Origin of the sequence: Kaistella gelatinilytica, assembly GCF_015679325.1 — a bacterium.
Lineage (GTDB): Bacteria > Bacteroidota > Bacteroidia > Flavobacteriales > Weeksellaceae > Kaistella > Kaistella gelatinilytica.
The window spans coordinates 403,701-634,386 of record NZ_JADPVI010000002.1 but is presented as its reverse complement, the minus strand read 5'-3'; the positions used below and the strand labels follow the sequence as shown (position 1 = coordinate 634,386).

At 36.1% G+C, this 230,686-nt stretch carries 189 protein-coding genes, 7 tRNA genes, 1 other RNA gene and 1 pseudogene (2 of these 198 only partly in view); 128 read left to right on the top strand and 70 right to left on the bottom strand.

Annotated features, from left to right (window positions below):
• The 3 genes from IV494_RS09995 to IV494_RS09985 form a co-directional block, all read right to left on the bottom strand.
• A protein-coding gene (locus tag IV494_RS09995) for a deoxycytidylate deaminase (RefSeq protein ID WP_262894671.1) crosses the window boundary here: on the bottom strand, positions 1-9 show its start. Its footprint begins 417 nt before the window's first position; only the first 9 of its 426 coding nucleotides appear in the window; its start codon is at positions 7-9; its stop codon lies off the left edge, out of view.
• 47 nt (positions 10-56) lie between these two features.
• Positions 57-824 (bottom strand): enoyl-CoA hydratase-related protein, encoded by a 768-nt coding sequence (locus IV494_RS09990; protein WP_196079995.1) that lies wholly within the window; start codon positions 822-824, stop codon positions 57-59.
• A gap of 95 nt (positions 825-919) precedes the next feature.
• Positions 920-2,416, bottom strand: a complete 1,497-nt coding sequence (locus IV494_RS09985; protein WP_196079994.1) for a catalase — start codon at positions 2,414-2,416, stop codon at positions 920-922.
• A 108-nt stretch (positions 2,417-2,524) separates the two neighbouring features.
• Between IV494_RS09985 and IV494_RS09980 the strand changes: the two genes are divergently transcribed.
• From IV494_RS09980 to IV494_RS09955, 7 genes are all read left to right on the top strand, one after another.
• The gene (locus tag IV494_RS09980) at positions 2,525-3,487 is read left to right on the top strand and encodes a hydrogen peroxide-inducible genes activator (RefSeq protein WP_196079993.1); all 963 of its coding nucleotides are present in this window, start codon (positions 2,525-2,527) and stop codon (positions 3,485-3,487) included.
• A gap of 86 nt (positions 3,488-3,573) precedes the next feature.
• Complete coding sequence (locus IV494_RS09975) at positions 3,574-4,728, top strand: T9SS type A sorting domain-containing protein (RefSeq protein ID WP_196079992.1); 1,155 nt, start codon at positions 3,574-3,576, stop codon at positions 4,726-4,728.
• A 243-nt stretch (positions 4,729-4,971) separates the two neighbouring features.
• Positions 4,972-6,252, top strand: a complete 1,281-nt coding sequence (metK, locus tag IV494_RS09970) for a methionine adenosyltransferase (protein WP_196079991.1) — start codon at positions 4,972-4,974, stop codon at positions 6,250-6,252.
• Between the two features lie 82 nt (positions 6,253-6,334).
• Entirely contained in the window at positions 6,335-6,823 is a 489-nt protein-coding gene (locus tag IV494_RS09965) for a hypothetical protein (protein ID WP_196079990.1), read from the top strand.
• A 177-nt stretch (positions 6,824-7,000) separates the two neighbouring features.
• Positions 7,001-7,594 carry an RNA polymerase sigma factor gene (locus IV494_RS09960; RefSeq protein ID WP_196079989.1) on the top strand — a complete coding sequence of 198 codons (594 nt, stop codon included), beginning with the start codon at positions 7,001-7,003 and terminating at the stop codon, positions 7,592-7,594.
• Between the two features lie 45 nt (positions 7,595-7,639).
• On the top strand, positions 7,640-7,774 hold the full coding sequence (locus IV494_RS14870; RefSeq protein WP_262894670.1) for a hypothetical protein: 135 nt from the start codon (positions 7,640-7,642) through the stop codon (positions 7,772-7,774).
• 26 nt (positions 7,775-7,800) lie between these two features.
• A complete protein-coding gene (locus IV494_RS09955; protein WP_196079988.1) occupies positions 7,801-8,496 on the top strand; it encodes an HAD family hydrolase in 696 nt (231 codons plus the stop codon).
• A 37-nt stretch (positions 8,497-8,533) separates the two neighbouring features.
• On the opposite strand, the gene trpS is transcribed toward IV494_RS09955, so the two are convergent.
• From trpS to IV494_RS09905, 10 genes are all read right to left on the bottom strand, one after another.
• The gene (gene trpS / locus IV494_RS09950; protein WP_196079987.1) at positions 8,534-9,502 is read right to left on the bottom strand and encodes a tryptophan--tRNA ligase; all 969 of its coding nucleotides are present in this window, start codon (positions 9,500-9,502) and stop codon (positions 8,534-8,536) included.
• A gap of 32 nt (positions 9,503-9,534) precedes the next feature.
• Positions 9,535-10,704 carry a tetratricopeptide repeat protein gene (locus IV494_RS09945; RefSeq protein ID WP_196079986.1) on the bottom strand — a complete coding sequence of 390 codons (1,170 nt, stop codon included), beginning with the start codon at positions 10,702-10,704 and terminating at the stop codon, positions 9,535-9,537.
• Entirely contained in the window at positions 10,701-12,227 is a 1,527-nt protein-coding gene (locus IV494_RS09940; protein WP_196079985.1) for a helix-turn-helix domain-containing protein, read from the bottom strand. The genes IV494_RS09945 and IV494_RS09940 overlap by 4 nt, the downstream gene beginning before the upstream one ends.
• Before the next feature lie 102 nt (positions 12,228-12,329).
• A complete protein-coding gene (locus IV494_RS09935) occupies positions 12,330-12,971 on the bottom strand; it encodes a SanA/YdcF family protein (protein WP_196079984.1) in 642 nt (213 codons plus the stop codon).
• 157 nt (positions 12,972-13,128) lie between these two features.
• On the bottom strand, positions 13,129-13,767 hold the full coding sequence (locus tag IV494_RS09930; protein ID WP_196079983.1) for a lipoprotein signal peptidase: 639 nt from the start codon (positions 13,765-13,767) through the stop codon (positions 13,129-13,131).
• Positions 13,767-13,961: a DUF2683 family protein gene (locus IV494_RS09925; protein WP_039351108.1), complete on the bottom strand. Its 195-nt coding sequence runs from the start codon at positions 13,959-13,961 to the stop codon at positions 13,767-13,769. Before IV494_RS09925 ends, IV494_RS09930 begins: the two co-directional genes overlap by 1 nt.
• A 5-nt stretch (positions 13,962-13,966) precedes the next feature.
• Positions 13,967-14,209: a DUF6576 domain-containing protein gene (locus IV494_RS09920; protein WP_196079982.1), complete on the bottom strand. Its 243-nt coding sequence runs from the start codon at positions 14,207-14,209 to the stop codon at positions 13,967-13,969.
• 83 nt (positions 14,210-14,292) lie between these two features.
• Positions 14,293-14,673 carry a TraR/DksA family transcriptional regulator gene (locus tag IV494_RS09915; protein WP_039351112.1) on the bottom strand — a complete coding sequence of 127 codons (381 nt, stop codon included), beginning with the start codon at positions 14,671-14,673 and terminating at the stop codon, positions 14,293-14,295.
• A 58-nt stretch (positions 14,674-14,731) separates the two neighbouring features.
• Positions 14,732-18,247, bottom strand: a complete 3,516-nt coding sequence (gene ileS, locus IV494_RS09910) for an isoleucine--tRNA ligase (RefSeq protein WP_196079981.1) — start codon at positions 18,245-18,247, stop codon at positions 14,732-14,734.
• An 89-nt stretch (positions 18,248-18,336) separates the two neighbouring features.
• Positions 18,337-18,822 (bottom strand): DUF2062 domain-containing protein, encoded by a 486-nt coding sequence (locus IV494_RS09905; protein WP_196079980.1) that lies wholly within the window; start codon positions 18,820-18,822, stop codon positions 18,337-18,339.
• Positions 18,823-18,947: 125 nt separating this feature from the next.
• On the opposite strand from IV494_RS09905, the gene topA reads away from it, so the two are divergent.
• The 19 genes from topA (at position 18,948) to IV494_RS09810 (ending at position 43,297) form a co-directional block, all read left to right on the top strand.
• Entirely contained in the window at positions 18,948-21,521 is a 2,574-nt protein-coding gene (gene topA, locus IV494_RS09900; RefSeq protein WP_196079979.1) for a type I DNA topoisomerase, read from the top strand.
• Between the two features lie 450 nt (positions 21,522-21,971).
• Positions 21,972-25,085: a T9SS type A sorting domain-containing protein gene (locus IV494_RS09895; protein ID WP_196079978.1), complete on the top strand. Its 3,114-nt coding sequence runs from the start codon at positions 21,972-21,974 to the stop codon at positions 25,083-25,085.
• Positions 25,086-25,184: 99 nt separating this feature from the next.
• Positions 25,185-26,261: an arginase family protein gene (locus IV494_RS09890; protein WP_196079977.1), complete on the top strand. Its 1,077-nt coding sequence runs from the start codon at positions 25,185-25,187 to the stop codon at positions 26,259-26,261.
• Between the two features lie 129 nt (positions 26,262-26,390).
• The gene (locus IV494_RS09885) at positions 26,391-27,854 is read left to right on the top strand and encodes a hypothetical protein (RefSeq protein WP_196079976.1); all 1,464 of its coding nucleotides are present in this window, start codon (positions 26,391-26,393) and stop codon (positions 27,852-27,854) included.
• A gap of 10 nt (positions 27,855-27,864) precedes the next feature.
• A complete protein-coding gene (locus tag IV494_RS09880) occupies positions 27,865-28,854 on the top strand; it encodes a glycosyltransferase family 2 protein (protein ID WP_196079975.1) in 990 nt (329 codons plus the stop codon).
• 16 nt (positions 28,855-28,870) lie between these two features.
• Positions 28,871-30,001, top strand: coding sequence for an EpsG family protein (locus IV494_RS09875; RefSeq protein WP_196079974.1), 1,131 nt, complete (start codon positions 28,871-28,873; stop codon positions 29,999-30,001).
• Positions 30,002-30,007: 6 nt separating this feature from the next.
• Complete coding sequence (locus tag IV494_RS09870; RefSeq protein ID WP_196079973.1) at positions 30,008-31,126, top strand: glycosyltransferase family 4 protein; 1,119 nt, start codon at positions 30,008-30,010, stop codon at positions 31,124-31,126.
• A gap of 35 nt (positions 31,127-31,161) precedes the next feature.
• Positions 31,162-32,019, top strand: a complete 858-nt coding sequence (locus IV494_RS09865; RefSeq protein ID WP_196079972.1) for a polysaccharide biosynthesis/export family protein — start codon at positions 31,162-31,164, stop codon at positions 32,017-32,019.
• Position 32,020: 1 nt separating this feature from the next.
• Positions 32,021-34,510 carry a polysaccharide biosynthesis tyrosine autokinase gene (locus tag IV494_RS09860; protein WP_196079971.1) on the top strand — a complete coding sequence of 830 codons (2,490 nt, stop codon included), beginning with the start codon at positions 32,021-32,023 and terminating at the stop codon, positions 34,508-34,510.
• 157 nt (positions 34,511-34,667) lie between these two features.
• A complete protein-coding gene (gene porG / locus IV494_RS09855; RefSeq protein WP_230380061.1) occupies positions 34,668-35,585 on the top strand; it encodes a type IX secretion system protein PorG in 918 nt (305 codons plus the stop codon).
• 1 nt (position 35,586) lies between these two features.
• Positions 35,587-36,339 carry an isoprenyl transferase gene (locus tag IV494_RS09850; RefSeq protein WP_196079970.1) on the top strand — a complete coding sequence of 251 codons (753 nt, stop codon included), beginning with the start codon at positions 35,587-35,589 and terminating at the stop codon, positions 36,337-36,339.
• A gap of 22 nt (positions 36,340-36,361) precedes the next feature.
• Positions 36,362-38,899, top strand: a complete 2,538-nt coding sequence (locus IV494_RS09845; protein WP_196079969.1) for a BamA/OMP85 family outer membrane protein — start codon at positions 36,362-36,364, stop codon at positions 38,897-38,899.
• 11 nt (positions 38,900-38,910) lie between these two features.
• Entirely contained in the window at positions 38,911-39,555 is a 645-nt protein-coding gene (locus IV494_RS09840) for an OmpH family outer membrane protein (RefSeq protein WP_196079968.1), read from the top strand.
• A 33-nt stretch (positions 39,556-39,588) separates the two neighbouring features.
• Complete coding sequence (locus IV494_RS09835) at positions 39,589-40,083, top strand: OmpH family outer membrane protein (RefSeq protein ID WP_196079967.1); 495 nt, start codon at positions 39,589-39,591, stop codon at positions 40,081-40,083.
• A 62-nt stretch (positions 40,084-40,145) separates the two neighbouring features.
• A complete protein-coding gene (locus IV494_RS09830) occupies positions 40,146-40,637 on the top strand; it encodes an acyl-CoA thioesterase (protein ID WP_196079966.1) in 492 nt (163 codons plus the stop codon).
• On the top strand, positions 40,634-41,497 hold the full coding sequence (gene rfbD / locus IV494_RS09825; protein ID WP_196079965.1) for a dTDP-4-dehydrorhamnose reductase: 864 nt from the start codon (positions 40,634-40,636) through the stop codon (positions 41,495-41,497). Before IV494_RS09830 ends, rfbD begins: the two co-directional genes overlap by 4 nt.
• Positions 41,494-42,171 (top strand): hypothetical protein, encoded by a 678-nt coding sequence (locus tag IV494_RS09820; protein ID WP_230380059.1) that lies wholly within the window; start codon positions 41,494-41,496, stop codon positions 42,169-42,171. Before rfbD ends, IV494_RS09820 begins: the two co-directional genes overlap by 4 nt.
• A gap of 295 nt (positions 42,172-42,466) precedes the next feature.
• A complete protein-coding gene (gene bshB1, locus IV494_RS09815) occupies positions 42,467-43,186 on the top strand; it encodes a bacillithiol biosynthesis deacetylase BshB1 (RefSeq protein WP_196079963.1) in 720 nt (239 codons plus the stop codon).
• Between the two features lie 37 nt (positions 43,187-43,223).
• Positions 43,224-43,297, top strand: a tRNA-His gene (locus IV494_RS09810).
• A 146-nt stretch (positions 43,298-43,443) separates the two neighbouring features.
• Here IV494_RS09810 and IV494_RS09805 read toward each other — a convergent pair.
• Together IV494_RS09805 and IV494_RS09800 are read right to left on the bottom strand one after the other, a co-directional pair.
• A complete protein-coding gene (locus IV494_RS09805) occupies positions 43,444-43,779 on the bottom strand; it encodes a DUF3276 family protein (RefSeq protein ID WP_196079962.1) in 336 nt (111 codons plus the stop codon).
• Between the two features lie 115 nt (positions 43,780-43,894).
• Positions 43,895-45,553, bottom strand: a complete 1,659-nt coding sequence (locus IV494_RS09800) for an ABC transporter ATP-binding protein (RefSeq protein WP_196079961.1) — start codon at positions 45,551-45,553, stop codon at positions 43,895-43,897.
• A gap of 159 nt (positions 45,554-45,712) precedes the next feature.
• On the opposite strand from IV494_RS09800, the gene nusB reads away from it, so the two are divergent.
• From nusB to yajC, 3 genes are read left to right on the top strand one after another with little or no spacing between them, the layout of a single operon-like run.
• Positions 45,713-46,618: a transcription antitermination factor NusB gene (gene nusB / locus IV494_RS09795; protein ID WP_196079960.1), complete on the top strand. Its 906-nt coding sequence runs from the start codon at positions 45,713-45,715 to the stop codon at positions 46,616-46,618.
• 10 nt (positions 46,619-46,628) lie between these two features.
• Positions 46,629-47,156, top strand: a complete 528-nt coding sequence (locus tag IV494_RS09790) for a DUF1573 domain-containing protein (protein WP_196079959.1) — start codon at positions 46,629-46,631, stop codon at positions 47,154-47,156.
• Between the two features lie 14 nt (positions 47,157-47,170).
• Positions 47,171-47,500, top strand: coding sequence for a preprotein translocase subunit YajC (gene yajC, locus IV494_RS09785; RefSeq protein WP_039351179.1), 330 nt, complete (start codon positions 47,171-47,173; stop codon positions 47,498-47,500).
• A gap of 49 nt (positions 47,501-47,549) precedes the next feature.
• Here the strand turns inward: yajC and IV494_RS09780 are convergent, their stop codons facing one another.
• The 4 genes from IV494_RS09780 to IV494_RS09765 all read right to left on the bottom strand — a co-directional run bounded on the left by IV494_RS09780 (position 47,550) and on the right by IV494_RS09765 (position 53,556).
• On the bottom strand, positions 47,550-49,238 hold the full coding sequence (locus IV494_RS09780; RefSeq protein ID WP_196079958.1) for a putative transporter: 1,689 nt from the start codon (positions 49,236-49,238) through the stop codon (positions 47,550-47,552).
• A gap of 93 nt (positions 49,239-49,331) precedes the next feature.
• Complete coding sequence (locus tag IV494_RS09775; RefSeq protein ID WP_196079957.1) at positions 49,332-50,597, bottom strand: DUF2851 family protein; 1,266 nt, start codon at positions 50,595-50,597, stop codon at positions 49,332-49,334.
• Positions 50,598-50,656: 59 nt separating this feature from the next.
• Positions 50,657-51,790, bottom strand: coding sequence for an N-acetyl-alpha-D-glucosaminyl L-malate synthase BshA (bshA, locus tag IV494_RS09770; RefSeq protein WP_196079956.1), 1,134 nt, complete (start codon positions 51,788-51,790; stop codon positions 50,657-50,659).
• A gap of 26 nt (positions 51,791-51,816) precedes the next feature.
• Positions 51,817-53,556 (bottom strand): glycoside hydrolase family 3 protein, encoded by a 1,740-nt coding sequence (locus tag IV494_RS09765; RefSeq protein WP_196079955.1) that lies wholly within the window; start codon positions 53,554-53,556, stop codon positions 51,817-51,819.
• Between the two features lie 111 nt (positions 53,557-53,667).
• Between IV494_RS09765 and IV494_RS09760 the strand changes: the two genes are divergently transcribed.
• Complete coding sequence (locus IV494_RS09760) at positions 53,668-54,162, top strand: hypothetical protein (protein ID WP_196079954.1); 495 nt, start codon at positions 53,668-53,670, stop codon at positions 54,160-54,162.
• A 139-nt stretch (positions 54,163-54,301) separates the two neighbouring features.
• Positions 54,302-55,009, top strand: coding sequence for a purine-nucleoside phosphorylase (gene deoD / locus IV494_RS09755; protein WP_196079953.1), 708 nt, complete (start codon positions 54,302-54,304; stop codon positions 55,007-55,009).
• Positions 55,010-55,067: 58 nt separating this feature from the next.
• Here deoD and ribA read toward each other — a convergent pair whose 3' ends face one another.
• From ribA to IV494_RS09710, 9 genes are all read right to left on the bottom strand, one after another.
• Positions 55,068-55,661 (bottom strand): GTP cyclohydrolase II, encoded by a 594-nt coding sequence (ribA, locus tag IV494_RS09750; RefSeq protein WP_196079952.1) that lies wholly within the window; start codon positions 55,659-55,661, stop codon positions 55,068-55,070.
• A gap of 15 nt (positions 55,662-55,676) precedes the next feature.
• Positions 55,677-56,138, bottom strand: a complete 462-nt coding sequence (locus IV494_RS09745; RefSeq protein WP_196079951.1) for a hypothetical protein — start codon at positions 56,136-56,138, stop codon at positions 55,677-55,679.
• On the bottom strand, positions 56,119-56,745 hold the full coding sequence (locus tag IV494_RS09740; protein ID WP_196079950.1) for a DUF4254 domain-containing protein: 627 nt from the start codon (positions 56,743-56,745) through the stop codon (positions 56,119-56,121). Before IV494_RS09740 ends, IV494_RS09745 begins: the two co-directional genes overlap by 20 nt.
• Before the next feature lie 12 nt (positions 56,746-56,757).
• On the bottom strand, positions 56,758-56,985 hold the full coding sequence (locus tag IV494_RS09735; RefSeq protein ID WP_196079949.1) for a twin-arginine translocase TatA/TatE family subunit: 228 nt from the start codon (positions 56,983-56,985) through the stop codon (positions 56,758-56,760).
• A 33-nt stretch (positions 56,986-57,018) separates the two neighbouring features.
• Positions 57,019-58,602 (bottom strand): murein hydrolase activator EnvC family protein, encoded by a 1,584-nt coding sequence (locus IV494_RS09730; protein ID WP_196079948.1) that lies wholly within the window; start codon positions 58,600-58,602, stop codon positions 57,019-57,021.
• Positions 58,599-59,393, bottom strand: a complete 795-nt coding sequence (locus tag IV494_RS09725) for a DUF4292 domain-containing protein (RefSeq protein WP_196079947.1) — start codon at positions 59,391-59,393, stop codon at positions 58,599-58,601. The genes IV494_RS09730 and IV494_RS09725 overlap by 4 nt, the downstream gene beginning before the upstream one ends.
• A 97-nt stretch (positions 59,394-59,490) precedes the next feature.
• Positions 59,491-60,519, bottom strand: coding sequence for a sugar phosphate nucleotidyltransferase (locus IV494_RS09720; protein WP_196079946.1), 1,029 nt, complete (start codon positions 60,517-60,519; stop codon positions 59,491-59,493).
• A gap of 84 nt (positions 60,520-60,603) precedes the next feature.
• The gene (gene dut, locus IV494_RS09715) at positions 60,604-61,035 is read right to left on the bottom strand and encodes a dUTP diphosphatase (RefSeq protein WP_196079945.1); all 432 of its coding nucleotides are present in this window, start codon (positions 61,033-61,035) and stop codon (positions 60,604-60,606) included.
• A gap of 1 nt (position 61,036) precedes the next feature.
• Positions 61,037-62,530, bottom strand: a complete 1,494-nt coding sequence (locus tag IV494_RS09710; protein WP_230380057.1) for a lipopolysaccharide biosynthesis protein — start codon at positions 62,528-62,530, stop codon at positions 61,037-61,039.
• Positions 62,531-62,645: 115 nt separating this feature from the next.
• On the opposite strand from IV494_RS09710, the gene IV494_RS09705 reads away from it, so the two are divergent.
• The 3 genes from IV494_RS09705 to IV494_RS09695 are packed head-to-tail and all read left to right on the top strand — an operon-like array spanning position 62,646 to position 67,599.
• The gene (locus IV494_RS09705) at positions 62,646-63,983 is read left to right on the top strand and encodes a dihydroorotase (protein WP_196079944.1); all 1,338 of its coding nucleotides are present in this window, start codon (positions 62,646-62,648) and stop codon (positions 63,981-63,983) included.
• Positions 63,984-63,990: 7 nt separating this feature from the next.
• Complete coding sequence (locus IV494_RS09700) at positions 63,991-64,614, top strand: lysoplasmalogenase (RefSeq protein ID WP_196079943.1); 624 nt, start codon at positions 63,991-63,993, stop codon at positions 64,612-64,614.
• A 57-nt stretch (positions 64,615-64,671) separates the two neighbouring features.
• On the top strand, positions 64,672-67,599 hold the full coding sequence (locus IV494_RS09695) for a M16 family metallopeptidase (RefSeq protein ID WP_196079942.1): 2,928 nt from the start codon (positions 64,672-64,674) through the stop codon (positions 67,597-67,599).
• Positions 67,600-67,719: 120 nt separating this feature from the next.
• On the opposite strand, the gene IV494_RS09690 is transcribed toward IV494_RS09695, so the two are convergent.
• Together IV494_RS09690 and IV494_RS09685 are read right to left on the bottom strand one after the other, a co-directional pair.
• Complete coding sequence (locus IV494_RS09690) at positions 67,720-68,349, bottom strand: GIY-YIG nuclease family protein (RefSeq protein WP_196079941.1); 630 nt, start codon at positions 68,347-68,349, stop codon at positions 67,720-67,722.
• 138 nt (positions 68,350-68,487) lie between these two features.
• Complete coding sequence (locus tag IV494_RS09685) at positions 68,488-68,817, bottom strand: hypothetical protein (protein WP_196079940.1); 330 nt, start codon at positions 68,815-68,817, stop codon at positions 68,488-68,490.
• A gap of 512 nt (positions 68,818-69,329) precedes the next feature.
• On the opposite strand from IV494_RS09685, the gene IV494_RS09680 reads away from it, so the two are divergent.
• The 4 genes from IV494_RS09680 to IV494_RS09665 all read left to right on the top strand — a co-directional run bounded on the left by IV494_RS09680 (position 69,330) and on the right by IV494_RS09665 (position 73,476).
• Complete coding sequence (locus tag IV494_RS09680) at positions 69,330-70,211, top strand: SDR family oxidoreductase (protein ID WP_196079939.1); 882 nt, start codon at positions 69,330-69,332, stop codon at positions 70,209-70,211.
• Positions 70,212-70,287: 76 nt separating this feature from the next.
• Complete coding sequence (locus IV494_RS09675) at positions 70,288-72,513, top strand: M1 family metallopeptidase (protein ID WP_196079938.1); 2,226 nt, start codon at positions 70,288-70,290, stop codon at positions 72,511-72,513.
• Positions 72,514-72,660: 147 nt separating this feature from the next.
• Positions 72,661-72,852, top strand: a complete 192-nt coding sequence (locus IV494_RS09670; protein ID WP_196079937.1) for a hypothetical protein — start codon at positions 72,661-72,663, stop codon at positions 72,850-72,852.
• A gap of 6 nt (positions 72,853-72,858) precedes the next feature.
• Complete coding sequence (locus tag IV494_RS09665; RefSeq protein ID WP_196079936.1) at positions 72,859-73,476, top strand: hypothetical protein; 618 nt, start codon at positions 72,859-72,861, stop codon at positions 73,474-73,476.
• A 334-nt stretch (positions 73,477-73,810) separates the two neighbouring features.
• Here IV494_RS09665 and IV494_RS09660 read toward each other — a convergent pair.
• A tRNA-Gln gene (locus IV494_RS09660) sits at positions 73,811-73,882 on the bottom strand.
• Between the two features lie 148 nt (positions 73,883-74,030).
• On the opposite strand from IV494_RS09660, the gene recA reads away from it, so the two are divergent.
• The 6 genes from recA (at position 74,031) to IV494_RS09630 (ending at position 80,444) form a co-directional block, all read left to right on the top strand.
• The gene (gene recA, locus IV494_RS09655) at positions 74,031-75,038 is read left to right on the top strand and encodes a recombinase RecA (RefSeq protein WP_039354947.1); all 1,008 of its coding nucleotides are present in this window, start codon (positions 74,031-74,033) and stop codon (positions 75,036-75,038) included.
• Positions 75,039-75,652: 614 nt separating this feature from the next.
• On the top strand, positions 75,653-77,548 hold the full coding sequence (htpG, locus tag IV494_RS09650; RefSeq protein WP_196079935.1) for a molecular chaperone HtpG: 1,896 nt from the start codon (positions 75,653-75,655) through the stop codon (positions 77,546-77,548).
• 170 nt (positions 77,549-77,718) lie between these two features.
• On the top strand, positions 77,719-78,798 hold the full coding sequence (locus tag IV494_RS09645) for a hypothetical protein (RefSeq protein ID WP_196079934.1): 1,080 nt from the start codon (positions 77,719-77,721) through the stop codon (positions 78,796-78,798).
• A 7-nt stretch (positions 78,799-78,805) separates the two neighbouring features.
• Entirely contained in the window at positions 78,806-79,360 is a 555-nt protein-coding gene (locus IV494_RS09640) for a LemA family protein (RefSeq protein ID WP_230380055.1), read from the top strand.
• Positions 79,361-79,371: 11 nt separating this feature from the next.
• On the top strand, positions 79,372-79,725 hold the full coding sequence (locus tag IV494_RS09635) for a hypothetical protein (RefSeq protein ID WP_196079933.1): 354 nt from the start codon (positions 79,372-79,374) through the stop codon (positions 79,723-79,725).
• Entirely contained in the window at positions 79,722-80,444 is a 723-nt protein-coding gene (locus IV494_RS09630) for a hypothetical protein (protein WP_196079932.1), read from the top strand. The genes IV494_RS09635 and IV494_RS09630 overlap by 4 nt, the downstream gene beginning before the upstream one ends.
• 10 nt (positions 80,445-80,454) lie before the next feature.
• On the opposite strand, the gene IV494_RS09625 is transcribed toward IV494_RS09630, so the two are convergent.
• From IV494_RS09625 to IV494_RS09585, 9 genes are all read right to left on the bottom strand, one after another.
• The gene (locus tag IV494_RS09625; protein ID WP_196079931.1) at positions 80,455-80,760 is read right to left on the bottom strand and encodes an MGMT family protein; all 306 of its coding nucleotides are present in this window, start codon (positions 80,758-80,760) and stop codon (positions 80,455-80,457) included.
• A gap of 320 nt (positions 80,761-81,080) precedes the next feature.
• Entirely contained in the window at positions 81,081-82,055 is a 975-nt protein-coding gene (locus tag IV494_RS09620; protein WP_039354929.1) for a deoxyhypusine synthase family protein, read from the bottom strand.
• A gap of 371 nt (positions 82,056-82,426) precedes the next feature.
• The gene (gene arfB / locus IV494_RS09615) at positions 82,427-82,822 is read right to left on the bottom strand and encodes an alternative ribosome rescue aminoacyl-tRNA hydrolase ArfB (RefSeq protein ID WP_196079930.1); all 396 of its coding nucleotides are present in this window, start codon (positions 82,820-82,822) and stop codon (positions 82,427-82,429) included.
• 109 nt (positions 82,823-82,931) lie between these two features.
• Complete coding sequence (locus tag IV494_RS09610) at positions 82,932-83,990, bottom strand: AMP-binding protein (RefSeq protein ID WP_196079929.1); 1,059 nt, start codon at positions 83,988-83,990, stop codon at positions 82,932-82,934.
• A 169-nt stretch (positions 83,991-84,159) separates the two neighbouring features.
• Positions 84,160-85,938 carry an arginine--tRNA ligase gene (gene argS, locus IV494_RS09605; protein ID WP_196079928.1) on the bottom strand — a complete coding sequence of 593 codons (1,779 nt, stop codon included), beginning with the start codon at positions 85,936-85,938 and terminating at the stop codon, positions 84,160-84,162.
• Positions 85,939-86,020: 82 nt separating this feature from the next.
• Positions 86,021-87,388, bottom strand: coding sequence for a SusD/RagB family nutrient-binding outer membrane lipoprotein (locus IV494_RS09600; RefSeq protein WP_196079927.1), 1,368 nt, complete (start codon positions 87,386-87,388; stop codon positions 86,021-86,023).
• A 1-nt stretch (position 87,389) separates the two neighbouring features.
• Positions 87,390-90,299, bottom strand: coding sequence for a SusC/RagA family TonB-linked outer membrane protein (locus IV494_RS09595; RefSeq protein ID WP_196079926.1), 2,910 nt, complete (start codon positions 90,297-90,299; stop codon positions 87,390-87,392).
• A 503-nt stretch (positions 90,300-90,802) separates the two neighbouring features.
• Positions 90,803-92,443 (bottom strand): SusD/RagB family nutrient-binding outer membrane lipoprotein, encoded by a 1,641-nt coding sequence (locus IV494_RS14740; protein ID WP_230380054.1) that lies wholly within the window; start codon positions 92,441-92,443, stop codon positions 90,803-90,805.
• Positions 92,444-92,483: 40 nt separating this feature from the next.
• Positions 92,484-95,531: a SusC/RagA family TonB-linked outer membrane protein gene (locus IV494_RS09585; RefSeq protein ID WP_196079925.1), complete on the bottom strand. Its 3,048-nt coding sequence runs from the start codon at positions 95,529-95,531 to the stop codon at positions 92,484-92,486.
• Between the two features lie 122 nt (positions 95,532-95,653).
• Here IV494_RS09585 and IV494_RS09580 point away from each other — a divergent pair, with 122 nt between their 5' ends.
• On the top strand, positions 95,654-96,250 hold the full coding sequence (locus IV494_RS09580) for a ribonuclease HII (protein ID WP_196079924.1): 597 nt from the start codon (positions 95,654-95,656) through the stop codon (positions 96,248-96,250).
• Between the two features lie 177 nt (positions 96,251-96,427).
• Here IV494_RS09580 and IV494_RS09575 read toward each other — a convergent pair whose 3' ends face one another.
• From IV494_RS09575 to IV494_RS14735, 5 genes are all read right to left on the bottom strand, one after another.
• A complete protein-coding gene (locus IV494_RS09575; RefSeq protein ID WP_196079923.1) occupies positions 96,428-98,050 on the bottom strand; it encodes a SusD/RagB family nutrient-binding outer membrane lipoprotein in 1,623 nt (540 codons plus the stop codon).
• Between the two features lie 11 nt (positions 98,051-98,061).
• Positions 98,062-101,064, bottom strand: a complete 3,003-nt coding sequence (locus tag IV494_RS09570; protein ID WP_196079922.1) for a SusC/RagA family TonB-linked outer membrane protein — start codon at positions 101,062-101,064, stop codon at positions 98,062-98,064.
• Positions 101,065-101,590: 526 nt separating this feature from the next.
• A complete protein-coding gene (gene yidC, locus IV494_RS09565; RefSeq protein ID WP_196079921.1) occupies positions 101,591-103,399 on the bottom strand; it encodes a membrane protein insertase YidC in 1,809 nt (602 codons plus the stop codon).
• A gap of 165 nt (positions 103,400-103,564) precedes the next feature.
• Positions 103,565-105,172, bottom strand: a complete 1,608-nt coding sequence (locus tag IV494_RS09560; protein ID WP_196079920.1) for a CTP synthase — start codon at positions 105,170-105,172, stop codon at positions 103,565-103,567.
• A 909-nt stretch (positions 105,173-106,081) separates the two neighbouring features.
• Complete coding sequence (locus IV494_RS14735) at positions 106,082-106,384, bottom strand: hypothetical protein (protein ID WP_230380052.1); 303 nt, start codon at positions 106,382-106,384, stop codon at positions 106,082-106,084.
• A 255-nt stretch (positions 106,385-106,639) separates the two neighbouring features.
• On the opposite strand from IV494_RS14735, the gene radA reads away from it, so the two are divergent.
• The 3 genes from radA to IV494_RS09540 all read left to right on the top strand — a co-directional run bounded on the left by radA (position 106,640) and on the right by IV494_RS09540 (position 110,295).
• Positions 106,640-107,986 carry a DNA repair protein RadA gene (gene radA, locus IV494_RS09550; protein WP_196079919.1) on the top strand — a complete coding sequence of 449 codons (1,347 nt, stop codon included), beginning with the start codon at positions 106,640-106,642 and terminating at the stop codon, positions 107,984-107,986.
• 95 nt (positions 107,987-108,081) lie between these two features.
• On the top strand, positions 108,082-109,614 hold the full coding sequence (locus tag IV494_RS09545; RefSeq protein ID WP_196079918.1) for a zinc-dependent metalloprotease: 1,533 nt from the start codon (positions 108,082-108,084) through the stop codon (positions 109,612-109,614).
• Between the two features lie 108 nt (positions 109,615-109,722).
• Complete coding sequence (locus tag IV494_RS09540; RefSeq protein WP_196079917.1) at positions 109,723-110,295, top strand: acyl carrier protein phosphodiesterase; 573 nt, start codon at positions 109,723-109,725, stop codon at positions 110,293-110,295.
• Here the strand turns inward: IV494_RS09540 and IV494_RS09535 are convergent.
• A complete protein-coding gene (locus tag IV494_RS09535; RefSeq protein ID WP_230380049.1) occupies positions 110,292-110,798 on the bottom strand; it encodes a DUF6702 family protein in 507 nt (168 codons plus the stop codon). The genes IV494_RS09540 and IV494_RS09535 overlap by 4 nt on opposite strands.
• A 51-nt stretch (positions 110,799-110,849) precedes the next feature.
• On the opposite strand from IV494_RS09535, the gene IV494_RS09530 reads away from it, so the two are divergent.
• The 4 genes from IV494_RS09530 to groL all read left to right on the top strand — a co-directional run bounded on the left by IV494_RS09530 (position 110,850) and on the right by groL (position 116,192).
• Positions 110,850-111,422, top strand: coding sequence for a HupE/UreJ family protein (locus IV494_RS09530; protein WP_196079916.1), 573 nt, complete (start codon positions 110,850-110,852; stop codon positions 111,420-111,422).
• Between the two features lie 212 nt (positions 111,423-111,634).
• Positions 111,635-114,004 carry a M1 family metallopeptidase gene (locus IV494_RS09525; RefSeq protein ID WP_196079915.1) on the top strand — a complete coding sequence of 790 codons (2,370 nt, stop codon included), beginning with the start codon at positions 111,635-111,637 and terminating at the stop codon, positions 114,002-114,004.
• A 159-nt stretch (positions 114,005-114,163) separates the two neighbouring features.
• On the top strand, positions 114,164-114,442 hold the full coding sequence (locus IV494_RS09520) for a co-chaperone GroES (RefSeq protein WP_039354682.1): 279 nt from the start codon (positions 114,164-114,166) through the stop codon (positions 114,440-114,442).
• Between the two features lie 124 nt (positions 114,443-114,566).
• Positions 114,567-116,192: a chaperonin GroEL gene (gene groL, locus IV494_RS09515; protein ID WP_196079914.1), complete on the top strand. Its 1,626-nt coding sequence runs from the start codon at positions 114,567-114,569 to the stop codon at positions 116,190-116,192.
• Positions 116,193-116,501: 309 nt separating this feature from the next.
• On the opposite strand, the gene pyk is transcribed toward groL, so the two are convergent.
• The 9 genes from pyk to IV494_RS09470 all read right to left on the bottom strand — a co-directional run bounded on the left by pyk (position 116,502) and on the right by IV494_RS09470 (position 124,253).
• Positions 116,502-117,947, bottom strand: a complete 1,446-nt coding sequence (pyk, locus tag IV494_RS09510) for a pyruvate kinase (RefSeq protein ID WP_196079913.1) — start codon at positions 117,945-117,947, stop codon at positions 116,502-116,504.
• Positions 117,940-118,413, bottom strand: coding sequence for an IPExxxVDY family protein (locus IV494_RS09505; RefSeq protein ID WP_196079912.1), 474 nt, complete (start codon positions 118,411-118,413; stop codon positions 117,940-117,942). Before IV494_RS09505 ends, pyk begins: the two co-directional genes overlap by 8 nt.
• Complete coding sequence (gene rnc / locus IV494_RS09500) at positions 118,388-119,152, bottom strand: ribonuclease III (protein ID WP_196079911.1); 765 nt, start codon at positions 119,150-119,152, stop codon at positions 118,388-118,390. The genes IV494_RS09505 and rnc overlap by 26 nt, the downstream gene beginning before the upstream one ends.
• A 12-nt stretch (positions 119,153-119,164) precedes the next feature.
• Positions 119,165-120,409, bottom strand: coding sequence for a beta-ketoacyl-ACP synthase II (gene fabF, locus IV494_RS09495; RefSeq protein WP_196079910.1), 1,245 nt, complete (start codon positions 120,407-120,409; stop codon positions 119,165-119,167).
• A gap of 27 nt (positions 120,410-120,436) precedes the next feature.
• On the bottom strand, positions 120,437-120,676 hold the full coding sequence (locus tag IV494_RS09490; RefSeq protein ID WP_002976354.1) for an acyl carrier protein: 240 nt from the start codon (positions 120,674-120,676) through the stop codon (positions 120,437-120,439).
• 299 nt (positions 120,677-120,975) lie between these two features.
• On the bottom strand, positions 120,976-121,890 hold the full coding sequence (gene hutG, locus IV494_RS09485; protein ID WP_196079909.1) for a formimidoylglutamase: 915 nt from the start codon (positions 121,888-121,890) through the stop codon (positions 120,976-120,978).
• Between the two features lie 14 nt (positions 121,891-121,904).
• Positions 121,905-122,849: a 1,2-phenylacetyl-CoA epoxidase subunit PaaA gene (gene paaA, locus IV494_RS09480; protein WP_196079908.1), complete on the bottom strand. Its 945-nt coding sequence runs from the start codon at positions 122,847-122,849 to the stop codon at positions 121,905-121,907.
• Between the two features lie 35 nt (positions 122,850-122,884).
• Positions 122,885-123,142, bottom strand: coding sequence for a hypothetical protein (locus tag IV494_RS09475; RefSeq protein ID WP_196079907.1), 258 nt, complete (start codon positions 123,140-123,142; stop codon positions 122,885-122,887).
• 22 nt (positions 123,143-123,164) lie between these two features.
• Positions 123,165-124,253, bottom strand: a complete 1,089-nt coding sequence (locus tag IV494_RS09470; protein ID WP_196079906.1) for an FAD-binding oxidoreductase — start codon at positions 124,251-124,253, stop codon at positions 123,165-123,167.
• 346 nt (positions 124,254-124,599) lie between these two features.
• Between IV494_RS09470 and clpB the strand changes: the two genes are divergently transcribed.
• The 3 genes from clpB to IV494_RS09455 all read left to right on the top strand — a co-directional run bounded on the left by clpB (position 124,600) and on the right by IV494_RS09455 (position 131,021).
• Positions 124,600-127,191, top strand: a complete 2,592-nt coding sequence (gene clpB / locus IV494_RS09465) for an ATP-dependent chaperone ClpB (protein WP_196079905.1) — start codon at positions 124,600-124,602, stop codon at positions 127,189-127,191.
• A gap of 922 nt (positions 127,192-128,113) precedes the next feature.
• Positions 128,114-130,039, top strand: coding sequence for an ABC-F family ATP-binding cassette domain-containing protein (locus IV494_RS09460; RefSeq protein ID WP_196079904.1), 1,926 nt, complete (start codon positions 128,114-128,116; stop codon positions 130,037-130,039).
• Between the two features lie 151 nt (positions 130,040-130,190).
• The gene (locus IV494_RS09455) at positions 130,191-131,021 is read left to right on the top strand and encodes a hypothetical protein (protein ID WP_196079903.1); all 831 of its coding nucleotides are present in this window, start codon (positions 130,191-130,193) and stop codon (positions 131,019-131,021) included.
• Here the strand turns inward: IV494_RS09455 and IV494_RS09450 are convergent.
• Positions 131,018-131,893, bottom strand: coding sequence for a DUF4846 domain-containing protein (locus IV494_RS09450; protein ID WP_196079902.1), 876 nt, complete (start codon positions 131,891-131,893; stop codon positions 131,018-131,020). The genes IV494_RS09455 and IV494_RS09450 overlap by 4 nt on opposite strands.
• A 102-nt stretch (positions 131,894-131,995) precedes the next feature.
• On the opposite strand from IV494_RS09450, the gene IV494_RS09445 reads away from it, so the two are divergent.
• From IV494_RS09445 to IV494_RS09375, 15 genes are all read left to right on the top strand, one after another.
• Complete coding sequence (locus IV494_RS09445; RefSeq protein ID WP_196079901.1) at positions 131,996-133,324, top strand: hydroxymethylglutaryl-CoA reductase, degradative; 1,329 nt, start codon at positions 131,996-131,998, stop codon at positions 133,322-133,324.
• Between the two features lies 1 nt (position 133,325).
• Positions 133,326-133,499: a hypothetical protein gene (locus IV494_RS09440; RefSeq protein WP_196079900.1), complete on the top strand. Its 174-nt coding sequence runs from the start codon at positions 133,326-133,328 to the stop codon at positions 133,497-133,499.
• A gap of 14 nt (positions 133,500-133,513) precedes the next feature.
• Complete coding sequence (locus tag IV494_RS09435) at positions 133,514-134,590, top strand: hypothetical protein (protein ID WP_196079899.1); 1,077 nt, start codon at positions 133,514-133,516, stop codon at positions 134,588-134,590.
• Position 134,591: 1 nt separating this feature from the next.
• Positions 134,592-134,978 (top strand): DUF423 domain-containing protein, encoded by a 387-nt coding sequence (locus IV494_RS09430; RefSeq protein WP_196079898.1) that lies wholly within the window; start codon positions 134,592-134,594, stop codon positions 134,976-134,978.
• Positions 134,979-135,003: 25 nt separating this feature from the next.
• Complete coding sequence (locus IV494_RS09425; RefSeq protein WP_196079897.1) at positions 135,004-135,261, top strand: zinc ribbon domain-containing protein; 258 nt, start codon at positions 135,004-135,006, stop codon at positions 135,259-135,261.
• Positions 135,261-136,130 (top strand): DMT family transporter, encoded by an 870-nt coding sequence (locus IV494_RS09420; RefSeq protein ID WP_196079896.1) that lies wholly within the window; start codon positions 135,261-135,263, stop codon positions 136,128-136,130. The genes IV494_RS09425 and IV494_RS09420 overlap by 1 nt, the downstream gene beginning before the upstream one ends.
• Positions 136,131-136,449: 319 nt before the next feature.
• Positions 136,450-136,974: an azurin gene (gene azu / locus IV494_RS09415; RefSeq protein WP_196079895.1), complete on the top strand. Its 525-nt coding sequence runs from the start codon at positions 136,450-136,452 to the stop codon at positions 136,972-136,974.
• 305 nt (positions 136,975-137,279) lie between these two features.
• Positions 137,280-137,657, top strand: a complete 378-nt coding sequence (locus IV494_RS09410; protein WP_196079894.1) for an HYC_CC_PP family protein — start codon at positions 137,280-137,282, stop codon at positions 137,655-137,657.
• Positions 137,658-137,755: 98 nt separating this feature from the next.
• Positions 137,756-138,226, top strand: coding sequence for a DUF3347 domain-containing protein (locus tag IV494_RS09405; RefSeq protein WP_196079893.1), 471 nt, complete (start codon positions 137,756-137,758; stop codon positions 138,224-138,226).
• A gap of 281 nt (positions 138,227-138,507) precedes the next feature.
• Entirely contained in the window at positions 138,508-139,065 is a 558-nt protein-coding gene (locus IV494_RS09400) for an AraC family transcriptional regulator (RefSeq protein WP_196079892.1), read from the top strand.
• Positions 139,066-139,142: 77 nt separating this feature from the next.
• The gene (locus IV494_RS09395; RefSeq protein ID WP_196079891.1) at positions 139,143-139,379 is read left to right on the top strand and encodes a heavy-metal-associated domain-containing protein; all 237 of its coding nucleotides are present in this window, start codon (positions 139,143-139,145) and stop codon (positions 139,377-139,379) included.
• Between the two features lie 4 nt (positions 139,380-139,383).
• Positions 139,384-141,882, top strand: a complete 2,499-nt coding sequence (locus tag IV494_RS09390; protein WP_196079890.1) for a heavy metal translocating P-type ATPase — start codon at positions 139,384-139,386, stop codon at positions 141,880-141,882.
• Between the two features lie 76 nt (positions 141,883-141,958).
• The gene (locus tag IV494_RS09385) at positions 141,959-142,444 is read left to right on the top strand and encodes a DUF6799 domain-containing protein (protein WP_196080167.1); all 486 of its coding nucleotides are present in this window, start codon (positions 141,959-141,961) and stop codon (positions 142,442-142,444) included.
• Between the two features lie 99 nt (positions 142,445-142,543).
• On the top strand, positions 142,544-143,026 hold the full coding sequence (locus IV494_RS09380; RefSeq protein WP_196079889.1) for a DUF305 domain-containing protein: 483 nt from the start codon (positions 142,544-142,546) through the stop codon (positions 143,024-143,026).
• Positions 143,016-145,424 (top strand): multicopper oxidase domain-containing protein, encoded by a 2,409-nt coding sequence (locus IV494_RS09375; protein WP_196079888.1) that lies wholly within the window; start codon positions 143,016-143,018, stop codon positions 145,422-145,424. The genes IV494_RS09380 and IV494_RS09375 overlap by 11 nt, the downstream gene beginning before the upstream one ends.
• A 142-nt stretch (positions 145,425-145,566) precedes the next feature.
• On the opposite strand, the gene IV494_RS09370 is transcribed toward IV494_RS09375, so the two are convergent.
• Together IV494_RS09370 and IV494_RS09365 are read right to left on the bottom strand one after the other, a co-directional pair.
• Positions 145,567-146,016 (bottom strand): PA2169 family four-helix-bundle protein, encoded by a 450-nt coding sequence (locus tag IV494_RS09370; protein ID WP_196079887.1) that lies wholly within the window; start codon positions 146,014-146,016, stop codon positions 145,567-145,569.
• Between the two features lie 150 nt (positions 146,017-146,166).
• Entirely contained in the window at positions 146,167-147,141 is a 975-nt protein-coding gene (locus tag IV494_RS09365; RefSeq protein ID WP_196079886.1) for a phosphatidylserine decarboxylase, read from the bottom strand.
• 555 nt (positions 147,142-147,696) lie between these two features.
• Here IV494_RS09365 and sucC point away from each other — a divergent pair.
• From sucC to IV494_RS09345, 4 genes are all read left to right on the top strand, one after another.
• Complete coding sequence (gene sucC, locus IV494_RS09360; protein WP_196079885.1) at positions 147,697-148,890, top strand: ADP-forming succinate--CoA ligase subunit beta; 1,194 nt, start codon at positions 147,697-147,699, stop codon at positions 148,888-148,890.
• Between the two features lie 656 nt (positions 148,891-149,546).
• Positions 149,547-150,125: a hypothetical protein gene (locus IV494_RS09355; RefSeq protein ID WP_196079884.1), complete on the top strand. Its 579-nt coding sequence runs from the start codon at positions 149,547-149,549 to the stop codon at positions 150,123-150,125.
• Positions 150,126-150,381: 256 nt separating this feature from the next.
• Positions 150,382-150,756 (top strand): hypothetical protein, encoded by a 375-nt coding sequence (locus IV494_RS09350; protein ID WP_196079883.1) that lies wholly within the window; start codon positions 150,382-150,384, stop codon positions 150,754-150,756.
• Positions 150,757-150,771: 15 nt separating this feature from the next.
• Positions 150,772-152,949, top strand: coding sequence for a zinc-dependent metalloprotease (locus IV494_RS09345; protein WP_196079882.1), 2,178 nt, complete (start codon positions 150,772-150,774; stop codon positions 152,947-152,949).
• A gap of 84 nt (positions 152,950-153,033) precedes the next feature.
• On the opposite strand, the gene IV494_RS09340 is transcribed toward IV494_RS09345, so the two are convergent.
• A complete protein-coding gene (locus tag IV494_RS09340; RefSeq protein WP_196079881.1) occupies positions 153,034-153,867 on the bottom strand; it encodes a mechanosensitive ion channel family protein in 834 nt (277 codons plus the stop codon).
• 115 nt (positions 153,868-153,982) lie between these two features.
• Between IV494_RS09340 and rnpB the strand changes: the two genes are divergently transcribed.
• Positions 153,983-154,311, top strand: an RNA gene (rnpB, locus tag IV494_RS09335) — RNase P RNA component class A.
• Between the two features lie 194 nt (positions 154,312-154,505).
• Here rnpB and IV494_RS14945 read toward each other — a convergent pair.
• From IV494_RS14945 to IV494_RS09320, 3 genes and pseudogenes are all read right to left on the bottom strand, one after another.
• Positions 154,506-155,105: pseudogene (locus tag IV494_RS14945) on the bottom strand (CPBP family intramembrane glutamic endopeptidase); the annotation flags it as partial.
• Between the two features lie 45 nt (positions 155,106-155,150).
• Positions 155,151-156,020 carry a PPK2 family polyphosphate kinase gene (locus IV494_RS09325; RefSeq protein WP_196079880.1) on the bottom strand — a complete coding sequence of 290 codons (870 nt, stop codon included), beginning with the start codon at positions 156,018-156,020 and terminating at the stop codon, positions 155,151-155,153.
• Positions 156,021-156,116: 96 nt separating this feature from the next.
• A complete protein-coding gene (locus tag IV494_RS09320; RefSeq protein WP_196079879.1) occupies positions 156,117-156,617 on the bottom strand; it encodes a DUF1573 domain-containing protein in 501 nt (166 codons plus the stop codon).
• A 127-nt stretch (positions 156,618-156,744) separates the two neighbouring features.
• Between IV494_RS09320 and IV494_RS09315 the strand changes: the two genes are divergently transcribed.
• The 4 genes from IV494_RS09315 to IV494_RS09300 all read left to right on the top strand — a co-directional run bounded on the left by IV494_RS09315 (position 156,745) and on the right by IV494_RS09300 (position 162,048).
• The gene (locus IV494_RS09315) at positions 156,745-159,363 is read left to right on the top strand and encodes a valine--tRNA ligase (RefSeq protein WP_196079878.1); all 2,619 of its coding nucleotides are present in this window, start codon (positions 156,745-156,747) and stop codon (positions 159,361-159,363) included.
• 91 nt (positions 159,364-159,454) lie between these two features.
• Positions 159,455-160,093, top strand: coding sequence for a DUF4241 domain-containing protein (locus IV494_RS09310; RefSeq protein WP_196079877.1), 639 nt, complete (start codon positions 159,455-159,457; stop codon positions 160,091-160,093).
• A 121-nt stretch (positions 160,094-160,214) separates the two neighbouring features.
• Entirely contained in the window at positions 160,215-161,108 is an 894-nt protein-coding gene (locus IV494_RS09305; RefSeq protein WP_196079876.1) for a ribokinase, read from the top strand.
• Between the two features lie 100 nt (positions 161,109-161,208).
• The gene (locus IV494_RS09300; protein ID WP_196079875.1) at positions 161,209-162,048 is read left to right on the top strand and encodes an alpha/beta hydrolase family protein; all 840 of its coding nucleotides are present in this window, start codon (positions 161,209-161,211) and stop codon (positions 162,046-162,048) included.
• Between the two features lie 39 nt (positions 162,049-162,087).
• Here the strand turns inward: IV494_RS09300 and IV494_RS09295 are convergent, their stop codons facing one another.
• Positions 162,088-162,681, bottom strand: a complete 594-nt coding sequence (locus IV494_RS09295; RefSeq protein WP_196079874.1) for a hypothetical protein — start codon at positions 162,679-162,681, stop codon at positions 162,088-162,090.
• A complete protein-coding gene (locus IV494_RS09290) occupies positions 162,668-163,153 on the bottom strand; it encodes an RNA polymerase sigma factor (RefSeq protein WP_196079873.1) in 486 nt (161 codons plus the stop codon). Before IV494_RS09290 ends, IV494_RS09295 begins: the two co-directional genes overlap by 14 nt.
• A 216-nt stretch (positions 163,154-163,369) precedes the next feature.
• On the opposite strand from IV494_RS09290, the gene IV494_RS09285 reads away from it, so the two are divergent.
• The 3 genes from IV494_RS09285 (at position 163,370) to IV494_RS09275 (ending at position 166,193) form a co-directional block, all read left to right on the top strand.
• Positions 163,370-163,942, top strand: a complete 573-nt coding sequence (locus tag IV494_RS09285) for a cob(I)yrinic acid a,c-diamide adenosyltransferase (RefSeq protein WP_196079872.1) — start codon at positions 163,370-163,372, stop codon at positions 163,940-163,942.
• Between the two features lie 105 nt (positions 163,943-164,047).
• A complete protein-coding gene (locus tag IV494_RS09280) occupies positions 164,048-164,662 on the top strand; it encodes a thiamine diphosphokinase (RefSeq protein ID WP_196079871.1) in 615 nt (204 codons plus the stop codon).
• 139 nt (positions 164,663-164,801) lie between these two features.
• Positions 164,802-166,193, top strand: coding sequence for a type III PLP-dependent enzyme domain-containing protein (locus IV494_RS09275; protein ID WP_196079870.1), 1,392 nt, complete (start codon positions 164,802-164,804; stop codon positions 166,191-166,193).
• A gap of 171 nt (positions 166,194-166,364) precedes the next feature.
• On the opposite strand, the gene IV494_RS09270 is transcribed toward IV494_RS09275, so the two are convergent.
• Positions 166,365-167,024 (bottom strand): HAD family hydrolase, encoded by a 660-nt coding sequence (locus IV494_RS09270; RefSeq protein WP_196079869.1) that lies wholly within the window; start codon positions 167,022-167,024, stop codon positions 166,365-166,367.
• Positions 167,025-167,164: 140 nt separating this feature from the next.
• On the opposite strand from IV494_RS09270, the gene speB reads away from it, so the two are divergent.
• Positions 167,165-168,019 (top strand): agmatinase, encoded by an 855-nt coding sequence (gene speB / locus IV494_RS09265; RefSeq protein ID WP_196079868.1) that lies wholly within the window; start codon positions 167,165-167,167, stop codon positions 168,017-168,019.
• Positions 168,020-168,186: 167 nt separating this feature from the next.
• Here speB and IV494_RS09260 read toward each other — a convergent pair whose 3' ends face one another.
• The gene (locus IV494_RS09260; protein ID WP_196079867.1) at positions 168,187-170,043 is read right to left on the bottom strand and encodes a CocE/NonD family hydrolase; all 1,857 of its coding nucleotides are present in this window, start codon (positions 170,041-170,043) and stop codon (positions 168,187-168,189) included.
• A gap of 62 nt (positions 170,044-170,105) precedes the next feature.
• On the opposite strand from IV494_RS09260, the gene IV494_RS09255 reads away from it, so the two are divergent.
• The 6 genes from IV494_RS09255 (at position 170,106) to IV494_RS09230 (ending at position 177,079) form a co-directional block, all read left to right on the top strand.
• Positions 170,106-170,726, top strand: a complete 621-nt coding sequence (locus IV494_RS09255) for an alpha-ketoglutarate-dependent dioxygenase AlkB family protein (RefSeq protein WP_196079866.1) — start codon at positions 170,106-170,108, stop codon at positions 170,724-170,726.
• Between the two features lie 141 nt (positions 170,727-170,867).
• On the top strand, positions 170,868-171,347 hold the full coding sequence (locus IV494_RS09250) for a BON domain-containing protein (RefSeq protein WP_196079865.1): 480 nt from the start codon (positions 170,868-170,870) through the stop codon (positions 171,345-171,347).
• 6 nt (positions 171,348-171,353) lie between these two features.
• On the top strand, positions 171,354-171,773 hold the full coding sequence (locus tag IV494_RS09245) for an SH3 domain-containing protein (protein ID WP_196079864.1): 420 nt from the start codon (positions 171,354-171,356) through the stop codon (positions 171,771-171,773).
• Positions 171,774-172,092: 319 nt separating this feature from the next.
• Positions 172,093-174,789, top strand: coding sequence for a TonB-dependent receptor (locus tag IV494_RS09240; RefSeq protein ID WP_196079863.1), 2,697 nt, complete (start codon positions 172,093-172,095; stop codon positions 174,787-174,789).
• Between the two features lie 154 nt (positions 174,790-174,943).
• Positions 174,944-176,194, top strand: coding sequence for a dicarboxylate/amino acid:cation symporter (locus tag IV494_RS09235; RefSeq protein WP_196079862.1), 1,251 nt, complete (start codon positions 174,944-174,946; stop codon positions 176,192-176,194).
• 54 nt (positions 176,195-176,248) lie between these two features.
• A complete protein-coding gene (locus IV494_RS09230) occupies positions 176,249-177,079 on the top strand; it encodes a T9SS type A sorting domain-containing protein (RefSeq protein WP_196079861.1) in 831 nt (276 codons plus the stop codon).
• Between the two features lie 64 nt (positions 177,080-177,143).
• Here IV494_RS09230 and IV494_RS09225 read toward each other — a convergent pair whose 3' ends face one another.
• The 3 genes from IV494_RS09225 to IV494_RS09215 all read right to left on the bottom strand — a co-directional run bounded on the left by IV494_RS09225 (position 177,144) and on the right by IV494_RS09215 (position 181,169).
• Complete coding sequence (locus IV494_RS09225) at positions 177,144-177,752, bottom strand: DUF4142 domain-containing protein (protein WP_196079860.1); 609 nt, start codon at positions 177,750-177,752, stop codon at positions 177,144-177,146.
• 200 nt (positions 177,753-177,952) lie between these two features.
• Entirely contained in the window at positions 177,953-178,687 is a 735-nt protein-coding gene (gene aqpZ / locus IV494_RS09220) for an aquaporin Z (protein ID WP_196079859.1), read from the bottom strand.
• Between the two features lie 40 nt (positions 178,688-178,727).
• Positions 178,728-181,169, bottom strand: a complete 2,442-nt coding sequence (locus IV494_RS09215; RefSeq protein WP_196079858.1) for a TonB-dependent receptor plug domain-containing protein — start codon at positions 181,167-181,169, stop codon at positions 178,728-178,730.
• Between the two features lie 268 nt (positions 181,170-181,437).
• On the opposite strand from IV494_RS09215, the gene IV494_RS09210 reads away from it, so the two are divergent.
• From IV494_RS09210 to IV494_RS09145, 14 genes are all read left to right on the top strand, one after another.
• Positions 181,438-182,541, top strand: a complete 1,104-nt coding sequence (locus IV494_RS09210; protein ID WP_196079857.1) for an Mrp/NBP35 family ATP-binding protein — start codon at positions 181,438-181,440, stop codon at positions 182,539-182,541.
• 90 nt (positions 182,542-182,631) lie between these two features.
• Positions 182,632-182,868: a NifU family protein gene (locus IV494_RS09205; protein ID WP_039353861.1), complete on the top strand. Its 237-nt coding sequence runs from the start codon at positions 182,632-182,634 to the stop codon at positions 182,866-182,868.
• 154 nt (positions 182,869-183,022) lie between these two features.
• On the top strand, positions 183,023-183,877 hold the full coding sequence (locus tag IV494_RS09200; protein WP_196079856.1) for a BadF/BadG/BcrA/BcrD ATPase family protein: 855 nt from the start codon (positions 183,023-183,025) through the stop codon (positions 183,875-183,877).
• A 95-nt stretch (positions 183,878-183,972) separates the two neighbouring features.
• A complete protein-coding gene (locus IV494_RS09195) occupies positions 183,973-186,258 on the top strand; it encodes an NADP-dependent malic enzyme (protein WP_196079855.1) in 2,286 nt (761 codons plus the stop codon).
• 255 nt (positions 186,259-186,513) lie between these two features.
• Positions 186,514-187,098 carry a Holliday junction branch migration protein RuvA gene (ruvA, locus tag IV494_RS09190; RefSeq protein ID WP_196079854.1) on the top strand — a complete coding sequence of 195 codons (585 nt, stop codon included), beginning with the start codon at positions 186,514-186,516 and terminating at the stop codon, positions 187,096-187,098.
• A gap of 3 nt (positions 187,099-187,101) precedes the next feature.
• On the top strand, positions 187,102-194,175 hold the full coding sequence (gene sov / locus IV494_RS09185) for a T9SS outer membrane translocon Sov/SprA (RefSeq protein ID WP_196079853.1): 7,074 nt from the start codon (positions 187,102-187,104) through the stop codon (positions 194,173-194,175).
• Between the two features lie 110 nt (positions 194,176-194,285).
• Positions 194,286-194,951 carry a GTP cyclohydrolase I FolE gene (folE, locus tag IV494_RS09180; protein WP_196079852.1) on the top strand — a complete coding sequence of 222 codons (666 nt, stop codon included), beginning with the start codon at positions 194,286-194,288 and terminating at the stop codon, positions 194,949-194,951.
• 19 nt (positions 194,952-194,970) lie between these two features.
• Positions 194,971-196,437: a cysteine--tRNA ligase gene (gene cysS, locus IV494_RS09175; protein ID WP_196079851.1), complete on the top strand. Its 1,467-nt coding sequence runs from the start codon at positions 194,971-194,973 to the stop codon at positions 196,435-196,437.
• Positions 196,438-196,660: 223 nt separating this feature from the next.
• Entirely contained in the window at positions 196,661-199,318 is a 2,658-nt protein-coding gene (locus IV494_RS09170; RefSeq protein ID WP_196079850.1) for a 4-alpha-glucanotransferase, read from the top strand.
• A 243-nt stretch (positions 199,319-199,561) separates the two neighbouring features.
• Complete coding sequence (locus tag IV494_RS09165) at positions 199,562-200,638, top strand: hypothetical protein (RefSeq protein WP_196079849.1); 1,077 nt, start codon at positions 199,562-199,564, stop codon at positions 200,636-200,638.
• Between the two features lie 218 nt (positions 200,639-200,856).
• Positions 200,857-201,300 carry a hypothetical protein gene (locus IV494_RS09160; RefSeq protein WP_196079848.1) on the top strand — a complete coding sequence of 148 codons (444 nt, stop codon included), beginning with the start codon at positions 200,857-200,859 and terminating at the stop codon, positions 201,298-201,300.
• A 100-nt stretch (positions 201,301-201,400) separates the two neighbouring features.
• Positions 201,401-201,910 carry a ferritin gene (locus tag IV494_RS09155; RefSeq protein ID WP_196079847.1) on the top strand — a complete coding sequence of 170 codons (510 nt, stop codon included), beginning with the start codon at positions 201,401-201,403 and terminating at the stop codon, positions 201,908-201,910.
• A gap of 5 nt (positions 201,911-201,915) precedes the next feature.
• Positions 201,916-203,805, top strand: a complete 1,890-nt coding sequence (locus tag IV494_RS09150) for a DUF3857 domain-containing protein (RefSeq protein WP_196079846.1) — start codon at positions 201,916-201,918, stop codon at positions 203,803-203,805.
• Positions 203,805-205,733, top strand: a complete 1,929-nt coding sequence (locus IV494_RS09145) for a DUF3857 domain-containing protein (protein ID WP_196079845.1) — start codon at positions 203,805-203,807, stop codon at positions 205,731-205,733. Before IV494_RS09150 ends, IV494_RS09145 begins: the two co-directional genes overlap by 1 nt.
• A 117-nt stretch (positions 205,734-205,850) precedes the next feature.
• On the opposite strand, the gene IV494_RS09140 is transcribed toward IV494_RS09145, so the two are convergent.
• Entirely contained in the window at positions 205,851-209,012 is a 3,162-nt protein-coding gene (locus IV494_RS09140; RefSeq protein WP_196079844.1) for a UvrD-helicase domain-containing protein, read from the bottom strand.
• An 89-nt stretch (positions 209,013-209,101) separates the two neighbouring features.
• On the opposite strand from IV494_RS09140, the gene rpsU reads away from it, so the two are divergent.
• The 25 genes from rpsU to IV494_RS09015 all read left to right on the top strand — a co-directional run.
• On the top strand, positions 209,102-209,299 hold the full coding sequence (gene rpsU, locus IV494_RS09135) for a 30S ribosomal protein S21 (RefSeq protein ID WP_039353731.1): 198 nt from the start codon (positions 209,102-209,104) through the stop codon (positions 209,297-209,299).
• A 78-nt stretch (positions 209,300-209,377) separates the two neighbouring features.
• Positions 209,378-210,268 carry a tyrosine-type recombinase/integrase gene (locus tag IV494_RS09130; RefSeq protein ID WP_196079843.1) on the top strand — a complete coding sequence of 297 codons (891 nt, stop codon included), beginning with the start codon at positions 209,378-209,380 and terminating at the stop codon, positions 210,266-210,268.
• A complete protein-coding gene (gene hpf / locus IV494_RS09125; protein ID WP_039353725.1) occupies positions 210,265-210,555 on the top strand; it encodes a ribosome hibernation-promoting factor, HPF/YfiA family in 291 nt (96 codons plus the stop codon). Before IV494_RS09130 ends, hpf begins: the two co-directional genes overlap by 4 nt.
• Before the next feature lie 101 nt (positions 210,556-210,656).
• Positions 210,657-210,730, top strand: a tRNA-Thr gene (locus tag IV494_RS09120).
• 19 nt (positions 210,731-210,749) lie between these two features.
• A tRNA-Tyr gene (locus tag IV494_RS09115) sits at positions 210,750-210,832 on the top strand.
• 83 nt (positions 210,833-210,915) lie between these two features.
• Positions 210,916-210,988: transfer RNA gene (locus IV494_RS09110), tRNA-Gly, on the top strand.
• Positions 210,989-211,040: 52 nt separating this feature from the next.
• Positions 211,041-211,112: transfer RNA gene (locus tag IV494_RS09105), tRNA-Thr, on the top strand.
• 64 nt (positions 211,113-211,176) lie between these two features.
• On the top strand, positions 211,177-211,857 hold the full coding sequence (locus tag IV494_RS09100; RefSeq protein WP_196079842.1) for a response regulator transcription factor: 681 nt from the start codon (positions 211,177-211,179) through the stop codon (positions 211,855-211,857).
• Complete coding sequence (locus IV494_RS09095) at positions 211,857-213,224, top strand: ATP-binding protein (protein ID WP_230380048.1); 1,368 nt, start codon at positions 211,857-211,859, stop codon at positions 213,222-213,224. Before IV494_RS09100 ends, IV494_RS09095 begins: the two co-directional genes overlap by 1 nt.
• 81 nt (positions 213,225-213,305) lie before the next feature.
• Complete coding sequence (locus tag IV494_RS09090) at positions 213,306-214,547, top strand: TolC family protein (RefSeq protein WP_196079841.1); 1,242 nt, start codon at positions 213,306-213,308, stop codon at positions 214,545-214,547.
• 2 nt (positions 214,548-214,549) lie between these two features.
• A complete protein-coding gene (locus IV494_RS09085) occupies positions 214,550-215,635 on the top strand; it encodes an efflux RND transporter periplasmic adaptor subunit (protein WP_196079840.1) in 1,086 nt (361 codons plus the stop codon).
• 144 nt (positions 215,636-215,779) lie between these two features.
• The gene (locus IV494_RS09080; protein ID WP_196079839.1) at positions 215,780-218,878 is read left to right on the top strand and encodes an efflux RND transporter permease subunit; all 3,099 of its coding nucleotides are present in this window, start codon (positions 215,780-215,782) and stop codon (positions 218,876-218,878) included.
• 327 nt (positions 218,879-219,205) lie between these two features.
• Positions 219,206-220,393, top strand: coding sequence for an elongation factor Tu (tuf, locus tag IV494_RS09075; RefSeq protein ID WP_196079838.1), 1,188 nt, complete (start codon positions 219,206-219,208; stop codon positions 220,391-220,393).
• Between the two features lie 56 nt (positions 220,394-220,449).
• Positions 220,450-220,520 (top strand) — tRNA-Trp (locus IV494_RS09070).
• 13 nt (positions 220,521-220,533) lie between these two features.
• Positions 220,534-220,737 carry a preprotein translocase subunit SecE gene (gene secE / locus IV494_RS09065; protein WP_196079837.1) on the top strand — a complete coding sequence of 68 codons (204 nt, stop codon included), beginning with the start codon at positions 220,534-220,536 and terminating at the stop codon, positions 220,735-220,737.
• 14 nt (positions 220,738-220,751) lie between these two features.
• Positions 220,752-221,294 (top strand): transcription termination/antitermination protein NusG, encoded by a 543-nt coding sequence (nusG, locus tag IV494_RS09060; protein ID WP_196079836.1) that lies wholly within the window; start codon positions 220,752-220,754, stop codon positions 221,292-221,294.
• A gap of 212 nt (positions 221,295-221,506) precedes the next feature.
• Entirely contained in the window at positions 221,507-223,792 is a 2,286-nt protein-coding gene (locus tag IV494_RS09055) for a T9SS type A sorting domain-containing protein (RefSeq protein ID WP_196079835.1), read from the top strand.
• Positions 223,793-224,007: 215 nt separating this feature from the next.
• Entirely contained in the window at positions 224,008-224,451 is a 444-nt protein-coding gene (gene rplK, locus IV494_RS09050) for a 50S ribosomal protein L11 (protein WP_039353703.1), read from the top strand.
• An 11-nt stretch (positions 224,452-224,462) separates the two neighbouring features.
• Positions 224,463-225,155 carry a 50S ribosomal protein L1 gene (rplA, locus tag IV494_RS09045; RefSeq protein ID WP_196079834.1) on the top strand — a complete coding sequence of 231 codons (693 nt, stop codon included), beginning with the start codon at positions 224,463-224,465 and terminating at the stop codon, positions 225,153-225,155.
• A 13-nt stretch (positions 225,156-225,168) separates the two neighbouring features.
• Positions 225,169-225,792 (top strand): 50S ribosomal protein L10, encoded by a 624-nt coding sequence (rplJ, locus tag IV494_RS09040; RefSeq protein ID WP_196079833.1) that lies wholly within the window; start codon positions 225,169-225,171, stop codon positions 225,790-225,792.
• A 54-nt stretch (positions 225,793-225,846) separates the two neighbouring features.
• A complete protein-coding gene (gene rplL / locus IV494_RS09035; protein ID WP_196079832.1) occupies positions 225,847-226,212 on the top strand; it encodes a 50S ribosomal protein L7/L12 in 366 nt (121 codons plus the stop codon).
• A 436-nt stretch (positions 226,213-226,648) separates the two neighbouring features.
• On the top strand, positions 226,649-227,248 hold the full coding sequence (locus IV494_RS09030) for a hypothetical protein (RefSeq protein WP_196079831.1): 600 nt from the start codon (positions 226,649-226,651) through the stop codon (positions 227,246-227,248).
• 272 nt (positions 227,249-227,520) lie between these two features.
• Positions 227,521-228,192 (top strand): hypothetical protein, encoded by a 672-nt coding sequence (locus IV494_RS09025; protein WP_196079830.1) that lies wholly within the window; start codon positions 227,521-227,523, stop codon positions 228,190-228,192.
• Between the two features lie 701 nt (positions 228,193-228,893).
• Positions 228,894-230,198 carry an RCC1 domain-containing protein gene (locus tag IV494_RS09020; RefSeq protein WP_196079829.1) on the top strand — a complete coding sequence of 435 codons (1,305 nt, stop codon included), beginning with the start codon at positions 228,894-228,896 and terminating at the stop codon, positions 230,196-230,198.
• A gap of 90 nt (positions 230,199-230,288) precedes the next feature.
• Positions 230,289-230,686: the 5' portion of a hypothetical protein gene (locus tag IV494_RS09015; RefSeq protein ID WP_196079828.1), read on the top strand. The gene runs 175 nt beyond the window's last position; only the first 398 of its 573 coding nucleotides appear in the window; it begins with the start codon at positions 230,289-230,291; its stop codon lies off the right edge, out of view.

Sequence of the window (230,686 nt, the reverse complement as noted above, 5' to 3'; positions counted from 1 at the left end):
TGGTTCCAAAAATATTTTTTTTATGAGTCTATTATTAAATCTAAATAATTCTATACTTAGAAAGAGGGTTTTCTTTTTTCTAAAAATGCCTGAACACCTTCTTTTTTATCATCCATTTCAAACAATTCACCAAAAGCTTTCATCTCGGTTTCGAAACCGGTGTCTTTGTCCGATTGGTTTACAGCAATAATTGCTTTTGAAATTCCCATGGGTGAATTTCTGGAAATTGTCGTGGCCAATTCTTTGGTTTTTGGCAGAAGTTCTTCTAAACTAAAAACCTCGTTCACCAAACCAATTTCTTTAGCTCTTTGTGCTGAAATCATTTTTGCGGAGAAAATCATCTCGTTTGCTAAACCTCTTCCAACCAGTTTGGGTAATCTTTGAGTTCCGCCGTATCCAGGAATTAATCCTAAGGTAACTTCCGGAAGACCCAGTTTTGCGTTTTCAGACGCGTACCGTATATGACAAGCCATTGCTAATTCTAAACCACCACCAAGAGAAAATCCGTTAACTGCTGCGATTACAGGCTTGCTAAGATTCTCTATTTTATCAAATAAAATCTTTTGTCCGTTTCTCGATAATTCTTCTGCGGCTTTTGCGCCAAAATCTGAGAATTCTTTGATATCAGCTCCTGCAACAAAAGATTTTTCGCCACTTCCCGTTAAAATAATAACTCTGATGTCTTTGTTCTGATCTAATTCTCCGAAAGCGGTGCTTAGTTCCTTAATTGTTTTAGAATTTAAGGCGTTCAAACTTTCGGGCCGATTAATCGTAATGACAGCTGTTTTGTCGTCAATCTCGAGAATGATATTATCGTAATTCATTTATGTTGTAGAATTGTTATTAATAAAGCGCAAATTAAGAAATTTTTCCAAAGAAAAGGGCGTGTTTACACCCTAAATAATAATTTAGACTTTTTTTAATCGTTGTTTTTCGAATGGGTGATCATATCGGCATCAATATTTACCTGTAATCCTAAAGCGATCTTCATTCCCAACTCGATATTTGCGCGAAAGAAATGACAAAGTTGACGGTTGATAATTTCATCTTTTTTCGGACCTGAAATATCATTCATAGACTCGATGATATTTTTCACTAAATGCTCGCGCGCTTCTTTGGTCATCGCTTTTGTATAAAGTAAACCCGGTTGGGTGTAATGATCATCATCATTTTCATTACGATTGAAATGAGCAACACTTGTGCTGTCTAAATCGTAATCTAAATTTTTGTAGTCAGAATCAGGTTCTACTCCGTCAAAACTATTGGGATAATAATTCGGTGCATCTTTATAACTTGACGAATCTGCCATTGCGCCATCTCTTTGATAATTATTAAAACCAAAAGGACAACGGTTTACTTCTAATAAATGGGAATTGGCTCCAACTCTGTATCGGTGTGCATCTGGATAAGAAAATAATCTTCCCTGCAACATTTTATCAGGAGAAAAACTGATACCTGAAATTAAATTGCTGGGCGAGAAAGTAGATTGTTCAACGTGCGCAAAGAAGTTATTTGGAATTTCGTTCAGTTCCATTTCTCCCACTTCAATTAGGGGAAATTCGTCGTGGAACCAGACTTTCGTTACATCAAAAGGATTCCAGCGGAATTCCTGTGCCTGTTCTTCAGTCATGACCTGAATAAAAAGCGTCCATTTCGGAAAATCTCCGTTTTCTATCGCGTCAACGAGATCTTCTTGCGCAAAGTCGGGATTTTCACCTTTCATTTGTTGCGCATCTTCCGTCGTGAAATTTTTGATTCCCTGTTGTGATCTGAAATGAAATTTAACCCAAACTCTTTCGTTTGCATCATTGATCATCGAGAAAGTATGAGAACCAAATCCGTGCATGTGTCTGTATCCGTAAGGTGTTCCGCGATCAGACATCAAAATTAAAACCTGATGAAGCGATTCTGGGTTGAAACTCCAAAAATCCCATTTCATGGTAGCGCTTTTCAAATTTGTTTTGGGAACTCGTTTTTGAGTATGGATAAAATCTGGGAATTTCTTAGCATCTTTAATAAAGAAAACAGGTGTGTTATTTCCTACCAGATCCCAGTTTCCATCTTCGGTATAAAACTTTAAGGCAAATCCCCGTGGATCTCTTTCTGTATCTGCACTGCCTTTTTCGCCTCCAACGGTCGAAAATCTTGCAAACATTCTGCATTCATTTCCAACTTTCGAAAACAGTTTTGCTTTCGTATATTTTGAAATATCATGAGTGACGGTAAATTTTCCGTAAGCACCACTTCCTTTCGCATGTACGATTCTCTCCGGAATTCTCTCCCTCACAAAATGCGCAAGATTTTCCTGCAAAATGAAATCCTGCAACAAAACAGGGCCTCTTGGACCAACGGTTTGAGAATCCTGATGTTCAAAATAAGGTGCTCCGGAACCGGAGGTGAGTTTCTTTGTAGCCATGAATGTGTATTTTCAAAGACAAATTTAACAATTTCGAATCTGAAATCGTGGTATTAATTTATTAAATCAGGATAAGGTCGTATATTTGTAATAGATAAAATTAATTATATGAACATTCAGCAACTAGAGTATCTTATCGCCGTTGATAAATATAAACATTTTGGCAAGGCGGCTCAAGCATGTTTCATTACGCAGCCTACGTTGAGCGCAATGATACAAAAATTTGAAGATGAGCTCGATGTGAAAATTTTTGATCGTACAACACATCCAATTCGTACGACCGATGTTGGTATTCAAATAATAACGGAAGCAAAACACGTTATAGACTCTGTTAATGAACTGCGCAATAAAGCGAGTCTTCTTAACAACGTTTTGGCGGGTAAAGTTAATTTAGGAATTATCCCAACCGTTTCAAGTTTTATTTTGCCTACTGAAATTTTCGACTTCCTGCGCAAAAATCCAAAAATTGAGTTTAATGTGAAGGAAATGACGACGGAAAATATCATAAAAGCTCTGAAAGCAGGTGAGTTAGATGCGGGAATTATTTCTACTCCTTATGATGCCGCGAACGAGTTTTACCACGATCATCTTTTTAATGAAGAACTCATGTTGTATTCTTCTGAAAGTGCTTTGGGCAAAAAAGAAGATACTTTTGTCATTCCGGAAGAAATTAATGTAGATAAGATCTGGCTTTTAGAGGAAGGAAACTGTTTGAGAACACAATTCGAAAATATTTGCCATTTAAAGGAAAACTCCATGAAACCGAGTAATCTTGAGTTTTCGGCTTCAAATATTAATACTTTGATCCAAATGGTTGATCAAGTAGGTGGAATAAGTATTTTGCCGGAACTGGGCATGATCCAGTTGTCTGATCAACAAAAGGATAAAGTTTCCAGATTTAGAAGACCTTTTCCTTACCGTGAAATAAGCATCATTTATTACAAGCCAACCTATAAACAGAAAATAATTGATGAATTTGTACTTTTTGTAAAGCAGGCTCTTCAAGAAAAGCTGAATTTTAATAAGGATCCGGAATCTTTTGCCAACGTTAAGCCTCAAGTCGTTAAGTAAAATTAAAATTGTATTAAAATTTTTTAAAAACTCAGAATGTGCGTAAAGAATTAATTTACATTTGCATTCTTAATTTTTAAAAAATCATGAGAAAATACTATTTACTAGTTTTATTTTTCTGTTTAAATTTATTCAGTTCCCAAAAGATCTTATTTGATAACGCCAAGGCAGAGATGGCCGGGAATGCAGACTGGATCATTGATTCCGATGGTGGAACTGCGCAGCGATTTCCTACTCCGGCACAAAGCACTGTCAATTCTACAACGTTGGAAACTTATTGGAAGGGCGCTTTGAGTGCATGGGGAATTGATCTTGTTAAGACCAACGCAAATTATATTTTAGAAACGCTTCCTGCAACCGGGAAAATCACTTACGGTGATAGCACCAACGCTCAGGATTTATCGAATTATAAAGTTTATATCGTTGATGAACCCAATACTAAATTTACAGTTGCGGAAAGTAATGCCATTGTAAATTTTGTAAGAAATGGCGGTGGACTTTTCATGATCAGCGATCACACAATGAGTGATAGAAATGGTGATGGATGGGATTCTCCTGCGATCTGGAATGATTTAATGGCAAACAATACCGTGCTTTCAAATCCCTTCGGAATTACTTTTGACCTTAAAAATATTTCAGGAACTTATACAAATCTTGCAAACCAACCAGCCAATCCTGTTCTGCATGGGACTGCTGGAAATCCTTCGCAAATTCAACTTTCCAATGGAACTACGATGACGCTGGATCCTGCGAAAAATTCTTCGGTACAAGGTTTAATGTTCACGACAGGCACTTCTGGCAACACGAATACCCTTGTTTCAATGGCTACTTACGGAGCAGGAAAAGTGGTGGCTCTTGGTGACAGTTCGATTCCAGATGATGGAACAGGCAATTCGGGAAATACACTTTACAACGGTTACACAGGAGACGCAAATGGAAATCACAAACCTTTACTGCTTAATGCTGTAATTTGGCTGGCTTCATCCAGTAATCTGAGTATTCCAGATGTTTTGGCCTCAGAATTTATTTTTTATCCGAATCCAAGTTCAGATTTCCTTAATTTTAAAGGAGGTTCCGGGAAAAATATTGAATATTCGATTGTTGATGCTTCAGGACGAATGATTGTAAAATCTATTACTAATGGAAATCAGGTCGATGTTAGAAATCTTTCGAACGGAATTTATATTTTGATCCTTAATATAGAAGGTCAGACCAAAACAGTTCGGTTCATGAAAAATTAGTTTTACTGAAACTTACACAAGCACTTAGCTTTTTACAATTAAGGAAATGGAATTTAAATATACTTCAAAATGTTTTTAGATTCCATTTCCTTTTTATAGTTTTGCACTCGAATACTTCACGAGGAAAATTTTGAACTGATTGCAACCTCCCAAAAAAATGCTAAAACAGAATTTCTATTTTAGTTTCTTTTGTAATCACTTCCGTTTTCTTTAAAAATTAATTTTTTAAAAAACAAAAGAAATATGTCATATTTATTTACGTCTGAATCTGTATCAGAAGGACATCCGGATAAAATCGCGGATCAAATTTCTGATGCACTTATCGATAATTTTCTTGCAAATGATCCCAATTCAAAAGTTGCGTGTGAGACTTTGGTTACAACCGGACAAGTAGTTTTGGCGGGAGAAGTAAAATCCAGCGCTTACCTTGATGTACAGGATATTGCAAGAAAAGTAATTAATAAAATTGGTTATACCAAAGGAGAATACATGTTCAATGGTGATTCTTGTGGTGTAATTTCGTGCATTCACGAGCAGTCTGCCGATATTAATCAAGGGGTTGACCGCAATTCAGCAACCGATGATTTTGAAACAAAAGCAAACAGTCAGGGCGCAGGAGATCAGGGAATGATGTTTGGTTATGCAACCAACGAAACTGATAATTACATGCCATTAGCACTTGATCTTGCTCATACTATTCTTAAAGAATTAGCGATTCTAAGAAGAGAGAATGATGCGATCAAATATCTTCGTCCTGATGCAAAATCTCAGGTTACGATTGAATATTCTGATGATCATAAACCAGTAAGAATTGATTCTATCGTAGTTTCTACGCAACATGATGAGTTTGGAAGCGATGAAGCAATGTCGGCGAAAATCGAAAAAGATATGATCGAGATTTTGATTCCGAAAGTGAAAGCGAATCAGAAGAAAGATATTCAAGATCTTTTCAACGATAAGATCAAATATCATATTAATCCAACCGGAAAATTTGTGATCGGTGGTCCACACGGTGATACAGGTTTAACAGGTCGTAAAATTATCGTAGATACTTATGGTGGAAAAGGAGCGCACGGTGGTGGAGCTTTTTCCGGTAAAGATCCTTCGAAAGTTGACAGAAGTGCAGCTTATGCAGTTCGTCATATCGCCAAAAACTTAGTTGCTGCCGGAGTTGCAGATGAGATTTTGGTACAGGTCTCTTACGCCATCGGTGTTGCAGAACCTTGTGGTTTATATATCAATACGTACGGAACTTCAAAACTGGATATCAATGACGGCGAACTTTCTGAAAGAATTACAAAGATTTTCGATTTGAGACCTTACGCAATTGAGCAAAATTTGAAGTTGAGGAATCCTATTTATCAGGAAACGGCTTCTTACGGACACATGGGAAGAGAACCTTACATGGCTGATAAGACTTTCAGAAAAGCAAATGGTGAAGACCTGGTTATTAAAGATCTGGAATTTTTCACCTGGGAAAAACTAGATAAAGTCGATGAAATTAAAAAAGAATTTGGACTTTAATTTTTCTTAAAATATTAAACTGCTTTATCCAAAACGATAAAGCAGTTTTTTTTTAACTTTACGCACAGAATAAATTTCCCCTATGAAGAAAATCCTTCTTTTCAACCTTTTTATAATGATGTTTTCCACGAGTCTTGTCAAGGCGCAATTCACCATGCATAAAATGATTCATGTTGGTTATGTTTATCAAAATCAGAGTTTCGGTGAAGTTGGAGGTCGCTTGCTTTTCCTGAAAACCGATGATGTTATCTACAGGATCGGTGCTTCCGCTTTGATGGGAGTTGCGAACAGTGAATTTGCCATCATGCCGAAAGTTCAGGGCGATGTTTTAATTAATTTTGAAAGGAATGTCGATTTATACCACTCCTATTATTTCTTAGCAGGAGCAGAAGTTACTACCAAATACGCGGCCCCAAAAATTGGCGTAAACTTACTTGGTTTGATTGACCTGACTGCCGGTTATGCTTTCCCAATAGATAAAAAGGGGATCAATGGTAAGGAATTGAAAGGTTTGAACATTAATTTTACTCTCAACATACCGCTCGTTTTGTTGCATGATTTAACGAAATAGTAAAGTTTTTGTAAATATTTGAAATATTTTAACAGAGTATTAACTTTTTTACTATTTTTACCACTCCAACAAAAACATTTCTATCGAGTAAAAACTATACTTCTTTATAAGAAACCGAAACTAAAAGCCCGAATAAAATATTTGGTGTACTATTCGGGTAATAAACAGAAGTGAGTTATGACAACACAAACCGATAGCTGGCTGATCTCTGAATATAGGAACGGAAACGAACGAACGCTTCCTGTTTTGATCAAGAGACACCAGAAAGATCTTTTTTCCTTTATATTTTATAAATTAATGGATGAAGACTTGGCCAACGATATTTTCCAGGATACTTTTATGAAAATTATTGTCACTTTGAAAGAGGGGCGATACAATGAAGAAGGCAAATTTATCCTTTGGGCAAAAAGAATTGCATATAATCTGATCATCGACCATTTCCGGTTGAAATCTAAGCATGTGAAAGTTTCTGAAACGACGTATGAAAATGATGAGTTTTCAATCTTCGATCTAATTTCAGAAAAGGAAGAGAATATTGAGGAACGTTTGATCAGCCAGCAAATTCAGCATGACCTCATGAAAATGTTGGTCTATCTGCCAGAAAATCAGCAGGAAGTGATCAAACTTCGGTTTTTTGATGGTTTAAGTTTCAAAGAAATTGCAGATCAAACAGATACAAGTATCAATACAACATTGGGAAGAGTGCGTTATGCTTTGATCAATTTGCGAAAAATTATGGAAGAACATAAGATTATTTTGACTCGTTCATAATAATTAAATTAAAGTTTCGTTTTTAGGGAAATAAAAGTTTCGCCTATGAAAAAAAATGACACTTTAAACGAAAACCTTTTGAAACCAAAAAGACAAACAATCGATTTTCTCTTGAGCTATTCCAAAAGTATCGCTGTTTTGAAAATCAGAACTAAAAATCAGATTGTTTCCCAAAACTAATCTTAATTTATTTAAATTTGTGCTGTATGAAAATTCAGCACATTTTTTTTGACCTCGACAATACTTTATGGGATCACCGCAGAAATGCTTATCTCACTTTAAAAGAAATCTTTAAGAAAGAACAGATCAGCGATAGATTCAATCTTGATTTCGAAGAATTCCACACCGAATATTTTACAATTAACGAAAGACTTTGGGAACAGATCCGCGATGGAGAGATCGACAAAGAATATCTCCGTGAACATCGGTTTTACGATACTTTCCTCTTTTTCGGAATTGATGATTTCGATCTTTCTGAGACTTTCGAAACTCAATTTCTGGATGAGATCCTGAATTATAATGATCTGGTAGAAGGCGCTTTTGAGATCTTGGAATATCTTTCCGAGAAAAAATATAAGCTCCACATTCTTTCCAATGGTTTTAAGGAAGTTACGTTTCGAAAATGTGAACTTTCCGGTATCAAAAATTATTTCCAAACCATTACAAGTGCCGATGAGATCAACATCCGCAAACCGCAACCCGAAGTTTACGATTACTCTTTAAAAAAAGCCGGAGCAAAAATTGAAGAATCAATGATGATCGGTGACGACTGGATCGCCGATGTAGAAGGCGGGAAATCGTTCGGATTAGAGGTCGTTTTCCTCGATGTTTTTAATGATAACTACGAAGCAGAAGGAGTGAAGGTCATTAAAAAATTAGTAGAGCTTAAAGACTTTTTATAAAAAAACCTTCTCGAAGTGAAAAGGTTTTGATTCTATCTTAAACGCCTAAAGTAGTACGAACTTTATGTAAAGTTTCAGAGGCTATTTTTCGGGTCTTCACTGCGCCTTCCTGAAGTTTTTCCTCCAGTTCTGGTAAGTTGTTCATATAATAGGAGAAGAGTTCTCTTTCTTTCGCAAATCGGGTCAGAATTAAATTCAACAATTCCGTTTTTGCGTGACCGTATCCAAAATTTCCAGCTAAATATTTTTCTCTCAAAACTGCCGTTTGATCCGGAGTTGCGATCAATTCATATAAGGCGAAAACTTTATCAGTTGCCGGATCTTTCGCTTCTTCCAAAGATTTAGAATCTGTTTCTATTCCCATAACCTGTTTTTTCAGTTCTTTTTCCGGTAAGAAAATATTTATGATATTTCCTCTTGATTTCGACATCTTCTGTCCATCAGTTCCGGGAACATATTTCGTGTCTTCCTGCAACTCTGCTTTTGGTAGCACGAAAACTTCACCCATTTGATGATTAAATCTCGCGCCCATATCTCGCGCCATTTCCAAATGCTGCAACTGGTCTTTTCCCACAGGAACCACTTCTGCATTATAAAGTAAAATATCAGCAGCCATCAAAACCGGATACGTAAATAATCCTGCGTTTACATCGTCTAAACGATCTGCTTTATCTTTAAATGAATGTGCTAAGGTCAATCTTTGGTAAGGGAAGAAGCACGACAAATACCAGGACAGTTCGCAAACTTCTGCAATATCACTTTGTCTGTAAAAAAACGTTTTGTCCGTGTCTAATCCACAAGCAAGCCAGGCTGCAGCGATTTCGTACGTGTTTTGTTTTAATTCTGAAGCATCTTTAATTTGAGTTAGAGAGTGCAGATTTGCGATAAACAAAAACGATTCGTTTTCAGCTTTTTTCGAAAGTTCGATGGCAGGAATGATCGCACCAAGCAAATTTCCTAAATGTGGAGTTCCTGTTGCCTGGATTCCCGTAAGTATTCTGGACATATTTTTAATTTAACAAGTGCAAAAATACAAAACTAAACCACTTTTGGCAAACCTAATTTTTCTTGAAGGGTTTGTTTTGATTTCGTAAGCGTCTCAATCAATTTTTTTTGACGAAGGTTTTTCTTCTTCATGTCAAGAATTTTTTTGAGAAAGAAAGTGAGCAATCCTAAAGTGATGATGATCGAAAACCAATTGTAAATTTGAAATTTCTTCTCTACTTTGGAATTAATTTCCTCTTGTTCCACATTTTGAGCATTGAGATATCGATTGTAGGATTGTAAGTCATCTTGCTCCAAAGTTTTCTGAATTTCCAGAGATTTCTTATTATAAATTTGAAATTTCTCAATATTATTAATGGCTAAATTATTATTCGCCAAGAGATTAAAAATCGCCTCATTTAAAACCAGATCTCCAAAAGGTTCCGCCAGTTTTTCTGCTTCATATAAAACTTTTAATGATTCTTCATTTTGATGTTTTTGAAAATAAATTACACCTTGACCTTTCAAATTATAGGCGGTCATAATATGATCATCAAATATTTTCGCATATTTTTCTCCCTCTTTAAAATAATTAAAAGCTTGCTGCAACTGCTTTAAATCCAGGTAACAACTTGCCATATTGTAATAATTGATGCTTATTTTGGCCGCGGTTTCTTTGTCCAATTCCAGTTTTTGAAAACTTTCTGCAGTTGATTTGAATTTTTCTAAAGCCAAATCGGGATTCGATTGATTAAGGTAAATAATTCCTTTAATATTATTGATAAAACCGCTATTAAAGAGATATTCTTTATCTTTCTTAGGAGATTTCTCGATCATTTTTTGCGCCTCATCCAGGCTTTGCAGCGCTTTTTCGTAGAGTTCCATTTGCTGATACTGAACTGCGACGGATTTTAGAATTTTTATTTTCGTCGTAGGTAAAGTTGTTTTGGGAATCAGATTTTCTGCTTTCAAATTATAGAAAAGAGAACTGTCATTATTTTTTTTCGCGAGATAAGCATTAGAAATTACCAGGTACAAATCTGCTAATTCATCCACATTTTTTTCGCTTTTTAAAAGTTTTAAGCCTATAGAAATCGCTTCATCCGGTTGTTCATAGATCAGAGAAGTTGCTCTTTTTTTAAGCGAATCACCAACTTTTTGAGCTGTAAAATTCACAGTTCCAAAAAACAGAAATAAGAATAAAAGTGGAATTTTTTTCATCATTCGGAGTTTCTTAAATTCTGTAAATATTCGTTCGGAGAAAATCCCGTAACGGATTTAAAAACATTCGTAAAAGCACTATGCGAAGTGAATCCGCCGATTTCTGCGATGTAACTTATTTTGTATTGCAGATAAGTTCGATCCGTGGACAGTAACTGAATAACGTGCTTAATTCTGAGTTCATTAATATACGTATTGAAGTTTTTGTCTTTATATTTATTGATGATTTCCGAAAGGTATTTCGTGTTCGTACCGAGTTGCGCAGATAAAGTTGCCAAGGACATTTTGTTATCCAAATAATTTTTGGAATTCTCAAATATCTCCAGTTGTGCTAAAATTTCTTCTTCCGTTTCTTTCGGAATTAAAAGTGGTTTTTTTGAGGAAATTTTCTCTGTTATCGTTTCTTTCGAAGTTTTGACAGGAATATTTATGGAGCGGAAAAACTTAATTTGTTTCGCTAAATTTTTCGCTTTTTGAATTTCTCTATAGTAGAAATATCCTGCAATAAGAAGTAGTAGAAATGAAATTCCCAGAAGAAAAAAGAATTGCATTCTCTTCTTATTTCGAAGCGACTCGCTTTTTTCTGCAATGGATTCTGTATTTAACTGGAGTATTTCTCGGCGTGCTTCTTTTTTTTGTTCGCCCAATAATTTTGAAACTTCCTCGCTTTTTTTCCTGTAAAGTTCGTATTCTGCATTATTTTTTAGTACCAAATAATTTATGCTCAGATCTTTATAAACTTTTTCTTTCAGAGGATTGTAATTAATATTTTCCAGAGGCAACAAAGCGTTTTTCAGACAATTAATAGCTTCCTCGTAATTTTGTTCCTCGAAAAATAAATTTCCCCGTAATTGTTGGGTTAAAGAATATAAATAAATATTTCGGGGATTCTTTTGCAGGTCTTTTAATAATGAATCAGCAATTTTTCGAGCTTCCTCTTTTTGTCCTTTTTCGAAAAGTATTGTGGCAGAAATTAATTGGTTTTCCTTTAAAATTAAATCCGGAGCAGCGCTTTTGTTTTTTAGGGAATTTGAACTTTGAGTTAAACTTTTCCGCGCATTTTCATACTTTTTTAAAGCCAGAAAATTCTGCGCCTGAATTTGAAAAAGTTGTGCATATAAGAATTGATCTTTGTCGGAATTTCTTGATTTTCCCTTTTTTTCAAGGTATTGAGAAATAATTTTATCAGCTTGTTCGTAGAAGTTCAATTCATAAAATTCCCGGGATAAAATCAAAATCTTGCGAAGATCTTCGTTCCCAATTTCTGAATGGGATTTTTCGAAGGCGATTTTTACTGATTCTACATAATCGCCTTTTAGCAAATTTGCTTTCGTGAGAATGTTAATTACGGGAGTTTCAGTTTTATCGGTGCGGATTTCCTGTGCAGAATGAATCGCTACATCTGGATTTTCGTATAGTTTTAGAAAACTATTTTGCATTCGCAACTCAAAATCGGTTCTCTTTTGTGCGGTGAGAAGACTCCCACCAAAAAGTAAAAAGAGAAATATTTTCCAGAACTGCGGCATGAAACAAAATTAATTCTTTTTAAAAATAAATCTCCTTCTTCCAGTTAATTTTTTGAACGAAATTATTTTAACTTAACTAATTTTGAAGATGGTCATTTTCGACTACGGAATACTAATTTTTTTGCCGCCAAATTTAGGTTCTACGCCAAACAAAAAATCCCAGAAAACTTTTACGCGCGCCAGATATTCGCGAAGATTGGTTTTTAAACCAGCATATTGATTCACGTCTTCTGCGTTGTAACCGAAAGCTTCAATACCGTTTTTTTGAGCCAGATAGACGGCTCGTTCGTTATGGAAACGCTGAGAAATAATAATAAATGATTGTTGTCCGAAAATCTCTTTTGCCCGAACGATAGAATCCAAAGTTCTAAATCCGGCAAAATCTTCGAAAATTTTCTCGGCTGGAATTCCTTGTTTGATCAGTTCTATCTTCATGTCTTCCGGCTCATTGTAATTTTTTTGGGAATTGTCTCCGCTCACAATGATATTTTTAATTTTCCCTGCTTTATAAAGTTCAACTGCGGCAGTAATTCTATTGAAAAAGTAGGCATTTGGCTTTCCACTTGCTAGAGTTTTGCTTGTTCCTAATAAAAGTCCGGTTTTTTCTTGTGGTAAGTTTCCGAGATTGGAAGTTACCTGATCTTCGGTTTCACTCTCGATGGTGAAATTGCACCAGTAAGTAAAAATCCCTGTAATCAGGAACACAAAAAAGGCGACTAATATAAGGATTTTTATTTTTTTCATGAATGGTAAATCGTAAACAAAAATTTGATTTCGAAGCGATAAACTGCAGCCCAACCTGAGTGGAGCTCTTTATTATTGGTAACTGAGCGACGGAACCATTAAAAAAAGTCTCGTCATTCGTGACGAGAGAGGGTGGAAAAAGCTGCCTAAATAAATCTTAAAAATCAAATCCGTTCGGAAATGCTTTCTTTCTAAAGATGATCAATAAAGCCGCTCCAACGGTAATTGCAGAATCGGCAACATTAAAAATATATTTAAAGAATTCGATATGTTTTCCGCCAATTATCGGCCAGCTTTCAGGAACATTCCAGTCTACCAAAGGGAAATGCAGCATATCGACAACGCAGCCTTTCATAAAAGTAGAATAACCGCTTCCGAATGCAACCACTTTAGAGATACCGCCGTAGTCGATCCATCTTTCGATACTTTCTTCATACACCGTTCCACTGTCGAAGATCATTCCGTAGAACATTCCATCGATCAGATTACCGATTGCGCCGGCGAAAATAATCGCCATTGGAATCATGAGATAATTCGATTGCCCTTCTTTGAGCCATTTTCTAAAAAGATAGATCATAAAGCCGATGAGCGCAATTCGTACGATCACCAGAAAATATTTTCCGAGCAGACCGCCGAAATGAAATCCATAAGCCATTCCCGGATTTTCTACAAAAGTCAATTTAAATCCCGGAAAAACCGGCGTGCTTTGGCCAAGATTGAAATGGGTTTTGATATAAAATTTCGAAGCTTGATCGATAAATAGAATGATAAAAGTAATTAATGCTATTTTCTTCATTATTCGCCGCTCTTTGGTTTGTCTTTGAAATTTCTTACCGGTTTATCTTTTTTTACCGCAGTTTTTGTTAAAAAAGGTTGCGTTTTCGTATTTCTGGTGTGAAATTTTTCATATCTGATTCCCATGTCTTTCATCACATCTTTTAATGCGTTAAGTTCCATTTGATTTTTGGGATGTACAATTAATGCTTCCATTTAAATTATTTTTTTGAGAGTTCGTCGAGTCGTTTTTGATCTTCTCTGGAAAGATCGTTCACTCCGTTTTTCCCCATTTTGCTGAGGATTTTGTCGATTTCATTTTCGCGGTCTTTCTTGTCAGAATTATACTGATCGTCCATCGTGTAATTTTTTTCTCTATTCGGAATGATCTTCTCTTTGATATCCTTTCGAAAAAAATAGGCGAAAACGACTGCGACTGCGAGTAAAATAAGGACTGTATTCATGAATTTAAAATATAAATGCACAAAATATAGGGTATAGAAATATACTTTATACTTTGCACATTATTTCATTTTAAGAAGGTAGATTATCGTTGCATATTCTTCGCTTCGATGCTTAATGTTGCGTGAGGAACAGCTCTCAATCGGTCTTTACCAATGAGTTTTCCTGTTGATCTGCAAATGCCGTACGTTTTATTTTCGATGCGGATCAACGCATTTTTCAACTCGCGCAAGAATTTCTCCTGTCTTCCGGCCAAAATTGCATTTTGTTCCTTGCTCAACGTTTCTGCACCTTCTTCAAAAGCTTTGAAAGTAGGTGAAGTATCATCAGTACCGTTATTTTGATCGTTGATAAAACTCTCTCTAACCAAAAACAGATCTCTTTCTGCTTTTACTATTTTCGCCTGTATAAGTTCTTTAAATTCAACCAGATCGGCGTCGCTGTATCGTTGTCTTTCTTCTGACATAGTTTTTTATTTTTTTAGTAATTAGTTATAATCTGTTAAAAAGAAATTATGAATAGGTCTAATTTCCAGATGTTGCTAATTTATTAATGTATACTTTAAATTTTTTCTCTTCGATTTCGATTTCCTCAAAATTCGAAAGTGAAATTACAATTTCTATTTGATTCGACAATACTTCTTCTGAAATATATGTACTGTTGTTCAGAATTTCTTTTTCGAAGGCTGAATTTTCTTCCAATTGAATTGAAATTCTGTCAGTTAGCTCAAAATCTTTCTCCTTTCTTAAATTCTGAATTCTATTGATAAATTCTCTCGCAATTCCTTCTGCTTTTAATTCGTCGGTCAATGTCAAATCGAGTGCCACCGTCATTTTTCCTTCGTTCGCCACTGTCCAGCCTGGAATATCTTTTGTGAAAATCTCTACATCTTCTAAAGATATTTCATGACCCTGAAGTTGCATTTTTCCTTCTTTTTCCAAAGTGGAGATTTGTTCCGCTGTAAAATTCGTGATTTCTCCTGCAACCAGTTTCATGTCTTTTCCAAGTCGAGCTCCCAAAGTTTTGAAATTCGGTTTGATCTGTTTTACGATAAGGTGAGAAGCTTCGTCAGCATTGATCAACTGAAGTTCTTTCACATTAACTTCCTGCTTGATCAAGTCAGAAACTGCTAATATTTGATTTTGAGTTTTTGAATCCATAACCGGAATCATCACTTTTTGCAAAGGTTGACGAACACGGATGTTTTCTTTTTTTCTTAATGAAAATACCATCGACGTAATCTGTTGTGCCAAATGGGTTTTTTCTACCAGATCCTGATCGATCAAACTTTCGTCTGCTTTCGGGAAATCGGTTAAGTGAATAGATTCTGCGGTGTTCTTTCCTGTGCTTTTATTCAGATCCTGATACAATTGATCCATAAAGAATGGCGCAATCGGTGCGGCAATTTTTGCAATGGTTTCAAGACAAGTGTATAAAGTTTGATAAGCAGAGATTTTATCATCTGAATAATCGCCTTTCCAGAATCTTCTTCTGCAAAGTCTTACATACCAGTTGCTTAAGTTGTCATTGACGAAATTATTAATGGCTCTTGCAACTTTCGTTGGTTCGTAATCATTATAAAATTCGGTAACTTCTTTAACCAATAAATTCAGTTCAGATAAAACCCAACGGTCAATTTCCGGACGGTTTTCGATATCTTTTTCTGAATAAGTAAAGCCGTCAACATTTGCGTACAAAACAAAAAACGAATACGTATTGTATAAAGTTCCGAAGAATTTTCGACGAACTTCATCAATTCCTTCTAAATCAAATTTCAGATTTTCCCACGGATTCGCATTAGAGATCATGTACCAACGCGTCGCATCGGGACCATATTTATCTAAAGTCGTGAAAGGATCAACCGCGTTTCCTAAACGTTTCGACATTTTTTGGCCGTTTTTATCCAGAACTAAACCGTTCGACATTACATTTTTATAAGCTACAGAATCGAAAACTGCTGTTCCGATCGCATGAAGCGTATAAAACCAACCACGAGTTTGATCAACACCTTCCGCAATAAAATCTGCCGGGAACGCTTTTCTTTCGTCGATCATTTCCTTGTTTTCAAAAGGATAATGGAGTTGTGCATAAGGCATCGAACCTGAATCAAACCAAACATCGATCAAATCTGATTCTCTGTTCATCGGTTTTCCGGAAGGTGAAACTAATATAATTTCATCCACAATATTTTTATGCAGATCGATCTTCGCATAATTTTCTTTCGACATATTTCCGGATTCAAAATCAGCAAACGGATTTTCGGTCATAAAACCTGCCTCCATCGATTTCTGAATTTCGTTCATCAATTCTTCTACTGAACCAATGATGATTTCCTCTTTTAAATCTTCCGTACGCCAAATTGGCAAAGGAATTCCCCAATATCTGGAGCGGGAAAGATTCCAGTCATTTACATTTACGAGCCAGTTTGCAAATCGTCCTTCACCCGTAGATTTGGGTTTCCAGTTGATTGTTTCATTAAGTTCGACCAAACGGTCTTTTACCGCCGTCATTTTTACAAACCAGGAATCTAAAGGATAATACAAAACCGGTTTATCGGTTCTCCAGCAATGCGGATAACTGTGGACGTATTTTTCTACTTTAAAGGCTTTGTTTTCTGTTTTTAATAGAATCGCCAAATCGACATCCCAGGATTTTTCGGGTGCAGTTCCGGTTTCGTAATATTCGTTTTTGATATATTTTCCGGCAAAAAGTTCCGGTACATTTTCTCCTTTTAAGAATTTTCCCTGCAGATCAACCAACGGAACGAGATTGTCGTTCTCATCTTTGATCAACATGGGCGGAATCCCGTTTTCTTTTCCGACACGCGCATCGTCTGCACCAAAAGTCGGCGCGATGTGTACGATTCCTGTTCCGTCTTCTGTAGTAACGAAATCTCCGATAATCACACGCAAAGCTTTGTCTGCATTTTCAGCGGGCAAAAACCAAGGAATTAATTGTTCGTATTCAGTGCCTGCTAAATCAAATCCTGTAAATTCATGTAAAATTTGATATGGAATATTTTTTTCGTCGGCTTTATAATTTCCAAAATCTTCTTCAGTTCCAGCAAAATATTTTTTACCAAAATTTTTCTCTAAAAGAACTTTAGCCAAAATAACATTGATCGGTTCGAACGTATATTGGTTAAAAGTTTTCACCAAAACATATTCGATATCGCGTCCAACTGCTAAAGCTGTATTTGAGGGTAATGTCCACGGAGTTGTTGTCCAGGCAAGAAAATAAATATCAGCTTGAGATTGCTTGGTGTCAAATTCTTCCCAATGCAATGCGCCGCCGCAAGTTGCACCTGCGATTTCAGAAGTATCGATCTTCGAATCACCGTAAGCAATTGCTGATAGTTTTTTCCAGGTTTCGCTCACATTTTCAGGAGCTTTTTTCAATTTAAACTGTGCAACAACGGTTGTATCAGAAACATCGCGATAAGTTCCCGGCTGATTGAGTTCGTGAGAAGACAAACCAGTTCCCGCTGCAGGTGAATATGGTTGGATTGTATACCCTTTATATAACAGATCTTTGGTGTATAATTGCTTCAAAAGCCACCAAACCGTTTCCATATATTTCGGTTCGTAGGTGATATAAGGATCTTCCAGATCAACCCAATAACCAATTTTTTCGGTCAGGTCATTCCAGACATCAGTGTAACGCATCACTGCATTTCGACAAGCTTGGTTATATTCTTCAACAGAAATTTTCTTACCGATATCTTCTTTTGTAATTCCTAATTCTTTCTCAACACCCAATTCTATTGGTAAACCGTGTGTGTCCCAACCGGCTTTTCTGAAAACTTGTTTTCCTTGCTGCGTTTGGTAGCGGCAAAAAATATCTTTCAGAGCTCTCGCCATAACGTGGTGAATTCCGGGCATTCCGTTCGCAGAAGGTGGCCCTTCATAGAATACATATTCCGGTTGTCCGTCGCGAATTTCTACAGATTTTTTAAAAGTTTCGTTTTGATTCCAAAACTGCGTGATATTTTCGGCAACCGCCGCTAAGTCTAGATTTTTATATTCGGTAAACTTCTTCATTTTCAATCAGTTTAACAGGTTTTATCCTGATTAATTTAAGTTTGCGAATATAAGGAATTTTCGGGAAATTTTTTGAATTGAAATGAAGGTTATTCTTCGCGATTCCGTTTAAATGTTTGCAGAATAAAATAGGTAGAAAACCCCAGGATCAAACTGGAAACAATTGCCAGAATAAAACTTCCGACCACGTATTGTAAAAGATGAGATTTTGCAAATTCAAAATCTATATTTTTATATTCAAAACTGTTGGTTTCCCCTACAAATGGTGCTCCAACGATCATTGAAAGAAAAATAATGAACGGAATAAAAAGTGGGAAACTCACATGAGTACTCATATAAGACAAAACTTTGTTGAGTTTAAAAAAGGAGGCTAAAAACAGCACAATAACCATATGAAATCCCCAAAGTGGTGTTAATCCAATAAATACTCCAAGTGCGACAGATTTTGCTTTTACCTCATTGCTTCCGTCACTTTCCAAAATATTTTCCTTCAGGAATCTTTTGAAACCCTTTTTGCGAAAATAGCGGTAGAATACTTTCTGGCTTTGGATGGTATTTTTGATAAAATTTTTCAAGAAGATGCTTCTTTTTGTCAAAGATAAGAGTTTTCAGATTTTAAAAGCAGTAACATATTAAGGTGTAAAATTCAGAAAAAAGCTACTATTAAAAAAAAACTTCTACTTTTGCAAAAATTTCGAGGATGTCAAAAAATTTAGTGATCGTAGAATCGCCTGCAAAAGCAAAAACTATTCAGAAGTATTTGGGAAAGGATTTTGAAGTGAAATCTAGTTTCGGACATATCCGTGATTTGCCCAAAAAAGGAATGGGAATCGATTTGGAAACGTTCACTCCCGATTATGAAGTTTCTGCCGATAAAAAGAAATTGGTAGCCGATCTGAAAGCTGCCGTAAAAAAAGCAGATATGATCTGGCTGGCTTCGGATGAGGATCGCGAAGGTGAAGCAATCGCCTGGCATTTATCCCAGGAATTAAAATTGACCGATGAGAATACCAAACGGATTGTTTTTCACGAGATCACCAAAACTGCCATTTTAAAAGCAATTGACAACCCGAGAAAAATTGATCAAAATCTAGTAAACGCGCAGCAGGCGAGAAGAATTCTGGATAGAATTGTAGGTTTTGAAATGTCGCCCGTTCTGTGGAAAAAAGTAAAAACCGGTCTTTCTGCAGGGAGAGTTCAATCTGTTGCAGTTCGGTTGGTCGTTGAAAGAGAATTGGAAATCCGTGGTTTTCAACCGAAATCTTCTTATAAAGTGGAAGGTATTTTCTTAAACAATGCTAATCAGGAAATTGCAGCAAAACTTAAAAAAGATTTTGTAAAAGAAGCCGAAGCTGAGGAATTTTTGAAACTTTCTAAAAATACCGACTTCAAAGTTTTGAACGTAGAAACAAAACCTGGAACGCGAACTGCTTCTGCACCTTTTACAACTTCCACTTTACAGCAGGAAGCGAGTAACAGATTAGGTTACGGCGTGACCGGAACGATGAGAGTTGCGCAACGTTTGTACGAAGAAGGTTTTATCACTTACATGAGAACCGATTCCGTGAATCTTTCGCAAGATGCCATTAATGGTGCAAAAGCGCAGATCATTTCTGAATTTGGAGAAAACTATTCAAACCCTAGGAATTATACGACGAAATCTGCATCTGCACAGGAAGCTCACGAAGCGATCAGACCCACAGATTTTTCTGTGAAAAGTATTGGTGATGCGCAATTGAACAAATTATATCAGTTAATTTATAAAAGAACTTTAGCTTCTCAAATGACGAATGCTAAAATTGAGAAAACAGTTATAGAGATCGGTAATGCGAAACTTCCGCAGCATTTTGAAGCGCAGGGTGAAGTGATCGTTTTTGATGGTTTCTTAAAAGTTTACGGAATCGTAAAAGCAGAAGATGATGATGAAGAAAACGACGAAAAATTATTGCCGAAAGTTTCTGTTGGAGAGAATTTAGACTACAAAAAAATAGAAGCGACCCAGAAATTTACGCGGCCATCTGCGAGATATACCGAAGCTGGTTTGGTGAAAAAACTGGAAGAACTTGGTATTGGAAGGCCTTCGACTTATGCGCCAACAATTCAGACGATTCAGAATCGCGAGTATGTTGATAAGAAAGAAATTATTCCGCAGGAAAGAGAGATCATGAAGATGACGCTTGGGAAAAGTGAAATCAAGAAAGAAATTCTCATTGATAAATTCGGTGGCGATAAAAATAAATTTGTTCCGACCGATATTGGTGAAGTTGTGAATGATTTCTTAACGCAAAATTTCGCCGAAATCCTGGATTACGGATTTACAGCAAAAGTAGAGCAGGATTTTGACCACATCGCAAACGGGGAAGAAAAATGGAAAGAAGTTTTGCAAGGCTTTTATAAAGATTTCCACCCAAGGATTGCTGATGTAGAAGAGAATGCGGACCGTGCAAATGGAGAAAGAATTTTAGGAGTTGATCCGAAAAGTGGCAAAAATATATTGGTAAGAATCGGAAGATTTGGACCAATGGTTCAGATCGGAGAACAGGATGATGAAGAAAAACCAATCTTCGCCAGTTTAATGGCTTCCCAAAATATTGCAACGATCACTTTAGAAGAAGCTCTGGAATTGTTTAAAATTCCTTTTGACCTGAAGAATTTTGAAGATCAGACGGTGACGATCGGAGTTGGTCGATTTGGGCCTTATGTAAAATGGGGAGAAACTTTCATCAGTATTCCGAGAGGTGAAGATCCGCTTTCTATTACTCAGGAGAGAGCTGAGGAAATCATTCAGGAAAAGAAAGTTGCTGATGCGCCCATTGCCAGTTATAAAGGCGAACCGGTAACTAAAGGCACGGGAAGATTTGGTCCTTTTATCAAATATCAGTCGATCTTTATCAACGTTCCAAAAAGATATGATTTTGAAAATCTTTCTCAAAACGACATTAATGAATTGATCGAAGCTAAGCTAGAAAAAGAAGCCAATCGCTATATCCAACATTGGGAAAGTGAAAAAATTTCTATTGAAAACGCAAGATGGGGCCCGATCGTAAAACATGGTAAAAATATTTTTAAAATACCAAAAAATCCGAAAGAGGAAAAATATACGCCTGAAGAATTGGCTGATGTTTCTCTGGATGAGGTAAAAAAATGGATCACCGCACAGGATAAAAATGCCTTCAAAGAGAAACCTAAAAAAGCCGCGGCTAAGAAACCTGCTGCTAAAAAAGCACCGATAAAGAAAGCACCGGTAAAAAAAGCGGTTGCTAAAAAGAAATAAGAAAGTAATAATTACCAGTAAAATTTTCAATCTTCAAATGCTTTGTCATTTGAAGATTTTTTTTTAAAATTGATTTGAAGAATTTTTTCAGGTTTCCAACCATCTAAAACGGTGTTTTTTGTGATCAGTTTAGACCTAAAAAGTAGGTTTTTGAACGTCATTAATTAAACAGAAAAATTTTATACTTATTTTTTATATCGTTTTTAAAAATGTAATTCGAACGCATAAGACTGTTTTACTAAACTTTACGATACAAATGGCGTATATTATAAGAGATAATTTAATTTAAACAGTAAATTTTTTTTAAAAATAGGTTTATTATGTAAAATATATTTTTACATTTGACCTCACACAAAAGAAAAAAAAACACACAAACACACTTGATTTAAGAAAAGCACACACACACAAAAGATGTTAAAAAAAATATAATAATAATTTATAATTTTTTTAATGATGATTAAGTATCAACTGTTAGTTTTATGTTTTTTTGCTAATTTTTATTATTCTCAGGCTCCAATTGAAGCCAAAGCGCCCAATAGTTACATCTATGACATCGGGCTTGCAAATTCCAACAATTATGGCGGGATTAAAATCCCCGTAAAAAAGGCCTACGAAATGTGGTCAAAATATGAATATTTGAAATCGAATGGTGTTTCAAATCCGATTCCGGCTGGAGTTCAGTCTGCGTCAATTTACTGGGAAGATGTTCCGGGACTCGTTGAGAATGTAAGTATTGAAAACGGATCAGATCCTTCCAATTCGAAAATTTTAGTAGAAATAAATAAAGGAAGAGGAAAGGGAAATGCGGTGGTTGCTTTCAAAGTTGATGGAACAATTTACTGGAGCTGGCATATTTGGGTGACCGATAATCCTGCAAATGGAGTTTTCTACAATTATGGGATGGAATCAGATATCGACCTGAATCTTATCAATATTCAATACATGGATCGAAATCTGGGTGCGACAACCAATAGTTTTCTGGATGATCAATGGCAGAAATCGGGTGGTTTGATGTACGAATGGGGACGGAAAGATCCTTTTCCACCGCTTGTTTATAAAGATTCAAACTTTTATGAAATTTCCGGGGAAGTAGGTGTGCTAAAACATAAACAGATCGATCCTGTGAACACAATTCCTGTTCAGATAAGACCTTTTAATGAAATTGAAAAAAATATTCAGTATTCAGTTAAAAATCCTATTACTTATATTATTAACACCGATGCAACTGGTAACTGGTTTTCTAACAACAGATATAAAGTTGCAGGAGCAAGTCCGAATTATATTGCCTGGGATTTATGGTCAGATAATGCAAAAGGTGGGAATAGCAATGCAAACAGTTCCAATGCCACTTTGAAAAACGAAAGCCGGTCTTATGAATTAAAATCAGAACTGGATCCCTGCCCGAACGGGTGGCGAGTTCCTTCTTACAAAGGTAGAGAGACCCTAAATAATAACTTAGCTTTTTTTGGGAAGAATGACTGGAATAATGATGATAACGTAGTGGCGAACAGACAACTTTTCCCAAATTCTGTGAATCCGAGTTTAGATGGTATTAAAGTTTATCCAGGTTTAGGAATGGACTTTACCAATGCTCAAGGTGGCGGGAGAAATCTGGGTAAGATGGCAATTTCCGGGGGCTATGTTTATTATCCCAATTCTGCTGCACCTACTGCTCCTGTTGGGGTGACATTTCAAGATAATGCCGCAAATGGCGGTCTTTGGAGCGCAACTTTCGCGTATGATGGTGCACGACTTTTCTCTATGATCTCTGATCCTTTTCGAACGAATACAACGGTTGGTCTTCATGCGATTTATAACAATCAAACAAATCCGACAAGATCTGGTAATGCAGTAAAATGTATGAGAGACCCGAATCTTTTAAAAATAGGAGATTTTGCAACCCAGTATTTCGCCAGTGAAAAAGAAGATTATACAGATGGACTCGATAATCCGAACTCTTATATAGTTATTAATAAAACCCAGCTTAGAATCCCAGTTAGTAAAGCATTTTCCGTTTATAATCAATTGCTTTCGGATCATGAAATGCTTTCATCAAATGATTTGGTGGCAAAAGTTTTATGGGCAACGAATCCTAAATTAATTTCTTCAGTTGAGGTTAGAAATGATCCCGTAGACGGCAAATTATCAGTAATTGCTGTAATAATAAACCCTTCTCAAAAAGGTAATGCAGTAATTTCTCTTCATAATGAAATTACAGATAGTCCGGTTCTTTGGAGTTGGCATGTTTGGGTTACAGATGAAGACCCCACCCAAAACGGAGTTACTTATACTACCGAAAATCCAATTCCCGTAACATACAATTTTGTAAATCCTACCGTAAGTAAAATGCCGGCGATAAAAACTGTTTTTATGGACAGGAATCTTGGAGCAGAAAGCAGTTCATTAGAATCGAAAAAAGCTAATGGGCTTCATTATCAATGGGGTAGAAAAGATCCTATTCCAGTATTTCAGAATAATGTTTCAGAAAATATTTTCGTGTCCGATGATGTGATTGAGATATTATCTCTGCCTAATCGTTCCAAAAGTGCGAAAAGTAGTTCTTTTGGTGTTGATGGTAATGACTATAGAAACAACTATACGGATTCTTACGAGACTTATCACTCTACTAATACTATAAATCATAAGAAGGTGAGCCAGAATATTCTATATTCCGTACAAAATCCACTTCGATTTTTATATCATTCGGAAATAGGAGAATTATATGATGGGGGAAATCATTATGCAAATGATTTGACTAAAGTGAAGGATTGGGTTTCGGAAAAAAGAGGTGAAGCTGATGATCGATGGGGACATGCTGATAAAAAATCACCATTTGATCCTTGCCCGGAAGGTTGGAGAGTGCCCGATGTTTCTTTCACCAATCTTTACACAGGATCCAAAGGTAGTTCGCCGTGGTACAACGGATACCAAAATGACGCGTATGGTAAATCTGGAGTCATTCAGGATCAGTGGCATAATATTTCCACTTTCTACGGAGGAACTTTGGCAGGAACGAACGGCTGGAAATTTGAGAATTCCACCTTCAATATAGGAAATTTTCCTAGGGCAGGAATTCGTGGAGAACTTGGCGGAAATAATGTTGATGTTGTGCGATCTGGAGTTTGGACTGCCGCTTTAGCAGATTTTCACACAGGTTTTGCGTTGGCTCTACAATTCCAGGGTGATAAAATGCAAACCGGTACCGGAGTTTATCCACAAGCGGGAATGAGTGTACGTTGCGCGAAAGACGAAAATCGACTTTTAGGAACCCCGGTTTCTAAAAATAAGCCACCCGTTTTAGTTCAGCCGAATACAGAAAAGCTGGTTGCTCAACCCGAAAATAATGAGTTAAAAATTTATCCAAATCCTTTTAGAGATGAATTTTCGATCAGTAATCCTAATGCGATCAATTATGAAATATATGATTTCAGTGGAAAACTGGTTCTGAAAGGAAATGTACAGAATTCGAGAGTAAATGCTACTCAGATTCTAAACGGAATTTACCTGTTAAAAATTAAAATGAAAGACGGTTCATCAGTGACCAAAAAATTGATCAAACAATAACTAAATTTTTCAGTGAAGAGAAAGCACAATCGTTTTGGTTGTGCTTTTTTTGTTACTTTTGTTAAATATCATTTCCCTTTAACAGATCAATAATTATCAATGAATATCGAAGACATTCTCCTTCCGCCCAGAGCAATTAAAACCGAAAAATGGCAACTTGGAAATATCATTTCCAATGAAATCCCGGAAAATGGAATCGTGCTGGTTTTTTGTTCAGATTATCGCGGTTTGAAAAATGGCAATGCCGAAATTCTTGATCATAAAAAAGTTCGAAAAGAATTATATCAACTTTCAAAGCTCGATTTTGATTTGCCAATCTGCGATCTGGGAGATTTAATTTCAGGAAAATCTCATCAGGATACGCATTATATTTTGCAGGAAGTCTTATCGATGTGTCATTACAAAAACTCCATTCCTGTGATTGTTGGCGGAAGTAATGATCTGGCATTCTCCCTGTTTTCTGCTTTAAATTTTCATCAGAAAAACATCAACTACACTCAAATTTCAAATATTATTTCTCTGTCAAACGATAGCGAGGATATTAATGAAAAGAATTTTCTTTCCAAAATTTTTAGTTCTAAAGAATTCAGCCTCAAGAATTATCATCATTTAGGTTATCAAAAACATCTGAATGAAGTTGATTCTGTAAAATTGATGAAGGAAGTAGAGTTCGACGTCATTCGATTAGCTGAAATGATGAATTCTACGGAACGCACCGAACCTTTTTTTCGACGAGCTGATCTTGTTACTTTAAATTGTGATGCGGTTGAAAGTCGGGGCGATGGATTCTCGGTAAATCCGCAGGTTAATGGACTGAACAATCGGGAAATTTGCGCATACATGAAAGAGATCGGCTTGAGCGAAAACCTGAAATCTGTTGGGATCTTCAACTTTAATGCAAGTTCAGAAGAGTTTTTGAACCATCAACTTTTGGCTCAGATCATTTTTCATTTGATCGAAGGGATCAATATTCAAAAATCGCATCCTGTGGAAAGGTCGTATGAAACTTTCTGGGTCCTGATCGATGACGGTCAGTTTGCTTTTAAAAGAGACACTTTTACTAATTTATGGTATTTTGGGGAGGATGATAAAGCAGCAGATCTGATCCCGTGTTCGAGATTTGAATATGAAGAGGCGAAACGTGGTTTTCTAAATCCCCGTTTGCTAAAAAACTAAATTTTTCTTCAAACTCGGTCTCTGAATTAAAATACTTATTTTTACGCCATAAACCCCTGAATGAAAAGAACTTTACTTAAAATTTTCAATAATTCTTTTTTGCTGATAATTCTCACGGCTGTTATAAAATTGCCGCTGTTATTAACCAAAAACATTCAGGAAGATTCTTTTATAACTTGGCGTGTTGCCAGAAATCTCGTCAATTATGGCGTGATGGGTTTCAATGGTGAAGAATGGATTTCAGCTTCTACGACTCACTTGTACGTTTTAATTACTGCTTTTTTTCAGCTCATTTTTGGGGAATATTTTATTTATCCACTGCTTATTTTCAGTGGAATTCTTTTCGCAATCGGTTCTTTGTGGCTTGCAAAAATTCTTTTTCCAGATGATATTTGGAAACGCGGATTTTTCGTGGTTTTTCTAAATATGCTTCCCCCAGCACTCGCCGCTTCAGGTTTGGGCATGGAATACGGGATTTTGTTTTTCCTTTACAACGGACTTATTTATTCCGGTATTTTCAAAGGTAAAAAATGGGCTTATTTGCTCTTTCCAATTTTACTGCTTTGGACAAGAATTGATACCGTAATTTTCCTCAGCGTCTTTTTTATTGCAGATATGATCATCAGAAAAAAAATCAATTATCTCTTTATTTTAGGTGGAATTCTGGGACTTCTGTCTGTGGTTTCCTTCAATTATTTATACTTCGGAGAATTGGTAAACCATACGATTACCGCTAAAAAAGTAGCTTATAAAAACCTCATCCAGAATAATAGTTTTACTTATTTTTTGTATCAATGGGCGTATTATGGTGGTTTGATCAAGAAATATTCGATTTACACCTTTCTCGCATTTCTCGCATTTCTAATATTGCTGGGTTACTATATTTTTAAGATCGTAAAAGATCGATCGCGAATTTCATTTCAAACTAAAGTTATTTTGAGCGCGGTCGTTGTTTTTGCTTTATTAAAGATTACGGTTTTCTCCTATTTTAAAGCTTATTTCGACTGGTATTACTGGCTACCGCGGGTTTTTATGTTTGTGGTGGTTTTATATTATGTCCTTGACTTTTTACCTTTAAAAAAGAAAATTTTAATTCCAGTCACATTTTTAGTCACATTTGCTTTGTACAGTTTTCAGCTTCTGCAATCCTACACGATTGGTTATATGGAAGAACGTCAACGAATGCAGATCGCAGCGGATATCAATCAAGATCATGTGAGTTTAAAACAGTCGATTTTTCTGGAACCTGCCGGAATTATTCCGTTTTATACGAATCTTTATACGTATGATGAGGTCGGTTTGGTAGATAAAAGGATCAATGATGAAATGTTGAAAGATGAAAATTTCTGGTGGATCAATTCGGTTAAAAGATTTAAACCGAATTATATTTTGACTATTGCCAAAAAACCTGGTGAACCAAACACTCGGTACGCCATTAAACCTGAAGATAGTGCTGCATTTGACGCCAGTTATCAATTGGTGAAAGTTTATCCAATTGCAAAAATTCACGATAATGCGCCTTCAATTCTAAAATGGATTTACAAAATAAGACCGATAGGAAAAGATTATTTTCTGTACAAAATGGTGAAATAAATAGTTTTTGATGAATAAAGTTTCGATAATCGTTCCAGTTTTTAATGTTGAAAAATACCTGAGAAAATGTTTAAATTCTCTGGTGAATCAAACTTTGCTGGAAATTGAAATTTTAGTCATCAACGACGGAAGTACAGACGGATCTGCGAAAATTATCGAGGAATTTCAGGAGAAATTTCCTTTAAAAATAAAAGCTTTTAGTAAAGAAAATGGTGGTTTAAGTGACGCACGTAATTTTGGTTTAGATCGTGCAGATGGTGAATTTATCGGTTTCGTTGACAGTGATGATGAGGTTTACGAAAATATGTTTGAAGAAATGTATTCCCTGGCTCAAAGACATTCCGCAGAAATGGTGATCTGTAATCTGCAAAAAGTAGATGAAAACGGAAATGTCACGCAGAAACTGACTCAAATTCCGAATATGCCCGAGAAAATTAATTTAGAAGAAAACTTTTCTTTATTTTCGGATATCAGTTATTTCGCGTGTAATAAGATCTTCAAAAAAGAATTATTTCAGAATAAGAGATTTAAAAAAGAAGCTCATTTTGAAGATATTCAGTTGATTCCGCAATTGGTTTTAGAATGTAAAATTATTGCGCAAACGCAAGCATATCATTATCAATATTTAGAACGCAGTGATTCGATTACTAAAACGCACACCGACAAAGGTCTTGATATATTGAAAGCAGTTGAAGATGTGGAGGTTGTGTTCCGAAATTCTGTTTATTCCAATAAAATGAAGGAGTGGAAGAATTTTCAGATTTTAGAAGGGGTTTATTCTTTTCTCGCCTATCTCGCTTTTGTAAAAGACGATCAGCTTTACTTCAAAATGTCGGAGGAATTAAAAAAATTCGTCAAGAAAAATAATATTACTGCTTCAGAAATCTTTTCTTATCAGCGCTTCGGAAAGAATTATCTGTTATCTTTGCCGATACGAAAAAAAATTTATTATCTACTCTATTTTAGCAGGCAGGAGAAACTGTTGCGAAAATTAGTTTAAAAACACAATTCTGCCGATGCCAATTCTGCACCCTATTTTTATTTTGATTTTTCTCTTTCTTGCGGCAGCGAGTTACTGGGAAATTTTCAAACTAGAAAAAAAACAAAGCATATTTGTGTGGGTTGCGGGAATTCTGGTAATTATTTCTGTTGGATTCAGGATCAATGCAGGTGCAGATTATCCTGTATATAAAATGCTTTTCTCCGGTTTTGCAATTTATACCACTTACGGCGACGTTTTCGATAAAGCGCTGTTCCGACCAAATACTGAAGAAATCGAATGGATTTTTGTACTGATCAATAAAATTATTTTTGATTTTGGCCTTCCGTTCTATATCGTGACTTTTATAATGGCCCTCATTACGGTAACTTTAAAATTTACGACGATCTACAAAAATGTTGCCTATCCCTCATTAGCATTACTGTTCTACTTCATGCCGATCATGTTTTTTGAGGATTCGGGACAGATGAGGCAAGGTTTGGGAATTGCAGTTTGTGTCGCATCTTTTAAATTTATCAAGGAGCGGAACTTATTTATGTTTTTGCTCTGTATCTATATTGCACTGGGCTTTCATAAAACGGCTATCGTATTCTTGCCGGCTTACTGGATCGTGAAAATTCCGCTCAACAGTAAAAGAATTTTTTGGATCTTAGTGGCTTCTTTACTTGCTTCTCCTTTTGAGCTGTATCGTTTAGGAGGAAGCTTTTTTAGCAGCATTTCGCCCGACGATGTTTCCGGAGCATACACCGGTTATTTAGATGATCGATATTATGGGACACAGGTTGAAACGGGATTAAATGATATTGTGAAATTATTTTTCATCGTCATATTAATAAAATATGATAAGAAAGGCTGCGAAGAGGTTTGGTGGTATGAGTATATGAGAAATCTCTCGGTTTTCGGGCTGGCTTTATTTTATATCTTTCGGTCAAATGAGATTTTCGCGGTGCGGCTTCCCGGAGCTTATATGTTTTTTGTAACGATGTTTTGTCTAAGCAATTTGGTATATGCAGTAAAAGGTCAAACAAGACAGATTCTTTATCTTGGATTTATGGCGTATTTTGTCGCAATGTTTTTTTATTTTGGAAGTGGTAATGGTCATCGTGGTGGCTTTACCATCGATCGATATACGAATGCACTTTGGTAGCAAGAAATGAATGAATTAAAAGAAATTATCACAGAAACAGGAATTCCGCAGTTTTATCTTAAATTGGGACTGGGCATGCTGTGTTCCTTTTTACTGACTTTTTTATCGATCCCAACCATTGCGAAAATTTCCAGACGGAAAAATTTGATGGATGAACCTGGATCCCGAAGTTCCCATTTACGGAAAATACCTAATTTAGGTGGAATTGCAATTTTTTATTCGTTGTCGGTTTGTGCTTCTATTTTCGCTTTTGAATTGTTCGATCTCTATAAATTTTTATTCGCCTCTTTGGTCATCTTGCTTTACATCGGCGTGATGGACGATATTGTGGTCATGCGAGCGTACAAAAAATTATTTGCCCAAATTATTGTAACGGCTTTGATGGTGATCGGTTCTGATGTGCGCATCCGAAATTTCTTTGGTCTTTTTGCGATCTATGAACTTTCTTATTTTTTTAGTGTGGTCATCAGTATTTTTACCTTTATTGTTTTAATTAATGCTTTCAATTTAATTGATGGGATTGATGGTTTAGCAGGAGGATATTCAATTATTTGCAGTGCTTTGTTTGGTATCAGCTACTTTCGGCTTGGGCCTTATAATTATCCTTTGGTCATCCTTTCTGCCGTAATTATTGGTTCCGTAGCTGGGTTTTTGTATTATAATTTATCAAATTACCGGGCTAATAAAATCTTTATGGGCGATACAGGTTCTATGATTCTGGGTTTTCTGTTAGCATTTACCGCGATTTGTTTTATTGATATTTTCATCGATAAAAAACTTCCGGAGGTTCCAAGATATTATTTGCAGTCGGCGCCTGCAATCGCGATGGCGATTCTTATTCTTCCAATTGTTGATACGCTAAATGTATTTATTGTGAGACTTTCCACAGGTAAATCACCTTTTGTTGCAGATAAGAATCATATCCATCATTCCTTACTGAATCTAGGATTAACGCACAGACGTTCTACTTTTTATATTATAGTATACTATCTTTTTATTGTTGCCGTTGCCTACTACTTTAGACATCTCAATGTGAACCTTTTGCTGGTTGTCATCGTCGCTTTGGGATTCATTGGCGCTTATATTCCGAGATTTATTTTAGCAATTAGAAAAACAACCAATTAATTATTGTTATTTTTGTAAACTACACCCTATAACTGATGAAAATTAATAAACTTCTACTCTTTTTTATTTTACCATTTTTGCTTTACTCTTGCACCACTACCAAAGATGTAAGATATATGCAGCCCAATGAAAATCTTGTCATCGATGGGGAAGGTCTGGTTCCTTACAATATTCCGATCTATCGGGTGACCAAAAATGACATGTTGAATTTGAATATTGTCACAACTCCGAAAGGGGATGCGGCGCAATTTTATTCGATGCTCAATGCTCCTTCAGGAATAGGCGGAACTGCGACTGGGGCCGGCTCTGGCTCAGTACAAGGTGGATCGGGTTCACAAAGCGGGAACTCTAATTTTTATTTTAGTGGATTAAAAGTTGATTCTAAAGGCGACGTCAATATCATGGGAATTGGTTTTGTAAAAGCAGAAGGAAGAACGATTGAAGATATCACGCAGGAAATTCAGACACGCGTTAACGAAAATTTTGTGGAAGGCAAATCTGAAGTTCGTCTAAACACCGATGGGATCACGTATTATATTTTAGGCGATGTAGAAACCGTAGAGATCAGCGGTGAAAAGAAAGCACATAAAAATACTTTGACCATCACAGAAGCAATTGCGAGTAATGGTGGATTAAATCGCACAGTAGATCGTACTAATATCGTCATACACCGGAAATTACCTGAAGGAATAAAAATTGCAAAAATTGATCTGACCCGGGAAGATGTTATGAATTCTCCCTACTATTGGGTGCAAAATGGAGACGAAATTTTTCTGAATACCCGATCCAAAAACTTAAACGGATTAGGAAAAGATCCTATACAAACTTTAACTACCGGAGTTTCGGTAATTACTACCGCGATCTCAATTTACTTAATTTTAACAAGACTCTAAGATGATTCCGGGAAAAGAAAATTTAGAAAGATCGGGCAGCACCCAAACTGAGAAGGAAGGTGCTTTTGCGCTTTTCGATTTCGAACACTTTTTACGAAGAGTCATAAAAAACTGGTATTGGTTCGTCTTGATGGCAATTTTAGGATATGGTATTTCCTGGGTGTACAGCAAATATTATGCACAGCGAATTTATGCGTCTAACCTGTCGCTAAGTATTTCTAATAATACTGCGAGCTATTTCACGCCAAATCAGTCGATCAATTTCATTTGGGGACAAAATAGTAATCAAGATGGGATTTATCTGAAAAAAATGCTCTTGTCGCGATCGCATAATGAATATTTGGTGAAGCAACTCGATCTGTATGTTAATTACACCACCAAAGGTCTCATCAAGCAAACTTATCTGGATAAATACGATTCTCCTGTTTTTTTGGAAATTGACAGATCCCACTTGCAGCAGGTTAATTATTCCATAACGCTGATTCCGAAAGGTGGCGATCGCTATGAAGTTGTTTTGCCAGATGAGGGCGAAACGACTTCGCTGTATTCTTTTGCTACAGAAAATTTCAGCAATGTTTCCCGTTACAGCAGACCTGCAAACAAAGTAATTGCTGTTAATGAATGGTATGTTTCGCCGAATTTAAAATTTAAACTGGTAAGAAATCCGCAACCGAGCCAGATCAAATTTGATAATATTATTTTTTCACTTTCTACTGTAAATCAGACTGTAAACAGCTTAGTTTCTACGATCGGCGTTGATTTCGATAAAGAAATTAATACGATCATGATCATTTCAAAAAGTGGTTATAATTTAAATGGAACGGTTAATTTTCTAAATACGTCGGTTGATGAATTGCAAAAAAAGAGATTAATTGACAGAAATACCGTTGATAAAAACACGGAGAATTACCTTTTCGATAATCTGGCAAAAATTCGGAAAAAATTAGATTCCAGCGCGACCCTTCTTAATCAAATGAAAATTACAGAAGGATTATATGATATCAAAGACCGTGACGAGAAATCGCTGCAAAGAATTAAAGATCTCGAAACTAAAAAAGCCGTGATCATTACGAAGATTAATTCTTTAAACAATATAAAAAACACACTGGCTTCTCAAAATTTGGACCGTATGATCAGTATGAACGCGGCGGGAATCGAAGATGGTTCTTTCAATGCAACAGTTTCCGAACTGAAAGCTTTGTATCTGAAGCGAAGAGAACTTGCGCTAATTTATACGCCGAATTCGGAGCCGATGCGCGAAATTAACAGGTTGATCAATGAAGCCAGAGGAAATTCAACAGGTTCACTCAAAAATTATTACACCAGTTATTTAAATGAACTTTCCAAAATTGATCATCAGATCGCAGGGGAAAGCGCAGACTTAGTAACTTATCCGGAAAAAGAACGTCGATATCTGGATGTTGAGCGCGGCTATAACATGATCGAAGCCACTTATAACAGTTTACTCACCAAACAGAATGAAACGCAGATTCGGGTAGCGACGAACAAATCAGATATTACCGTTATAGATAACGCAAAAAATCTTGGTCAAGGTCCGATCGCGCCAGATGTGAAAAAAACTAAATACACCATTATTGGCGGTTTGTTGCTTTTGCCACTCTTAATTTTAGGGCTTTCTGAAGCTTTGGACAATAGAGTTCGGAATATCAAAGAACTACTTCAGGCGACCAGAATTCCACTTCTTGGAGTGGTCGGAAAAAATACGCATGAAAATAATCTTACTGTTCTGGATCAACCTCGATCTTCAATTTCTGAAGCTTTCAGGGGAATTCGAGCCAATTTGAGATTTCTGCACAAAGAGAATGATCAATCCAAGGTAATTCTTGTAACTTCTTCTGTGGGTGGTGAAGGTAAAACGTACGTGTCGATCAACATTGCGTCAGTTCTCGGATTAAGTGGAAAGAAAACCATCTTACTCGGAATGGATTTAAGAAAACCTAAAATTTTCGGAGATTTTAAAATTGACAATAAATACGGTATCTCGAATTACCTCACGGGTGAAGTGAAGATGGAGCAGATCATTAATAAGACCCGAATTGCTGATCTCGATGTGGCAACCTCTGGTCCGATTCCGCCAAATCCTTCAGAACTTTTGATGAGTCAGCGTAATGTTGAATTTATTCAGGAGTTAAAAAATCATTATGATTTTATCATTATCGATTCGCCGCCGGTTGGTTTGGTTGCTGATTCATTTGAACTGATGAAATATGCAGATGCCAGTATTTATGTGGTAAGACATGAATATACCGAAAAATATATGTTGAAAATGATCACCGAGAAATATCATAAACATGAAGTGCAAAATCTGGGCTTGGTTTACAATGATTATCAGTCGCAGCAAGGTTATGGATATGGTTACGGGTATGGTTACGGATATGGGTATGGTTATTTTGATGAAGATAAAAATTACAGGGAACCAACCCTCATTAGAGTTAGAAATAAATTAAGAAAACTTTTCGGCAATACTTAAGATTAAAACCCTCACAACGGAGGGTTTTATTTTAGTGAAATCATAAAAACATTTAATTATCGTTTTTAATTCAAAAAATTATGCTTTTTTGAGGGTATTTAACTAAAAATTAAGAATTTCCTTAAACTAAAATTGTTTTATATTTGCAAAATTATTTATGAAAATAGTCGTCAAGTCATTCATGCAAAAGAAAATTATTTATTCCATTATCGCGATCCTTTTTATTTCGGTTTCCTACAAAGGACAACGCCACGAAGTAGGGGTGCAATTGGGGATGAGTAATTTGGTAGGTGATATTGGGAGAACCAATTATATTCTACAGCAACCGGTGCTAAGTAATGTTTCACAATATGGAGTTCCGTTGTATGCGGGGATTTTATACCGAATGAATTTCAATCCCTATCAAACAGTGCGTTTGAATATCGGGTATAGCAATGTGCAGTTTATCGATGCCCTTGCTAAAGAAAATTACCGGCGATACCGTAAACTTTCCGGGACCAATTCGATTTATGAAGCAGATTTGATTTTTGAATACAATTTCTTTCCCGTAAATAATGAGCAAAAAAGCCTTTTGAGTCCGTACATTTTTGGCGGAGTTGGAGCCTTGCTTGCGAATGATACGAAGGTTACACTGGAAAATGATTTTAAAAGAGATCCCGGTGGTAACGCGATAAGACCAGTGACTGATGATGATTTTTCTACGACTCCTACTTATACCTCAGGACAGCAATTTACAATGGCGATCCCATTTGGAGTTGGATTAAAATATAAGTTCAATTATAACTGGGCACTTTTTGGGGAATTTATGTTTAGGCCCACTTTTTCAGACTCGATCGATTATAGTGTTATTGATGACAAAAGTGTAAAACAAACTTATAATAAAGACATCGTGGTCGTTGGAACTACGAAATCACTATTACAGGAAAGTCCTTATAAAGAGATTGCAGATGCAAGAGCAGAAGCGTTCTTGAAAAATCGCCAGATCGGAAATATCAATTCGAAAGACTGGGTAAATACAGTTTCTATAGGACTTACTTACTCATTCGGAAGACCACCTTGTTATTGTGAACAGTAAAATGCAGTCGATAAAAGATAAATTAAATTTGGAACAGCTTCCGAAACATGTTGCCATCATTATGGATGGGAATGGAAGATGGGCAAAATCCCGTGGCGAAGAACGTACTTTTGGTCACAAAAATGCCATCAAAGCAGTTCGTGAGGTGGTGAATGCATGTAACGAAATCGAAATTCCCTATCTCACCCTTTATACCTTTTCTTCCGAAAACTGGAAACGTCCAAATGATGAAGTAAGTACTTTAATGAGTCTTATTTCTGAAACCCTGCTTTTGGAAGCTGAAGAAATTTTTTCTAAAGGTTTAAGAATGCATGTCATTGGCGATATTGAAAAACTTCCCGAATTGGTAAGAGATCAAATGTTGCAGTTGGTAGAAATTACCAAAGACAACAAGCGCGGAAATTTAATTTTAGCTTTAAGTTATGGCTCTCAGCATGAGATTTTAAATGCCGTAAAAGAGATCAGTGCAAAGGTAAAATCCGGTGAACTCACCGAAGAAGAAATTACCGAGAAAGTGTTCGAAAACCATTTATACACCAAAGATTTTCCGCCCGTAGATTTGCTCATCAGAACAAGCGGCGAGGTGAGAATCAGTAATTTTCTGTTGTGGCAGATCGCCTACGCGGAGTTACAGTTTCTGGAAATTCTCTGGCCAGACTTTGGCAAAGAAGATTTTTTCAAGTGTATTTATGATTATCAGAATAAAGAAAGAAGATTCGGCAAAACAAGTGAACAGCTCGACGAAAATATATAAAAGAAAGTTAGCAAGATAAAAAATGAAGTTTAAATTCTTACCCATCATCATGTTTGTGGCTTCGGCACATTTCTATGGTCAGATTACCCCCGAACAGAAAGCCCCGGAACAAAATCCTGTTCATGCTCAAAACGAAGCTGGAACTTATATTCTAAAAGACATTGTTGTAGATGGTGTAAAAAAATATACCCCCGCGCAGATCTTAAGATTTACAGGTCTTAATAAAAATGAAAGTGTAGAAATCCCCGGACAAAAAATAAGCAACGCCATTAAAAAACTTTGGGAAACACAGTCTTTCTCAGAAGTTGAGGTGTACATTCAAAGTATTGAAGGTGATCAGATCATCTTGCGTTTTAATCTTCAGGATCTGAAGGATCTGGGAGTCGTGAAATTTACCGGAAAAGGAATCGGTAAATCGAAAAGCGAAAAACTTGCGAAAGACAATGGTCTGAAACCGGGCACAAAAATTACCCAGAATTTAATTTCTACCCTGAAAACTAATATTCCGAAAGAATATGTGAAGAAAGGTTTTGCCGATGCCAAAGTTACCATTCAGGATAAAGTGAATGCGCAGGATCCTAATTTGGTAGACTGGACCATTAATGTTGAGAAAGGTAAAAAAGTAAAGATCAGCCACATCGAATTTGAAGGAAATACAAGTGTTTCTGATGCGAAGCTGAGAAAAAAAGCCTTCAAAGACACAAAGCAAAAAAGATTTGGAATTCAGGGAATTTTAAAACCTTCGAAATTCATTGAAGATAAATACAATGACGACAAAGTAAATCTCGTTAATTATTACCGTTCATTAGGTTTCCGTGATGCTAAGATCGTTTCAGATTCTGTTTGGAGAAATCCTAAAAATGATTATGAGATCAACGTAAAATTAAGCGAAGGAAAAAAATATTATATCGGTGACATTAATTTCTTAGGAAATACTGCGTTCTCAACTGATTATTTACAAAAAATTCTTGGCTACAAAACGGGTGATATTTACGATGCAGTAGGATTCAACAAGAAAGTTGGAGAAGACGGTGGTAAAGAAGATGATTCCGATTTGAAATCCATTTATATGAATAATGGTTATCTTTTTTCCAGTGTTACACCTATTGAAAAGTCGGTAAAAGGAGATTCCATCAACGTAGAGATTAGAATTAACGAAGGTGAAAAAGCAACCTGGAACAGAGTAACATGGAGTGGAAATACGACCACACATGATCACGTTATCCTGCGTTCTTTAAGAACAAAACCTGGAAGTTTATTTGCAAAAAGCGATATCAAAAGAACTTATTTTGATCTGGCCGGAATGCAGTTCTTTGACCCACAACAGGTTGGTCAACAGATTACGCCAAACCCACAAGATAATACGGTAGATGTACACTGGACTTTGGTTGAAAAAGGATCTTCTCAGGTTCAGCTTCAGGCAGGTTACGGTGGTGGATCATTCATCGGAACTTTAGGACTGACTTTCAATAACTTCTCCCTTAGAAATTTCTTGAAACTGAAAGATTTCAAACCAGTACCACAAGGTGATGGTCAAACACTTTCCATTCAAGCTCAGGCAGGACAATATTTTCAGAATTACGGGATCTCATTTACAGAGCCATGGTTGTTTGGTAAAAAACCAACCGCACTTTCTGTAAGTGTAAACCAGTCATTAGTAAGATATACAGATCAGTTTGGGGCAACTCAAAAATTAAATATTTTCTCTGCAAGTGCAGGTTTGAACAGATTATTGAGATGGCCGGATGACTATTTCTCTCTTTACACAGGGATTCAGTACCAAAGCTATGACTTCAACAATTATCCTTTCCAATTCGGAAATACAACTGAATATAACGGTTCTGCGAAGAACTTTAGTTTCAATGTTGGTTTAAGCAGAAACTCTGCAGGATTAGATCCTATTTTCCCAACGCAGGGTTCAAATATTGAAGCTTCTGTAAAATTTACGCCGCCTTATTCTCTCTTTAACAAAAAAGATTATTCCACCATAACACCGGTAGAAAAATACAAATTGCTGGAGTTTTATAAAGTTAAATTAAAAGCCGATATTTACAATACGGTTGTAGGCAAGATGGTTCTTAGAAGCACCGCTGAAATGGGCTTTCTAGATGGTTATAACAAAGAACTTGGTGCGCCGCCTTTCGAGCGTTTTTATGTAGGAGGAACAGGACTTATTGGTGGAAGATATGACGGACGGGAATTAGTACCGTTGAGAGGTTATGAGAATTCTTCATCCACAGGTGGTGAAGCTGCTGATGTAACGCCTTATGGAGGTGCAACCGTTTATAACCGATTTGCGTTGGAATTGAGATATCCAATCTCCATGAATCAAACGGCAAAAATTTATGCGCTTACTTTCTTAGAAGGAGGAAATGCGTGGAATTCTTTCGGAACGTATAATCCATTCCAGTTGAAACGTTCAGCCGGAGTTGGAATTAGAGTTTACATGGGAGCTTTCGGATTAATTGGATTTGATTTCGCTTACGGATTCGATAAAACATTGATGGGTAACGATCCTTCAGGTTGGAAAACACACTTCTTGATGAATCAGTCACTATAAATATAATAACAATGAAAAAGTTTAAATTATTTTCAGCGCTCTTCATTCTGTTTGCGGGTTTATTAAGTGCCCAAAAGATTGGAGTTGTAGATACCAATTATATTTTAAGCAAACTTCCGCAGTATAAAGATGCAGAAGACCGACTGAATTCTCAGATCACCAACTGGCAGACAGAAATACAAACTCTGCAATCGGAGTTTGATAAGAAAAAATTGCTGCTAGAAAATGAACGTGTTCTTTTGGTAGGTGATCAGCTGAAACAAAGACAAAAGGAAGTTGACGATCTCGATAAAAAAATTAAAACCATGATCAATAATCGTTTTGGATCGATGGGTGAAATTAATAACGCAAGATCGAATCTGACCAAACCGTTTCAGGATCAAATCTGGAACGCGATCAAGACCGTATCAGAGAAAAACAGCTTAGGCATCATTCTTGATAAAAGCAATAACATCAGTGTAATTTTTCTTGAAAAAAGATATGATTATACAGATAAAGTATTAGATTTGCTGCTGAAAAATTCTGGAACTAAGAAGACAGAATCACCAAACAGACCTGGTAAAGCCTCTGAAGAATCGAGAGAGATCAAGGCAAAAATGAAAAGTGAAAATGGTGCTGCAAAATTGCAGAATACAGAAGCAAGAAAAATAAAATAAAATTTAAAAACAATAAATTATTTAATCCTAGTTATGAAAAAATTAAGTGTATTATTTGCAGCCGTAATGATGTTTGTAACCGTAGGTGTTGCAAATGCTCAAAAAGTTGCCTCTATTGATTATGAAGCAATTTTAGCTTCAATGCCGGAAACTAAAAAAATGACATCTGATCTAGATACTTTTAGCAAAACCAAAGGTGACGAATTGAACAAGCAGGCGGAAGCTTTCCAAAAAGAAGTTCAACAGTACCAAGCTGACGGAGCTAAAATGACAGAAGCTCAAAGACAGGCTAAAGAGGGCGAATTGCAGAAAAAACAGCAAAATTTGCAGGCACTTCAGCAAACTGCACAAGCAGATTTAGCACAAAGAAGAGATGCTGCGGTTAAACCGATCATCGAAAAATTAAATGGTGCTGTGAACAAAGTTGCTAAAGCAAGCGGATTTGAATTCATTATTGATTCAACAGCTTTGATTTACAAAAGCGGTCCAGATGCAACGCCATTAGTGAAAAAAGAATTAGGTCTTTAAGATATAATTTTAATAAACAAAACCATCTCGACTATTCGGGATGGTTTTTTTAATTTTGTAATATGGAACAAGAAATTTCAAGCGAAGTAAAAGTAAGATTCAGCGACTGCGACCCAATTGGTCATCTTAATAATGTGAAATACCTCGAGTATATGCTCAATGCAAGAGAAGATCATGTAGAAAGTGGTTATGGTTTCACTTACGAAGAATATACCCGCAAAACCGGGTGCACCTGGATCACGGTACAAAACGAGATCGCCTATTTGAAGGAAGTGCGTTACAATGCCAAAGTCCTCATTTCCAGCAAAACGATAGACCTTGGAGACCGACTGTCAAAAGTAGAAATTCTGATGAAAAGTGAAGATGGAAAAGTGATTCACAGTATTCTGTGGCTCACCGTGATTTATTTTGATATGAAAACGCGCGCATCTGTTTCACAACCGGAAGAAACCAAAGATCTTTTCCGAAAGTTTTTGATTACTTTAGAAGAGAAAGATTTTCAGAGCAGGGTTTCTTACTTCAGAAAACAAAATAAAGCAGCACAGAAATTATGAAGAAAATACTAATCATTGGTGGTAACGGTCAACTCGGTAATTGTTTCAGGAAATTGGCAACCGATCACGATGATCGTTTTGAATTTGATTTTACAGATTCAGATACTTTAGATATTACCAATAGAGATCAGGTTTCAGATTATTTTTACGAATTCAAACCAGATTTTTGTATCAACGCGTCTGCTTACACCGCCGTTGATCTTGCTGAAACAGAATCTGAAAAAGCTTATGCCGTTAACGCCGAAGGAGTAGCAAATCTTGCCGAAGCGTGTGAAGAACACAATGCTATTTTCATTCATATTTCGACCGATTATGTTTTTGATGGAGAAACGAACATTTCTTATTCTGAAGACGATTTTACCAATCCGCAAGGCGTTTATGGAGCTTCTAAAAGGAAAGGTGAAGAGTTAGCGCTCGATCTTCAGCCGAAAACAATTATTCTCCGAACTTCCTGGCTGTATTCAGAATTCAATAAGAATTTTGTGAAAACCATGTTGCACTTATTTTCTGTGAAAGAAGAAATGGGAATTGTAGCCGATCAATTTGGTCAGCCAACGAACGCGAATGATCTGGCAGAAGCAGTCATGACCATTATTGAAAAAGAACCAAAAACCTACGGGATTTTCCATTTTTCAAATTATCCGGAAACAACCTGGTTTGGTTTCGCGCAAAAAATTGCAGAATTTTCAGGCTCAAAAATTAAACTGAATGCCATTACGACGGAAGAATTTCCGACACCTGCAAAACGCCCGAAACGAAGCACAATGTCTTTAGATAAAATAGAAGAAGTTTACCAAATAGAACCAAAATACTGGGAAAATTCCCTCGAAGAATGTATCGAAATCTTACAGAAAGCATGAAGAAATTAATCTATCTATCCATTTTATTTTTTGCGCAAATATTTTTTGGGCAAACAATAATTTTAAATAAAGTCCTAAAATCAAACACCAATTCTGATAAGATTTTTTATAAAATAGATCCCTCTAAAGTGACTTCCGAATATTTAGGTGAGCTCGAAGTTCAGGGTTTTTCCGACGATGATGTGAAGGTCTTTGGCATGATCTACAAAAAAGCCAAAGAAATCGGTGCAAATGCCTTTTCTTATCAACCTTTCGAAACCGTTGACGGTTCGGTTCAGAAGTTCGATTATGCGCATTATCGCCTCAATCTTTATTACGTTCCGGCAAATACTTTCCCGAAAGAAGACAACATTATTTATCTCATCGCGTCTCCTTATAAAAAACAGTCGATCGGGGTCAATAAAGATAATATCGTTTTTCAACCCAGAACTTACATCAAAAAAACGTTATCTGCAGGCGAGATCATCACAATTTCTACCAAGAAACTTTTAGGTTCCACCATCAAACTTGCAGGTCAAGCAGATCAACCGGTACAATATTTCCAGTTTTCTGCCTTTTCTGTAAATTCAAATCCTTACGGAACTCCGGGAGTCAATGTGAAATCGGGCGATATCACTCGGTTAGAACAATCTTATGGACAGTTTCTTACCACGATCTACGAAGAATTCAAGTAATTGATTAAGGAGCAAATAGAGTATTTTCTATTTCCAACTGATTACCCGCTTTCCGCACTCGCTTTTTTGTGATCGCCAAATAATTGGCAATCCCAAAAAGAGCTCAAACAAATGCTTCAATCGGGGCTATAATTGAGATTTCCTCTTCTTCCAAAGCTTATTTTGGTGACAAAGTAAGTTGTTTAAGAATAAGAGAATTTGTATCCGTAATAAAGATCATAAAAAGACTCTTTCGCGCTCGCTTCGCTCGCGCCAAAAACCAATTTAAAAACACTCAATTTCGTATCTTTGAATTATGAAAGTAGATATTTTAGCCATCGGTGCTCATCCCGATGATATAGAACTCGGTTGTGGTGGCACAATCGCCAAACTAATAAGCGAAGGAAAAACTGTTGCCGTAGTCGATCTTACACAAGGTGAACTCGGAACGCGCGGAACAAATTTTACCAGAGCGGAAGAAGCAGCAGATGCCTCCAAAATATTAGGGATTTCTGCACGTGAAAATCTAAAAATGAAAGATGGTTTCCTCCTGAACACGGAAGAATACCAAATGCAGATCGTAAAAATGATCCGCAAATATCAACCGGAAATTATTTTTGCCAATGCAATTGATGATCGACATCCGGATCATGCAAAAGCTGCAAAATTAGTTTCAGATGCATGTTTCCTGTCGGGATTAGTAAAAATAGAAACGGTTTCCGAGGGAGAAAACCAGAAACCTTGGCGACCGAAACAGGTTTTCCATTACATTCAATGGAAAAATATCACTCCCGAATTTGTCTTCGATATCTCCGATTTCATGGAGAAAAAAATTGAAGCTTGTCTTGCCTATAAAACCCAATTTTACGATCCAAATTCGAAAGAACCAATGACGCCGATCGCGACCAAAGATTTCCTGGAAAGCCTCACTTACAGAGCTCAGGATTTGGGCAGACTCTCTGGAGTAGACTTTGCAGAAGGCTTTACGACAGAAAAATTGCTGGCTTTCAAAAATTTCGACGGAATAGTTTGTTAATTTTAGAGAAAATCTTATATTTGCACTTCTGAAAACGGTGGTTGTAGTTCAGTTGGTTAGAACGTCGGTTTGTGGTACCGAAGGTCGTGGGTTCGAGACCCATCATCCACCCAAAATTAAAACGCATTGATTTTCAATGCGTTTTTTTTATTTGTCGAGATGTTATTTGGGGGATTTAATCTTCTTTAAAGAAATAAAGCTTCTCATTTCAAAAATTCAATAAAAAAAAGCACCCAATTGAGTGCTTTATATTTTCTTTAAACTTCGTCGTCAGACTCTATTGTAAAAGATTTCGATTTATAATCTTTATCGTGTTTTTCGGAAATTACGTCTTCTCCTTTTTCGTTGAGTATAAAATCGGTCGATTCTTTAAACATTTCTTCAAAAGTTTTGAAATCTTCTTTATACAGATAGATCTTATGTTTTTCGAAACTGGCTTCTCCATTATCACCAAAATGCTTTTTACTTTCGGTAATGGTAAGATAGTAATCTCCTGCTTTTGTTTCGCGCACGTCAAAGAAATAAGTCCTTCTTCCTGCCTTTAACACCTTCGTGAAAATTTCATTTTCGTTGCGCTCCTTGTAATCACTCATTTTTACTATTTTTTGAAATCTTGTTTAACAAATATAAAAGATTTCTTTTAATTGCAAAATTTATTTTTACGTTTTGGCTAATAAAATTGAATTATCGATAATAAATGTGCATTTCTTACGAGTCAGAACTTTCTATTTTCGTGAGATTCAATATTTTATCCGCGCGTTTTGCACTACTTTCGCGGTGCGTAATGATGATTGAGCTGCTTTTCTGAATTTCGTTTTCTATGTTTTGAAGGATATTTTCTTCCGTTTCTGTATCTAATGCGGAAAGGGAATCATCGAAAATAAGAATTTTCGGTTCTTTAATTAAAGCGCGCGCAATACAAATTCGCTGTTTCTGACCACCAGACAGCATCACGCCTCTTTCGCCGACCATGGTTTTATACTGGTCTTTGAACTCTACAATATTTTTATGAACATCGGCTTTTCTCGCAAATTCTTCAACCAGTTTCAGTGAAGGTTTATCAATCGCAAAACCGATGTTATTTTCAATCGTATCCGAAAAAAGGAAACTTTCCTGCGGAATATATCCTATGAATTTTCGGTAGTTGACCAAATTGTGTTCTTTCAAATTTTTACCATCGATGAGGATTTCACCTTCTGTTGGATCAATTAACCGACAAAGCAAAAGCGCGATGGTAGATTTCCCACTTCCGGTTTTTCCCATGATTGCAAGAGATTTGCCGGCTTCGATCTTAAAACTGAGATTATCCAGCGCTTTAATTCCTGTGTTCGGATAAACATACGAAACATTCCGAAATTCAATATCTCCTTTGATCTTATAATTTTCATGATTTGTATTAATGATATCAGTTTTCATGTCTAAAAACTCATTAATTCTCGACATCGATGCAGCGGCTCTTTGATTAACTGAAGTTACCCAACCAAGCATGGAAAAAGGAAAAATTAGAATATTAATGTAGAGAAAGAAATCGGCGATTTTCCCGACCGAAAGTTCGTTGCTCATGTATTTTTGTCCACCAATGAGCAGAATGACAACGTTGAGCATTCCGATCACAAATAAAATAATGGTAAAGAAATAGGCTTCAGTCTTCGCCAGATCCAAAGCTTTATCCTGATAATCTTTTACTTTGGTGCCGTAATTATTTTCGATATATTTTTCTTTCGCAAAAAATTTGACCACACGAATTCCTGAGAAACTGTCCTGTACAAAAGTGGAAATTGCAGACTGGCTTTTCTGCATTATTTTCGATTTCTTATTGATGATCGAACTCACTTTATAAATTCCAAAGGAAAGAATGGGTAAAGGTAAAAGCGACCAAACCGTCATCGTAACATCGGTCCTCAACATATAAACGCAGGTAATAATGAGTAATATGATAAGATTTGCAACGTACATTACACCGGGACCGAGGTACATTCTTACCGCAACAACGTCTTCACTCAAACGGTTCATCAAATCTCCGATGGTCGTTTTTTTGAAATCGGTCAGCGAAAGTTCCTGATAATGGCTGTAAATTTTATTTTTTAATTCGTATTCGATTCTGCGGGAAGCTACGATGATGGTTTGTCTCATCATAAAGGTGAAAAAACCCGTTAGCAAAGAGGAACCAACAATGATTCCAACATAAATTAAAACCTGTTTATTAAAGCCCAGACTGGTCGTTCTGGAAATTTCATCGACTGATTTCCCGACAAATTGAACTTTGAAAATATTGAAAAAATTACTGGCTATAATAAAGAAGAATCCATAAAACAATAATATTCTATGTTTCCAGAAATAGGAGTTCAGCGTTTTTAATGAGTTCATAATTTTCTTACGGTTTTCAGCTTATTTCGTCCTGCATTAATAAGATGCAAAAGTAATAAATTGAAATTTGATTCGGTTTTTTTTATTAATGCAGAAGACGGAAAACAAAACTCATTTCTAAAAAAATGTTATCTTTGCACCCACAAAAAGTTCTTTGAAATGTTAGGAAGAAGACAAATCCGCGAAAAGGTAGTAGAATCGTTATATTCTTACTGCCAAAACCCAATTAAATTCGATGTTTTAGAGAAAAATATGTTTTCTGAAATTGAAAAAATCTATCATCTTTACATTTACCAGCTTAATTTTCTCGTGGCTTTGAAAGCTTTAGCAGAAAAACAATTGGAGATCGGTAAGAATAAATACATTAAAACCGATGAGAATGTAAATCCCAATCAAAAGTTTATCAATAACCAAATCCTGTTGAAACTGGAAGAAAATACAGAACGTCTTTCTTTTACTTCAAAACATCAGGAATTGAAATGGGATATTAACGATGAATTGCTGGTAAAAACTTTCCAAAGGATGACTGCGGGAAAAAGGTATCAGGATTTTATGAAAGAAGACAGCTATTCTTTTGTAGAAGATCAAAAATTTATCGGAAAATTATTTTTAAGATATATTGCGGAGAACGATGACTTTCATGATCATCTGGAAGAAAAAGAAATGAGTTGGGCCGATGATTTTCACATCTCCAATTCGATGATGCAAAAGACCATTGGTTTTCTTAAGGAAGATGAACCGAGTCATACTTTGATAAAAATGATCAAAGATGAAGACGATCGTGAATTTGCACGCCGATTATTAAAAGAGTCTTTAAATCATTTTGAAGAAACAGAAAAAAAGATCGGATCAATGTTGGATAACTGGGATCTGGACCGTATTTCACTGCTCGATAAAATTATCTTGATCGCAGCGATTTCAGAAATTGAATATTTCCCTTTAACACCGGGAAGAGTTATTATAAATGAATACATTGAGATCTCAAAAGTCTTTTCTACCGACCGTTCCAATATTTTTATCAATGGGATCTTAGATAAATACACGAAAGATATAAACAGAAATTAATAAAGAATTTATGAAAAATTTAATTAAAATAGTGCCGTTAGTTGCTGCTTTAAGTTTAGTGGCTTGTAAAAAAGACCAGTCTGCAGATCAGTTGGTTGTAAACGAAGAAACTACAGTAACAGCTCCTGATTCAACTGCAGCCGCGACTGCAACTGCAGCTCCAACTTCAGATGCGACACTTGTTACTGCAAATGATCAGGCTAAAGAAGCATCGTCTAAACCTTTAACATCCGTTGCGCTTTCAGAATCAAGTTTTGAATTCGGAAAGATCAAAAAAGGAGATCACAAGGAACATACTTACGAAATCACAAATACGGGAAAAAATCCTTTGATCATTTCTCAGGTGAAGCCAGGTTGTGGTTGTACTGTTCCTGATTACACAAAAGATCCGATCATGCCGGGAAAAAAAGGAAAAATTACTTTGAAATTTGATTCTTCCAATTTCGACGGATTGGTTCAAAAGCAAGCTGAAGTTTTCGCAAACGTAGAAAAATCGCCGATGGTAATTACATTTTCAGCGGATATTCAACCTAAATAATTTAAACAATAATAATGATAGCAATATTTTTACAAGCAGCAGCGCCGGAAAGCTCTTTGATGCCGACAATGCTGATGATGGGCTTAATGTTCGTTGGATTTTATTTTCTGATGATCCGCCCTCAAATGAAAAAATCGAAGCAGGAAAAAAACTTCCAGTCTGAATTAAAAGTAGGCAGCAGAATAGTAACAACTTCTGGAATGCACGGAAGAATCGCTCAAATTCTAGAAGATGGGATCATTATTGAAACCCTTTCCGGAAAGTTGAAATTTGAAAAAGCAGCCATCTCCAGAGATTTCACACAACAGAGATTTCCAGACGCAGCGACTGACGATAAAAAGTAGTATTTTTTTAGGATATATTTTAAAAGCAACCAATTACGGTTGCTTTTTTTTAGCTAAAAATCAAAATCAACAAACTCGCTACAAAGATCCTGAATATCGTAACCAAAGGATAAACCTGTGCATAACTTTGAATAGGAATGTCAGAATCTAAGTAGTTCGTACTGAACGATAATGCAGCAGGATCGGTATAACTTCCGCTCATAATCCCAACCAACTGCAGATAATTGATCTTCATTATAAATCGACCAACAATCACCATGGTGATCAGAGGAATAAAAGTAATTGCAGAACCGAAAAGCAACCAGTTCCAGCCGTTATATTTTACAAAGTTTTCGTAGAAACCGTCACCTGCATGAATTCCAACGGCAGCAAAAAATAGGCAGATCCCAAAATCTTTCATAAAGTAAATTGCACCGTTGTTGATATAAGAATGAATAAATGATATTCCGCCATATCTCGAAATTAAAAGTGCCACGATCAAAGGTCCGGCTGCGAATCCGAGTTTTATCGGAACTGGTAAACTTGGGATCATGATGGGAATTGATCCTAAAATTACGCCCAAAAGCAATCCACCAAAAAGGGAGAGAAAATCGGGTTCTAATAATTTTTTCTCCGAGTTTCCGATTATTATTTCTACTTCTTCAATGGCTTCCTTCGAACCGATAACTCTTAATTTGTCTCCATAAAATAATTCCAGGGATGGTCGTGGTAAAATTTCTCTTCCGGCACGAAAAACGCGTGTAACTTTCAAATCATAGGTATTAAAGAGATCAAGTTGCGAAAGTGTTTTATGCAACACCGAAGATTTGGTGACGAAAATGTTTTTTTTGTGAATGTCGGTATCAGATTCAATGAAAAGATCTTTTGATTCTCTACCAAGGCTGCTGATAAACTCATCCAAATCTTTTTCAAGGCCAACAATCATCAGGACATCGCGGTCTCGTAATTCGTGATCTAAAGTCGGTGATTTCACGACAACACTTCCACTATGTTTTAGTCGGGAGATCACAATTTCGCGACCGAATTCTTTTAGGATCTGATGGAGCGTTTTCCCGAAAAATTCTGGATTCGTAACACGCATTTTTTTATGAACCAAAGGCAATTCACTGTCGATTTTTGATTTCCGGAATTTTTTCATCTCTTCATCCGGATCGATCTTTAATAATATTTTAGAGAGAATAATGGTGCCAATAATCCCGAAAACTCCGAGCGGATAGGTAATTGCGTAACCAATTGTTGGGTCATCGAATGTTTTTTCAGGGAAAGAATTTTTTATTTCTTCAATGGTATTTTTTGCAGCTCCTAAACCTGGTGTGTTCGTTACTGAGCCACTCATTATTCCTACCAGATCTTCTATTTTGAGACCAGTAACTTTAAAAAGGATTAAAGTGACCAAACCACCAAAAAGAACAGTGGAAACAGCTAAAATATTAAATTTTAAGCCATCATTTTTAAAGGAAGAGAAGAAAGAGGGGCCAACTTGCAAACCAATTCCGTAAACGAAAAGGATCAGACCAAAATCCCGGATAAAATCTAAAATCCCTGGCTGAATTCGGTATCCGAAATGTCCTAAAATTAATCCTGTGAACATTACCGCAGAAACTCCGAAGGTTATTTTGCCCAGTTTGAGTCTGCCGAAAAAAATACCGGTCGAAATTGCAAGCATGATGGCGACAATTGAATTCGTAACGGTAGGATTTTCTATAGGAAGAAGAAGAACTTTTAACCAGTCAAACATTTTTTATTAATTTTCAACAAAATTAGCTTTAATAACGGCGAAAAGAGAGGAAATTGTAATGAAGTTTGTCAGAATTGATTCGAAGGTGTTTTGTCAGCGATTTCGCAGCAGCTGAAATCCAATTCCACAATCTAAACATTTCTTTTTTTGACAGAAATTTTTGTGATGATAAAGCAACGACTGACTTTCCAAAGCATTTTCAACTTTCACATTTAAGCCTTTCCAGCCATCGATAATTATATTTTTTTCCGGCGATATGTTTCGGTAAAAACTTAATATTTCGTCTGCAATATTTTCTTCAGAATTTTTATGATAGGTATATTTTAAAGGAAGAATCGCATTGATTAAAATGAGATCAACGAACTCCTTAGTTAGAAATTTTTCGCCTTCGATAGGCGATATTTTTCCGAAATTAAAACGATTATTCCAATATTCACTTGCCTTTACATTTTCAAAGATCTTATAGATCTCTCCAATTTTTTTTGCTGAGATCAATTTGGAAAAGAGATTTTGATTTAAATGATACAAAGAAGCCAATTGTGAAAGACGAACTGTTGGGAAATTCGGTGGACGCAGTTTTGAAAATTTTGGATTGAAGCGGACTTCATTAATATTATATTTCACCTTTAAGAAATCAAATTCACGTTTCCAGATTTTGGTTTGCGCTTCTTGTGTATTTTCAAGCCAATTACTCATTCCAAAAAATAGCGCTTCTAATTGTGTTTGATTTTGCCGGATCTTGTTTACAACAGAAAAGTCTAAACTTTCGGCAATCTGGTGGAAAATTTGTGAATTAACCTTTAACCCAAAAGCATAGGCCAAATTTTGAAAGAGTACTGCTTCGTAATTGTTTTTATTGAGAACTAATGCTTGTTCAATTTCTAAGGATTTTTCATCCAACTTTTTTAACAACGTTTCTTCCCAAAAATAAAACGGAATTTTTTTAGAATCGAATAAATTAGAACATGGAATAAACTGGTTTTCATTTAATAAAGATTCATATTTCCAGAGTAAACTTTCATCGATATAATCTTTCAATTCAAGCGTCGGAATCCCTTTATTATTCAGTTCTTCAATCTCAACATCATGGATAAAAACGGCGTGCAGTATTAAATTTTCAAACTCAGGATTGCCTGAATGCTGGTGAAAAATATAATCAGAGGATTTTACGTGAAGCTCAATATTTCCTGCTAAAACGAGATTGTTAGTTTTAATTTTTCCAAATAAAAAATCAGGACCAGAATCGAAATTCCATTTACCAAAATCAATAATTTCCAGATCATTTCCCAGCACATCTTTAAAATCAAAACTATTGAAAATCTTGAAATTCCAAAGATATTGAAGGAGTTTTTCGTTCATAATACATCATGCTTCATACAAAGTAACGAAGCAATCATGAGATTATGACCGTGAAAACACTATTTTTTGAAGTTGGCTAAAGTCTTTTCGTACATTTTTTCGTACACTGGTAAAATGTTTCTAAGATCGAATCGGAGTGCCTGTTCTTTGGCGTTTTTTTTCATCTGAGCCAGCAAATTTTCGTCGCTTAATAATTTGATGGTATAGTTACTCATCGCTTCAACATTACCAATTTCAGCTAAAAATCCAGTTTCTCCCTGAATGTTAACTTCGGGTATTCCACCGGCGTTTGAGCTGATGACGGGAGTTGATGCTGCCATTGCTTCTAGTGCTGCTAAACCGAAACTTTCCTGCTCGGAAGGTAAAAGGAAAACGTCGGAAAGCTGTAGAATTTTGTATAAATCGTTGACTTTTCCTAATAAACGAACTCTATTGATCAGATCAGGATGTTCCTCCAAAAACTGATTGATGACTTCCATGTCGGGACCTTCGCCGATAATGATCAGTTTGCAGTTGATTTTTTTCTGAACATTTTTAAAAATTTCCAGAACTTCTTCTACTCTTTTTACGGGACGAAGATTAGAGACGTGGATCAGAATTTTTTCCTCTGGCGTTGCAAATTGATCTCTTTGACATGCTGATTTATTGATAAATTCTGAGTTATCGATAAAATTGGTGATAACTTCGATTTCTTTTTTAATATTAAAGAATTGAAGCGTATCTTTTTTTAAACTTTCAGAAACTGAAGTAATCGTATCGGATTGATTGATCGAGAATTCTACGGCATGTTTATAACTTGGATGTTGACCAACCAAAGTAATATCGGTTCCGTGAAGTGTGGTTACCAAAGGAATATCTTTGCCTTCTTCTTTCAACATTTGTTTCGCAGTAAAGGCTGCGTACGCATAAGGAATCGCATAATGAGCGTGAAGTAAATCAAGTTTATAAAGATTTACAACCCGATAAATCATTGACGAAAGCGCAATATCATAAGGTTGGTATTGAAAAAGCGGATACGTTTGAACGTTGACCTTGTGGAAAAAAATATTGGGATTGGTAATATCTAATCTTGCAGGCAAAGCTGAACTGATAAAATGCACTTCATAACCTTTATTGGCGAGTGCCATACCAAGTTCTGTAGCTACGATGCCACTTCCGCCATAAGTTGGGTAACAGAGAATTCCGATTTTCATAGGTTTAAATATTTGTAAAATTGAAATTACTCAATTGATGTTTTTTTATTGTCTTTTAAATTAATTTTCGAAGAAGCATTCAGATCGATTCCCATTCCGGCTTTTAAATTTTCGTTGACTAAAACCGGGAGTTTTCCTGAGATTCTCGTTTCTCCATTCAAGGCATTTGCCGTTGCAGTCATCGAATCATCATTATTTTCGTAAGAAACTAAAACAGTAGGAATTTTAGAAATGTCAATATCTTTTAAAGCATAAGCTGAGCCAAAAACATTTAAAATAACATTTTGATTTTTGCTCAAATCAGCCAAAACCCTTTTGCTCTCTTCCGAAATTTTATAAGGTTTGTAAGCGGTAGAATTGTCTTTGTGAAAACCAACAATCACGGTTGAATTTGGACGAATCGTGGAGATTTCTGAAGCTTTCTTTATAATAACCGTTGTATGTAAATTCAATTGGTCCAGAAAAGTTTGATAGGGCGCTTCTTCTAATGGAACGTAATAATAAGTTTCCTTACAATTTAATGGCAGCAGTTTTTTGTCATCTTTTAAGAGCGTCAAAGCGTTGCTGTATAAGTTTTGAACCAAGATTTTATGAGAATGATTGTTGAGATCTTGATTAATGTTTTCAGGATTTCGCGGTTCATATTTGGTTAAACCTAAAAAATATTTGGTGAGAAGAATTTTCTTCACACTTTCTTCAACCCGATCCTTGGAAATTTCTTTTTGATCAATAGCCAATTGAATGAGTCGTTTTCCTTCTTTTACACCGTCAGAAAAGAGCATAATATCATTTCCGGCTTTGAAAGCCAACGCATCTAATTCTCCCGGTTTATACCGTTTTGCAACGGCGCCCATATTTAAAGCATCCGTAATAATTAGACCCTTATAGCCGTATTTATCTTTTAAAATTCCGGTAACAATCTTTTTTGAAACGGAAGCTGGAACACCTTTTTCATTTTCTAACGCGGGAACATATAAATGGGCGACCATGACGCCACCAATTCCTTTATCCATTAATGCTTTGAACGGTGCCAATTCAATGTCGGTAAGTCGTTTTATGTTGTGAGAAACTACGGGCAGATCTAAATGAGAATCCGTATTTGTGTCGCCGTGACCGGGAAAGTGTTTAATCGCGGCCAAAATATTGTTATTCTGTAAACCGGTCGAATAAGCCAGTCCGGAACTTACCACATTTGAAACTTCTGAACCAAAACTTCTGTTCCCAATGATAGGATTGTCAGGATTCGTATTGACATCTACAACAGGTGCGAAATCCCAGTTGATAGCCATTCTTTTGCAGTCTTCGGCAATTTTAGCGGCCATTTGGGTGATTAGACTTTTATCCTGAATTGCGCCTAAAGTCATCGCCCACGGAAATTTATGTGCCGTAGCAATTCTTTGAAAAACGCCCCATTCAGCGTCCATTCCTATTATTAAAGGAACTTTGGATTTGGTTTGAAATTCGTTGACGAGATTAATTTCTTTGGCGGCGTCATCCTGCATCAAAATTAAGCCGCCGATTTGTTCGTTAACAACGATGTTTCGTACATTATTAATGAAATCCTCTCCTTTGTTCGTATAAAGTGCAATGATAAATAACTGTCCGAGCTTTTGATCCTGTGAAAGAGAATTGTAAGTTTTATCGACCCAATCACTGGCTTTTTTTAAATCTTCTTTGTTAAGATCCTTAGGTTGGTACTGCGCAGAAATTTTTAAAGAAAAAAGAAGAATTATTAGGAAAGAGATTTGACTTTTTACGTTTTTCATTATCTAAAATATGAGAGAAACAAAAATACAATTTTTAATTTTTAGATTTAAAATTTATTGGCATACATCTTGAAATCTTTAGAATATAATTAATCTATAAATAATTTTAAAATGAAAAAATATTTTACGATCATGCTTTTAGCAATTTTCGGTTTTGCAGCGGTAAGCTGTAATGATCGAACCAACAATGACGTTGTTACAACCGACACTTATCCGAAAATGACTGATATTACAGGAAACTTTAATGCAGGGAATTCATATTCAGTGTCACAAGGTTTAAGTATCAACAGTACCGATGTTGTTCTCGTTTACAGACAATCTGGTGTTTCTAACGGAAATCCTATTTGGCAACAAATTCCGCGAACATTATTTTTACCGGAAGGAGAATTAGATTTTGATTTTGATTTCACCAAAAATGATGTACTCATCAAAGCAGGTGGAACAATCGATTTCTCCCTGCAAACGCCAACTTTTATCGCCAACTATCTGACCAATCAAAGGTTTAGAATTGTACTGGTTCCAGCATCGCAAGGAAAAAATTCACAAGTTGATTTTAGCAATTATCAAAGTGTAATTAAATTTTACAATATTCCAGACAGAAAGTAATTTTTCTTAAATAATTATAATCTAAAGCTCAATATTTTCTATTGGGCTTTTTTGGTCGTTAAATGCCAAAAATCATCAATTATAGATTTTAATTTTGGTCAGAATTGCTTACATTTAAAATTCAATTAAAATTAAAATTATGAGTGTTCATATCGCTGCAAAAAAAGGAGAAATTGCAAAAATTGTTTTACAACCGGGTGATCCATTGCGGGCAAAATATATTGCCGATCATTTTTTAGAAGAAGTTAAACTGGTAAGTCAGACCAGAAATATTTACTATTTCACAGGAAAATATAAGGGTAAAGAAATCTCGGTAGGAGCGAGTGGAATGGGAATCCCAAGTATTGGAATTTATTCTTACGAACTTTTTACAGAATTCGATGTAGATACAATTATCAGAATCGGCACTTGCGGAGCTTATACAAGTGACTTGAAACTTTTCGATCTGTTAAATGTTGAGTTTTCGGCGAGTGAATCAACTTACGCGAAATTTGCCTGGGGAATTGAAGGTGATTTAATTTCACACCAAGGAACTGCGTTTGGGCAAATCAATGAAACTGCGAAAGGTATGGATCTGGATATTAAACCGACGCATATTCATACGAGTGATATTTTTTATAGAAAAGAAGAGGGTTTACCTGCACTTGCTGCAAAATATAATTGTTCGGCGGTAGAAATGGAAGCTTTTGCTTTGTTTGCGAATGCGCAACATTTAGGAAAAAATGCGGCGACCATTCTTACGGTTTCAGATATTATTCCGACGCGTGAACAAATATCTGCAGATCAGAGAGAAAAAGCTTTAAAACCTATGATTGAATTAGCTTTGGAAACTGCTTTAAAGTTTTAAAGAAAGCAATTGAACATAAAAAAGAATAACGCTTTGATAAATCTCAGCGTTATTTTTTTTATTTTTCATTTTCTAAGAGATGACCAAAGAAATCTTTTTTCACTTTTAAGTAAGCTGCACTGTCGCTCGTAGAATCAATTTGAATGGGGATTCTTTTATTGAGATGAATGTTGCTGTTCTCCACAGCTTTTATTTTCTCCGGATTGTTGGTAAGAAGGTTAATGTCTTTTACACCCAGAATATCTAAAATATCGATGGCAACCGAAAAATTTCTGTCATCAGCAGGAAGTCCTAATTCTAAATTTGCTTCTACTGTATCAAAACCTTTTTCCTGTAGTGAATAGGCTTTCAATTTATTGATGATCCCAATATTTCTTCCTTCCTGACGGAGATATACGATCATACCACCATTTGTTTGCATGTATTTCATCGCAGCATCCAGCTGTTGACCGCATTCACACTTTTTGGAATGAAAAACTTCTCCAGTAATGCATTCTGAATGAAATCGAACATTTACAGGACGGGAAAAATCGGTGTTTTCTGCAATAATTGCCATGTGTGGCATCCAGTCACTTTCGTCTTCAGATAAGGCGATCATCCGGAAATTACCATGTTCAGTAGGAACGTTAGCTTCCGCTTGAATTTTCAACATATAAAAAAAGATTTTTTAACTGGCAGGTTGCTTATCAGTTGAAATATTGCTATTTAAAAGTGACATATTTATTTTGATCTTTACCAGGTATCTGTTCAAAATTTCATCATCCTGTTTATTAAGAAACCTACGCAAATGCTGGAGTTTCTTATAAGATTTCTCAAATTTTGTTTGAGATGTTTTTAAGCCATTCGCATTTGATTCTTCCATCGCACCAATATAATCCTTTAAATAATACTTCAAGGTAATAACTTCTTTGTTCACATCTTCGTTGCCAAATTTAGGAAAAGTAGCGATTAGATTGGTGATCTCTGAGGAATAGAAAATAAGATTCTTTCTTTGATCTAAAGTGTAAGTAAAAGTCTTGCCACTCGTCTGAGAAAGGTTGTCTCCAATTGGTGACAAATTGATTTTTTCTGTAGAACAGGATAAAGCCAGGAGCAGAAATAAAATATATCTAAATTTTAGTTTGATCATTTTTCACTTTTTGATAAAGGATCGGATTAAGACTTTCATCGTTATACATTTTCATCTGTTTATAACTTTTCATCTTAATTTTACCGTTCTCAATATCATCAAGCAATTGCTTGATCGCTTCAGAAAGATCTCTCTTCTGTTCCAATAAAACGCTTAGTTTTTGGGAACAATTATTTCTGTGCTGTTCACTTGCTGACTCTCTATGAGCTTCAAGTGACATATGATAAATCTTTAATGCTAAAATCGACAGGCGGTCAAAAGCCCATGCAGGCGTTTCGCTGTTTAATCTAGCATCAGATTTTGGCGTAATGTCTTTATATTTATCCAGAAACCAACTGTCTATATATTCAACCATATCAGTTCTTTCCTGATTGGATGCGTCAATTTTTCTTTTGATTTTCAGAGCTTCAATGGGCTCTATGTTGGTATCCCGAATAATATCTTCCAAATGCCATTGAACGGTATCAATCCAGCTCTTCGCATACAATATCCGTTCCAAAGTCCCGCTTGAAAATGGGTTATTTACAGATTCTTCTACATTATCTTTTATATGATAATTGTTGATCGACTGATTAAAAATTTCCCAGGCGGTATCTGTAATACTCATAAAGTGCAGAATTTAGTTCGTGGGTGTAGAGTTATTGTTCGGAGGTGTGGTCGTAGTATTAGTAGGATCTTCCGGAGTTTTTTTGTCCTCTTCTTTAACAGCGTCTTTAAACTCTTTGATCCCGGATCCTAAACCGCGCATCATTTCCGGAATCTTTTTTCCACCAAAAAGGATAAGTAAAATAATTGCAACAATTAAGAGGTGTTGCCAGGAAAGTGCTAATATTGTAAGTGTATGCATTATGAAATTTTTACAAAGTTAATTTATATTTTTTTAATTGATCCATCCTAAAGGGTCTACTGGGCTTCTGTCATTCCATATCTGGAAATCAAGAGTGTAAGTTCCGTCGAAATCTTCTCCAATAGTTCCTATTGATGTTCCTGCTGAAACCTGTTGATTCGCAGAAACCATCGTGTTTGAAAGGTTTGCATAGACCGTAAAATAATCTCCGTGTTTCACCATGACCATTTTACTTCCGTCTCCGGATGCAACTACTCGGGAAACCGTTCCCGGAGCAACGCATTTTGCAACTGTTCCTTTCTTTACTGAAATTTTTATTCCGTTATTCTCTTCTACTATATTTTTAAAAACCGGGTGTGGCTGTCTTCCAAATCGGTGGGTAATTGTCCCATAAGCCGGCATTCCCATTTTTCCACGGTTGGCTGCAAAATTATTTCCGACCACACTTGAAACCCCATAATTTGTCATCGCTTTGGTTTCAGCAGCTTTCTTTTCTTCATCTGTTTTTTTCACCAGATCCGCTTCTGCTGCTCTTGCATTTGCTGCTTTTTCCGCTGCATTTTTTGCATTAGCTGCTGCAATTCTTGCGTCATTTGCCGCTGTTGCTCTTCTCGCTTCTGTTTTTTCAGCATCTGCTGCCCGTTTCGTATCTTCTGTCTTTTTTGAATCTGCTAAAGCTGCGATTTTTGCGCGCTCAACTTCTTCTGCAGCTTTTTTATCTGAAATATCTTTTAATCTTTTAGCCTCTTCGTCTGCTTTTCTTTTCTCTAATGCAAGCGCTTCCATTCTTGCTTTGTTCTCAGCTTCGATCTTCGCTTTTTCTCTTTCTGCAGCGATCTTTGCCAAACGTACTTTTTCAGCTTCTGCCTTTCTGTTGGCTTCTTCTTTTGCCTTTGCAATTTTAATTTCTTCCGCAATGATCGAACGAATCTGTCCTTCTAACTGTTTCGACTCGGTTTGTTTTTGCTTCAGTTCTGCAGTAAGCTGTACTTCATTTTTCTTGAAATCCTGCAACAGGCTTTCTTTCTGTTTCTTTTCTGCTTCAATGGTGACCAGATCTTTTTCCTGATTAGAAAGGATCGTCACTTTATCTTTAACAGATTTCTGTTTTAAGGCTACATTTTGAAGAAGTTTTTTGGCTGCATCAGAAATCTCCGCTGCTTTTTTATCCTGATAGTCTGAATAATCTTTCAGATACTGAACTCTTCTTAATGCTTGTCCTAAATTTTTGGACGATAAAATAAAGGTCACTTTATTCTGAACTCCTTTATTCTTATACGCTTTCACCAAAACTTCGGCGTAATTTTTTCTTAATACCGCAAGCTCTTTATTCTGGCGGTTTATTTCCAGCTGACGAAGGAAAATATCGTCTTCAATTAATCTCTTTTCTTTTTGAGTATTGGTATAAACCTTCTCTCTAAGTTGTATCTTCTTATTAACTTCATTCAAGTAAGCTACAGATAATTTTGAGTCCTGTTGCGTCTTTGCGAGATTCGTGTTAATAGATGCAATTTGTTTTTTAAGTTCTACATTTTGTTTCTGAAGTTCTTCTTTCTTTTGAGAGAATAAAAATCCGCACAGAAAAATTCCTACAAAAATTCCTAATTTCTTAATCATCTAATCTCAGTTTTCGTATAATTATTGGGAACGGAGTACGGCGTATCCATTTTCGAACTCTCAAATCTCGTGTTTTCCAAGAAAATTTGGCTAGTTTTTGTACCTTTTATAATTATTTTAACATTTTTTGGCAATTTCATGTTATCGAAGCCTGTCCAATTAAAATACGAGATTTCAAGTTGATTGGTTTTATTTTTATCTTCTAATTGCACCTGACTCAAATCAAAATCAGGCGAATAATCCATGATCACGCTATACTCTGAGGTTTGACCATTGTTTTCAAATTTCAAATTTTTTGAGGAAGTCAGGCGATAACCCTGAGCATTTTTGGTCAAAATAAAATCTTTCTCATTGATCGGTACAAAAGTTTTCCCCAAAAGTAAATTTTGCAAAGAATTATAATCGATAAAATTAACATTCAACAATTTATTCAGGTAAGAAAAATCGGATTCAATATAGGTTTTGTTCCATTTTTCATAGCCTTTAATTCCGTCGGGTGTTGCGATTCCTCTTCCAACATTTAGAAAAATGGCGATCATATTCATCCATACTTTTTGTCCGTTTTCAATGTAAATGGTTGCATCTAATGTCGGAATGAAAGTCCCGTTCTCGATGTTTATTTTTGAATTTATTTTGAGTTGTTGAAAATCTGATCTCTCCTTAATTTTACTAAAAAAAGTAGCATTTGCTGCTATCTCGTTCGATGTTCCGATAGGAGCATTCGTGGCCATTTTACTTTTACAGGAAAAGAGGAAAGCCGAGGTCATCAGCACCAGAATATATTTTTTCATTTGATTTTTCTTATTAGAAGGCGAACTTTGCAATATTAACGCCAAACCACACAAAAGATTTCGTGTGGTTTGACGAGGAATAATTTATTTTAAATTACTAATTATTTCTTTTGTTGGAAACGAAATCTAAAACGGAGAAATCCCCTAGAGAAATTTCGCGGGAAACTCCGTAATACTCCGCAGAATTTCCGATCATGGAATTACTCAAATTGCCATGATCAATTACGGTGTTCTCCTGAATTAAGGAGTTATCAATATTTGAATTGATTACTTTCGTATTATTCCCGATAGAAACGCCGGGTCCGATTTTAGAATTGTACAGTTGTACATTTTCCCCGATAAAACATGGCGGAATGATCATGCAGTTTTCAATTTTTGAAGAATCAGGAAAAATGGCAACATTTTCTCGTTCGTACTCCAGAACTTTCCCGTTTGTTTCAACGGTGGAGTTTTTATTTCCGCAATCCATCCAGTCATCAACTTTTCCTAAAGAGAATTTCGCTCCTTTCTGACGAAGATTTTCTAAAGCCGTTGTTAATTGATATTCGCCACCAACTTTAATGTCGTTATCCATGATGTAATTAATTTCCGACATCAATTTTTCTGCAGAATTAAAATAGTAGATCCCAATAATCGCAAGATCTGACACGAAGGTTTTTGGTTTCTCCACAAAGTCGGTGATGAAGCCGTAATCATCTAATTTTACAACTCCAAAAGCAGAAGGATCGTCAACTTTTTTCACCCAGATAACGCCATCAGAATTCTTGTCTAAAACAAAATCTGCTTTAAATAAAGTATCAGCAAAAGCTACGACAACATCGCCCTGCATGGAAGCTTCCGCACATTTGATGGCATGAGCAGTTCCGAGTGGCTCATCCTGCGTATAAACAGTTCCTTTTGCACCTAGTTTTTCAGCGATTTTAATTAAAGAAGCTTCAACTTCAGGTCCGAAATCACCAATAATAAAGGCGATTTCATCAATTTTTTCTCCGGCAACTTTGGTAATATCTTCAACCAGACGTTGTACTATCGGTTTCCCTGCAATTGGGATCAAAGGTTTAGGAACGGTTAAAGTATGAGGTCTTAATCTGGAACCTCGTCCTGCCATTGGAACAATTATCTTCATATTTAATATTTTTCAACTCAAAAATTTTAATGTTGAGTCATGATTGTTTTATAATTTATTTTTAAACTTTAGGTAAAAAAAACTTTATTTTTTTGTGCTTCCGAAACCACCTTCACCTCGTGCTGTTTCAGTTAAATTTTCAACTTCGATCCAGCCTGGGTTTTCATGTTTGGCGATGACCATTTGTGCAATTCGGTCGCCATTACTGATTTGAAAGTCGTCTTTGGACAAATTTACTAAAATAACACCGACTTCGCCGCGGTAATCTGCATCGATCGTTCCGGGAGAATTGAGAACGGTAATTCCGTTTTTTATGGCTAAACCGCTTCTTGGTCGAATTTGTGCTTCAAAACCAGCAGGAAGTTCCAAAAACAATCCGGTCGGAATTAATTTTCTTTCCAAAGATTTCAAAGTGACCATTTCTTCCAGATTGGCGTATAAATCCATTCCGGCAGAGAGCTCAGTCTGGTATTTTGGTAAAGGGTTCGAGGATTTATTGATGATTTTAATTTCCATATCAGCTTTTTCTAAATTTTCTTAAAGTGTCTTTTTCAAAGTAAAATACAATTGCTAAAAATACTAATAATAATAAGTTTCCTATTATTAAATTTCCTTCAAGTACGTAAAAAGACACCACCGAGAACAATATACTTATACTCAAATATCCCAAAATTTTCTTCATATGATACGGAACCGGATAAAAATATTGCCCCAAAAAGTAAGAGACCGTCATCATTGAAAAATAACTTAAAAATGTTCCCCAGGTTGACGCCCAATATCCGTAAGCTGGAATAAAATAAACGTTAATTACGATAGTTACTACCGCTCCAAGAACTGAAAGATAGGCGCCAAAAATGGTTTTGTCAGAAAGTTTATACCAAACCGACATATTCAAATAAATTCCAAGGAAAACTGCCGCGATTAAAACAATCGGGACAATCGGTATTCCTTCATTATACGCCGGATTAGAAAGGTAAAGTTTTGCCAGCCAATTTAAATTAACACATAAAGCGACTAAAATAATGCAGTTGACAATGACGAACATATCCATCAACTTCGCGTAAGATTTACCTGAATTTTCGTTTTTGGCGTGAGAGAAAAAGAAAGGTTCAATTCCTAAAAGATAAGCTTGACGAAATAAAGTTAAGAAGGTTACGATTTTACAAACTGCGCCATAAATCGCCATTTGTTCGGTATTCGTTCCGTCGGGTAATAAATATTTAAGAAACTGCCGATCCATGGTTTCATTAATTACTCCAGCCAAACCGGCAATCGTAATTGGCCAGGAATACGCCATCATTTTTTTCCAGAGATTCCAGTTGAAAGCATCCAGTCTTACCGATTTTATTTCAGGGAAAAGCAGTAGAAATGTCACTGCGCTCGCAACCAGATTCGCCACGAAAACATATCCGATTCCAAAATTTTTATCATAGGTGAAACCAAATAATCCTTTGCTTCCAAGTTTTGGCAAGATCACAATGAAGAAAACTACCAATATAAAATTGATGACTCCATTAATGATTTTAATGATGGCAAACTTTTTCGGTCGTCCGGTTTTTCTTAAAATTACAAAGGGCATCGTCGAAAGTCCATCTAAACCTAAAACGAAAAGCATCATCGTCATAAGATTCACCTGATCAGGCGTTTTGAAAGCGATCGCTAAATCCTGTCGGAACATAAAAGCGAAAATCATGAAAAGAAAAGATGCTGCTAAAACGCTTATTGTAGCGGTTGAAATTAATTTTCTAGTATCTTCTTCTTTTTCTGCAAAACGGAAAAAGGTAGTTTCCATACCGTGGGAAAGCAAAACGATGATGATTCCCGCAACCGAATAAAAATCGATGAAAGGCGCCAATGATTGTGGCCCGAAAGCGTGTGTTACAAACGGACTTATAATAAAGGGAAACAACCGAATAATAACGGTGCTTAATCCATAGATCGCGGTTTGTCCCAATAATTTTTTATACAAAATTTCTGAATTTCTGCAAATATAAATAAATAGATTTGACATAGAAAGATTTGAATTTTGAGAAGCCTTCTAAATCATTTTTAAATATTAAATTTGGAAAACTGATTTCCAAAAGCGAATCTGATTTTGTAATGTCATCAATCTTTATTTTTTGAAAATGAAAATCCTAATTAAAAATGCCCAAATCGTCAATGAAAATCAAATTTTTGAAAGTGATCTGCTCATCGAAAATGATATAATCTCGAAAATTGGGAAAAATATTTCCGCAGATAATGTCGATCAAATTATTGACGCTTCCGGGAAATATTTGCTGCCCGGAATTATCGATGATCAAGTTCATTTCCGCGAACCCGGTTTGACGTGGAAAGGCGACATCGAAAGCGAATCGAGAGCTGCAGTTGCGGGAGGAATTACAAGTTTTATGGAACAGCCAAATACAGTTCCAAACGCTGTAACACAGGAATTATTAGAAGAGAAATATAAAATTGCAGCCGAAAAATCATTTGCAAATTATTCCTTCTTAATGGGCGGAACGAATGATAACCTGGAAGAACTCTTAAAAACAAATCCAAGAAATGTCGCCGGAATAAAATTGTTCCTTGGTTCTTCCACGGGAAATATGCTGGTCGATAATCCGGAAACTTTAGAAAAAATTTTTAGTAATGTGAAAATGTTGATCGCAGTTCATTGCGAGGATGAAGCAACGATCAGAAAAAACACAGAGATCTTTAAAGAAAAATACGGCGAGGATATTCCTGTGGATTGTCACCATTTAATTAGGAGCGAAGAAGCGTGTTATATCTCTTCCTCAAAAGCGATTGAGCTGGCGAAAAAAACGGGAGCGAGATTGCATGTTTTTCATTTATCGACCGCAAAAGAAATGGAACTTTTCCGAAACGACATTCCATTAAAAGAGAAAATGATCACTGCTGAAGTTTGCCTTCATCACTTAACTTTTACCAATGATGATTACAAAACCAAAGGAAATTTCATCAAATGGAATCCTGCCATAAAAACCCAAAAAGACCAAGACGGATTATGGGAAGCTTTGCTGGATGATAGAATTGATGTCATCGCCACTGATCACGCACCGCATACTTTAGAAGAGAAATCTCAAAAATATTTGCAGGCACCTTCCGGCGGACCTTTAGTCCAGCATGCTTTGAATGTAATGCTCGAAAACTTTAAAAATGGAAAAATTTCTTTAGAAAAAATCGTTGAAAAGATGTGTCACAATCCTGCCATTCTATTCCAAATTGAAAAGCGAGGTTTTATTAAAGAAGGTTTTAAAGCCGATTTGGTTTTAGTTGATCTGAATGAAAAATATACCGTTTCCAAAGATAATATTCTAGCAAAATGTGGTTGGAGCCCATTTGAAGGAATTGAATTTCATTCAAAAATCACCCATACTTTCGTGAACGGTTTTCCAGCTTTTGAGAATGGAAAAATTTCCGAAGAAAAACATGGCGAAAGATTACTTTTTGACCGTAAATAATTTTTTTATGAGATCAAAAATTTTACAGATTATATTAGTTATCGTTTTTGCAGTTGATTTGTTTTTCATTTTCAATAATCGAACGGAACTTCGGTTTTTTACCAAACCACTTTTACTTCCAATTTTGATTTTAATGTATATCACAAGATTGAAATCAGAAAAAATTCAATTGGATAAATTGTTTTTGGCGGGATTGGTCCTTAGTTTTTTCGGGGATCTGTTTCTGCTTTTTAAATGGGGTTTTCTGCCCGGATTAGGAAGTTTTTTATTCGCCCATGTTTTCTATATTATTTCGTTTAGGAAAAAAACTCAAAATAGTATTTGGAAATTTTGGCCGATTATTCTTGGTCTCTTTGCGACCACCTTGCTCGTTTTTCTTTTTCCCTATTTAAAAGAAATGAAAGTTCCGGTCATTATTTATGCTGTTGTAATTTCTGTGATGATGTATAGCGCTCTTAAAACGCAGAACAGAAATTTGATTATTGGTGCGCTTTTATTTCTGATTTCAGATACGTTGCTTTCAATAAATCTTTTTTTCCAACCCTTGATGATCCTCAATTTGTTCGTGATGATAACCTACGTTTTTGCGCAATGGTTTTTGGTGAGAGGAATGATTTCATCTAAAAATTAGTAAAGATTTGAAACAATTCCCAAAAATTTTCGTCTAATCCTTTAAAATAAATAATTTATGTTCAAAAAACTCTCTTTAGCAATTTTCATGTTGCTCTTTTCGCTGCAAACTTTTGCACAAAAAAAATACGAGTGGAAAGAAGCCTCCGGAAACGGTTACACCTATAAATATGTAACAAACGATCCGATGAATGCCAGATTTTACACTTTGAAAAATGGTTTAACGGTCATTTTAAGTCCCACCAAAAAAGATCCCAGAATTCAGGCTTATGTTGCGGTGAAAGCCGGAAGCAAAACTGATCCGCGCACAAATACGGGTTTGGCGCATTATCTGGAACACATGGTTTTCAAAGGCACCGATAAATACGGTTCTCTGGACTGGGCGAAAGAAAAACCAGAATTAGATAAGATCGACGCGCTTTATGAGCAGTACAATAAAACAAAAGATGACGTACAAAGAAAGGCTATCTACAAAAAAATAGATTCCGTTTCAGGTGTTGCAAGTAAGTTTGCAATTGCGAACGAATATGATAAAATGATGGCTTCAATGGGAGCTCAGGGAACAAATGCTTTCACGAGTTTCGAGCAAACGGTTTATACCGATGATGTTCCGAGCAGTTCTTTGAATAAATATTTAGCCGTTCAGGGAGAACGATTCCGTAATCCGATTTTAAGAATTTTTCATACTGAGCTGGAAGCAGTTTACGAAGAGAAAAACAGAAGTTTAGACAGCGACGGAAGTAAAGTTTTCGAAACTTTATTCTCTCAACTCTTCAAAAATCACAATTACGGACAGCAAACCACGATCGGAACCGTGCAGGATTTGAAAAACCCTTCGCTCGTAGAAATCCGAAAATATTTCCACAACTATTATGTTCCCAACAATATGGGAGTGATTTTATCCGGAGATTTCGATCCTGATGTTGTGATTGCGCAGGTTGACAAAGCTTTTTCTTACATGCAAAATAAGCCTGTTGCGAAATATACCTTCACACCAGAAGTTGCAATTACTTCACCAGTTATTAAAGAAATTACAGGGCCAGACGCAGAGAATTTAACCATCGGTTACAGATTGCCTGGAAATAAAGACAAAGATGTTTTGATCGCAGATCTGGTTGGACAAGTTTTGACCAATGGAAAAGCAGGTTTAATGGACTTGAACTTGGTGAAAAAACAAAAATTATTACGCGCTTCAGCGCAAACTTTTACCTTGATTGATTACGGCGTTTTGTACATCAGTGCAGCTCCAACAAACGGTCAGAGTTTAGAAGAGGTAAAAACTTTGGTTCTTGGAGAAATCGACAATTTGAAAAAAGGAAACTTCGATCAGGAATTGATCACTTCCATTATCAATAACATCAAAAAAAATAAGATCTACGAATCCGAAAAGTATGATGATCGCGCGAGTTCTTTGATGGATGCGTTTACTTCTGAGTTAAACTGGAGAGATCAGGTTGCTTATGTGAATGACTTATCCAAAATTTCTAAAGCCGATATCATAGCTTTTGCCAATAAATATCTGGGTGAAAATTATGTAGCAATTTTAAAAAGAAAAGGAGAATCTCCGGCAACTGTTAAAATTGAAAAACCACAGATCACGCCAGTTGAAACCAACGCAGATAAGCAATCTGCCTTTGTGAAAATGGTCAACGAAATGCCGAATATTCCTTCAACACCGGTATTTTTAGATTACAACAAAGACATTCAGAAATCAAAGCTCGGAAAAGCAGAAGTGCTTTATGTTCCAAACACCGACAATCAGATTTTCCGTTTGAAATACCGTTATAAAATCGGTTCTTTAAATGATTTGAAACAACCTTTAGCTTCTCAATATCTTCAGTTTTTAGGAACAGATAAGATGTCTGCAGAAGAAATTTCAAAAGCTTTTTACAAGATCGCCTGTAATTTCACCATTGCGTCCGGTGAAGAATACACGACCGTTTCCATCGAAGGTTTACAGGAAAATTTCGATGCTGCTGTAAAATTATATGAAGATCTTATTCAAAATGTAAAAGCAGATGACGCCGCTTTGAAAAGTTTGAAAGAGAGAATGGCAAAAGCACGTAAAGATGTAAAAGCCAACAAAGGCGCTATTTTACAGGGTTTAACAAGCTATGCTTTGTACGGGGAGAAAAATAAATTCAATAATGTTTTGAGCAATTCGGAAATGGAAGCTACAACTTCCAAAGAGTTGGTTGACCGAATTAAAAACCTCAACAACTACGAACAAACGGTGATCTATTACGGTCCGGCTTCGCTGAAAGATCTGGACAGCAAATTGAAAACAATGCATCAGGTTCCCGCAAATTTTGCGGTTGCAACTCCTGAAAAAGTTTTCAAACAAACAAAACAGGTTAAAAATAAAGTTTTGTTCACCGATTACGACATGGTTCAAGCAGAAACCCGCTGGATCAGAAATACCGATCAGTACGATGCTAAAAAGAATACTGTTGTAAAAGTTTTCAACAATTATTTCGGAGGCGGAATGGGTTCCATCGTGTTCCAGACCATCCGTGAAAGTAAAGCTTTGGCGTATTCTACCTACGGCGTTTACGTGCAGCCACAGAAAAAAGATCAGGAATATTACATGATGAGTTACGTGGGAAGTCAGGCTGATAAATTTAACGACGCAACTACGGCGATGACAGAACTTTTAACCAAAATGCCCGATTTAGCAGGAAATTTAAACCTGGCAAAAACTCAGGTTAAAAAAGACATTCAAACTGAAAGAATCACGCAGGATAATATTATTTTCAATTATCTGGCAGCGAAAGAATTAGGTTTAAATGAAGATCCACGGAAAAATATTTACAGCACGGTAGATAATATCAAAATGGAAGATCTGAAAACATTCCACGACACTAATTTCTCCGGGAAACCTTACACTTACGCGATTGTTGCGTCAGAGAAAAGAGTTCCGATGAAAGATCTGGAAAAACTGGGTGAGGTGAAGAAAATTTCTTTAGAAGAACTTTTCGGCTACTAAACTTTTTAAAATAATTGATACAGAAAACTGCTCCGTGATTGGAGCAGTTTTTTTTGTTTATTTGGTAAATCAGCTTGCGTTTTAAAGTGGTCAAATGACACCACTTTATAATTTTCGGGTTTAGTTGTAATTTTTTATAAGGTTTCTAAAATTATAATGATGGAATTTTATATTAAGTACTTTTAAATGTAGATTACTTTCAGTGCAAAATTTTTTGAGAACGTCATGTGCTTTTTTATAACTGCATCTAAATAGTTCGTTTGATCTTACAAGATCTCTTCCTCGATAATATTGAATCCCATACTCTCTATATTTATTTAAAAAGTTTTGAATTTCTCTCTCTTTGACTCCCATTTCGTCTACTCTTACAACTGCTAGTATTATCCAATCAGCACGGAAACCATAACCTTTATTTTCATTTAAAGATTTTTGTCTTCTTTCATAATTTATTGTACAGCCAATTTTAATCCATTTACCCCATCTCGAAGCAGCAATATATATAAACCCTTTTCCGTGTTCTCTCTTAAGAATGCTAATGCCCTTAGGATTACAAAATGCACAATGTCCCGTTTTTAATTTAATTGTGTGATTGTCATTTTTTGAACAAGGATAGGTATTATAAGCTAAATGAAAATCTTTATAATTCATTAAAATTTTTAAGGATTTAGTCATTTTTAATCCTTCTGCATTATACACTCTTAACAAATCAATTTTGTGATGTTCAAAAAATTCTAATTCGGTTTTATTCATCTTTATTGTAGAGCTTAAAATTGCAGTTTAGGTTTTGGAAATTAGCGGGAGCGATGATAGTATTTTAGAAAAGGTTTATTTAAACTAAGGAAGAGGTGCTTCAAAGTTGGGAGACTTTGCGCAACGGGACATAGTTTTTTACTTTAAGTGGTTGTTTCTTATTATATCTGCATAATGATTCAATCCCCTTTTCTCCAGTTCTTGGACAAAAACTGGCCAAGGTGGAACATTACTCATATATGGCGTAGGTCCGACAGAAAGTCCGCCTCCAGGTCCAGCAGAAAGTCCACCACCGGGACCAGCAGAAAGTCCACCACCAGGACCAGCAGAAAGTCCACCACCCGGACCAGCAGAAAGTCCACCACCGGGACCAACAGACAAACCACCACCTGGTCCAACCGACATTCCGCCACCTGGACCAACTGATAAACCACCACCTGGTCCGACGCTTTTATTTCTATTCCACATAGTCTTTAATTTTAATTACCATTAGTTTAAATTACACTCAACTCATTTATATGTATGAAAACATGACATCATCAAACTTTTCCACCCGCTAAAATAACAAAAAAACCTCCCCATCCAACCATCGCAACCCTTCTATTTTACGAAATATCTCCAATCCATAGAAATTCTTTACAAATAATCGAAAATTTTACCTAGTATTTTAGTAGTTCAGCAAAATTATTTTAATTTCGATAATTTCTAAACTTTTACTGCGGAAAAAAAAATGACATCTATTCCTAAATAAAATTTCTGTCGAAAACTTGCACCATGCAAATCCGCTATAGACTTTTTTCACAATAATCAGCTCTCCAAAACGTTTCTGACTCCGTGAATAAAAAAATCTCCATCCTACATTTAAAAACATTGTTCTTCCAACCACAGAAAAAAACCTTCACTCTAATTTGATATTCAATACATTTTATAAAATTTCTTGAGACGATAAATTAATCTTAAATTTAAATCAAAATTAAAATATGAATTTGTACACGCAACCAATGCTCAAAGAAGATGCATTAAAAGATAAAGTAGCCGTTGTAACCGGCGGTGGAAGCGGACTTGGAAAAGCCATGACGAAATATTTTCTGCAACTCGGCGCGAAAGTCGTGATCACTTCCCGAAACTTAGAAAAATTGCAAGCCACCGCAAAAGAACTTGAAGAAGAAACTGGTGGAAAAGTTTTGTGCGTTCAGTGCGACGTAAGAAATTGGGATGAGGTTGAAGCCATGAAAGACGCGGCGATCAAAGAATTCGGGCAAATTGATATTCTCTTAAATAACGCAGCCGGAAATTTTATTTCACCTACAGAAAGATTAACGCATTCCGCTTTTGATTCTATTTTAGATATTGTTTTAAAAGGCACTAAAAACTGTACGCTTTCCATCGGGAAATACTGGATCGACAATAAAGTTCCCGGAACTGTTCTCAATATTGTCACCACTTACGCCTGGACTGGTTCTGCATACGTTGTTCCATCTGCTTGTGCAAAAGCCGGAGTTCTCGCCATGACCAGAAGTTTAGCCGTAGAATGGGCAAAATATGGAATTCGCTTCAACGCTATTGCTCCAGGACCGTTTCCTACGAAAGGCGCTTGGGAAAGATTGTTGCCCGGAGATTTGGCGGAAAAATTTGATATGAAGAAGAAAGTTCCATTGAGAAGAGTTGGAGAACATCAGGAATTAGCAAATCTTGCGGCTTATCTGGTTTCAGATTATTCTGCTTATATGAATGGCGAAGTCGTTACCATCGATGGTGGAGAATGGTTGCAGGGAGCTGGTGAATTTAATATGCTCGAAGAAATTCCACAAGAAATGTGGGATATGCTCGAATCGATGATCAAAGCAAAGAAATCGAATTAAGCAAAAAAAATAAAATTATAACCCAACATGTGTAACATTGTTGGGTTTATTTTTACTTATCCGTAAAATTACCCTCATGAATTTTAAAATCTTCAAACCGGTGTTTGCTTTAGCGATTGCATTTTCTGTGCAGTTTTCAGCTCAAACAGATGCGCCAAAGTATAGTTATACCGAAGCTTTCAAACCATTTTTCTATATGAATAATGGAACGGAAACCCGATCAGCAAGCGGACAACCGGGTCATCATTACTGGCAAAACAGTGCTGATTACGTTTTGAATGCTTCTTTGAATGATGTTAAAAACGAAATTTCAGGCTCGGCAGAAATTACTTATACCAACAACAGCTTTGATGATTTAAGCTTTCTCTGGCTTCAGCTGGATCAGAATTTATTCAAAAAAGATTCCCGCGGAAACGCTGTCGTACCAATGGGCGGAAGTAGAAATGGTGCTCATGGACAGGATTTCGACGGCGGTTATACCATAAAATCGGTAGAAATTCTTTCTGCAAATGGAAAAAATTTAAAGATCAATCCAAAATATACGATTTCTGATACCAGAATGCAGATCGATCTTCCACAAGATCTAAAATCAAAAGGTGGAGTTGTGAAATTGATCATCAACTATTCATTTGTTTCTCCAAATTACGGTTCAGACAGAATGGGAGTTGAGCCGACGAAAAATGGAAAAATATTTACCATCGCACAATGGTTTCCAAGAATGTGTGTTTACGATGACATCACAGGCTGGAACACTTTGCCTTACCTAGGAGCGGGTGAGTTTTTCCTGGAGTATGGCAATATCACAGCGAATCTTACGGTTCCTGCAAATCAGTATGTCGTTGCTTCCGGCGAATTATTAAATCCAAAAGAGGTTTATTCTTCTGACCAAAATAAAAAATGGGAGGCTGCAAGAAATAGTGAGAAAACGGTAATTATTCGATCTGCTGCTGAAGCGAACGCTGCCGAAAAAACTTCCACGGCTACCAAAACCTGGAAATTTAAAATTGAAAATACGCGTGATTTTGCGTGGGCTTCTTCATCTGCATTTATTTTAGATGCGGCGAAAATTAATTTGCCAAGCGGTAAAAAATCTTTAGCGGTGTCTGCTTATCCGGTAGAAAGTGACGGGAATGCTGCTTGGGGAAGATCAACGGAATACACGAAAAGTTCGATCGAACATTATTCAAAAAGATGGTACGAATATACGTATCCAAATGCGGTGAATGTTGCCGGAAATCCTGGTGGAATGGAATATCCGGGAATTGTTTTCTGCGGTATGAGTTCTAAGGGTGCTGATCTATGGGGCGTTACCGATCACGAATTTGGACATAACTGGTTTCCAATGATCGTAGGATCTAACGAAAGAATGTTTGCCTGGATGGATGAAGGTTTTAATACTTTTATCAACAGTATTTCTGAGCAGGATTTCAACAAAGGGGAATATTACACTCCAAAACCGCTTCAAAGTATGGCATTTGCTTTTAATAGTGATCAAATGGAACCTATAATGACGGCGCCGGACAATTTAAAAGAAAGGAATCTGGGCTTTTTAGCTTATTATAAACCAAGTGCAGGATTGCAAATGTTGCGGGAAAATATTTTAGGTGAAGAAAAATTTGATAAAGCATTTCGGGAATATATAAAGAGATGGGCGTTTAAACATCCAACTCCGGAAGATTTTTTCCGCACCATGGAGAATTCTTCAGGTGAAGAACTGAACTGGTTCTGGAGAGGTTGGTTCTTAAACAAATGGAAAATTGATCAGGCAGTAAAAAACGTTTCCTATAAAAGTGGAGATTTTAGGAAAGGAGCTGTTATCAAATTAGAAAATATTGGTCAGTTGCCAATGCCGGTTAACTTGGACATTAAGTTTAAAGATGGAACCATTCAAAACGTAAAATTACCGGTAGAGATCTGGAAAAGAAATTCAGAGTGGACTTTCGAAGTTGCTACTACGAAAGAAATTACCTCTGTTCAGTTAGATCCAAAAGGCAGTTTACCCGACGCAAATGTTTCTGATAACACTTTTAAAGTAGACGGGAATTCAGTAGCAGAAAAAGTAGATTTAAAACAGTTCACAGGAAATTTCTCCAGCAAAGAAATTCCTTTAAAAATTGTTACAACAGTTGAAAACAATCAACTAATGTTACAGGCAACGGGACAACCGAAAATTCCTCTAGACTATGAAGGATCAGATAAATTCGCCTTTTCTGTAGCAGGAATTGAATTTCAGTTTTCTAAAGACCGAAAAGGTTTCACACTCAACCAGGGTGGCAAAAAATATGAATTTACGAGAGATTAATTGAGTTTAATTTTCAGACAATTTTAAAAACTGCCGCCCAAAAATCTATTTTTTGGGCGGCGGTTTTAAAAATAACCGACTGCGCACAAATAAATGAACTGTAGAGTATTACTGTTGAAGCTGCAACATTGCCGCAAGAGAAAGAAGATGAAACTGAATACATTTATTATTTTTAAATCTCAGTATGAAGAGAAAAAAGTTACAGATGGTACTGTTAAATACGATGCTGCAAATTTTACAGGTAAAAGAAATGACACTCAAAAGAACGATGCTGTTTCGGAACATTTAGTTTCTACAGGTTTTCAATCAGGAACACTATTTTGGACCACTAAAAAATAATCGGTTATGAGGGCTATGTTAATTTTTCTAATTTTTTATTTTTTATTTTCCTGCACTACAAAAAGTGGAGGTGGTACAGTAAAACAAGAGACTCAAAAGCCAATATCCGATACGATATTGGCGCCATTAAATACTAAGTTATCGGACAGTTGTAAAATTATAAGTCAGAAATATTTCTACAAATACGGCTTTTATATTTCGAAATTTTACGACGTCGATCAAAATATATCTAAAGAAAATATCAGCATCTTATTATTAAAACCTTTCTATACAAAGCAGGATTATTCACATTGTTTTCCAGAAAAAGCAGATAATAATTTATTGGTTATCCGCGACCTGAACACGAAAAAAGTAGGAATATATAATAATTTATTGTTTTCAGATGTCAGAGATGTATATCAGGAAATAAAAACGACGAAAAACGGTTTTACAATTAGCGCAGAGCAGGGAAGCTCTTCAAAGTTTTATTCGGATATTTTTATTTCTAACAATAAGGTTGACAGTTTAAAAATAGAGTCATGGGGTTTTGCTCAATACAAAAAGACCTATAAATTTAAGAAGATGACTTTAAACTCTTTTAATGTTTCACTTATCGATTCCCTTCAAACCGCAAATAGCAAATAACTATCTTATTATCTCCTCACTATAAAAGATTGATGCTGATCAAAGTAATTTACTAGATCGAAACTGAAACTTTTAAAACTATTGCAAGTGAAACGAACTTTTCAACAAAACCGGAATTGATTCTTCCAATTGCGCAACTAAAACTTCGACTGCAATTTCTAATACTCTTCCAAGAGAACATTAAAAAGGCAAGGTGAAATTCGAATGGCACAAGGAAACGGTTATTGTCTCCAGCTTTCCAAATAATATTCTTCAATAAAAATCTAACTTTTTTACATGCGGACTTAACAAAACAAAAACGCTTTGAAAAATCAAAGCGTTTTATAATAATTTGTAGACCCACAGGGACTCGAACCCCGAATGTCGGTACCAAAAACCGGTGTGTTACCAATTACACCATGGGTCTATCCTTATTTTGGTGGTGCAAATCTAGAAAATTTTTTCTGAATGAACAATTATTTTTAAAGAATTTTTTTTCAAAAGTTCTATATTGATTTTTGGGTGGCTGTTTTTTAATAATTATTCCGTATTTTTGAGCAAATAAATATTTACAAATGAGCAGTATCGAAGATAAGAAAAAAGCACTGGCTTTGGTGCTTGAGAAACTAGATAAAACCTACGGTAAAGGTACCGTAATGACTTTGGGTGATGCCTCAGTTGACAACACGATCGAAGTTATTCCGTCTGGTTCTTTAGGAATTGATTTGGCTTTAGGAGTTGGCGGTTATCCAAGAGGAAGAGTTATCGAAATTTACGGGCCGGAGTCCTCTGGTAAAACGACTTTGACTTTACACGCGATCGCCGAAGCACAAAAATTGGGTGGTATCGCTGCTTTTATTGATGCTGAACATGCATTCGACCGAAGTTATGCTGCGAAACTGGGAATTAAGTTGGAAGATTTAATTATTTCTCAGCCAGATAATGGGGAGCAGGCATTAGAGATCGCTGATAATTTGATCCGTTCCGGAGCTGTGGATATCGTGGTGATTGACTCTGTTGCAGCGTTAACACCGAAAGCAGAGATCGAAGGGGAGATGGGAGATTCCAAAATGGGACTTCATGCGAGATTAATGTCTCAAGCTTTGAGAAAATTAACAGGAACAATTTCCAAAACGAAGTGTACCGTAATTTTCATCAATCAGTTGCGGGAGAAAATTGGCGTGATGTTCGGAAATCCTGAAACGACCACAGGTGGAAATGCCTTGAAATTTTACGCATCAGTAAGGATTGATATCAGAAAAGCGAGTGCGCCGATTAAAGCAGGCGATGAAGCGGTAGGGAGCCGTGTGAAAGTGAAGATCGTAAAAAATAAAGTAGCACCTCCATTTAAAATGGCTGAATTTGATATCATGTACGGTGAAGGAATTTCTAAAACCGGTGAGATCCTGGATGCTGCGGTTGATATGGGAATCGTGAAAAAAAGCGGGTCTTGGTTCAGTTATGCAGAAACCAAATTAGGACAAGGTCGCGATGCGGTTAGAGATATGTTGAAAGACAATCCGGAACTTTCTGACGAACTGGAAGGTAAGATCAGAGAAGAGATCAAAAATAAAAAAGCCTAAAATATCGATTTGATATTTGGACGACTTTAAATTTAAAGACAGCGATCGCGCTGTCTTTTTTTTAGGTTGAATAAGGAGCATTTAGATTTTCGTTTCTTACCAAACCCGTCCCGCTTTCACTACTCGCTTTTTTTGCGAACAAAAATTTCGCAAAAAGAAAAGATAGTTATTCGCAAAAAAGAGCTCAAACAAACCGTTCAATCGGGGCTAGAACATTAGGCGTTTTTTTCACCGAAGAATTAGAATATTTTCATTTATTCAAAATTTTTTAAAAACTAATTTTATCAATAGGGGCGGGCTTTAGCCCGCCTTTTCAGGTTAGTTGTAAATTGGCTTTAGCCGAAACTTATTCGCAATTTTAACCACCTCAAATTTTCTATTCTTTTTTTTAAATCCTTTCTACTTAGTTAAGTTCTGCTTTGCAATAGGTATAGAAACGGAAATCCCGGAATCTCGTCCTCAAGACGAGATGAGGAGTTGCAGTGGATAGCCCGACCTGAGCGGCGGGAAAAGCATTGGCGAGGGATTGCCCAAAAAAAATTGACAATCTGTCACTTTGAGGAGATTGGTGTTTTATTTGAGAACTCAACTGCATAATTTAAAAATCAATTAACATGACAAAAGGAAATATTAATGTATCGGTGGAAAATATTTTTCCCTTAATTAAGAAGTTTTTGTACAGCGATCACGAAATATTTTTGCGTGAACTGATTTCTAATGCGACGGATGCGACTTTGAAGTTGAAACATTTGACTAGCATTGGGGAAATTAAAACCGATTACGGACAGCCAAAAATTGAGGTTAAAATTGATAAAGACGCAAAAACCTTAACCATTATTGACCAGGGAATTGGGATGACTGGGGAAGAAGTTGAAAAATACATCAATCAGATCGCTTTCTCCGGGGCGGAAGAATTTTTAGAAAAATATAAAGATACTTCAAAAGATTCTGGAATTATTGGTCACTTTGGTCTTGGATTTTATTCGGCATTTATGGTGGCTGAAAAAGTGGAGATCGTTACCAAATCTTATAAAGATGAACCAGCGGTTCGTTGGATCTGTGATGGAAGTCCGGAATATAGTTTGGAAGAAACGACTGATAAAACTGATAGAGGAACTGAGATTATTCTTCATATTGCAGAAGATTCTACGGAGTTTTTGGAGGAATCTAAGATTCGTGAATTGTTATTGAAGTACAATAAATTCATGCCTGTTCCCATCAAATTTGGAACGAAAACTGAAACGCTTCCTTTATCAGAAGATGCTGCAGAAGATACAAAAGCGGAAGCGGTAGAAGTTGATAATATCATTAATAATCCAACTCCGGCCTGGACAAAAACTCCATCTGAACTTTCTGATGCAGATTATAAAGAATTCTATCATGAATTATATCCAATGCAGTTTGATGAGCCGTTATTTAATATTCATTTGAACGTAGATTATCCGTTTAATTTAACTGGTATTCTTTATTTCCCTAAGTTGACAAATGGTTTAAATATTGAGAAAGATAAAATTCAGTTGTACCAAAATCAGGTTTATGTAACCGATGAGGTGAAAGGAATTGTGCCAGATTTCTTAATGTTACTACGTGGTGTAATCGATTCTCCGGATATTCCGTTGAATGTTTCGCGTTCTTATTTGCAAGCTGACGGTGCGGTGAAGAAAATTTCTTCATACATCACGAAAAAAGTAGCTGATAAAATGGTTTCTCTGTTTAATGAAAACCGCGAAGATTACGAGAAAAAATGGAACGACATCAAAATCGTTATTGAATACGGAATGATTTCCGAAGATAAATTCTTTGATAAATCAGACAAGTTTGCGTTGTATCCAACAACAGATGGCAAAAATTATTTGTGGTCTGAATTGGAAGAGAAAATCAAACCGATGCAAACTGATAAAGACGGAAACTTTGTGATTTTGTACGCAACAAATGCTGATGAACAACACAGTTATATTCAGTCTGCGAAAGATAAAGGATATGAAGTTTTACTTTTGGATTCTCCGATCGTGCCGCATTTAATTCAGAAATTAGAAACTTCAAAAGAGAAAATTTCTTTCGCCAGAGTTGACGCAGATCACGTAAATAACTTGATCAAAAAAGAAGATACGGCGATTTCTAAATTGAACGAAGAAGAAAAAGAATCTTTGAAGAAAAATATCGAAGAAGCAGTAAATGATAAGAAATTCTCCGTTCAGGTTGAAGACTTAGAAAGTTCTGAAGCTCCGTTCATGATCACGCAACCGGAATTTATGCGAAGAATGAAGGACATGCAGGCAACCGGCGGCGGCGGTGGAATGTTTGGAATGAGCGGTTTCCCGGAAATGTATAATTTGGTCGTGAATTCTAACAGCGAATTGGCTGCAGAAATTCTTAAAAATGATAATGCAGAGGATAAGAATTCTAAAATTAAATACGCTTTAGATTTAGCAAAATTGTCTCAAAATTTGCTAAAAGGAAAAGACTTGACGGATTTTATTCAGAAGAGTTATTCGAATTTAAGCAAGTAATATACTTTGTCAAAGTTTAGAACTTTGACACAAGTTTTTAGAAGTTAAAATTTCGGCGGAGCAATTGTTCCGTCGATTTTTTTTTGCAGAATCAAACCGATTTCCTGTTGATGAACTTTTCACAGAAATTCTTTAAATAAAATCATATATTTGTAATTAACACCTTACAAATGTTCGAAATAACATTGCAAATGTTGCCGATCCTGATTTTGTTCAGTTTTGCAATTGCACTTTTCCACACGGTAATTATAACCGGTCTTTTCGAATTAAATCTAAAACCAACCTGGATCTTTTTTGTAATCGATCCGCTTCTCCTCATTTTGGCTTTCTTTTTATTGCCCCAGTATTCTGGAATCGTATTTATCGCACTGTTTCTTTCCGTATTTCTTTTGGGAATTATCGGGTTTGTGAAAGCCGGTTTTGAATCGGTAGTAGAAAAATTCCGGGAATCACGCGCTCAAAAAAAACCAGTCTGGAAGATTTTATTAGGCGGTTTTATGATCCTCTTTTTCTACCTCGGATTTTTTTATTTCGGAATTTATACTTTTTTTATCATTTTCTTCCTCATCATTATTAGTTCTGTTTTGCCCAGTAATAAGAACCGATATTTCTTTTACCAAAGAAATCTACCAACCTCAAAAATTAAAAGTGCAGCAGTTGGTTTAGCAGAAATCTGCGGGAAAGCAAAAGCATTGGAATATGTGATCTCTCCCGTGTCTTCTGCAAAATGTGTTGGATGTATTTATACGGTAGATGAAATCACCCATTCCAGAGATAAAGATGGAAAAACAAGTACTTCCTACAGAGAGATCTCCCGCAAAGTAGATTTTAATAAATTTTTGTTAAATGATGATTCCGGAAGCATCGAAGTCCATCCGGAAAAGCTGGAGTGGATCAACTTTCCCGCTACCACAGAAAGTGAACAAAGCAGTAGAAGATACCGCGAATTTATTTTAGACGAGAAAACGGAAGTGCTCCTGGTAGGTCAGGTTTTTTATGAAGGTGCGAAAAATATTTTTCGGTATGATGAAAACACGAAAGTTTTTGGAATGGCTTTGTTAGAAGTTGTGAATTTTGCTAACAAATGGCGCCCTTTAAAGCTGCGAGCAGTCGCAACCGTACTCTGCGTTGCGCTCTTCACCGCTTTTATTTTAATAATTCCTATGAAAGTTCAGGGAACAAAGTTGATCATCAAGTCGGTTAACTTTCAGGAACAATTTTTCAAAAATCCGTTTGATTTTTTTGACTAAGATAAATATGATTATAGCACTGCTTATTTTTGTCGTCGTCATTGTGATGGTTTTTTCCTTCGTCATCAATTCCTTTAACCAGATTGTGATCTTAAAAAATAATGTAGACAAATCATTTTCTAATATTGATGTTATTTTAAAACAGAGAAACGACGAAGTTCCAAATTTGGTAAATGTTGTAAAAGCCACGGCGTTATATGAAAACACGATTTTGAAAGACTTAACTGCTCTGCGAAGTCAATACTTGAAAGCCGGGAAAACAAACGGTAAAATTAAAATTGCAGAACAGATGAATTCTCAGCTGAAATCATTTTTTATAACTGCTGAAAATTATCCTGAACTAAAGGCAACGCAATCTTTTTTACAGCTTCAAATGCGATTAAGTGATATTGAAAATATGATCGCGGACCGACGCGAATATTTCAATGAATCTGTCAATCTTTATAACATTCGAATCGGAATTTTTCCCGATGTTATTTTCGCGAAACTGATGAATTATAAAAAGATGCAGATGCTGAATTTTTCAGATGCAGAGATCAATTATGCAGAAGTTAAAATTTAAAATAAACTGAAATGGAAATAGATTTAGGTTTGGTAGGAGAATTCGTAAACTCCAGACGTTTTTGGGGGAGTTTAGCAATAGGATTACCTGTTTCTACAATCGGGCTTTTTACTTTATACAGTGTGGTGCGCAAGATTTCTTTTCTTAAAAGTATTGTTCAATACATTATTATGACGATCGGTTTAAGCATCATTCTTTTCGCACCGGTTGTTTTTTTCTCCGCCTTTCTGCAAACCGAACAATTGAAATTAGCTTTGATTTTCATTGTTATTCTAATCTGTGTGGCAGTTTTTGTATTGTTTAATCAAAAGTCGGTTGTCCTGTTTATGAAGAATATCTCCAAAGAAAAAAGTTTTACGAAATGACGATTTTTTCCATTTTGATCTTCACGGCTGTGATCCTGTTTTTATTCCACCAAAAAAAACGACGGGAGGACGAAAATTACGCATATTCTGAAATGATGTTGCCTGCGATTGCAACTTTAGTAATTTCTGGAATATTTTTTAATTTGGCTTCGGTGGTCGGAAATTCGGCGTACTCTTATTTATTTGATAAAAAATATGATGCGACCGTTGTGGCTTATGAAGATCTTGGTGGATCCAGAATGGCAGTGGTGGAATTCAAAAATGATCAAAATGAACTTCTGCGAAAGTCAGTTGGTTACGGCTCAAGTGATCCCATCGAAATTGGGACGAAAATTAAAGTTTCTTATGAAAATGGCGACCGACACGTGAAAGTTCAAAGTTATTCTCAAAAAAAAGTAATGGTAGCATTTACGGTGTTTTTCTTTTTAGTTTTTGGTCTTGCAACATTGGGAATGGTTCTTTACGCTTTGGACAAAGACATTTCTTTTAATTTTAAGATCGGGATAGGATTTGTGATGTATCTTATATTTCCAGCAGGAATGCTCTTTTTTATTGGCGTACTTTCCTGGGTTATTTGGGAATATTTTCAGGGACGAAAAGATGATATGCCGATCTGGGCGCTTGGAATTTGCAGTTTATTTGTGACGCTTTTAATTCCGGCATTTTTTGGATATTTAAAGATGCTCTTTGACAAAGGTTCGAATTTGAATGATATGTAAAAACTCCAGCTTAGAGTTCCTGCAAAGGATTCCAAAATATCTTTTTAAAATTCTGAATTTTTCCGTCTTTTACTTCTACACCTTCTAATTTCAATTTTCCCACAAAATCTCGTTGACAACTTGCCGTAATTCTGCCAGACGAATTACAAACCCAATGCGCTGGAAAATCTTCATCATAATTTTTTAAAACATTTCCGACTTGCCGAGAGTGATTCGGAAAACCAACCGCTTTTGCAATCGCGCCATAACTCGTGACTCTTCCTTTGGGAGTCATCATTATGATTTCAAAAACCTGTTTTTCGAATAGCTCATTCATCTATTAAAGGTAAGATTTTACAGCAACATATTTGTGCAAAGTGATCTTTGTAATCCGTGAAATTCATGCAAAAATTAGCTCGTAAAAAAAAATTAAACTTCCCGCAGATTTTACTCAATTAAAAGCTTTAAAAAATCTGTGCTAATCTGTGTAATCTGTGTGCAATAATTACGCTCAATCACTGTGACAATTCCCGAAGATTTTGCAGATCAAAAACACAAAAAGAAGATCTGCTCGATCAGCGCGAGAACAATTTACCGAGACAAAAAAAAATCGCCTCAGAAATGAGGCGATTATAAATTTATTTACAAGTTGCTTCCTTAAGAATTCTCCAAGATATAAGAGAACATCAACGGTGCACAAATGGTTGCGTCACTTTCAACGATAAACTTCGGTGTAGTAATATCAAGTTTCCCCCACGTGATCTTCTCGTTCGGAACAGCTCCTGAATAAGAACCATAAGAAGTCGTAGAATCAGAGATCTGACAGAAATAAGACCAGAAAGGAATATCCGTCATTTCTAAATCCTGATACAGCATCGGAACGACACAAATTGGGAAATCTCCTGCGATTCCACCTCCAACCTGGAAGAAACCAACTCCTTTTCCACCTGAATTTTTCGGATACCAATCTGCCAAAAACATCATATATTCAATCCCGGATTTTACGGTAGACGGTTGCAGTTCACCTTTAATACAATAGCTGGAGAAAATATTTCCCATCGTAGAATCTTCCCAACCCGGAACAACGATCGGCAAGTTTTTTTCTGCTGCAGCAAGCATCCATGAATTCTCTTTCGGAATTTCATAGTATTGCTCCAAAACGCCTGATAGAAGCATTTTATACATATATTCATGCGGAAAGAATCGTTCACCTTTCGCTTCTGCATCTTTCCAGATTTCCACGATATGTTTCTGCAATCTTCGGAACGCTTCCTCTTCCGGAATACACGTATCAGTAACTCTGTTCAAACCTTTTTCCAACAAAGCCCACTCTTCTTGCGGCGTCAAATCTCTGTAATTTGGCACACGAACATAGTGTGAATGCGCTACCAAATTCATTAAATCTTCCTCCAGATTCGCACCCGTACAAGAAATAATATCCACTTTATCCTGACGGATCATTTCAGCCAAAATTTTTCCAATCTCTGCGGTAGACATTGCTCCAGCCAAAGTGATCATCATTTTTCCACCATCTTTCAAGTGTGCAACATAACCTTTTGAAGCATCAACTAAAGCTGCAGAATTAAAATGCAGGTAATATTTTTCGAGAAATTCCGTAATCGGTTTATTCATAATTTTTTGATTTGAGCAAAGGTAAGGAATTTTAAGAATTTTTTCAGGAGCAAAAATATTTGGCATTTGTTCGAAAACCCGTCCAGCTTTCCGCTATACCTGTCTGCCGACAGGCAGGTCTTTTCTCCTCGTTCCTCGTCAAAAAAGGATGCCGCTGCAAAACGAGGCACGAGTTTAGACGATTCCATTGAAAAAAATAAAAAGCAGAGAGTCAATCTGGGCTAGAATAAAAAGTATTTTTTCTTACCAGGAAAGAATGTTTTATAAACTAAAAACCGTGTCAAGGTTTTAAACCTTGACACGTTTGGCTGTATGTTCAATTAAAATGAATTTTTTAGCGAAGTGTTTTATTTTGTAAAAGAACAGATCTATCATTCCCCTCTGAACTTTCGGTTTTCTTTTTTCTGCGAAAGTTCTTTCTTAGCTTTGATCCTTTTTTCAATTTTAGATCTGGAGGGTTTTGTCGCTTTTCTTGCTTTAGGAATGAAGAGCGATTTTTCAACAATCTCTAAAATTTTATCCGTCGCAATTTTTTTGTTTTGCAACTGTGTTCGGCTTTCAGAAACGGTGAGTTGTAAAATTCCTTCGAGGTTGATGCGATTTTTCAGTTTCTCGAAAATCATCTCTTTTCCTTCGATTGAAAAACATTCACTTTCGGCAACATTCCACATCACGGTTACGGAAGTTTCCACTTTATTCACGTTTTGTCCGCCTGCGCCGCTGCTGCGGGAAGTTTTATACGTCAATTCTTTGGTGAAATCTTTCATAGAAATAGAAAGGTTAAATATAATAGGAAAATTTTCAAGCGCCAAGTAAAAAGTAAAAAGAGCCAAGTAAAAAGACCAACTTAAAAATTGATCAAAATTTGCAAAATACTTATCCCTTATCTTTTTTCACTAATTTTTCTAAAGTTTTACGATCAATCTTTCCATTGGAAATCCGTGGAAAAAGTTCGATAAAAATAATTTCTTTCGGTTGATGGTTTTTGGTAGGGTAAATGATTTTCCCCAGTTGCTTTTTGACGTTATCGCTTTTTAAACCTTCAATAACTAAGATGAGTTTTTGCCCAAGTAATTCATCTTTCACGCCTAAGAAAACAGCTTCATTACTGATTTCTTTCTTTACCAGTTTTTCTAATTCTTCGGGATAGATTTTTAAACCTGCCGAATTAATCACATTATCAATTCGACCCAAAAACTTAAAATGACGCTTGTCATCATCAGATTCTTTCACCTCGTTAATTTCAACTAAATCGTTAGTTTTAATAAGTTCGGGATTTAATTGTGGCGCGGAAATTTGTAAACAATTCCTTTCATCCAAAGAAATTTCTACACCGTTTAACGCTCTGAAATAATCTTTCGCGGAAGGATATATTTCTTTTAAGGCAATATGAGAAAGCGTTTCTGACATTCCATATGTCTCAAAAATGTGTGATTGAGTTTTTGAATTGTTGAGTTTTTGAGCGATTTTGTTCTTTAGTGATTCTGAAACTGCGGCTCCGCCAATAATTAAGTTTTTGATTAAATGAATTTTATCCAAAGAATTTTCTACCTGAAGCGGCGACATTGCGCAGAAATCTATACTTTCAATTAAATCAGTTATTGGTTTTGATGAAGGTGTTTTTACTACTAATTTTAATTTTCTTTCGATTGCTCGAACAACCATCATTTTTCCGGAAATATATTCTACAGGAAGACAAAGCAGGGCAGAATCTCCTTCTTTGAGTCCCAGAATATCACAAGTCATATTTGCAGAATGGCGCATTCTTTCTTTTTCGACTTCGAAAATCTTGGGTGTCCCCGTGGAACCTGAAGTTTGAACTTTTACTGTTTTGGAATCGCTGAGCCATTCTTCCAGAAAAGCCAGTACTTTAATTTCGAAGTCGGTTTCAGGAGAAATATCGGTTATGGAAAAGTTAGAAAAATCAATTGTCATTTTTGTTAAACTAGTTTTGAATGACGCAAATCCCTGCGTGAGGTTGTAGGCGGAACTCCTTTTTTGTAGAGGCGGCGATTTATCGCGCCTCTACAAAAAAGAGTGGGAGCCGAAGACCGACCCGAAGTTGTAGGGGAAAGCTTTGGCTACGTAGGGTCACGCCCAAATATTACATCCGGTTAACGGTGCCAATTCCCAACAGATTTAAACCTTTTTTGATTGTTTTACCCGTCAGTTCAGACAATGCTAAACGGAAATTTTTCGCATTTGCATCTTCCTGATTGAGAATAGGATTATTCTGATAAAAGGAGTTGTATGATTTAACGACTTCGTAAATATAATTTGCCACCAAAGCCGGCGAAAGTGTTTCTGCAGCACGTGAAATCACTGCTTTGAAATTGGAAAGGTTCATTACCAATTCCTTCTCAAAACCGTTCATTTCGTAATCTGAGACTTTTTCAGCGGTGTTTCCTGCCTTGCTTAAAAGGGATTGAATTCTGGCATAAGTATATTGAATAAATGGTCCTGTATTCCCCGAAAAATCGATACTTTCTGCGGGATTAAAAAGCATTTTTTTCCGCGGATCTACTTTGAGCATAAAATATTTCAGAGCACCGATACCGACGGTTTCGTAAGATTTTTCTTTGTCTTCTTCGGACAGCGTTTCCAGTTTACCAAGTTCCTGAGCTTTGTCTTTAGCCGTTTCGAACATTTCCTGCATCAGATCATCTGCATCGACTACGGTTCCTTCGCGGGATTTCATTTTTCCTTCAGGAAGTTCAACCATTCCGTAAGAGAGATGGTAGAGATTGGCCGCCCAGGAATAGCCCAGTTTTTTAAGGATCTTGATCAGGACATCGAAATGATAATCCTGTTCGTTCCCAACGGTGTAAATTAATTTCTGAATATTGTTTTCCTGAAATCTTTGTACAGCTGTTCCGAGATCCTGCGTTATATAAACCGCAGTTCCGTCGCCACGTAAGAGTAATTTTTGGTCTAATCCTTCGTCAGTTAAATCGCACCAAACTGAACCGTCTTCTTTTCTGTAAAGAATACCATTGATCAAACCCTGCTGAATGAGATCCTTACCTAAAAGATAAGTGTCACTTTCGTACTGAACCTGATCGAAATCTACGCCTAATCTTTTGTAAGTTTCGGCAAATCCCGCGTAAACCCAGGAGTTCATTTCGGTCCAGAGATTTCTTACGGTCTCATCGCCTTTCTCCCAGTTAAGCAGCATTTCCTGCGCTTCTAAAATGATCGGGGCCTGTTTTTTAGCGACGTCTTCTTCATATCCTTTTTCGACAAGGTCTGCGATTTCCTTTTTATATTCTTTGTCGAAGGCGACGTAGTAATTTCCTACGAGTTTATCCCCTTTTAAATGGGTGGATTCCGGAGTTTCATTTTTGCCGGATTTTTGCCAGGCTAACATTGATTTGCAGATATGAATTCCACGGTCGTTGATGATCTGGGTTTTGATGACGTTGTAACCATCTTCTTTTAAAATTTGTGCTACAGAATATCCCAATAAATTATTTCTGATATGTCCTAAATGAAGGGGTTTATTGGTATTTGGGGAGGAATATTCCACCATGACCGTTTCATTTTTAGGTTCTGTTTTTTCAAGATTTTCCTGTACGGAATAAAAATTTTCGAGGAAGAAATTATTTTTAATGGTTAGATTTAAAAATCCTTTGACCACTTTATAACTTTCTACAAAATCTGACTGAGTCGAAAGTGCATCACCCAATTCAACAGCAATTAAATCTGGATTTTTTTTTAGAATTTTAACCAAAGGAAAAGTCACGATGGTGAAATCACCTTCGAAACCAGTTTTGTTTTGCTGAACCTCCAAACGTACGTTGTTGGTTTGATTAACGTCATTAATCTGATAAATCGACTGTATAATTTCCGAAATTTTACTTTCGATGATATCCTTAATATTCATTGTATAGTTTTGAATTACAAATATACGGAAATAAAAAAACCACTCCGGAAAGTGGTTTATAGAAAATTGTTAAAATTAAAGTTTAGTTATCCCACCAAACCGGTTTGTTGATGTCACCAATAACAGTTGCGCTGGCGTTTAGTGTTCTCTCTGATTTTGGAGTAATCAATCTCAAAGGTATTTTTTTACTCTGGCTGTTTTGATTCGGAGTAAGTGTTGGGAAACCTGTTCTTCTCCAATCATTATAAGGTTCCATGGTTGAAAATAGACCAATGTATTTTTGGTTGATAATATTCTCCAAAGTTACTGTTGCAGAAGCTGCGGCTGCAAATGTAGCATCATCTGCACCCGTAATATCAACTAAAGATGCACTGATTGCAGCTTGCAAAGCACTTTGAGCTGGACCTGTATTTCCTAATCTGAATTGCGCTTCAGCTTCGATGTATTTAATTTCGCTATAGCTGAAAATGATCAGTGGAGTGGAAGGTGTTCCGGCAAAATAATCTCCAAAAACGGAAGCATCTGCATTAGCTTCTTCCGGTGAAGAGCCGGTGTAACCTCCCGCAGAATCAAATCCAACTAAAAATGGAAGTCGTGGATCCTCATTATTTTGCAGCAGATCTACCAGATTTTTTCCCATTGTCATATATCCCGCGCGCTGATTATTAAATGCGAACCAGGAATTTTGATTATTTCCGCCATCAAATGTTGCGATAAGATTATCACTTTTTGAGGTAAATGAGTTTTGTAAATAGGTCAGCGCTTTCTGTGCTGCGGCTGCACTCCCATCTCTGCCGGTTAATCGCATAGCGTATCTGGCTTTGATACCATATGCTAATTTCGTCCATTTTGTTACGTCTCCTCCATAAAAAATGTCTTCCGCTCCAGGCAATGATTTGTTGGCTGAAACTGGTTTAGCAAAATCAGCAATAGCGATGTCCAGATAAGATTGAATTCGGGCAATTACCTGCTCCTGAGCATCGTATTTCGGATTAAGATTAGCATCTCCCTTAAAAGCTTCTGTGAAAGGTACGTCTCCCCATGCGTCTGTTGCATATCCAATATTTAATGCGACTATAATTCTGGCGATCCCATCATAGTAAGGATTTGCAGTTCCAAATTGTGTGATGATCTGATTTGCATTAATGCCAGCTTGATAAATATTTCCCCAATCACCTTCATTATCGGTTTCACTTAAGAAATAATTCGTGTAATCTAAGGATTGGTTAGAAACTCCATCTGTTTGTTGCATCAATGATGAAAAGACCCGCGTGAGATTTCCTGTCGAATTGTTAATCGTCCCAATTTCAGCACCAGTTAATAATGTTCGTGGTGAAGTAAGCTCGGTTGGATTATTAGGATTATCATTAAAAGTTTCTATCTCGTGTTGACATGAGTTTATACTTAAAACACTTGCCAGTACTATTGTTGTATATATTAATTTTTTCATTTTAAAATCCGAATTTAAATGTTAAAAAATAGCTTCTGGTATTTGGGGAATTAAAGTAGTCGAACCCATTTGTATTTGATCCTGAACCTGCCAAAGAATTTTCTGGATCGATGCCTTTGTAATTGGTAATGATAAATAAGTTACGGGCGCTTAGACTTAACTCTGCATTTTTAACAAAAGATAAGCTTGGACTGTTGGTCAATATTTTTGTGAAATTATATCCTAAACTTACATCTCTTAGTCGAATCCAGTTGATATCTTTTTCAATAGCTGTTTCATTTGCACTTCCGGAACCATCACCAAGATAATTGGAATAGTAAACTTTGTTGCTAAGAGCAATATTATTAGGACTGCCATTTTCTAAAACACCCGGAATAATATAAGTTCCACCTCTATTATCTGCAGATGCCTGAGTCCGTCCTAATCTGTTTAATCTTGCCAAAGTACCGTCCCAAATGTCGCCACCTTTTCGAACATCAAATAAGAAACTTAACGAAACATTTTTAAATGTAATATTGTTTCTAAAGCCACCTGTCCAGTCTGGATTCGGATTACCAATAATTTGAGATTCTGCTGATAAGATCGGAATACCATCCGTTCCAATAATCAAATTTCCGGAAGCATCTCTGTTATATGCGGATCCATAAAAAACTCCCAGTGGTTGGCCTAAAGTAATACTTGGCGCAAGATTTCCGCTAAAGAAATCTGATCCTTCACCGCTGTTATTTGGTGTACCATTCAAGTCGGTTACTTTGTTTCTGTTCAAAGCCCAGTTAAAATTAACATTCCAGGTTAAATTTTCCTTTTTAATGATGTCATATCCCAATTCAACTTCTAAACCTTTGTTTTCTACAGTCGGACCATTCGTGAATTTTAAGCCATACCCTGAAGATGGAGCTACAGGAAGTGCAATTAAAAGATCATAATTGGTAGATTGATATGCACTTACATTTAAGTGTAATCTTTTGAATAGATCTAATTCTAATCCAACTTCATATTCTTTATTATGTTCTGGCTTAAGGTTAGGATCTTTTAAAGTTGTATTGAATCCATAAGCACCTACACCACCGTAAGGAGAGTAGAGTTGCGGACCAAAAGTATCAAAATAATAAGGGGTTGTATAAGTGGTGAGCGTATTATATGGTCCCGGTGAAGCAAAAGTACTTGCATAAGAAGCGCGCACCTTACCTAAGTTAACCCAACTTGGCAGATCAAGTGTTTTGTTGAAAAGCCAGGATGCAGATATAGACGGATAAAAATAAGATCTGTTGGCTGCAGGCAAAGTAGAATTCCAGTCATTTCTACCTGTTGCCGTTAAATAAAACTGATCATAGAAATCAAATTCTAAGGATGCATAAACGCCTCTTTTTAATTGTTTTGAATCAAAATTTTGTGGGGTGAACGTTGTGAAATTAGATAAATTGAATTGATTGATCTCAAGCATCGTAGATCCAACGGTATACTGATCATTTGCAAAAGCAGAATTAACTGAAGCTCCTACGTTATAATTTAAATTAATTCGATCGGTCAAATTAACGATTCCATTAAAGATTAAATCGATATTATATAAACTTTTCACATATGAATCTATAATTACTTGTCCGGTTCCGTCTCCTGTTGAATTCCCGTTACTTGTATAAGAATAATTTTGCTGAGCGTGGGTAGAATAAGTATCTACACCTGCTCGCAAGGTTGCATTCAACCATCTGCTGTAATTGTAAACAACATGTCCGCTTAAAATTATACGGTTAGTTTCATCCGTATAAGGGTTTTTGTAGACGGTATACAATGGATTATCGTAAAAAGCATAGTAATTTTTATTGAATCCCTGCGCTGTTTGATAATCTCTAACGTCATAGCTTGAGGGCATTCTTAATAACGAAAGCATTATACCTGCAGTATTACTTCCTTTTTGTGCTCTCAGACCAGTCGTATTCGTATACAATGCATCTGCACCTATTTTTAATTTATCTGATAAGTTATATTCTGAATTTACGCTAAATGATGTTTTCTTTAACGAGGTGTTTGGTACGATCCCAGTTTGATCAGTGTGGCCAAATGATGCTCTGAAATTTCCATTGTCATTTCCACCAGATAAAGCAAGATTGTAAGTATTTGTTACGCCTGTTTTAAAGAAATTTTTTACATTATCATTAGATTGAAGTCCCGGAACACTTGAAATGAGCGGTCCCCAACTTGAGGTAGTTCCATTTGTAGTGGCAAAGCCATCTTCTCCATATTGCGCCGGAAGAATATATGCTGTTCCGTTAGTACCTGCAGCATAAGTTCTTTGTAGATCGATCATGTTACTTAACCGGTCAAAACCAATAGATGTCGAAAAATCTATGCCGATACCTTTTGTTTTCCTACCTTTTTTGCTAATGTAAATGATGACTCCATTTCTTGCATTTTCTCCATACAGTGCTGCAGCAGCTGCTCCTTTCAATACTGATACGCTTTCAATATCTTCTGGATTAATGTCTACAGCTCTGTTAGAATCATCGACACCGCCAATATTGGTACCTGATCCGGCATTGTTATTTATGGAGTTATCAATGATCATCCCATCTAAAACGATTAGAGGCTGACTCGAAAGATTAATAGATTTTTGTCCCCTTATTAGAATTTTACTCGAAGCACCCGGTGTACCGGATGACCCCGTAACTTGTACGCCTGCAACTTTTCCTGCAAGACCTTGAATAACATTGGATTCGTTAGATTTCTGTAAATCTCCGCCATCCACTTTGGATACTGAATATCCAATTGCTTTTTTTTCTCTTTTAATACCCAAAGCAGTCACAACAACACCTTCGATATTTTCGGTTCGCACGGTGTCTTTTTTCTGTGCATTCACCATGGCGAACGACGAAGTCAAAACTACTGCTAAAACGCTGGTTGTTAATTTCTTCATGTCAAATTGAATTTTTTCTCTAACAAAATTGCAAAAGATAATTAATATGACCAAGATATTTATTAATAAATTCATAACAAATTTACAAAGTTGTTATGATACTGTTAATATTACACTGTAGTACGTAGTGAAAAATAATGTAATGCATTGAAAAAGAAGTGTTTGAAAGAATAATATGAACAAGAGTTAAGCGGTTTCCTGTACAATTGCGACACATTTCGATGCAGATCACGACTTCATAATATTTTTAACAGATTAAAAGTTTATATTTAAAATATATAAAATACTGAAATTGAATATTTTAGTGATAATTTCTATACAATCGGCTACCCTTTTAAGTAGACTTCACATTCTTAAATATATTGACCTCATTACGAGAAATTCAATGGTATTGCTGAAACTTTCTGATTTATGTTTATAAAGTGTCTGATAGTCTTAATTTTGAATTTTTGAAAATAAAAAACCACTCCGAGGAGTGGTTTTTATGATTATCTGTACAAATATTAGAATTTGTCCCAGAATATTTTAGTATAAAGGAAGTTTCCTCCGATTGCTGTACCAGCTGCCTGATAATTGGTAGGATTAGTAGATTGTTCCGTTACAGGATACAATAAACGAACCGGTACTTTATTATTAGCTTCAGAAACAGCACCAACTGCTGGTAATAAAACTGGATAGTCTAATCTTCTGTAGAAGTTCCAACTAGTTAATGGTTGATTATACATGGCAACCCAAGCTTCAGTACCAATAGATTTTTTCCAGTTGGCAGCATCATAAGGATTTGCGGTAATATATGCAGTCGCAGCTGCAGTAGTTTTACCCCACTGTACAAAAGATGCAGTTATTGCTTTTGCGTACAGATTTGCAGCAGTGTCACCACCAATATTCCATCTTGCTTGAGCTTCAGCTAAGTAGAAAGCAACTTCAGTATAGTTTAGCAAAATACCAGGAGTTGTTGCGACGTAAGCAAAATTTCCAGGATTTGAATATCCTGTGAAAGATGATTTTTCACCAATTATACCTCCATCATAATAGAAACTAAATCCTAGAAGATCACCAACCTTAGCTGTGTCAACTGCATAACCACTCAAAGTAACTGTTGTAGCAGTAAATGATGTGATTGTACCAACTTTTAAAGTCGTTCTGTTATTGAAGACATCATCTCCAACTTTAAATGTGACAGCAGGGAGTACAGCAGGTAAAGTGAATGTAATTGTAGAACCCGCTACTGCAGTTGTTTTACCCAGATCATAATGTAGGTTTTGTCTGAAGTATTCTGATCTTCTTGGATCACTTTTCGAATTCATATAATCGACGATTGTTTTCCCAGCCACAAAATCGTTTCTATTACTAGCTACAAGATTTGCGTAGATTTGACTGTAGTTAGGCGAAGCCGCTAAGTAAGCTAGGGTACAGTCGTCAACTCCGGAAGTAAAAACCCCTCCAGTGATTGCAGTTTGCACAGTAGCTTTAGCTAAGCCATCATCTGAATCAGCGATTGCAATTCCTAATTTTAACAAAAGAGAGTTTCCGAATTTTTTCCATTTCGTAACATCTCCATTGTAGTACTTTTCGCCACTTGCGAAACTTGATCCCGTTGTGTCAAGATTAGTAATATCAGCTTGTAATCTAGTGATTAGTGAACCGTAAATTGCTTTACCATCATCATAGGCAGGAAGTGGAAATGCTACATCATCTAATGATTGAGAGTAAGGAACGTTTCCGAAAGTATCAACAGAAAGCTGATAAGTATAAACTTGTAACATATCAACTATTGCTAACTGATTTTTCATAGTTACCGGCCAAGTACCCTGCTCTGCAGGAGTTGGTTGATAAACCATAATCAGTTTTCTAGCCTGATCAAGATTTTTTAAAGTTCTAACATACAAATTTAAGAAAACCTGATCAGAAACATTTCTTGTTGTGAAATTATACTGACTCTCATCAGAATAAGTGGTTTCCTGCCAATACTGCATTGTTAACCTGAAGTTATTTATGTTAACACTTGGTGTATTTACGTAATCTGACAGTTGTTTCTCCGCGTAAGTTATTAAAGATGAAGGCACCGTTGTATAGTAACTGTTGGGATCTGTATTTAATGCGGTTAAAGTATCGCGTTCGCAAGATTGCAATACGGTAACCATCGCTATGAAAGCTATTATTATTTTTTTCATGATACTCTAATTAGAAATTAAGTTTAACATTGAATGAGATAGTTCTTGTAGTTGGAAGAACTGCGGATTGATAACCTTGTACGTTTCCAGCACTTAAACCTGATTCAGGATCTGCATATGGAAGATACTTTTTTATAATCCACAAATTGTTTCCTACTAAACTTACTGAGGCTCCTTTAACGAAAGTTGCATCTAAGAATTTTTGTGGGATCGCATAAGTGATCGCTACTTCTCTAAGTTTAATATAGGTTGCATCATATACAAATTGTTTTGCAGGATAAGCTTCGTATCCGAAAGCTCCTGTACTTGCAGCGTCAAGACGTACATCATTTGGAGAATATCCACCTGATCCGTTTGTTTTCACACCGGGTAAGATTAAACCTCCACCGTTTGCTAATGTATTACGAACTGGGTTTCCTAAATCGTTGGTAAATACAGTTTCTGGGTAGAGACCTGTATCCTGTCCATAATATTGATCTAGAGAGAAAATATCACCACCTTGTTTCCAGTCGATCTGGAATGATAAAGAGACATTTTTGTAAGAGAATTTGTTTACTACACTTCCAAACCAATCTGCCTGCATGTTTCCAATAACAGCGTTTGTGTTTGTTTTTAAATATTTACCGTAGCTTGAACTTGCAGGATTACCATCAACAATCGGATTTCCGCTTGGATCGTAGACGAAATCTGTTCCTTTAATCGTTCCATAATCATCATTTAATGAAGCGTTAATGGTAACACCTCCCTGGAAACTTCCTATGGAAATATTTTCAACTCCCTCAGATAATTTAGTAACTTTTGATCTTGGATTAGACCAGTTAACATCCATTCCCCAAGTAAAATCAGTTGTTTTAATAGGAACAAGATTTACGGTAAGTTCAAGACCTCGTGAACTTATGTTACCAACATTTTGAAATTTCGCCGCAACACCAGTGGTGTAAGATACAGGTAAAGCCAGAAGTTGATCAAAAGTATCATTTTTATACCAAGCGAAATCTATCCCAATTCTGTTTTTGAAAAATTGCAGAGTCGCTCCGGCTTCGTAAGATTTTGTTCTTTCTGGACGTAAACCTGCGAATTTTGCTGTGGTATTATAGAAGAAGGAAGAGGTGCCGAAAGCGGTAGTTACTCCATATTGATTCAAAATTTGATCCGGTGCAGTATCATTACCTACCTCTGCATATGAACCTCTTAATTTTGCAAAAGATAAAGAATTAATATCCTTCAAAAACTGCCAGTTTGAAATTACTGCACTTAAAGATGCTGAATAATACCAGTAAGCTCTATTCTCGGCTGGAAGTGAAGATGATTCATCTCTACGAACGGTACCGTCAATATAATAAGTGTTTAAAATACCGAAATTAGCCTGCGCGAAAATACCGTACACTTTTTTAGTAGTATCTCTAACCGTAGGTGAAGGAGCCGTAGCTAAGGTATTTGTTACAGAGTACACTCCCGGGATGAATAAACCTCCTTGTGTACTTTGTGAGTTGGAGTAGAAATTTTGAACGTTAACGTTAGATCCTAAAATACCGTAGAAGTTTACGTTATTGTTGAAGAAGTTATCTTTGTAAGTACCAATTAAGTCGTAGTTATCTTCGTTTCTTTTTTGGTTAACTACTGCATATCCTGAAGGTTGGCTACCAATCGCTGGTCCTATGGACATTGTATCTGGTAATGATCCTACCGCTCTTCTCTCATCTATAAAGTAAGAAAAACCATCATGCGTTGCTCTCGCCAAAATGTTGATTTTATTGGTAACATCATAACTCAAACTAAAGTTTCCTGCAAATCTCTGACGGGAATCTGTGATGTAATTTTCATAAAGTCTGAAGTAAGGATTATCCCAGTATAAAGGTGCAATTTGGGTTGGTGATTTAATATTCCAGGAAAAGTTTTTCTTAGACATGAAATAAAGATCTTGCTGATCCTGCAAATCTACGTTTGTTGCCCACCATTGTCTAAAATTCCCTGTAATACCGTGGTACCCAGTAGGGTTTTTACCTGTAGTATTTTGGGTTACATAAGTTGCATATAGATTAGCGGTAAGGTTACTTGTAATTTTATAAGACGCATTTCCTGTTAAACTGTTTTTGTTTAAATTGGTATTTGGCAGAATATCATTTCCGTAAGTATTTTGGTATGATAACCTGAAAGATGAAACATCATTACTATTTGATATAGCAAAAGAGTTATTATACATCACTCCCGTTTCGAATAAACTTGAAGGATCATTTTTACCTGCAATCCAAGGAGAAGGATTTCCGAAGTTTTTAGAGCCGGGAATAAATGAGGTGTATTGCCATACGAGTAGATTTGGATCAAAAGCTGCTCCATAAGAAGCATCTTCATACATCGGAGCTAAAGGGGCACCGTTGTAAAGTTCAAACTGTGACTTTTTAGTTGGGCCGTATTTATATCCGTAACCTTGTCCGTATGTTTTCTGATAAGTTGGGAAGGTTTCTTTGTTAATATTAGAGACTGAAATAGAAGAACTGAAATCAATACCAATTCTACCAGTAGCTTTACCTCTCTTAGTAGTAATAATAATTGCTCCATTCGAAGCTCTAGAACCGTAAAGAGCAGTTGCCGCAGCACCTTTCAATACGTTAATTTCGGCAATGTCATCTGGATTAATATCCGAAATTGTATTTCCGGTGTCAACATTAAGAGCTGTACTTGATACAGAAGTTGAACTGTTTAGCATTGGAGTACCGTCAACCACAAATAATGGCTGGTTACTTCCAGTAATAGATCGGTAGCCCCGTAAAGTTACGTCAACTGACCCACCCACGTTTCCACTGGATTTAATGCTTAGACCAGAGACCTTTCCAGATAAATTACTGGTAAAGTTGGCAGAAGGGCTTTTAGTAATGTCCTCAGCGCTTACACTTTGAGTCGCATAGCCTAAAGCTTTTTTCTCTCTTTTGATACCAAGGGCAGTTACTACTACTCCTTCAATATCCTGTGTTCTAGCAGTGTCTCTCTTTTGCGCATTTACCAAAGCAAATGATGAGGTCAAAACTACTGCTAAAACAGTTGTTGTTAGTTTTTTCATATCAATTTAAATTTTTTCAGTGAGACAAAAGTGCAAAACTTTCTTAATATAAACAAGGTAAATGTTAATTATTTCTTAATTTTGCAAATAATATATTAATTTATTGGGAAATTTTTGCTAAAATGAAATTAATCAAAAAATGGTCAAGCTATAATGTAGAAGCTGGTTGTGATGAAGTAGGCCGAGGTTGTTTGTGTGGACCAGTAGTTGCTGCGGCTGTTATTATTGATAAAAAATTTAAGCAAAATTTGGTTAATGATTCTAAAAAATTAACATTTAAAACCCGCTTAGCGTTAGACATTTATATTAAGAATAATGTTAAAGAATTTGCAATTGCAGAGCATTCTCCGTCTTTCATTGATGAACATAACATCTTAAATGCTAGTATTTACGCTATGCATTCTGCGCTGGATCTGCTAAAAATTCGCCCAGAATTGATCCTGGTCGACGGAAATCGGTTTCATCAATACCAAATGGTGCCACATGAGTGTATTATTAAAGGTGATGAAAAAATTCTCGCGATTGCCTGCGCCTCTATTTTAGCCAAAAATTACAGAGATCAATTGATGATCAATTTACACGAAGAATTTCCTGAATACGGATGGAACAAAAATATGGGTTATGCAACAAAACACCATCGGGAGGCTTTGATGAAATATGGGCCTACCATTCATCACCGTCGATCTTTTCGATTAGATTATTCTGAAAAGATGGATTAATGGAAATATTAAGGAAAAAGATTTAAATCAAATTTATAGAAGGTATTTTAAAGTTCTTCAACGTTAAGTTTGTTATCATTTAAAACTTTCGCTACAAATAAATACTCATTTGTAAATAAACTGAAAGCAAAAAAAAACCACTCCGAAGAGTGGTTTTTCTTATAGTACTTTTAAAATCTATCTAGCCCAGAAAGGAGTAAATTGATTTTTAGTAAATACGTCTTCACCTGTCATTTTCGGAACATTGAGTACGTTAGACTGGTATTCCGAGTTTGGATATACTAATCTATTTGGTTTTACTGTTTTGATTGCAATAGTTGGAAGTGGAGTAATAGGGAATCCAGTTCTTGTATAATCAAAGTAAGACTGCTCTGGATTAATTCCAGTTAAAGCGATCCATTTTTGAGTCATAATCGCTTCGATCATATTTGAAGTAGTTCCAACAGTGATCCCTAATTTTGGAACTGCTGCGATCTGTGTTAAATAAGCCGCTGCACCAGTTGCTCCTAAAGAAGCGTATGAAGCTGTTACGGCAGTGTTGAAGTGACCTTGCGCATTACTAAATGCTGCAGGATATCTAACTGCTGCTTCTGCTAACAAAAATTCGGCCTCAGCTTTCGTCATCAAAACTCCTGATTTAGCTGATCCTTTCTGAATTGTTTCAGATTTGATACCTGGGCCATCTGTTGCTGTGATAGTTTGTGCTCCAATGGTAAGGCCTTCACCTAATCTTGAAGTATTTCTACCTGAAGCTGCTCCTGGCTGACCTGGTGTAGCACCTTGTCTAACACCTTCAACTGCTTTTGGTGCAGATGCAGGGGAAGTTGTAAGTGGGGTAACTAAGGTAAACATTCTACCTCTTCTTCCATCAACAATACCATTAAATTTCTGATATACGTCTCTTGTATCATTCACATTATTTCCATTCAAAGCGATCGCGATGTGTTCTGAAGGAATAACCAATGTATAATTCTGAGGTCTTGAACCAGAACTTGTATACACGTTATAATTGAAGAAAGGATTTTGCTTTGTATCAGCACTTGAATTGTAACCTGGGTTTACAGTTACATCATTTGCAATAAATGATGCAGTTGCCAAAGTTGCCAATTTTTGATCTCTGTATGTTGCAAGTTCGCCTGTTACGTTAGACATTCTCACTAAATATCTTAACTTAAGAGTGTTCGCAAATGCAATCCACTTAGCTTTATCACCATTAAAGACTACATCATAGTTTGCTAAAGTGTTAGTAGTGGTGGTCAAAGTTTGAACTGCACTTTCTAGATCTGCGATAGAAGCTTTATAAATATCTTCTCCTTTGTCATATTTAGGAGTTAAGATCGCACTATTAAATGCTTCAGAGTAAGGAGCATCGCCCCAAAGATCTGTGATGTTTTGCATGTAATATGCTTTCATCACCTTAGAAATTGCTTTTGTTGCTGCATATTTACCATTTGCATCATTAAAATTAATGATCAACTGGAAATTTGACATATTTCTGTAAGTTTGATCCCATACATCAGCATAAAATGCAGTAGTAATGTTCGGAGAGTATTCATCTACGAATGGAGTTCCATAAGAGTAAGAGTTTCCGGCAATACTGTTCATTTCTAAACCTGCGAACTGTGTAAGTCTTCTTGCCTGTACATAATAAGTGTTAGTTACAGCACCAGGGAAAATGAATTCAGGAGTTAGATCGGTAACCGCAATTCGGTCGGGATTTTGATTAACATCTAAGTAATCGTTGCACGACACAGTTCCTAATAAACTTGCCAGTGCGAGTACAAATATTTTGTTTTTCATTATTTTATATATTAAAAGTTTGCATTTATTTTGAAACCAAAAGTTCTTGTTGTAGGATATTGGCTCGTATCAGCAATACCACCACCATTTCCTGAAGTAGTAGATGATTCAGGATCTCCAAAGTTTCTATTGCTCTTCGCATAAATTGCAATAGGATTTCTAGCATAAAGACTCACTGAAATATTATTAAGGAAAGTAGAGCTTAGAACAGATTTTGGTAAATCATAAGATAAAGCAATTTCTCTAACTTTAAAGAAGGTTGCGTCTACCACTAAATTCTCTCCAACATTTCTAAATGCAGAACCAGTCCAGAATGTTGTAACTCCACCATAATCCGGCGAGTAAGCTGCAGTTGTATTCGCTACATAATTCCCATTAATAAACTGTACTGAGTTAGGAACGATATATCCGCCAGATCTGTCTTGATCAGCAGTTTCTTCTAAACCTCCCGTAAACGCAAGCAATCTTTTGGTGAATGAAACAAATTTACCTCCTTTTCTGTATTCTGCTACTGCAGAAAGAGTTAATCCTTTGTATTTGAAAGCAGTGTTGATACCAATTGTATAATCTGGGTTTACACTTCCTAAGATAGAAGTTCCAGAATTTTGCAATGGTACACCACTAGCGTTTACTACAATATTACCGTTAGGATCTCTTCTGTAAGAAGTACCTACGATGGAGTAAAAATCTTCTCCTACAACACCGGCAATACCGATTGATGGGGTAGTGTAAGTAAGAAGAGCTACTCGCTCTGCTCCTGAATTTAATTCAACTAATTTTGTTTTAGAAGAAGAGTAGAATCCATTTAGATTCCAAGTGAAATCTTGAGTTTTAATTGGAACTAATCCTACGTTAACCTCATAACCTTTCATTTGCGATTTTCCGATATTATCTCGGTACGCTGTTAGTCCAGATGCACTTGAAGGTACGATGTTACTGATCAAATCTTCCGTTGTAGACTGATAAATTGATGCGTCGATCGTAATTCTGTCTTTAAAGAATCCAGCAATTACATTTAAATCTGCAGTATTTACGTATTCAGGTCTGATATCTGGATTTGTAAACGCAGTATTTAAAATGTAAGAAGGAATGTTTGCCGGATATCCTGTTGGGATAGTACCTGTTGCATTAAGAGCGTACGTTGTAGCACCACTCACATTTCCAACTCTCGTATAACTAGGAGCAATTTTTAAATAATTGATAAAAGTATTGCTTAAATCGAAAGCCTTTGTAGGTACAAAAGAAATACCAGCAGAGTAATATGGGTAAGGTTTAGTTGAAGCCTTACCGTTTTGGTCATTAAAACTTAGTTGAGAACTTTTTTCGTATCTAAATGTTCCGTTAACAAACAAATAATCTTTATATGCTAAATCTAAATTCGCATATCCTGCAATCAATCTGTTATTGACAGTGTAGTTATCCATTGTGCCACCATCTTCTTTCACGGTCGTATCTGCGTATAGAGCAGGATTTGAAACGTTGTTATAGTTGTACCATCCTGGAACATACAATCCGCTTCCTCCAAATGTTCTAGCAGTAGACTGGCTGTCCTGTATGTTATTACCTAAATTTAATTTCATGTTAATATCAGACGTTAGGTCATAATTGAAATTCAACATTAAATCACCGTAGTACTTTCTGTCATTGTACGTTCTGTTATAAAAATAAGCAGTAACGTCTGGTGAACCGAATGCATTAAGAGTGTTAGCGTCAAGGAAAGGTACGCCTGTATTAGAATATTTGATGATACCTGTTGAACCATCATTATGATTATTCTGCTCTACCTTGTTTAAGCTAAGGTTACCTGTATAAGATAAACTAATGTTTTTGTTAAATTCATACTCTACAGATAATAGACCACTCAAATATTCTTTTGTAGAATTAAATCGAGCGTGTTCTATAGTCCAGTAAGGATTTGTTGAGTAAGCAGTCAAATATCCTGGGATACCTGAATTTCTGTACTTTCTGATATCATTAGTACTTGGCATTTGTAATAGATCATCGTACAAACCAGAATCTGTTTTGTCTACAACTCTACTAAGGAAGTTGAACTGACCATCAACTCTTAATTTACCAAGTTTTTTACCAGCTTTGAACAAGAAGCTGTTTTGCTTTAACTGATCTCCTTCTACAACGAAGTTATTTTCTAATCTATTGATCGACATGAACGCGTATGAATCTGGTCCACCAACATTCACACTCAATCCATTTTGAAAACTTACTCCATTCGTGAAGAATTTAGCAAAGTGGTCCTTAACCGGCGCATATTTTTCGTAAATGAATCCGCCTCCATCTTGTGGTAATCCAGCTGGAACATACTGTCCACCAAGTGGTCCATTGTATGCAGGTCCCCAAGATGTATTTTCCCATGGCACGTAATTAGTCCCTCCGAAATCATCATCACTGTATGAATTATCCTGAACTCCTTTTCCGTATCTAGTTTGGATAATAGGGAATTTGAATCCTTGACTCACTTCTACAGAAGAAGTCAAATTAAACTGAATTTTTTCAGATTTCGTTCCTCTTTTAGTATTTACTAAAATTACACCGTTCACCCCTTGTGAACCATATAAAGCTGCTCCTTGAAGACCTTTAATAACGTTCACGTTTTCAATAATCTCAGGTGGAAGAGCGTTTAAGATCGCTGCATCGGAAATAACGTTGTCAATAACAACCAAAGCCTGGTTATTACCTGTAATAGATTTCGATCCTCTCAAAATAATTTTATAAGATGGATCTACAGCACTGTTCGTATTCGAAATCTGTAATCCAGATACTTTACCTTGAAGTGCTTGCGTAACTCCTGGAGCCGAACCTTGATTCAACTCTTTAGTTCCTACAATTTGTTGAGCGTTTGTAATCGCATCAGATTTTTTCTTAATTCCGAGAGCACCAGTAATTATAACCTCACCGATGTTCTGCGTTTTGATGGTATCTTTAACTCTTTGTGCACTTACCATGGCAAATGACGAAGTTAAAACTACTGCTAAAACGCTTGTCGTTAATTTCTTCATATTATATTAAATTTTTTCATTAGCGCAAAAATGCAATCTTTTATTAATTTGACCAAATTTTTTCTTAACAAATTCACAAAAAAGTTATAATATTTCTAATAGAGCGTATAAATAATTATAAAGTGTAGCAAATTTCATATATGCTGAAAATCAACATTTTCTCTTAAAATAGGCAATATTTTGTCATAATTTAAATGGTAAATGATACAGCTTTATAAATAATAGATTGGGAACATTCAAAAAAAAATTAACCAAATTTTTGTTAAATGATCTAAAAAATTAACCTTTTGAACTGAATTTTAAAATCTTTATGTTAAATAGATTTATTGACGAAAAAAGTTAAGTTGATAAGGGTAATGCTTGCTGTTCTTTCCGCTATTTATTCAAAGTGTAAAATTCATAATTTATCAAGCTATTTTATATTATATTAATTTTTCTGTCAATTTTTCAATTCTGAACCCCAAAAAAAATAAAAAAACGGAAGAATATTTTCTTCCGTTTTTTTCTATGATATATAAGGTATAACTTATTTCTTTTTGCCAGTGTTTTGAACTTTTTGCTGTTCCTGAGCTTTTTCCATCATTTCACGCATTCTCTTCTGGAATTTACCCTCTGGTTTTGGTCCTTTGGTTTTATTCTGCTGAATCTGAGCGTGTATTTTCTTCTCATCCAGAATCCAGTATTTAATGACTAAGATGATGAGGATATTGATCGCATTCGATACGAAATAGTACCATGAAAGTCCCGACGCTGAAGTATTCAGGAAGAACAAGAAAGTGACCGGGAAGATATACATCAACACTTTCATGTTCGGCATTCCTTCCTGCGTTGGTTGCTGCATGTTTCCTGCCGTCATAATTGTATATATAAGAATAACTACGGTACACGCAATAGCGAATATACTTAAGTGATCCTGCAAAAATGGAATATGAAAAGGCAACTTGATCACGTCATCATAAGCGGTCAAATCTTTCGCAAACCAAAAACTTTTCCCCCGCAGATCGATCATATTCGGGAAGAAGCGGAATAATGCGTAGAAAATCGGCACCTGAATTAATCCCGGCAAACAACCCGCCATTTGATTTACGCCGGCCTTTCGATAAACAGCCATTGTTTCCTGCTGTTTTTTCATGGCATCTGCACCTTTATTTTTTTCGTTCACCGCATCAATTTCAGGACGAATGACCTTCATCATCGCACTCAATTTGTGCTGTTTGAACATTACCGGTGATAAAATTATTTTTACGATAATCGTCATTAAGAAAATGACCCAACCTGCGGCTAATCCCCAACTTGTGATCAAATTGTACATCGGGATAAAAAACCATCTGTTCAAAGTTCCGATAAATGACCAACCTAATGGAAGCAATTCATCAAAATTCTTGTCATACGATTTAAGCATTGGTAAATCCAAAGGCATAAAATACCATTTGAAATCTTCGTTCAACTCATTATTAGCCAGATCGACCTGACCATTAAAATTAAATTTTTTCAAAAATTCACCTTCTTCAATCATTTCCTGTGAACCTTTTGAATTTTTAAAACCTTTTTGAGGTTCAATGACTGCGGAGAAGAACTGTTGTTTTACAGCCAGCCAGTTAAGATTTTCCTTTGGTTCTTCCATTGTGGTCCTTCCATCGTAATCAAAACTCTTGTAATCATTAAAGGTGTAATTGAATTCGGTATGGGTTTGTTCCTGAGAACGCCCTTTTTCCATGCCGCGAACATTATAATTCCAGATGAAATCTGCTTTCTGATCTGAAACCAGTTGACTTAAACCCTGCGTTTTTACATTAAAATCAACAATATATTTATCGAGCAACGTATAGATAAACTGAATGGTAGCGCCATTAACAGTAGTCTGCATGGTGACAGAATTTCCGTTTTGTACTGGACTGAAAACTAAATCCTTCGTGTTAAAAAATTTTCCGGATTTGTCTTTGAATTGAAAACCATAACTGGAATTATTTTTATCAAAGATCAAAAGCGGTTTGTCGTTAACATCTGTTTTTTTGTTGTAAGCTTTGTATTCATTCAACTGAACGGTAGAAATTTGACCGCCCAACGTAGAGATTGCCAAAGTCAATTCCTTGTTTTTCAATTCAATCTGCTGAATAGATGCTGTTTTTACACTATCGTTCAAATTGGTAACAATAGCAGGTTTTGCATTATTAACCGGAGCTTTTTGAGTAACAGCTGTTTTATTTTGAGCATCTTTCAACTGCTGATCCTTTGCTTGTTTGTTTTGAAAATAAAACATTGCTCCAATCAGAATCATCGAAAAAAGGGCGAAACTGATGAGTTGGTTTTTATCTAAACCGTTATTTTGCTGCATTTTAATTTATTTGAAATTTAAATTGAGAGGTTCGGAAATAATGTATTTCTCTGCCTTTTAATTTTAGGTGGCAAAAATACTGAAATTTTTGGCAATGAAGAATTTTTTGGAAGGTCATTTAAAAACAAAAGAGATAAAAAACAATTTGTCTTTTATCTCTTTCTTTTATTTTTTGGTACAGGCCTTTATAAATGCCTTAAATAAAGGATGCGGCGACGCTACTGTACTTTTATATTCGGGGTGATACTGTACTCCTATATAAAAAGGATGATCTTTTAATTCTAAAGTTTCCACCAGTTCAGTTTCCGGATTAAAACCAGTTGGAACCAAACCGTTTTTTTCGAATTCATCTTTAAATTCAGAATTGAATTCATAACGGTGACGGTGTCTTTCTGAAATATTTTTAGTTCCGTATATTTCATTCAGTTTTGAGCCGGTTTTCAAAGAACACTTCCAGGCTCCTAATCTCATCGTTCCTCCTTTATCGACCACATTTTTCTGATCTTCCATTAAAGAAATCACCGGTTCAGGCGTTGAAGTATCAAATTCCATCGAGTTGGCTTTTTTGTAACCCAGCACATTTCTCGCGAATTCAATGGTCATGATCTGCATTCCCAGACAAATCCCCAAAAGAGGAATATTGTTTTCCCTCGCATATTTGGCGGCGGAGATTTTTCCTTCAATCCCACGATCTCCAAAACCTGGCGCGATTAAAATTCCGTCGATACCCGCAAATGTTTCTTCAATATTACTTTCATCCAGTTCTCCGCTGTAGATCCAGCGAATTTTAACTTCAGTTTCCAGATCTGCACCTGCATGAATAAAAGATTCAGCGATCGATTTGTAAGAATCCTGCAAGGAAACATATTTTCCAACCAAAGCGATCTCCACAGATCGTTTCGGATTTTTATATTTTTTAAGGAAGCTTTTCCAGTCTTTTAGATCTGCTTGCTTTTCAGATTTTAGATTTAATGTTTTTAAAACCACATCATCGAAATCCTGTTTCTGAAGATAGAGAGGAACTTCATAGATCGTTTCCAAATCTTTACATTCAATTACGTTCTCCAAAGCTACGTTACAGAACTGCGCTAATTTATTACGCTGCTCTTTAGGAATAATATGTTCTGTTCTACAAACCAAAACATCAGCTTGAATCCCAGATTCCATCAGCTGCCGAACAGAATGTTGTGAAGGTTTGGTTTTCAATTCACCACTCGAAGCCAGATAAGGCAGCAAAGTCAGGTGAATCACCATTGAATTATGCTCACCCAGTTCCCATTTCAGTTGTCTTACGCTCTCTATATAAGGAAGAGATTCAATATCGCCAACCGTTCCACCAATTTCGGTGATGATGATGTCGTAGTTTTGTTTGGCCAGCATTTTTATGCGGCGCTTAATTTCATTCGTAATGTGTGGAATAACCTGCACGGTTTTTCCTAAGAAATCACCTTTTCTTTCTTTATCAATAACTGTTTGGTAAATTTTACCGGTCGTTACATTATTATTTTGGGAAGTTTTAGAATCCAGAAATCTTTCGTAATGCCCCAGATCCAGATCGGTTTCTGCGCCATCATCAGTCACATAGCATTCGCCGTGTTCGTAAGGATTTAGCGTTCCCGGATCAATATTAATGTAAGGGTCAAGTTTTTGGATGGTGACATTAAATCCTCTCGATTTTAGCAGTAAGCCAAGTGAAGCTGAGACAATTCCTTTGCCTAAAGAAGAAGTTACACCACCGGTTACGAAGATGTATTTCGTGTTCTTTTTACTCATTAGTTTAGGTTTGTGCAAAGTTAATGGATTTTGAAAGACGGCGCAAATAAAGGCGAACTAATATTTTTAGGAGCTATTTCCCGCTCTCCACTATATCTTTTATTCCGCTAAAGCTTCATAAAAGGATGCCGTTTCGATCGGGGCTAGAGATTTTTGCCAAAAAGTAAAGAATTAAAAATATAAAGACATAGAAATATCCAGCGAGAACCGCAATCTGACAAAACATTTTTTCGGTAGAAAGCTAACTCGTGTCACTCTGAGCCAGTCGAAGAGTTTTCAAATCTGTCTTAAGTTTTGGCTAAAGCCAATTGGACTTTTCAACTTTTTTAAACGGGCTAAAGCCCGTTTCTATTGATGTTTATTCTGCTATTTCACTCTTATATTGTTCTGGATGTCTTTTTCTCTGATCATCATTAATTTTTTTGATGACATCAGTTTTCAAAATGACCAAAAAATTGCTTTTAGCATTCCACAAACTTGTATACTTTTTTGAAATCACCGTATAATTTTCCCATTCTGTAAATTTTTGATATAGCATCAAAGTGCAAATATCCGTTGGGGTAATAAATAACCAGTCTTCCAGAACATGAGAATGAATCGCAGAAACTGTTTTACCTACTTCTTCATCTACTATTTTATGAGAAATTAAAGATTTATGTAAAGGCTGAACTTTTGTAATCTCATTTTTCTTATTGAAATTAAGGAGGTAATCATTTCCAAAAAGAACTACATTATCAGCGTTTGTTCCACTTATAATATAAACTTTGCTTTCCGTTTTGGTAATGAGTGGAATAATGTTAAAGTTAGCATTGTCGTATTTTTTAAAGATGGCATCGGATGCTATCCTCTCTTTTGTTTTTTGAAGAAGGTCGAAGTAATTTTTTTCAACCTTCGAAAAAACTCTTTCTTTTAAATCAAGTTTTGCGTCTTTTGGTTCATAGTTGTTGGAAATGCCACGGTTCCAATCACCTTATTTTCTCCGGAAAAAAAGATGCACTTAGGAACTCCTTCGTCGATGTAAGAAAAATATCCGGAAATATTTTCACGTTGTGGATAATTGGCAATGAAAATATCCGTTCCGTACCAAGATGCCATTTCGCTTCTATATAAGATTATTCCCTCATCTTTAATTTCTTTGGCAATTTTCTGTAAATCCTGTGCGGAAATTGAAAGGAAAAGAAAAACGAAAAGTAAAGCATATAATTTTTTCATAAAGTGAAGTTTAACAAATCTAATAATTCTTTTTAAAAGCTGGAAGATAAAAAATGCCATTTCTTTTAGCCCCGATTGCAGTGGCATCCTTTTTTGTTATTGCGGTTGCGAATTATTTCGATGAATTGCAGGAATTTGTTCGCAATAACAAAAAAGATATAACGGAAAGCGGGTACAATTTTCTGAGAAGCGAAAATCTTCTTGCTCCTCTTCAAAAACTCTTCGTTATTCAATTATTTTCAGGAAATTCGCAACATGGCAAAAGTAAAAACAGCATACGTCTGTCAAAATTGTGGAACGAATTATCCGCAATGGCTCGGTCAATGCAAGAATTGTGGGGAATGGAATACTTTGGTAGAGGAGATCGTCGAAAAATCGCCGGCAAAATCTTACACTGATAAATCGAAACAGCATATCATCAATATTATCGAGGTCGAAACCTTTGAAGAACCTCGTATTATAAGTCCGTCCGAAGAATTAAACCGTGTTTTAGGTGGTGGAATTGTTTTGGGTTCCGTGACTTTAATTGGTGGTGAACCTGGAATTGGGAAATCGACTTTGTTGCTGCAACTGGCTTTGAAAATGAAGAAGAAAATTCTTTATGTTTCCGGGGAGGAAAGTGCGTCCCAGATTAAAATGCGAGCTGATCGATTGACGGAACTTCAAAATCCGAATTGTTTTCTTTTTACAGAAACTTCAGTCGAAAAAATTCTGCACGAAGCTAAAAAATTACAACCTGATTTTGTAATTGTAGATTCGATTCAAACACTGCAAAGTCAAACGATCGAAAGTTCGCCCGGAACGGTTTCCCAGATTCGGGAATGTTCCAATGAGATCATTAAATATGCGAAAGAGACGAATACACCGGTTTTTTTAGTCGGACATATTACGAAAGACGGACAAATTGCAGGTCCAAAAGTTTTGGAACACATGGTCGATGTTGTTCTAAATTTTGACGGCGACCGAAATCATTTGTTCAGATTATTGAGAGCCAGCAAAAACCGTTTTGGTTCGACCGCAGAAATTGGGATTTACGAAATGGTTTCTCAAGGTTTGAAGGAAATTAAAAATCCCTCAGAAATATTGATTACGAAGAAGTTCGAGGAACTTTCGGGGAATTCTGTGGCTGTAACTTTAGAAGGAAATCGCCCGATGCTGATTGAAATTCAGGCGTTGGTAAGTTCCGCAGTTTATGGAACGCCGCAAAGAAGTTGTACTGGATTTGACTCGAAAAGACTGAATATGCTTCTGGCTGTTTTAGAAAAAAGAGCGGGATTTCAGTTAGGAGCGAAAGATGTTTTCCTGAATATTACGGGCGGAATTAAAACCGGAGATCCAGCTTTGGATTTGGCAGTGGTCGCTTCGATTCTTTCATCGAATGAAGATATTGCGATCTCTGAACATTTCTGTTTCGCGGGAGAAATTGGTTTGAGCGGAGAAATTCGTCCGATCCCGCAGATTGAACAAAGGATTTCTGAAGCGGAGAAATTAGGGTACGAAAAGATATTCGTGTCGAACTTAAATAAAATTCCAAAGAAAAAATATGGAATTGTCATTGTAGAAGTGAGTAAAATTGAAGATTTTCATGAGTGTCTTTTTTAAATCATTAAAGAAGAATTGAATTTCCCGTGTTTTAACCCGAGAATTATTTGACGTGTTTTTTATCTTTGTAATTAACCTAAAAAACTCAAACCAACATGAAAATCAAATTTACCTTCTTAATGCTGTTTTGCGCAACATTCATCTTTGCCCAGAATAAACTGTTCCAGAATTCAATCAATGAAAAAAACCTTGCCACCAATCAAAAAATAGGCAAAGGTCTATCTGACACCTATAGTTCTACGAAGTATTACCAACAATCTTCTTTTAACTTGAGATCAGATTTTGAAATTACACTTCCGAATGGCAAAGTGATCAAAGCACATTATTTAAAGACTTTTTTATATTCCAATGAAAGTGAATCTTTTGTTTATGCTGTTCAAAATGAAAAAGATTCAGATTTTGTTTTATCTAAGGTAGACAATATCGTAACCGGAATGTATACTTCCAGTTCCGGTGAAAAAGCAATATTTCACCAGACGGATGAAAATATTTTTGCAGTCTCTATCGTGAATGAATCAAATCTTATTAGCAAAGATTCTACAGAAAATTCCATCTTAGATGAAGCCGCAATTAACCAGAAAGTGAATGCTAATATTTGTTTAGCAGCTACGCCGGTTTGTCCTTCAAGTACGATTGATGTGATGGTAGTTTTCACGGAGCAGGCAAAAAATGCATGGGGCGGATTGGCTCAAAGTAAATCTTTTGTTGCGACTGCAATAACCAATTTTAATGTTTCCCTTGGAGCTTCTGGAGTTTCAAATGTGACCATCAACTTGGTGTATTGTGACGAAATTGCCTATGTTGAATCAGGAAATATAAATACCGATCTTACAAGATTTCGGACAGAAGGCGATGGATTTATGGATACTGTTGCGAATCTTAGATCAACTTACGGTGCCGATCTTTGCGCCTTGGTTACAAGTACGCCGACCAATACTTGTGGACTTGGCTACTTAAATAATAACAGCACCAATTATACTCCAAATAGTGGGTTTTGTGTAGGGCTTTACAATTGTGTTGTTTCCAACTTTACGCTGGCTCATGAATTAGGTCACAATATGGGTTTAAATCATGACTGGTACGTTAGTGCAGCCCTAAATCCCTGTGAACATCACCACGGATATACGAATAAAACAGCCATCACTTTAGGAGCTGCGAGCACCGCTGCACAAAGATGGCGAACGATCATGGCCTATAATGATGAATGCGCAAATGCAGGATTTCCGTGCACGAGAATTAACAGATGGGCAAATCCACTGGTAAATTATAATACAGAACCTACTGGAATTGAGATTGGACAACCAAAACCCTCGAATGAAGCCTTTGGTTTTGCACGTTTTGCCTGTGTGGTTTCTGAATTTATGCCTACAAAAACTCTTGCGACTATTGAAAATGCAAATATTGTAGATTTTGCGATCTATCCCAATCCGGCTAAAGATGAACTTAATATTCAGGTAAAAGACAACCGGAATTATAATTTCACAATAACCAATCTTGTGGGTCAAATGATTTTGAAAAGTGCTGATAAGAAAATTAACATCAAAGGATTGACTTCCGGAGAATATTTGTTAAGTATTTACAACAAAGAAAATACGTTGATCGGAACGAAGAAATTTATTGTGAAGTAAAAATAATAAGATAATCCTACAACCTCCGGTAATTTATTTTACTCGGAGGTTTTTTATTTTAAGTACTAATACTTTTGATGCTTTATTTAAGAATTTCTATATTCGTTTATGAATTATCTCGCCCATTCTTTTCTCGCATTCTCCGACGAACAAATTGTCGGTCAGTTTTTGGAAGATGTTATTCCGAACAGAGATCGTTTCTCGTTCTCCGCAAAAATACAGGAAGGAATAACTTTACACCGCGAAGTTGATACTTTTACCGATGCTCATCCGGAACTGAGTGCGGCAAAGAAAATATTCAGTCCGTTGGTGAGATTGTATGCTGGTGCTTTTGTAGATGTTTCGATGGATTATTTTCTCGCCAATTCTTTATCAGATCAGGTTTTAAAAAATCATGCGGAAAAAGTGTATCAGGTTTTAAGAAAATATGAAAGTTTACTGCCGGAAAGATTAGTTCGAATGGTCAATGGAATGGAAAAAGACAACTGGCTTTACAATTACAAACAAGATTGGGGAATTCAATATTCCATGCAGAATGTCTTAAACAAAGCCAAATATTTAGATAAAGATCTGCCGGTTTTTGAGGTTTTCATGAAAAATAAACCACAGTTGAAAAAGCATTTCGATATTTTCTTTCCGGAACTTTTAGCACATGCGGAAAAAGTAAATTCGCAGTTCTAAAAGGTTTTGTACAAATACCGATTCGGATAATTGAGTTTGTCGCTCTGTCGTTTTCCATCAACTACGACGTGAATAATATTCATCTGATCATCAAAATAATTATAAAGAAAACTTACGGCAACTTCCACTTTCTTTGGTGAATTAACAGGTTCAGATTCCAGGAAAATATTTACAGCCTCGCTGTCTTCTTCAAAACCCACGTAATTAACTTTCAAAAATTGATTGTCCGCTTTCAATTTTAAATACTCCTCGCAGTATTTTTTTAAATATTCATTGATCTGCTGTTTATAATTCGCATCATTAAAATGAACTGCTTTTCCATATTTTTCTTTCAGGGCATTTTCCAGATCATCCAGAAAAAATTTTCCCGTAATTTGAAAAGTTTTTGATTTCACATTATAGTTAAATTCAACAGAACCAACATGATATGGATGAACTTCTTTAGCTTGCGACCAAATAAAGAAACATAACGAGAAAAGAAGCAGAAATTTTTTCAACATCATTTTTAAAATCAGAAGACGAAATTAATCATTATTTTCGTAAAAATTTTTAGAATGACAGATTTCTTATTCTACCTGAAACTCGGGTGGGAACACATTATTTCCTGGGATGCGCTTGATCATCAATTATTTATACTGGTTTTAGTCGCTGTTTACTTTTACAAAGACTGGCGGAAAATTCTCATTTTAATTACGGCCTTTACCATCGGACATTCATTTACCCTGGCTTTGAGCGTTCTCGATGTTTTCCGACTTCCTTCTACCTTGGTCGAAATTTTAATCCCGATCACCATTATGCTCACCGCATTTGATAATATTTTATTCCGCAAAAATCAAGATAAACTGATGCGGATCAACTATGTTCTGGCGCTTTTTTTCGGCTTAATTCACGGGATGGGATTTGCCAATACCGCAAGAATGGCGATGGCTTCTGAACAAAATATAGCAGTGCCACTTTTAGGATTTAATATCGGCTTAGAATTAGGTCAAATAACCGTCGTTTTACTGGTGATAATTTTATTATTTTTCCTCTCAAAATTCCTGAAATTCCAGCAAAAATATTGGATCATCGGGATTTCAGTGGTCGCCATCATTCTTTCCGGGCAAATGATTTTGGAGCGTATATAGATTTTTATTTGGGCGCCTTTTTCCGCCTGAATTTATCCTGAGCTTGTCGAAGGATTCTCGCTTTTTTGCTCCTCGTTCCTCGTCGCAAAAAGAGCTCCGTTCAAGTCGGGGCGTGAGATTGCTGAAAAATTCACACTCATTTCTTGAAAATACCCTTCCAATCCACATAAAATAATTAAATTTGAGACTTAAGTTCAAAATCTCCTCTTAAAATGAAATTCAAAATATTTACGCTTCTTTTCTGTTCGGTTTTTGCTTTCGGACAAGACATTCAAAACAATCCAAAGAGTAATCACGGTAATAAATTCGAGCTACTCGGTACCATTTTACCCACGCCAAACTTTTACAGAACCGCTTCCGGTGCTCCGGGACAAGGTTATTGGCAAAACCGCGCTGACTACGATATTACCGCTTACCTGGATGAAGACAAAAGAAATCTGCGTGGTTCAGAAACCATTACCTATTACAATAATTCGCCAGATGATCTCGAATATCTTTGGTTGCAATTAGACGAGAACGAACATTCATCTGTAAAAGATGCGGGATTTGATGATGGTTCTAAATTGCCAAAAATGATTCCTTCCGATCGTTTAAAATCGACCGAGTTACCGGTGAAAGACAATGGTTATGGCGTGAATTTAGAAAAGGTGAGAGATGTTTCGGGAATGCCACTGCAATTTGTAGTAAACAAAACCATGATGCGTATCGACCTTCCGAAAGTATTGAAAAAAGGAGAAAAATTCACTTTTAAGATCGACTGGAATTATAATATTTCAAACCGAATGGTCATGGGTGGAAGAGGAGGTTATGAAAATTTTCCCGAAGATGGCAACGATTTATATACGATCACGCAATGGTATCCAAGAATGTGTGTTTACAGTGATTTCAAAGGATGGCAAAATAATCAGTTCACTGGAAGAGGAGAGTTCGCTCTTGTTTTTGGGGATTTCAAAGTTTCTATGAATGTTCCCGCCGATCATATTGTAGCCGGAACTGGCGTGGTGAAAAACTATGATCAAGTCTTAACTTCTGCTCAGCTGAACCGTTGGAAACAAGCCCAGACTTCAAATGAACCGATCGAGATTGTTACTTTAGACGAAGCTAAAAAAGCAGAAAAAACGCATTCCAAAGAAAGAAAAATATGGAAATTTGAAGCCGATAATGTGCGCGATTTCGCCTGGACTTCTTCAAGAAAATTTATTTGGGACGGTATGAAAGTCATCATTCCTGAAAATAAAAACGAGGTGATGGCGATGAGTTTATATCCGAAAGAAGCTTATAATCTCTACAGAAAGTTTTCTACAAGAGCTGTTGCTCATACGATCAAAACCTACTCAGAATATACAATTCCATATCCTTATCCTGTCGCACAATCTATTGAAGCGGCAAACGGAATGGAATATCCGATGATCTGTTTCAATTACGGAAGAACTGAAAAAGACGGAACGTATTCTGAAGGTATTAAAAATGGAATGATCGGTGTTATTATTCACGAAGTTGGACACAACTTTTTCCCGATGATCATTAATTCAGACGAAAGACAGTGGTCCTGGATGGATGAAGGTTTGAATACTTTTGTTGAATATTTAACGGAAGAAAGATGGGACAATAAATTCCCTTCCCGTCGCGGTCCCGCTCATACGATCGTAGATTACATGAAACTTCCAAAAGAGCAATTGGAGCCAATCATGACCAATTCTGAAAATATTATTCAGTTTGGTCCGAATGCTTATTCGAAACCAGCAACTGGATTGAATATTTTGCGCGAAACAATTATGGGAAGAGAATTGTTTGATAAAGCTTTTAAAACCTATGCTAAACGATGGGCGTTCAAACATCCGGAACCTGCAGATTTTTTCAGAACCATGAATGATGCAAGTGCCGAAAACCTCGATTGGTTTTGGCGCGGTTGGTTTTACGGAATTGATCCTGTAGATATTTCTATTGACAACGTAACCGTTTCTTCGCCGGATTTAGATGCAGTACCGAAATCTAAAGAGGTTTCCTACACCGTAGAAAAACCTTTGCAGAATGAATTTACAGATATCTCAAAATTCAGAAACAAGGAAGATAAAAATATCACTTTCTATACTGACAAAGACAAAGAAACCCAGGATTTCTACTGGCGTTACGACCGCGGAATGGAAAAAGTAGATCAGGCAAAAATCTATACTTTGAAAAATGATAATCTTGAAAATGTTCCGGTTAAAGATAAAGCAAATCTGCAAAAAATTAATGCCTACCAAATTGATTTCAGTAACAAAGGCGGTTTGGTAATGCCGATTATTCTTGAATTTACTTTTGAAGATGGCAGCAAACTAACTGATAAATCCTCTGCACAGATCTGGAGAAAGAACGAGCAGAAAGTTTCAAAGACTTATTATTTCGACAAGAAATTAAAATCCATTCAATTGGATCCGATGAAGGAAACCGCAGACATCGATACTTCAAATAATTTCTGGGGTGAAATCGCGGAACCGACTTCGAAGTTTGAGGTTTTCAAACAAAAACAGGCAGGTTCGGCAAGAGGCGCCGCAAATGGAAAAGTAAATCCAATGCAAGCTAGCGGAAAGAAAAATTAATACCTATAACTTTTACTACAAGCCAATCAACTGATTGGCTTTTTTTCTGCCAAAATTTCTCATCATCATATTTAGATAATGACAGATTTACATATAAATTTCCATGGCACCGTTTTAGTAAATTAGAAAGCATAACATAATAATTTAAATAATAGTAATATGTCAGTAAAATTCAGACCATTAGCAGATCGCGTTTTAGTTGAACCGATTCAAGCTGAAACAAAAACCGCTTCAGGAATTATTATTCCCGATACTGCAAAAGAAAAACCACAGGAAGGCACTGTAATCGCAGTAGGACCAGGAAAAGTAGATGAACCAACTACAGTACAAGTAGGCGATAAAGTGCTTTACGGAAAATATTCAGGATCCGAATTGAAATTGGATGGCAAAGATTATCTGATCGTAAAAGAAGGCGATCTATTGGGAGTTATCGGATAAGATCCGTTTTTCACATTGTAGCATTTACAGTGTAGGAATTAGCTCATCTTTAATTAGGAAAAATAATTTTAACAAAAATAAATAGTGCTTTGTAGTTTATACATCGCACATCAATACAAATCAAATGGCAAAAGAAATAAAATTCGATATAGAATCGAGAGATGCTTTAAAAAGAGGCGTTGATGCATTAGCAAATGCAGTAAAAGTAACATTAGGTCCAAAAGGTAGAAATGTAGTAATCGAAAAATCTTTCGGTGCGCCACACGTAACCAAAGACGGAGTTTCTGTAGCAAAAGAGATTGAGCTTGAGGACAGAGTTGAAAATATGGGTGCTCAAATGGTGAAAGAAGTTGCATCAAGAACCAGCGATATCGCAGGAGACGGAACAACTACTGCAACTGTACTTGCTCAGGCAATCGTTCGCGAAGGTTTGAAAAACGTTGCAGCCGGAGCGAATCCAATGGATTTGAAAAGAGGAATCGACAAAGCGGTTGCTGAAGTGGTAAAAAACTTACAGTCTCAGTCTCAAAAAGTTGGTGATTCTTCAGAAAAAATCAAACAGGTTGCTTCAATTTCTGCGAACAACGATGATACCATCGGAACATTGATTGCAGAAGCTTTTGGAAAAGTTGGAAAAGAAGGAGTAATTACCGTTGAAGAAGCAAAAGGAACCGATACTACAGTTGATGTCGTTGAAGGAATGCAGTTCGACAGAGGTTACCAATCTCCTTATTTTGTGACCAATCCGGAAAAAATGGTAGCGGAATTAGAAAATCCTTATATCCTTTTGGTGGAGAAAAAAATCTCTTCTATGAAAGATCTGCTTCCAGTTTTAGAACCGGTTGCTCAAGCAGGAAAAGCTTTATTAATTATTTGTGAAGAAGTTGAAGGTGAAGCTTTGGCAACTTTAGTTGTAAATAAATTAAGAGGTTCATTGAAAATTGCTGCTGTGAAAGCTCCAGGATTTGGGGACAGAAGAAAAGCAATGTTAGAAGATATTGCAATCTTGACTGGTGGAACTGTTATTTCTGAAGAAAGAGGTTTCACAATGGAAAACGTTACCATGGATATGCTTGGAACTGCTGAAAAAGTGGTTATCGACAAAGATAATACCACTTTAGTAAACGGTGGTGGTGACGAAGCTCTAATTAAAGGAAGAGTGAGCCAGATCAAAGCGCAGATGGAAACTACAACTTCCGACTACGACAAAGAAAAACTACAGGAGAGACTTGCTAAATTAGCAGGTGGAGTTGCCGTTCTTTATGTTGGTGCTGCTTCTGAAGTAGAAATGAAAGAGAAAAAAGACCGTGTTGATGATGCACTTCATGCAACCAGAGCTGCAGTAGAAGAAGGAATTGTTCCTGGTGGTGGTGTTGCTTTGGTAAGAAGTATCCCTGCGTTGAATGATTTGAAAGGGGATAACCAGGATCAGGATACCGGAATTAAAATCGTGAAAAGAGCCATCGAAGAACCATTGAGACAAATTGTTGCCAATGCAGGTGGAGAAGGTTCTGTAATCGTTGCGAAAGTAGCTGAAGGAACTGGAGATTACGGTTTCAATGCGAAAAATGACGAATTCGTAAACATGTACGAAGCCGGAATTATCGATCCTACGAAAGTGGTTCGTGTTGCATTAGAAAACGCAGCCTCTGTTGCAGGAATGTTGTTGACTACAGAATGTGTAATTACTGAAGTTAAAAAAGACGAACCTGGAATGCCATTGGGCGGTGGAATGCCGGGAATGATGTAATATCAAACAAATCGGAGCAATCCAATTTAAATATAGAGTCCGTTCAATTAATTTTGAGCGGATTTTTTTTGCCTTTTTTAGGAGCCGGTCTCGTCCTCAAGACGAGATGCTTTCCACTATATCTTTTTCTCCTCGTGCCTCGTCAAAAAAGGATGCCGTTTCAATCAGGGCTATGAATTTACCGACACAAAAAACGATCATTCAAAGAAAAATGTTTAAACGGAAGAATAAGTAATAATGCAATTGCTGTTTTTCATCAAGAAAAAATGCGTCCCATTCGGAACGCACTTTTAATATTTTAAAACACTTTTAAATTGTCGTCAATCTCAAAGTATTCGTTTTTCCACCTTCGTAAGCTGGAGTAGCATTTAAATTAATAACGAAATCACCGTTTTCTACAAAACCGTGAGTATGAGCCAACATATTTACCTGTACGATAGTTTCATCCGTAGATTTTTCCATGTCGTAATGAAATGCGCGAACTCCCCAAAGTAGATTCAGCATCGTCAAAACTCTTTTGTTAGAACTAAAAACGATAATATTCGAATTCGGTCGGTGTGCAGAAATCTGGAAAGCCGTGTACCCTGAATAGGTTAAAGTAATGATCGCTTCAACATTGGTGGTTTTAGCAATTCTTACTGCTGCAAGACAAACTCTGTTCGTAATGAAACGCTCATCAATACAGTTAAATTCGTGTTCGATCGGTGAGTTTTTAGTCTGATAGAAATGCGTTTGCTCAATATTTTTTACTATTTTCGACATGTTTTTTACCACATCAACCGGATATCTTCCAACAGAAGTTTCTCCCGAAAGCATCACCGCATCTGCACCATCCAAAACTGAATTGGCAACATCATTTACTTCTGCTCTTGTTGGGGTCAAACTGGTGATCATCGTTTCCATCATCTGAGTCGCGATAATTACGGGTTTCGAATATTTTCTGGCAATTTCTACCAGATTTTTCTGAATCGCCGGAACTTCTTCCATCGGAACTTCCACTCCTAGATCTCCACGAGCAACCATCAATCCATCACATTCCAAAAGGATTTGCTCAATATTTTTTACCCCTTCAGGTTTTTCGATCTTCGCAATAATTGGAGTTTTTTGCTTATTCGTCGGGTGATTTTTAATGATCTCTTTTAAATCGATAATGTCTTGGGCATGACGAACAAAAGATAACGCGATCCAGTCAAGTTCTAAGTCGAGCATGAAATTAGCATCTTCAACATCTTTCTCTGTTAAAGCCGGAAGCGAAACATTGGTATTTGGCAAATTCACCCCTTTTTTAGAACTAAGCGGTCCACCTTGAATAGTTTTCGCTTTTACCATGTCTACATTATTGGTTTCCAGAACTTCTAAAACCAGTTTTCCATCATCGATCAAAATTCTTTCGCCTACTTTTACATCTTGAGGAAACTTTTGATAAGTCATGTAAACCCTCTTTGAATCTCCTTCAATTTTTTCATTGGTGAACGTTAAAATATCACCTGGATTCAAATATGAACCTTCTTTTACGACGCCGACACGAAGTTTTGGTCCCTGTAGATCACCCAGAATTCCAACAGAAAATCCGTATTCCTGATTCAGTTCGCGGATCATCTGAACATTCCTTTTAACTAAATCGTAATCTGCGTGCGAGAAATTTATTCTGAAAACATCAACTCCCGCCTGAATCAATTGCAGGATCACCTCTTTTGTAGATGAAGCTGGTCCAAGCGTAGCGATAATTTTTGTCTTTTTTAAATATTTATTCATAATATTGAATTATATGATAAAGCTCTTCGATAGGGCTTAATGGAAAATTTTGTATCTGAAACATAAGATTTTCCGGGAGCAAAATTAAGGAAAAATCACCAAATGGCTCCGATGTTTTGAGGAGATAATCTACATCTTGAAAATGATCCAGCAAAAATTTGGTTTCCTGTTCCCCAGAAAATAATTCTTTAGAGACTTTTTTCTGAATATTTTGAGAGGATTTATTAGAGATAAACTGAATGCATACTTTAGTATCACAATGAAAACCTTCAAACCTGGGAAAAGAGTAGTCGTAATAAGTTCCGTTATATATTAGATCTGCAATCCTGGAAAATTTGAAAGAGTTGAGCAAATTGAGCTGATAAAAAAGCTCATGCTCCGGAACTTCTTTGGCAAGACGAACTAAACCTAAAGTAATTTCTTCATCGTCGTCTTCAATTTCAAGCAGTATCTTTTGAGGTTTCAAGGATGCTTTGTTTTTTGTTTAAGATATAAAAGGCTCTTTGTGCGGCTTTCTCTTCGGCTTTTTTCTTGGATGTTTCTGTTGCGTTTGAAATTTTTTCATCATCAAGCCAGACCAAACTTCGGAAGACCAGATTTTTATTCGGCTGCATTTCTTCGCAGGTTTCGTATCTGATGTTGACCTTCTTTTTCTGACCCCATTCTAAAAGTAGTCCTTTGTAACTGACGATCTTATTTTCGAGCTTATTGATTTCTGAAGGTGTTAAAAGTCTTTCCAGAACAACCTTTCTGCAGGTTTCGTAATCAACATCGAGATAAAGCGCTCCAACCAATGATTCAAAAAGATTTCCTGAAATATTTTCGCTTAAAGTTGTAGTGGACTCGTTTTGGAGGAATTTTGTGAGTTTCAGTTCATTTCCGAGCTTGTTCAGATTCTTTCGGTTGACAATTTTAGATTTCATCTGCGTCAGATAGCCTTCATTTGCATCCGGGTAAGTCGTGAATAGATGACAGGAAATAATCGCTCCCAAAACAGAATCTCCTAAAAATTCGAGTCTTTCGTAATTTTTAATTTCTTTGTTTCTGGAAGATGTTTTTAAAGAAAACGCTTCGCGGTAAAGATTAATATTCTGTATTTCGCAACCCGTAATTTTTGCAATTTCGGTGCATAAAAAATAATCTTTTTCCGAAAGTTTTTTTTTTCTGTTGACGAGGAATTGAGAAAGATATTTCTTTAACTCCATCTGTATATTTTCTTAAATTTTAGTGAAAAGTACACAGGCATTGTGTCCACCGAAACCGAAAGTATTGCTCATTGCAATATTTACTTCTTTTTTTACCGCATGGTTAAAGGTAAAATTAAGTCGGCTGTCAATTCTTTCATCATCTGTAAAATGATTAATTGTAGGAGGTACAATACTATGAGTAATAGTGTGTAAAATCGCAATTGCTTCGATAACACCAGCTGCACCAAGTAAGTGACCGGTAATTGATTTGGTAGAATTTATTTGAATATCAAATGCGTGTTCTCCCAATAATCGGGAAATTGCGTTAGATTCGGCGATGTCACCCAATGGAGTAGAAGTACCATGCATGTTGATATGATCTATTTCATCGGTCGAGACCCCTGCATCTTCTAAACAATTTTTCATTACGAGATAGGCGCCCAAACCTTCAGGATGTGGTGCGGTCATGTGATAAGCATCTGCGCTCATTCCACCACCTTTTAATTCTGCATAAATAGTTGCGCCACGTTTGATAGCGTGCTCATATTCTTCCAAAATAATTGTTCCCGCTCCTTCACCAAGAACGAAACCATCTCTGTCTTTATCAAAAGGTCTTGATGCGGTTTTTGGATCGTCGTTTCTGGTAGAAAGTGCCATCATCGCGTTAAATCCTCCAACACCACTTGCAGTAATTGCAGCTTCAGAACCTCCGCAAACAATGACATCTGCTTTTCCTAACTGGATCAGCATTTTACCATCGATCAAAGCATTGGCAGATGAAGCACAAGCTGAAACGGTCGTGTAATTAGGACCATGGAATCCGTACTCTATTGAAATTTGACCACCTGTAATATCTGCGATCATTTTGGGAATAAAGAAAGGATTAAAGCGTGGGATATCTGTTCCTGCCCACTCTAAAACTTCTTTTTCAAAAGTTGATAAACCTCCAATTCCAGAACCCCAAATAACACCAACTCTGTTCTTGTCAACATTGTCCTCGATAATCCTAGAATGTACTACGGCTTCTCTTGCGGCAACGACTCCGAACTGAGTGTTTCGGTCCATTTTTTTTGATTCTTTCTTGTCGAAATAATTCAATGGATCGAAGTTTTTTACTTCGCAGGCAAATTTGGTTTTGAAGTTTGTGGCATCAAAAAGAGTAATAGGAGCAGCACCGCTCTCACCTTTCACAAGGCTTTCCCAGTAATCTTTGGCATTATTTCCAACAGGCGTAATAGCGCCGAAACCGGTAACAACTACTCTTTTTAATTCCATAAATTTTTTTTTCGTTGAGATCGAATATTATTTGTTCACTACTTCTTCAATATAAGCAATAGCGTGTCCTACAGTTGTAATTTTCTCTGCTTGATCATCAGGAATTTGAATATTAAATTCTTTTTCGAATTCCATAATTAATTCTACAGTATCCAATGAATCAGCTCCTAAATCGTTAGTAAAGCTAGCTTCTGGAGTAACTTCTGTTTCCTCAACGTCGAGTTTATCAGCGATAATGGCTTTTACTCTTGATGCAATGTCTGACATAGTAATTTATTTTAATTAGTTGTTAATTGCTGCAAATATATAAAATTCTTTATGATTTGAAGTTTTTTTAGAAATAATTAATCATTAATAGGATCATTAATTCAATTGATTTGCAACTCTCTTATTTGCCCGCACTTACAAATTAATTTGTAATTAGTTCTCTTAAAATCTTGATTTTGAAATCTAAATAGGATGAAAATTTCCTGTTCTTTAATCTTTATTAATGGTAAGCGAACAAAAAATAGAAAATGAAAAGAGATCACTGCCTTTAAAAAATCATTTTAAAAAAGTGCTTTTACTTAGAGCATGAACCATTCATTGATCAACGCTGCTCCTAATCTTGAAGTTCTATCTCCGATATCAAGCGTCGGATTAATTTCGCAAACGTCTAAAGCTTTCAGTTTTTCGGACTCCAGAATATGTTTGTAGAAATGCATAAACGAAGCGTCTGCAAAAATTCCGTTGTAGGCAGAAGCGGAAACTCCAGGAGCGATTGAAGCGTTGAAAACATCCATGCAAATGGTAAGATAAAGAATATCTGCTTCAGCGATAAATTCATCGAGTTTTGCGTAAATATTCGGTAGATTCTCAAAGAAAATTTCCTCAGCTAAGATGTATTTCATTCCGTATTGATGAGCAGTATCAAAAAGTCTTAAAGTATTCGAATTGCGTTGAATCCCAATATGTAAGGAATGAATTTTTTCTCCCTGTGCGATCTGCCAAAAACCGGTACCAGAACTGGCGCCAATTTGAGGATCAATTTCTCGATTGTCAAAATGCGCATCAATATTAATAATTCCAACCTTTTTATCCGGAAAAGCCTTTTTAATTCCTGAATAATGCGCAAACATTCCTTCATGTCCACCGCCGAAAACAATTGATCTGCCGCCTTTTTCTAAGACAACTTGAATCTTTTCCGCCAATTCATTTTGAGCATTCTCTAAATTTTCGTCTTCACAATATATATTGCCAAAATCCTTCAAAGAAAATGCTGGATTAACAACAGGAAAATTTGAAATATTTTTTCGAATCACATCCGGAGCATCTTTTGCGCCGACTCTTCCTTTATTTCTTTTCACGCCTTCATCTACCGCAAAACCGTGTAAAACGAAATCGTTCGGTAAAATATTTTCATAATGGTGTTCCAAAGAAACTCTCTGAAAAACCCTGTGATAAAGGGGGTCATCGCCGTCAAATCGTCCTTGCCAAATCATAAATTTATTTTAGCTTAATGATTTGCAGTTTCTTTCTTCATATTCGCAGCAAATGCCATGGCAGCATCTTTTACCCAAGAATGTTCACGCTGTGCTTTTCTCTTGGTCTCCAAGCGTTTTTTGTTGCAAGGTCCATTTCCTTTCAGAACTTCCATAAATTCATCCCAAGGTAATTCCCCGAAATCGTAATGTTGCGTTTCCTCATTCCATTTTAAGTTTTCATCCGGAACTTTTAGTCCAAGAAAATCTGCTTGAGATACAGTAGCATCAACAAATCTTTGACGAAGATCATCATTGCTTTCTCTTTTCACTCTATAATTCATTGATTTTTGAGAGTTAGGAGAATCAGCATCATTTGGTCCGAACATCATCAAAGCAGGCCACCAAAAACGGTTTAAAGCTTCTTGTGCCAAATCTTTCTGTTCTTTGGTTCCGCGGCAAAGCGTCATCAAAATTTCATAACCCTGTCTTTGGTGAAAAGATTCTTCTTTACAAATTCTCACCATCGCTCTGGAATAGGGACCGTAAGAATTTCCCATCAACATTACCTGATTCATGATCGCAGCGCCATCAACAAGCCAGCCGATTGCACCGATATCTGCCCAGGAAAGTGCAGGATAATTAAAGATGCTTGAATATTTTGCTTTACCGGAAAGCATATCATTATAAGTGGAATCTCTGTCTGCAGCGATTTCGCCGTTGCTCAAAGTTTCTGTCGCAGCGTATAAATATAAACCATGACCCGCTTCATCCTGAATTTTGGCCAAAAGCGCCATTTTTCTTCTCAAAGTCGGCGCCCGGGAGATCCAGTTTGCTTCCGGCAACATTCCTACAATTTCGGAATGACCATGTTGCGAGATCTGGCGAACCAGTAATTTTCTGTAATCATCGGGCATTACATCTTTTGGTTCTACTTTATTTTCTGCCTGTACGTATTCTAAAAATTTTTCTTGATTCATAATAATTGCTTTAATATTATTTTAAATAAACCCTTTTAATTGGAAACTATCGCGATTTCTTCCGGTACATAAAGACCGATGCGACCTTCTGAAAATTCGCCTACCACAAAAGTGATGGTTTTCTCGGGACTTTTTATTTCGTATTGATTAAACAGATAAGGATTTCCGCTCAAAGGACCAATTACTTCGATTTTCCTTTCGGAACAGTTCCAGTAATGGTTCCAAATATTGATGCCTTCAATTTTACATTCTTTATCAACTTCGATCAGCGTAATAAATTTCCAGTTTGCCATGACTTAATTTTTTAAATTTCCTTTAAACATCATAATTCAACATCACCACATTGGTCGTCGGATGACACTGACACGTTAAAACAAAACCTCGCGCAACTTCATCATCGGTCAGAGCGAAATTTTTCTCCATAAATACTTCTCCTTCCATCACCTGCGCTTTGCATGTACAGCAAACTCCGCCTTTACAAGCAAACGGAACCGGAAGTTTATCATCTAAAGCCTGGTCTAAAATGCTTTTTTTCTTGGAATTAAGGTGAAATGAGTATTCATCGTCATCAATAATTAAAGTAACCATGCTTTCTAAATTCGGGATCGCTTTAAACTCATCACTCATTTCAGAATTTTCTGCATCATCCGGAGCTGCGTAATATTCATACATCACCTGCAGGGAAGGAACTTTCTTGTCTTTTTTCAGATAATTGCCAATTCCTTTGATCATTTCCGAAGGTCCACAAATAAAATAAGTCGATTCCTGAACCGGAATATCTGTAAATCTTTGAAAAAGAAGATCAAGCTTTTCTGCGGAAATTCGACCTTCAAAAAGTTCATCTTCAAAATGTTTTTCCCTCGAAAGCAGATAAATAACTTTTAATCGTCCCTCAAATTTTTGAATCAACTCATCAATTTCTTTTTTGAAAATGATCTCATTCAAACTTTTATTGCTAAAAAACAGATAGGCGGAACTTTTAGGTTCCTGATAAAGTGCTTCTTTCAAATTTGATAACACGGGCGAAATTCCGCTTCCTGCTGCTAATCCAACATATGTTTTTTCGTTAGTAGCATTGTAGTGCGTATAAAAATGTCCCGAAGGAGCCATGACTTCTACAATGTCGCCCAATTGTAATTCGTGATTGAGGTAAGTAGAAACTTTTCCCTGATCAAGATGCTTCACTAAAATTTCCAGTTCTGAATGATCTTCGCTAGGTGCATTGATTATAGAATAACTTCGGCGCAGATCTTCTTCCCCAAAAAGGAATCGAACATTTATATATTGTCCTTGTTTATAAGAAAATTTATATTTTAAATTCTCCGGAATTTCGAAGGCGATATGAATGCAATCGTTGGTTTCTCGGGATACTTTCGTTGCTTTTAATGGATGAAAATGCTGCATACTGTTTTAAAATCTCGGTAATGTGAGTCCAACAAATATACTTATTTTTTGAAAGACAAAGAAAGGATTTCGATCATCGTTGTATTCTATTAATGATGAAGTTGATGTACCAATATAATTTTTCTCTGAATAAAGTCATAAATCAGCAAATCTGGAAATTTTGACTTATTTTTACGTTAAATTTTTATTGAATTCGGAGATTTTGACTGATTTTATTTAATTATATTGAAAAGAACGGTTTTTGTGTAATAGATTTTAGAATTAAATAATTATTGAACAGGAATAGAAGGAATTTGTAATTAATTATGAATTCTTACTGTTTCTGGAAAAATACAAACTTACAGTTATGAACTTAAATCAATTTACAGTAAAATCTCAGGAAGCTATTCAAAAAGCTCAGCAGATTGCAATGGAATTTGGCAACCAAAGTATCGAACCCCAACATTTACTGGAGGGAATTTTTCAGGTTGACGAAAATATTTCTGAATTTTTATTAAAGAAATCAGAAGCAGAATTGACTCTGGTAAGAGAAAGAAACCGAAGCAATCTCGAAAAATTACCAAAAGTAGAAGGTGGAAACATTTACTTATCACAAACAGCTAATAAAGTTTTGCTCGATGCACCGAATGTAGCCAAGAAAATGGGTGATGAATTTGTAACCATCGAACATCTTTGGCTTTCTCTTTTGGATGTAAATTCTGAAGTGTCGAAAATGCTCAAAGACATGGGTATTACGAAAAGTGGTTTAGAAATGGCCATCAAAGAGATAAGAAAAGGGTCAAAAGCAACTTCGGCAAGTTCAGAAGAAACCTACCAAAGTTTAAATAAATACGCGAAAAATTTCAATGAACTCGCTGCGGAAGGAAAACTCGATCCTGTTATTGGAAGAGATGAGGAGATCCGTCGTGTTTTGCAGATTCTTTCCCGAAGAACCAAAAATAATCCGATTTTAATTGGAGAACCCGGCGTTGGTAAAACTGCGATCGCAGAAGGAATTGCACACCGAATTATTTCCGGTGATATTCCCGAAAATTTGCAGGACAAAACATTGTACTCTTTAGATATGGGTGCCTTAATTGCCGGTGCAAAATACAAAGGCGAGTTTGAAGAGCGATTGAAATCAGTTATCAATGAAGTTATTCAGTCTGATGGCCAGATTATTCTCTTCATCGATGAAATTCACACTTTGGTTGGAGCAGGAGGCGGAGATGGCGCGATGGATGCTGCCAATATTTTGAAACCGGCTTTGGCAAGAGGAGAACTCAGAGCGATCGGTGCGACAACTTTAAATGAATATCAAAAATATTTTGAAAAAGATAAAGCCTTAGAAAGACGTTTCCAGAAAGTGATGGTTTTAGAACCGGACACCGAATCGGCGATTTCTATTTTGCGTGGAATTAAAGATAAATATGAAGCTCACCACAAAGTTCGGATCAAAGATGAAGCAATTATTGCTGCAGTTGAGCAATCGCAACGCTATATTTCCGACCGTTTTTTACCGGACAAAGCCATCGATTTAATTGATGAAGCTTCTGCGAAATTGAGAATGGAGATTAATTCAAAACCAGAAGAGCTCGATGTTTTAGATAGAAAACTAATGCAGATGGAAATTGAACTGGCCGCAATTTCAAGAGAAGGAAATGATGTAAAAGTCCAGCATTTAAAAGAGGATATTTCAAAAATTTCGGAAGAGCGAAACGAGATCAATGCGAAATGGTTGAAGGAAAAACAAAAATCCGAAGATCTTACTTCCATTAAAAAAGATATCGAAGCTTTGAAATTAGAAGCAGAACGTGCTTCCAGAATTGGAGATTATGCCAAAGTTGCAGAAATTCAATATGGAAAAATAAAAGAGAAAGAGGCCGATTTGCAGAAACTCGAACTCGAGATGCAAAACCATCAAAATGAATTGATCAAAGAAGAAGTAACGGCGGAAAATATTTCTGAAGTTATATCAAAATGGACCGGAATACCGGTCACCAAACTTATTCAGTCGGAAAGAGAAAAATTATTGCACCTCGAAGATGAATTGCATAAAAGAGTTGTTGGTCAGGAAGAGGCAATAACATCTGTTGCAGATGCGATCAGAAGAAATCGTGCCGGATTGAGTGATGAGAAAAAACCCATCGGAAGTTTCTTATTCCTCGGTACAACCGGAGTTGGGAAAACCGAATTGGCAAAAGCACTCGCAGAATATCTGTTCGATGACGAAAATAATATGACGAGGATCGACATGAGTGAATACCAGGAGAGACATTCTGTATCGCGATTGGTTGGTGCTCCTCCAGGATATGTTGGTTACGATGAAGGTGGTCAATTAACGGAAGCGGTTCGCAGAAGACCTTATTCGGTGGTGCTTTTAGACGAAATTGAAAAAGCGCATCCCGATGTTTTCAATACGCTTCTTCAGGTTTTAGATGATGGAAGATTAACCGATAATAAAGGTAGGGTTGTGAATTTTAAAAACTCAATTATCATCATGACTTCTAATTTAGGATCGCATTTGATTCAGGAAAATTTTGAAAAAATTACCGATGATAATGTGGAACAGATCGTAGAGAAGACGAAAGAGGAAGTTTTCACTTTATTAAAACAAACTTTGCGACCGGAGTTTTTAAATAGAATTGATGAAACCGTGCTTTTCCAGCCTTTGAACAAAAAAGAAATCGGTAAGATCGTGCATTATCAGTTGCGTGGATTTAATGATATGTTAGCAAAACGCGGCATTATCATGACTGCTACCGAAGATGCGATCAAATACATCACTAACAAAGGTTACGATCCAAGTTTTGGCGCAAGACCATTGAAAAGAGTTTTGCAGCAGGAAGTTTTAAATAAACTTTCGAAAGAAATACTCGCAGGACATGTAAATGATGGCGACCGAATTACACTCGATTATTTCGATGAAAGTGGTCTGGTTTTCCGACCTACGGAATAAGTAGCATATTTATATTAATTTTTAGTAAAAACCCGTCCATTCGAAAATTCGATTGGACGGTTTATTTTTTGCCCGGACTTCAGATTATTTTTTCGGAGATAATTCAATACTTTAAGATTTTGGATCATATTTTACAAATGAGCCAGTTCTGGATTTTTTTTTGTGCGAAAATAATTTTTTTTAAGGCTTTTAAAAACGGCTTTAATGATAAGAGCTTCTGCCACTTCAATAGTAGGAATAGCATAACTATCTAGCTTTCAGATTAAAAAACAAGTTTAATGTCATTTAACGAATAACAATAAGTAAACTGCGTATTATTAGTTAAAAATGTTTTTTACATTGTTTGTGTTTTTAAATCCGCTGAGAAGTCAGTAACCTGTTTTCAATTCAGATGTTCTATATCATATATTTGAAAATAATTTGCATAAAATTTGGGTATGTTAAAAATATATCCAATATTTGCAGTGTTCAAATGCTCGCAAGAGTATAGAATAAATTTTTTTTCATCATTTGTGTTTTTAGAATCCACTTTCATAGGTGGATTCTTTTTTTTTGTTATTAATCGAAAAATTTGCAATTATTTTTAAAATAAATGCAAAATAATTTTGTTATGTAAAGAATAATACTAATCTTTGCGGCATTCAATGCTGTTAATAGCAAAGAATAATTTTTTTTCATCATTTGTGTTTTTAGAATCCACCTTTACTGGTGGGTTCTTTTTTTATGGGAATCTCATAATTCCTAAAAATGAAAAGGCCTTCTTAGGAGGTTTTGAATATTGATTTTCAAGCTTCGGCATTAATTTATTCAAGGATGATCTTCATGACCTAAAATTTCATCTTAATCAAAAACGTTCAGTAATTCAATTAGTTTCACTACTTTTGCACCTCGAAAATTCACACAATTATAAGCATTCATTACTATGATTTCGGTTCAAAGTTTAGGTCTTCATCATTCAGGAAATTACCTTTTTCAAAACGTCAATTTTACCATCAAAAAAGATGATAAGATCGGTTTGGTAGGGAAAAATGGAGCGGGTAAATCTACTTTATTAAAGATGCTTACAGGCGAAATTAATTTCTACGAAGGCAGTATTATTCAGGAAGGAGTCGTTACGATCGGTTTTTTGAAGCAGGATTTAGATTTTGTAAAAGGTCGTACTGTTTGGAATGAAACGTTGCAGGCATTTGAAGCCATCAACGCGATGAAAAACGAGCTCGAAGATGTGAATGAGCAAATGGTCACCAGAACTGATTATGAAAGTGATTACTATGAAAATTTAATTCATAGAATGACCGAACTGAATGATCTTTTGATGCATTACGATGCTTATAATCTAGAAGGTGACGTCGAAAAAGTCTTATTGGGACTGGGTTTTAAAGCTGATGATTTTCATAAGATCACCGATGAATTTTCTGGTGGTTGGAGAATGAGAATTGAATTGGCGAAACTGCTTTTGCAGAAAAACGATTTGATGCTACTCGATGAGCCAACCAATCACCTGGATATGGAATCGATCATCTGGCTCGAAGCTTTTTTGAAGGATTATCCTGGAGCAATCGTTCTGGTAAGTCACGATAAGCAATTTATGACTTCGGTTTGTAACCGAACATTTGACATTAATAATAAGAAAGTTGACGATTATAAGGCCAACTACACCAAATATTTAGAACTAAGTAAAGAGCGAAAAGAGAAACAGATCCAGGCGAAGAAAAATCAGGATGTTGAAATTAAGCAGATGGAAGATAACATCAACCGTTTCCGCGCTTCTGCAACCAAATCTTCTTTCGCGCAGTCTTTGATCAAAAAGTTAGATAAGCTGGAAAGAATTGAAGTTGATACCGATGATGTTTCCAAATTTAATATTCGTTTCCAACCCGCTGTAACTCCCGGAAAAGTCGTTTTTGAAGCGAAGAATCTAGGAAAAGCTTACGGTAATAAACAGGTTTTTGATGAGGTTGATTTCTTTATCGAACGTGGACAGCGAATCGCTTTACTGGGACAAAATGGTCAAGGTAAAACGACGATCGCAAAAATTCTTTCCGGAGAAATTACTGATTATTCTGGTGAATGGAATCTGGGACATAACGTGAACATCGGATATTTTGCGCAAAACCAGGAAGAAGTTTTAACACCGAACAAAACAGTTTTAGAGGAAGCAGAAGATGCGGCGACTGAAGAAACCCGCCCGAGAGTTCGTGATCTTTTGGGAAGTTTCCTTTTCCAGGGAGACGATGTTTCTAAAAAAACCAAAATACTTTCCGGAGGTGAACGAAACCGTTTGGCTTTGTGTAAGCTTTTGCTTCGTCCATTCAATACTTTGATCATGGATGAGCCGACGAATCACCTGGATATTCAGTCTAAGGAGATTATAAAGCTGGCTTTGCAAAAATTCCAGGGAACGCTGATCGTTATTTCTCACGACCGTGAATTCTTACAAGGTTTGAGTGATAAAATTTTCGAATTCCGCGATGGAAGAATGAAAGAATTCTTGGGTGATGTTAATGATTATCTGGAGTTCCGTCAAAAGGAAAGTATCCGCGAAGTTTCTGCAGAAAAATCCAAATTACAGGAAATGCGAAACGAGCCTGTTGCAGCGAAAGAGATCGAGAAGCCTGTTGAGAAAAAACCGGTTATTGTGACTAAAGAAGAAAAGAACATTCAAAATAAAATTAAGAAAGTAGAAGAAAAAATTTCTGAACTTGAATTGAAAATTGAGGAAATGGAAGCAACTTTCACTTCAGAAAATCCCTCAGAAGAAACTCTGGAAGTTTACAACGCGAAAAAATCAGATTTAGATCTGGCTTTGCAGGAATGGGAGTTTTTGGGAACGCAGCTGGATGCATAATTAAAAAATAAGCGTTAAAATATTTACACATTTAACCGTGTCAATGTTCTGATCCTTGACACGTTTTTTTTTATCTAGAAAACACAAATATTTCGGGCAAAGTTAGAATCGTAGAAAATGTTATATTTGGTTTTTAATTCAAATATTTTTTATGAAAATAAAATACCTTTTTCAGATTCTTTTTTTAGCGATATTAATGACATCTTGCAGTAGAGATGGTGATTCGAAAATAGATGAAGATAATGAGCCTTTGTTGACGAATCTTAAAACCGGTTTTCTTTACCCAGATTTGTGGATCATAAATCGAGCTGAAATCAATTTCATATTCGCATATGACAGGCAAAAAAGAGTGACGAAAAAAAACGGAGGATTTTTATCTATTTCGGGCTCAACCGGATTTAATGCAATGTTTACCGATAAGATTTCCACCTCTATAATCTATCAAAATGATAAAGTAACCGTAGAAGATTTTTATAATTCCACCGAGTTTACAATCCCAAAAAATACTAAATATTTCACTTTAAATGCTCAAAATCAGATTTCGAAGAAACAATCTGCTGGCATTAATATTTACTGGTATAAAAATGATTCATACTTTTATAAAAATGGACAGTTAGATGAAATAATAACTGCATTGCCAAATATGATTTATGATCCAGGAAATCCCGAAGATAAAATTTTGACTTATCGAGAAAAATTCTACTACGATGCAAACGGTAATTTAGCAAAGACGGAATATTTTGAACAATTGGCCGGCGTTGACCAGCAAAAAGAACGGATTCGATTTTTTCAAAATTATGACAATTCTCCTAATCCATTTAAGAAATTAACTTTGTTGGAGGAGTATTTTTACAGATCACTTTCAAAAAATAATTTCGCATCCTATAAAGAATACGACTATCAAAATGGGAAGGAGGTTTTGAAAAGTGCTGTTGACTGGACTTTTAATTATGATGCTGCAGGAAATATTATTGTGAATTAAAAGCTTCTAAAATTACTCGGCGAAAAATAATATCTCGCCGTTTTTATTTCCCGAGAATCAACATCCAGTTCATACCACGGCGAAATTTTCGGGTTGAAAGGATTTTTCAAAAGATGAATCGACTGAGCCGGTGTAAAACCTTCGGCAAGCAAAAATAATTTTTCTCCCTTCTTATTTTCCGAAACTCCCGCAATAAAGACAACGTGTCCCGGACTTCCGGCGTTGATCAAAATGTCGCCTGTTTTTAGATCACTTGTTTTTAATATCGGTTGCGTCTCTTTATTTAGCGAAATTGTTCCGGCATAATTGAAAATCAGATTTAAGTACTCTCTAAAGTTTTCATAGGAATCATCGAATGTTGCAGTCTTTCTGAATTGTACTGAGTTTCCGTTGACAAAAGCTCGCGTTCCATTTTTAAAATCATTCCAGGTCATGAGATCTCCGCTTGTAAAATGAAATTTGATCTCATTGAACATTTTATTTTTAAAGAGATATTCCGCACGAAGCCGAATAATTGCATCGGCGCATTGTTGCAGATCTTTCGTTCCCGTATCGATATCAAAAACTGCTTCGTGAAGATTTTGGGTTGCGATTTCACTTCCATCGTATTTCAAGATCGGTGATCCATATTTTTTCAGCGGAAAACTTTCAATATAAGCTCCAAATGAGTTTGGTTTTTCACGTACGTATTCGAAACCTTCAGGTGCAGGAAACCGTTCTTTTATTGTGTTTTTTACTTCATTAATTTTGGTGGAAGATTTCGTTTCAATATTTCCATTCAGCTTTTCGTCTAAAATAGGCGATTTCTTATCTTTCGATTTTTCGCAGTTCAAGAATAAAAATAAGATGGCAAGAACAGATAATTGTTTCATGCTGAAAGATAATTATTTTCGCGATATTCTCCATCCATCTTCCAACATCCCGTATCAAACATCCCACCGAATTTCCTATCTTTACATTTCAAATTTATTTCTATGAATCACAGTCCGGTTGAGGGTTTTTCTAAACTTTCAAAACAAAGAAAAATAGATTGGCTCATCAAAGAATATCTGAGTGAAGACCGCAGTTACGAGCAAGTTCTTCAGCAATATTGGAACAGCGATGAAACTTTACAAAAATTACACGAAGAATTTTCGGAAAACACCATTTCCAACTTTTATATGCCTTACGGAATTGCACCTAATTTTCTCATCGATGGAAAATTGCTCGTTTTACCAATGGCAGTGGAAGAGAGTTCAGTCGTCGCTGCTGCATCAAAAGCTGCGAAATTCTGGATCGATAAAGGTGGTTTCAAAACAACCATCATTAATACGAAAAAATTAGGTCACACTCATTTTATTTTAGATGTTGAACCTCATAAAATACTGCATTTCTTCAATTTTAAATTAAAGAAAAAACTCTTTGAAGCCACAGAAGCTGTTACCAAAAACATGCGAAATCGTGGTGGCGGAATTTTGAATATCCATTTGATCGATAAATCTGCCGAACTGGAAAATTATTTCCAGTTGAAAGCAAGTTTCGATACTGTAGATTCAATGGGTGCAAATTTTATTAATTCGTGTTTGGAACAGTTTGGGAAAACTTTGAAAGAGGAAGTTGAGAAAGAAGAAAGTTTCACGCAGGAAGAAAAAGATTCCTTACAGATCGTGATGAATATTCTCTCCAACTTTACGCCGGATTGTATCGTGAGAGCAGAAGTATCCTGTAAAATTGAAGACTTAAAAGACGACAGCGGAATTTCTAACGAGGAGTTTGCGACCAAATTTAAACGTGCGGTTACCATCGCAGAAATTGAACCTTATCGCGCAACAACGCATAACAAAGGAATTATGAACGGAGTTGACGCCGTGGTAATTGCAACTGGAAATGATTTTCGTGCGACCGCAGCTTGTGCTCATGCATATGCCGCGAAAGACGGGAAATATTCAAGTTTAACGCATTGCACGATCGATAATGGAATTTTTAGATTTTGGATCGATCTGCCAATTTCTGTCGGAGTTGTAGGTGGTTTAACGAATCTTCATCCACTCGTGAAATTTTCTCTGGCACTTTTAGGAAAACCTTCAGCGCAGGAACTGATGAGTATTTTGGCGGTTTCAGGTTTGGCTCAAAATTTTGGCGCTTTGCGTTCGCTTGTAACAACCGGAATTCAAAAAGGTCACATGAAAATGCATTTGTTTAATATTCTAAATCAATTGGGCGCGACGGAAGATGAAAAAAATTATTTCGTGACTTATTTTAAAGATAAAACGGTGACGCATCATGAAGTCATTAGCGAGTTTAATCAATTGAGAAATAAATAAGATGTTTCAAATATTTCTGGGAATTTTAATTTTAATATTTGGGATTTTTGTTAAAGTCACCAAAGATCCGGGATTCGCAAAATCAAAAAGGTTTTCCTGGATGTTTATTGCGATCGGATTATTATCGATCATCGCAGAATTGGTCATCATGTATCATACTCGAATTGTAGCGTAACGGAAAATCTTAAGATGAAGAAAGGAGTTTTATTTGCCTTGATGTTTTTATCGGTTTTGAGTTTTTCGCAGCAGAAAAATGTAAAGATCACCAATCTGCAACCTAAGTCTGAAAATTTTATTTTTCCTCTAATCTCTTTTTCACAAAAACCTTTGGTCGAAAAGAAGATCAATACTTTTCTCCAGATCAATGAATTGGAATTCATTCCTAATTCTGGTAAAAATCCTTATCAATTGGCGGCCACAGCAACAAATTCTTATCAAAATTTTCTTTATTTTTATGGGTGGAAAAGAATGGTGACACCTAATAATATTCTGTCGATAGAGATGGAAGGAGAAGCAAGTGGCGCGTATCCGGAGCATTTTACAAGCTATAGCAACTTCGATTTGCGGACGGGTAATTTTATTAATTTAGAAGATCTTTTTAAACCGAATTCTTACGCGCAACTTGAAAAAATCATTAATAATAAAATAAAGAAACGTGTAGCAAATTATATCGCTGAACTAAGATCTTCGAAAAATAAAGAGGAAGATTCTGACGACCAAATTGCAATGTATGAAGCTTGTTTCACAGAGTATTCTTTACCTTTTTTAAAATATTATTTTGAAAAAAATAAACTGACCATCGTTGCTGGTCGCTGTTCCAATCACGCATTGCTCGCTTTGGATGATCTGGGAAGTCATGAAATTGTATTTAATATTAAGAATCTTGATCGATTTTGGAGTCCATTCGCAAAAAATCTGATGTCTGATTCTGAAACTGCGATTTCTCAGGCAAGCTTTCAAAATAAATTGTACAAAGGAAAAATTGCGGGGAAATTTCCCATTATTCTGTTGATAAAACGAACCTACGAAGATGGTGCGTTCTCTGCCGTTTACTGGTACGAAAAAAGCACAGAGATCATTGAGTGGGATGGAAGCCTAAAAAATAATCACATTTCTGCAACAGAGAATGATTATTATGATGAAGTACAGAAAAAATGGATTCTACGGGCAATAATTGAAGGTGATGTCGCAGGAAAAAAAATTACCGGAACGTGGACGGATGACAAAACAAAAAAGAATTTAAAATTAGAACTAGAAGAATTATAATATGAAAACATTTACATTAGTTATTGGCGCCTGTTACGGCTTGATCTCTGTGATTTTAGGAGCATTTGGCGCACATGCTTTAAAAAAAGTTATTTCCGTTGATAAACTGGCGAGTTTCGAAACTGGCGTAAAATATCAAATGTATTCCGCCTTATTTTTATTGATCGTGGGATATATTTTGAAATTTGAAACACCTTCAGAAAAATGGATCTCTATTTTAATGATCGCCGGAACTTTTATCTTTTCGGTAAGTATTTATTTGCTGGCATTTAGCGAAGTGGCAGCAATTCCTTCCAAAGCGATCGGACCGATCACGCCGCTGGGAGGATTATTAATGATCATTTCTTGGGCGATGTTGATCTTCTATTTTGTAAAAAATAAGATTTAAAGATCTTTTAAAAAATTATATTCAAATGTTTTTTCTATTCGGTTTCAACAAAAAGCCAAAAGGCAAAGAACAGCGCAAAATTCTGAAAAATGGCGTAGAAGTAAACGCGATCATAACAGTTTACAAAAAATATTTTGAACTTTTCTTTATTCCAATTATTCCACTCGGGAAAAGTTACAGCATTTATATTTCTCATTCTAATGAATATTATGAACAGGGCTTTTTTGGAAAGATACCTGCCGAATATTTAGAGATCTGTGAACATGTTGGAAGACTTTATTAATGATGACAAAACCAAGAATTGCTTTATTTCTCGGAATTCTCTGCATTTCCATCTTTCCGGTGATTGTAAAAATGAACCTGACTTCGGGTTTAATCTCGGCATTTTACCGAATGGCAATTGCAACCGCGATCATTTTACCTTTTGCACTCTATAAAGGCAAACTCAAATTGAAAAGTTTTAAAATACTGCTACCAATCGCCTTTTGCGGAATTCTGTTCGCCTCCGATATTGCAGTGTGGAATATCTCTATTCAAAATTCATCAGCGACACAAGCTACGTTACTCACGAATCTTTCTCCCATTTGGGTCGGCGTTTTTTCGTTTGCATTTTTAAATTACCGTCCGCGGAAAAGTTTTTGGCTCGGAACTTTTATCGCCTTAATTGGAATGATGGTTTTTGTGGGAATTGATACGATTGTAGATCTGAAATTAGATTTTGCTTTCTTCCTCGGCATCCTTTCCGGATTATTTTATGCGCTTTATATTTTGGCGAGCAAGAAACTTTTAGCAAAATTAGAAGTCATTACTTTTATAACCTACAGCATGATTTTCAGCACTATTTTTCTATTTATTATTAATGTCGGCTTCGGCGAACATTTTTCTGGATTTTCAAATGAAGCCTGGATCTCACTTTTCGTTCAGGGGATCGTGTGTCAATTGATCGCTTGGTTATTAATCAGTTATGCAACGCAGCAAATGCGACCGACGAGAGTTTCTCTGAGTTTGCTCAGTCAGGCGATTTTTGCCATGATCTTAGCTGCACTTTTTGTGCATGAAAAAATAACTGCCATTCAAATGATAGGAAGCGGAATTATACTTCTGGGAATTGCCACAACCTTTTATGAGAAAAAATCAGTGGAAAAAATATAATTTATATTGAAAGTAAATAAGATTGTGAGTAAAAACTGATTTATATCAAGTTTCAAAAACTTAAAATTTGAATGAACTGATTTTAAAAATTCGAGGATCCTACAATCATATTAATGTAAATCGCTGATTTAAAAGCAAATTAAAGGAATCAGTTGAAATAAATGATTTTAAATAAATTACTTACTTTAAAATTAATTGTAAAAAATAGGTATTTAAAGACTTCGTATTAATGCGAGACGCCCAATCTTATCCCACGTTGTTTGATTTGAAATTTGCTTTATTCATATTTATTATATACATTTGATAAAAATAATTTAATATGTATTATTCAAAATTCAAGTCTGCTTTAGCAATCTTAACAATCAGCGCAACCCTTTTTGTTTCGTGTAACAAAACTGAAGAAAAAGAAGTTGTTTCCAATACACCAGTTGAAGAAACTACTCCTGCAACTCCGGATGCTGCCAAGCAAGACACCATCAAAATTACTTTAAATTCTACTGATAAGATGCAGTATGATCTTTCAGAAATTGATGTTAATGAAGGTCAAACGGTTGTACTCACTTTACATCATACGGGAACAATGCCAATCGCATCGATGGGACACAATTTCGTTCTTTTGAAACAAGGTACTGATCTTGCGAAATTCGAAGAGAAGGCTTCTAAAGCACAGAAAGACGGATATATTCCAACCGATACGAGTGATATTATTGCTCATACCAAGTTGATCGGTGGCGGAGAAAGTGACACGATAACTTTCAAGGCTCCACCAAAAGGAACTTATGATTATATGTGTTCGTTCCCAGGACATTATTCCGTAATGAAAGGGAAGTTCAACGTAAAATAATTCTTCGGAGTTAAAATTTTAGAAGGTTATAATTAAGGATTGGTAAATTTTTACCGATCCTTTTTTTATCTGATTTTCTTAATTTGATTTTGAAGAGTTTCATAATTTTTCGCTCCCAAATTTTTAGAGGTTTAAAAAAGACACCAGGAGTTAAAAGATAGTAAATGGAAAAGTTAATTTCAATGCGATCAGTTTTTTCAGAAGAAACATAAGATCACCTTTGAAATTATCTTCATTCACGCTATCAATAAGTTATTGAATCATTTGTTTTCTTATTTAGTACCTTTGTTAAAAATAATTTCACAGTGAAAAAGATTTTAGCCATAATGTTCACCGTTTTCTATTTCGGATTTTCCTCCGGAATGGTTTACAACGTGCATTATTGTCTGGATCAAATTTTCGTTTCCTTTACGTCTTCCTCTAATACTTGTGACCTTTGTGGCACCAAAAAAGAAAAGGATTGCTGTAAAAGTGAAATTAAGATCTTAAAAACGGACGTTGCTCAGAAGGCCGATGTTTCATTTATAAATTATTCGCCTTTAGTAGCAATTGTACCAGAAGTTTTCTATGCTGAATTTTTGGTTCCTGTGGTAGAAAGAAATCTTTTTTCTGTACAGGTTAATGCGCCGCCGGAGAAAGCGGAAATTCCTCTCTTTATTTCCTATTGTAATTTTAGAATTTAGAATCAAATTGTCATGTTTCAACTGAAGAATGATGACTTTTTGTGTCCAAAAATTCATTTGGACTTTCCCTATTTTTAAAACAATCTAAATTTATTACAATGAAAAAATTAATTTTCACAACCCTGTTTTCCGTATTTTCAATTCTAAATTTGTCGGCTCAAAAAAGTGATGCTTCCATCTCTAATTTGTACCAAAATTATTTGAATATCAAGACAGCTTTGGCTGCAGACAATTCTGATGACGCCTCAAAAGCTGCCAATACTTTTATCAAGTCAGCCTCGATGGTTGATTATAAAGTTTTGTCTGAAGGTAATCTTGATGTCTTGAGAAAAGATGCTTCAATTATTGCAGAGAGTAGAAGTATTGAAACGCAAAGAGGATCTTTTATGGCTCTTTCAAAAAATATGATCGCACTAACCCAGAATTTTAAATTGTCTAACGATACGGTTTTTGTCCAGTATTGTCCAATGGCAGATGCAAGTTGGTTGAGTGCTGAAAAAGCGGTGAAAAATCCTTTTTACGGAAAATCAATGCTGACTTGCGGCAGTGTGAAAGCCGAAATAAAGTAAGTTCTTTATCATAAATTTTAAAATTTTCCTGTAGATCTCATGGATGAAGCAGATTTTTAAATAGAAAAATTTAAATCAACACAATCTTTGAGATCGGCGAGGAAAAAAATTTGCAGTAAGACTCATTCCCGTATCCAAAGAAGGACGTGTGAAGGTTGAGAAAACACCTTACAGAAAGACTTTCTTAACCAATCTGAATAAAAGATAATTCTATTAATCTAATAAAATAAGAAATTATTGGAGTGATCTAAAAAAGAAAGATTCATTAAACTTTTAATCTCATGAAAACAACTTTATACGTCAAAAATATGGTTTGCAACCGTTGCAAATCTACCGTAGAAAGAGAATTAAATGCTTTGGGTTATGAAGTAGAATCTCTCGAATTAGGTAAAGTAGTGCTGAGTGAAAATTCACCTTTTAACAATTCTGAACTGGAGAAAATTCTAAATAAACACGGTTTTGAGATCATCAAAGATGAAACAGAAGTTTTAATTGAAGACATTAAGATCGCGGTTATCAAAAAAATAGAAGATCAGGACAATGAAAACATCTCTGCTTTTTTGCAAAAGAAATTTGATAAATCATATTCAGCATTAAGTAAACTTTTCAGCAAAACCGAAGGAATGACAATTGAAAAATATGAAATTACCTTAAAGATTGAGAAGGTAAAAGAACTGATACAGTTTGGTCAAGATAATTTTTCAGAAATAGCCTATAGTTTAGATTACCATAACAGCAGTCATTTGGCGAAACAATTTAAAAATGAAACCGGAATATCGATGACAGAATTTAAAAATCTGCAAAATTGGGATAGAAAATCTCTGGACGGAATTGTGTAAGAATTATCCCGTATTGTACTAATCAAGTGGATTTAGGTGCCCTAAATTTGTATAATAATTAATACAAAATAGAAATCATGATACACACTTACAATTTAAAAGGAATGAGTTGCGGCGGATGTAAATCTTCTGTAGAAAAATATTTGAGACAGGTAGAAAATGTGACCAACGTTGTTGCAGATGTACAAAAAGCAGAAGTTGAAGTGACGATGAGTAGCCATGTAGATACGGAAACGCTTCAAAAATCTTTGCCTGAAAAATATATTTTAACACCAAAGATGGATACCCAAAACAATGCTTCCGGACAAAACTAAAATTATGAAACATACCTATCATATACAAGGAATGTCCTGCGACGGATGCAGAAGCCACGTAGAAGAAATACTTTCTAAAGTTGAAGGAGTTTCTAAAGTTATGGTTGATCTGGAAAAGGAAGAAGCAGTGATCGAAACGAACGAACATCTTCACATCGAAAAATATCAGGAAGCCCTAAAAAATGATGGTGGAACCTACAGCATTCATAATATAAATGACCTGCCAAAAAAAGATGCGATTCCCGCTCCCGTAAAAAAAGAAAAAGGCAACGGCACTTTCTACTGTCCGATGCATTGCGAAGGTGAAAAGACCTACGACAAAGCGGGCGATTGTCCCGTCTGCGGAATGGATCTGGTCGAAGAACAAAAATTGAGTAGTTCGAATTCTGAACAATGGACTTGCCCGATGCATCCGCAAATTATCAGAGATGAGCCCGGAGCTTGTCCGATTTGTGGAATGGATCTCGTGCCGATGCAACCTGACATTTCAGCGGAAGAGAAGACCTATAAAAAATTACTCCGCAAATTATGGATTGCCGCTGCTTTTACCTTGCCCATTTTCTTAATGGCAATGAGTGAAATGATTCCAAACAATCCGCTCTATAATTTGATGGCGCAGAAATACTGGAACTGGGTTCAGTTTGCCTTATCGATTCCGGTCGTATTTTATGCAGCGTGGATGTTTTTTGAACGTGCCTATAAAAGTATCATCACCTGGAAGTTGAATATGTTTACATTGATAGGAATTGGCGCCGGAGCGGCTTTTCTTTTCAGTGTTTTTGGAATGTTTTTTCCAGATATTTTCCCCAAACAATTTAAAACCCATACTGGTGCAGTTCATGTTTATTTTGAAGCTGCCACTGTGATTTTGACTTTGGTTTTATTGGGACAAGTGTTGGAAGCAAGAGCGCACAGCAAAACAAATTCTGCCGTGAAGGAATTATTAAAACTCGCACCAAACCGAGCCATCAGAGTTAAGAACGGCATCGAAGAAGAAGTGACGATTGAACAAATAGTGATAGGCGATATTCTGCGTGTAAAACCTGGCGAAAAAATTCCGGTTGATGGAGCAATTACAGAAGGGGAAACCTCCGTAGATGAATCCATGATCACCGGTGAACCGATTCCTGTGACCAAAACAATAGACGATCAAGTGAGCAGCGGAACCATCAATGGTAACCAATCCTTTTTAATGAAGGCTGAGAAAGTGGGGTCAGATACTTTACTCTCTCAAATTGTGGAAATGGTGAATAACGCCAGTCGCAGTCGTGCGCCAATCCAGAAATTAGCCGATACCGTATCTGGTTATTTTGTGCCGATCGTAGTTTTTATTTCATTATTAACGTTTGCAATTTGGGCAATTTTTGGTCCACAACCGGTTTATGTTTACGCTTTCGTCAATGCAATTGCAGTACTGATCATTGCTTGTCCATGTGCTTTAGGTTTAGCCACACCAATGTCTGTAATGGTCGGTGTTGGTAAAGGTGCTCAAAATGGGGTGCTGATTAAAAACGCCGAAGCATTAGAAAAAATGGATAAAGTGGATACTTTGATCATCGATAAAACCGGAACCATTACGGAAGGAAAACCAACCGTTGAAAAAATAGGAGTTTTCGGAGATAGCTTTACAGAAAAAGAAGTTTTGCAGTTCATTGTTTCTTTAAATAAAATGAGCGAACATCCATTGGCAGACGCCACCGTAAAATATGGAAAGGAACAAAATATTGACATTATTAATGCTGAAAATTTCAGCGCAGTTACAGGAAAAGGTGTTGAAGGAAAGGTCAACGGCAAGAAAGTGGATTTGGGTAATGCCAAAATGATGGAATATGCGAAGGCTGAAATTACCATTGAAATGGAAACTGAAGCCCAGAATTTTCAAAAGCAGGGAAAAACGGTTTCCTACTTATCTGTGGACGGAAAAGTTTCCGGATACGTTGTTATATCTGACAAAATAAAACCGACGAGTGTAAAAGCAATTAAAGCTTTAATGGAAAAAGGCATTGATGTGATAATGCTCACCGGAGATAATCATGATACTGCTCAAGCCGTCGCAAAAGAACTTAATCTTGTTCATTTCAAAGCTGGAATGTTACCTGAACATAAACTCCAGGAAGTAGAAAAACTTCAGAAAAGCGGAAAGATCGTAGCAATGGCAGGAGATGGAATAAATGACGCACCTGCTTTGGCAAAAAGTGATGTCGGAATTGCAATGGGAACCGGAACTGATGTCGCCATTGAAAGTGCGATGATCACTTTGGTACAAGGGGATCTACACGGAATTGTAAAAGCAAGAAACTTAAGCGATGCCGTGATGAAAAATATCAAGCAAAATTTATTTTTCGCTTTAGGTTATAACATTTTAGGAATACCGATTGCAGCCGGCGTTTTGTTTCCGGTCTTCGGAATCCTTTTATCACCGATGATTGCAGCATTGGCGATGAGTTTTAGCTCGGTATCGGTAATTGGTAACTCATTAAGATTAAAAAATATTAAAATATAAATAAATTGGGCAACAGCAAGACTGAAGACCAGGCAACAGTGGTTCTGACGAAATTGAATTTAAATAAGTACTTATTATGAAAACAAAAAATGTAATTAAAAAATTAGTGGTCTCATTTTTCACCATGGCTTTATTCCTTGTATTCAGCAATGTTTCTGCACAAACCAAGCAAAAGCAAACAGCTGAAAATCACAAAATAACAGACCACAAGATGACAGACCACAAAATGAAAGATTGCTGCATGATGAAAGATGGTAAAATGATGATGATGAAAGACGGTAAAACAATGCCGATGGACAAAAACATGACCATGAAAAACGGCACAACTTGTATGACCAATGGAGATTGTATGATGAAAGATGGAACCAAAATGACCATGAAAGAAGGAGATTGCATGGGATTGGATGGTAAAATGTGCAGTGAAAATATGAAGATGATGAAAAAAACAACGACCGGCAAAAAAGATGCAGCCTTGGTTTACAGTTGTCCAATGCATCCCGAAGTTGTGGGCGTGAAAGGCGATAAATGTTCCAAGTGCGGAATGGATCTAGTGAAAAAATAGATTATTACAAATTTTTGCTGCAGGAGGAAATTCCTGTGGCAAATTTTGGTAAAAAAAATTTGTGAATAAATACTTATCTACCAATTAAATATTAAAAAAATGGAAAATTCAATGAACCACTCAAAAAGCAAAGTTTACACCACATTTGTATTAATGCTTGCAGCCTCATTTGTGGCGATGTACATTACCATGTATCTCAATACCTATGAATTGGATCACGTTTATTTCAGCTTAACCAGATTTTATATGGTCTGCCTTGGAATCTCCGCGATGGCTTTGATCATGTTTTTCTTTATGCGCAAAATGTATCAGAATAAGCAGAAAAACTTGGGAATAATCGTGGGAAGTATAGGTTTGTTTTTTGCAGCGCTGGGTTTGGTTCGTGCTCAAAGTCCAATTGTTGGAGATGTACTTTGGATGCGCGCAATGATTCCTCACCATTCCATCGCGATTTTAACAAGTGAAAGAGCCAACATTAAAGATCCTGAAGTTAAAAAATTAGCGGAAAGCATCATCAGTGCTCAGAAAAAAGAAATAGAAGAAATGAAAACAATGATTAAAAGATTAGATAATGCAAAATAACAGATCAAACTTTTTAAAATTATTAGCACTGCTGTTTATTGTCGTGTCGGTTCAGGGGTTTTCTCAGGATCACTCGATGCACATGGAGAAAAAAGAGACTTCAAAAAATGAGGGCAGTGGTAAAATTTCCTTTGGTGGAAAAACAGTTCGTTATGATCTTTATGTAAAAGACACGCTCGTTAATTTTAGCGGAAAACCAGTCAGAGCGATTGCCACGAATGGAAGATTGCAAGCGCCAACTTTATATTTTACGGAAGGTGACACAGCAGAAATTTATCTGCACAATCAGTTAAAAGAAAATACAGGTTTACATTGGCATGGTGTGATGTTACCCAATGAAATGGATGGCGTTCCGTATTTGACTACGAAAGAAGTGAAACCCGGTGAAACCCACTTGTATAAATTTCGAATTTCCCAAAACGGAACCTACTGGTATCATTCTCATGAAGGAACTCAGGAGCAAATTGGAATGAATGGAATTTTAGTTTTTAAGAAAAGAGAAGGGCAACCCGACAAAACATTTGATGCGGACATTCCTGTTCTTTTAGGAGAATGGACGGATGAAAATCCGAAACAGATCATGCGAAGATTGCACATGGATCAGGGAGATTACTGGGCAATAAAAAAAGGAACGACGCAAAGTTATTCTGAAGCCATTGCGAAAGGACATTTCGGCACCAAACTTTTGAACGAATGGAAAAGGATGGAAGCCATGGACGTGAGTGACGTTTATTACAATAATTTTCTAATTAACGGCGCAGTTTCTTCTGATTACAAAAATCTGAAAGCCGGAGATAAAGTTCATCTACGCGTCGTAAATGGCGGATCATCCTCTTATTTTTGGTTGAATTATGGCGGCGGAAAAATTACAGTGATCGGTAATGATGGAAATGAAGTGGAACCTGTGGAAGTTGATCGCTTGATCGTGGGCGTTTCTGAAACTTATGATATTGAAGTCACCATTCCGGAAAATAAAAGTTTTGAATTCCGATCCACTTCAGAAGACAGACAAGGTCATGCTTCGTTGTGGTTGGGAAATGGTGACAAAGTTGAAGCGCCAAACTTGCCAAAACTAATGCTTTTTGAAGGCATGAAAATGATGAACGGCATGATGAAAATGAGCGGGGATATGAAACCCATGAACATGACCATGGGAAATCAAATGATGGATATGAATGAAGTCATGTATCCGGAATTATCTGAAAGCCAGAGAATGCAGACCATGAAACACATGCATGAAATGATGGGCACTACGGATAAATCTTCTGATATGAAGATGAATTCTGATAAAAGTATGGATCATAGCAAAATGGATATGAAATCAGACATGAAAATGAATGACGATAAAAGGGAGATGGATCACAGCATGCACGATATGACCTCCTCCGATCAAAAAAGCATTAAGCGCTTAAGTTATAACATGCTCAAATCTCCGTTCAAAACGATCTTGCCCGATGACAATGTAAAGGAATTGAAGTTCACACTGGAAGGAAATATGCGAAATTACCTTTGGACTTTAGATAATAAAACGGTGGCTGAAAGTGATAAAATTTTAATTAAAAAAGGTCAGGTTGTTAGAATTACGATGTACAATAATTCGATGATGCGTCACCCGATGCACCTTCATGGACATGATTTTCGACTTATTAATTCTAAAGGGGAATATTCGCCTTTGAAAAATGTAGTTGATATGGCGCCGATGGAAACCAATACGATTGAGTTTGCAGCGAATCAAGATGGCGACTGGTTTTTCCACTGTCATATTTTATACCATATGATGGGCGGAATGGGTAAAGTTTTCAGTTACGAAAACTCCGCTCCAAATCCGCAGTTGCCGGATAAAGAAGCTTCTTACAAAAAGTTTTTGAGCACGAACAGAATGATCAGTACAACCGCGATGCTCGATGTTGCATCTAATAAATTTCATTTTGAAAATATGACCATGTTTGGAGCAAGATGGATGAATATTAACGAACTCCATTCAAATTATGATTTCAGCCATTATGAAGGCAGTGTAAAAGTGGGGCGATTTCTGGGAAAATACCAATGGGCAATGCCTTACGTTGGTTTTAGATCTTACAAAACGCACGATATGAAAAACACCTGGTTTGGACAAAATGTGATGCCGCAGAATCAAAATGTAGCCATTGCCGGTATTCGTTATATTTTACCAATGTTGGTCGTCGCAGATGCAAGTGTGGATCAAAACGGAAAAGTGGTATTCGATTTAAGTCGGGAAAATATTAAAATTTCGCCGCGTATCCGTGGAAGTTTTTCCGTGAATTCTGATAAAGAATTTGATTTCGGACTCAAATATGTGGTGCAGAAATGGGTTTCTGTTTCCACAAATTACGACAGCGAGTTTGGTTTTGGAGCGGGCTTGACTTTTATGTATTAATCACCAACGTTTAGTCAAAAGTTACCTCTCATGAAAATGGGAGGTTTTTTTTATTTGAAAATAAATATGAGAGACTTAAAAGTAAAATATGAATTTAATGTTAGAATAAGAAAAACTTTTAAAAAAGCTGCTTGATAGAGATTTATAAATTTTTTTCCAATTGACTGAATTTATCGTAAGAAGATCTCAATTCCTGCAGTTGATCCTGAACTACTTTGCTGCTTTCTGAGCAAAGATTGCCACTCTTAAGCGCGTTTTCAAAAGCTTTAATTGCGGCATTTTCTCCAGAAAGAACAGTCTCCAGTGAAATTTCATCCTGATCGCTAGAAATGGAATTTTTGAAATCGAGCCAAGCTCTGTGTATTCCTCCCGCAATCGTCGTTGTATTATTCGGATCGCCTCCTTTTTCTTCAATTAGAGCCGTCAATTCTGTTCTCATATTATAAGATTCAACGAGCTTGTGATCATATTCTTCTTTGAGTCCAGAATAAGATTCAATCATTTTTGAATCAATATTTTTAAAACCTTCTATTCTGTCATTGATGATTTGTAATAATTCATTCAATGTCTCTACAGTTTTATTATTTTCCATCTTAAAAGATTATTGTGATTTTTTGGATACCACTAAATTACCATTTTAAAATCATTTTGCTTTTCGAAAGGAGTTTTAATTTTAATATTCTAGAAAGTACTAGTAAATGATGTTTTTATGAATTAAAGTTCTGATTGCTGATACAAACATTTACTTTTTCACCCCAATTTGTTCGCCCATTTTGATGGTTGTTTCCAATCCTTTTGAAGTGTTAATTAATAAATCGTTGTCAATTTTGATCCTGTCTTTCTCAAATAATAAAACTACCGTTGAGCCGCCAAATTTGAAATAACCTTTTTCTTCGCCTTTTTTAACCGTCGTGCCTGTATAAGTTTGAATCATACTTCCCACCATTGTTGCTCCAACTTCTACCATAACGACATCGCCAAAAACCGGATTTTTTATAACGCCGTATTCTCTTTTATTCAGGCAGAAGATTTCGGCTTTTTTACGAAGTGCCAAGGGACTTACAGAGTAGTAATAACCATCAATCTTTGTATTTGAACTTGCGGTAGTTCCGCTTACTGGAAAATGATACCGATGATAATCGGGTGGTGCAAGTCGAAAAACGATCATGCTTCCGTCTTCATATTTTTTTGATAATTCTGGGTTACTTAAAAAGGAGTCAACATTAAATCTGAAACCTTTTATATAAAAATCTGAATTTTTTACATTTTCGTATGCTAAAATTTTTCCGTCAGCGGGAGAAGCTGCTGCGAGAGAATCTGCAACGATTGGTCTTGCTTCAGGTTTGAGTTTCCGCGTAAAAAAATCATTAAAACTGGTGAAATTTTGTTCTTGAGCAATGCTGAGGTCAACCTCATATTCTTTTACAAATGGCGCAATTTTCTTAGCGGATTTGGGATCATCCATCATGTCTCCGTAAATTGAAGTGATAAATTTTCGTTTTGCGATGGTAAATAAAGTCGCTTCGCCGACGGGATTATGATAAAGCCAATCCAGCCATTTTTCCCCATAAACATTTTCAATTTTAACCTCGCCGGTTGCTCTCTCAATATATTTGATGGGATGTTGCGACGGAACGGGAAAAATAGCAAGGATGAAAATGATGATCGAAATCAACCATATTAAACCCCACTTTTTATTTGGCTTTTTAAATTTCATATTAATAAGTTGCTGACTGACAAATTTAGTTAATCATTGAAAGACTTTGGTCAACATTTACAATTTAAAATTAGATCATGGAGTAATCACTCAGATTAAGTTTGCCATCATAACGATTCGACAATATGTTTTCTTCCGCACAGATTTGCACGGATTTTCACGGATGAACTCTTTTTTTATTCTTGTGAAAAGTTTGTAGTTAAGAATCTGTGTCAATCCGTGAAATCTGTGAGCCGAAAAATTTTGATACCACTGTGCTCATCTGTCAATAGATCGAAACGTTCAGTTGTAATAAAAAAAATATTTCTAGTGAGAAAATAATCGCGCCCCGACCTGAACGGAGCTCTTTTTTATTGATGACTGAGCAAAGCCGAAGTCACCAAGAAAAAAAGCGGGAGTGGAGGGCGGAAATGTGCGCCCCAAAAAAATCAAAAAAAAGCCTTTCAATAAAGTCAAATGTGCGCCCCAAATAATTTAAACACGAATCCCAGTATCTAAGCAAATTTTCTTAAATTTGTAAATCTTTAAAAAAAATAAATATCTAACAAAAATAATATGAATCTTCACGAGTACCAATCGAAAGAAATTTTGGCAAAATACGGCGTAAACATCCAACGAGGTTTTATCGCAAATAATGTTGACGAAGCTGAAGCTGCAGCAAAAAAGTTGACAGAAATGAACGGAAACGAAGGCTGGGTTGTTAAAGCTCAGGTTCACGCAGGTGGACGTGGAAAAGGCGGCGGCGTAAAGTTTTCTCCAACCATGGAAAAACTGAAAGAAAATGCTAAAAACATTATTGGAATGCAGTTGGTGACTCCACAAACTTCGGCAGAAGGGAAAAAAGTGAATTTCATTTTAGTTGCGGAAGATGTTTATCAACCTGGCGAAACTGAAACAAAAGAATTTTATGTTTCTATTCTTTTAGACAGAGCACAAGGGAAAAATATGATCGTTTATTCTACAGAAGGTGGAATGGATATTGAGCACGTTGCAGAAGTAACGCCACATTTAATTCATAACGAAGTGGTTGATCCAGGTGTTGGTTTGCAAGGTTTTCAGGCAAGAAAAATCGCTTTCAACTTAGGTTTAGAAGGTGCTGCTCACAAAGATTTCGTAAAATTCATCGCTTCTCTTTACAACGCTTATGTTGGAATTGATGCTTCACTTTTCGAAATTAACCCCGTTTTAAAAACTTCTGACAATAGAATTCTTGCGGTTGATGCTAAGGTTTCTTTAGATGACAACGCTTTATTCCGTCACAAAGATCTGGCTGAATTAAGAGATACAAGAGAAGAAGATGCGACGGATGTTGAAGCTGGTGAAGCTGGTTTGAACTTCGTGAAGTTAGATGGTGACGTTGCCTGTATGGTAAACGGAGCTGGTCTTGCGATGGCGACGATGGATATTATCAAATTATCCGGCGGTAATCCTGCAAACTTCTTAGACGTTGGTGGTACTGCCGATGCTGAAAGAGTTCAGAAAGCTTTCGGAATTATCTTGAAAGATCCAAACGTAAAAGCAATTTTGATCAATATTTTTGGTGGGATTGTTCGTTGCGACCGTGTTGCACAGGGAATCGTAGATGCTTACAAAGCGATGGGAAGTCTTCCTGTTCCTTTGATCGTTCGGCTTCAAGGTACCAATGCAGTAGAAGCAAAACAATTGATCGATGATTCTGGTTTACCGGTTCATTCCGTGATCACTTTGGAAGAAGCTGCTAATAAAGTAAAAGAAGTTTTAGGTCACTAAGATTTTTAAAATATAAAAGAGAAACCGTTTCATTAATTTGAGGCGGTTTTTTTTATTTCTTTTTATTAGCTATTTCCGGCTTGGAGTTTATCCTGAGACTGTCGAAGGGCTCTATCTTTTTTTCCTCGTTCCTTGTCAAAAAAGGATGCCGTTTCAATCGGGGCTAGTTTGGGGTTTGTTATTGATTGAAGGCTTTTGCAAAATATTTTTGTTATTTTTTGTCGCACAGATTCCACAGATCTTCACTGATTCAGCTGAAAAATAAAGTCTAAAATTTTGGTTTAAACGAAGTGATATGTCTTTAAGGAATGCTCAGTCAGACAAATTATAAAATCGTCATTCTGTAAATAATAGAAACCCTAAAACATTTTTGAAAAACCGATTTTTATAAAACCGTGTCAAGGTTTCGAACCTTGACACGGTTAAATACGCAAGTGATCAATTTTATACTTATTTAAAAAGCCAAACTTTCTTATACTTTTATTAATTCCAAAAAATATCTTTGCGGTCATTGCGTAAAAATTTTGCGTCTTTGTGAGAAATCACCAGCAGGAAATAGCAGATTTTATTTCAAAAGATTTTCTACTTTCCAAAGTTTAAAATAAGTGTACATTTATATTGAAATAATTTTTCTTTATTCTACAAAACTTTTGAGCATGAAAAACTTCACCATCCCAAAACCCTGTCACGAAAACTGGGAAGATATGTCGCCCGAAGAAAAAGGAAAATTCTGTGGTGTCTGTCAGAAGAAAGTCTATGATTTTACGGAAACCTCTTCACTTGAAATTTCAAAAATTTATGAGCAGGAAAACGGAAACATCTGTGGCAGATTAAAACCAGATCAAATCATCACTTACAATAGGTTACAGAAATTCGTCGTCCGGATGAATCTCTACACCAATCAACATTTTTCAAGGTTTGGTTTGATGGTTTCTGCCGTAACCTTTTTATTCGTACTTACAGGTTGCGAGAAAAAAAATGTGGTGCAGCAGCAGACTTTGGCTTCAGCACATGGTTCAGATACAATAAAATCGAGAATGCAGCCACTCGGTCAAGGTTTTCCTCTTGGAAAGCTTGCACCGGTGAAGACAGATTCTTCTCTAATAAATCCTCAATCAAAGCCGAAAAAAAAATCGCTTGTACAGAAACCTACGAAGAAAGTGGTGTCTATTCCTCCTCCATTTGTTACTGGTGAGATCGTGATGGTAGATTCTACGAACATGCATAAAAATTAAGTGATAAGTTTTAAATAAAATTATATCGGCAAAAAATATAATTTCAATTAATGACCTGTTATTTCCCTTAAAAGGAATTTTTTTAAGTATTTGTTGAGCAAAGGGAATATTCCTTGAGAATCGTTTAACTTTACTTACGAAACGGGTCAAATAATAAATAATTTCAGACGCACTATTATCACTATGTATGAAACCTATCGCACTGCTTTTATCACTCTTTTTTGTATCGTGTTTATCTCAAAATAAATCGAAAAAAATGAATCTTGAATTTGAAGATGTTTATCATCACAACTTTAGCCTGACGCCGAAAAAATTTTTGATCATCGATTCACAAAAGCAAATGAACGCCGTCTATGAAGCAATCCGAAAAAATTATGGAGGCCAAAGATCACCTCCAATTCCACACGTAAACGATGACGAATCCTACGTAATTTTTAAACCTATCTTAAAAAATTCGAACGATGTGAATATTAAAAGGGTATATCTTCAAAACAATATTTTAATGATCGATGTAGAGGATTTTGACAATCCTCAAATTGCGAAAACGATTAGAACAGCGCCTAATGTTTTAATTAAAATACTTCAAAAAATAACTCCCAAAAAAATAGACATTAAATATTCTAAACAATAAATTCAATACCTACTTATGAAAACAAAAATTTTTACTCTTTCGCTGATGCTCCTCGCAGTGATGGGTTTCGGACAAAACTACTGGGCCAAAGTTAATACTGTTCCAAAAGAGAATGTTGCGCAACGCTGGGTTCAGCCAAAAAAGATCACGGTCTATGAAGTCAATCTGGTTCAACTGAAAAATGATCTGTCAAAAGTTCCGCAGCGATTTTCTGCTGATGAATCGAAATTAATTACTTTTCCTGGTGCAGACGGCACTTTCAAAAAGTATATCGTACAGGAAGCTTCTGTAATGGAGCCTCAACTTCAGGCGAAATATCCGGATATCCGCTCTTATGTAGGTTGGGAACAAAATAACAAGCAAAACTCAATTCGTTTTAGCGTAACTCCAGACAACGGGATCAGTGCGATGTATTTTGATGGATGGGAAATCAGTTATTTAGATAACTACACCAAAGACCTTTCAAAATATATCTTCTACAAAAGAGAAGATCTTCCTGCAAACGACCGTCTTTTTCAATGTGATGTAAAAGAATTAAGAGAGCAGACCGAAGCTGATATTAATGGAAAAGCACCTCTTGTATTTGATGGTAAATTTCGAACTTATCGTTTGGCACTTGCGGCAACTGGAGAATACACAGCTTTCCACGGTGGAACCGTTCCAAAAGCTTTAGCTGCAATGGCGGTAACAATGACCAGAGTGAATGGGGTTTACGAAAAAACAATTTCTGTTACTATGGTAATGGTCGCTAACAACAATTTAATCGTTTACACGAATGCTGCGACAGATCCTTACACCAATAATGATGGAGTTGCAATGTTAGATGAAAATACAGCAACTCTTAATTCAATAATAGGATCGGCAAATTATGATATTGGACACGTTTTTTCTACCGGCGGTGGTGGAGTTGCTGGTTTAGGCGTGATCTGTACAACAAGTAAAGCAGAAGGAGTTACAGGTTCTGGTGCGCCGATCAATGATGCATTTGATATTGATTATGTTGCGCATGAAATGGGTCATCAATTTGGTGGAAATCATACTTTTCGTGCCGGAACGGGATCTTGTGGCGGCGGAAACGTAAACAACGCAACCGCATTCGAACCGGGAAGTGGCACAACAATTATGGCTTACGCCGGAATTTGTGGGGTAAATAACGTACAACCAAATAGTGATGCCTATTTTCACTCTGCAAGTGTGAATGAAATGTACAATGTTGTTAGAAGAGGATCTGACTGTTCTGTAAAAACGGCAAATAATAATCAGGTTCCTACTGCAGATGCAGGCTTGGATTATACGATCCCGAAAGGAACTGCTTTTGTTTTAACGGGTGTTGGGACCGATCCGGATAATGATCCGATCACCTATTTATGGGAACAGCTGGATAATACCAGTAATACGCAACCGCCTGTTGCTACAGCTACTGGAGGACCAGTGTACCGATCTTTGTACGCTACAGTTTCGCCTTCCAGATATTTTCCGGTGATGAGTTCAGTTTTGGCAAATAATCTTGTTCCAAAATGGGAAGTGACGCCAAGTGTAGCAAGAAATTTAAATTTCTCTCTTTTAGTTAATGATAACCGACCAACTGGAAATCAGGCAGCAAGAGATTTAATGTTGGTAAAAGTTGACAATTCAGGTCCGTTTGTAGTGACCTCGCAGTCTACCAATATTCAATATGATGCAGCAAATGCAATTACAGTGACCTGGAATGTTGCCGGAACAAACGTTGCACCAGTAAATACAGCGCAAGTTCAAATACTTTTGTCTAAAGATAATGGTGCCAACTTCGATGTTGTTCTTGCCACGGTTGCAAACAATGGTTCAGCTTCGGTAATGCTGCCAAATTTAGATATTGCTTCTGCAAGAATAATGGTGAAAGCTGTAAATAATATTTACTACGCTTTGAATTCCTCTTTCTTTTCTGTTAAAAAGAATTTGGCGACCCTTGACAGCAGTACAAAAAATATTGGAATTTATCCGAATCCTGCGAAACATGAGGTAAACATTAAAATGAATAAATCTGAAAGTGCGTCTTATAAAATTTACGATACCACAGGAAGATTGGTGAGTGCCGGAAATGTTTCAAAAGATGGAAAAATTAATGTAGAAAAATTGATCAACGGAAATTACATTTTAAACATTGAAATGAAAACCGGAGAAAAATTAAGTGAAAAATTTATGATCAAAAAATAATTCTTAAATTTCTTAAAATAGGAAAGGATGCTGTTAATTCAGCATCCTTTTTTTATATAAATTTTGATTAAAGATGTCTGTTGATTAAATACTTGGGTCAGTCTGTATTTGAGTAGCCAGTCTTATTCCGGATTCTTCTAATTTATTTTTTAATTTTAACAGCGCATCACTTTTGACCTTCGCAATATTTTCTCCTTTCTTCATGAAAAATCGAGCTTGCAAATAGAAAATTCCAAAAGATTGTTTTAAAATAATGACCTGAGCTTCATCGATATGATCTGTAGCATCGAAAGTTTTAATTTCATCCAGAATAACTTTTGTCGTTTTCTCCAGATCCTGATCGCTCGCAATTTGTAAATCAAGGAAAACTTTTCGCTGTCCTGATGCCGAATAATTGATGAATGGCGCACTGAAAATAAGTTGATTTGGGACGAAAACTTTTTTACCTTCATCAGTAATGATTTTCGTGGTCAAGAAGCCAATTTTTTCTACAACTCCTGTTACATCTTTTATGGAAACGTAATCGCCATCTGCAAAAGATTTGTCAATTCCGACCAAAGCTCCAGAAAACATCGAAGAAACTAGATCCTTCAGAGCAACTCCGGCGACCACTCCGGCAACTCCCAAACTTCCAATAAATTTCAGAACAAATCCGCCCATTCCCATTATTTCCAGAGAGATGAATGCACCTGAAAGAATGATGAGAAATTTGAAAACTTTAATTAACGCGACAACCGATCTGTTCTTACTTTTGGGGAAAAATTTATGAAAAATCCTTACCGAAATCTTACTTAGAAAAGAGCTTAGCGCTAAAAAAAGCAGGAATACCAAAATCCCTACCGCAATTCTGGGCGTTGCTTCCGCAAATCCTTTGTACCATTTATCCAGAACAGAAAGTATTGTTTCGTAATAATTCATAATTCAAATGTAAGACAATTTTTAAAGTCTCTTCTTAGCAATTTTCTGTCCAAAACCTAAAATCTAAAATTGCACAACTAACAAATATTCAGAATTATCTTATATTTGCCCTCCACAAGAAAAACGGCTTGTTGATTCCAGATTCGTTTGGGGTAGGAAAGTCCGGACACCAAAGAGCAGCAAAGCGGATAACATCCGTCGGTCGTGAGATCAGGACAAGTGCAACAGAAAGTATGTATATTAATTTATAGTGAAACCAGGTAAACTCTTTGCGGTGCAATGTTAAGTATATCGGATTTTTTCAGAAATGAAAATAGGAGTGGCTCGCTCCAAAAACCGAGGGGTAATCAGCTAAAGTTTTGCAGCAATGTACAACGTAGATAAATAACAGGCATTTTGACTTCGGTCAGTTTACAGAATCCGGCTTATAGTTTTTCTTGTGGGTTTTTAAATTCTGCCATTCTCAAATTTTCTTTTTCTAAAGTTTTCAAAAGAACTTTATATCCAAAATATAACAATATACAACCTCCCAGATTAATTGCCCAAAATGTTGCGTTAAAGGCATTCCGTGAGAAATAAGAGTGAAATTTAAATCCAAATTCTGAGTACGCCAAATAGAGGAAAGATGCATTTAAGAGCAAATGTAGAAGAATCGAATAAATGATTTTTCTGGTCTTATAGTAAATAAATCCTGAAAGCATTCCCAAAAAAAAGGTCGGTAGTAAATTATTATAGGAGGGTAAATGAATTGCTGAAAATAGGATGGAGGATACAATGATCGATAACCAGAAATTATATTTTTCTAAAAGTTTCACAAATAAAAACCTTCGAAAAAATATTTCTTCAAAAACAGGCGCGAAAATTATCAAACCAATGACATAAACGATATTGTAATGATTTTTTAGATCAGCCCACGTTTTTTGATGATAATTACTAAAGGTGCCGTTTCCCACTTTCAAATACTGATAGATATAGAAAAGTGGCTTTGTGAAAAAGTAAAAGCCTGTGAATATAATAAATACAGCAAATATTAAATCAAAATTAACTTTCTTTTCGTCCTCATATTTAAAGTGAACTTGTTTGAATATATAATAAGTCCAAAACCCATAAAACGTAAAATTCAAAAAAAGTTGTGTAGTTAAAAGAAGATCAGTTCCTTCAGTATTATAAAAGTAGTCTCGCGAAAATAGAAGTGGAAAGTCGATCAGAGTTGTGCTTAACTGAAATAAAACGGTCATTAAAATCGCTTTCCAAATCTTCATAATTTCTGCTGCTGGATGATTTTATTCACTTTCCAGATGTTTTTTTGCATCGGCCAAAGCTGCAGTTTCTTTCTCGGAGAGCGTCGGGAATTTCAGATTCATTTTTTCTAAAGCATCAATGATGATCTGAATTGCGGCAATTCTGGTAAACCATTTATGATCTGCGGGCAGTACAAACCAGGGCGCGCAGTCTTTTGAAGTTTCGTTTATCGCTTCTTCATAGGCTTTCATATATTGATCCCACAACGCACGTTCCGGCAAATCACCGGACGAAAATTTCCAGTTTTTATCGGGCTCATTAATTCTGTCCAGAAATCTCTTTTTCTGTTCTTTTTGGGAAACGTTCAGAAATATTTTCACAACCGTAGTTCCGTTTTCTGATAAATGCTTTTCGAAGTTCCGAATGCTTTCATACCGGTTTTTCCAAAAGGTAGCGTCAAAATCATCTACTGAATCCCAGGTTTTTTCGCTCAGGTTATATTCAGGATGAACTTTGCACACCAAAACACTTTCATAATGACTTCGGTTAAAAATACCAATTTTTCCTTTTTCCGGCAGCGCAATATAATGACGCCACAAGAAATCATGGGAATACTCTTTCGGACTTGGTGCTTTAAAACTGTGTACAACACAACCTTGTGGATTTACGCCACCAAAAACGTGTTCGATCAAAGAGTCTTTTCCAGCCGCATCCATTGCCTGAATCACGATCAATAGCGACTTTCCACTGTCGGCATACAGCTTTTCCTGCAGCGCCCGAAGTTTATCTTTTTCCTTCTCCAGCATTTTCTTTCCCTCCTCTTTATCCAGTTTCCCGGAATATTCGGTGTTTGCTTTTTTGATAGAGAATTTTCCTTTTACGATAAAGTTGTCGCTGAAATTTAAATCCATTGTTTTAATTTTCATTAAAAATAAAAAAATCACTTCAATTACGAAGTGATTTCATGATTTATTTAAAAAACTTTTATTTAGAAAGTTTTTCTTTAACTATTTTTTTGCTTTAGCTGACTTTCCTTTTTTCATAGAAGTGTCAGCAGACTGATCCATACCCATTGTCGCAACTTTCGCGTCTGCTTTGGTTTCTACCACCGCTGCTGCTGTAGTTGCAGCTGGTACAGCCGCTCCGGCTTCAATTGTTCCTTTGATGTTGATCACCGATCTGCTGTTTGCAGGATCATTAGAATAAACTTCAATAATTTTTGTGAAAGGACCTACAAGTGTTGTGTTATAACCTACTTTGATCTGAGCTGTTTTTCCTGGCATAATAGGATCCTGGCTCCATTCCGGTGTTGTACATCCGCAAGATGCCTGAACTTTTGAAATAATCAGAGGTTTGTCTCCCGTATTTTTTACTACGAAAAATCGGTGTCCGTCTGCACCCGCTTTCACATTTCCATAGTCAAATGTTGTCTTATCGAATGAAATTGTCTGCGCCGAAGCAAATACTAAAGATGCGGTTAAAAATAAACCTGCGAAAATCTTTTTCATATTTTTAAATTGTTTTTATTGATTGTTTGATAAAATTTCTATGACAAAGTTAAAAATTAAATCAATATGAAGGTAAATTTTTTTTATTTGCCTATTTTTGCATCTATTAAGCCAAAGAACAGCCTTTATGCAGATTTCAGAAAAATATAATCCACAGGAAACAGAAAATAAGTGGTATAAATACTGGTTAGAAAATAATTATTTCCATTCAGAACCTAACGAAAAACCACCCTATACCATCGTCATTCCACCGCCAAATGTGACGGGAATTCTTCACATGGGACATATGCTGAACAATACGATTCAGGATGTTTTGGTTCGTCGTGCAAGAATGCAGGGTTTCAATGCTTGCTGGGTTCCGGGAACTGATCATGCTTCTATCGCAACGGAAGCGAAAGTAGTGGCAAAACTGAAGTCAGAAGGAATAAATAAATCAGATCTTTCCCGCGAGGAATTTTTAAAACACGCGTGGGATTGGACCGATAAATATGGCGGAACAATTCTGGAACAGTTGAAGAAATTGGGTTGTTCCTGCGATTGGGAAAGAACGCGTTTCACTTTAGAACCAAAATTATCTTCTCAAGTCATTAAATCTTTCGTAGATCTTTATAATAAAGGACTCATTTATCGAGGTTACAGAATGGTCAATTGGGATCCGGAAGCTAAAACCAACATTTCTGATGAAGAAGTGATCTTCAAAGAGCAAAATGGAAAACTTTATTATTTAAAATATAAAATTGAAGGCACAGAAGAATTTCTTTCTGTTGCAACAACTCGTCCTGAAACCATTTTCGGTGATACTGCAGTTTGTATCAATCCTAATGACGAGCGTTACGCCCATTTGCGTGGTAAAAAAGTAATTGTTCCCATCGTTGATCGCGTCGTTCCTATTATTGAAGATGAATATGTAGATATTGAATTCGGAACAGGGGCTTTGAAAATTACGCCAGCTCATGATATTAATGATTATGAGATCGGGAAACGGCATGGTTTGCAAATGATCGATTCTTTGGATGATGATGCGAATTTAAATGAACACGGTTTACATTACGCCGGAAAAAACAGATTCGAAGTTCGAAAACAAATTGCGAAAGAACTGGAAGAAAAAGATCTTTTATTAAAAGCAGAAGATTACGTCAATAAAGTAGGGACCTCTGAAAGAACGGGCGCTGTCATTGAGCCGAAAGTTTCTGTACAGTGGTTTTTGAAAATGGCAGATATGGCAAAACCTGCTTTAGATGTTGTGATGAATGATGAGGTGAAATTTCACCCGGAAAAATTCAAAAATACTTATAAACACTGGATGGAAAACATCCGCGACTGGAATATTTCTCGTCAGCTTTGGTGGGGACAGCAAATCCCGGCTTTTTTCTATGGAGAAGGCCAAGACGATTTCGTAGTTGCTGAAACAATTGAGGAAGCTTTGATTTTAGCCAAGGAAAAATCCAACAACCAAGAATTGACGATTGATCATTTAAAGCAAGACGAAGACGCGCTCGACACCTGGTTTTCTTCCTGGTTATGGCCAATGTCAGTTTTTGATGGAATTTCAGATCCAGATAACAAAGACATCAATTATTATTATCCAACCTCTGATTTGGTAACAGGACCAGATATTATTTTCTTTTGGGTTGCTCGAATGATCATGGCTGGTTTGGAATACCGAAAAGAAGTTCCTTTCAAAAACGTTTATTTCACCGGGATTGTTCGCGATAAACAACGACGCAAAATGTCGAAGCAATTAGGAAATTCTCCGGATCCGATTGAATTAATTGAAAAATATGGTGCAGATGGAGTTCGTGTTGGAAGTTTGCTAAGTTCCGCCGCCGGAAATGATCTGCTTTTCGACGAAGAATTGATGTTGCAGGGAAGAAATTTCGCCACTAAAATATGGAATGCCTACAAACTCATTCAAGGTTGGAATAAAGAAGTAACGATTAAAGCCAACGATTCCGATAAGCAAGCCATTGAGTGGTTCGGAAATCAGATGGACAAAACAATTGCAGAAATTGCTGATCAATTCGCAAAATTCAGGATTTCTGATGCCTTGCATTTATTGTACAAATTGATTTGGGACGATTTCTGTTCCTGGTATCTCGAAGCCATTAAACCAGCTTATGGCGAACCAATTTCACAAGAAGTTTATGATCAGACGATTGTTTATTTTGAGGAACTGATGAAACTGCTTCATCCATTTATGCCGTTTTTATCAGAAGAATTATGGCAGAACATTTCCGAAAGAACACCCGAAAATGCTTTGGTAATTTCGCAGCAGAAAAAAGATGCAACCTTTAATGAAAGCATTATTAAAGATTTTGAAATTTCAAAAGAACTCATTTCCGGAGTTCGAAATTACCGTCAAAGCAAAGGGATTTCTCCACGCGAAGAAGTAGAAGTTTTCACGAATGCAGCAAGTTTTGATAATGAACAATTGGTGAAGAAATTAGCCAATATCTCTCAGATCAATTTCACTACAAAAACCGATAAACCAAGTTATTCTTTCTTAATTGGAGGAACAGAAGTTTCAATTCCATTGAGTGAGAACCTTGATTTAGGGGAAGAAAAAGAGAAAGCTGAGGAAGAAATAAAATATCTGAAAGGCTTTTTAATTTCCGTGGAAAAGAAATTATCCAACGAAAAATTTGTAGCCAATGCAAAACCGGAAGTCGTAGAATCTGAACGTAAAAAACAGAAAGATGCACAGGACAAAATTATTCTTCTCGAGGAAAAATTAAGAAAACTCTAGAAATATTCATTCAAAAACCAAAAAATAAAAGGCTTAGGAAACGTTGTTTTTTTAGCCTTTTTTCTATTATCTTTACTTTTTGATCATCATTATGCAGCACCTGGATAACATAAAAAACCTTTTCACCAAAAATTTTGTCGAAAATCCTTTACTCGAAAGCTTCGACGCGGGAATCATTAATCTTCCGACGGGCAGAATCATTGCCTGCGATCCGTTGATTACGAACGATATGAAGGAATTCAAAATCAATTTTCCACAGGGAGAATTTCCTGTTCTGGTTCATAAGGAAAGAGAAAGTAACTGTATTGCTTATGTAGAAATTACTTTTGCGGATGAGGAAATTGTAGAGTGGAAACTCGCAACGACTGAAGATCAGAATATTGATGAACTAAAAGGGGAAGAAATTTTTGGATATCCTGTAGAAAGCGGAATGGGCTGTTTCATGGATTTTGAAACTCAGGATTGTCTCAATCATTTGGAAACGAGATTATTCCATAGAAAAGGCGCAGAATTTTTAGGAATTTACGAGGAGTTTTTCCACGAACATTTTTTTGATCAGAATGGCGCGATCGATCAGTTTGCCTTTTTAAAACCCGATGAGGAAAAAGACGGCAATATTTTCGCTTTCGAAACCGGTTATGGGGAAGGATTTTATGCAAGTTATATCGGTTTTGGCAAAGACGGTCAACCTTTGAAACTCGTTACAGAATTTATAGAAATTGGGAGTTAATTAAAGTTAAATGATTTTCCAATCTCTAATTAAAAGAATAAATTTGTGAGTAGGTCTTAAAGGCGCGATTTATCGCGTCTTTATCTTTAAATAAATTACAGGTATAAAAATTTCAGAAAAAATGAATATCACTTCAGAACAACCGAAAATTATCGTCGTAGGAAGTTCTTCCATCGATCTGGTGCTAAACACGCATCATTTGCCGAAACAAAACGAAACCGTGATGGCCGAAAAATCGGAAAGTTTTTTTGGTGGAAAAGGCGCAAATCAAGCCGTGGGAACTTCCCGACTTGGCGCGAGTGTATATTTTATCGGTTGTGTCGGCATGGATCCTTTTGGTCAGCAGATTCTTCGGAATTTAGTTGATGAAGACGTGAATGTTGGATTTGTTTCGGAGAACGAAGAAGTTGCAACAGGAACAGCGTATGTCACGGCCGCAGAAGGAATTAATTCTATCGTAGTAGTTCCTGCCTCTAATTATTGCTTAAAAATTGAGAATATAATTGAAGCTGAAAAATATTTTACAACGAGTGATTTAGTTTTAGTTCAGCTGGAAATTCCCATGGAAGTGGTAGAGTTTACCGTTGATTTAGCCAGAAGCAATAACAAAAAAATCGGAATTTATGCTTCTCCCGCAACAAAATTATCGCAGGAGATGATAGAAAGTGCAACTTTCATTGTGGCAAAAAGTGATGAGCTTTCAATTGTTTTTGGGGATGAAAACCGGGAGCAGATTTTAAGAAAATATCCGAACAAACTTTTTGTACGCGATGATTCAAATTCTACGACTTACTTCAATGGTTCCGAGATGAAGTATTACAGAAACGATCATGATTCCGTTTTGCACAAGATGGGAATGGGCGATGCTTTTACCTCAGGTTTCGCAGTCGCGCTGTGTCATAATAATTCTGTTGATGATTGCGTGAAATTTGGAAATGATGTTTCCTTAAAAGTGGCTAAGAATCGAGGTTCTCAAAGCGGTTTGCCTTATCTTAAAGATTTTATCGAAGAGTAAATCCTATTTTCAACATATCTAAATTTATGGTTCTTCCTTTCTAAAGTCCTAATTTTAGGAAATGATTTTACCCTTTTCTTTTAAGGTCAGATCGAAATTTATGCAAGAAATTATCCTAACAACTTCCGATGAAATTCCTATTTCTATAAAAGTTTTTGATCCTGAAAATTCAAATGGAAAGTTGTTGCTCATCAATGCTGCGACAGGAGTGAAACAGCAGATTTATTTTTCATTTGCCAAATATTTCGCCGAAAACGGCTTTACAGTGATTACGTACGATTATCGCGGAATTGGAGAATCAAAACCCTCAAAAATGAAAGGTTTTGATTCAACCATGAGAATTTGGGGAACTGAAGATTTTAAAACAGTCACTAATTTTATTAAAGAAAATTATCCCGATCACCGAAAATTTTGTCTCGGTCATTCGGTTGGAGCTTTAATTCTTGGAATGAATGAAGATGCTGCTATTTTCGAAAAATTTATTTTCGTTGCGACGCAAGATGCATATATTGGAAATCTTACCTGGAAGGTCGCAATTGCTGGAATACTAGGTTTTGGAATTGCGGTTCCTTTTACGACCGAGTTATTTGGATATTTCCCGGCGCATCGCTTCGGTTTGGGCGAATCTTTAGCGAAAGGCGTTGCTTACGATTGGCGGACTTTAATTTTAAATAAAAAATCGACGAGTCGACTTTATGATAAACTTGCGAAGAATATTTCCAAGGATTTATTGCAGGAAACTTTCATTATTTATGCCGGAGACGATCCTTGGGTGACCATGAAAGGAATGGAAAATCTCATGAATAATGTCTATCCGAACTTACAGAAAACCTACCGAAAAATTCTGGTCTCAGAATCGCCCAAAAAGGAAATCGGTCATGTTAATTTCTTCCGAAGTTTTAATAAAAATCTTTGGCAAATCCCCTTAGAGCAACTTTAAAAAAAATCCGGAAACGTTTAGCATCCGGATTTTTCTAAATTATTGAAATTGATTTTCCAGACTTTTCAGTTCCGAAATGATGCCATCTAACTTTGCATCCTGTTTTTTAATTTCCTTTTTACCAAGATAAAAATAGGCGAAAAACATCCAGGAATACGTGATGGCAAACGCAAGAATCATTTTCCACAGATCTACACTTTTCAGCAATTCGTACATGTAAATTCCCAATGCAGTTCCAAGGAAAAGGTAGTAAACCGGCATATTCCAGTGTCTTTGATTTTTCTGAAATTCTCTGAAATTCTGCCATTGTTTCAAATGAAAACTTGGCGTTTGCGTTTCATCAATATTGCTGATTTTTTTTGCCGTAAAGAGCATTAAAAATGCCTGCAGAAAGCACACTGTTGAAATAATGATCATCGATGACATGATAGGAATCGTTTTTAAATTGGAGTCTAATGAGATCATTAAACCAATGATAAAAATTCCGGTTACCAGGAGCAAAATTGCACCTTTGGTGTAAGTGTTTTTAAGTTTCATACGATTGTTTTTTATTTTTGAAATATTGGTGTTTTTTGTTGGCATCTTTGTTTCAGATTGTTGCCAAAGATTTTCCAGTTCTTTAAATTCTTCCATAATTGGTATATATTTCCTGAAGTTCTTTTTTGATTCTGTGAATTTTTACACGCAGATTATTTTCCGTTATTCCGGTGATTTCTGCGATCTCTTCGTATGGTTTCTCTTCCAAAACCAACGTGATAATAATTCGCTCGCTTTCTTTCAATTTGCTGATGCATTCGTACAATCGGTTGATTTCTTTTGAATTGTCCTCCGTTTCTTCATACACCAATTTGGAAAGAATAGTTTCTGAATTTTGATCTTTATTTTTTTCTTTCTTTAATCCAACCAAACAAGTATTAATGGCGATTCTGTAGATCCAGGTCCCGATTTTGCTTTCTCCTCGAAATTTGGGCAAACTGTTCCAAACTGCAATCCAAGTTTCCTGATGAAGATCGTCTGCAAAAAGTTTGTCCCCGGAATAACTCAGACATAACTTGTAAATCCTGCCAGAAAATTCCTGGTAAAGTTGATCAAAATCGTAACTCATCTTTTCAGTGTTTTGTAAAGGTCAATTTCAAATTGTTGATTTTTCATTTCCTGTTATCTTAATTAATGACCGTCAGATTTTCTGGCTTCTGAAAATTGGATACAAATATTCTGAAATTATTACAAAAATTTTAAAAAAAATTAATTCAAAAATTATAATTCCAGATTTCAGCGCGTATTTTAAATTCCTTAAATTTACATCAAGCATTTAAAAAAAATGAAAATATATACAAAAACCGGCGACAAAGGTGAAACTGCTTTATATGGTGGAACCCGCGTTTCCAAAGCTTCCGCAAGAGTAGAATCTTACGGAACAATTGATGAACTCAACTCTTTTATTGGTTTCGCAAAATCTGAGATTTCTGATGAAAAAGTTTTAAATCAACTTAAAAAAATTCAGTTCGATCTATTCACTGTCGGTTCAGAATCGGCGACTCCCACGGATAAATTAACTTTGGCCAATGGAAAATCACGCCTGGCTTTAATGATCACCGATACAGAGATTGAAGAACTTGAACATTGGATGGATGATTTTGAAAAAGAATTGAAACCTTTGCAATATTTTATTCTTCCCGGTGGTGGAAAAGGTCCAACTTCGCTTCATATTTGCAGAACGGTTTGTCGAAGAGCCGAAAGAAGCCTGGTTTTCTTAAATGAATCAGAAGAAGTTCGTCCGGAACTCATCAAATATCTCAATCGTCTTTCTGACTATTTATTTGTTTTGGCGCGTTATGTTTCACATTTACATAACGAAGAGGAAGAATATTGGAATCCAAATAATAGGAAGTAGAAACGTTTTCGAGTTGTAAAGTAGTTTGTAAATAAGTTTCAAACAGTCAACAATTTAAGTACTCAAAAACGTAAACCTTACATATTCAAACACTCAAATACTGAATTGAAAGCACTCCTTTTCATCAACGGAATTCCTCCCAATAATCTTCCCGAAACGGAAGGTTATTCTTTGATTGCCTGTTCCGACGGCGCTTTTCACTATTTAAAAGCGAAGAAATTTCCTTTTGAGAAATTAGATTTTATTTCCGGGGATTTCGATTCTCATTCGGGAAAGGATGAAAATATTTATGAAGAAAAATTCATTTATACTCCGGATCAGGATAAAACTGATTTTCAGAAATCCTTAGAAATTATCGAAGAACGAGGTTATACTAAAGTTGATGTTTATGGTGGAAGTGGCGGTGAAATGGATCATTTCCTCGGGAATTTAACCGTAGCTTTTCTCTTTAAAAACAATCTCAACATTACTTTTTTTGATGAGTATGGAACCTATTTCTTTTCACCGAAAAAATTAGTTTTGGAAAATGTAAAAGGCAAGACAATTTCTTTATACCCTTTTCCCGTAACCAAAAGTATTACGACGAAAGGTTTGCAATGGCCTTTAAATAAAGGGGATTTAGAAATGAAGAAAAGAATTGGCACAAGAAATGTTGCTACTGAAGAAACCGTTTCGATTGAGTTTGAAAGTGGAGATTTAGTAGTTTTTGTTTCGAGGTAAAGTAGTTTCAGTTTTGTTTTCGAAAATAAATTCTAAACTTTATTCTATTGCAGTCTTATTAAATCTGAATAAATAAATCATTAAACCCACTTTTTTTTCTCAAATTTGCATTTCTAATTCTTATATACTTTCCTATACAATGAAGATTAAATACTCAGAGCTTATTGACCAGACCCTGTATTTCCCAACCGAAGAATTTAACGTTGCGGATAATACTTTACAGTTCCACGATATTCCTTTAATGGAAGTGGTAGAAAAGTTTGGAACGCCTTTGAAGTTTAATTATCTGCCAAAAATTTCGATGAATATCGAGCGTGCTAAAGGCTGGTTCAAAGAAGCCATCGAAAAAAATGACTATAAGAAAGGTTATAAATATTGCTATTGTACCAAATCAAGTCAGTTTGCATTTGTTGTAGAAGAAGCTTTGAAAAACGATATTTCCCTGGAAACTTCTTCAGCTTATGATATGGACATTATCCGTTCACTTTATGAGAAGGGAACGTATGGGAAAGATGTCGAAGTAATTTGCAACGGTTTCAAAACCGACGATTATCTCGCAAAAATTTCAGATCTTATCAATAATGGTTTTCAAAATATTATCCCGATTCTCGATAATTATCGCGAGCTCGATAAATTGACGGAAAGCATCGATACTACTTTTAATATCGGAATTAGAATTGCTTCTGAAGAAGAACCGAAATTTGAATTTTATACTTCAAGATTAGGGATTGGTTACAAAGATATCATTCCTTATTACAGTCAAAAAATTGCAGAACATCCGAATGCGAGATTGAAAATGCTGCATTTTTTCATCAATACCGGAATCAAAGACACCGCTTATTACTGGAACGAATTGTATAAATGTTTACGCGTTTATGCGCGTTTGAAAAAAATCGCTCCGGAAGTTGATTCCCTTAATATTGGTGGCGGTTTCCCAATCAAAACTTCTTTAAATTTCGATTATGATTACCAGTATATGGTGAACGAAATCGTTTCCCAGATCAAAAAATTTTGTGAAGAAGAAGGCGTCGAAGAGCCAAATATCTATACCGAGTTTGGTAGTTTTACCGTTGGCGAAAGTGGCGGACATTTGTACAAAATCATCTCTCAAAAACGCCAGAATGACCGAGAAAAATGGAACATGATCGACTCTTCTTTCATGACCACTTTACCCGACACTTGGGCGATTTCCCGAAAATTCATCATGCTTCCACTCAACCGTTGGGAAGATACCTATGAACGTGTTTTTCTCGGTGGATTGACTTGTGATTCCGATGACTACTACAATTCTGAACAACATACAAACGCCATTTATTTACCCGTTTTCAGTGAGACAAAACCTTTATACATCGGCTTTTTCCACACTGGAGCATATCAGGAAACCATCGGCGGTTACGGCGGCGTTCACCACTGTTTGATGCCGCAACCGAAACATATTTTGATCGATAAGGATGAAGAAGGAAACTTTACTTATAAAGTGTTCCGCGAAGAACAAAAAGCAGAAGATGTTTTGAAGATTCTGGGATATTAAAAAAATAATTTCAAATATAATATTAAGGAGTAACCAATGAGTTGCTCCTTTTTAATTGAAGTCCCGCTGTCCACTATATCTTTTCCTTTTTTTGAAAAAAAGAAAAAGGATACCGTTTCCATCGGGGCTAGAATTTCAGGTATTTTGTCGTTAGAAGGATAAGGAGAATTCTTAAAAATATTTCGAGATCTTTTCAAATTCAATTTCCGAAAAATCTGAATTGACCAAATTTGCTTTCTCATAATTCTGACCAAATGAATGTTCACTTTTGTAGGCCACACAAAATATGCCTGCAGAATGTGCAGCCAAAATCCCATTCGTAGAATCTTCGATCACCATACAGTTTTCTTTGGCTTCATTCGCTATTTCAGCAGCAATTAAAAATATTTCCGGATGAGGTTTTGATTCTTTCAAATCCGCACCACTTATTTTTCCAATAAAATATTTCTCTAATCCAAATTTTTCAAAAACCATATTGATGGTCGTCATATTTGCTGAAGAAGCCAAGACGAGTTTAATTCCGTTTTCAAAATAATTTTCAATTAAACTTTTAACGCCGGGAAGCAGATGGAAATCTGCATCATTATAAAAGTAGTGTTTGAAATATTTTCTTTTAATGACTGCTAAATCTTCATGATCTTTTTCAAGTTGATATTTTGAGATCAAGGTTTCACAAACTTTCTTTGTTGACGCTCCCGTAAATGAAGTGTATAATTCTTCGGAAACCTCAATTTCCAGATCATCAAACATTTTAAAATAGGCTTTTCGGTGGAGTGGTTCGGTATCAACGATGACTCCATCCATATCAAATAGTACTGCTTTTAATGGCATTCAAGAATTTTTACAAATTTAAGGATTTAGAATGAGTAACTAAAAGCAGAACATCAAAAGAGATTTCATTTTTATTAATTGTAACGCCATTTTCTTATCTTTGGCAATCTAAAATCACAACTTAAAATCGAAATTAATTCATGAAAACATACGCAGGAATTCCCGAAGAAAATGCTCAGCTGGAAACTTCAAAAGTAATGCTCGTAACCGTTCCTTACGATGGAACTTCTACTTGGGGAAAAGGCGCTGACAAAGGTCCGGCTCTTTTTTTAGACGCTTCCGAAAATATGGAACTGTACGATATCGAAACTTCCACAGAACCTTATTTAGAAGGCGTTTATCTCGGCGGAGAAATCACAGAGAAATCTTCGCCCGAAGCAATGACTGAAGCGGTTTACCAAAAAACGAAAGAACTTTTGAGCAACGATGGAAAATTATTCACGCTTTTTGGTGGTGAACATTCTGTTTCCATCGGTTCAATTCGTGCAGTTGGAGAAAAGTATGAAAACTTAACTGTTTTGCAATTGGATGCGCACACCGATTTACGTCCGGATTTTCACGGATCGACTTCCAATCATGCTTGTGCAGTTTATGAAGCGAGTAAGAAACACAATTTGGTTCAGGTTGGAATTCGTTCTTGCGACATCGAAGAAATGGAACACGTTAACAAAGAGCAATGTTTCTGGGCACACGAAATCGCTAAGAAAGCAGACTGGATCGATGATGTTTTAGAAAAAGTTTCCGGAAATGTTTATATCACGATTGATTTAGACGCGTTCGATCCTTCCATTGCGCCTTCAACAGGAACACCGGAACCGGGAGGTTTGCAATGGTATCCAACTTTAGAATTATTGAAAAAAGTTTTCGAGAAATGCAACGTTGTAGCGTTTGATATCGTAGAATTAATGGATTCTCCGATGCCAAAACCAACAGCTTTCTTAGCGGCGAAACTGTATTATAAAATGTTGGCGTATTATCACATCAGTAAGAATTAAAAAAAAATAAAATCAATTATCTAAATTGATTTTGAAATAATATAAAAAACCGGTAAACGTAATGTTCACCGGTTTTTTTGTATTTTATTTTTTAGTTTAAATTCAAATTTTTAATCTTAATTTGAATTCACTTGGCTCTTTTCACTTTTTCCCTGCCTCTTCCAAACCTACTTCAAAACATCAACTTCCAAAGAACTATCTCCGAAAATTTTAATAAAAGCTTTTGTGTAATCTTCTTTCGTTGCAAAGTTCGGATTATCCATAAATTTCTGTGGATTCACAGTGAATAGAGGAAACCACGTGCTCATGATCTGAATCTGGATTTTATGTCCTTTTTTGAAGGTGTGCATTACATCCTGCAATTTAAAATTCACCGCCGTTTTTTGATTTGGAACCAAAGCTTCCGGTTTTTCTCTGGAATTTCTAAATCTTGCAGGCATAATTTCGCTGCGAACCATTTGATGATAATTATTATAGATCACGCCGTCTTTTTTCTCTTTCGGTACGAAATCTTCCGGGTAAACATCGATCAGTTTTACCGCAAAATCAGCATCAGTAGAAGTGGAAGCAATATTGAGTTTCGCCATTAATTCTCCGCCGAAAGTCATGTCTTCTGTTAAAGCATCTGTTGTAAAAGTCACAACATCCGGTCTTCCTTCCGAAAATCTTTGGTCTTCGCTCATGTAATTTCTGGGCGTAAATCCATTAAAATCTTTCAAATTAGCTGAACTCAAAACCGGGTTTGAAGGATCGCTGTAATATTCTGAAAAATCATTTGTAGCTGTATTTTTCAAAGTTCCATCAGCCAAATAAAAACTCACTTTCTTCGCGTTTTTTGGTGGATATTGCGCAAACTCTTTCCAAACATCGCTTCCCGTATCAAACATCACTGCTTCCGGAATTCCCGCGTCGGTTTTGGTATCGCCTTTTAAATAATGATTAAAGAATTTAGTTTCCAGATTTTTCTGGTAGTAAGTCGCGATGCTGTCTCCGAAATAAATGTCATTGTGAAATGCTTTTCCGGTTTCTCTTCCCCAACCGCCGTGAGAAAAAGGTCCCATCACGATCGTGTTCTTCGCTTTCGGACTGGTTTTTTCAATCGTTTTATAAATATTCAAAGGTCCGGAAAGATCTTCAGCATCAAACCAACCTCCCACAGTCATTACGGCATGCTTTACATTTTTCAGATGAGGCAGTAAACTTCTTTTTTGCCAGAAATCATCATAGTTTGGATGATTCATAATTTCGGTCATGAAGAAATTATTTTTATAATATTTTTCATAACCATCTTTCAAAGTTCCCATGTCTCTGTAGAATTTCAAACCATCTTCTGACGTAGGTTTAATGAAAGTGTCCATAAACCAACCGTCTTTTTCGGCCTTCGTTTTCTGAATTCCAAACACAGGGAATGTTCTGAAATAACCTAACATGAATTTTCCGTTATGTAAAAAATCATCGTTCCAAAAATCTGAGATCGGTGCTTGCGGAGAAGAAGCCACTAAAGCCGGATGATCAGACAAAATCCCTGCAGCAGTATAAAATCCCGGATAAGAAGTTCCGTACTGACCAACTTTTTTATTATTGTTATCTACATTTTTGATGAGCCACTCGATGGTGTCATAAGTATCAGTGCTTTCGTCGACATCTTTTTTAGATTTGTGTTCTACCTGCGGCGTCATATTCGTCCATGTTCCTTCACTCATATATCGTCCACGAACATCCTGGTAAACGAAAATATATTCATCCTGCATCAAATATTTATTAGGACCCAGAGATCTAGGAAATTCAGTTTCTCCGTAGGGTGCAATGCTGTAGCAGGTTCGCTGCATTATAAAAGGCAGTTTTTTATTTTTAGAGATATCTTTTGGGGTATAAATAGATGTAAAGAGTTTCACACCATCTCGCATCGTGATATAAACTTCTTTTTTGGTGTAATGATCCTTAACAAAAGTATTGTCGGGCTTGTTTTGACCGAACGTTAAGATCATTAAAAAAACGAAAGTAATTTGAAAGTATTTTTGCATAGAAATAATTTTGAACGAATTTATAAAATAAAAAACAGAAATTTGAACTTTAAATTGCATTCATGGAATTATTTGAAAATATCTCAGATCCACAGAAAAATCTCCTTCCGCAAGATGGAACGGTAAACTATTACGGTAAAATTGTAGAGGAAGAAAAAGCGAATGAATTCTTTAATCATCTTTTCAAAACAATCGAGTGGCGAAATGATGAAGCCATCATTTTCGGTAAAAAAATCATTACGAAAAGAAAAGTAGCGTGGTACGGTGACGAAAATTTCGAATATACCTATTCCAATTCTACAAAAAAAGCGTTGAAATGGACACCGGAACTTTTAGAACTCAAAAAATTGACTGAGGAAAAAACCGGTGAAAAATTTAATTCCTGTTTGTTGAATCTCTATCACGACGGAAACGAAGGAATGGCTTATCACAGCGACGGCGAGAAAGATCTGAAAAAAAATGGCGCAATTGCCTCTTTAAGTTTTGGCGCCGAAAGAAAATTTTCCTTCAAACATAAAACAACGAAAGATAGAATTGATCTCGTTTTAACGAACGGCAGTCTTTTGGTCATGAAAGATCAAACGCAAAGTTTTTGGGTTCACCGATTACCGCCCACGAAAAAAATATTTACTCCGAGAATAAATCTTACCTTCCGGATGATCGTTAATAATGATTCTGTTTAAATGATATTGTTCTGTCAGATTCAATGCGAATTAACTGCTTTATTAGAAATTTTATGAAAAATTTAGCATTTATAAAGATTTAAGCCCCGATATAATTGTTAAATTTGAATTCATAATTTTTAACATTAAATACCAATAACTATGAAAAAAACAATTGCAATGGCTGCTTTGGCACTTGCCGTGTCTATCGGTTCTATCTCCTGTAAAAAGAAAGTTTCTGATGCAGAGCTTCAAACTCAGGCAACTACAGTTGTAACTGCAAATCCAAATGCGTCGGTTGAAGTAAAAGATGGTACTGCACATTTAAGCGGAACTTTTGCTGATCAAGCTTCAAAAGATAATATGATCGCGTCTTTAAAAGCGATTCCTGGGGTGAAAGATGTAATGGATATGTCTACGATCGCAGCTCCGGTTGTAGTAGAAACAGTTTCTGCAGTTGATCCTATGGTTCAGAAAAAAGTTACCGATGCTGTGAAAGATTTCCCTTCTGTAAAAGTAGAAGTGGTCAATGGCGAATTAACTTTGACAGGAAACGTTTCTCAAGCACAGGCAAAACAGATCAAAATGTCTGTAGATGCTTTAAAAGCAGGGAAAGTAAACTATAACTATACCGTAAAATAATTAAAAATGAGTGCATTACAAGATAAATACGCTGGAGTAATTTCTGCAGCACAATCAGCCGGAGTTTCAAATCTTCAGGTTACAGAACAGGACGGGATTCTTTATGTTTCAGGTCACGCTGCTTCAACTTCTGCAAAAGATGCGGTTTGGAACGCTTTAGGAGCGATCGATTCTACATATTCCGCTTCCGATATTAATGTTGACGTTCAGGTTGCTGGTTTAGCAGCTGGCGCTTCATTGACTGTTGCTACAGAAGATTCTAATTTGAATATCCGACAGGAAGCTTCTACAGATGCTGCTATTGTTGGTAAAGCTGCAAAAGGCGAATCGGTGACTTTGGTTGAACAAACCAACGATGATTGGTGGAAAGTTAAAACCGCCGATGGAGAAGAAGGTTATGCTTACGCAAGATATTTGAAAGCTTAATTTCTACTTAAACATACTACGGAACCTCTGATTTTTCAGGGGTTTTTTTATTTTGGGCCATCCCGATAAGAAACTGATGTTTCTTATCGGGACCGCGCTTTCCGCTGCAATCTTTTTTTGCCACTGCTTACCCTGCGCAAAAAAAAGGATTTCCACTGCAATCGCTTGTCCAGAGTTTTGCCTAATCAATAAAAAATATAAAATAAGAGAACGTAAAGCTTGTGCGAATTTTTTAGGAATGCTATTTGTTAAGAATGTGAGTCAATTCAAATTATTCTGATGTATTGTTTATTTTGAAATCTGTTTTTAAGTATCATTTATGAAGAAGTTTTTACTTTTATTTATTCTTTTCGCCATTCAGTTAAGTGCTCAAACTTACACGATCGAGGGCAAAGTCCAGGATTCTGACAATAAATCTTTAGAAAATGCGACGGTTTCTTTACTCAAACAAAAAGATTCTTCGGTTGTCAATTTTACGGGCACCAATAATAATGGAAGTTTCAGCTTTAAAATTCCAAAACAAAAAGAACCTACTTTTTTACAGATCTCAAATGATAAATTTCGAATGTTTTCTAAGAAATATGAAAGCATCGATCAAAATCTTGAGATTGGTCTGGTGAAATTAGAAAGAGATTTGTCGAGTGATATTGAAGAAGTGAAAATTATCGCGTCTCCCGTGAAAATCAAAAAAGATACCGTAGAATATAACGCCTCTTATTTAAAGGTAGATCCAAATGATAAAATCGATAAACTTCTGGAGCAAATTCCTGGTGTAGAAACTGATGAAGACGGGAAAATGACCGTCAATGGAAAACCAATCAACAAAATCTTAATTAATGGAAAACCACTTTTCAATAAAGATGGTAAAATTGCAATGGAAACTATTCCTGCAGATTTAATTAAGAAAATTCAAATCACCACTTCAAAATCCAAAGAAGAAGAATTAACGGGTAGAACTCCAAAATCAGACAGTCTCACGATCAATTTTAATATTGATGAAAAAAATAATAAAGGAAATATTAAAAATTTCAATTTAGGTTATGGAACAGATAATCGATATGATGTGAAAGGTTTGCTGGCGAAATTTAAACAGGAAACTAATTTTGCTTTGATTGCAGGTTCTAATAATATTAATATTTCTGATTTTTCCGTCGATGGTTTTTTTGAAAATAACAATAGAAATAAATCAGCCAACGGAAGAACGGCAAGTTCCGGAATTTTGCGAACATCAATGATCGGAGCCAATTACTCTGATAAGATTGGCGATAATTTTGATCTCGATAAATTTAGTTTAGAATATAAAGAGGGTAATCTCGATACTTATTCGAAGACTTCCAGAACTACCTTTTTGCCTGATTATAAATTAGACAATAATTCTGAACGGCGCGGAAACAGTGATAAGAAAACCTTTAGTTTTAATACCGATGCAACCATCGCTTTAGATAAACGGACCAACGTAACATTCTCTACCAATTTTTCTAATAATACGACGGATAACACGAATGAAAGTAGTGTTTTTACGCTTCGTGATGATGTACTTCTGAACAGCAATAAAAGTTCATACCGAGGAAATAACATTGGAAATATTTTCAAACCTAAGATTGGATTGATCAAAAAATTCGAAAAGCCAAACCGATCATTATCTGCTTCGGTCAGCAATACTTTTTCGGAAAATAAAAACACCAATTTTAATCTTCAGGAAACGATTTTCTATCAATCTCCTGATCAAAATGATTACCGGAACCAGCTTTCAAAAAATAAAAATTCAAACAATTTATTCAGTGCGAATTTTAAATATTACGAACCGGTTTCAGATTCTGCGACGGTTTCAGTGGAAGTGAATTATGATCTTCAAAAATTAAATAAGGAATTAGTGGTTAATGATTTTGATGCGGGAACAAATGATTATTCGGAATTTAATTCGCTTTTATCAAATACGTTGAACCAAAATAACAATTTGTTAAACACCGGAATTTCCTATAATTTAAATAAAAGCAAATATAATTTTCGAGCCGGAACCAATTTAAATACGACCAGATTAAATGTAAATTCAATCTATAATCTTCAGCATTACAGCTTTCAAAGAAATTTTATTTTGCCCGAATATGATTTGATGCTCAATTATAAATTCAATAAAACCACGAGTTTGAGAATTTCCAATTCGGCTAATTTCATTGTTCCACAAGTGAGCTACCTGAATCCGTATATTGATATTTCAGATCCTTTAATTACAATTCAAGGAAATCCAGATTTGAAAAGTACCTGGCAAAATTCCACGAACATTAATTTTTCTACGATGAATATTGCGAGAGGAATTAATTTTTACTCCAGACTGGGTTTTAATTATACGGATAATGATATTGTGAATTATTCTTTTTATGATGATTCGGGAAAACAATTCAGTACTTATGAAAATATCAGTGGAAATAAAAGAGCGAACTTCTCAACTTCTCTCACCAAAACCTACAAATGGAACGGGAATAAATTAGATTTAAGTCCATCATTTGCGGCTAATTATAGTTTCCGAAAAGGATTTATTGATGCTACAGAATTTACCAACAATATTTATACGCTTTCTCCGAGATTCGGAGTTAACTTAAACCTCAAAGACCTCATGAATTTGCGTGCATCTTACGGAATTAATTATTCTTCATCGCATTATACCAACTATCGAATCGACAAAACAAATACGGCGCGCCAGAATTTTTCTTTGCGACTGACCAATTATTTTTTCAATAAAACTTTGTTTTTTAGCAATGATTTTACCTTTACAAAAAACTCAAATATTGCGGCTGATTTCAACCGAAATTCTTATTTCTGGAATTCGAGTGTGAATTATCAGTTTTACAAGAAACAAATGATGTTGAAATTAAGCGTGAATGATCTACTCAATCAAAGACAAAACGCAACCAGAACAATTGGCGATAATTATGTTGAAGATCGCGAAGAACTGATTCTAAAAAGATATTTCATGTTGTCTCTAATCGTTAATCTGAATACTTTCGGCGGCAAATAATATTAATTTTCATTCTATTACAATTGAAACCTCTGATCATGCAGAGGTTTTTTTATGACATATCTCGTCGGAAATTCCTTTGTCCAAAAGCGGAATTCTAAATCAGTGTTTCGCAAAAAAACATATATTTGTAACCGTTACAAAAAATCAACATATGAAAGGTCAAAACAAACTGTTCATCTTTATTATCATCGCTTTAGTTATTGGGGTGATTATGGGTGGAGTTGTTCATACAAAATATCCGGAAAGTTCAGCGGGATTTTCGAAAAACATTAAATTACTCGGAACCATTTTCATCCGTCTTGTACAGATGATCATTGCACCCTTGGTTTTTACCACTTTAGTCGTGGGGATTGCAAAAATGAGTGATATCAAAATGATCGGTAGAGTCGGCTCAAAAGCAATGCTTTGGTTTATCACCGCTTCTTTAGTTTCGTTAATGATCGGGTTGGTTTTTGTAAATTGGTTGGAGCCAGGTCGCGTTATGCAACTTGCAAAACCAGCGGCAGATGCTGCAGGAGAAGTTGTTGCAACCAGTCAGGGTTTATCTTTGGAAGAATTTGTAAAACATATAATTCCGAAAAGTTTATTCGAAGCATTTGCTACCAATGAAGTGTTACAGATCGTCGTTTTTTCGATCATGTTCGGTATCGCTTTAGCCAATATGGGTGAAGAATACACGAAACCAATTGTGAGAGCTTTGGATATTTGTGCGCACGCGATTCTAAAAATGGTTGGTTATATCATGTGGTTTGCGCCGCTTGGTGTTTTGGGAGCCATCGCAGCAGTAGTTGCTACAAATGGTTTTGATATTTTCAAAGTGTACGCCATTTATCTAAGAGATTTTTTCTTTGCTCTGGCAATTTTATGGTTGGTGCTCTGCATCGTAGGCTATTTAATTTTAGGAAACCGACTTTTTGAACTATTAAGAAGAATTAAAGAACCTTTGCTTATCGCATTTTCTACCACAAGTTCCGAAGCGGTTTTCCCGAAACTCGTTGAGGAGCTGGAAAGATTCGGTTGTAACAATAGAATAGTATCCTTCATTTTACCTTTAGGATATTCATTTAACCTCGATGGAAGTATGATGTACATGACTTTTGCAGCGATATTTATCGCGCAGATTTATGGCATCGACATGACTTTGGGACAACAGATCATTATGCTTTTGGTTTTAATGTTAACCTCAAAAGGAATCGCCGGCGTTCCAAGAGCAAGTTTGGTCATCATCGTTGCAACCTGTACCATGTTTGGTATTCCACCGGAAGGAATTGCCTTAATTTTACCGATTGATCATTTCTGCGATATGGGAAGAAGTATGACTAACGTTTTAGGAAATGCATTGGCAACATCTGCTGTTTCCAAATGGGAAGGTCAGCTGGATAATCATGGTGGAGATTTGTAAGCAGTTGTATTTTAATTTTTTATGTATCTTTAATTACCTAATAAATTAAAGATGATGAAAAAATTTTTACTCCTTCTCTTACTGCCTGTCTTTCAATTATTTTATTGTCAGATCGAGTTTGGGCCGAATCCAAATCACAATATTTCGATTTATACAGCAACAATAACCGGAAGTGGAACAATTTATTATACGACAGATGGTACCGATCCAACCGTCAATTCTTCTTTTGGAATAAATAATGTGAATGTTACCGTCTCGCAGAATATTGTTTTAAAAGCGAGGTTAAAAAATAGCAATAATCAATTATCATCAGTTTTTTACCGTCCCTATTATGTTGGAGAATTGCCGCAAAAGACTATGTATTTTAAACCTCCTACAAGCTGGACGAACGTTTGTTCATATATGAATTATATTCAACCAGAATTCATGGTTGACTTTTTCGGACCTGGAAATAATATGACGCCTGCTTGCGAAGGGTGGTACAAATCTTCCTTTGGTTTTTATGAAGCTGTGGTATATTTTAATAACTGCGGTTTTGGGCCATTTTATGAAGGCGTTCAAACTATTACGGAAGATATCGTATTCTATGATTATTCGGAAGGTCCGATTACCAATCCGCCTGTTTGCTTGTTGGCGATAAAAGATCCTTCGAAAAAAGTTGCGGTCGTAAAAGTCTATCCAAATCCCGTACAAAATTTTGTTTCTATCCAATCTGAAAATAAATTTTTGACCTATGAAATTATTGATGCGAGTGGGAAATCTCTCGTAAAAAAGAACTTTTCGGAGGAAAAAATAAATGTCGCCTCACTTCCCGGAGGAACTTATTTCATCAAACTGAATTCTCTAAGTGAAATTTCGACAATCGTCAAATTCATTAAGAAGTAATTTTAAATTTCTCACAAAAAAATCCCGCCTTAAAGCGGGATTTATATTTTAAAAAGTTCTGTAATTATTTTACAGCTTTCATCGCTTCTTCAGAAGCTGTTAAATGATGCTCTAAAGTCGGAACTGTTTTAGAAGCAAATGCTTTCAAATCTCCTGTGCCTTCAGCAGCTTCTTTTTTAAATTCTGCGATATCTTTTTTATGGTCAGTTACCATCAAATCGGTGTACGCTTTATCAAAATCTGCACCTTTCTTCATTTTAAGATCATCGTACATTTTTTGCTGATCTGCGCCCATTTTAGCAGGTAACATATATTTCGCGGTCATTGCCCAACTTTTCAGTTCGTCGTTTGCCTTGGAATGATCTTCTTTCATCATTTTTCCTAAAGCTTTTACTTTCGCATTCATTCCGCTGGTTTCGGCAAGTTCGCCCATCATCACTTCCATCATTCCTCCTTTTGCTGCTGCATCTGCGAACATTTTGTCTTGGGCACTCATTGTTGCTGTGGTTCCCGCTGTAGATGGCATCGATGTAGAATCTTTCGGCATCATTGAAGAATCAGTAGTTGCTGCAGTCATAGAGCTGTCTGTAGCATTGTCTACCACGGTTGTTTCATTTTTTTTGCAAGAAGCTAATGCCGCCACAGCCAAAATTGCTAAGATTGAATTTTTCATAATAATTGAATTTAAAATGTTGTTTATAAATTGTTTACGTGTTTGTAAACTGTTTTTATTCGTGCAATTATTTTGCCAAAATAGGTAAGAATATTTTTGAGGATTAAAAATACTTTCCTAATATCTTCAAATCAGGATTTTCATCATTAGCTTGAAATAAAAAACTTAAATGCTTTTAGATTTTCAACTTCCTTTAAACTTTATTCTTTAAAGTTTTTCGGATTTTCAATCAGGGCGCCGTGTACAAGAGCTGCTACCGCTCCGCCTAAAATTGGTGCAACGATAAATAACCAGAGTTGCGAAATTGCTGCTCCACCCGCGAAAATTGCGGGACCAATACTTCTGGCAGGATTTACAGAAACACCCGTAATTTTTATCCCTACAATATGAATGAGCGTCAATGAAAGACCAATCGCTAAGCCCGCAAATCCACCGTTGATATTTTTTGTGGAGGTAGAACCCAAAATAACCAGAAGGAAAATAAAGGTGAAAATAAATTCTGCGACAAAAGCTGCTACCGTATTGTATTCTCCCAAATATCCTGCTCCCCATCCGTTGGATCCTAAAGCATAAGGTTTTAATTCAAAACCTGCAATTTGGTTCGTTACAATAACATATAAAATTCCGGCACCAATTATAGCTCCAATAATTTGAGCAATGATATAAAATGCGGCTTCTTTGGCTTTCATTCTTCCCGCAACCACCATGGCGACTGAAATTGCTGGATTTATGTGGCAACCGGAAATGTGGCCGATCGCATAAACCATGGCGAGAACACTTAAGCCAAATGCAAAAGCGATCCCTAAAAGTCCGACCCCATTGACGTCCGGTATTCCGTTGGAGGCCGCAATTACGGCACTTCCACAACCCATTAAAACCAGAACCATTGTTCCGAGCATTTCTGCTACAATTTTTGATGTTAAAGAAACGTTCATTTTTTTTAGTTTTTAGTTAATAAATGTAATTTTCAGTTATTTAAAAAGTATAATTCAGTCTTGTAAATATTTGTCTTCCTGAGAAACCCATTTGAACAGGGTCGAAAATTCCGCCGGATTCAGTATTTCCATCAGAAACCGCCGGAACCTGTAGGTTTGGATATCTGTTGAATACGTTTTTACCACCGATGGTCCAGTTGAAATTTTTAGTAAAATCATAACCGAAAGAAAGATCTGTCGTTACTTTTGCACCATATTTTTGATAATCGTCTGGACCATTATAACCGATCAAAGTGACTTTATCAAATCTTACCAGCTGTAAATTCGTATTGAATTTATTGATCTTGTAATTTAAACTCAAATTAAATTTGCTTTTTGGAGCCGAAGCCAGAATAAAAGCTCTTTCTCTCGGACTTAAATAAACGTCTTCTTTCCCCTTCAATTCAGGAGTTGTATTCACAGAAGTGATTTCCATATCATTAAAGTTAGCGGCAAAACTTGATGTTAATTTACCGTTTCCAATATTTTCGGTGTAGGTTAAAATAAGATCAAGTCCTAAAGTTTTGGTATCGATGGCGTTGGTAAAAAACTGTGCCTGATCAATATGATTGTCGATTAAGATCTGCCCGATTTTATCATCGGTTTGATCAAAATTTCCGGTCAGTACAATTCTGTCCTTCACTTTTACATAATAACCATCAACTGTTGCGGTGAATTTATTAGAATTAAAAGTAAATCCTGCGCTTCCGTTAACCGATTTTTCCTGCTTCAGCTGCGGAATTCCAACCGCTTTTGCCAGAAAGCTATCATTCGAAGCTAACTGAATTGTCACGAGTTGTCCACCCTGAAAATTGGTAAAGTTTAGGCCATAAAATTTCTGAACCAAAGAAGGCGCGCGAAATCCGGTAGAAACCGATCCCCGAAAAGCAAATTGATTGGTGATCTTATATCTCGTTGCAAATTTTCCGTTAACGGTACTTCCGAAATCACTGTAATTTTCGAATCTTCCGGCTGCACTGATCATCCAGTTTTTCGTAAGATCTAGTTCTGTATCCAGATAAGCTGCAACATTATTTCTTCCTTGATTAACTGCCATAGAGTATCCCGGAAATCCTTGTGAACCGGCTGGTCTCACATTTCCGGAAAGCGGATTTATGACCAATAGATCTTCGGGAGTAGAAGCCGTTACAATGTTTCCATTAATGTCGTACGCTGCATAAGATTGCTCTTCTCCCTTGATGATTTTAAATTGTTCGTATCGAAATTCTGCTCCAAACGCCACATTTAATCCTTCTAAAACTCCAAAACCTTTCGAAGCATTGAAGCCACTCGTATTCTGTAGAAGTGAATGACCACCTGCATCAAAACTTGTTTTCGAGTTGGCACCCAAAGTCGCGTTTACGGTATTGTTGATGTTGTACGTGAACTGATTGCTCCCGAAGGCATTGTATAAATCGACATCCCAGTTGGCAACTTTAAATTTAAGTCCATTATTAAAATTGAAATCTTTGATTTGCGTGTTTTCGATCGGATTGAAACCATCAGGATAGATTGAAGGTGCGTTTCCATCAGCATCGGCGCTTCTTGTCCAGGCGTAAGCATCGGTGTTGCGATAAGAATATCCTCCAAAAGAGTAAAAATCGGTTTTGTCAGAAACGGGGATTTGCGCGTTGTAAAAAAGATAATAGTTGTTAGATTTTGCATCTCCAAATCTTTGTCGTGGCGCAGTATATAAATCCGGATTAGCATTTCGAATGGCGTAACCTTTAGAAATAACCTCGCCCGTAATGTTGATGAATCCGCCTTTGTTGCCAATTCTCGCACCGTAATTTCCACTAACATCTAAAGTAAGTCCGTCTAATTTTTTGTCAGAAACAATGTCATTTCCACCGTGCGGACTTCTAAATAAATTTAAGCCGTAAAAAGCCTTAGCTTCAAAACCTTGTTTTCTGTCGTTTAAAATAACATTGATTACACCTGCAATTGCATCGGAGCCGTACTGAGCAGAAGCGCCATCTCGCAAAACTTCTATTCTTTTGATCGCATCAAGAGGAATTGTGTTCATGTCTGTGCCAGAATTTCCGCGACCTTTTGTTCCAAATAAATTAACGAGAGAAGATTGATGATATCTTTTTCCGTTGAGTAAAACCAAAGTTTGATCAGGTCCTAAACCACGTAAAGTTGCAGGATCTACCGCATCTGCACCATCAGAACCTGACTGTTTATTAGAATTAAATGAAGGCGCTGCAAATTGTAAAAGCTGGTTTACATCAACCTGTCCTGTTGCCTGGCTGATTTGTTTTACGTCGATCACATCTACCGGAACAGGAGTGTCAATTGCTGTCCTTTTTTTGTTTCTGCTTCCGGTGACGGTGACTTCATCAATTCCCTGAACAGATAAAGAATCAGAATCTTTCTTTTTTTCCTGTGCAGACACAAATAGAGAAGCACAAAGAACGATCGGTAGAATGAGTTTTTTCATGTATTTTAATTTTAAATCAAATGTAGATAGAAAATTCCGAAACATTAACCTTCTTTGTGTTAAAAACAACAACAATTTAACACAATTAGTAATTTTAATGTAATTCAAATATGGTTTTTACTGTTCATGTTTAGTGGCAAAAAAACGGAACACAGAAAAAAAATCTTTTTATTAAGATTAAGAAAATGCAGACATTAATCATAGATTTTACTCATTCTAAATAACAAAAAATTCCGTAAATTTGTCATCCAATTTATTATAAAGAATTATGTTGACGAAAGAAAAAGTTCAGGCGTTTTTGAAAGAAATAGAAGTTGATGATCTAGTACACAATTTCCAGGTAATGGGAAATGATGTTTATATTGATATGACAGCGCATTCACCGGCAATGCACGAAAAAAAGAAACTTGAAGCAGCAATGAAACAGGCATTTGCTTCAGAATTTGGAGAAGAAGTTGTTTTAAAATTAAAGATCGCTTCACCGGAACCTTCGGAAGTTCAGCAAAATCAAATCAAAGGAAAACAGATCAGGGGAATTCAAAATATTATCGCCGTCGCTTCCGGAAAAGGAGGTGTTGGTAAATCTACTGTTGCGGCCAATCTTGCGGTAACTTTAGCAAATATGGGTTTTAAAGTCGGTATTTTAGATGCTGATATTTATGGACCATCAATTCCTACAATGTTTGATACGGTAGATTCCAAACCAATTTCAGTAGAGATCGACGGTAAAAATTTAATGAAACCTGTCGAAAATTATGGCGTGAAAATGCTCTCCATCGGATATTTCTCCGGAGCAAACCAAGCCGTAGTTTGGCGTGGACCAATGGCTTCAAAAGCTTTAAATCAAATGATCCGCGACGCAGCTTGGGGTGAATTAGATTTTCTTTTGATCGATCTACCTCCGGGAACCGGTGATATTCATTTGTCTATTATTCAGGAAGTTCCCGTTACAGGAGCCGTGATCGTGAGTACACCGCAACATATCGCATTGGCTGATGTAAGAAAAGGAATCGCAATGTTCCAGATGGAAAGTATCAATATTCCTGTCTTAGGTTTAATTGAAAATATGTCGTACTTTACTCCGGCTGAATTACCGGAAAACAAATATTACATTTTCGGAAATCAAGGCGCGCAATATTTAGCAGAAGATTTAGGAATACCTGTTTTAGGAGAAATTCCTTTGATTCAAAGCATTAGAGAAGCGGGAGATGTTGGCCGCCCTGCAGTTTTGCAGGAAGGTTCAAAAATTCAGGAGATCTACATCAAAACTGCCCAAAATATGATCGAAAGTCTGGTTGAAAGAAATAAATCACTTCCTCCAACTGAAGCGGTAAAAATTACCACAATGGCGGGATGCTCTTCAAAAAAATAAGCGGAATTTACTTCCAGAAGCTTATAGAAATAAAAAATAGCGGTTTAGAAAAAACCGAATTTATATCACAAAAGAAAAATGAAAACAGAGATGAAACACGAAGAAACAGTGACGAAAGTAATGGATGCGCTGGAAAGTATTCGTCCGTTTCTTAACAAAGACGGCGGTGATATAGAATTGATCGACGTAAAAGATGGTATCGTGTCGGTAAAACTTCAGGGAAACTGTAATGGTTGTCCCATGAGTTTTTCAACCATGAAATTAGGCGTAGAAAATACCATTAAACAATTTGCACCCGAAATTTTAGAAGTAATTGAGGTAGAATAAAAAAATGATACCCTGTAAATAAACTTGGCAATTCAGTTTTGGATTGCCTTTTTGATTCTTCGATTTAAAAATTAAAGCAGAATTAAAATAGTAGCGTAAAAAATTAAAGGTTTAAAATTAAATTGATATTTTAGCGCATTAAATTTAATAAAATATGATTGCCATTGTTGACGGCGGCTCCACAAAATGTGATTGGGTGATCCTCGAAAATTCCGGAAAAACCCATTTGAAAACCACCACTTTGGGATTCAATCCAAATATCATTAATCCCGATTTTATCGTAAAAGAGATCGACAGAAATCAGGAACTCTTTTTTCTAAAAAATCACATAGAAAAAGTCTTTTTTTACGGTTCAGGTTGCGGAACTCCAGATAATGCCAAGAAAGTAGAAAATGAATTTGTTAAAGCTTTTCCGCAAGCAGAAGTTTCCATCAAAGAAGATATGACTGCAGCTGCTTATGCCGCTTATAATGGGAAACCTGCAATTGTCTGCATTCTCGGAACGGGTTCTAATTCCTGTTTTTTCGACGGTGAAAAAATTAGAGTTGATCTACCTTCGCTCGGTTTTTTAATTGGTGATGAAGGAAGCGGAAGTGCTTTGGGAAAACACCTTTTGCGCAGATTTTTTATGAAAAAATTACCTTCAGATCTAGACCAGGATTTCCGCGCCACGTACAATCTTACGATTGAAGATGCGATTCATAATATGTATCATAATCCCAGAGCCAATGCTTATTTGGGAGAATTTAATAGATTTATTGCAGAACGAAAAAAACATCCGTATTTTCAAAATATGGTTTTCGATGAATTGAAGAATTTCTTAGATTATCAGGTTCTTCCATATCCTGAAGCCGGCGAAATAGAGATCAATTTTATCGGATATATTGCTTTCATTTATGAAGATATTTTAAGATCAGCTGCGGCCGAACTCAATTTAAAAATAGGAAAGGTAGTTCAGAAACCGATCGAAAGTTTAGTAGATTATCACCTCAAATATATTTTGAATTAAAGTTTAATTCAAACTTCACCTTCAATATTAATGATCAGTACTATCATTAAATATTGATCAATTTTCACATTTGCACTTGCAAAAAATAGAAAAACATGTCAAACAAAACGAACAGAGACGAGAAAAATTTTAAAGAAGCAGTCCTCGATTATCATAGAAGCGAGCCGAAAGGAAAGATAGAAGTTGTTCCTTCAAAGCCACATTCATCGCAGCGGGATCTTTCAATCGCGTATTCTCCGGGTGTTGCGATCCCTTGTTTAGAAATTGAAAGAGATCCGAAATTAGCCTACGAATATACCGGAAAAGGAAATCTGGTTGCTGTTATTTCTAATGGAACTGCAGTTTTAGGTTTAGGAAATATAGGTGCCGAAGCTTCAAAACCCGTGATGGAAGGAAAAGGACTTCTCTTCAAAATTTTCGCCGATATTAATGTTTTTGATATTGAAATTAATGAAACTGATCCTGATAAATTCATCCAGATCGTCAAAGGAATTGCACCAACTTTTGGTGGTATAAATTTAGAAGACATCAAAGCTCCTGAAGCATTTTATATCGAGCAGAAATTAAAGGAAGAACTCAATATTCCTTTGATGCACGACGATCAGCACGGAACTGCAATTATTTCTGCGGCTGCACTAATAAATGCTCTGGAAATTGCCGGTAAAAAAATTGGGGAGGTAAAAGTAGTTATTAATGGAGCCGGAGCTGCAGCAATTGCATGTACCAAACTTTATTTAGAACTTGGTCTTAAAAAAGAAAATGTCTTAATGTGTGATTCAAAAGGGATCATCAATCATAAAAGAGAAAATCTAACTCCGGAGAAATTAGATTTTGTTGCGAATACCGACATGGAAACATTAGCAGAAGCTTTAAAAGGTGCCGATGTTTTCATAGGACTTTCCAAAGCAGATGTCATGTCCGCAGAAATGCTTTTGACGATGGCAGAAAATCCGATCGTTTTTGGTTTGGCAAATCCGAATCCTGAAATTGGGTACGAATTAGCCATGGAAACTCGAAAAGATACCATCATGGCGACCGGTAGAAGTGATTATCCTAATCAGGTGAACAATGTTCTTGGTTTTCCTTATATTTTCCGTGGGGCACTCGATGTTCAGGCGACTGGAATTAATGAAGCCATGAAATTAGCCGCGGTAAAAGCGATTGCAGATCTTGCAAAAGAGCCAGTTCCGGAAGCAGTTATTTTAGCTTATAATGTTAAAAATTTAAATTTCAGCAGAGAATATTTTATACCCAAACCTTTCGATAACCGATTGATCACCAAAGTGTCAAAAGCGGTTGCAAAAGCTGCGATGGACAGTGGGATCGCCGGAAAACCGATCGAAAATTTCGATGATTACGAAAATGCTTTGCTCGACAGAATGGGTCGCGACGAGAAACTCATCCGGATGATGCAAAACCGGGCGCGCTCTAATCCAAAAAGAGTTACACTTGGAAATGCCGAAGAATACAACGTTTTGAAAGCTGCTCAGATCCTTTACGAAGAAGGGATTGCTCAACCTATTTTATTAGGGGAGAAAAAATATGTTTTGGAGCAGATGAAAAAATTCGGAATCGAAATGGATGTTCCAATTGTTGATCCAATGGATGATAATCAGGAAGATAACCGCGTGAAATACCGCGAAACGCTTTGGAAACTGCGTCAGCGAAAAGGCATGAACGAATATAAAGCCAAAAGATATGTTCGACAAAGAGATTATTTCGGTCCTTTGATGTTACATCATGGTGATACCGATGCTTTGATCGTTGGTTTTTCAAAAAATTATTCGTCCACGATTAAGCCGATCTTAAAAATTATTGAAAAAGAAAAAGGAGTCGATAAGATCGCTTCTATGATGATGATCATGACGGAAAAAGGACCTTTATTTTTTGCCGATACTTCCATCATTCCAAATCCTACGTCAGAAGATCTGGTAAATATTGCGAAAATGGCCGAAATGACTGTAAAAACTTTTGCCATCGAACCGAGGATTGCCATGTTATCATTTGAAAATTTTGCAGGTATTTCGGAGACTTCAAAAAAAGTAGCAAAAGCAGTTTCTATGCTTCATGAGAAATTCCCGAATATGATCGTCGACGGTGAAATTCAACCGGATTTTGCTTTGAACGCTGATCATCTTTCCGATTATCCCTTCTCAAAACTGGGCACAACGCCGGCAAATGTTTTTGTTTTCCCTAATTTAGAAAGTGCAAATATTTCCTATAAAATTATTCGGGGATTAAAAGTAGCTCAAGTTGTAGGTCCCATTTTGATGGGTCTTAAACAACCTGTTCACGTATTGCAAATGCGCGCAAGTGTAGATGAGATCGTGAATCTGGCGACAATCGCTGTTTTAGATGCACAGAGAAGAGAGAATGCTTAATTTTCTACATGATTTTTAAAGGCTGAGAAATTATTTATTCAGCCAAATATTCAAAAAAACGCTACTTTTTTAGTAGCGTTTTTTTGTGCGAAATAAATTTCCATATTTTTTGTAAGTTAGGGCTCTGAAAAAATGCAGTTCATTTTTTAATTTGAAAGGTAATTTTTCAGAGTTTTTCAGGTCTGTTTTGGAATTAAATGTGTCCATTTCTTGCGCTCGAAAATTACATTAACATCAAATGATTTATAAAATAAAATGATTTATTCACTCAAAGGAATCGTTCAGGAACTCAATCCAACTTCTATGGTTCTCGATGTTCAGGGAGTTGGCTATTATGTGGGCGTTAGTTTGCAAACTTCCGAGAAATTATTGCTGGGAAAAACTACTTTTTTAAATATTCAGCAGATCATTCGGGAAGATGCCCATTTGCTTTTCGGTTTTAACACAATTTTAGAAAAAGAGATGTTTAATCTGTTAATAAGTGTTAACGGAGTAGGACCTGTTTCGGCGATTATTATGCTCTCTTCATTGAGCTTAGAAGAAATATCAACAGCAATCCTTTCCAACAACAGTTTGCTGCTTCAAAAAGTGAAGGGAATTGGTACTAAAACCGCTGAAAGAGTGATTGTTGATTTGAGGGATAAAGTCCAAAAATTCAAGGAATCTGATGAAAATATTTCTACATTTGCAAATAATAAAATTAAAGAAGAATCGTTATCTGCATTAGAGGTTTTGGGGATCCCCAAAAAAATGAGCGAGAAAATTGCAGACCGCATTTTAAAGCAAAATCCAGATTTTTCAGTAGAGCAATTGGTGAAGCAAATCTTAAAAAACATTTAACATTTGAAGAAGAATAATTTTTTTCAGCATACATTCTTAGTTTTAATTTTCCTGTGTTTTTCTTCTGCAAGTATATTTGCACAGGTAAAACCACAGGATAGTTCGTCTGTTCGACAGGATTTTTCCCTGCCGAATCCTATGCGATATGAAGCATTTTATGATGTTTCCAGCGGAATGTATTTTCTCTATCCCAAAGTTGGGAATATGGTCGTAGGAAATCCCGTTTCCATGACTTCTGCCGAATATCATCAATATATGCTCAACAATCAGCTGAGCGAATATTATAATGAGAAATCGGCGACCAACAATTTAGGCTACAAAAAAGATCAGACAGATGCACTCAAAAAAGGTTTACTCCCAAGTTTTAAGGTAAAAAACAGACTTTTTGAAGACATCTTCGGTGGAAATAAAATTGAAATTATTCCGCAAGGTTTTGCGTCTTTTGACATTGGAGGCCTCTACCAAAAAATTGATAATCCATTAATTTTACCTCAGAACAGAACAAGTTTTGCGATTGATATTCAGCAGAGAATTCAACTTGGATTGATCGGGAAAGTTGGGGAAAACCTTCAGCTTAAAGCCAATTATGATACTCAAAGCGGATTTGCCTTTGAGAACAAAATGAATTTGGTTTGGCAGGCAAAAGGAAGCTGGAAAGATTTGCAGACTAAAGGTTTAAACGATAAAACTACGGGTGGCGAAGATAAGATCATCAAAAGGGTAGAATTTGGAAATGTGAATATGCCACTTTCAACGAGTTTGATCCGCGGTTCGGAATCATTATTTGGTTTAAAAACAGAATTTCAACTCGGGAAAACTACAGGAACATTGGTATTTTCCCAGCAACAGGGAGAATCTCGCAGCATTATCGCGCAAGGTGGTGGTGTGATGAATACTTTTAAATTGAATGCTATCGACTATGAGGACAATCAGCATTATTATATAGGACATTATTTCCTAGATAATTACGATGCTTCTTTGTTGAATTACCCACAGATCAATTCCAGAATCAGTATTACCCGAATAGAAGCCTGGGTTTTAGATCAGGGTTCCGGGAATCTTCAGGATCAAAAAGGTATTTTAGGAATTCGTGATTTAGGTGAAGGGATTTCTGGATATCCGGATAATTCCCAAAATACGCTTTACCCTCAAATTGTTGGTTTGGGAACAGGAATTCGGGATGTGAATAGTGCTTACAATACCATCAACGGTAAATCTTTTCCTAATGCGAACGGAACTCCGGTAACGTATACCGATGGTGAAGAATTCATCTTTAATAGAAAAGCCCGAAAATTAAATCAAAACGAATTTACGTTTCATCCGCAGTTGGGTTATATTTCCCTGAATCAGCGGTTGAATGATAATCAGCTTTTATCCGTTGCCTATACTTTTACTTTGAATGGAGACAGCAAAGTGTATAAAGTTGGGGAGTTTTCAGAAGAAAGTCCGGTTTTGATCACCAAGTTGCTAAAATCAAATATAAAAACAACAACTACGACGCCGATGTGGGATTTGATGATGAAGAATATCTATTCATTAAATTCTAATCAAATTAACAGCGACGGTTTTTTACTGAATGTTTATTTAAGAGATCCTACCAATGGTAAAGTAAATTATTTGCCAAATACTCCGGTTCAGGATACGAATTTATTGAAATTATTCAACTGGGATCGGTTGAACATGAATAACGATTTACAGCAAAATGGAAATGTTACGGGAGACGGAATTTTCGATTTTGTACCCGGAATCACGATCGATGCGCAAAATGGAAAAGTTATTTTCACCAAAGCAAAACCTTTTGGGGCTTATTTGCAAGGCGTTTTAGGCAGTAGTGATCCGAAATATGTTTTTAATGATTTATATGATAAATTCAAAAATGTAGCTTCAGAAAACAGGCTGGCTTTAGGATATACGATGGAAGGTCGATTCAAAGGTTCGCAGGGAACCGGGATTTCTCTAGGCGCGATCAACGTTCCGCAAGGTTCTGTGAAAGTTACTGCGAATGGTGTTCAGCTTCAGGAAGGAATCGATTATACGGTTGATTACATGCTTGGAACGGTGAATATCATTAATGAAACCGTAAAACAGTCAGGTCAGGCGATCAATATTTCTCTGGAAAATCAATTGACTTTTAATACCCAAAGAAAAAGATTTTTAGGGTTAAATTTAGAAAGAAAATTCAACGAACATCTTACTATCGGCGGAACAGTGGTGAATTACGCCGAGACGCCTTTAACCCAAAAAGTGAATTTTGGACAGGAAGCCGTAAATAATACAATGGCTGGTTTCAATATTTTATACAATAACGAATTGCCTTTCTTAACGAGATTAACCGATAAAATCCCGTTCATCAATACAGAAGCACCTTCTAATTTAAGTTTTGCTGCGGAAGGAGCTTATTTAATTCCGGGTCAGAATAGCGGAACCGGCGATCAGTCTTATATTGATGATTTTGAGCAGACTACTTCTAAAATATCTTTGAAAGAACCTGCAATGTGGAGTTTAGCTTCAAAACCGGAGAAAAATCCAAATGAGCCTTATTTTGCAAATGGACCTTTGAATAATGACCTCGCTCACGGAAACGGAAGAGGTTTGTTAACCTGGTACAATATTGATCCGCGATTTTACGGAATTGGCGGCGCAGCTCCGGGAGGAATTAATGCTCAAGCGGTTTCTAATCATACTTCACGAAGAGTTCAAACCAAAGAATTATACAACTCCAGAGATTTTGTTGCTGGAGAACAGTTGTACACCAATACTTTTGATATCAGTTACTTTCCGGGTGAAAGAGGACCTTATAATGTGAATCCAAATGCAGAATCTACTCAGCAAAGATGGGCTGGTTTAATGCGTCCGATATCAGTTTCCAATTTCGTTAATTCAAATATCGAATATGTTGAATTCTGGATGATGGATCCTTATGCAGATGGAAATCCTTTAGGTGCAAATCCGAAATTATTGCTGCAGTTAGGAAACGTTTCAGAAGATGTTTTGAAGGATGGCAAATTGATGTACGAAAATGGTTTACCTACGCCAAATGTTCCTGCAAACACGACGACAACCAATTGGGGAACACAGCCGAATCAGTTTCCGATCCTGTACGCTTTCTCTACTGAAAACGAAGAAAGAACAGCACAGGATTTAGGATATGACGGTCTTGATGCTCAAGGTGAAGCCTCAAAATTTGGAGTAAGTTTCATCAATCCTGTAACCAAAGTAACGGATCCTGCTTCTGATGATTTCCTGTTTTATCTTTCTGATAAATTTCAGGGCGCTCAAGCGTCGTCACTTACAGAACGATATAAATATTTCCGTGGTCCGGAAGGGAACTCTCAAAGCAACACGCTCGAAGTTGCCACACAAACTCCTGATGCGGAAGATGTAAACAGAGATTATAACTTAGATCAAAGCGAAAATTACAACCAGTACACCATCAATCTAGATAAAGGAAGTCTTGCAGTTGGACAAAAATTTATCGTTGATGAAAAACAAGTTGACGTAACCTTCCAAAATGGACAAAAAGGAAGTAACAAATGGTATTTATTCCGCGTTCCTGTTCAGCAATTTGATAAAGATCCTACTTCCGGAGGTTCAAAAGATCCTTCCATTTTAAATAATGTTCGATTCGCAAGAATGCTTTTAACCGGTTTTGATCAGGCTTCAACCATTCGATTCGGAACTTTGGATCTGGTAAGAAGTGACTGGAGAAAATATACAAAAGACATTGCCACAACAATTACCGATACAGAAGGGGTGAATCCTGTAGACAACGAAAAAGTTGATGTAGGAAGTGTAAATTTAGAAGAAAACGGATTGAGTCAGCCTCCTTACGTTCTTCCTCCAGGAATCGACAGACAGGTTTTAAGCGGAAATGCTGGTGCACAAAGACAAAATGAATCTTCACTTTACATGAAAACACAGCCGATCGCTGTAAAAACTACAAAAGGAGTATTCAAAAATGTTGCTTTGGATATGCGTCGTTATAAAAAATTAGAACTCTTCGTACACGCAGAAGATCTAAGAAATCCAACTTCAACAATTTATGATAAAGATGCAACCTTCTTCATCCGTTTCGGAAGCGATGCGACCGATAACTACTATGAATATGAAGCGTCATTAAAATATACCGCTACAAACGCCAGATCACCGTTAGAAATCTGGCCGACGGAAAATACAATGAATCTGGAAATTCAAAATTTTGTGGATGCGAAATTAAGACGAGATTCAAATCCAAATAACAGAATTGATGACCGCTCTGAAGATGTTGAATATGGTGCGATCGACCCTTATAAAAAAATATTTATTAAAGGTCGCCCGAGTTTAGGGAACGTAACAACAATTATGTTGGGTGTTCGAAATAAATCCCTGACGACCACAAAAGATTTGGTTCTTTGGGTAAATGAAATCCGTCTTTCTGAAATTGAAAATAAAGGCGGTTACGCCGGAAATGCAAGTGTGAACTTTAACTTAGGTGATTTCGCTTTGGTGAATGCAAATGCTTCGGTTTCGAGTATTGGTTTTGGTGGGATCACCGAAAAACCTGCCGAAAGAGCGCAGTCTGCTCGTTCGGCCTTCAGTATTAATACGACAGTGAACGTAGATAAATTTTTACCTGAGAAAGTTGGAATGAAAATTCCGGTGAATTATTCTTACACACAAACCATTGAGGATCCGAAATATAATCCGTTGGATAATGATGTCACTTTTGATCAGGCTCCGAATAAAGAGGAACTGAAAAAAGTTGCGCGAACGTATACGCAGCAGCGAAGTATCGGTGTTGTGAACATGCGAAAAGACAGAATGAACCCGAACAAAAAACCGAAATTCTATGATGTAGAAAATCTTTCGGTAACTTCCATTTATAACGATGATTTCTACAGAGATGTTTATACCAAGAAAAATTACCGTCAGTATTTAAGAGGTTATATTGATTATAATTATTCCTTCAAACCTTATGTTTTAAGACCTTTCAATAAAATAGTGAGCGATACCGCCAAATCTTATAAGTATTTGAGATGGTTGAAAGAAGTAAATATTAATCCGGTTCCTACAAGATTGTCTTTCCGAACAGAGGTTGACCGTAATTATAATGAACTCGAATTTAGAAATATCGAAGCTATTTTGAGCAGAATTCCAGGTCAGGATTTTGATGTGATCAGAAACCGAAACTTCTATTTTGGATGGCAATATGGTTTAGGATTTAATTTTACGAAATCTTTAAAACTCGAAATTAATTCTGCAATGCGAACGCTGAACGATAATTTGAATGTTTATGATATGAACTCCAATTCAATTTTCGCTAATCCGCTGCGTGCAGGAAGACCGGTATTGTACAATCACAAAATACAGTTGAATTATAAGTTCCCGTTCGAATATTTACCGTATCTCGACTTTATCAATGCTGAACTCGGTTACGGATTCACTTATAACTGGAATGCGAGAAGTACCGTGTTGACGACATTTGTAAATCCTGATACCCAGAAAGCTGAAAGTCTGGGAAGCATTGGGCAAAATACCAATAATATTGTAGCAACTGCCGCTCTCGATGTGCCGAAATTCTTCAGTAAGTTTAAATATTTCCAGAAGATCAATACCACCATGCAGAAACGCAAACAGGAAATTGATTCACTCAACAATGTTTATAATTTAGCTTGGCAAAAGAAAGGTAAAAAGAAAAGTTTCAAAAACTACAAATTCAAAAATAAACTGAATCCTTTCCAGGGAATTGCTTATGCTTTAACTTCTATCAAGCAAATTGATCTTTCTTATAATGAAAATAACGGAACGGTGCTTCCGGGCTTGCTTTCTGCACCAAACTGGTATGGTTATGGTCAAACTTTGGGTGGTCCTACTTATGGCTTCCTTCTCGGTTCGCAAGCAGATGTCAGGAGAACGATCATTGAAAATGGATGGGTTTCTTCTTCCACTTATATGAATGATCCGTACTCGCAAATGAAAAATCAAAATTTCCTGGCGAATGTACAGGTTGCTCCAATTAATGATTTCCGGATCGACTTCAACTTCCTGAAAAATTACAACAGCAATTTCATTCAGGGTGGTTATAATGTAGATGCAGATTCTAATCCGGCAAATGGGTTCCAGAACTCTTTTGGTACCGATATGATCAGCTATTCGAAAACAACATGGACTTTTAATACCGCTTTCAAAGACGGTAAAAGTATTTATGATGCGATGTATGAAAATGCGAAACAAATTTTCATTCAGTCGGGTGGTTCTTATATTGAAAGCAACTTCAAAGCGGGTCGTGGATTAGCAGATGCTTATGTTTTGATTCCTGCATTTCAAGCGGCTGTTGAGGGCAGATCTGTAAATGGAAGACTTTCAGATCCGAAAAAATCCGGATTCCCACTTCCGAACTGGAGAGTTACCTATTCCGGCTTGAAAAATATTCCGTTGATTAACAGTCAGTTTTCAAAATTTGATATTCTTCATGGATATACTTCAACTTATACCGCAACAGGAATTCAGTCGAGCGTAGATTACTATAACAGACAAAATAATGCTACCGCACCTCTTGGCGATAGTTTTGGGAACGGATTTAATCCATATACATTCTCTCAAGTTGGTTATGTGGAAGCTTTTGCGCCATTGATCGGTGCTGATGTTACGATGAGAAATAACATGCAGTTTCGCGCGCAGTACAATCGCGACAGATTGTTCATGCTTGGTTTGGTGAATCAAACCTTAACTGAAGATGCCGGTAATGAATACATCGTAGGTTTTGGATATATTTTAAAAGATCTCAAAATGAAAATCAATTTTAAAGGGAAAGCAAGAACCATTAAAAGTGATTTAAATGTTCGTGGTGATTTCTCCCTCAGAGACAGTCAGACCCGAATTACGAATATCTTACAGAATGATTCACAAATTACAGGTGGTCAAAGAATGATGAGCTTTAAATTCTCTGCAGACTACAACATGTCGCAAAACTTTAACCTTAGATTTTTTTATGATCAGTTGCTGACAAAATATAAAATTTCTACAGCCTTCCCACTTTCTACAATTAGAGCAGGATTAACTGCAACATTTACTTTTTCCGGAAGTGGTGGTTTCTAAAAATTAAGAATATTTATTTATTTATCTCAAAATCCCTCTCCATCGGCGAGGGATTTTTGGTGTGAGAATAGAAATTAAATCCTTAATTTTGCTGATCATTACATAAACATATGAGTAAAAATTTCGACAACGACGACGACGTGTTCACCGGAAAAGGATATACTCCTTTAAGAGATGACGCTTTTGAAAAATCTCCAGAAGAAAAAATCGAGATCATCCAGAAACATTTTCATAAGATCATGGAAACTTTGGGAATGGATATGAAAGACGATTCTTTGAAAGACTCCCCCAAACGTGTTGCAAAAATGTATGTGAATGAAATTTTTGGCGGTCTTCTTCCCGAAAATAATCCACGCATTTCTACCTTTTCAAATAAGTACAAATACCGCCAGATGTTGGTGGAAAAAGACATCACGGTGTATTCATTTTGTGAACACCACTTTCTTCCAATTATTGGCAGAGCGCATGTTGCTTATATTTCTAATGGTGAAGTGATTGGTCTTTCAAAGATCAACAGAGTCGTAGATTATTACGCCAAACGTCCGCAGGTTCAGGAGCGATTGACCATGCAGATCGTAGAAGCTTTAAAAGTAGCACTCGGAACAAAAGATGTTGCATGCATCATTGAAGCGAAACATTTATGTGTGAATTGTCGCGGGATAAAAGATACCGCAAGTTCAACAACGACTGCAGAGCTTAGTGGGCTTTTCAGAACCAATCCGATCACGAGACAGGAATTCCTTCATTATGTAGGAAGCCGCTCTAATTTGGATTAACATCAAACTTTCAACAAAAATGAATTTAAAAATATACAATTCCCTTTCCGGCGAAAAAGAGATCTTTAAGCCAATTCACGAAAACAGCGTTGGAATGTACGTTTGCGGACCTACCGTTTACAGCAATGTGCATTTGGGAAATGTGCGAACTTTCATGTCTTTCGATTTTATTTATCGCGCTCTGGTTCATTTGGGCTATAAAGTTCGCTATGTTAGAAATATTACCGATGCAGGTCATTTAACTGATGACGGCGATGTTGACAATGACCGTTTTGTAAAACAATCCCGTTTGGAGAAATTAGAACCAATGGAAATTGTACAGAAATACACCGTCGATTTTCATAAAGTTTTAGAAGTATTTAATTTACTTCCACCAACGATCGAACCAACTGCAACCGGACATATTTTAGAGCAGATCGAGTTGGCTCAAAAACTTATTGATACAGGGTTTGCTTATGAAAGCAACGGGTCTGTTTATTTTGATGTTCTCGAATACAATAAACGAGGCTTAAATTACGGAGAACTTTCTCACAGAAATATCGAAGAACTTTTTGCCAATACCCGGGATTTAGACGGTCAGAATGAGAAAAAGAATGCACCGGATTTTGCGCTTTGGAAAGCAGCATCTCCCGCTCATATTATGCGCTGGAATTCTCCATGGGGCGAAGGTTTTCCCGGATGGCATTTAGAATGTACTGCAATGTCAACTAAATATCTAGGTGAGAAATTCGATATTCACGGTGGTGGAATGGATCTGAAATTCCCGCACCACGAATGTGAAGTTGCACAGGGGAAAGCTTGCAACGGAACTGAGCCGGTGAATTACTGGATGCACGCCAATATGTTGACCATGAACGGACAGCGAATGAGCAAATCTACCGGAAATTATATCTTACCGATGGAACTCGTTTCCGGGAGTAATGATTTTTTCGAGAAACCTTTTCATCCTTCCGTTGTGCGTTTTAATTTTATGCAGGCGCATTATAGAAGTGTTCTAGATATCTCCAATGAAGCCATGGTTGCGAGTGAAAAAGGATTTCAGCGTTTGATGGAAGCAATGAAAGTTCTTTCGAATGGCACTTTTCCAAATTCTGACGTTTCAAGTTTTGATTTAACTACGTGGAAAGAAAAATCATATGCCGCTTTAACCGACGATTTCAATTCACCAATTTTGATTGCTCATCTTTTCGAGGCCGTCAATTTCATTTTTAAATTAAAGGATGGAAAAGAGACGATCACCGAAAGTGATTTATCGGAATTAAAAACTTTGATGAATGATTTCGTTTTTGATGTTCTGGGTTTACAGAATATTGAAGAGAATAATAATGCGAAACTAGACCAAACTTTGCAGGTTTTAATTGACTTAAGAAATCAAGCCCGTAAATCTAAAAACTTCGATCTTTCTGACCAGATCCGCGACCGTTTGCTTGCAGAAGGAATCGAGTTGAAAGACGGAAGAGAAGGAACGAGCTATTCGATTTCCTAGATCCTTGCAGTAAAGTTTTAAAATAAATTAAAAAAACCTTCACTATTTGGTGAGGGTTTTATTATTTCTACAATTCATTTATCTTTTTTCATGATTTTTAAGCCTACTTCCAATTCATCTGTGCAATTGGCTGTAAATCAATTATTAGACTCCGAAAAAATTAATTTGAAAATCGGATGTTTCCGCCATTTTTTTCCTAAATTGCAATTTCAAATGAGAAGTTATGAAACTGTATTTTAGAATTAATTTCAGAACTAAAATGGGAGAAAAACTCCAGCTTTTAGTTATGGAAGAAGGAAGTGAAGATAAATATCACTTTTTAAATTATAATGAGAATGGAAACTGGGATGCAGAAGTTGATTTCTTCTCCAAAACAATTTCTTACAAATATCAATTGGTCAATGATGGCGGAACGATTCTCGATGAAGAATTTTCTCCTCATAAACTAAGTTTTTCCCACAACTACAAAGAATTTATCATTTTTGATGTTTGGAATAAAAAGAATTTTCCCGAAAATTATCTCAATAATAAAATACTTAAAAATAAATTAAGAGGTTTTAAAGCAGAGAAAATTTCAGTTCTCAAAAAGCATACTCATTTATTTCGTTTAGAAGCTCCGATTTATCATCCGAACTGGAAAATAGTTTTATTGGGAAATAGTGAAGCTTTAGGAAACTGGGAATATTTGAAAGCTGTCGTAATGTCCCAAACAGATTTTGGTATTTGGGAAGCTGCTCTTGAATTGCCTTCTGACCAACTCATTCAATACAAATACGGATTATTAAATACAGATTCCGGACAGGTTTTCGATATTGAGTACGGCGATAACCGATGGGCATTGCCAAATGCTGAGAAAAATATTCTTCAAATAAAAGCAGATCATTTTTTCAAATTCAAATCGTTTGAAATGTATCACGCAGCCGGCGTTGCAATTCCAGTTTTTGCACTCAGATCTGAAAATGGTTTTGGCGTTGGTGAATTTCCAGATTTAAAAGTTCTTGCAGATTGGGCGAAACAAACCAATCTTTCAATGTTGCAGATCTTACCGATCAATGATACCACTGCGAATTATACCTGGACCGATTCTTATCCTTACGCAGCGATCTCTGTTTACGCACTTCATCCACAATATCTGTCGATTGAAAAACTTGAATTTTCTTTACCGAAAGATTTAGTAAAAGAATTTAATGGTAAAAAAGCTAAATTGAATTCCTTAAGTCTTATCGATTATGAGCAAATGATTTCCGGAAAATGGAAATTTGTAAAAGCAGTTTTTGATACGAATAAAGAGAAGATTTTGAAAGACCGTAATTTCAAAAAATTCATGAAAGACAATGAAGAGTGGCTTCTTCCATATTCTGCTTTTTGCGTCCAGCGCGATAAATACAAAACGCCCAATTTTAACGAATGGAAAACGCATAAGAAATATATCGCCGGAAAAATTACGCCATTTTTCAGTGCTAAAAGTAAAGATTATGATACCACAATGCTTCACGCATGGGTTCAATATCAACTTCATTTGCAATTGAAAGACGCAATCGATTATACACACGGTCTAGGAATTTCTGTAAAGGGAGATCTACCAATCGGTATTTATAGATATTCTGTTGAAGCATGGACGGAACCGGAATTGTTTGGAATGGATTTTCAAGCCGGAGCACCGCCGGATCAATTTACAGATCTTGGTCAAAACTGGGAATTCCCGACTTATAACTGGGAGGCGATGAAGGAAGATGGTTATCGATGGTGGAAAAATCGTTTCAAAGCTTTGGAGCAGTATTTCGATGCCATGCGAATTGACCATATTCTAGGGTTTTTCAGGATTTGGAGAATGCCAATGAGCGTAACACAGGGAATTTTAGGTTATTTTTATCCTGCAATTCCTGTCAAAATGGAGGAATTTCAGGCGAGAAATATTCCTTTCAATGAAGACCGTTATTGCAAACCTTTTATCAATGATCAGATTCTCTGGGATTATTTCGGTGATGAGAGAGATGCGATTCATAATCAGTTCATGAACAATCATTTCGATGGAACTTATACCTTCAAAGAGAAATTTGATACCCAGAGAAAATTATCAGATCATTTCAAAGAAAATCCGCTGGGTTCAGTTGAAGATCAGTTGATTTCTCTTTGCGCAAACGTCCTTTTTCTGCCGGAAGAAATGAAAGATGGCGAAATAGTTTATCATCCAAGATTCAATATCAAAAAAACGAAATCGTTTCAATATTTACCGGATTGGGAGCAAAAAGCGATCTCTGATTTATATTTGGATTATTTTTTCAAACGGCAAGATGGACTTTGGTATCAGAAAGCCATGGAAAAACTGCCTGTCATTTTAAATGCAACCGACATGTTAATTTGCGGCGAAGATCTGGGACTGGTTCCGGATTCTGTTCCGCAGGTCATGGATCGATTGGGAATTACAGCTTTGAAAGTTCAAAGAATGCCCTCTGAAAATATTGCATGGTACAATCCGAAAAACGCTGGCTATATGAATGTGGTGACTGCAAGTTCGCACGACAGTTCAACACTTCGACAATGGTGGCATGAGGATCGTAATTTCACGCAGGAATATTTCAATAAACAATTGGGACAATCGGGAACCGCACCCTGGAATTTAGAACCGCAACTTGCAGAAATTATTATGAAGCAACATCTTTATAATGATGCGATGTTAGCAATTTTTCCTATCCAGGAATTTTTGGCGACAGATTCAGAATTAACCAATCCGAATATGGATGAAGAACGCATTAATAATCCCGCAGTTTTCCCGCATTACTGGAGATACAGAATGCATCTGAATGTTGAAGAACTTTTGAAAAAAGAAGATTTTAACCAAAAGATTGGCGGATGGATCAAAGATTCAAATCGGATTTAATTAAAATAAATTATAAAAGACGAATTATTTTTATGATTTGGTGTCAATTTTTTAATTATTGATAATCAATAATTTACGATATTTTGGAGGGAAGTTAGAACTTTGGTTTTAACTTCCCCCTTTTGTTTGCATCAAAGATGGTAGGAAAGCTTTTAAATCGTTTACTCTAAAGGCTTTAAGCCAAAAAAATGGCATACTTTTCTAATGGGAAAGTATAAGTAACAAAAACAAACGTAGAATAAAATGAAAAAAATATTTTTTGGACTTTCGGTGTTTTTATCAGCATTGATTTCCGCGCAGAATTATCCGGATCATTATCCGACCAATGCCAATAACAATAACAGCAGTTATTATGGTGACGAAGAAGATGCTACGTATTTCCCAGATGATTATTATTATGAATATCCTTCAGATTATTATACCAATGATTTTTATCAAAGTTCATATAATGATTACCGAAACAGTATTTACGATGTAAACTGGAATAGTTTTTTTGCGAGACATCGGTTGTCGTCCTGGCAAATTCAGCAAATTATGATATTGAATGACAGTTATCCTTCTTACAGCGCCTGGAATTCTTATTACAGATACAATCCGGACAGATGGTATTACGATCGATTTTATGCGTTACAAAATATTATGGGACCCCGAATTTTTGTAGTCTTCCAGAATAATTATTACCATGGATACAATCCGGTTGTTTATTATCAAAATTATAGAAGACAACATTATGTAACCAATATTTATGTCGTGCCGAGATACCGTAACATCAATATCAACCGATATCGAATCGACAGAACGCAATATCAGCAAAACAATCCAAGACAGGAGATGGGTTTCAGAGACAACGGCAGAAACACTAATGGGAACTGGCAGAATAATTCGAATAATTCCGGTTTTAGAAGTACCGACAATTTATCAACCACTCCGAGAAACAGTGGGTTTAGAAGCAATGCAGACACTGCTGTTAAAACTAACCCTCAATTAAATGACAGCGGATTTAGAAGTAATGCTGATGTAAAACCTCAAACCACAACTCCTCAAACTAGTGGCGGATTTAGAAGTAATGCAGAAACTGCTGTAAAAACCAGCCCTCAAATAAATACTGGAGGATTTAGAAATAATTCTGATGTAAGACCTCAATCGACAGCTCCACAGAATAATGGATTTAGAAATAATAATTCAGGATCGAGAAATAGCGACGCTGGTTTGCGAAATAAAAGTCAGGAAAGAAAAATAGAAAAAAATTCTTCACAGCAAAAACGAGCTCCGGAAATTAGAACTTCCAACAGTTCCGGATTTAGATTTACAGGAAGGTAATTCAAACAAATATAAAGAGAGCAGTTTGCAAAGAGCTGCTCTTCTTATTTAAAAATATCTTCGAATTTATATCGTAATCAATAATTATAATCCTGAATAAATTATACTCATAATGTAAATTAACAAAAATTTATGATTCTACTGTTTAACATCAATGGAAAAAATTTATCAAAACATCAAATAACAACAAAATAATTAAATAATTAAATAATAAAAAAATGAAAAAATTACTTTTAAGCGCAGCTTTCTTAGCGATAGGAACATTTGCAATGGCGCAACAAACTGATCAGATGCAAAGCACTCAAAATATGAAAATGAGAGATCCAGCTAAAATGGAACAAAGAAGAGCTGACAACATGAAAATGATGCAGTCTGAATTAAATCTTTCGCCTTCGCAGGTTACGCAGATCAAAGCTATGCATGACAAAAAAATGGAAGAACGAAAAGCAAATTCTTCTCAAATGACAGGCGACCGTAAAGCCAAAATGGAAATGATGAAAAGCAATCAGGATCAGTGGAACTCTGACATGAAAAAAATTCTTACTCCTGATCAATACACAAAATGGCAATCTAAGAAGCAAGAAAAAATGCAGGATAAAATGCAGCATAGAAAAGGAAATATGATGCAAAAAGATATGAACACAATGCCTGCAAAAAACTAGTTCATAATTTTAATTTTTTTTAATGGGAGCGGAAAATTTATTTTCCGCTTTTTTCTTGTTCACCACCCTTGAAATCTATATATTTGGTAAAAAGCAATTTATGATATCAAATGAAATAGCAAACTTGATCAATCACCAGATCGCACAGGAGCAGTACGCTGCACAATACTACTTGTCAATGTCTGCGTGGTTTTATGGAAAGGATTTAGATGGTATTGCCAATTACTTTAGAATTCAAAGCAAAGAAGAATTAATGCACGCCGACAAAATGTTTGATTTTTTGAATGATGTAGGAGCCGAAATAAAAATGGGAGCCATCGAACAGCCTCCTTATGAATTTGCAAATGCTACCGAAATTTTTGTAAAAGCACTTGCACAAGAAAAAATCATTACCAAAAGTATTTTCAATATTTTAAAGAATGCTAATAATGAAGGAGATTTTGCCACGGTTTCTTTTCTGCAGTGGTTCGTAAATGAACAGGTAGAAGAAGAGGCAAATGCATCGCAACTCGTTACCAAAATAAAAATGGTTAGTGAAAATCCGTCTGCACTTTATCTTTTCGATCAGGAATTAAGTCAGCGTGTTTTTGTTCCAAATCCGGTAAACTAGTTTATATGATAAAACAATTTTACCTTTTTATTTTTTCGGTCTTCTCAGTTTTCAGTTTTGCGCAGGATTACAGCGTTTCATCGATTCCCGAAAATCTTTTAAAAAACGCAAATGCCGTAATTAGAGAAAGTTCTGAAGATTACGTTTTGAAATCGGTGAGCGATATGGAAATAAAGCAAACCAGCGCAATCACTATTTTAAGTACTGCGGGAGATCAATATTCCCTGGTCGTAATTCCCTACAATCCTACCACGAAAGTCAGCAGCATAAAAGTAGAACTTTATGATGCGTATGGGAAATTATTCAAAACTTTTACCAAAAAAGATTTCTCAGATTACACCAATAATCCGAGTTCCGGTTTATACGTAGATGACCGAATTCTCGTAATGAGACCTATTTCTACCAAATATCCTTACACCGTAAAAACGACTTATGAAACCAATACTTCCAACACTGTTTATCTGAATAATTTCAGACCATTACGTTCTTATGACATCGCTGTGCAAAATACGTCTTTCTCGGTTTTGAATAATTCAGGAATAAAGATCAGAACGAAAATAAAAGATACTCCACTAGCGAAAGTGGAGCATTCTGAAGAGGGAAATTTATGGAAATATTCTTACGAAAATATTCCCGCGATCGTAGAAGAGAATTTGGCCCCAAGTATTGATTATCTGATCCCGAAAGTTGAATTTTCGCCCGAAAAATTTACCCTCGATGGCAAACAGGGCGACATGACAAACTGGAATACGTTTGGTAAATGGTATTATGAAAAATTGATCACCCCGGTTTCATCCGTAACTCCGGAGATTTCAGCAGAGATTTCAGCCTTAAATTTATCGGGAACAACCTCCGAAAAAGTAAAAACGATTTATCAGTACATGCAAAATAAAACGCGCTACGTTCTTATCTCAATGGGAATCGGCGGTTGGCAACCAATGCCTGCTTCAGAAGTAAGTAAAAAAGGATATGGTGATTGCAAAGCATTGACAAATTACATGCGGACATTACTTACTGCAGCGGGAATTCCATCTTTTTATTCGGTCATTTACAGTGATGATTCGGTCCTGACTTTTGATAAAGATTTTCCGAAACTTGCGGGTAATCACGTAATTTTGATGGTTCCCACAGAGAAAAATCCAATCTGGTTAGAAAATACTTCACAACGTGTTGCTTTTAACCATCTTTCTTATTCCTCTCACAACCGAAATGTTTTGGCAGTGAAAGAAACCGGCATCGAGATCATCGACACTCCCGTTTATCAACCGGAAGAAAGCAAAGAAAAATTAGTCGGAAAAATAAAGATCGCCGAAGACGGCAGCATCGCTTCCGAGGCTAATTTCGAATTTTCCGGCGGTCAATATGATACTAATTTAAGGCTCTTCACTTTGAAAAATGATGAAATGATCGAAGCTTTGAAAAGCAGACATTTCAATTTAAAGATCGATCAGCTTTCCATTAATAATTTAAAAAATGACAGAGATCACGCTATAATTAACTATGATCTTTCATTGAAAGCCAATTCCTTTTCAAAAAAATTAGGAAATGATATGTTTTTTCCAGTCATGCCTTATTACCAGGCGACTACTTTTTCTACAAATGACGAGAGAGTTTTGCCGTTTGAGACGTCTTTTCCTTTTCAAGATGATTATGAATTGGAATATAGTATACCAAACGGTTATGTTTTTGGCGAAGTTCCTGCTTCCGCGACTTTTTCTACGGAATTTGGTTCCTACACGATCAACTTTAATATAAAAGACAATAAACTTTCTGTACACCGGATTTTAACCATCAAAAAAGGAATGTATCCAAAAGAAAAATTTAAGGATTATGTTGCATTCAGGAAGAAAACTGCGAGTAACGATAATACCAAAATCTTAATATCAAAATTATAATGAAAAAAATTCTACTCTCTTTCTGTCTTCTTTTATTTGGTTTTATTTATTCTCAGCATAAATTTTTAGAGACTCCGAAACTTTCCGAGGAAGATCTAAAAAGGGAGAAATCCGAAAAATATCCAGACGCACCTGCCGAAGTTTTGTATCGGTCTATTCATTTCAGAGTTGATTATGACGGGTATATTTATAAAGATGTAACTGATCGTGTGAAGATTTATAATAAAGATAATGCTTCCAATTTTTTAGATCATCAAATTTCAATCTATAAAAATAATCAGGGAAAAAGGGAAACACTTAGTGATTTAAAGGCCTTCACTTCCAGTTGGGAAGATGGAAAAAAAGTGATCACCAAAGTTGAGCGCGACGAAAAATATCAGTCTAAAGAAGATAAAAATTATACGATCACTAAATTTGCCTTTCCGAATGTAAAAAATGGCTCTGTCGTAGAATTTTCATACAGTCTTTACAGCCCATTTATCGGTTCTACGCCAAGGATTTTAATTGAAGATGAAATCCCAATAAAGTATGTAGAGTACGTTTTCGACACGCCAAAACCAATTGGGTACAGCATCAATTATAGCGGTGTATTGAATCCGAACTTTCGGGAAACTGGCGATCGTTTAATGTATGGCAGTGATTACAATATTTATCGATTTGGATATGAAAACGTTCCTCCCTACAAAGAAGAAAAGTATGTACTAAACAATGATAACTATAAAACTGGAATTAAATCTGAACTTAATTCTATCTTTCTTGGAGCTCGACTAAAATCCTATACGCTGACCTGGAAGGATGTTAGCAATCGATTATATGAAAATGACAACTTTGGCGAAGAATTAGGAAAGAAGAATTTAGTCAAAGATCTACTTCCTAATGAAATAAAAGAAATCCCGTTAAAAAGTGATCGTGCTCGAGCCACCTTAAAATTTGTGCAGAAAAATTATACATGGAATAAAGATGATGATATAGTTACAGATAAAGGAATTAAAAATCTTTTGACTACGAAGATCGGGAACACCGCCGAACTGAATATTTTGTTAATTTTATTATTGAGAAGTGCAGATATTGATGCAAATCCAATTGTTTTATCAACTGTAAAGCGCGGAAAATTATTGGGGTACCTTCCTTCTATAGCACAACTAAATTTTGTCATGGCTTCTTATGTAGAAGGTAAGAAATTTATACTTTTAGATGCGACTTCTAAGCAAAGTGACCTGAATATGATTTCTCCACGTGCGTTGAATTATTACGGATTTTACATGCCGAAAGATGATGCCAGCCAAATTAATATTGTGTTCCCCGAAGTAAGTAAGACCATTCTCAGCGTAAATGCAAAAATGAATGCTGATGGAACTTTCGAAGGAAGTTTTGCAGATCGCGACACTAAATTATATGCAATGATGGTGAACGAAAGTTTTCTGGCAGACAAAGAAAAATACGCTAAAACTTACAAAGACTTGTACAAGTTTCCTTACTCCAATTTTAAACAGAGCGTTCAGGAAAACAACGATTTCGAAACGAGTTTCGACTTTACTTCCGATACGTTTACCGATGTTTTAGGAAGCAAAATGGTATTTAATCCACTCTTATTTTTGTATTCGCAAAACCATGATTTTAATCAGAAAGAACCTCGGAAAGCACCGCTTGAGTTTTATTCTGCTTACGATAAAAATAAGAAAGTAACCATTACACTTCCAGATAATTACGTCTTTGAAAATGTGCCAAAATCCAAAAAATTCCGAACCGATGATAATGCGTTGCAATACACGTATTTGGTGACGCAGGAGGAAAATAAATTAACGGTTGAAACGAGTGTACAGATTGATGACGCAGTATTTCCGGCAGAATATTATCCGGCATTCACGCAGATTTATGATAATATTACAAAGATGGAAGCGCAGGTTGTGACCGCGGTGAAAAAATAGGGATTTAAAAATTTAAAGCATTAATTTCCGATTTTCTCTAATGTCTTAAAAACAATTTTAATGTTTAGAAATAAAATAAAGTTAAAGTCCTGTCTCCATTCTCGAGAAAGGATTTTTTTATCCGTAAATAATCTTCGTCTCCAGAACTTTCTTACCTAGTTTTTCAAGTACAGATTTATATTCATCGATTTGTAACTGATGTTTTTCCTTGAAGTCACCTGTTTTAAAATCGAGAATAATAAAGCCATTTCCAGTGTCAATCATTCGATCGGGGCGATAAATTTTCGAGTCTCCATTTTCCGAGATCATAATATCTTTTTCATTGATAACCACTTGACCTTCAATAAAGTATTTGGAGTATTCTGGATTTTTAATGAAACCGAAAAGTCTTTCACTAATTTCAGATTTCTCCTCCTCTGTGATGGTACCTGCCAATAGATAAGATTGCAAAGTTTTTTCGACCTCTTTTTCTGTATTTATTTGAGCTAAAATCTCATGCGTGAAAATCCCGATCCGCACTTTTTCAACGCGATTCTGATAACTTTTTGAAGGAGTGGCAATTTTAATTGCTTCCAGATCTGCTCTTTTTTCGGTCTTAAATTGAATAGGTTTTGTCACCATCTCCGAAGTTTTATCCTTAGATTGTTTTTTTAAATTTTCCACTGAAATTTCATATAAATCAAAAGAAGACAATTCTTCCCCTGCGTCATTCCTCGGAATTTTAGGTTCTAAAAATTCATAGATCTCCAGATGGTTCGTCGTTTTATTTGGTTTTTGAATATAGAAGAAAAGTTGTTCTACAGCTCTCGTAGTCGCGACATATTGCAAACAGAAACGATCGATTTTATTTTGATACGCATTTTCCTGATTAAATTTTTCCATTTCAGGATCATAAACTTCAAGCTCTTTTGCGAAAGCATTGATGTTGACTGCAGACAAACCATTTTCGGCCTCAATTTCGAGCCAGTTTGTAAATTTCCCATCTTTATTTGAGTTTTCCATGGGTAAAAAAACCACAGGAAATTCTAAACCTTTTGCCTTATGGATCGTCATCAGTTTGATCGCATCCAAATTATCAGACGCCTGAATTGTCTTCATATTGCCTTCTTCATCCCAAAACCGAAGAAAATCTTTCAGCGTAGAACCTGTATTTTGACAATATGCATAAAGCATTTCAAGATAATTGAAGAGAAAATCTGTTTCTTTATGATCGACCGCGAATTCCTGCAAATAATTTTCGATCAGATTATAAAGATTCAATTGAAGCAAATGATTATGTTTTAACTGAATGCCATATTTCTTTTCGATGAAATCTTCCATTTCAGATTTGTGGCCGAGTTGCAGCATTTCTAACATTTCAGCTGTGAAATCCTCAATTTTTATTCTGCCCAAAACGTTTAAATAGTAAAGCATTTTTACCGCAAACTGATAATTTTTCGGATTTTGTTCCCAGCGTAGAAACTCCGTAAGTGCCTTCAAAGTGGAAGATAAATTTAAAGTCAAACCCGAATCAGAAATGGTTTTGATGAATTCTTCTTTACCTTGATAGTTGATTTTTAAATTGCCCAACAACTGCGAAAAACTAAAAATATCGAAATTTCCACGACAAAGAATCGTAATGTCAGAAAGACTGAATCCATTATCAACACAACTTTGAATATCGGTTTTCATTTTTTCAGCAACTTCTTCATAAAAAATACTTTTCGTTGCATTTTCCATTAAATTAATGCGAACACGACCTTGTAATTTTGATTCCGAAATTTGCTGAGAATCAGGTCCGAATATTTTTTGATGTTCTTCCTGTGTAAAACTGGAAAAGAATTGATACAATTCATTGTTAAAATCCACGATGTTTTTTGCACTTCGCCAGTTGCTTCCCAAATTTTCTAATTCTGCAAGAACAAGTGATTCTTCTTTATGATTAATGATATCGAGCATGAGTTTAGAATCTCCGCCCCGAAATCGATAAATGCTCTGTTTCGGATCACCCACCAAAGTAAAACTCATGTCGCTCGACGAAACTGCGTGATCTCTCAAAGGAATAAAATTTTGCCATTGCAAAAAAGAAGTGTCCTGAAATTCATCGAAAAAGTAATTCGAAAATTTAGTTCCAATTTTTTCGTAAATGAATGAGGACGGTTCGTTGCGTAGGTTTTCGTGAATAAGAATGTTAAATTTCGATAGTAAAACCAAATCGTTTTCTGCTTCGATTTCTGCCAGTTTATCCTGAATATCTTTGTTAACTTTTAAAGGTAAAATTGCCTGAAGGATTTTCTCTTTTTTCTGAGTGAGAATATAATTGATGATGATTTTCTGTCTGTTTTCCAGCAAATAATCTAGGATTTCCAAAATTTCGCTTTCCCGGTTTTTGCTTGTGGCAGAAGCTCCTGCAAGAAATTTGTTTTTGGCACTTTCCTCATTACCCGGAAAAGGAAAATCTTTCCGTTCTGAGCGATAATATTTTAATGATTCGTTGAAAAATTTGGCGATACTGTTGCTGTTCCCACCGGCAAAATCACCGACTTGCAGATTTTTTTCGATCATTAATTGAACTGAAGTTTCCAGCAATTCTATATTTTCTTTTTTCAAATTTTTCAGATCTTCCCGAAGCTTATTTTTAGATTTTTCATAAACTTCCCAATCGAAATCTTTGTTTTCATGCAAACGGAAATAGTGTTTGTCCTGCACATATTCTTTTGCGGAATCGTACAAGGTTTTGTTAAGATTTACGCGGTCATTATTATCTAAACTGTAGTTTACAAAATCCATGAAAGCACCGGAAACGTTATTGTCTTCTCCAATATCTTCCAGCATTTTATCAACCGCTTCCATTAGAAAAGGTTCCGGATTAATTTCGAGATTGAAGTTTTGCGCCAAACCTAGTTCGTAAGAAAAACTTCGAACCAAACGCGCATTAAACTTGTCGATCGTTCCAATATTCAAAGTAGAGTAGTGGTGAAGCACGTAATCTAGAATTTTTTTCGAGCGTTCATGCAGATCATTTAAAGAAATAGTAAATCCCTGACTTTTCAGTTTAATCTGAATATTTATTAAATCTTGATTCGAGGCAAAAGAATCTGCCGAAAAAACCTTTAACCACTCGATAATACGGTGTTTCATTTCGTTCGCAGCTTTATTGGTAAAAGTCAGCGCCAGTATATTTCGAATTTTATCCGGTTGCGAAGGATGCTTCAAACAAATCGCTAAAAGATTCTGTACCAAAGCGTAAGTTTTGCCTGAACCTGCTGAAGCGTTGATGACCGTATAATTTTTTTGCATGTTGTGAATTAATTGAGTTTAAAAGTAGTAAAAAATTTGCCATTCCGAAAAAAAATCTTACTTTTGCAATCCAAAATGAGATGTAAATTATGTTAATAATCCCAGTAAAAGATGGTGAATCCATCGACAGAGCCTTAAAAAAATATAAAAGGAAATTTGACAAAACAGGAACTATTAGAGCTCTTAGAAGTCGTCAACAATTCAACAAGCCGTCTGTTGTTAAAAGACAGGCCAATGTGAAAGCTGCTCACAAACAAAGACTTTTGAGCAAGGAAGAGCAGGCTTAAGTCAAAATTTTCTTAGCAAAATACCTAAATCACTTTTCAAATAGTTATATTTGAAGAGTGATTTTTTGTTGGTATATTATGATAGAACGATTTTTGGAATATATTGCGGTCGAAAGACGGTATTCACCACACACTTTGACGAGTTACAGAAAGGATCTGGAGGATTTTTCTCTCTTTCTGCTTAAATCGGAAGCGCACCAGGATTTTGATCTGGTAGACAAAAAGATCATCCGCAATTTTATGGTTGCCCTAAGTGAAAAAAAAATCGCTAAACGTTCTATCAACCGCAAACTCTCTTCTCTGAGAAGTTTCTACCTTTTTCTGCTAAAAATTGGTCAGGTTAAAATATCTCCTTTAGAAAACATTCAATCTTTAAAATTTTACGCCGAGAAACAAATTCCTTTTTCTGAAGAGGAAATGAGCAATCAGCAACTGCCGGAATTCCATCCAAAGAAAGGCAGCTTCCTAAAAGAGCTCATCATCGAAACACTTTATCAAACAGGAATGCGGCGTGCAGAACTGGTAAATTTGCTTTTAGAAAATGTAGATTTCAGCAAAATGGAGATGAAAGTGATCGGAAAAGGCAACAAGGCTCGAATTATTCCTATTTCAGAAAAACTCGCTGTTGATTTTCGAAAATATTTAACTGAAAGGAATCCGCTGAAAGAGTGGGAGATGTACTTTTTCATTAATCCAAAGGGCAAAATTTTGAATGATAAGTTTGTCTATTCTACCGTAAATTCCTATCTTAGTCTTGTAACTTCAAAGAAGAAAAAAAGTCCCCATATTTTAAGACACAGTTTTGCAACACACGTCTTAGAGCATGGGGCTGAAATTTCTAAAGTGAAGATGATCATGGGCCATTCGTCGCTTGCCTCAACGCAGGTTTACACGACTGCCAATATTGAACAATTAAAAAAAGTGTTTAACAAAGCTCACCCTCGAGCTAAAAAAAATGTAGATTTATGAAAATTTCAGTACAGTCAATGGGATTGACACCACACGCACCGCTTGAAGAACATATTGAAAAAAAATTGGGCAAACTCGAAAACTATTTTGACAAAATAGTAGAATGCAAAGTTTTTCTGAAAGTTGAGAACAAATCAGACAAAGAAAATAAAACAGTAGAGATACTTTTGGCTGTTCCGGGTGATGATATCGTCGTAAAAAAGACTTCTGCGTCTTTTGAAGAGAGTTTAGACCTGTGTGCTGAAGTAGCTAAAAAGCTGTTAATCAAGAAAAAAGAACTGGCTTAAAAAAAAATATAAAAATATCTTCAAAATAATTTGCGGATTTCAAAAAAACTCACTTATATTTGCACTCGCAAAAAGAGATAAGTAGTTCTTTAAAAATCTTTGCCTCCGTAGCTCAGCTGGCTAGAGCAGCTGATTTGTAATCAGCAGGTCGTGGGTTCGAGTCCCTCTGGAGGCTCATTGAAAAAAATAAAATTGGGGAGATTCCAGAGTGGCCAAATGGATCAGACTGTAACTCTGCTGTCTTACGACTTCGTAGGTTCGAATCCTACTCTCCCCACATTTTTTTCTATTTATTTTGCGAGATTGTAAATTTATTTTAAATTTGCAAACCGTTTACCAACAGTTTTTGGAAACAAAAATGCGGAAGTAGCTCAGTTGGTAGAGCGTCAGCCTTCCAAGCTGAATGTCGCGAGTTCGACCCTCGTCTTCCGCTCTCAAAAAAATCACAATCATTTTTATGGCTTGTGATTTTTTTTTAATTTTTCGCCGACTTAGCTCAGGGGTAGAGCGTTTCCTTGGTAAGGAAGAGGTCGTGAGTTCAAATCTCATAGTTGGCTCTGTAGAAATCTCTCAATCTTTTGGGAGATTTTTTTTGTTTAAATTTGTTTTTCAAATCCAACTATGAAAATACTTTTATTAGAAGATGATCTTATTCTGTCTGCCGAACTCAGCACGTTTTTGGAAAACAGTGGGTTCGATGTAAAAAAAGTATACGATGGTGACCTCGTCCTGCGTGAGGTGGATCAGGATATTTACGACATTTATCTGTTGGACATCAATGTTCCGAAATTGAATGGCCTCAAAGTTTGCGAAATAATAAGAGCGCACGATCAAAATGTTCCGATCATTATGATCTCGGCATACAGCGACCTTTCTAGTAAAAAAGATGCGTTCAGTTTGTTGGCAGATGATTATCTCGTTAAACCTTTTCAGTTTGAAGAACTTTTGATGAGGATCAATTCATTGATCAGAAGGAAAGACATTGATGCGAAGTTTTCTGATGAGATCATAAAGGTAGAAGATCTCACCATTAATAAAACAGAACAGAAGGTCTACCGCAATAATCAGGAGATTTCACTGACCGTAAAAGAATTACAACTTTTGGTTTTTCTGGCAGAAGCAAAAGGCAGAACGGTTTCAAAACAGCAGATCACAGAACATGTTTGGGAACATAATTTTAACACGAATACCAATACTGTTGAAGTTTATATCAATTTCCTCAGAAAAAAGATCGATAAAGATTTTGAAGTGAAGCTAATTCACACTCGTTCTGGGTTTGGTTATTATCTAAGTCCTGCATGATGATGTCTCTGAAGCGTAAAATAGCCTTAAATTTAAGTATCGCATTTTCTTTGCTGTTCGGCATCATCATGGCGATTATCTACGTTTCCTTCAACTCCTTCAGGCGAGACGAATTCCGGGAGCGTTTTGAGAAAAGACTTGAATTTAGCGTCAATTTCATTTCCCAATCCACCGACTTCAAAGAAAGTAACCCAAATGTTTTCAGCGAGACTGCAGATAACATCATGCTCAATGAGAATATTTTGATTTTCGATGGCAAAAAACATTTGCTTTACAGCACCATCAAAGACCAAAATATTACCTGGGATGATGGTTTGCTGGAGAAACTAGATGTAGAGAAAACAATATACACCGAAAATACAAAGCCGGAAATATATGCTGCTTTACGAAATATTCACGGTAAGAATTATTACATCATCACAAGTGCAATGGATACTTCGGGGCAATCTAAGTTAGATTTTTTGAAATATCTTCTTATCTTTTCCTACATCATGAGCATTATTCTCATCTGGATTTTCAGTTATTATATTATTAATAAATTTTTGAAGCCTTTAGAAAAACTGAAGAAAGAAATCTCGGAAGTGACGGCTCATAAATTAACGACTCAGATCCCGGTGAAAGCTTCCAATGATGAAATTGGAGTTCTAGCGCAGTCGTTTAATACGATGATCGTGCGATTAAACGATGTTTTTCAGTCCCAGAAAGATTTCACAGCGAGTGCTTCGCACGAAATCAGAACGCCGTTGACAAGAATGGCTTTTCAATTAGAAAATCTGACAAAATCTGAAAATCATTCGCCCAAAACTTTATCGGTTCTCTCCCAAATTTCAAAAGATATTTATCAATTGTCTGATCTTACGAATTCATTGCTGGTTTTAACAAAGTTTGATAAAGAAAATATTCAGGATATTTATGAAGAAGTGCGCATTGATGAAGTTATTTTTGATGCTTACGGAATTGTCGAAAAAAACTTTCCTAACTTAAAAATGGATTTCCAGATTTCTGAATACAGTTTAGAAAGTGGACAACTCACCGTGAAAGGTGTAAAATCTTTACTCGAAGTTGTTTTTATTAACCTTTTCAAAAATGCAGCTCTATACACCGAAAACGATATGGTGAATGTGACCATTGAAGAATCGATTGACGCTTTGACCATAAATGTCCTAAGTTTTGGAAAAATAATTTCTACGGAAGAGCAAAGCCGTTTGTTCGATGCTTTTATGCGTGGAAGCAATTCTCAGAAAATTACCGGTTCCGGTTTAGGCTTACGAATTGTGAAGCGAATTTTAGAATACCATCAAAGCACCATCTCTTACCAAAGTCGTAACGACAACGAAAATAATTTCAAAATTACCTTTCCCTTATAGCTTTTTAATCTTTTTTTAATCTAAACTTAAGTTCCTTTTAAGGTTATCTCTTCAATTTTGTCCCATTAAAAAAGGATAACTATGAACAGACTGATCTTTTTGGGTCTTTTGATTTCTTCCGGAGCTTTTGCGCAACAGAAAATTGCCATTAATGAAGCCGAAGAAGCTTTCGTTAAAAATAATTTACAGCTACTTGCGCAGCAATACAATATTTCGATCGCCGATGCCGATATCATTCAGGCCAAAATCTGGAATCTGCCCGAAGCAAGTTTTCAAGCCAATGTTTACAATCCAGAAGATAAAAAGATTTTTGATGTAGGTCCTTCCAAGAGTTTTGCCGTTCAGCAACTTTTCCTTTTGGGTGGGAAAAGAAAAAATGAAGTTGAATTTGCAAAATCGAATAAGGAATTAGCGCAACTTCAATTGAAACAGTTATTGGTTGATCTGAAAACCAAACTGCGCGAAACTTTTTATTCCATCTATTTTGATCAGAAAAAATTGGTCAACATCGATAAACAGCTCAATTTTCTAACCGATCTGGTGAAAGCTTACAAAGTTCAAACTGCCAAAGGAAACATCGCTCTTAAAGATGAGGTTCGTTTACAGGCGATTGTTCTTGATCTTAATAATGAAAAACTGCAGATCAGAAACAGTATTTCTTCTCAGCTTCAGGATCTGCATACTTTAACGGGAATCAGCGGAGAAATTGCACCGGAAGTGAATGATGATGAAGCCGACACAACCATCAGAAAACAAACGTTGAATTCTTTAGATGAAATTAAACAGAAAGCTTTAGAAAATAATGCCGATTATCTGTATGTTCAAAAAGCGGTCGAGAGCAGTAAATCCTACTATAATTGGCAGAAATCATTAAATATTCCCGATGTTACAGGTGGTTTGCAATGGAATCAGAGCAACGGAATTTTTAAGAATGAAGTTAATTTTACCGTCGGAATTCCAATTCCTTTATGGAAACAGAACGAAGGAAATGTTCAGAAAGCAAAAACCCTGATCGATCAAAGTCAGAAAAATTCCGAATTCAAAAAGCTCGAAGTTGAAAGCAATGTTACTGCGGCTTATCAAACCTGGCAAAATAATTACGATGCGTATTTCAACATTCAACAAAAAGACCTTAATAATCTGGAGGCTGTTTACAAAGGCATGCAAGATAATTTCAGAAAAGGAAATGTCACTCTGATCGACTTCACCGATTTTACCAACAGCTATAAAGAAACGGTTTTGAAAATCAACGAAATGCAAAAGCAGATCGTGATCTCTGCTGAAGAACTGAACCAACTCGTACAAACTCCTATTTTCAATTAGTTATGAAGAAGAATTTATTTATTTTATTGGCATCGATCGCTTTGATCGCCTGTAAAAAAGAAGAAGAAAAAAAAGAAGCAGCGCCTGTGAAAGGTTTTGTCATCAGTAATCTCATGATGAAATCGACAACATTGGCAACGGTTCAAAATGAATATGTAAAAGATGAAATGGCTTTTTTTGGAAAAATCGCCGCCGATAAAAATCAATACATTGATATTTTCCCGCTTGTTGGTGGGAACGTACTTTCTGTAAATGCAGAGTTGGGTGATTATGTAAAAAAAGGAAAAGTCTTGGCGACGATAAGAAGTACCGAAGTTGCGGGCTATCAAAAAGATTTAAGCAATGCCAAAACAGATCTTGTCGTTGCGCAAAACAATCTGCGTGTTGCTCAGGATTTATTTACAGGTAAACTGAATACCGAAAAAGATGTTCTGGAAGCAAGAAGTCAGGTTCAGAAAGCGCAGGACGAGATGCGAAGATCGCAATCTGTGAATCAGGTTTACAATATGCGCAACGGAAATATTTACTCCGTGGTTTCCCCAATTGACGGTTATATCGTTCAAAAAAACATCAATAAAAACATGCAGTTGAGAAATGACCGCTCCGATAATATTTTTGATGTTGCGAATACGACCAATGTTTGGGCAATCGTGAATGTGAATCAAAGCGACATCAATAAAATTTCTTTGGGAATGAAAGCTGAGGTTTCAACTTTAGCTGCACCTGATAAAGTTTTCTACGGTAAAATCGATAAAATATTTAAAATAATAGATCCCGACACGAGTTCGATGCAGGCAAGAGTTGTTTTAGATAATGCGTCTGGAGAACTGATCCCCGAAAGTAAAGCCACCATCAAAGTCTTTCAAACCGAAAACACGACCGGACTTTCAATTCCGTCAAAAGCCTTAATTTTTGATGATAACCGATATTATGTGGTGCTCTTCAAAAGTCAAAGCAATGTAAAAGTGCAGGAAGTAAAAGTGGCAAAACAAACTCCAGATATCGCCTACATTTCCGACGGTCTCAAAGAAGGTGATAAAGTAATGACGAATAATCAACTGTTGATTTATAGATCGCTCAACGAATAATTCAGTCTATTTCGTTCAAAAATACATCGACGTTTTGATTCGTCGTAAATAAAAAAATTCATGAAATCGCCAGTGCAATATTTTATATTTTAAATAAGTAAAAATTGTCGATTCCATTTGACCTAAAAAAATTCGAACTTACAAATGAATAAATTTATAAAAAATATCATCGCTTTTTCCTTGAAGAATAAAGCATTTACTTTTATCTGGGTCTCTATTTTGGCGATTGGTGGTTTTATCAGTTTCAAAAATATGCCAATTGAAGCCTTTCCAGATGTTACCAACACTCAAATTGTGATCATTACGCAGTGGAACGGTAGAAGTGCAGAAGAAGTAGAGCGTTTTGTGACGACGCCCATTGAATTGGCGATGAGTTCGGTTCAGAAAAAGACGAGTGTGCGAAGCTCGACCATGTTCGGTTTATCGATCATCAAAATTATTTTCGATGATGGTGTTGATGATGCTTTCGCGAGAAATCAGGTCAATAATCAGATCAGAACCGTAACACTTCCAGATGGAGCTGGTCCCGAAATTCAACCACCGTACGGACCAACCGGAGAAATTTACCGTTACGTTCTTCAAAGTAAGAAAAAAGATTCGCGCGAATTGTTGACACTTCAAACGTGGGTTGTCGATCGAGCCTTGCGTGGAATTCCGGGAGTTGCAGATATTAATGTTTTTGGTGGACAGGATAAAATTTATGAATTAAGTCTTGATCCAAGAAAGTTGGAGCAATATAATCTAACAACTTCTCAGGTTTATGATGCCGTAAATCAGGGAAATTTAAATGTTGGTGGAGATGTCATCGAAAAAAATGGACAATCTTACGTTGTTCGCGGAATTGGATTACTAAAATCGATCTCAGATATCGAGAATGTCACCATCCAAAATGAACATGGAAATCCGATCCTTGTAAAAAATGTGGCGACCGTTCAGGAAAGCGCGTTACCAAGAGTTGGACAAGCTGGTTACAATAATCAGAATGATGTTGTCGCAGGAACCATCGTAATGCGGAAAGGCGAAAATCCCGTGGAAGTTTTAGAACTAGTCAAAGCGAAAATCGACGAACTGAATAATAAGATTTTACCGAAAGATGTGAAATTGGTGACGTTCTACAACAGGGAAAACCTCATGGATTTCACCACGCATACCGTTCTTCACAATTTAATTGAAGGGATTATTCTGGTCACCGTCATCGTATTTATATTCATGGCCGATTGGCGCACGACTTTTATTGTTTCGATCATTATTCCGTTATCACTACTGTTCTCTTTTTTATGTTTGAAACTGGCGGGAATGAGCGCGAATCTGCTTTCCCTGGGTGCGGTAGATTTCGGGATCATCATTGATGGAGCCGTCGTCATGGTCGAAGGAGTTTTTGTGATGCTCGATCACAAGGCGAAGAAGTACGGCATGGAAAAATTCAACAAAATGGCAAAAGCCGGATGGATCAAAAACACGGGGATCGGTTTAGGGAAAGCGATTTTCTTTTCTAAATTGATTATTATCACGTCGCTTATTCCGATTTTCTCTTTCCAGAAAGTAGAAGGTAAAATGTTTGCACCATTGGCTTATACTTTAGGTTTTGCTTTGATGGGCGCGTTGTTATTTACTTTGACCCTCGTTCCGGTTTTGTCGCATATTCTTCTTAATAAAAATGTGAGAGAAAAAAATAATCCGTTCGTGAATTTTTGGGATCGGATCGTTGTGAAAGGTTTTCTCTTCACCTTTAAAAATAAAAGAATGAGTTTAATAGTCGCAGTTGGAATTTTGGGAGCGACATTATTTTCAGCTAAATTTTTGGGAACCGAATTTTTACCGCCGCTCAATGAAGGATCGCTTTGGGTCACCGCAGAAATGCCAATGAGTACTTCGCTGGATGAGTCATTAAAAACGACCGATCAATTAAAAAAAGTTATTATGTCTTTTCCAGAAGTTACAGGAGTGCTCTCGCAAACGGGGAGAAGTAACGATGGAACCGATCCGAACGGTTTTGGATTTGTGCAGTTTGCCGTCAACTTAAAACCCAAAGAAGACTGGAAACGAAAAATAACTATGGATAATCTTATTGAAGAAATGGATGGCAAGTTGAAACAATATCAGGGAATCACGTTCAACTATTCGCAGCCGATCTCTGATAATGTTGCTGAAGCAGTTGCAGGTTTTAAAGCTGAAAATGGGGTGAAAATTTATGGTGATAATCTCAATACGCTCGATCAATATGCGAAACAGGTTTATGAAATCATTAAAAAAGTTCCCGGAGTAAAAGAACCTGGTATCATTAAAAATATTGGTCAGCCGGAAGTAAGTGTAATTCTCGATCGTTATAAAATGGCACAATATGGAGTAAATCTCAAAGATGCTCAGTCAGTTTTAGAAACTGCTTTTGGTGGAAAAACCGCGTCGGAATTATTTGATGGAGAAAGAAAATTTGATATCAGGATCCGATATGAAAAGCAATACCGAAAAGATGAAAATGATATTGCACAGTTGATGGTTCCTTCTCAAGCAGGAGCTTTGATTCCCTTAAAAGAAATTTGCGAAATACATCAGGACAATGGTGCAGCCTTTATCTATCGGGACAATATCAAAAGGTTTATTGGAATTAAATTTTCCATACGCGATCGGGATTTAGGAAGTACAATTGCCGAAGCACAGGAAAAAGTAGATCAGATCAAACTTCCGGAAGGGTATAGTTTTGGCTGGACCGGTCAGTTTGAAAATCAGCAACGCGCTTCCAAAAGATTGGGACAGGTAGTGCCGATCAGTATCATCATGATTTTTTTCCTGCTCTTTATATTGTTCGGTAATATCAAGGATTCCCTTTTGGTTTTAGCCAATGTTCCTTTTGCCTTAATTGGAGGAATTATCGCTTTGCACATGACAGGAATGAATTTTGGGATTTCTGCGGGAGTAGGTTTCATCGCCTTGTTTGGGATATGTATTCAGAATGGAGTACTGCTTCTATCCGAATTCCATCAAAATATAAAGGCGGGAATGTTGGTCGTAGAAGGAATTTTGGAAGGGATAAAAGCGAGAACAAGACCAATTGTAATGACTGCATTAATGGCATCTGTTGGATTATTACCGGCGGCACTTTCTACAGGAATTGGCTCAGAGTCTCAGAAACCGTTGGCGATCGTAATTATTGGGGGATTAGTTACTGCAACTGTTTTGACTTTGCTCATATTCCCAATTATATTCTGGATATTTAATAAAACAAAAAGATCAGAGACTGTTTAAATTGATAGCGAAAGGGTCTTTAATTTTGTGAACTTTTAATGACTCGCCTGCGAACCATCAGTTATATTTATTCTTCTTTAAATTTTAAGGAAGAATGATAAAGTTGCCTTTAAAAAGAAAATGTTTTTAGAAAATCATTTATAGAGTTTTCACAAATAGATATTTTTCCTTAAATTTGCACTCCGATAAATCGGTAAAATATCAAAGGTGTAGGCAATATTTTTGGATGTTAGAAATTTTTTGTAAAAAAAAGATTTTCAATATTCAAAAAATAACTATATTTGCACACCGAAAAATTAAATAATTAATTAATAAATAATTTATATCATGGCAAAGGAAACGTTTAATCGTAACAAACCACACTTGAACATTGGTACCATCGGTCACGTAGACCATGGTAAAACAACACTTACTGCAGCAATCAGTAAAGTATTATCTGACAAAGGATTCGGAACAGCAAGAGATTTCTCTTCTATCGATTCTGCACCAGAAGAAAAAGAAAGAGGTATTACTATCAATACTTCACACATCGAATATGAAACTGCAAACAGACACTACGCCCACGTAGATTGTCCAGGTCACGCCGATTATGTAAAAAACATGGTTACAGGTGCTGCTCAAATGGACGGTGCTATCTTAGTTGTAGCTGCTACAGACGGACCAATGCCTCAAACTAGAGAGCACATCCTTTTGTGTCGTCAGGTAAATGTACCAAATGTACTTGTTTTCATGAACAAAGTAGATATGGTAGATGATCCGGAATTGTTAGAATTAGTAGAATTAGAAGTTAGAGAACTTTTATCTTCTTACGAATATGACGGTGATAACGCTCCGGTAATCCAGGGATCTGCTTTAGGTGGATTAAATGGAGATGCTAAATGGGTAGCGAAAATCGAAGAATTAATGGAAGCTGTTGATACTTGGATCGAACTTCCTACAAGAGACGTTGACAAACCATTCTTGATGCCTATCGAAGATGTATTCTCTATTACAGGTCGTGGAACTGTAGCAACAGGAAGAATCGAAGCAGGTGTTATTAACACTGGAGACGGTGTAGATATCGTAGGTATGGGTGATGAAAAATTAACATCAACTGTAACTGGAGTAGAAATGTTCCGTAAGATTCTTGATAGAGGTGAAGCTGGAGATAACGTAGGTATCTTGTTAAGAGGTATTGAAAAAACCGACATCAAAAGAGGTATGGTTATCGTAAAATCTGGTTCTGTTAAACCACACAAACACTTCAAAGCTGAGGTTTATGTTCTTTCAAAAGAAGAAGGTGGTCGTCACACTCCATTCCACAACAAATACCGCCCACAGTTTTATGTAAGAACTACAGACGTTACAGGTGAGATTTTCTTACCAGAAGGTGTAGAAATGGTAATGCCAGGAGATAACTTAACAATTACTGTAGAATTGTTGCAACCAATCGCTCTTAACGTAGGTCTTAGATTTGCGATCAGAGAAGGAGGTAGAACAGTTGGTGCAGGTCAGGTAACTGAAATCTTAGATTAATTTCTAAAATAAATATTAATGTTCCGTAGGGAAACTTACGGAACATTTTTTAATCTACGGGCATCGTCCAATGGTAGGATACCGGTCTCCAAAACCGTTGATCAGGGTTCGAGTCCTTGTGCCCGTGCAAAAAAAAGATAATGAGCTTAGTTGATTTTATAAAAGGTTCTTATACCGAATTCACGGATAAAGTTGAATGGCCTAAGTGGCCAGAATTGCAATCGTCCACAATCGTGGTTACTATTGGAACAGTCATTTTAGCGATTTTCACTTTTGGAATAGATTCACTTTTCAGTAAATCGATTGCTAATTTCCTTACACTCTTTATCAATCTTTTCAATTAAAATTATTTTCCAAAATGAGTGACACTAACTGGTATGTACTGAAATCCATCAGCGGACAAGAAAATAAGGTGAAAACCTATATCGAGAACGAGATGAAACACCATGGTTTGGAAGATTTCGTAACTCAGGTTGTGATCCCTATGGAGAAGGTAATTCAATTGAGAAACGGAAAAAAGGTACCCAAAGAAAAACCTTATTACCCAGGTTACTTGATGGTAGAAGCTAATTTAGCAGGTGAGGTTCCTCACATTATCAAAAATATTCCGGGAGTAATTTCTTTTTTAAGTTTAACCAAAGGAGGTGATCCTGTACCGATGCGTAAATCTGAAGTAAACAGAATGCTTGGTAGAATGGATGAACTTTCCGAATTTGCAGTAGAAGCAAATATCCCATTCATCGTTGGAGAAAATATCAAAGTGATCGATGGTCCTTTTAACGGATTCAATGGTACAATTGAAAAATTATTCGAAGACAAAAAGAAAATTGAAGTTTCAGTAATGATTTTCGGAAGAAAAACACCAATGGAATTAAGTTATATGCAAGTTGAAAAGGTTTAGCCTTACTTCTTAATCATTACAAAAAGAATCAAGTTACTTGGTTCTTTTTTTTGTTTTAAAATTAGAGTCTGTCCGGGCCTGTAAATAGATTTCGTTTAAATTTGCGATTAATTGATAGGAATAGGTTTATTTAGAGCAAATGGGTATCGAATTCGCAAATGTAAGTCATAGGATTGATAATTTTTCGTAATTTAGTTCACTAAAATACAACGATGAAAACTAAATTAACTTTCTTATTAGTGATGTTAAGTTTTGTGCTGTCTTTCGGACAACAACAAAATTACGATTTACTGAAACCCTATTCCGGAACCAAGATTATTTACGATCGGGTTTATCCGGTTTCAGATGCGACCCACCTTAAAACCGACCAGGTTTCTGCCAACAACTTCCTGCAGGTTTATCATGAAATTCAACGCGCCGATTATTTGCAAAGATTTCCGAAATTAGATGCGGTACAAAAATTAGCCGATGAAGGTTTTATCAATCATTATATTCCGCTTTCTTTATTGATTACAGATTTTGATAACGTAAAACCAACTGCTGTAGAAACCCAGAAAGTTTCTTTGAATTCTAAAAATCAATTTGAATTAAAGGGAAAAGCTACCGACGTTTTCGACCAGTATCAAATCAATCTTTTAGGAACTATTTTAGGTAAAACGAAGGAAAATAAAGCTACTTTCATTCTTAAAAGTGATCTCATCTTTAATACTACAAAAAGAGTAATTGCTTTTGTTGAAGTAAGAGAAAGAAATACCTGGAGAAAAATTAATATTGACGAACCTTTTACGTTAAATTTCGGTGAGAATGGTCTAAATACGGTTTCTTATAAAATTCAATTTACCGACGGGAAAATTATTTCGCAGTCATTTGTAATCGATGTTCAATATCAAAAAAGAGCAGTTGAAGGAAAAGGAAATTCAGGTTTTCAACCCAATGTCGTTACCACTATTTCTTCAACCATTCCTTATAAAGGTTATGGCGAAACAGCCGCATTTCTTGGAAAAGGAGAATACGAAGTTTTTCTTGATACGGTAGATGGTGTTTTAGACAAGCCAATTATTTTAGTAGACGGTTTTGATCCGGGTGATACTCGAAATACTGCAGCGATCTATCAGCTTCTAAATTACGGAACGAATCAAAACTTAGGCGACGTGCTTCGTGCGCAAGGTTATGATGTCATCGTTTTAAACTTTCCCACTTATACAAGAGATGCTTCTACAACAATTATTGATGGCGGTGTTGATTACATTCAACGAAATGCGCTGATCCTGGTAGAATTAATGAAAAAAATTAATGCTGAAAAAGTAGGAACAAAGAAGAATGTACTTATCGGTCCAAGTATGGGCGGATTAATTTCGAGATATGCATTAAGATATATGGAGCAAAACAGTTTAAATCCTGATACGCGACTTTATCTGTCTTTTGACGCACCACATTTGGGGGCAAATGTTCCTTTAGGATTTCAGCATTTATTCAATTATATGGGTTTTGGTCCTTTAGGAGATGTTACTTTGCAGGGAATTGTAAATGGAATGTTAAAAAGTCCGGCTGCTCGAGAAATGTTGCTCGATCATTTTGAAGGACATTTAAAAGCTGGTGATGCTGTCGAATTTGATCCCGCTAAATTACTACCTGTTGGAGCACCCAATTACAGAACGCCTTTCCAAACTGAATTGAATACCATGGGTTTCCCAACAAGCACGAGAAATGTTGCCATCAGCAACGGTGCCGGAAACGCAACCATGACAGGAACACCGGGAATGGTGGTGATGGATCATACTTTTAATACATCCAGCAGTCAACGTGCAATTATTAAAGTAAATTATACACCTCTTAAAAATCAAACTTTAGAAATAAGTAATTTTAAAGGACAACAGAAGATCTTTATTTGGATCACAGGATTTTCAAGTGCTGCGAGTGCAAAATCTACCACGACTTCTGATGGTTTAGATACTGCGCCGGGTGGAAGATTCAATTTAAGTCAATTTGCAGCTGCTGCAGGAGGAAATCCTCTTCTTACAGAATTTGTAAATAATTTGAATATCATGTATTTCAATTTTATTCCTGCGCTAAGTTCTTTAGCAATCAACAGTAACAACTATTACACGCCCATCAACTCTTCTTCAGTTACGCCCTTTGTAGCCTATTCGGTTCCGACGGTGAATGAAGATCACGTTACTTTAGATACTCAAAATGTGGCGTTTGCTTTAAATGAAATTTTGAATGATAATATATTGGCAACTGGAGAAAATGCTGCTTCACATCAAGTTTGGGTAGAAAATCCGGTGAAAAATTCTTTGAAAATTAAAAGCAATTACTTAATGAAGAATGCTCAAATTACAATTACTGATTATTCTGGCAGAAAAGTTCTTGCAGCAAAACAACAGGATATTTCGGGAATGACAGAAATACCGGTTAATTTAAGGAATGGTGTTTATATAATGACGATAACATCTGGCAAAGAAACCATCACGAAGAAAATTATTGTAAAGAATTAATAATAAGTATTTATACCGCAAAGCCACTTTTTAAAAAGAGTGGCTTTTTTTATTTGATGCAAATTCTTTCTAAATATCAAGCAATTACCTCTTGTGTAATCAAAAAATATTCTTAATTTTGCAGTCCGAAATGTAGAGTAGTTGGATGAAACAACCTTTGCAGATTTATAAATGCTTCCACATTCATAAATTATTAATTTTATTAAAAAATAAAAATGGCTAAAAAAGTCTTTAAAATGGTTAAGCTCCAAGTAAAAGGAGGAGCAGCAAACCCATCTCCACCAGTAGGTCCAGCTTTGGGTTCTGCAGGGGTGAATATTATGGAGTTTTGTAAGCAATTTAACGGAAGAACTCAAGACAAGCCGGGACAAGTTTTACCTGTAGTAATTACAGTATTCGAAGACAAATCATTTGAATTCGTTATTAAAACTCCACCAGCTGCAATCCAACTTTTAGATGCTTCTAAGCAGAAAAAAGGTTCAGGAGAGCCAAACCGAATCAAAGTAGGTTCTGTATCTTGGGATCAGGTTAAAAAAATTGCTGAAGACAAAATGGTAGATCTTAATTGTTTTACAATGGATGGCGCACTTACAATGGTGGCCGGAACTGCAAGATCTATGGGATTAAGAGTAACAGGAACTAAACCAACTAACGCTTAAAACTTATAGATATGGCAAAATTGACAAAAAAGCAAAAAGAAGCTTTAAGCAAATTAGAAAAAAATAAAGTTTACACTCTTGACGAAGCTTCGGCTTTGGTAAAAGAAGTAAATACTGCAAAATTCGACGCTTCTGTTGACTTAGCAGTGAGATTAGGAGTTGATCCTAGAAAAGCAAACCAAATGGTAAGAGGAGTAGTTTCTCTTCCACACGGTACTGGTAAAGATGTAAAAGTTTTGGCATTGGTAACTCCTGACAAAGAAGCGGAAGCTACTGCAGCAGGTGCAGATTACGTAGGTCTTGACGAATATTTACAGAAAATTAAAGACGGTTGGACTGATGTTGATGTGATCGTAACAATGCCTGCAGTAATGGGTAAGTTAGGTCCGTTGGGTAGAGTATTAGGACCAAGAGGTTTAATGCCGAATCCAAAATCAGGTACAGTAACTATGGATATCGGTAAAGCGGTAGCTGAAGTAAAAGCTGGTAAGATCGATTTTAAAGTTGACAAATATGGTATCATTCACGCTGGGATTGGTAAAGTATCTTTTGATGCTGCCAAAATCAGAGAAAATGCTGCTGAATTAATTCAGACTTTGATCAAATTGAAACCAACTGCCTCAAAAGGTATTTATGTAAAAAGCATTTATTTGTCTTCTACAATGAGCCCAGGTATTGCAATTGATACTAAATCTGTAAACTAAAATCTGAAGAACAATGACAAAAGAAGATAAAGTATTAGTAATACAAGATATAAAAGGAATGTTGCAGGACGCGAAAGTGGTCTATGTTGCAAACCTTGAAGGAATGAATGCTGCTGCGACTTCAGATTTCAGAAGACAGGCATTTAAGCAAAATATCACTTTGAAAGTGGTAAAAAACACCCTATTGCAAAAAGCAATGGAACAAATGGAAGGTGATGTAGATTACTCAGAAATGTTCCCAAGTTTCAAAGGAAACACTGCTTTGATGATCTCTGAAACAGCAAATGCTCCGGCTAAGTTGATTCAAGGTTTCAGAAAAAAAGCTGAATTTCCCGCTTTGAAATCTGCTTATTTGCAAGATACATTCTACGTAGGTGACGAAAACTTAGCTGCTTTAGTTAGCATCAAGTCTAGAGAAGAAATGATTGGTGAAATCATCACATTACTTCAATCTCCACTTAGAAATGTACTTTCTGCACTTCAAAACAAAGATGAAGCTACAGGAAATGCTGAGGAAGCTGCACCAGTTGCAGAGGAAACAGCTCCAGTTGCCGAAGCTAAAGCAGAAGAAACTCCAGCTGCAGAGGCTGCTCCAGAAGCAAGCGCTGAAGCTACAGAAGCACCAAGTGCAGAGTAATTAGACTCAAAAACAAATCAAAATAAATCGTTCAACAATTAAAACATTATTAAAATGTCAGATTTAAAAAAATTAGCGGAAACGCTTGTAAACTTAACCGTTAAAGACGTAAATGAATTAGCTACTATCCTTAAGGATGAGTACGGAATCGAACCAGCTGCTGTTGCAGTTGCTGCTGTTGCAGGAGGTGGCGAAGCTGCTGAAGAAAAAACAGAATTCGATGTAATCTTGAAAGCTGCAGGTGCTTCTAAATTAGCAGTTGTAAAATTAGTTAAAGATTTAACTGGTGCAGGTTTGAAAGAAGCTAAAGATATGGTAGATACCGCTCCTACTGCAATCAAAGAAGGAATCTCTAAAGACGAAGCTGAAGCTTTGAAAAAACAATTAGAAGATGCAGGTGCAGAAGTAGAATTGAAATAATTCTCCCACGACCTTTTATAAAGCCGGCTCCCATTGGGAGCCGGCTTTTTTGTGACTTTATTTAACATTATTGTCAACCGTTGAAATCTTAGAGAAATTTTAAAACATGTTAAAATTTAATTTAACATAAATTAACAAACTTTATAGGCATCAGTAGTTTATAAGGAAATCGCAGATAATATATCTATAGTACTATATGATTGTATTTTCTGTTGAAAGATGTGTAAGTTATTGTGATAGGGGTTGAGGTAATAGATTATCAATAAATAATACACAATCTGCTTATTTGCTTACGATTGTAATTTTAGAGATTACAAAAGGTGTTTTAACCCTATTTATTGAATTAATAACGATTTATCTTATAAGTTATTAATAATTTATTATTTTTGTAGCAGATTATTTCGTGAGAAACCATCTAAAACACACAAACACAATTTTGAAAAATTATTTATTCACTGTACCTTTTGGGGTGCAGCATCTTGGGTCGTATTCTATACGCCTTCTGGCTTTTATATTTCTTTCTGTATTTTGCAGTTTACGTGTAAGTGCTGCAGTTATCGACAGCGCAAATTCTCAACAAGATCCTCAAAACATTATCTATATTTCGGCCGGTGCCAAAGTGTACGGTATCGCGAACATGACTGTGGTGAAAGTTCAAAACGACCCACTTCCAGAAAACCAAGTCGAGGGCAAAAAGAAAAGCCTGACTCCAGTCAAACATGCTATTGTTCTAAAAGATTCTAAAAGCCTTGAACTAAAAGCACTTCAGGAGAAAATCAATAAAAAAGTGAAGCGTAGTTTTTATGCGACTTCCCACAACAGTGATTTATTAAGATCTTCGACACTAAGCCTTACTATTGCTGCTACAGTTCCAAATTTTCCCTTTAAATTTAATAAAACGTTCGTCAATAATGAATATGATTTCAATATTGTACAAATAAAAAATATTAAAAAGAAATTCTTTACCTCTTTATCCTATTCTGAATTTTTCAAACTCAGAAATTCTTTTCTCAGAGGGCCTCCTTATTACATCTAATTGTATTGAGTCCTTACCCGGATTTTTTATTGATTCATTCATCAGGATTTTATAAGAGATTCTTCACGTTTTGTTTTGTGTGAAGTGCGAATTATTATCGGGTTTACAATCGTACCAATAATCCACGTTACTACAAACTTGATTTCCTTATAAATTTAGTTGCAAGTTCAGTTTTTGTACTGTTCGATACTATGTTATATGCAATATCCTTTTGAATCAAACATTTTTTTTTAGACTTTAAATTCTTAATTATTTTAATTAAAAAACACATTATGAGAAACAAAATTTCATCTATAGCTTCATTTAAATTGCAGTTCGCTTTTGCAGTATTAATGATGCTTTTCTCTGGCAATCTGCTTACAGCACAAATTGGCCATTCACACGAAGCATGGGAGGCAGAAGCAAAGATTTCTTACCTAACACCATTTTCTTATACCATGGCGGACAATATTTCCTGGGATTTGAAAAATGGACAGAATGATATCATTCGTTCCGGAAATGGAAATTTATCCGATTATACCTTTGATGAACCTGGTAAATACACCTTGAACATCAAAAAAAATGCAAGTGTAGATAGTAATATTCCCGACAAGCTGAATATCACGGTAAGTCCGATGAAAATGGTATTTGATATGTCGTCTGTTATTATCTCACCCAGTATTATAGGTGGGCGCCCAACAAATGGAACGACCCTAACTGTAAATGTTGATTTCAAATCTTATGATGGTAGTAGTGCAGTTTACAATCAAGGATTTATTTCTTCAGGGATTGGCACTACTATTACTGGCAATCTGAAAAACAGCCCTGTTACCATAAATCAAGGTAAGACTGTGCTTGTTTTTGACTTACAAGGCCAAGCATCATCTGGCAACTATATCTCTTTTCATTTTAAAGACATTAATGATGAGATACAGTCTTACGACCTAACCTACCAAATACCATAACTATGAAAAAAAATATATATCCTTTTTTGGCAGCGCTTCTTCTATTTTTAGCGGGATCCTCCAAAGATTTAAAAGCACAATGTGTTACGGGCTGTAATACCAATACCTATGTAAACAGTGTAGATCCTAAAACCATAGAATATGATAATATGGTGGGAGTATTTCACTCTTCCATGGCGAAAGAATACGATGGAACCTTAAAAGTATGGGGACAAGGAGTTACTCAGACCAGTGGAAATGCCCTTACTCCGTTAATTGTTAACGCTGCCAATTTCGGCACTGGTGCTAACCAACTTTCCGGTACCATCTTAAAATTTGCTGGAGGCAGTAATGCGAACACCCAACAGTTCGCTGTACTTACGTCTAACGGGCTTTATATATGGGGAAATGCTGGTATTTTGGTGCCAAATATTGGTAACATAGCAACTAATCAATTCCGAAAAGTAACAGTTAACAGCAAAGCAGACGGGCTTCCTACAGGCGTTAGTCCTGGTGATGTAAAAATGATGTTCGGTACCCAAGATGCTTTAACGATTGTAACCTGTTCCGGAGCAGCTTATATGCTCTCTTCTACAGGAACCTCCTACGGAGATGGTGCTACAGATAGTGGGGCAAACGATATTCTTTGGCACCGTGTATCTACGGCTTCAAGCACACCATTAACCGGTGTAATTGCTGTAAGAGGTACATACCAAGCATTCATGGCACTTACTTACAATAGCACAACAGACTCTTATGCAGTTTATACTTGGGGTGCAAATACACGTTTAGGAAATAATACTGGAGCCTCCAGTAGATCATTTGCAACACAAATGACAATTCCTGGAGGAGCAACTCCTGTCACTCCGAAAATGATTGGGATGACTGCTTCAACAAATGGGAAAACATATTATCTGCTTTCAACAACAGGTCGTGTATTTTCTTTGGGAGAAAACGAATCAAGACAATTAGGAGATAGCAGTACTTCGGATTCTAATAACTGGCTTGAACCAACAGCAAGCACTACAATTGGCTCAACGACTTACGCCCTAAATAGTAATGTTGTATGGATCAGTCCGCAGGAACATGACGGACAGTTTTATACCGCAGCTATCAACGTAGTAACCAATAATTTTAAAATTTGGGCATGGGGAGACAGCAGCTATGGAATGTTAGGTGCAGGTGGTAGTGCAGGTTCTTTTCCTATAAATCCGACCTTTATGCCAGGAAATAGTTCTTCTGCTACCGGTCTAAACTATTCAGACAAAATACTTGCTGTAGAAACAGGAGGACACACCACAATTCTTATCAAGCAGTGTAGCAACAAATTTGGATATGTAGGACACAAAATTAATGGAAGTATGGCAGATGGAACCAATGCAACAGGGCAGGTTATTACCTATAACTTTGCCGACACCGCAGTCCTATCTGTCTGTGGAGCGGTAACTTCACCGGCTTTAACTAATGTGGGGGTATGTTTTGCAACCAGTATAGTTGATCTTACAGATTCTGAACCAGCAGTGCTACCGCCAGGTGTTACTGGTATAGACTGGTGGACTGACGTAAATTTAACGATTCCTGTTCCCGACATTCATCATGTAGGTCCAGGTACTTATTATGCGTCTTTTGCCGGACCTGTTGTACAATGCGGAGCGCCATTAACAGTATTTCTTTATACCGTTGGAAGCCCCGAATACAACGCAAACTGCCCGTGCTACAATACTCCAAATACTTCTGCATCAGGATCAGATACGAAGCATGGAATAACTTTACTGCAAAGAGCAGGAGAAACGGCGTTAAGTTGGCCAATGAATAGAAAAAGTGCGCATACTGTCTTGGAATCCAATAGCAAAGGTTTTGTGATCACCAGAATGACGAGTGATCCAGTTTTACCGATGCCAGTTAATCATATTAGCAAAATTACCAACCCACAAGAAGGAATGATGGTTTATGATGAATTTGCGAAATGCTTAAAAATTTATTCAGGTGGAACATGGAGTTGTTTTACTACTCCCGCTTGTCCATAGTTACAAATAAGTAAAAGTGAGAGCTCTTCAAAGACTTTAAGCTAACAAGCTTTCCTCTCACTTTTACCATAATCAAAATAATTTAAAATAATGAAAAATATATTCACAATTATATTATTAGCCTCGATTACATGTTTTAGTGCACAGGTGATCATTGGCGATGCAGTAGGAACTGTAGCCCCTGCAAATAAAGGTTCAGTCTTGTTGGAGTTTGCACTCGGCAATAAAGGAATTATCGTTCCTTATGTAAAAGTACTTCCAACTAGTGCACCTGTTCGGGTAGAAGGTACTATATTATTAGATGTAGTGAATCCTTCGAAAGCAAGAATGAAATTTTACAACGCTAATACTGCGCCAGGAACCAATGGCTGGTTTGATTTAAGTGGACAAGATGGAAATGCATCTGCAGCTGTATCTACCCAACCTGCGACGACCGAACCAGCAGGAGCTAAATCCATTATTGGCGCGAGAGTTTCTACCGCAGATGG

What these genes read in the sequence shown, in the direction of transcription:
- IV494_RS09990 (WP_196079995.1), bottom strand. Translation starts at nt 824, where the DNA reads ATGAATTACGATAATATCATTCTCGAGATTGACGACAAAACAGCTGTC.
- IV494_RS09985 (WP_196079994.1), bottom strand. Translation starts at nt 2,416, where the DNA reads ATGGCTACAAAGAAACTCACCTCCGGTTCCGGAGCACCTTATTTTGAA.
- IV494_RS09980 (WP_196079993.1), top strand. Translation starts at nt 2,525, where the DNA reads ATGAACATTCAGCAACTAGAGTATCTTATCGCCGTTGATAAATATAAA.
- IV494_RS09975 (WP_196079992.1), top strand. Translation starts at nt 3,574, where the DNA reads ATGAGAAAATACTATTTACTAGTTTTATTTTTCTGTTTAAATTTATTC.
- metK (WP_196079991.1), top strand. Translation starts at nt 4,972, where the DNA reads ATGTCATATTTATTTACGTCTGAATCTGTATCAGAAGGACATCCGGAT.
- IV494_RS09965 (WP_196079990.1), top strand. Translation starts at nt 6,335, where the DNA reads ATGAAGAAAATCCTTCTTTTCAACCTTTTTATAATGATGTTTTCCACG.
- IV494_RS09960 (WP_196079989.1), top strand. Translation starts at nt 7,001, where the DNA reads ATGACAACACAAACCGATAGCTGGCTGATCTCTGAATATAGGAACGGA.
- IV494_RS14870 (WP_262894670.1), top strand. Translation starts at nt 7,640, where the DNA reads ATGAAAAAAAATGACACTTTAAACGAAAACCTTTTGAAACCAAAAAGA.
- IV494_RS09955 (WP_196079988.1), top strand. Translation starts at nt 7,801, where the DNA reads ATGAAAATTCAGCACATTTTTTTTGACCTCGACAATACTTTATGGGAT.
- trpS (WP_196079987.1), bottom strand. Translation starts at nt 9,502, where the DNA reads ATGTCCAGAATACTTACGGGAATCCAGGCAACAGGAACTCCACATTTA.
- IV494_RS09945 (WP_196079986.1), bottom strand. Translation starts at nt 10,704, where the DNA reads ATGATGAAAAAAATTCCACTTTTATTCTTATTTCTGTTTTTTGGAACT.
- IV494_RS09940 (WP_196079985.1), bottom strand. Translation starts at nt 12,227, where the DNA reads ATGCCGCAGTTCTGGAAAATATTTCTCTTTTTACTTTTTGGTGGGAGT.
- IV494_RS09935 (WP_196079984.1), bottom strand. Translation starts at nt 12,971, where the DNA reads ATGAAAAAAATAAAAATCCTTATATTAGTCGCCTTTTTTGTGTTCCTG.
- IV494_RS09930 (WP_196079983.1), bottom strand. Translation starts at nt 13,767, where the DNA reads ATGAAGAAAATAGCATTAATTACTTTTATCATTCTATTTATCGATCAA.
- IV494_RS09925 (WP_039351108.1), bottom strand. Translation starts at nt 13,961, where the DNA reads ATGGAAGCATTAATTGTACATCCCAAAAATCAAATGGAACTTAACGCA.
- IV494_RS09920 (WP_196079982.1), bottom strand. Translation starts at nt 14,209, where the DNA reads ATGAATACAGTCCTTATTTTACTCGCAGTCGCAGTCGTTTTCGCCTAT.
- IV494_RS09915 (WP_039351112.1), bottom strand. Translation starts at nt 14,673, where the DNA reads ATGTCAGAAGAAAGACAACGATACAGCGACGCCGATCTGGTTGAATTT.
- ileS (WP_196079981.1), bottom strand. Translation starts at nt 18,247, where the DNA reads ATGAAGAAGTTTACCGAATATAAAAATCTAGACTTAGCGGCGGTTGCC.
- topA (WP_196079979.1), top strand. Translation starts at nt 18,948, where the DNA reads ATGTCAAAAAATTTAGTGATCGTAGAATCGCCTGCAAAAGCAAAAACT.
- IV494_RS09895 (WP_196079978.1), top strand. Translation starts at nt 21,972, where the DNA reads ATGATGATTAAGTATCAACTGTTAGTTTTATGTTTTTTTGCTAATTTT.
- IV494_RS09890 (WP_196079977.1), top strand. Translation starts at nt 25,185, where the DNA reads ATGAATATCGAAGACATTCTCCTTCCGCCCAGAGCAATTAAAACCGAA.
- IV494_RS09880 (WP_196079975.1), top strand. Translation starts at nt 27,865, where the DNA reads ATGAATAAAGTTTCGATAATCGTTCCAGTTTTTAATGTTGAAAAATAC.
- IV494_RS09875 (WP_196079974.1), top strand. Translation starts at nt 28,871, where the DNA reads ATGCCAATTCTGCACCCTATTTTTATTTTGATTTTTCTCTTTCTTGCG.
- IV494_RS09870 (WP_196079973.1), top strand. Translation starts at nt 30,008, where the DNA reads ATGAATGAATTAAAAGAAATTATCACAGAAACAGGAATTCCGCAGTTT.
- IV494_RS09865 (WP_196079972.1), top strand. Translation starts at nt 31,162, where the DNA reads ATGAAAATTAATAAACTTCTACTCTTTTTTATTTTACCATTTTTGCTT.
- IV494_RS09860 (WP_196079971.1), top strand. Translation starts at nt 32,021, where the DNA reads ATGATTCCGGGAAAAGAAAATTTAGAAAGATCGGGCAGCACCCAAACT.
- porG (WP_230380061.1), top strand. Translation starts at nt 34,668, where the DNA reads ATGAAAATAGTCGTCAAGTCATTCATGCAAAAGAAAATTATTTATTCC.
- IV494_RS09850 (WP_196079970.1), top strand. Translation starts at nt 35,587, where the DNA reads ATGCAGTCGATAAAAGATAAATTAAATTTGGAACAGCTTCCGAAACAT.
- IV494_RS09845 (WP_196079969.1), top strand. Translation starts at nt 36,362, where the DNA reads ATGAAGTTTAAATTCTTACCCATCATCATGTTTGTGGCTTCGGCACAT.
- IV494_RS09840 (WP_196079968.1), top strand. Translation starts at nt 38,911, where the DNA reads ATGAAAAAGTTTAAATTATTTTCAGCGCTCTTCATTCTGTTTGCGGGT.
- IV494_RS09835 (WP_196079967.1), top strand. Translation starts at nt 39,589, where the DNA reads ATGAAAAAATTAAGTGTATTATTTGCAGCCGTAATGATGTTTGTAACC.
- IV494_RS09830 (WP_196079966.1), top strand. Translation starts at nt 40,146, where the DNA reads ATGGAACAAGAAATTTCAAGCGAAGTAAAAGTAAGATTCAGCGACTGC.
- rfbD (WP_196079965.1), top strand. Translation starts at nt 40,634, where the DNA reads ATGAAGAAAATACTAATCATTGGTGGTAACGGTCAACTCGGTAATTGT.
- IV494_RS09820 (WP_230380059.1), top strand. Translation starts at nt 41,494, where the DNA reads ATGAAGAAATTAATCTATCTATCCATTTTATTTTTTGCGCAAATATTT.
- bshB1 (WP_196079963.1), top strand. Translation starts at nt 42,467, where the DNA reads ATGAAAGTAGATATTTTAGCCATCGGTGCTCATCCCGATGATATAGAA.
- IV494_RS09805 (WP_196079962.1), bottom strand. Translation starts at nt 43,779, where the DNA reads ATGAGTGATTACAAGGAGCGCAACGAAAATGAAATTTTCACGAAGGTG.
- IV494_RS09800 (WP_196079961.1), bottom strand. Translation starts at nt 45,553, where the DNA reads ATGAACTCATTAAAAACGCTGAACTCCTATTTCTGGAAACATAGAATA.
- nusB (WP_196079960.1), top strand. Translation starts at nt 45,713, where the DNA reads ATGTTAGGAAGAAGACAAATCCGCGAAAAGGTAGTAGAATCGTTATAT.
- IV494_RS09790 (WP_196079959.1), top strand. Translation starts at nt 46,629, where the DNA reads ATGAAAAATTTAATTAAAATAGTGCCGTTAGTTGCTGCTTTAAGTTTA.
- yajC (WP_039351179.1), top strand. Translation starts at nt 47,171, where the DNA reads ATGATAGCAATATTTTTACAAGCAGCAGCGCCGGAAAGCTCTTTGATG.
- IV494_RS09780 (WP_196079958.1), bottom strand. Translation starts at nt 49,238, where the DNA reads ATGTTTGACTGGTTAAAAGTTCTTCTTCTTCCTATAGAAAATCCTACC.
- IV494_RS09775 (WP_196079957.1), bottom strand. Translation starts at nt 50,597, where the DNA reads ATGAACGAAAAACTCCTTCAATATCTTTGGAATTTCAAGATTTTCAAT.
- bshA (WP_196079956.1), bottom strand. Translation starts at nt 51,790, where the DNA reads ATGAAAATCGGAATTCTCTGTTACCCAACTTATGGCGGAAGTGGCATC.
- IV494_RS09765 (WP_196079955.1), bottom strand. Translation starts at nt 53,556, where the DNA reads ATGAAAAACGTAAAAAGTCAAATCTCTTTCCTAATAATTCTTCTTTTT.
- IV494_RS09760 (WP_196079954.1), top strand. Translation starts at nt 53,668, where the DNA reads ATGAAAAAATATTTTACGATCATGCTTTTAGCAATTTTCGGTTTTGCA.
- deoD (WP_196079953.1), top strand. Translation starts at nt 54,302, where the DNA reads ATGAGTGTTCATATCGCTGCAAAAAAAGGAGAAATTGCAAAAATTGTT.
- ribA (WP_196079952.1), bottom strand. Translation starts at nt 55,661, where the DNA reads ATGTTGAAAATTCAAGCGGAAGCTAACGTTCCTACTGAACATGGTAAT.
- IV494_RS09745 (WP_196079951.1), bottom strand. Translation starts at nt 56,138, where the DNA reads ATGATCAAACTAAAATTTAGATATATTTTATTTCTGCTCCTGGCTTTA.
- IV494_RS09740 (WP_196079950.1), bottom strand. Translation starts at nt 56,745, where the DNA reads ATGAGTATTACAGATACCGCCTGGGAAATTTTTAATCAGTCGATCAAC.
- IV494_RS09735 (WP_196079949.1), bottom strand. Translation starts at nt 56,985, where the DNA reads ATGCATACACTTACAATATTAGCACTTTCCTGGCAACACCTCTTAATT.
- IV494_RS09730 (WP_196079948.1), bottom strand. Translation starts at nt 58,602, where the DNA reads ATGATTAAGAAATTAGGAATTTTTGTAGGAATTTTTCTGTGCGGATTT.
- IV494_RS09725 (WP_196079947.1), bottom strand. Translation starts at nt 59,393, where the DNA reads ATGAAAAAATATATTCTGGTGCTGATGACCTCGGCTTTCCTCTTTTCC.
- IV494_RS09720 (WP_196079946.1), bottom strand. Translation starts at nt 60,519, where the DNA reads ATGAAGATAATTGTTCCAATGGCAGGACGAGGTTCCAGATTAAGACCT.
- dut (WP_196079945.1), bottom strand. Translation starts at nt 61,035, where the DNA reads ATGGAAATTAAAATCATCAATAAATCCTCGAACCCTTTACCAAAATAC.
- IV494_RS09710 (WP_230380057.1), bottom strand. Translation starts at nt 62,530, where the DNA reads ATGTCAAATCTATTTATTTATATTTGCAGAAATTCAGAAATTTTGTAT.
- IV494_RS09705 (WP_196079944.1), top strand. Translation starts at nt 62,646, where the DNA reads ATGAAAATCCTAATTAAAAATGCCCAAATCGTCAATGAAAATCAAATT.
- IV494_RS09700 (WP_196079943.1), top strand. Translation starts at nt 63,991, where the DNA reads ATGAGATCAAAAATTTTACAGATTATATTAGTTATCGTTTTTGCAGTT.
- IV494_RS09695 (WP_196079942.1), top strand. Translation starts at nt 64,672, where the DNA reads ATGTTCAAAAAACTCTCTTTAGCAATTTTCATGTTGCTCTTTTCGCTG.
- IV494_RS09690 (WP_196079941.1), bottom strand. Translation starts at nt 68,349, where the DNA reads ATGAATAAAACCGAATTAGAATTTTTTGAACATCACAAAATTGATTTG.
- IV494_RS09685 (WP_196079940.1), bottom strand. Translation starts at nt 68,817, where the DNA reads ATGTGGAATAGAAATAAAAGCGTCGGACCAGGTGGTGGTTTATCAGTT.
- IV494_RS09680 (WP_196079939.1), top strand. Translation starts at nt 69,330, where the DNA reads ATGAATTTGTACACGCAACCAATGCTCAAAGAAGATGCATTAAAAGAT.
- IV494_RS09675 (WP_196079938.1), top strand. Translation starts at nt 70,288, where the DNA reads ATGAATTTTAAAATCTTCAAACCGGTGTTTGCTTTAGCGATTGCATTT.
- IV494_RS09670 (WP_196079937.1), top strand. Translation starts at nt 72,661, where the DNA reads ATGAAACTGAATACATTTATTATTTTTAAATCTCAGTATGAAGAGAAA.
- IV494_RS09665 (WP_196079936.1), top strand. Translation starts at nt 72,859, where the DNA reads ATGAGGGCTATGTTAATTTTTCTAATTTTTTATTTTTTATTTTCCTGC.
- recA (WP_039354947.1), top strand. Translation starts at nt 74,031, where the DNA reads ATGAGCAGTATCGAAGATAAGAAAAAAGCACTGGCTTTGGTGCTTGAG.
- htpG (WP_196079935.1), top strand. Translation starts at nt 75,653, where the DNA reads ATGACAAAAGGAAATATTAATGTATCGGTGGAAAATATTTTTCCCTTA.
- IV494_RS09645 (WP_196079934.1), top strand. Translation starts at nt 77,719, where the DNA reads ATGTTCGAAATAACATTGCAAATGTTGCCGATCCTGATTTTGTTCAGT.
- IV494_RS09640 (WP_230380055.1), top strand. Translation starts at nt 78,806, where the DNA reads ATGATTATAGCACTGCTTATTTTTGTCGTCGTCATTGTGATGGTTTTT.
- IV494_RS09635 (WP_196079933.1), top strand. Translation starts at nt 79,372, where the DNA reads ATGGAAATAGATTTAGGTTTGGTAGGAGAATTCGTAAACTCCAGACGT.
- IV494_RS09630 (WP_196079932.1), top strand. Translation starts at nt 79,722, where the DNA reads ATGACGATTTTTTCCATTTTGATCTTCACGGCTGTGATCCTGTTTTTA.
- IV494_RS09625 (WP_196079931.1), bottom strand. Translation starts at nt 80,760, where the DNA reads ATGAATGAGCTATTCGAAAAACAGGTTTTTGAAATCATAATGATGACT.
- IV494_RS09620 (WP_039354929.1), bottom strand. Translation starts at nt 82,055, where the DNA reads ATGAATAAACCGATTACGGAATTTCTCGAAAAATATTACCTGCATTTT.
- arfB (WP_196079930.1), bottom strand. Translation starts at nt 82,822, where the DNA reads ATGAAAGATTTCACCAAAGAATTGACGTATAAAACTTCCCGCAGCAGC.
- IV494_RS09610 (WP_196079929.1), bottom strand. Translation starts at nt 83,990, where the DNA reads ATGACAATTGATTTTTCTAACTTTTCCATAACCGATATTTCTCCTGAA.
- argS (WP_196079928.1), bottom strand. Translation starts at nt 85,938, where the DNA reads ATGAATATTAAGGATATCATCGAAAGTAAAATTTCGGAAATTATACAG.
- IV494_RS09600 (WP_196079927.1), bottom strand. Translation starts at nt 87,388, where the DNA reads ATGAAAAAATTAATATATACAACAATAGTACTGGCAAGTGTTTTAAGT.
- IV494_RS09595 (WP_196079926.1), bottom strand. Translation starts at nt 90,299, where the DNA reads ATGAAGAAATTAACAACCAGCGTTTTAGCAGTAGTTTTGACTTCGTCG.
- IV494_RS14740 (WP_230380054.1), bottom strand. Translation starts at nt 92,443, where the DNA reads ATGGTTACCGTATTGCAATCTTGCGAACGCGATACTTTAACCGCATTA.
- IV494_RS09585 (WP_196079925.1), bottom strand. Translation starts at nt 95,531, where the DNA reads ATGAAAAAACTAACAACAACTGTTTTAGCAGTAGTTTTGACCTCATCA.
- IV494_RS09580 (WP_196079924.1), top strand. Translation starts at nt 95,654, where the DNA reads ATGAAATTAATCAAAAAATGGTCAAGCTATAATGTAGAAGCTGGTTGT.
- IV494_RS09575 (WP_196079923.1), bottom strand. Translation starts at nt 98,050, where the DNA reads ATGAAAAACAAAATATTTGTACTCGCACTGGCAAGTTTATTAGGAACT.
- IV494_RS09570 (WP_196079922.1), bottom strand. Translation starts at nt 101,064, where the DNA reads ATGAAGAAATTAACGACAAGCGTTTTAGCAGTAGTTTTAACTTCGTCA.
- yidC (WP_196079921.1), bottom strand. Translation starts at nt 103,399, where the DNA reads ATGCAGCAAAATAACGGTTTAGATAAAAACCAACTCATCAGTTTCGCC.
- IV494_RS09560 (WP_196079920.1), bottom strand. Translation starts at nt 105,172, where the DNA reads ATGAGTAAAAAGAACACGAAATACATCTTCGTAACCGGTGGTGTAACT.
- IV494_RS14735 (WP_230380052.1), bottom strand. Translation starts at nt 106,384, where the DNA reads ATGAAAAAATTATATGCTTTACTTTTCGTTTTTCTTTTCCTTTCAATT.
- radA (WP_196079919.1), top strand. Translation starts at nt 106,640, where the DNA reads ATGGCAAAAGTAAAAACAGCATACGTCTGTCAAAATTGTGGAACGAAT.
- IV494_RS09545 (WP_196079918.1), top strand. Translation starts at nt 108,082, where the DNA reads ATGAAAATCAAATTTACCTTCTTAATGCTGTTTTGCGCAACATTCATC.
- IV494_RS09540 (WP_196079917.1), top strand. Translation starts at nt 109,723, where the DNA reads ATGAATTATCTCGCCCATTCTTTTCTCGCATTCTCCGACGAACAAATT.
- IV494_RS09535 (WP_230380049.1), bottom strand. Translation starts at nt 110,798, where the DNA reads ATGATGTTGAAAAAATTTCTGCTTCTTTTCTCGTTATGTTTCTTTATT.
- IV494_RS09530 (WP_196079916.1), top strand. Translation starts at nt 110,850, where the DNA reads ATGACAGATTTCTTATTCTACCTGAAACTCGGGTGGGAACACATTATT.
- IV494_RS09525 (WP_196079915.1), top strand. Translation starts at nt 111,635, where the DNA reads ATGAAATTCAAAATATTTACGCTTCTTTTCTGTTCGGTTTTTGCTTTC.
- IV494_RS09520 (WP_039354682.1), top strand. Translation starts at nt 114,164, where the DNA reads ATGTCAGTAAAATTCAGACCATTAGCAGATCGCGTTTTAGTTGAACCG.
- groL (WP_196079914.1), top strand. Translation starts at nt 114,567, where the DNA reads ATGGCAAAAGAAATAAAATTCGATATAGAATCGAGAGATGCTTTAAAA.
- pyk (WP_196079913.1), bottom strand. Translation starts at nt 117,947, where the DNA reads ATGAATAAATATTTAAAAAAGACAAAAATTATCGCTACGCTTGGACCA.
- rnc (WP_196079911.1), bottom strand. Translation starts at nt 119,152, where the DNA reads ATGGAGTTAAAGAAATATCTTTCTCAATTCCTCGTCAACAGAAAAAAA.
- fabF (WP_196079910.1), bottom strand. Translation starts at nt 120,409, where the DNA reads ATGGAATTAAAAAGAGTAGTTGTTACCGGTTTCGGCGCTATTACGCCT.
- IV494_RS09490 (WP_002976354.1), bottom strand. Translation starts at nt 120,676, where the DNA reads ATGTCAGACATTGCATCAAGAGTAAAAGCCATTATCGCTGATAAACTC.
- hutG (WP_196079909.1), bottom strand. Translation starts at nt 121,890, where the DNA reads ATGATTTGGCAAGGACGATTTGACGGCGATGACCCCCTTTATCACAGG.
- paaA (WP_196079908.1), bottom strand. Translation starts at nt 122,849, where the DNA reads ATGAATCAAGAAAAATTTTTAGAATACGTACAGGCAGAAAATAAAGTA.
- IV494_RS09475 (WP_196079907.1), bottom strand. Translation starts at nt 123,142, where the DNA reads ATGGCAAACTGGAAATTTATTACGCTGATCGAAGTTGATAAAGAATGT.
- IV494_RS09470 (WP_196079906.1), bottom strand. Translation starts at nt 124,253, where the DNA reads ATGCAGCATTTTCATCCATTAAAAGCAACGAAAGTATCCCGAGAAACC.
- clpB (WP_196079905.1), top strand. Translation starts at nt 124,600, where the DNA reads ATGAACTTAAATCAATTTACAGTAAAATCTCAGGAAGCTATTCAAAAA.
- IV494_RS09460 (WP_196079904.1), top strand. Translation starts at nt 128,114, where the DNA reads ATGATTTCGGTTCAAAGTTTAGGTCTTCATCATTCAGGAAATTACCTT.
- IV494_RS09455 (WP_196079903.1), top strand. Translation starts at nt 130,191, where the DNA reads ATGAAAATAAAATACCTTTTTCAGATTCTTTTTTTAGCGATATTAATG.
- IV494_RS09450 (WP_196079902.1), bottom strand. Translation starts at nt 131,893, where the DNA reads ATGAAACAATTATCTGTTCTTGCCATCTTATTTTTATTCTTGAACTGC.
- IV494_RS09445 (WP_196079901.1), top strand. Translation starts at nt 131,996, where the DNA reads ATGAATCACAGTCCGGTTGAGGGTTTTTCTAAACTTTCAAAACAAAGA.
- IV494_RS09440 (WP_196079900.1), top strand. Translation starts at nt 133,326, where the DNA reads ATGTTTCAAATATTTCTGGGAATTTTAATTTTAATATTTGGGATTTTT.
- IV494_RS09435 (WP_196079899.1), top strand. Translation starts at nt 133,514, where the DNA reads ATGAAGAAAGGAGTTTTATTTGCCTTGATGTTTTTATCGGTTTTGAGT.
- IV494_RS09430 (WP_196079898.1), top strand. Translation starts at nt 134,592, where the DNA reads ATGAAAACATTTACATTAGTTATTGGCGCCTGTTACGGCTTGATCTCT.
- IV494_RS09425 (WP_196079897.1), top strand. Translation starts at nt 135,004, where the DNA reads ATGTTTTTTCTATTCGGTTTCAACAAAAAGCCAAAAGGCAAAGAACAG.
- IV494_RS09420 (WP_196079896.1), top strand. Translation starts at nt 135,261, where the DNA reads ATGATGACAAAACCAAGAATTGCTTTATTTCTCGGAATTCTCTGCATT.
- azu (WP_196079895.1), top strand. Translation starts at nt 136,450, where the DNA reads ATGTATTATTCAAAATTCAAGTCTGCTTTAGCAATCTTAACAATCAGC.
- IV494_RS09405 (WP_196079893.1), top strand. Translation starts at nt 137,756, where the DNA reads ATGAAAAAATTAATTTTCACAACCCTGTTTTCCGTATTTTCAATTCTA.
- IV494_RS09400 (WP_196079892.1), top strand. Translation starts at nt 138,508, where the DNA reads ATGAAAACAACTTTATACGTCAAAAATATGGTTTGCAACCGTTGCAAA.
- IV494_RS09395 (WP_196079891.1), top strand. Translation starts at nt 139,143, where the DNA reads ATGATACACACTTACAATTTAAAAGGAATGAGTTGCGGCGGATGTAAA.
- IV494_RS09390 (WP_196079890.1), top strand. Translation starts at nt 139,384, where the DNA reads ATGAAACATACCTATCATATACAAGGAATGTCCTGCGACGGATGCAGA.
- IV494_RS09385 (WP_196080167.1), top strand. Translation starts at nt 141,959, where the DNA reads ATGAAAACAAAAAATGTAATTAAAAAATTAGTGGTCTCATTTTTCACC.
- IV494_RS09380 (WP_196079889.1), top strand. Translation starts at nt 142,544, where the DNA reads ATGGAAAATTCAATGAACCACTCAAAAAGCAAAGTTTACACCACATTT.
- IV494_RS09375 (WP_196079888.1), top strand. Translation starts at nt 143,016, where the DNA reads ATGCAAAATAACAGATCAAACTTTTTAAAATTATTAGCACTGCTGTTT.
- IV494_RS09370 (WP_196079887.1), bottom strand. Translation starts at nt 146,016, where the DNA reads ATGGAAAATAATAAAACTGTAGAGACATTGAATGAATTATTACAAATC.
- IV494_RS09365 (WP_196079886.1), bottom strand. Translation starts at nt 147,141, where the DNA reads ATGAAATTTAAAAAGCCAAATAAAAAGTGGGGTTTAATATGGTTGATT.
- sucC (WP_196079885.1), top strand. Translation starts at nt 147,697, where the DNA reads ATGAATCTTCACGAGTACCAATCGAAAGAAATTTTGGCAAAATACGGC.
- IV494_RS09355 (WP_196079884.1), top strand. Translation starts at nt 149,547, where the DNA reads ATGAAAAACTTCACCATCCCAAAACCCTGTCACGAAAACTGGGAAGAT.
- IV494_RS09350 (WP_196079883.1), top strand. Translation starts at nt 150,382, where the DNA reads ATGAATCTTGAATTTGAAGATGTTTATCATCACAACTTTAGCCTGACG.
- IV494_RS09345 (WP_196079882.1), top strand. Translation starts at nt 150,772, where the DNA reads ATGAAAACAAAAATTTTTACTCTTTCGCTGATGCTCCTCGCAGTGATG.
- IV494_RS09340 (WP_196079881.1), bottom strand. Translation starts at nt 153,867, where the DNA reads ATGAATTATTACGAAACAATACTTTCTGTTCTGGATAAATGGTACAAA.
- IV494_RS09325 (WP_196079880.1), bottom strand. Translation starts at nt 156,020, where the DNA reads ATGGATTTAAATTTCAGCGACAACTTTATCGTAAAAGGAAAATTCTCT.
- IV494_RS09320 (WP_196079879.1), bottom strand. Translation starts at nt 156,617, where the DNA reads ATGAAAAAGATTTTCGCAGGTTTATTTTTAACCGCATCTTTAGTATTT.
- IV494_RS09315 (WP_196079878.1), top strand. Translation starts at nt 156,745, where the DNA reads ATGCAGATTTCAGAAAAATATAATCCACAGGAAACAGAAAATAAGTGG.
- IV494_RS09310 (WP_196079877.1), top strand. Translation starts at nt 159,455, where the DNA reads ATGCAGCACCTGGATAACATAAAAAACCTTTTCACCAAAAATTTTGTC.
- IV494_RS09305 (WP_196079876.1), top strand. Translation starts at nt 160,215, where the DNA reads ATGAATATCACTTCAGAACAACCGAAAATTATCGTCGTAGGAAGTTCT.
- IV494_RS09300 (WP_196079875.1), top strand. Translation starts at nt 161,209, where the DNA reads ATGCAAGAAATTATCCTAACAACTTCCGATGAAATTCCTATTTCTATA.
- IV494_RS09295 (WP_196079874.1), bottom strand. Translation starts at nt 162,681, where the DNA reads ATGGAAGAATTTAAAGAACTGGAAAATCTTTGGCAACAATCTGAAACA.
- IV494_RS09290 (WP_196079873.1), bottom strand. Translation starts at nt 163,153, where the DNA reads ATGAGTTACGATTTTGATCAACTTTACCAGGAATTTTCTGGCAGGATT.
- IV494_RS09285 (WP_196079872.1), top strand. Translation starts at nt 163,370, where the DNA reads ATGAAAATATATACAAAAACCGGCGACAAAGGTGAAACTGCTTTATAT.
- IV494_RS09275 (WP_196079870.1), top strand. Translation starts at nt 164,802, where the DNA reads ATGAAGATTAAATACTCAGAGCTTATTGACCAGACCCTGTATTTCCCA.
- IV494_RS09270 (WP_196079869.1), bottom strand. Translation starts at nt 167,024, where the DNA reads ATGCCATTAAAAGCAGTACTATTTGATATGGATGGAGTCATCGTTGAT.
- speB (WP_196079868.1), top strand. Translation starts at nt 167,165, where the DNA reads ATGAAAACATACGCAGGAATTCCCGAAGAAAATGCTCAGCTGGAAACT.
- IV494_RS09260 (WP_196079867.1), bottom strand. Translation starts at nt 170,043, where the DNA reads ATGCAAAAATACTTTCAAATTACTTTCGTTTTTTTAATGATCTTAACG.
- IV494_RS09255 (WP_196079866.1), top strand. Translation starts at nt 170,106, where the DNA reads ATGGAATTATTTGAAAATATCTCAGATCCACAGAAAAATCTCCTTCCG.
- IV494_RS09250 (WP_196079865.1), top strand. Translation starts at nt 170,868, where the DNA reads ATGAAAAAAACAATTGCAATGGCTGCTTTGGCACTTGCCGTGTCTATC.
- IV494_RS09245 (WP_196079864.1), top strand. Translation starts at nt 171,354, where the DNA reads ATGAGTGCATTACAAGATAAATACGCTGGAGTAATTTCTGCAGCACAA.
- IV494_RS09240 (WP_196079863.1), top strand. Translation starts at nt 172,093, where the DNA reads ATGAAGAAGTTTTTACTTTTATTTATTCTTTTCGCCATTCAGTTAAGT.
- IV494_RS09235 (WP_196079862.1), top strand. Translation starts at nt 174,944, where the DNA reads ATGAAAGGTCAAAACAAACTGTTCATCTTTATTATCATCGCTTTAGTT.
- IV494_RS09230 (WP_196079861.1), top strand. Translation starts at nt 176,249, where the DNA reads ATGAAAAAATTTTTACTCCTTCTCTTACTGCCTGTCTTTCAATTATTT.
- IV494_RS09225 (WP_196079860.1), bottom strand. Translation starts at nt 177,752, where the DNA reads ATGAAAAATTCAATCTTAGCAATTTTGGCTGTGGCGGCATTAGCTTCT.
- aqpZ (WP_196079859.1), bottom strand. Translation starts at nt 178,687, where the DNA reads ATGAACGTTTCTTTAACATCAAAAATTGTAGCAGAAATGCTCGGAACA.
- IV494_RS09215 (WP_196079858.1), bottom strand. Translation starts at nt 181,169, where the DNA reads ATGAAAAAACTCATTCTACCGATCGTTCTTTGTGCTTCTCTATTTGTG.
- IV494_RS09210 (WP_196079857.1), top strand. Translation starts at nt 181,438, where the DNA reads ATGTTGACGAAAGAAAAAGTTCAGGCGTTTTTGAAAGAAATAGAAGTT.
- IV494_RS09205 (WP_039353861.1), top strand. Translation starts at nt 182,632, where the DNA reads ATGAAACACGAAGAAACAGTGACGAAAGTAATGGATGCGCTGGAAAGT.
- IV494_RS09200 (WP_196079856.1), top strand. Translation starts at nt 183,023, where the DNA reads ATGATTGCCATTGTTGACGGCGGCTCCACAAAATGTGATTGGGTGATC.
- IV494_RS09195 (WP_196079855.1), top strand. Translation starts at nt 183,973, where the DNA reads ATGTCAAACAAAACGAACAGAGACGAGAAAAATTTTAAAGAAGCAGTC.
- ruvA (WP_196079854.1), top strand. Translation starts at nt 186,514, where the DNA reads ATGATTTATTCACTCAAAGGAATCGTTCAGGAACTCAATCCAACTTCT.
- folE (WP_196079852.1), top strand. Translation starts at nt 194,286, where the DNA reads ATGAGTAAAAATTTCGACAACGACGACGACGTGTTCACCGGAAAAGGA.
- cysS (WP_196079851.1), top strand. Translation starts at nt 194,971, where the DNA reads ATGAATTTAAAAATATACAATTCCCTTTCCGGCGAAAAAGAGATCTTT.
- IV494_RS09170 (WP_196079850.1), top strand. Translation starts at nt 196,661, where the DNA reads ATGAAACTGTATTTTAGAATTAATTTCAGAACTAAAATGGGAGAAAAA.
- IV494_RS09165 (WP_196079849.1), top strand. Translation starts at nt 199,562, where the DNA reads ATGAAAAAAATATTTTTTGGACTTTCGGTGTTTTTATCAGCATTGATT.
- IV494_RS09160 (WP_196079848.1), top strand. Translation starts at nt 200,857, where the DNA reads ATGAAAAAATTACTTTTAAGCGCAGCTTTCTTAGCGATAGGAACATTT.
- IV494_RS09155 (WP_196079847.1), top strand. Translation starts at nt 201,401, where the DNA reads ATGATATCAAATGAAATAGCAAACTTGATCAATCACCAGATCGCACAG.
- IV494_RS09150 (WP_196079846.1), top strand. Translation starts at nt 201,916, where the DNA reads ATGATAAAACAATTTTACCTTTTTATTTTTTCGGTCTTCTCAGTTTTC.
- IV494_RS09145 (WP_196079845.1), top strand. Translation starts at nt 203,805, where the DNA reads ATGAAAAAAATTCTACTCTCTTTCTGTCTTCTTTTATTTGGTTTTATT.
- IV494_RS09140 (WP_196079844.1), bottom strand. Translation starts at nt 209,012, where the DNA reads ATGCAAAAAAATTATACGGTCATCAACGCTTCAGCAGGTTCAGGCAAA.
- rpsU (WP_039353731.1), top strand. Translation starts at nt 209,102, where the DNA reads ATGTTAATAATCCCAGTAAAAGATGGTGAATCCATCGACAGAGCCTTA.
- IV494_RS09130 (WP_196079843.1), top strand. Translation starts at nt 209,378, where the DNA reads ATGATAGAACGATTTTTGGAATATATTGCGGTCGAAAGACGGTATTCA.
- hpf (WP_039353725.1), top strand. Translation starts at nt 210,265, where the DNA reads ATGAAAATTTCAGTACAGTCAATGGGATTGACACCACACGCACCGCTT.
- IV494_RS09100 (WP_196079842.1), top strand. Translation starts at nt 211,177, where the DNA reads ATGAAAATACTTTTATTAGAAGATGATCTTATTCTGTCTGCCGAACTC.
- IV494_RS09095 (WP_230380048.1), top strand. Translation starts at nt 211,857, where the DNA reads ATGATGTCTCTGAAGCGTAAAATAGCCTTAAATTTAAGTATCGCATTT.
- IV494_RS09090 (WP_196079841.1), top strand. Translation starts at nt 213,306, where the DNA reads ATGAACAGACTGATCTTTTTGGGTCTTTTGATTTCTTCCGGAGCTTTT.
- IV494_RS09085 (WP_196079840.1), top strand. Translation starts at nt 214,550, where the DNA reads ATGAAGAAGAATTTATTTATTTTATTGGCATCGATCGCTTTGATCGCC.
- IV494_RS09080 (WP_196079839.1), top strand. Translation starts at nt 215,780, where the DNA reads ATGAATAAATTTATAAAAAATATCATCGCTTTTTCCTTGAAGAATAAA.
- tuf (WP_196079838.1), top strand. Translation starts at nt 219,206, where the DNA reads ATGGCAAAGGAAACGTTTAATCGTAACAAACCACACTTGAACATTGGT.
- secE (WP_196079837.1), top strand. Translation starts at nt 220,534, where the DNA reads ATGAGCTTAGTTGATTTTATAAAAGGTTCTTATACCGAATTCACGGAT.
- nusG (WP_196079836.1), top strand. Translation starts at nt 220,752, where the DNA reads ATGAGTGACACTAACTGGTATGTACTGAAATCCATCAGCGGACAAGAA.
- IV494_RS09055 (WP_196079835.1), top strand. Translation starts at nt 221,507, where the DNA reads ATGAAAACTAAATTAACTTTCTTATTAGTGATGTTAAGTTTTGTGCTG.
- rplK (WP_039353703.1), top strand. Translation starts at nt 224,008, where the DNA reads ATGGCTAAAAAAGTCTTTAAAATGGTTAAGCTCCAAGTAAAAGGAGGA.
- rplA (WP_196079834.1), top strand. Translation starts at nt 224,463, where the DNA reads ATGGCAAAATTGACAAAAAAGCAAAAAGAAGCTTTAAGCAAATTAGAA.
- rplJ (WP_196079833.1), top strand. Translation starts at nt 225,169, where the DNA reads ATGACAAAAGAAGATAAAGTATTAGTAATACAAGATATAAAAGGAATG.
- rplL (WP_196079832.1), top strand. Translation starts at nt 225,847, where the DNA reads ATGTCAGATTTAAAAAAATTAGCGGAAACGCTTGTAAACTTAACCGTT.
- IV494_RS09025 (WP_196079830.1), top strand. Translation starts at nt 227,521, where the DNA reads ATGAGAAACAAAATTTCATCTATAGCTTCATTTAAATTGCAGTTCGCT.
- IV494_RS09020 (WP_196079829.1), top strand. Translation starts at nt 228,894, where the DNA reads ATGGCACTTACTTACAATAGCACAACAGACTCTTATGCAGTTTATACT.